Source organism: Halorubrum wangae (assembly GCF_051194135.1).
GTDB lineage: Archaea > Halobacteriota > Halobacteria > Halobacteriales > Haloferacaceae > Halorubrum.
The window spans coordinates 110184-334309 of sequence record NZ_JBLZNH010000002.1 but is presented as its reverse complement, the minus strand read 5'-3'; the positions used below and the strand labels follow the sequence as shown (position 1 = coordinate 334309).

The window sequence follows — 224126 nt, the reverse complement described above, 5'->3', positions numbered from 1 at the left end:
CGTGTCGTTGTTCGCTTCGCTCATTCCGTTACCTCTACGTCGAAGTTAGTCTCGAGGAACGCAGCCGCGTCCTCGACGGTCATCCGGTGTTTCGCGGGGATCGTGGCAGTTGCCTTGTCCCGCTTCGACACACGGTAGCCGGGCCGGACGATCGTCGTCGTCACGTCGAGCCCGTAAATGCCGATGTTGGGGTTGTACTCCTGGCTCGGGAAGTCGGTGTGGTCCTCGACCCCGAAGCTCAGGTTGCCCGTGTCGTCGAACTGACTCCGTGAGACGTCGACGATGTCGAGCGCGGTCGCGAGGAACTCGTGCGCGTCCTCGCCCCGTATCGTCACCTTGACGCCGATCGGGTCGCCCTTGCGGATCCCGAACTCGGCGATGGTGCGTTTCGAGGTGGTCCGGACCGACTGCTGGCCCGTGATCTCCTCGATGATCTCCTCGGCGTCGGCGAGCGGCTCACCGCCCTGTCCGACACCCATGTGGACGACGACCTTCTCGAGATACGGCTCGCGCATCGCGTGGACGGCGCTTTCGGCTTCACTCATCCGAATCACCCGCCTCCTCGGCGTCGTCGCCGGTGAAGTTCTCGTCGATGACGACGAGGTACTCCTCGACCGTCTCGTACCCGTCGTCGTCGCCGACGAACACGGTGTTCGAGCCCGAGCCGAGCGTCACGTCGATGTCGGCGACCTCGCCGATGCGGCCAGCGTGCTGGCCGGCGACGGCGGTGACGAGCGCGCCCTCTTCGTACTCGAAGTGGGCGACGACGTCCTTGGACTCGTTGTCGATGACGATCGAGTCTTTCGTGTCGTACGGCGCGTCCGTGTCCACGAGCACGTTCGTGCCGTCGTGGAGCGTCAACTGGACGGCGCCGCCGGGGACGACCGACTTGTTCGTGATCTTCCCGAGCCGGCTGCCCGCGGCCTCCTCGTCGACGGAGGTCAGCGCGAGCCGACCGCCCTCGTCGGGGAAGACGCGGAAGAACTCCCCGCGCTCGGGGAACGCCAGGATGTCGAACATCCCGATCGGACGCTGTTCGTCCGAAACCGCGTCCCCGTTGACGAGGACTGAGTCGTTGTTCAGCGCGTAGCGCGCTTCCTTCGTCGAGTCGACGTAACCGAGCACGTCCCGCAGCAGGACGACGAGCGGAACGCCCGCCTCACCGTGTGGGCCGGCGCCGGCCTTGACGGTGAACGTGTTGGTCTTTCGCTCGACCGGCCAGGAGTTCGGTACTGCCAGTCGCTTCTGATGTCGCGTCATTCGTTATCCTCCTGGAGCCGCGCCTCCCGGCGTTCGTCCTCCAGGTCCAGATCGGTCACCCGGACGTTACTCGCCGGAATCGGGCGGGGAACCTCCTCCCCGTCCGCCTTCTCGACGGTGACGTCCTCGACGGTGATCCGTTCCGCGGACAGGTCGACGGCGATGACGTCCGCCTCCGTCCCGGCCGCGTCGCCGCGAAGCACCTCGACGGTGTCGCCGGCGTTGACACGGACGTTGCGTTGTCCGTACTCCTCGCGGAGATCGTCCGTGAGGGTGGCTCGGACCTGATTCTGCCGCTCGTGGAGCGGCGCGGTCTCCGACCGTTTACGTTGTTTGCGTGGCTGTTTCGTCATGGTTAGACGATCATTGTCGCGGTCGAGGCGATGCTTCCGAATCGTTCGGCGACCTCGCGAGCGACGGGACCTTTGATTTCGGTGCCCCGCGGCTCTTCGAGGTCGTCGATGATGACGGCCGCGTTGTCCTCGAACTTCACGCGCGTGCCGCTCGGGCGGCGGATCGGCTTGCGCTGGCGGACGACGACCGCCTCCAGCACCTGCCGCCGCATCTCCGGAGTGCCCTTGGTGACCGAGACGGTCACCTTGTCGCCGATACCTGCCTTCGGGTGGCGATTCTTCGTGCCGGAGTATCCGGCCACGGAAATCACCTTCAGCTCACGGGCGCCGGTGTTGTCGGCGCACGTGATGAGCGAGCCCTTCGAGAGCCCCTGCGTGACGTCGGCCTTGAGCGCCTCCATCACTGATCACCCGACAGGTTCTCGACGACGACGTGGGACTTCGTCTTCGAGAGCGGTCGCGTCTCCGCGATAGTTACTTCGTCACCGACTTCGAGCGAGTCGAGCACGCCCGGCACGTGAGCCGGGATGCGCGAACGACGCTTCATGTACCGATCGTATTTCGGTACGAACACGTCGTATTCTCGCTCGACGATGACGGTCTTTTCCATATCCGTCGACACGACCGTTCCCTCACGGGTCTGGCCGCGGACGGAGAGCTGCCCGTAAAACGGGCACTTCTCGTAGTCGTAATCCTCCGGGTTGTCTGGCTCCGGAGGCGTGGGTACGTCGATTCCTATCGCCATTGTGTGACACCTCGTTCGGTGCGTTCGGCGGGTCGATACCGCAACCGATCGCCATCCACCGTTACGTAGACCGCGTCTTTGCACTCGCCACGAAGGCTCGCCGGACCCGCATCGTCACCGGTGACGACGCTTGTGGACCCGGACGGGCCAGACTGACGGGGGCGAACCCCCGTAGTATCCGACCCGAGTTGGGACGTGGACCCCGACGACTGGCCGTCGTCGGCGGCTTCATCTGTGCGAACGGTTGGGACATCGACGACCGCGAACTCGAACGTCGCGCCCGACTTGGGCACGCGTTTGTCCCCCGACGTGGTTCGGACCACGAGGGTACCGAACGTCTCGGACAGCACGCGGCCGGCGATGCCCGCGTGGGCGTCGCTGGCGGCGTCGGCCACCCGAACCGGGAGGCCGACGAGTTCGTGCCGTACGAGTGTGTCGGGGGTAATCATGTTATTCGTCGTCGGAGTCGCCTTCTTCCTGCTGGATCGTCTTGATCCGCGCGATGGTCTTTTTGAGCTCCTTGACGCGTCCCGGGCTCTCCGGCATTCCGCCGGCCGCCCGCTGCGCCTTCGAGTTGAGCAGCTCGGTCTCGAGCTCCTCGAGTTCGACCTGTCGCTCGGCCGCCGTCATGTCGCGGATCTCGTCGGTGTAGAGGATCGCCATTTACTCGTCCTCCTCTTCGTCGTCTGCGGCTTCCATCTCTGCGACGAGGTCGGCTGCTTCCGATTCGATCTCCTCGTCGAGCTCGTCGATGTCGTCCGCGTCGGCGTCGTCGACCGGTTCCTCGGCGGGGACGTCGGTCTCCTCCGCGGCCGTGTCCTCCGTCTCCTCGACGACCTCTTCGACGACCTCCTCGTCGATGAGGTCCGCGGGGTCTTCGTCGGGGACCTCGACGTCGTCGTCGGCACCGACGTCCGGCACGTCTTCGGGCTCCTCCTCGAGGAGCGCCTCGACGCCTTCGTCGTCGCCAGCGGCGGCCTGCTCGACCTCCGGGACCTCGGCATCCTCGCGGATGTCGAAGTCGTCGGGGAGCTTCGCGCCCGGCGGGATGATCTTCACGTTGACGCCGATCGTCCCGAGCTTCATCACCGCGACGCCCTGGCCGTGGTCGACGACCTCTTGGGCGGGCTCGCCGTTGTGCTTGATGTAGCCGCGGTTGAACTTCTCAATGCGCGAGCGCGCACCGGTGACCTTCCCGCTCAGGACGATCTCGGCGCCGAGGGCGCCGGCGTCCATGATCCGGTCGATCGTCGTGTGACCGGCCTTCCGGAAGTACCAGCCGCGTTCGAGTGCGTTCGCAAGACGGTCCGCGACGATCTGTGCGTTCAGGTCGGGCTCGTCGACCTCCTGAACGTCGATCTGCGGGTCGTCCATGTCGAATCGGTCCTCGAGTTCGGTGGTGATCTTGCGGATGTTCTTCCCGCCCTTCCCGATCACCATACCGGGCTTTTCGGCCTTCAGGACGATCTGCGTGCCCATCGGGGTCTTGGCGACGTCCATGCCGCCGTAGCCGGCTCGGCCGAGTTCGTCCGCGAAGAACTCGTTGATCTGTGAACGGCGCAGGCCGTCCTCGATGAATTGGTGTTCGTCAGCCATTATTCGTCAGCCTCCGGCTCTTCGATGATGAGTTCGACGTCGGTGAGTGTGGTGTTCCACTGGGTGGCGCCCGCAGCTCGCGGGTTCCGCCCGGGTCGTTCGCCGACCTTGTGGGGAGCGACGTGTTTGATGACCATCTCGTCGCCATCGAACCCCTGTTCGATCGCGTTGTTCTTGACGTTCTCCAGGAGCTTGAGGAAGTCCTTCGAGGCCTTGGCTGGGTAGCGGCCCGCGTCCCAGCCGTCGATGTCGGACCGGTGGCCCGCGCCGGCGTTGTGCTGGCGCATCGGGACCGACCGCTCTTCGTCGATGACGGCCTGGAGGAACTCCTCGGCGTCGGCGACGGTCTCGCCTTTGATCTCCCGGGAGATCTCCTTGCTGTCCTTCACGCTGATGGGCCGGTCGCGGAGCATCCCCTTGGCGGTGGTCTCCGGGTCGGCCTCGACGCTGTAGTTGATTCCCATGGGTTACTTGAGGGGCACGAACTTCGAGGACCGGGTCGCGCCGATGCCGGCCTGACCGTGTTCAACGGTGCTTCGCGTGAGGTGGAACTCGCCCAGATAGTGTCCGATCATCTGGGGTTCGACCTGCACGCGTTCGAAGCTGTGTCCGTTGTACACGGAGAAGGTGACGCCGACGAACTCCGGCAGGATCGGCATGTCGCGCAGATGCGTCCGGATCGGATCGTCCGCCGTCGTCTCCTTGTCGCGGTTCCGCACCGTCTCCAGCAGCTTCTGCTGTTCGGTGCCGAGGCCGCGAACGATGCTTCGCCGCTGGCGTGCGGGGAGCAGTTCTGCGACGTCTTCGACGTCCATCTCCTGCAGCTCGTCGAGCGAGTGACCGCGGTAGGCGAACTCCTTGCCTTCGCGGCCGGTTCGGTAGTTGGAACTCATTTGTTGCCACCTCGTCCGGTGCGCTTGGATGCGATGTCACCGACCTTCCGTCCCGGCGGGGCGTCCCGCGAGACCGACTTCGGCTGGCCGGGGTGTTGGCGACCGCCCCCACCGAAGGGGTGGTCGACGGCGTTCATCGCGACGCCGCGGACGCGCGGGTACTTCGTCCCGCGCGACTTCATCTTGTGGTACTTGTTCCCGGCCTTGACGAAGGGCTTCTCCGTCCGGCCGCCGCCGGCGACCACGCCGATCGTGGCGCGGCACTGGGGGTCGAGTCGCTTCACTTCCCCGCTGGGAAGCTGAACGACCGCGACGTCGCGGTCGTGGGTGAGAAGCGTCGCGGACACGCCAGAGGCGCGTGCGAACTTCCCGCCGTCCCCGCGGTTACTCTCGACGTTGCAGACCGGAACGCCCTCGGGGATCTCGGCCAGCGGGAGCGTGTTCCCGGGCTTGATCTCCGCGGAGACGCCGACCTGAATCGTCTCGCCCACGCGCACGCCTTCCGGCGCGAGCACGAGACGACGGTCGTCGTCTTCGAACTCGATCTCCGCGAGCGGAGCCGAGCGGGCGGGGTCGTGTTCGATCCCGACGATTTCGCCGGAGATCGTGTCCACGTCCTCGAGTTTCTTGTGCGACAGTTCCGCCTTGTAGCGGTGGGAGGGGGCCCGGAACGTCGGGCCGCCACGTCCACGCCGCTGTCCTTGGATTCGTCGTCCCATATCAGAACACCCCGATGCGCGAGGCGATTTCAGTCGCGTCGTCCTCCTCGGAGAGCGTGACCGTCGCCTTCTTCTTGCCCTTCGAGGTTATCTGCGTGTTCACGTCGTCGACGGTGACGTCGTAGCGGTCCTGCACTTCGTCGCGGACCTCGGGCTTCGTCGCGTCGATGTCGACGAGGAACAGCAGCTTGTTCTTGAAGTCCATCTCGTTCATCGCCTGCTCGGTGACGAGCGGGTGCTCGATGATGGAGTTCATCGGTCGGCCACCTCCTCGATGGCACTCTCGGTCCACAGCGTGAGTCGGCCCGGGTGTCCGCCGGGCGCGAGGTCTTCCGCGTTGACCTCGGCCGCGGTCGCGACGTCGACGCCCGAAAGGTTCCGGGCGGCGCGGGACGGCTCCTCACTGGTGACGATGAGGACGGACTTGGGCTGGCTGTACTTGCGTCCGCGGGTCTTCCCGCGGCCGGACCGAACTGAGCGACCCTCCTCGGCGCGCTCGATGTCGGCGTCGGCGCCGACGGCCTCCAGCACGCCCAGGGCCTCCTGGGTCTTGTTGAGGTCCTCGAACTCGTCGGAGACGACGAGCGGGAGGTCGAGGTCCGCGTCGAACGCGTGACCGCGCTCGGCGACGAGCTCGGCGTCCGAAGTGGCCGCGACGGCCGACCGGATCGCGAGCTGTCGTTCCTTGTCGTTCAGTTTCTTCGTCTGGTCCTTCTCGGCCTTCGGCGGGTGCGCGGCGCGACCCGAGACGGCGCTCGGGACGCGGCGTGCGACGTTCTCGGAGCGCGGGATGTGGGCGAGCCCGCGACCGGAGCCGAACGACTCCGCGGGGGTTCGCAGCCCGGCGAACTCGTCGGCACCGTAGGCCTGCTTCCGGTTAGCCTGTGCGGCGGAGACCGCCCGACCGATGAGATCCGGTCGGAACGCGGTCTCGAAGATCGCCGGCAGCTCGACGCTGCCCGCGTCCCCGCCGTCCAGGTTGTGTACTGTTGCGTTCATGGATTATCCCTGGTTGGATGCGGTGGATACGTACCGGACCTCGGGGTCGAGGCGCGGCTGGTCGTTCGGCCGGATGGCCGGGCGGAACCGAAGCAGACGCTGGTCCGGCCCCGGCAGCGAGCCCTTGATGAGCGCGTACTCGCCGTCGACCTCGCCGTAGTTGACGAAGCCGCCGTCGACGCTGGCGTCGTCGCCCTCGCCGAAGTCGATGAGGCGCTTGTTGAGCTCGGTGCGCTGGTGGTAGCCGGTCTGCCCCTGCTGGGGAACGGTGGAGCGAACGCGGGAGGGGTTCCACGGACCGAGGTTGCCGATCCGGCGCCGCCATCCCTGGCGGGCGTGTTTGCCCTTCCGCTTCTGCACGCCCCATCGCTTGACGGGACCCTGCGTCCCCTTCCCCTTCGTGATGCCCGAAACGTCGGTGTACTGACCGGCGCGGAAGACGTCGCCGAACTCGTGGGCGCCGCCCTCGTCGACCAGGTCGAGACCGAACTCGGCGCGCTCCTCGAGGGAGCCGCCGCCGATCCGAGTCTCCATGACGTCGGGCTTCTTCTTGGGAATGTTCGCGAGCTCCGAGGGGACGGTGTGAGTGATGACGCGGACGTCGTCGACGACGCCGTCGTCGAGCAACGCGCGCAGCTCCTCGGCGTCCTCCTCGAAGGTGTTCTCCGCCGGAAGGTCGAGTGCGCGATCGAGTTCCTCGTGGAACTCGGTCGCCCAGACCTCTTCGACCGGCTTCTTTCCGTACGCCGTCTGTTCGTAGGCACGCAGGGCCACCGCGTACATCGGCGGCGTCTCGACGACGGTGACGGGAACGGACTCTTCCATCCCCTCACGCGGCGAGTTGGCCTCATCGTTGACCATAACGACGTGGGTCATTCCGGCCTTGTAACCGGCGAACCCTTGCAGTGCGGGGGCTCCATCGTCGTCAGGCCACGAGCGAATGCGCGGGACCTCTCGGTCTGCGCGGGTACGCGGGCCGTAGCCCAGCGAGCCTTTTCGTGGTCGGCTTGGTTGTGGCATGTGTTTACTCCGTGAGTGTGAGCGAGCCGAGAGTCACGAACAGAGCCTCTTCCGTTCGGACGACCTCGCTCGCCTGTGCCGGGATCGTATTCAGCCAGAGGTCGAACCCCGGATCGGGTTCGACCGGGCGACCGTCAGCGACGGCCGCCCGAATGTCGTCGGGCGAAAGCCCGAGCATCTCCGGAAGCCCTCGCTCGGGCGCGCCGAAGGCGACGGTGTAACCGCCTTCCTTCCGCGCGTCCGAGACGATGCCGCCGAGCCGCGAGACGGAGAGTTCCTCCCCGTGTCGCGACGTCGCGACGGCCAGTCCGTCGCCGGCGAGTGCTTCCGACAGGTCCGCTTCCACGACCTGGAAACCGTCCTCCGGCTTCCCGGTGATGCGGGCGCGGACCGGTTCTCTCGAAGAGACCCTGATGGTGACGCGCTCCCCCTGCTCGACCTCCATTCCGGAGGGGACGAGCAGGGAGATCGGGTGTTCCCGCAGCGGGGAATTGACCCGGACGCGGCCTTCAGGTCCGACCTCGGTCACGAGTCCCTGTGTTTTCGACTCTTCCCCGTTAGGGGTCGAGCCGGTCCGCCACGGCACGCGGAGCGGCGGGAGCACACCGACGTACCGGAGTTCGTCGCGCTCCCCCCAGAGATCCTTTCGGAGCTCCGGCGGGGTCGCAGCGTACCCCAGCACGGCCCGGACGTACTCACCGCCCCGTCGCCGCTCGCCTTCCCCGTCGGGGAAGACGACCAGTCGATCCGCCCGGAACACCGCCGCCGCACGGGCGACGTAGCCGAGTTTGCGAGTCGCCTCGCGGTCGTCCTCGGCCTCCCGGACGACCGAAGACGGAATACAGATCGTGAGTCCGTCTTCGGTACGCATCGTGGCGAGACTGTATCCCTCGATTTCAGACGACACCGTAAAAGGATAGCGGTCCGGCTTTTGGGCTGTGGGGCGTTCACACGGGGTCTGGCGGCGGATTCGACTTCAGATCGAGTGAGATAATCACACGATCGGAGACGTCGCCGGTCCCGGGGTCACCGGCTGACGACTCACGCCGGAACGACTCGCACGACCGGCGCGTCGGCAGCGTCGACGGCGACGTAGAGATAGCCCGTGACCGGCTCGACCGCGAGCACGCGGACGCGCCAGCCGCGGTCGGCGAGTAGGGGCTCGCGCTCGGTGACGTCGGCCCCGGTCGACCCAGCGCCCGTCACGCTGAACCGACCGAGGTACTGCGCCGCGAGCGTACCGGCGAACAGGTCGCCCCGCCATGCGGGAAACGCGTCGCCGTCGTAGAACACCGCGCCGCTGGGTGGGAAGCCGCCGGAGCCGCACGGCCAGTAGTGGACCGGCGCGACCACGTCGCCGCGCTCCCGGTGGCTCGGGGCGAGGCGCTCGTCGGTGCCGTACCGGCACGCCTCGCTCGCGATCGGCCAGCCGTAGTTGCCGCCGCGCTCGATGACGTTGATCTCGTCTCCGTCGCGCTCGCCGTGCTCGCACTGCCAGATCGCTCCCGTTTCGGGGCGGACGGCCATCGCCTGCGGGTTCCGGTGACCGTAGCTGTAGATCGCGTCCGACGCGTCCGGCTCCCCGACGAACGGGTTGTCGGAATGGGCGTCGCCGTCGGGCGTCAGCCGGAGGGTCGCACCGAGTTCGACGGAGCGGTCCTGCGAGACGTGATCGGGGCCGAAGTTGGTGTCCCGCCGGTCGCCGACGGTGACGAACAGCGCCCCGTCCGGGCCGAACGTCGCCCGAGAGCCGAAGTGAATGTCGGAGTCGAGGAAGGGGCGCGCGACGTGGATCGCCTCGAAGCCGTCGAGCGCGGGGGCCCTGGTCTCGCCGCCGAGTGAGAGCCGACCGCTCCCAACGTGCGTCGTCGACGCCCCCGCGTCGTTCCTGCCCGCGTAGGTGAGGTACACGCGCGCGTCGTCCTGGTACGCGGGGTGGACGGCGACGTCGAGGAGTCCGCCTTGTCCCGCGGCGTGAACGTCCGGGACGCCCTCGACCGCCGTGCGCGTCCCGTCCGCGGGGTCGACGATCGAGAGCCGGCCGGGTCGCTCCGTGACGAGGAGGCGGCCGTCCTCCGGGAGGAACGCGAGGCCCCAGGGGTTCTCGAACCCATCCGCGATTCGCTCGACCGCGTACTCGACGTCGGCGCCGTCGTCTGAGGACCCGTCGGACGCCTCGTCGCCGGCGTCGTCGCCTGCGTCGCCACCCTCGCCCCGACCACCGAGACAGCCGGCAATCGAGAGGGCGGTGAGGCCACCGGTCGCTCGGAGGACGGCTCGTCTGTCGGCGGGACGGTCAGCGGAGTGGCGTGCCATGGACGGTGTCTCGTGTCGGAGTTGGTCGGGAGCCCGATGACGCTTCCGGCGGTCGGGGCGGTGGGTACTCCCGCTCGATCGTCTCTCGTTCGGAACCCTTATATCTTCGACTCGGGCTATGTGCAGATGCGAAGCACGCACCGGTAGTGTAGTGGTATCACGCAACCTTGCCATGGTTGCAACCCGAGTTCAAATCTCGGCCGGTGCATTTCTCGAACTGACTCCGATGGTTAGTGCTCACTCCGATCCGTTCGACCCCGACGTTTCCTAACCGGTAGTTTCAATCGGCGATCCGCCGAACCCGTCCCGTGTGACTGTTCCAACGAAAACGCTCCCGAGCGGCGCCGAACTGCCGGCGCTCGGACTGGGCACGTACGACCTCGGAGATCAGACCGCCGACAGCATCCGCGCGGCGCTCGACGCCGGATACACGCACATCGACACCGCCGAGGGGTACCGCAACGAGGACGTCATCGGCGACGTCCTCGCGGAGTACGACCGCGACGACGTGTTCCTCACCTCGAAGGTGCTCGCGAAGAACCTCAACTACGAGTCGCTGATCAAGTCCTGCGAGGCGTCGCTCGACCGGCTCGGCACCGACTACCTCGACTTGTACCTCATCCACTGGCCCAACCCCGCCATCTCGCTGCGTGAGTCGCTCCGGGCGATGGCGACGCTCCGCGAGCGGGGACTCGTTCGCGACGTGGGCGTGTCGAACTTCAGCGCGTACCAGCTGAGCTGTGCGCACCACGTCTCCGACGTCCCGATCGCGGTCAACCAGATCGAGTTCCACCCGTGGTTCCAGCGCCCGGACCTGGTCGACTACTGCCGCGAGTCCGACACCGTGATCGAGGCGGCGGCGCCGCTCGCGCGGGCGGACGTGTTCGACGACGAAGTCGTCGCCGAGCTCGCCGGGAAATACGAGAAGAGCCCCGCGCAGGTCGTGCTTCGGTGGGCGGTCGACAGCGGCGTGGTCCCGCTGCCGCGGTCGTCGACCCCGGACCACGTCCGGGCCAACGCCGACCTCGACTGGGAGCTCGACGAAACCGACCGGCGGCGGCTCGACGAGCGCGACCGCGACGAGCCGGTGTACGACACTCCGGCCCGCGACTGGACGAGCGACGTGTACGGGATCGAGCAGTAGCGAGTCCCCGATATCACTCCGCTCCGCCGAGATCGACCGGTCGCCCGGTCTCGGCCGACTCGTATATCGCGTCGATAGCGCGCACGTCCGCGAGCGCGTGCTCGCCGTCCGGGTGGAACGGCTCGTCCGCAAGCAGCTGGTGACCGAAGTACGCGAACTCCTCTTCGATCTGGTGGACCTGGTCGAAGTCGACGTCGGCGCGGGTACCGTCGCGGACGACGGCGAACCCGCGGTCCTCCCGCTCGTAGAAGGCCGGGTCTAAGATCAGTCTGGCCTCCGTGCCGGTGACCTCCAGCCGGCTCGCGTGCTGGGCGTTCTGGCTCACCGTACACAGCGCGTCGACGCCGCCGGGGAACTCCAGCCGGAACGTGGCGTGCTCGTCGACGCCGGCGAACGCCTCGTGCTCCGAGCGGGTCCGCCCGGACACGCGGACCGGGTCGGCGCCGAGCACGAACCGGGTCGTGTTGAGCGGGTACACGCCCAGGTCCATGAGCGCGCAGCCTCCCGACAGCTCCGGGTCGAGCCGCCACTGATCGCCGTCGCCGCCGAGCTCGCCGAGCATCGTCTGCGACATCGTCGCGTGGACGTGGACCACCTCGCCGGCGACGCCCGCGTCGAGGAGCTCCCGGAGCCGTCGGGCGGCGGGGTCGGTCTGCATCCGGTAGCCGACCATCAGCGGGACGTCGGCGTCGCGACACGCGGCCACGAGCCGGCGGGCGCGGTCCGCCGTCGCCTCCAGCGGCTTCTCGCAGAGGACCGCCTTCCCCTGCTCCGCGGCGGCCCGGACGTACTCCAGGTGGGTCGCGTTCGGCGTCGCGACGTACACCGCATCGTACGCGTCCGCGGCGGCGCCCGCGCGGAGCTCCTCCGGGGTGACGCCGGTCACGTCGCGCTCGGCGGTGACCGCTTCGACCGCCTCGGCGTCGACGTCGGTGACGACGGTCGCCTCGGTGTACGCCGATCGCTCGATCCCCGGCAGCGCCCAGTCGCGGGCGAACCAGCCGAGACCGACGACCGCGATTCGGACGGGGTCCGTGACGGCCTCCGGATCGAGCGTCTCCCAGTCCCGGCGAGTGAACTCGTCGAGGTACTCCGCGAAGTCGCCTTCCATGTCGAGACGTCGACGAGGGGGCGTGAAATAACTTCGACAACGGCGGTCGGTCGCCGGCTGGAATCACCGATGTCGGAGGCCGCCGGAAGTCGCCGACGCCGCCCTCACCACGGACCATCATAATTCACGCGCGGGCGGTCGACGTCGACTCCGAGGTCGCGGAGCGTCGCAGTCGCGTTCTGGACCGGCGACGGCGCCGGGCGGTCGAGCGCGTCGGTCGTCGCCTCCGCGAACCGGACGGTCCAGTCCGGCCCGATCACGACGGTCGCGCGGCGCGGGATGTGCGAGTGACCCTCCCACGACTCCGCGAGCAGGTCGTACGAGTCGGCGACGCCGCCGTGGAAGTCGGCGGCGATCGGAAACGGGAGCCCGAACTGGTCGGCGTACGCGAACCCCGAGTACAGCGAGTCGCCGGTGAGCGCGACGACGGCGAGGTCGTCGCGGTCGTGCCAGCCGGCGTCGCGGACCGCGGCGAACACGGCCGTGCAGGTAGGGACGAAGTTCGCCGGAGCGAAACAGAGCGCGACCGCGTCGTGGTCGTCCACGAGTCGGAACAGCTCCAGCTCCGCGGCCGTCCCGCCGGTGACCGCGGGGGCGATGAAGTCGGGCGCCTTGACACCGACGTCTATCATTGGCGACACGTGGGCGGGCGGCGGATAAATAGCCCACCCCCGACCGTCCGTCCCCGTCGGGTACGCCGAAAATCCGAATTCACACGCGTACTGGCGCCCGTGGCTCCTGCGAGCAGCGCTCACGGTGTAAGAGCTATACGCGTGGGGAACCGAGACGATGCGTGCTCGGTCAAAACGCCGCGACCGCCCTCGCCCTCGTCGACAGCTACGGCGCTATCGCGATATTCGTGGTGTTCGCGCTCGAGGGCGCCCTCGTCGGGAAGGTGCTCCCGGCGCGGACGCTGTTCGTCGCCACGGTGGTCGCCGTCGGCGTCGAGGCGGTCGCGGTCCTGCCGATGTTCGCCGCGGCGGTCCTCGGCGCGACCGTCGGGCAGTCGGTCGTCTTCGCGGCCGTTCGCCGGTTCGACGTGGACCCCACGTCGCTGGCGGTGGTCCCGGTCGGCGAGAGGCGACTCGACGGCGCCGGTCGCTGGTTCGACCGATGGGGGCTCCCCGCGGTGGCGGCCTCGAACGCAGTCCCCGGGACCCGCGGTTGGCTCGCCGTCCCGACCGCGAACGCCTCGTCCGTCTCGGCGCCGCGGTTCGCCGCCGCGTCGCTGGTCGGCTCCGCCGCATACGTCGGCGCGCTGGCGGCGATCGGGATCGCGGTGGCGCTCGGCTTCGGAGGCGCGACCGAGTTCCTCGGCGCTGAGTGGGTCGCGTACGTCTAACCGCGACGGTGTCGGTCCGAACTGTCGGCGCGTCCACGCGCCCGCCGCTCCGGTTACAGAACCGTGCCGTGTTTCTTGTCGGGCAGTTCCTTCTCGACGTCCTCGTAGAACGCGAAGCGTGCCGCCAGTTCTTCCCGGAGCGTCGAGGGGGCCACGATCTCGTCGATGACGACCTCGCTGGCCATCCGGTGGATGTCGATATCCTCGCGGTACTCCTCGCGGAGCCGCGCTTCGGTGTCGGCGCGCTCCTCGGGGTCGTCGATCTCGGCGAGCTTCCGGGCGTAGACGGCGTTGATCGCGGCCTCGGGGCCCATGATCGCGATCTCGCCGGAGGGAAGTCCGATCACGCTCTCGGGGTCGTAGGCGGGGCCGCCCATCGCGTAGATCCCCGCACCGTACGCCTTCCGGACGACGACGGTCTGTTTCGGGACCGTCGCGGAGGAGGTGGCGTAGATCATCTTCTTCCCCTTCTCCAGGATGGCGTCCTGTTCGACCTGTGAGCCGGCCATGAACCCCGGCGTGTCACAGAGGTACAACAGGGGGATCTCGTAGGCGTCGCAGGTCCAGATGAATTCGGCCGCCTTCTCGGCCGCGTCGGGGAAGATGGCGCCCGACCGCTCAGTCGGTTGGTTGGCGACGACGCCGACGGGGCGGCCGTCGATCCGGCAGAAGGCGGTGACGATCTCCGGCCCGTACCCCTCCTTTAGCTCGAAGACGGACTCCGCGTCGGCGATCCGATCGAGCAGGTCGCGGACGTCGTACGGGCGGTTCGGCGACTCGGGGATCAGCTCGTCGATCCCCTCGGGTGAGAACGTGGGCGGCTTCGTCTCGCGTTGCGGGGGCTTCTCTCCGGCCTGATTCGGGAGATACCCGATCAGGTCGGCGACGAGTTCGCGGGCGTGCTCTTCGTCGCGGGCGATCAGGTCAGCCGACCCCGACTCCTCGGCGTGGACGCGGGGGCCGCCCAACTCGTCCATCTCGATCTCTTCGCCGGTGACCATCTTCACCATCCGCGGCGAGGCGATCGCCATCGCGGACATGCCCTCGACCATCACGGTGAAGTCGGCGAAGACGGGCGTGTACGCGGCGCCGGCGATACAGGGCCCGTACAGCACGCAGATCTGCGGCACCGCGCCCGAGAGCATCGAATGATTGTAGTAGTACTTCCCAATTCCCTCGCGGTTGGCGAAGAAGCCGGTTTGCTGGTCGATTCGCCCGCCCGAGGAGTCCATCAGGTAGAGCACGGGTTTGCCCGTCTTCAGGGCGCGACGCTGCATGCGGAGGAACTTCTCGACGCCCTTCGCCGCCATCGACCCCGCCTTCACGGTGAAGTCGTTGGCCATGAAGTGGACGTCGCGGCCCTCGAACTCCGCTGCACCGGTGAGGAGGCCGTCGGCGGGGAGACGGTCGCCGTCTGCGGTCGCTCCCTCGCCGTCGTCTCCCCCCTCGTCACCGCCCCGTCCGACCCGGCCGGGCGCGTTCGGGTGCCAGTCGTCGAATGCGGCGAACTTCCCGTCCTCGAAGTGGAGGCCGGTCGGAGCGCCGTCGCTCGCGTCGCCCGCCCCGCGCGTGCCGCCCTCGCCGCCGAACCAGAGGTCGAGCCGGTCGCGGACGAACAGCTTCCCCTGCTCGGGGAGCCGGTCGCGGTACTTCTCCGGACCGCCCTCTAGGATGTCGTCGATCTCGGCCTGAAGCGCGCGCTCGCGGTCGGTCGGTCCGAGGTCGTCGTCGAGGGGGTACGTCGTCTCGGGCGGCTCGGCGCTCGCGGCCGGTTCCGTGCTCTCGCCGACGTGGACGTCGACGTCGACGCCGAGGTGCTCGGCGAGCGATCGCGCGATCGCCTCGGCCTCCTCCGGCGTCGCCGCCGCGCCGACGTGGACTTTCATGGGCGCAAGATTTGCGGTAGATCCTAAACAGTTTTCCATGCGTTGGCCGGGCGGGGCGCTCCCGCGCGGCTTTCGCCGTCGAACCCATCGATCCTACGACGGGGCCGTCTCCCTGAGGCGATCGCGGAACAGATCGGCGACGCGGTCGAGATGGTGTCGACCGACCACGGCGACGGTGTCGCCGTCGTGGCGGAGGCGACCGAGGCGGTCGGCCATATGCGACTCGCGGACTTCGTCGCTGAAACACGAGGCCCGCGAGGGCTCGAACGCGTCCATCACAGCCTGCGCACGGGCGATCTGGTCGCCTTCGTTTTCGGCTTGGCGTTCAGGGCTATCGGTTCGGTCGGTCGAGTAGGTGGCCGGCGAGTCGACTTCCAGGCGGATGGCGGTCATCGAAGCGAAAGTGCCCGCAAAGCGACAGCTGATGGTGGTTTTCGTCACCGAAATCATCCGCCTAAACACGCCCAACGCTGTCTTGAGCGAGTCGTCCTCGCGGTACAGCGTCGCGAGGAGTCGACGGAGAAAGTGCGGAGTCGGACCGTCGATCCCCTCGACGCGATCCGTGTCCGCCGCCTGGATCGCGGCGCTCACTTCCCCACCGAACACCGGTGGTGTTCGAGTGTCCTCTGCATACCGCTCGAAAAGCGGGAGCGAAAGCGGTGGGAGTTCGAGCGCGAGCACGTCGGGATCGCGTTCCGAGATGATCGTTCGAACCCGAAACACGCTGGCGGGATGGTCGTGGACGACGCCGACGAGGGTGACCGTTCCGCTGGAGGTTTCGACCGAGCGAACGTGCGCACCTGTTATTCGGGGATCCTCGTGATTCACGGTTCTGTTTCGACCGGTAGCAGTCGTACCGGGATATTCGGAGTTTATGATCGGCTCTGGATAAGTGTTACTCCCCAAATATCAGTAGTAATTCGGACATAACCCCAGCAGACGAGGGATTGTAGCTGTGTTCTTGCGACTGGTAGATCGGTTCGGAAACGCCCGGAAGCGACCACTCCGAGGTGCGTGACACCGCGACGCCGCCTCGCTCGGACACCTCAAGAGACGGTCGAGCGGGGTTCGGGGGCGAGAGAGCGGCTCGACTACAAACGCGATTCAAACGGGTCGGGTATGCGGGCGTTCGAGGTGACGTTTCGTCCGCCGCGACGGGAACAGTCGCTTAAAAAAAAACGAGCCGCGTTCACGGCCGGGAGACGACCGGATCGACCTCTCGTGAGACAGAGGTTATCGGTTGAGTCGAACTTCGTCGTCGGTGACGGTCGCGATGTCGGACTGGTTGAGGGCATACGTGTCCTCGTCGGCGTCACCCCAGCCGAGTTTCGATTTAATCGTGTCTGTGAGTCCCGGGTCCGGGTCGACGTGTACGTTCTGGCCCTCGACTTTGGACACCATTCCGAGCTTCTTTCCCGCTGCGTTGACTACCTTTTTGCCTTCGTCGTGTTCTGTTATGTCCATCTGTGGTTTCCTCCGCAAGTACTATATTCTGTTTGGGCTATATTGTAATTTAGTTAATAAGGATTAATAATCATAGCGATGCCGGGAGGAGACAACCGATCGCGTTGCCGTCGAACGCGCCAGCGAGCGAGTCGAGACGAACCCGCTATCGGTGAAACGGAGTCCCGGGCTCTCGGACTCGAATCTATCGGGGACAGCTGTTCGATCGAGAGCAGAGGAGACGGGTCGGACGGGCCGAACGGCGTCAGAAAATGCGGTTTATCGGCGTGTTACTGGTCGTCTAGCGCCGCCTTCAGCCGCTCGACCAGGTCCTCGTTGCCGACGTACAGCGGGACGCGGTCGTGGACGCCCTCGGGCTCGACGTCAAGGATGTCGATGTCGCCGTCGGTCGCGGCCCCGCCGGCGCGTTCGACGATGTAGGCGATAGGATTCGCCTCGAAGGAGAGCCGGAGCTTCCCGGCGGGCGCGTCGACGAGCGCGGGGTACGCGAATATCCCGCCGTAGGTCAGCACTTGATTCACGTCACCGACCATGGCGCCGCCGTACCGGAGCTTCAGTTCGTTTTCAATCTCGCGGGCGAACGCGGTGAAGTCGTCCGGCCAGTCGGGAACGCGCCCGCCGAACCCGTAGACGAGGGGGTCTTCGGGGAGCTGCAGGTCGTCCTCGACGACAGAGCGGGAGACTGCGGCGCCGTCGTCGCCTGCACCGTCAGATACCGCCTCCACCACCTCCTCGCGGACGCCGGACTCGTCGGCGACGATCATCGTGGTGATGGGGCCGTACAGCACGTACCCGGCGGCGACGAGATCCCGACCGGTGGCGGGCAGGGGGGCGTCGTAGATCCCAACTACGGTGCCCATCGCGTTGTTCGACCGTAGGTTCGAGGAGCCGTCGAGGGGGTCGATCGCGACCGCGTACGCGCCCTCGCCGACCGCGCCGCCGGCGTCGACGGCGGCCTCGCGCTCCTCGCTGACGAACGAGCCGACGCCGTCGACGCCGGTGATCGCCTCGCCGAGCAGCTCGTCGGCGTAGAGGTCGCCGGCCAACACGCTCTCGCCCGAAGGGTTGTCCGTCCCGCTCGTGACGCGCCGGCCGGGGAGGGCGGCACGGATCTCGGGGGCGGTGGCCGCGACCGCGTCGAAGACGGCCTTGACGGTCGGGTCCGGGTCGCGGTCGGAGGCAGGGTCGGCCATCAGTCGTCGCTCTCGGCGACGGCGAGGGCCTCAGCGGGGTCGGCCTCTTGGAAGACCACGGCTTCCAGCGCGTCGAGGATGCGCTCGGGATCGTCGCGCTGGAAGACGTTCCGACCCACGGCGATTCCGGTGGCGCCCGCGTCGATGGCGTTCGAGACGTTCCGGAGGAACTCCTTGTCGTCGCGCATCGTCCCGCCGGACATCACGACGTTCGCCGGGCCGGCCATCTCGACGGCGTGGCCCATCGCCTCGGCGGAGCCGGGGTACTTCACCTTCACCACGTCGGCACCGAGCTCCAAGCCGAGCCGCGCGCCGTACGATATCACGTCGGGGCTCCCGTCGTTGCGGAGGCCCTGGCCGCGGGGGTACGACCACATGACGACGCCCATGTCGTGTTCGCGGGCGCCCTCCTGCGCCTCTCGGAACTCCTCGGCCATCTCGATTTCGTGGTTCGAACCGCCGTAGACGGTGAATCCGATCGCGTCCGCGCCCAGTCCGGCCGCGTACTCGGCGGTGCAGTTGACTGCGCTGTTCGGCTCGCCCATCCAGAGGTTCGAGGTCCCGTTGAGCTTCAACAGGAGGTTCACCTCGTCCTCGTAGTCCGGGTAGTACGCCTCGGCGAGCCCTTTCTGTACCGCCAGCGCGGTGACCGCCTCGTGGGTGGCGAGTTCGAAGATCCGCTCAGGAGTCGCCGTGTCGGGATTCGGTTCGAAGTCGACCGGCCCGTGCTCGAGCCCGTGGTCGTACGCGAGGATCAGCGACTTGCCGTCACGGGAGATGTTGTCGGCGGCGTGAGGAAGCATCGGTTCAACTTCCAGTTACATCGATAAAAAATGCTATGGTCATCACGGTGGACGTAAAGAAACGAATTCGGGGCCTTTCACGCGTTTCATCGACATCTGTGACGGTTCCGAAGTCGAACATACTTACTACTGAAATAGTTACTTTCCATTTCGTCGAAACGACAGGGCTGACGGTCCACCGTCGACGGCCCCGGAGCCGCAATACTTACCACCCGCGGCGCGGCAGCGACCTCCATGCGGGAGCTATCCGACATCGACGTCGTCGGCGTGGTGGGAGCCGGCACGATGGGCAACGGGATCGCGCAGGTCGCCGCGACCGCCGGCTACGAGGTCGTCATGCGCGACATCGAGGAGGCGTACGTCGAGCGCGGGCTCGAGAGCGTCGCGGACAGCCTCGATCGGCTGGCGTCGAAGGGCGCTCTCGACGAGGAGCCGGCGGCGATCCGCGACCGGATCGCGGGCACCACCGACCTCGACGACCTCGCGGCCGCCGACATCGTCGTCGAGGCGGCGGTCGAGGACATGGACGTGAAACGAGACGTGTTCGCCGACCTCGACGCGGTGACCGACGACGACGTCGTCCTCGCGACGAACACCTCGACGCTGTCGATCACGACCATCGCGAACGCCACAGACCGCGCGAGCGACGTCATCGGCCTCCACTTCATGAATCCGGTCCCGATCATGGACGGCGTGGAGGTCGTCGTGGGGGAGCGCACCGCGGACGCGGTCGCGGAGTTCGCACACGAATTCGCCGCGGACCTCGGCAAAGAGACGTGGGAGTCCGACGACAAGCCCGGCTTCGTCACGAACCGTATCCTGATGCCGTGGATCAACGAGGGGGTGCGCGCCTTCGACGAGGGCGTCGCGGAGAAGGCCGACATCGACCGCGGGATGAAACTCGGGACGAACGTCCCGATGGGACCCTTAGAGCTCGCCGACCACATCGGGCTCGACGTGGTGTTGGACGCCAGCGAGACGCTCCACGCCGAACTCGGCGACCGGTACAAGCCGGCGTACCTCGTCAAACGGAAGGTAGAGGCCGGCGACCTCGGCAAGAAGACGGGGCGGGGCTTCTACGAATACGACGAGTAGGGACGCGGACGGCGAGCGCCCCGACTCACGCGCCCTTCGCGTCCCGGTCGTCGTCTGCGGTCCACCGGCGCGCGCCCGGGAGCAGGCTGACCAGTTTCGTCACGTAGCCGAACCGGAACAGCCCGAACTGCGAGAGCACGCCGAGGACGAAGACGGCGAGGAACAGGGGGGCGGTGACGTCGAACAGGAGCGGTTCGACCGTCGTCTCGGCGGTGACCGTGTCCAGCGTCTGGAGGGTGACCGACCGCGACGCGAACGCCGCGCCGATGAACGCGGTCGAGACGACGAGCGTCGTTCGGCTCATGACGAAGCCGAACAGGGCGCCGAGTGCGATCCCCGCGAGCGTCGCGCCGACGAGCAGCAGCGTCCCCTCGATACCGGCCGCGTCGGCCGCGTAGACGGGGCCGACCGCGAACCGACCCGCGAAGCCGCCGACCAGTCCCCCGATGGCGAGGACGGCGAAGGAGAGTCCGGCGTACGCGAGGAACCCCCCGACAGCAGCGCCGATCATGACCGCGACGGCGGTCAACAGCAGGCCGTCGACGGCGATGACTCCGGCGAGGCTCGGGGCGAGGAGGTAGCCCGCGCCACCCCCGACGAGCAGGCCGGTCAGCGTGACGGCGTAGACGGACACCGCGGCGCCGACGAACGCGAGGAGGAGTCCCGCGAGGACGAGTCCGGCGTTGACTGGGGTGAGCATATCAGCGCCTACTCGGTGGTGACAGTTAAAAGCCGCCGGACCGGGCGGCCGTCCCGGCGCCGGATCGTGTCGGACGTCCGGCGGTCTCGGCGTGCCCGTCGTCCGAGCGCGTCACCGCGCCCGCCGCCCCGCCTGCCGGTCGAGGTGGCGCGTGTAGCCGCCGACGGCGAGGCCGAAGCCGACGACGAGCAGCAGGAACCCCGTGAGTCGACTCGTGCCGACCGTCAGCATCGCGAGGAGCAGGCCGAAGGCGAACGCGAAGACCCCCGCGACGACAACGCCGACGTCGACGAGCGGTGACGGCTGGACCGCTTCGCAGTGCGGGCAGACGCGGGCGGCGCTGGGGATCGGCTCGCGGCAGTCAACGCAATGGACGCGGTCGCGCGACACGGCCGTCGGTTCGGCCGGCGGGAAGTTATATCCGTCAGTCCGCCGCGGTCGCCCCGGCGTCGTCACTCGCGCCGAGCGTCTCCTCGACCTGCGTCACGACGGCCGCGAACGCGACGACCGCGAGCGCCGCGCCGACGGCGAAGGGAACCACGAATCCGAATCCGACGAGCCAGCCGGACGCCAGCGGGCCCAGCGCGATACCGAAGCCGAACCCCATCGTAAGGACGGAGAGGGTCGTTCCGGACTCCCCCTCCCGAGCGAGGTCGCCGGCGAGCGCGAGCGACGGCGCGAAGACGAACGCGACGGCGACGCCCTGCGCCAGTCGAACGATCGTCATCACGATGGGGTCGGTGACGATCCCCTGCAACAGCGTCGTCGGCGCGAGGAGGACGAAGCCGGCGAGCAGGAACGGCCGGCGCCCGATCCGGTCGCTGGCCTGCCCGACGGGCACCTGCAGGAGCACGTTGGCGATCGTGACGGAGGCGAACTGGAGCCCGAACCACACGGGCGCTTGATCGAGCCGGACGTTCACCTGGTTCTGCAGCGTCGCGAACAGCGCGATACAGACGCCCATCGCCACGGTCGCCAGCCCGAGTGCAAACACGGGGTCGAGGACGTGGTCGTCGCCGCGCACTCGGATCGAGAGGTCGTCGCTCGCCTCACTGGACTCCGCGGCGTCACGGACGAGGAGGAAGACGAGGGCGAAGCTGAGGTACGCACCGGCACACGCGGCGACGAACGCCGCGTCGAAGCCGTCGATCACGGGGAGTCCGACCGGCGAGAGGTCGTACGGCCCCGCCTCGACGACGGCGCCGGCCAGCACCGGACCGAAGCCGAAGCCGATCAGTCGGAAGGTGTTGTACACGCCGAAGTTCCCGCCGCGGTCGGCGTCGGCGGAGGCGTACTCGTTCACCAGCGCGACCGTCGCGGGGATGATCAGCGCCGCGCCCAGCCCCTGTATCGCCCGCAGGACCACGAGCTGCCAATAGACGGTAACGATCGTATAGAGGCCGCTCGCGGTTCCCAACAGGAGTATCCCGAGCAGCACGAAGGGGCGTCTGACTCCCATTCGGTCCGAGAGCCTGCCCGTCACCGGCTGCGAGAGGCTGTTGAGGAAGCCGAACAGCGAGAGCACAATCCCGATGAGGAGGGGTTCGGTCAGCGTGACCGCCGCCGCGCCGACCCCGACCTCGGTGCCGAGCAGCGCGCTGATGTCGATCAGGTCGCTGGCGATGTACAGCGGCAGCACGACGATGAGAAACGAGTTGCCGGCGGCCCCGACCATCCGGGCGAGCGCGAGCACGATGACCCGTCGGTCCGTGTCGACGACCCCGGAGCGCAGTCCCATTTCCTCCCGCTTCGGTCGGGGATATAAAGGCGTTTGCGAACGGCGGGAGTCGTTCCGGTTCCGGGTCGGGTCACGCCGGGACAGACTCGCGGCGAATCGAAAACGAGAGCGCCCGAGTCCGAGACCGGCCGGCGCAGTGAGAAGCGCCGCCTACGCGTCGGCCGACGGCAGGTGAGCGCGTTCGAGTCCCCGGATCTCGAATCGCGCGCCGCCCTCGGCCGACTCTGTCGCCGTGATAGTCCACCCGTGTGCCGTGGCGATCTCCTGGACGATTGCCAATCCGAAGCCGGTGTTCCCTTTGGTACCGCTCCGTCCGGGCTCGAAGAGCGTGTCCGCGATCCCCTCCGAGATGCCCGGTCCGTCGTCGGCGAGGTAGAAGCCGTCGTCGAGGTCGCCGACCCGGATCGCAACGTCCGAACCGCCGTGTTCGACGGCGTTCCGGAAGAGGTTCTCAAAGAGATTTCGGAGCCGGTCCGGGTCGGCCAATCCCTCCCGGTCGGTGTCGATCGTGAGCGTGGCGGGCCCGGTGTCGACCGTCTCCCAGCTATCCGCGGCGACGTCCCCGATGGACACCGGTTTGGGGTCGCCGACAGTCTCCCCCTCGCGGGCGAGCGTGAGCGTGTGCTCGACGATGGACTCGATGCGGTCGAGTGCGTCGGCGGCACCGTCGAGATTCTCCGCGACCGTGTCGTCCACGTCGCCAGACCGCTGCGCCAATTCGATGCGTCCCTGCGCCACGTTGAGCGGGTTCCGGAGGTCGTGCGAGACGATGCCCGCGAAGGCGTCGAGCCGCTCGTTCTGGCGTTTGAGCGCCGCCTCGCGCTCTTTGAACGCCGTGATATCCTCCTGGAAGCCGACCCACTCCGTGACCCGCCCGTCGGGGGCGCGAATCGGCGCGACGCTGACGCGGTTCCAGAACGAGGTCCCGTCCTTCCGGTAGTTCAGCAGTTCGACGCTCGCCGGCACTTCCGCGTCGATCGCCTCGCGAAGCTCCGAGACGACCGCCTCGTCGGTGTCTGGGCCCTGTAGGAACCGACAGTTGACGCCGATCGACTCGTCGCGGTCGTACCCGGTCAGGTCGACGAACCGATCGTTGACGTACACCATCGGATTGTCCGGCTGCTCGGGGTCGCTGATGGTGATGCCGACGGGCGCCTCGTCGAGCGCTCGCGTCTTCGTCTCCAACTCCTCGCGCTGCTTGATCTCGTCGGAGACGTCGCGAAGGATGCCGACGCTCCCTTCGAAGCGCTCGCTCTCGTACGGCAGCGCCGCCATGTGGTCTCGGCAGGGGATCGAGTCGCCGTCCTTGGGGACGATATCCACGCGGAAGTGCTCGACGTCGGGGCCCGAACTGGAGAGGATCGTGCCGAGTCGATCTTCCGCCTCCAACACGTCGGCTTCGTCCTTTATCAGGTCCGGCTCGCTGCCGAGTATCTCCTCGCGGTCGTAGCCGGTCAACTCCGCAAAGGGCTGGTTGACGAACTCGAACGCCCCCGTCTCGTCGACGACGTACACGGGGTAGCCGAGCGCGTCGATGACCGTCGAGTAGCGGTCGGCAATCTCGCGGGTCCGGTGCTCGTCGACCGCCTGGTTGACGCGGTTCGCGAGCCGGCGAAACTGCTCGGGCCCGCCCTTTTGAAAGTAGCCGGTGACGCCGGCGTTGAGCGCCTGGCTCGCGATCTCCTCGCTCCCCTTCCCGGTGTACAGCACGAAGGGGATGGTGTGCTCGGTCTCGCGGAGCTTCTCGAAGAAGTCGAGCCCGCTCATCTCGGGCAGGTCGTAGTCACTGACGATACAGTGGAACGTCCCGTCGCCGAGGCGGTCGAGGGCGGCCGACGGCGACGTGACGCTCGTCACAGCGACGTCTCCGAGCTCCCGTTCGAGGTACGCCTCCGCGAGGTCCGGGACCGAAGGGTCGTCGTCGACGTGCAGCACGTCGATCCGTTCGGACATGAGGGGCCATACGCGATCAACTTATAAACTAATACCGAACCAGCTATCAAGCCTGAGTCTCCACGAGCAGAGTCGTCTCAGCGGCGGAGGGAACCGGCGAGAACGCGTCGAAACGCCTCGCTCGGCGACGCCGTCGCGTCTCGGAGGCCTCCGAAGTTGCGTTTCCACTGCCACCGCGCGTGGCTGATTCTTAAGGCGACGCGGCACGGAGCCTCGGTCGATGGCAGGCGGCACGCTCCCCGGAACGGCGACCGACGAGGCGGACGGGAGCGACCGCGTCGTGTTTCACGTGGACATGGACTGCTTTTACGCCTCCTGCGAGCGACTCCGTCACCCCGAACTCGCCGGCGAACCAGTGGTCGTGGGCATGGGGTACGAGGCGGGCGAGACGATCGGCGCGGTCGCGACCGCGAGCTACGAGGCCCGCGCGTTCGGCGTCGACAGCGCGATGCCGATCCCGGAGGCGCTCGACCGGCTTCCGCGCCGAGTCGACGCCGACCCCGACGACCCGGACGCGCCCGACCCCGCTGACTCCGGGCGGTACCTCCCCGTCGACCTCGACTTTTATAAGGAGGTCGCGGGCGAGGTGAAGGCCGTCCTCCGGGACTGCACCGACGTGATCCGCGAAGTGAGCATCGACGAGGCGTACCTCGACGTCACCGACCGGACGGCGTGGGACGTCGCCGGTGGGAGCACGGCGGCAGATGCGGGCGAGGACGACAGCCCCCCGCGAAGCGCCGCGGCCGGACCCGCCGAGGCGCGGACCCTCGCAGAGGGGTACGCCCGGCACGTCAAACAGCGGATCGAGCGCGAGGCCGGCGTCCCCGCGAGCGTCGGCGTGGCGCCGAACATGTCGACCGCGAAGGTCGCCAGCGACGCCGACAAACCGGACGGGCTCGTGGTCGTCCCGCCCGGCTCGGTCGCGTCGTTCCTCGCGCCGCTGTCGACCGCGGAGATCCACGGTGTCGGCCCGGTGACGGAGCGCACGCTCGCGGAGATGGGTATCGAGACGGCCGCCGACCTCGCCGCGGCCGACCTCGACCGGCTCGCCGACGCGCTGGGCGAGCGCGGCCCGGAGCTCCACCGCCGCGCCCGCGGCGACGACGACCGGGAGGTCACGCCGACCGGCCTCCCCAAGAGCCTCTCGCGGGAGTCGTCGCTGTCGCCGACGGCGGACGAGGAGCCGAAGCGCGAAACGGTGGCGGCGCTCGCGGCCGACGTGGCCCGGCGAGCCCGCGAGCGGGGCTGTCTCTACCGCACCATCGGGATCAAGGTGGTCGAGCCCCCGTTCGATGTCAACACCCGAGCACGGAGCCTCCCCGGACCGGTCGACAACCCGGACCTCGTGGAGTCGGTGGCGCTCGACCTCCTCGCGGAGTTCGCCGACGACCGCGTCCGAAAGCTCGGCGTGCGCGTCTCCAACCTCGACTTCGCCGAGAGCGACCAGGCGACGCTCGGCGGGTTCGACGCGGGCGACGTCGAGAGCGGCAGCGGCGGGGGCGCGAGCGACCCGACCCACGACTTCCGAGGTGGGACGACCACCACCGAGGGCGACGGCGGGAAACTCACCGACTGGATGGGCGAGGAGCCGGCCGCGGCGGAGTCGGCCGAGGCCGAGGTGGAGGAATCCGGGGACCGGCGGGCGAGCGAGCGCGGCGACGGGCAGGCGTCGCTCGGCGACTGGGAGTAGAGGGTCGAGAACCGAACGGCCGGGGAAACTCGGACCGGGCGTCGGGACACTCACGCCGAGCGACGCCCCGACCGAGTGAGGGGATTTAGGTGCCCGAGCGCCGACGCCGAGGCATGGACGACCTCGCGTGGGAGACGCTCGACACCGACATCGACTACCGCTGCCCCGGCTTCGACGTGCGCCGCGACGAGGTGCGCTTCCCCGACGGGGAGACCGACGGATTCCACTACGTCGACGAGCCTCCGGCGGTCGTGGTGCTCCCGCTGACACCCGACGGCGACGTCGTCGTCATCGACGAGTGGCGACAGGCGGTCGGGCGCGTCAACCGCGGGCTTCCGGCCGGGACGGTCGAGCCGGAGGACGCCGACGACCTCGAACGGGCGGCGGCCCGCGAACTCGCCGAGGAGACGGGGTACGAGGCCGACGCCTTCGAGCGCCTGACGACGGTGGAGCCGGTAAACGGGGTGGCGAACGCGGTCCACCACCACTTTCTCGCGACGGGCTGTGAGCCGACCGCAGAGCGCGACCTCGACCACAACGAGTCGATCGCTGTCGAGACGGTCCCGTACGACGACCTGCTCGAAGCCGTCGTGGACGACGGGCTCCGGGACGGACGGGCGGTAACGGCCGTGCTGTGGTACGAACTGCTGTACCGCTGAGGCCGAACCCCACCGGCCGCGAGCGAACGACACGAACAGCCCTATTATGCGTCGGTCCGTACGCGTGACAATGGCAGACCCCTCCAGGGACGACACGCACCGACGGGAGCCGAATGCGCCCGACGGCGGCGACGCGGGCGCTCCCGACGGCGGCGAGCCGACGGACGGCGCGACCGCCAGCGGCGACGGGCCGCCGACGGGTGACGATACCGCCTCGCCGACCGCGGCCGACGGTCCCGGCATCCGTGCCGTGACGATCGCGATCGCCACGGCGCTCCTCCTTGGCCTCCTCGGCCCGCTGGTCGCTCTGTTGGGCGGGGGCGTCGTGCTCGGGCTCAACGCCGTGACGGGCGGGTTGTCGCTCGCCGTGAACCTCGTTCTCACGCTCGTGTTAGGGCAGTACGTCGCGTTCGGCGGACTGGCGATCGCCTACCTGACATGGAGGGGACTCGATCGGTCGGGGATCGTCGCCTACCTCGGCGTCCGGCGTCCGAGTCTGAAGGAGATCGGGCTGGTGATCGGCGGATGGGCTCTCATCGTGGTGACGCTCATCGCCGTCTCGCTCGTGATGCAGCTGATCGGCTCGGAGGCCGCGCCGAACCAGAGCGCTGAGATCGCGATGCAGAATCCGGGGATCATTCCCCTCTTCGTCGCCGCGTCGTTCCTCGTGATCGGCCCCTCCGAGGAGATACTGTACCGCGGCATCGTTCAGGGACGGCTGCGCGAGACGCTGTCGCCGGCGCCCGCTATCCTCATCGCCTCCGCGATCTTCGCGGCGATCCACGTGGTGGCGCTCACCGGCGGCGCCTCCGCGCGGCTCACCACCATCGCGATTCTCTTCTTCCCGAGCATCGTCTTCGGCGCGGTGTACGAGTACACCGAGAACCTCGTCGTCCCAGCGCTGCTCCACGGACTCCACAACGCCGTTATCTTCACCCTAATCTACCTCTCAGTCGTCTACAGTGACCAGATGCAGGGGGCGGCCGAGGCGAGCGCGGCGCTGCTACCGGCCTGAGTCGATCGAGTCGGCGGAAGACAGAAGCTGAAGACGGCCGTCGCTGGCGGTGTGAGCGCGGACTGAGGGGAGTAAGCCCCCTTCGGTTCATCCCGACATTCGGCTGAGCGTCCGCGCCGTGGCCGGACTACCTTATGGCGCGGACTTGCACCGGCGAGGATTCGCCGTTCCATCCGTTCCCACCCGTCTGTCCTCGTCGGGTTAGCTCCCTTCCCTTACGGGTCGGTTCGCGCGTTCGCGGGTAACCCCGCGAACGCCGTCGGCCGCCGAAGCGACCGCGCGCGACTCACAGGTCGGGGTGGGGGGTGTCGTTGCTGTTCCAGAGCCAGCCGTCTCCGACTCCGGGCGTGTGCCCGGTCGCCTGTCCGGCCGGTGGGGGGACTTTCCTCATGCCAGAGGCACGGGAGTCGGGCTCCCTCTGTCCGGTCTGACGTTCTCCGTGGCGGCGAATAAGCGATCCGGTCGCGTCGGAACGCACGCGGTCGCGGCCCTGGCGACGGGCCGGGCCGACCCAGACGGCGGCGCCGCGGCGATCCGCGACGCGGGCCGGAAATAATCGACCTCGACGGTCGAGAATCGTGCTACGAAGTCGCAAGGGAAGCGTTCAAGTCGACAGCAACGTAATAGAATAGTATGTCCGAGGCTCAGACCGTTCAGCTGTCGTACGACGACGGTGCACGAGCGGTCGAACTCGCGCGGGAGGCGGTCGAGTCGTTCGTCCGACACGGACAACGTGAACAACCCGGCAGCATGCGGGAGGCGTTCTACGCCCGCACTGGCGCGTTCGTTCGACTCGAATCCACGAGGGGGCGCGGCCGGCTCCGGGGCTGTGCCGGCGCGTGGGAAACGTCCGACCAGCTCGGTCACGCCATCGTCGAGGCCGCCATCAAGGCCGCCTCCGGCGACTCCTGCGGCTCGGAGGTCGAGCCCAAGGAGCTCGATAACATCACCGTCTCCGTGTTCATCGTCTCGAACACGGTGCTCACCAACGACCCCCTCGCCGACCTGAAGATCGGTACCCACGGCGTCGCCGTCGACGGCGGCAACTCGCACGGCTGGCTCTACCCGACGGTCCCCGTCGAGAACGGGTGGTCCGGCGCCGAGTTCCTCTCGCGCGCCTGCCGGAAGGCGAAGCTCGCCCCCAACGCTTGGGAGGATGACGAGACGATGGTCACGCTTATCGAGGGACAGGTGTTCCGAGAGCGCGTCGACGGCGGCGCCGTCGAAGAGCTGTAACCGGTTTCGAGACGCCTCTTACTCCGCGGTTGTGTCCGTTCCGTAGCCGACCGCCTCCGCGTCCGCGAGCGCCCGCTCCGTCGCGGCCGCGAGGTCGATGGCGTCGTCGGCGACCACCTCGCCGTCGCGGATCACTGGCTCCATGAGCGACTCGGCACCCTCGGGGCCCGAGCGGTCCGCGAGGCCGACTGCGTGCGCGCCGTCGGCGGTGCGGTAGACCGCTTTCGCGCCGGAGAGCTTTCCGCGCTTCGCGGCCGGCTCCCCCTCGACGGCGACGAGGTCGAGCGCGAAGTCCACGGGGTCGGCGTTGGAGACGTACCCGCCCACGCCGAATCCGTCGGCGACGTCACGAAGTTCGCGGAGGTCGGCGGGGCCGAGCCCGCCCGAGACGTACACGTCGACGTCGTCGTGGCCGCGGACGTCGAGCTCCCACTGCACCTCTCGGACGATGTGTCGGAAGTCGCCGCGACGCGAGCCGGTGGTGTCGAGCCGGACACCATCGAGCCGGTCGCCGAGGGCGTCGACCGCCCGGAGCGTCTCGTCGACCTCGTCGGAGTAGGTGTCACAGAGGGCGATTCGAGGAACCGACTCGGCCGCCGCCTCGTCGAAGGCACGCCACGCGGCCTCCTGTTCGCCGCGGCCGAAGCATATCGAGAGCGCGTGGGGCATCGTCCCCGACGCTTCTCGGCCGAGCAGGTCGCCGGCGGCGACGTGCGAGAAGCCGTCGAACCCACCCACTAGCGCGGAGCGCTCCACCGCCGCCGTCATCGACGGGTGGACGTGGCGTGCGCCGAACGAGAGCACCGACGACTTCGGCGCCGCGACCCGGCAGTCGAGTGCGGCGGTCGCCATCCCGGAGGCGTGCGAGAGGAAGCCCAGAAGCGACGTCTCCAGCCGCGCGAACTCCCGGTACGGACCCTCGATTCGCATCACTGGACCGCCGTCGAACAGTCGCCCCTCAGGGATCGCGTCGACGTCGACGTCGCGACCCGCCAGGAGGGCGACGGCGTCCTTCAGCCCGGCGAGCAGTTCGAAGTCGCCGTCGGGGAACTGATCGGCGGTCACCTCGGCGACGACGTGGGGGTTCCGGCCGGCGTGCGCCAGCGCGGCCTCGGTCCGCTCGAAGTAGGCGTCCGTCGCCCGGCCATCGCGGATCGCGGCGGCGTCAACGATGTCAAACTCGGACTCGGTCATACACGAGGTACGCCGGCGCGGGAGCAAAAGCGGTCCGGGTCTCGCGCCGGATCCGGCTCCCCGTGAGGCCGCCGCTGGCCTCGTCTCGGCCCGACACCGACCGTGCGGCCGACTCGCCGGAGCGTCAGTTCCGCGTTCGACGCGCGAGCAGCGACACCGCCGCCAACAGCCCGACGAGGGCGGCGATGACGCCGAATCCGGGCGCCGAATCGCCCGTCGAGGCGTCCGGACCCGACGAGCCGTCGGTGTCGTCGCCGTCCGCGCCGGTGTCGGTATCGGTGTCGTCGCCGTCCGCATCGTTCCAGTCCGCATCGCTCCCGTCCGCGTCGCTCCCGTCGGTCGCGGGGAGCGCGAGATCCGCGCCGGGACGCAGTTCGAGCACACCGGCGGGCTCGGGGGCGTGGATGATCGTCACGCGAGTCCCGTCCCGCACGACGCCGTAGGCGCCGGGGAAGTCGCCGTTCGCTATCTCATACACCCGCCCCGCTTCGTACTCGGCATCGCCGTGGGCGGTGAGCATCGTGAGGTGCGTCTCGCGGAAGTCTGCGGCGTCGCCGACGGTCTGCCACTCGGTCACCCAGACGTAGCCGTCGCGGGCGTCGTCATCGGCGCCGGCGCGGTAGGGGTACAGCACGTCGCCGGCCCAGCCGTCGGTCGATTCGTGAGCGTAGTTGTAGTTCGCTCGCGTCCGGAGCTGCTCGTCCGGCCGCGTGTGGATCCGGACGTTATCCCCGGCGCTCGCGTCGGGTTCGAGCACCGAATAGCGGTACTCGAAGCTCTGGTACCAGAACATGACGAACATCGACGCTTCGCCCGCGGTCTCGGCGCCGTCGACCCCCTGGTTCGGGTACGTCTCCCAGTCGCCGGTCGCGGTGTCCTCGAACTCGATAGCTGTGGTCTCGTACTCGGGGTTCCGGTGGATCACCTCGGCGGTGCTCCCGGGCGGGTTCGTCATCGTCTCGTTGACCGCCTCCCAGCCCTCCTCGTCGACCAACTCCGCAACGTAGAGCGCGCCGTCGGAGTACGGCTGGAGCACGGTCTGGAGGATGCCGAAGTTGAAGTTGGCCGCCGACCCGCCGCCCCCGCCGGCGGCATTAGGTGCGTCGAGACAGCTCCAGTTGGCCGCACAGCGGGCATCGTACCGCTCCTCGATGTGGACCGCCTCGCCCTCGACGATACCGTTGATAGCGAGGTCGCCGTCCTGCGTGGTGCCGACGTACCGCGGTCGGGTGAGGTCGTGGTACTGGTCCTGCATCGCGTGTGCGAGCTCGTGAGCGAGTGTCGAGGGGTCGACCCGAGTCTCCTCCCCCTCGGCGACGACGAGGACGATCCGGTCCTGGGACGGCGAGTAGAAGCCGGAGACGGCACCGCCGAACACGGAGTCTATCTCGTCGTTCGCGTTCTCGGTGTCACCGACGATGAACAGCGCCTCCCACACTTGGTCGTTCCAGCGCCGGAACGCCTCGTCGGTGGTGTTGTTCCCGCCGACCGAGTTGTTCATGAACTGCGACCGGGAGACCGTCTCGACCGGCACGTCCTCCCGAAACGGTCGCTCGCGAACGTGCTCGACGCGCGCCATCGTCAGGTGAGTCAACGCCGCCAGTTCGGCGTCGCTGAGCCCGTCGCTCTGGTTGAACGACAGCTCGTCCTCGTAGTGCACCCCATTCCAACAGCCGACGAGGTCGGGGCCGTCACCGACGTCGCACTCGGCCGCGGTCGCGCTCTGGGGGGCGTCGCCGGCGGCGACCGTCGCGGGGCCGGCGGAGACGCTCTCGACGATCGGGGCGGCAGCAGCCCCGACGACGCCGAGCGAGAGGAGAGCAATCGCGGCGGCGACGACCGAGAAGGTGAGAACCCGTCGCATACCGTCGATTACGGCTGGCCCGATAAGTAGTTTGTCGGTGCGGGGAGGGGTCCGGCTCTCCTTTTTTCAGCCGCGGCGTCCAACAGTCGGCCATGCCGTACGATCCGACCGAGACTGCGGTGATCGTCGTCGACATGCAGAACGGGTTCTGTCACCCGGACGGGAGCCTCTACGCCGAGCCGAGCGAGGCGGCGGTCGAACCGGTAACGGCGCTCGTCGATCGGGCCCGCGCGGCCGGTGCGAGCGTCGTCTACACCCGCGACGTCCACCCGCCCGAGCAGTTCGACGAGGCGCATTACTACGACGAGTTCGACCGCTGGGGCGAGCACGTCGTCGAGGGGTCCTGGGACGCCGAACTCGTCGCTGAACTCGACGTGCGCGAGGCGGACCACGTCGTCGAGAAGCACACCTACGACGCCTTTTACCAGACCGACTTGGAGGGGCACCTCGACGCGCACGGCATAAACGACCTGCTGATCTGCGGGACGCTCGCGAACGTCTGCGTCCTCCACACGGCCGGCAGCGCCGGTCTCCGCGACTACCGCCCGGTCGTCGTCGAGGACGCGCTCGGCTACATCACCGAGGAGCACCGAGAGTACGCCGTTGACCACGCGGACTGGCTGTTCGGCGAGACGGCGACGCGCGAGGCGGTCGAGTTCGCGGAGCCGTGAGGTCGCGGAGCCGTCAGGTCGCGGGCCCGCACGAGTCGCCGAAGTGAGCGGCACGATTCGTTATCAGCCGCGTGAATCGGCGTGTAACCCTTTTGAACCCCGACGGGGACGGTCGCGTATGGAACTCTCTCGACGCGGCATGCTCGCCGGGGTGGGAGCCGCGTGCGCGGTCGGTGCCGTCGGGTTCGCCGGGGCGACGGCGATGGGCGACGGCGACGCCGGCGAAGCGATCGACGGCAACCCGGTCGGCGTCGGGTCGACCGATGACGGCGGAACCGACGGTCCAGCGGGCGCGGTCGACGTCGACCCGGACGCCCCGTTCGAGGCGAGACTTCTGCGCGACGGCGAGGACGACCGCCGGCTGTTCGACGCGAGCGACCTCGACGAGGTGGAAGGCGTCTTCGCGGACGACGGAGAGTACCTCGTCTACGTTGCGCTCGGCGAGGCCGGAGTCGACGCGTTTCAGGAGCGACTGGCCGCGGCAGGTGCGGTCGACGAACCGGAGCGGTTCGTCGTGTCGATGACGCTCGACGGGACCGAAGTCAGGCGGGTCGAACTGGACGAGCCGACGACGGACGCGCTCACCGACGACGAGTGGGAGGGCGTGTTGACCCTGCCGTTCGGTGAGCGGCAGGTCGCGGAGTCGGTGTACGATTCGTTGGCGGCGTCCTGACTGATCAGGTGAACGGGGGCACGGGCGGCGATGCTGACGCACGAGGGGAATTGGTTATGCGCCCGGCGACCGTGACGGGCCTATGAGCGAGCGCGACGACGACCAGGACGCAGGGGGAGAAGCGACGACCGGGACCGGTGGCCGGCCCTGCCCGCGCTGTGAAACGCCGATGTACCACAGACACTGCAAGTACGTCTGCCCGGCGCACGGGGTCGTCTACGATTGCAGCGACACGTTTTACTGAGCGAGCGGCGCCGCAGTCTTCCGATTTTTCGCCGTTCGACGCGATCGTCTGATCCCACAGACCGGACCGGATTCGCGGAATATGATATGAAAGTAACCATGGATGTGCGAACTGTTATGTTCTTGGAGAGCGAATTTTTGTCCATGACTGGCGACCCGTTTTCGACCCTCCTTGTCGATCGCCAGAGGTCACCATGGTAGAGGAAACTCAGGTCGCCCAGGGCAAGCGCATCCAGCGCCGCACGGGCAAAACCTTCCACGTCGCCACCCGGCTACTGCCGAAGCGCATCCGCCACGCCACGTACGTGCTGTACGGCTTTTTCCGGATCGCCGACGAGGTCGTCGACGCGGAGGACACGGCGCCCCCGGACGAACAGCGATCGGAGCTCGATCGGTTGCGACGGGCCGCCCTCGGCGAGGCGCCGGCGGACGACCCGGTGCTCGACGCCTTCGCCTCGATCAAGACCGAGTACGAGATCGCCGACGAGGACGTTCACTCGTTCGTCGACGCGATGGAGAGCGACATCGGCACCGACCGGTACGAGACCTACGAGGAGCTGGAGACGTACATGGACGGCTCCGCGGCCGCGGTCGGGCGCATGATGACGGCGATCATGGACCTCGACGAGGAGACGGAGGCGGCGGCGCTCCCGCACGCGACACGGCTCGGCGAAGCGTTCCAGATGACGAACTTCATCCGCGACATCAGGGAGGACGCCATCGAGCGCAACCGCATTTACCTCCCGTTAGAGACACTCCAGCGTCACGGCGTGAGCGAGGATCAGATACTCGACCTGAAGTTCGACACGAACGTCGGGGCCGCAGTCCGCGAGGAGCTTGCCAGGACCGAGCGGCTCTACGAGGAGGGCGTCGCGGGGATCAAGTACCTCCCCGAGGACTGCCAACTGGCGGTGTTGCTCGCGGCGGTGCTGTACGCGGACCACCACCGACTCATCCGGGATCTGGGGTACGACACGGTGTCGACGACGCCGGAGCTCTCATTCACCCGCAAGATATCGCTGCTCGTCCGAACCCGCTGGAAGTGGCAGTGGAACAACGACCCCGAGGCGGTGTTCTACGAGGTGTGCCGCGGCTTCGACGGAACGCGCGACCACCGCGAACACGGACCGCACGGCTCGGGCGTCGCGCAGTCGGACTGAGGGGGAGCCGAACCGATCTCCCACCACATGAACAAGTCTCGATTCGTCGGCCTCGCGCTGCTCGCCTTCGGGCTGGTTTTCGTTTCGTTCGTCGTCCGCGGCACGACTCGGCTCGTCGCGCCGTACGAGTTCGCGGTGGCGCTGTCCGCGCCGATCCTCTTTGCTGCTGCGGCGCTGCTGGCGGTTCTCGTCGTCCTCGCGACGCTCGACGTGACCGGAATTCGACGGTTGGAATGAGGTGTCGGCGGGTCGGGACGAGAGCGTCTCCGTCCGCCGAGTCGGAACGCCCTTTTGACCGCGGCCCGGAGGGAGCGCATGGACGTACGAACCGTCGCCGACCTCTCGCCGGCCGAGCGGCGCGCCTTCTTCGAGCGCGACGCCGGCGTCGACGCGGTCCGCGACGACGTGACTGAGATCGTCGACAGGGTGCGCAAGGAGGGCGACGTGGCGGTGCGACAGTTCGCCGAGGAGTTCGACGGCGTGAGCGTCGGTAACATCGATATCACCGACGACGCCGAGCGCGCGCACGCGGAGCTCGACGACGCCGGCGACCCGGTGCTCGACGCGGTCCGCGAGGCGGCGGCGAACATCCGCGAGTTCCACGAGCGACAGCGCCCCGAGGACTGGCGAGAAGAGTTCGGCGGCCGAGAGCTTGGCCGCCGCTTCCGGCCGATCGACCGGGCGGGGGTCTACGTGCCCGGCGGCGCGGCCGCCTACCCCTCCAGCGCGCTGATGGGGGTCATCCCGGCGACGGTCGCGGGCGTCGACCACGTCGCCGTGGCGACCCCGCCGGCCGAGGACCTCGAACCGGTCACCCTCGCGGCGATCCACGAGGCCGGTGCCGACGCGGTGTACCAGGTCGGTGGCGCGCAGGCGATCGCCGCGCTCGCGTACGGCACGGAGACGGTTACGAACGCACAGAAGGTGGTCGGCCCCGGCAACAAGTGGGTCACCGCCGCGAAGGCGGTCGTCCAGGGCGACGTCGAGATCGACTTTCTCGCGGGACCGAGCGAGGTGCTCGTCCTCGCCGACGCGACCGCCGATCCCGACCTCGTCGCGGCCGACCTCGTCGCGCAGGCCGAACACGACCCGAACGCCTCGGTGGTCGCGGTCACCGCCGACGCCGACCTCGCCGACGCGGTGGCCGAGGCGGTCGACGCGCAGGCCGCGGACCGCGAGCGCGAGGAGACGATCCGGGCCGCCCTCGACAACGACGCCTCCGGCGTCCTGCACGCCCGGTCGATGCCCGAGGCGGTGCTCTTCGCCGAGGAATACGCGGCCGAGCACCTCTCGATCGTCGCCGACGACGACGAGGCCCTCTTGGACCGTATCACCAACGCCGGCTCGGTCTTCCTCGGCCCCTACTCGCCCGTCGCCGCCGGCGACTATGCGACCGGGACGAACCACGTGCTGCCGACGAACGGCGGCGCGAAGCGCTACGGCGGGCTCTCCGTGGACACGTTCCTCCGGTCGTCGACGGTCCAGCGGCTGGACCGCGACGCGCTCTCAGACCTCTCGGAGACGGTCACGACGCTCGCGGAGGCCGAGGGGCTGGAGGCGCACGCCGAGAGCGTCCGTAAGCGGTTCGAGTAGCCCGGACCGAACGAGGGCTCGCACCGACTACTCGACGACGCGGTAGACGCGCGCCTCCCACGGTCTGAGACGGAGGTCGCCGGCTGCGAACTCCCCCGTCGCGTCGGCGGTCCCCTCCCCGCGGTAGTTGCCGAGCAGCAGGGCGGCCCCGTCGCTCGTGACGCCCGCCGGGAGGTTCACGTCGAGGTCGTCGCCGGTGAAGTTCAGCGCGACGACGATCCGTTCCGCTCCCGCGGCGGTCTCGAGCGTCCGGGTGTAGGCCCACACCTCGTCGTCCTCAGGGAACAGCGGCTCGTAGTCGCCGTACACGACGGCGTCGTACTCCTCGCGGAGGTCGACGAGTTCGCGGTAGTAGTGCCACACCGACTCCCCGTCGGCGCGCTCGCGCTCGACGTTGATCGCGTCGTGATTGGGGTTGACGCCGATCCACGGCTCGCCGTCGGTGAAACCGGCGTGCTCCGCGGTGGACCACTGCATGGGGGTCCGCGCGTTGTCGCGAGTGTTCGCGCGGATTCCCGACTTGACAGCGTCGAACGACGCCACCGTCCCGTCCTCGATGGCCTGTCGCAGCGGGTTGAGGGTGTCGACGTCGCGGAGCTCGTCGGTCGACTCGAACGGATAGTTCGTCATCCCCAGCTCCTCGCCCTGGTAGACGTAGGGGGTGCCCCGGAGCGTGTGAAGCAGCGTCGCGAGCAGCGTCGCGGACTCCCGTCGGTACTCGCCGTCGTCGCCGAACCGCGACACCATCCGCGGCTGGTCGTGGTTGTTGAGGTACAGCGCGTTCCACCCGGTCTCGCGCAGCCCCTCGTCCCACCGGTTGAACACGGCCTTGAGCTCAGAGAGCGCCCATTCCTCGCGGTCCCAGACGCGCTCGCCCCGGTCGAGCGTCATGTGCTCGAAGTGGAACAGCATCGAGAGACCGTCCTCGTCCGGGTCCAGGTACCGGCGAGCGTGCTCCATCGGAAGCTCCGGCCCGACCATCTCGCCCACCGTGAGGAGGTCCCGGTCCAGGACCCGGTCGTTCATCTCCCCGAGGTACTCGTGGACGCGCGGTCCGTTCGGCACGCAGCTCAGCGTCCCGTTGAGCGGGGCGTCGAAGTCGTTGGGGAGTCCATCGGGCTTGGAGACGAGGTTGATCACGTCCATCCGGAACCCGTCGATCCCCTTCTCGAGCCACCAGTTCATCAGGTCGAACACCGCCTCCCTCACGCGGGGGTTCTCCCAGTTCAGGTCCGGCTGTTTGCGGTCGAACAGGTGGAGGTACCACTCCCCTCGCCGCTCGTCGTAGGACCACGCGGGCCCGCCGAACAGGGACTCCCAGGCGTTCGGCGGGGCCTCTCCGTCCGGTCCCCGCTCCGACTCCCAGTCGACCGCGTCGGCGTCGCGGCCCTCGCGCCACCAGTAGTAGTCCGCGTACTCCGCGTCGCGCTCGCGCGAGCGTCGGAACCACTCGTGTTCGTCGGAGGTGTGGTTGACGACCAGGTCCATGATCAGCTTGATGTCCCGGTCGTGCAGCGCCGCGAGCAGCGCCTCCCAGTCGCCCATCGTCCCGAACTCGTCCATGATCGACCGATAGTCCCGAATGTCGTACCCGTTGTCCGCGTTCGGCGAGTCGTACACCGGACACAGCCACACCACGTCGACGCCAAGGTCGTCGAGGTAGTCGACCTTCTCGATAATCCCCGGGAGATCGCCCACCCCGTCACCGTCCGTGTCGTTGAAGCTCCGCGGATAGATCTGGTACACCACCGCCTCCTTCCACCACTGCCGGTTCGGACCGCCGTCGGATCCCATGGGCACCGTCCGCTCACGGGAGTGAAAAAACCGATCGGGACCGCCGCTCCCGCGGCGACCGGGACTGCTCCTCCCGCGACGATCGAGACCTCACTCCCGCGGGAAAGTGTAGAGCCGGACCTCGCAGGCCGGACAGGCGAGCGTCTCGGCGGGCTCCTCGCCGGGGCCCGTGTGTCCGCCGCAGCACGGCATGTCGACCCCGCGTTCCAGGTCGCCCCCGCAGTCCGGGCAGGCCTCGAGGAACATCCGGTTCGTCCGGGCGGCGGCGAGGCGGATCGAGTCGTCGGAGAGGAACGGCTCGGCGGCGCGGTAGCCCGCGATCTCGGCGATCGCGACCGGACGTCGGAGCCACGTCTCGTCGATGGTGTTCCCGTCGGGCGGCGAGAGCGCGACCCACTCGTCGCCGTCCTCACTGACCGCTCGGGCCGCGGCCGCCGGAGAGATATCTCGGGCGATCGCCGCGAGCGACTCGGTGTCCTCGGCCCGGAGTCGGTCCGTCTCCGCGCGCCAGCGCTCGCGGTAGGCGGCCGTCGGCGCCACCGCGTCGCCGTCGATTTCGAGGACGCCCTCGGCGAGGAGCCGATCGAGGAGTTCCTCGCCATCGACGTCCGCCGGATCGAGCGAGCCGCTCTCACCGTCGGGCGCGCGGTCGCCGCCGTCGGTGGCGGCGGTTCCGTGGAACAGCGCGTCGCTGCCGGGGATCGGGGCCACGAGCCGCGGCGCGAAGCGCGGCGTCCCGGGCACCACGTATCCGCGCAGCCAAACGAGCGCGAGGCCGACGACGGCGACGGCGCCGGCGGTCGACGGGCTGACCACCGAGACCGCCGCCGCGGCGACGGCGACGAGCGCGACGTTGACGACCGTACACGGCCAACACCGGTTCTCGCCGGTGTGCTCCGGCCGCCGCGGGTCGAGCGTGGTCGAGCGTGTCATTCACACGGGGTTCCGGCCGTCGGGCTATCAAGCCTGCGGTCGCCCGGCGTCCCCGTCGCCGCGCCGGTCCGGAAGCCGGCATCGAGCGTCGCGGCGAGCGCGAGCGAGCGATCGCCCTCCGAGTCACCGCCCGACCGGTCGGCGTCGGTAACTGGACTTCTCATCGGTCTGCAGCCGGATGCCCAATCGGTCGATATTGTTAACATCTCCTGTTGTAAATACCCCTAATTATATTAATGATTGTTCCTTATGGGCAGTCGATGCCAGACGATAGCACACCCAAGGGGGTCTCGCGGCGACAGTACCTCGCGGCGACGGGCGCGGTGGGAACGGCCGGCCTCGCGGGCTGTACCGGCGGAGGCGACGGCGGCGGCAGCGGCGGCGGCGGCAGCGGCGACAACACGGTTACCGTCTTCTCCGGGTCGGCGTACAAGGACATCGGGTTCGAAGAGGCGCTCCACGAAGCGGGGCTGTCCGACGACATCAGTGTCGAGATGGTCGTGCCCCCGTCAGACTCCGGCAGCAAGCAACAGCAGCTCCGGACCGCGATCAACGCGGAGGAGTCGGATCCGGACCTGGTGTTGACCGACAACGGGTGGACGATCCCGTTCATCGTCCGCGACGACCTCGTCAACCTGGAAGAGGAGATGGACGAGGAGTTCATCGCCCGCGTCAAGGAGGAGGGTGTCCAGTCGATGATCGACACGGGGACTCACCCCGAGACCGGCGACCTGTACTCGGTTCCGGTGTTCCCTGACTACCCAGTCATCACCTACCGGAAGGACCTGCTGCGGAACGCCGGGTACGGCGACTCGGACTTCGAGACCTGGCAGACCGATCCCCCGACGTGGGCGGAGTTCTCGCAGATCGTCTCCGAGGCGCAGACCTCGGACGTGGATTACGGCCACGTCTGGCAGGGGAACAACTACATCGGACTGGCGTGCTGTACGTTCAACGAGTTCCTCACGAGCATGGGCGGCGCCTTCTTCGGCGGGCAGGACAACCTCTTCGGGCCGATCGGCGACCGACCCGTCACCCTCGACACGGAGGAGTCCATCGACGGGATCGAGGCCGCGGTGGACATCATCCACGGCGAGGGGCTCTCGCCGATGGACATCGACGGCGTCTCGCCCCCGGAGGTGGCCGGGTGGATCGAGCCCGACACGAAGAGCACCTTCGAGGCCGGGAGCGCGGTCACCCAGCGCAACTGGACCTACTCGATCGGCGGGGCCGTGAGCGCCTTCGAGGGGTCGGACATGGAGCTCGGCGTGATGCCGCTGCCCGCGGGGCCGAACGGCTCCTGGCACGCCCAGGGCGGGTGGATCATGTCGATGAACCCGTACACGGACAACAAGGAGGCGGCGAAGGAAGTGATCAAGGCATGGTGGGAGGACTCGGTCTTACAACTTCAGTTCGACGAGGCGAACTACATGCCGCCGAAGCCGGAGCTGTTCAGCTACGTCGAGGAGAGCGACACGTACGGGCCGTACTTCGAGGCGCTCCAGTACTCGGCGGAGAACCTGATCCCGCGGCCGACGACCTCGGTGTGGCCGAACCAGCGGACCATCGTCGCCAACGAGGTCAACTCGGCGCTCCGGCAGGAGCAGACGCCCGAGGAAGCCGCGAGCGCGATGCAAGAGCAGATCTCCGCGATCGAAGAGCAGTCGGGGTAACGGCGCTCGGCTGAGCGGCCTCCCCGCCCGACGGCGTTTCGGGGATCGAGTCAAACAATAAACATACAATAATGATAAATATTCGCATGAAAAACAGGCGGGCGATGCTCGTACCACAACGACGGGCAGTCAGGCGGGGTGTTGATCGCCGTGGCAGTTGAACAGAGGACGGAGACGTCGGGCGGCTCCGGTGGCGTCCTGACGGGGCTCGCGACGTGGACGGAGAACCTGAGCGAGCAGGCGTACGCGTATCTGCTGTTGGTGCCGGCGTTCCTCGTGCTGTTGCTGTTCGCGTTCTGGCCGCTGGCGTCGGCGATCAGGATGTCGTTCTTCGCCGACCAGATCACCTCCGGTCAGCTGGGTGAGTTCGTCGCGCTCGATAACTACGTCGCGCTGCTCACGAACACCAACGCGCTTGCGCCGGCGGCGTTCATCGATCCCTCCTTCCAGACGCCGATCCTGGAGCAGGCGCTGTTCATGACGATACTGTTCGCCGTGTTGAGCGTGACGGGCGAGACGCTGCTCGGCTTCCTCTACGCCATGCTGATGAAGGCCGAGTACAAGGGCCGGCGGCTCGTTCGGCTGCTCATCATCCTGCCGTGGGCGATCCCGATCGTTATTCAGGGGATGATCTTCTTCCTGCTGTTCCGGCCCGGGTACGGGCTGTTGACCGAGCCGCTCCAGCAGATCGGGCTCTTCTCGAACCTGCCACTCAACACGACGTTCGACAGCTTCGTCATCGTGACGGTGGCGGACATCTGGAAGACGTCCGCGTTCATGGCCCTGCTAATCTTGGCGGGGTTAGAGAGCGTCAACCAGGACCTGTACGAGGTGGCCGACGTGATGGGGGCCTCCCGGTGGCAGCGGTTCCGCTACATCACGTTCCCGCTGGTGTTCCCGGTGTTGATGGTCGCGATGCTGTTCCGGACGATGGGCGCGCTCCGGGTGTACGGGATCATCGAGTCGACGACCGTCGGCTGTTCGACCGTCCCGTCGATGACCTGTCTCGTGACGCAGTTCATGTTCGGCTCCGCGACGCAGTACGGCTCCGCGGCCGCCGTGAGCGTCCTGATCGCCATCGTCGTGGGACTGTTCATCATGATGTACCTTCTACTCATTCGAGTAAGCAACCAGAACCTGGGGTTAGCATAACATGAGCATCGACGCACGCAACCACGAAGACGCGGAAACGTTCGACGGCTCGGACGGCGAGTCGAGCGGCGACGACGAGAACAACTCACCCATCGGGCGGTGGGCCGACGACTGGATCCGCAACCCCGAGAAGGCGTACGCCGTCATGCTGGTGTTCCTGGGCGGAGTCCTGCTGACGACCTCGCTGTTCCCGCTGTACTGGCTGTTCAACGTGGCGATGGCACCGCCCGGACAGACCGACATCCCGCTCGTTCCGACGACGATCGACCTATCGGCGTTCGTTCAGGTGTTCGTGCAGGTGCCGTTCGCGCGGTTCATGTTCAACAGCCTCTTCTACGCGTTCACGGTGACGGTGTTCGTACTCCTCGTCGCGAGCTTCGCCGGGTACGCGTTCGGGCGCCTGGAGTTCCGCGGGAAGACGCCGCTGCTGTTCGCGCTCCTAGTCCTCAGCTTCTTCCCGCCGGCGACGCTGTTCATCCCGCTGTTCCGAGCGTTCAATCAGCAGGTTCCGATGCTCGGGATCTTCACTCTCCCGGTGGAGATCTACGGGACGCCCGGCGCGGTCATCGCGCCGCTGAGCGCGTTCACGATGCCGCTGGCGATCTTCATACTGACCACGTTCTACGGCCAGATCCCGGACGGCCTCGAGGCGGCCGCCAGAGTCGAAGGGACGACGCGGCTCGGCGCGCTGTTCCGCGTGATCATGCCGCTCTCGGCTCCCGGCGTCGCGACCGCCGGCATTCTCACCTTCATCACGGTGTACACGGAGTTCTTCTTCTCGTTCCTGATGACCGGCAACAGCGCGGCCGAGTGGGCGCCGGTGGTCGACGGCGTCATCGCGTTCCAGACGCAGTACACCGTTCGGTACGACCTTCAGGCGGCGGCGAGCCTGATCGCGATCGTTCCGGTGGCGATCCTCGTCGTCGTCGCACAGGACAAGATCATCAGCGGCCTCACGCAGGGCGCGCTCAAGGAGTGATAACATTATGGCACGAGTAAAACTCACGGACGTCACGAAACAGTACGACGACGTAACGGCGGTCGACAACATGAACCTCGATCTGAAGGACGGCGAGTTCATCTGCCTCGTCGGTCCGTCCGGGTGTGGGAAGTCCACGACGCTCGAGACGATCGCGGGACTCACCAAGCCCACGTCGGGGGAGATCCTGATCGGCGACCGCGAGGTGACGAACCTCCCGCCGAAGGACCGCGGCATCGCGATGGTGTTCCAGAACATCGCGCTGTTCCCGCACATGGACGTGTACGACAACATCTCCTTCGGGCTCCGGCTGCGGAACTTCCCCAAAGAGGAGATGGACGAGCGCGTCGACGAGGCGGCACGGGTCGTCCGGATGCAGGGCATGCTCGATCGGATGCCGAGCGAGATGTCCGGCGGGCAGCGTCAGCGCGTCGCGATCGCGCGGGCCATCGTCCGTGACCCGGACGTGTTCCTGATGGACGAGCCGCTGGCGAACCTGGACGCCAAGCTGCGCGTCAACATGCGGACCGAGCTGCAGCGGCTCCACAAGCAGCTGGACACGACGATCATCTACGTCACGCACAACCAGGCGGAGGCGATGACGATGTCGGACCGGATCGCCGTCCTCGACAAGGGCGAGCTCCAGCAGATCGCGCCGCCGCTCACCTGCTACAACCAGCCGGCCAACCGGTTCGTCGCCGGCTTCATCGGGTCTCCCTCGATGAACTTCGTCGACGCGACCGTCGGCGACGGCACCCTCGACGCGAACGGCTACTCCGTCTCCTTCGACACCGCGGCGATCGACGGCGTGGGGTCGGGCGACGCGGTGGAGTTCGGCATCCGCCCGGAGGACCTCTACCTCGCGGACAACAGGGCCGAGGCCGGCGATCCGAGCAGGACGTTCTCGGTCGAGACCGACGTGCTCGAACCGATGGGCGACGAGATCTTCGTCTACCTGAAGCCGATCCTCGACATGGACGACAACGAGGGGATGACCGACTTCGAGGAGCGGCAGGGCCTGCTGATGAGCGTCGATCCGGCGACCGACATCAGCGAGGGCGAAGACGTCGAGATCGTCCTCGACCGCGCTCGGATCCACCTGTTCGACGACGAGACCGGCGACGCCATCTCGCACGGCGTCGTCGCCGACGCGGACACCGAAGCGGGCGGGGACGGCGTGCAGGCCGACTGAGCGTCGACGCCGTCCGGAATCGCTTTTTCAGAGCCGGTACACGACCGCCTCGTAGGGCCGGAACTCGCGGCCGGCGGGGTCGGTCGGCGGCTCCTCGTAGTTGCGTGCCAGGACCTCGGCGTCGGCGGTGTCGACCGTTCCCGCCTCGAACGTCGGGCGGCCGTCGGACCAGTTGAGAACGACCAGAAGTTCGTCGTCGCCGAGCGTCCGCGTGTACGCGTAGAAGCTGGGATGGTCCGGCAACAGCAGGTCGTACTCGCCGTACACGAGGGCGTCCTCCTCACCTCTGAGATCGATCAGTCGCCGGTAGTGATGCCAGATGGAGTTCTCGTGGTCCCGCTCCGTCTCGACGTTGATCTCGCGGTAGTTCTCGTTGACGAGGAGCCACGGGTCGCCGTCGGTGAAGCCGGCGTTCTCGGCCGCGGACCACTGCATCGGCGTTCGCGCGTGGTCGCGGCTCCAGTAGTTCACGAGGTCCCGTACGTCTTCGAAGCCGTCTGCGACGCCGCGTTCGAACAGGTCGGTGACCGACCCGATCGTCTCCACGTCGTCGATCTCGTCGAGGCTCTCGAACGTGTCGTTCGTCATCCCGATCTCGTCGCCCTGATACACGTACGGCGTCCCCGAGAGCGTCAGGAGGAAGGTGGCGAGCAGCGTCGCGCTCTCGCGTCGGTACGCCTCGTCGTCGCCGAAGCGCGAGACGATCCGCGGCTGGTCGTGGTTTCCCAGGAATACCGAGTTCCATCCCCGGCCGCGGAGCCCGGTCTGCCAGCGAGTCATCGCCCGCTTGAACTCGGGGAGGTCAAGGTCTCCCCAGTCGGTCGGGTCCCAGATACCGTCCGGGCCCGCGTCGATGTCCATGTGGTCGGACTGGAATATCATCCCAAGTCCGGCGCCGTCTTCGAGGTATCGCGCCGCGGTGTCGACGTCGGTGTTCGGCATCTCCGCAACCGTCATCGCGTCGTACTCGTCGAGCACGTCGACGAGCCCACTCAGGTACTCCTCCAGCCGCGGGCCATTGAAGAACCGCTCCTCGCCGACGAGCCCGGCGGTCGGATCCCCGTCCGGGTACCCCTCGGCCTTCGAGAGCAGGTTGATCGCGTCCATTCGGAACCCGTCGATCCCCTTCTTGAGCCACCAGCGCATCATCGACTCGACGTCCTCGCGAACGCGCGGGTTCCGCCAGTTCAGGTCCGGTTGGGTCTCGTGGAAGAGGTGGAGGTACCACTCCCCCCGTCGCTCGTCGTAGGTCCACGCGGACCCGCCGAAGATCGACTCCCAGTTGTTCGGCGGCTCGTCGGGCTCGCCGTCGACCCAATGGTAGTAGTCCGCGTACTCCGCGTCGCGTTCTCGCGACCGCCGGAACCACTCGTGTTCGTCGGAGGTGTGGTTGACGACCAGGTCCATGATCAGCTTGATGTCCCGGTCGTGCAGCGCCGCGAGCAGCGCCTCCCAGTCGCCCATCGTCCCGAACTCGTCCATGATCGACCGATAGTCCCGAATGTCGTACCCGTTGTCCGCGTTCGGCGAGTCGTACACCGGACACAGCCACACCACGTCGACGCCAAGGTCGTCGAGGTAGTCGACCTTCTCGATAATCCCCGGGAGATCGCCCACCCCGTCACCGTCCGTGTCGTTGAAGCTCCGCGGATAGATCTGGTACACCACCGCCTCCTTCCACCACCGCCGGTTCTGACCGCTGCCGGAGTCACGCTGTGTCATCGAGGATCACTGCTCCGGAGAGGGCGGGCTGTCGACGGCGACGACCGTGATCTGGTGCGCCTCGACGGCCTCGACCATCGCGCCCCATCCCCCCACCTCGACGAGCCCGTCGTCCGTATCGACCACGATCGCGACCTGTCCGCCGTAGCTCGCGATGACCTCGGCGTGGGCCGCGTCCTTCGGCCCGGTGACGATGAGGTCGGCGATCTGTCCCTCGACGACCCTGTCTTTCCCCGTCTCGGTGTCGGCGCCCTCGATACGAACGCGGACGGTGGCGCCGTCTCGGAGGAGCGGCGCGACGTCGCGGACGCAGTACCGGATGTCGACGTACTCGATAGGCGGCTCGTCGTCGATCGACGAGTAGATCGGCTCCCAGGTGTCCCACTGCGTCGTGAGGAAGTACCAGTAGAACACGTAGCTGTGGGTCCGGTCGTCGACGAGCACGCCGTACTCGTTCGTCGACCCGGCGTGCGGTGCGAAACACGTCTTCGTGCGGTCGACGATCGCCGCGAACGGCGAGGGGAGCTGCCGATGGCGCGCTTCCGAACAGACGTCGCTCAGCTCTTCTGGGTCGGGGAGATCCATCTCGGTTCCCTCCGGGGCGTGGATGGAGAGGTTGACGCGAACGCCGCGTTCGGTCGCCTCGCGGAGCGCGCCGCGAAGGCGCTCGAAGTCGTCGACGCCGAGCGAGACGTTCACCTGCGACTCGGCCTCACGGATAAACTCGTCGGCGTTCTTGATCACGGTCTCGAACCGCGTCACGATGCTGACGGTCGACTGCTCGACGGAGGGCTCGTTCCAGCGGCGCTCGATCTCCTCGGTCGCCGTGGCGAACCGGTTCGCCCGCGACTCCAGGTCCTCGATGATCGCGTCGAGGCTGTTCGCGCGGGCGTACAGCGACTCCTGCTCGTACGTCTCGATGTACCCCGCGCTCTCGAGGTCCCGCAGCACGTCGTAGATGCGCGGGTCGGGGACGCCGCTGGCTTCGGCCACGCGGGTCACCGGCGCCGAGCCGAGCTCGAGGACCGTCACGTACGCGTCGGCCTGATACGGGGAGAGCCCCGCGTCCTCCAGCGTCTCGGTGAGTTCTTCGCGTTTCACGGTCACCACCCGTCGCCACGGACGCAGTCGGCCTCGTCGGTTCGTCCAGCCGATCGTGTGGTCATGGTTCAAACTACCACGGCTGTACTAAAACAGTTTATCATAGGGATAGGCGACGGGGTCGAGAGTCTCGGGCAGGCCCGTGCATCCCTCGCCGCCGGTCGACGGATCGACCTCGTCGGGTCGCCACGACTGAAAAGGCTTTATTCGATTCGTCGTGGAGTGAGCGTATGGACGATCCGCGCCCCGGTGGCGACCGTCGGTCCCGATCGCGCTGGACGCGCGATCAGGCCGCGGGCATCGAGCGCCGCCACGGCAACGTCGCGCCGCCGGCGGGACCGCCGACCGTCGACCCGTTCCCGGAGCTACACATCTGGGACACCTGGCTCCTGCGGGACCGACACGGCGAGATCGCCGACGTCGACGGGTATCGCCTCGCCTTCTCGCTCACTGCGCCCGCGGACCTGCTTCCGGGCACTCGCCACGACGTGGCCGAGATACGGTGTTTCTACTCGGCCGACGGCGAGACCTGGCGCGACGCCGGGGCGGCCTTCGACGGCGGCGCGCTCGGTCAACGGCAGTGGGCCGGCTCGGCGCTGTACGACGACGGCGACCTCTACCTCTACTACACGGCCGCCGGCCGCGACGACGCCGACGAGCTGACCTACACGCAACGGATCGCGGTCGCGCACGGCGGCACGGTCGCCGCGACCGACGACGGGATCGAGCTCGCGGGACCGTGGACTCACGAGACGCTGCTGGAACCGGACGGTGACTGGTACGAGACGGAGGCGCAGTCGCGGGGGATGACGTACACGTTCCGCGACCCGTGGTTCTTCGAGGACCCCGCGACCGGCGAGACACACCTCCTCTTCGAGGCGAACGTCCCGGCGCCGGAGCGCGAGGGCGACGACGCGGAGACGACGGAGCGACGGGCGTTCAACGGCTGTATCGGCGTCGCTGCCTCTCCCTCCGGCGACCCGCTCTCGTGGGAGCTTCGGCCACCGCTCCTCGACTCACTCGAAGTGAACCAAGAGCTCGAACGCCCGCACGTCGTCATCGCCGACGGTCGCTACTACCTGTTCGTCTGTAGTCACGTCCATACGTTCGCGCCGGGCGTCACGGGCCCCGACGGACTGTACGGGTTCGTCGCCGACGCGTTCGAGGGCGAGTACCGACCGCTCAACGGGAACGGACTCGTCGTCACGAGCCCACCGAGCGCGCCGTTTCAGACGTACTCGTGGATGGCGTTCGCCCACGAGGAGGAGGTGTTGGTCCAGAGCTTCCTCAACTACCACGACTTCGGGGGCGACTCGCTCGACGCAATCGCCGAGCTGCCGGAGGTCGAACAGCGGGACCGGTTCGGTGGGACGCTCGCGCCGACGCTCCGGCTGAGAGTCGACGGCGACCGTACTCGGCTGCTCGGATCCCTCGACGCGTGGCGGATCCCGACCCCGGACGAGCCGCTCCCACCGGCAGACGGGTCTGGGCTGCCCACCGACTTCGACGAGGGCGTCTCCGAGCCAGGGGTCGACCGCGCATCCGAGTACAGCGCCGAGTACTGAGGCGGCGGTCGGCGAGCGCCGGGGCGGCTACGGTCGTCGTTCGCGGGCGGCGGGATCGTTCGCGGTGGAATCGCCCGTGGCAGGATCGCCGGTGGCAGGATCGCCCGCAGTTTCGTCGGTCAACCCCTCGTCTTCCGGGAGTCCCATCGAGCCGTCGAGACGCCACGCGGTCAGCTCCGTGATCGACGCGCGCCCGCCCTCGGCGACCGCGGAGACGTCGACCGCGTCCTCGCGGGTCGGGTACACCCGGCTCGTCAGGCAGTGCCGACCGTTCGCGTATATTTCGATGACTGACCGGTCGACGAACACCCGCAGCGACAGCGGCTCGTCGTACGGCGGGACCGACATCGACTGCGGGTCGGTGAAGGCCTCGGAGTCGCCGCTCGACGGCGCCCGGACGACGGTCAGCGTGCCATCGCGTTCGTAGCGGATCGGCGTGTGCTCTGCGCGATCCGGCGTCTCGAACACCGATAGCTCGACCGCCTCGGCGTCTTCCAAGGCGATCTCCGCGTCGATCTCGATCGTCGCGCCGGCGGCGTCGAGCCGCTGCCGGTCGCCGTCGGTGAGGCGCACGTCGCGGTGGTCGGCGATCCGCTCCGCGCGGAGGTCGGTCACCTCCGCGGCCGGCCGCTGCCTGAGATCGCCGTCGTCGTCCAGTTCGAGCACCCGCGGGAGCGATAGCGCGCCGGACCAGCCGGCGTCCCACTGGTCGGCCACGTCGCGAGCCTCGGGGAGCCACCCCCAGGTGAGCGTCCGATCGCCGTCCTCGAGCGACTGCGGCGCGTAGAAGTCGCCGTGGTCGAGCAGCCCCTCGGCGTCGACGGCGAGCTCGCCGTCTTCGAGGGTTCCGAGGAAGTAGACGACGTTCTCGTAGTCGGAGACGTGGAGGAGCCGACGCTCGCCGAGGTCGAGCAGCTCGGGGCACTCCCAGACGGCGCCGGCGTCGGGACCGCCCACGAGCAGGGGGCCTTCGTAGGTCCACTCGCGGAGATCGTCGGCGGTGTACAGCAGCGCGGCACCCCCGCCGTCGGAGAGTCCTGTGCCGACGAGGTGGTACCACATGCCGTCCTCGCGCCAGACGTTGTGGTCGCGGAACTCCGCGCGCCAGTCGTCGGTCTCCAGGACGTCGAGGTCGGCCGGTGGCGCCTCGATAACGGGGTTGCCGTCGTACTTCTCCCACGAGCGGAGTTCGGGGTCGTCGGTCGTCGCGAGGCAGGGGAGCTGATCGCGGCCGGCGCCGCCCGTGTACAGCAGCGTCGGCGTCCCATCGTCGTCGACGGCGCAGCCGGACCAACAGCCGTCGCGGTCGGGGCCGTCGGGCGAGGGGGAGAGCGCGACCGGCTCGTCGCGCCACGTGACGAGGTCGTCGCTGACGGCGTGGCCCCAGTGGATGGTGTTGTGGTACGGACCGCCGGGGTTGTACTGGTAAAAGACGTGGTACCGCCCGTTCCACCGGATGAGCCCGTTCGGGTCGTTCAGCCAGTTCGCGGGCGCCGTGAGGTGGTATGCGGGGCGGCCGCCGGGGCCGTCCTCGCCCGCCTCCTCAACGCGCTCGCGGAGCCGACGCATGTCGGCGGCGCTCTCCGGCCGGCTCGGGACCGGCTCGGACGACGCAAGGCTCCTGAGACACCCCGCGAACAGCCGGTCTCGAGTCACGTCGAAGTCCCGACCGGCCTCGGCGTGCTCGTCCGTCGGCGACTCGGCGAACAGCACGGGCGCGCCGATTCCGAGGACGGCGCCGTCGCCGGCGGGCCACGAGACGACCGTCACCTCCTCCGGGACCTCGGTGCCGCCGCGGACCGTCGAGGCGAGTGGCTCGCCGTTGGCGGGGAGCACGCGCTCGTAGCGGACCCCGGGCACCGTTCCGCGTCGCCGGAGCGGATGGCGGAGCCCGTCGAGCGCGTCGAGTGCGGGATGGTCGGCGTGCAGCGAGCGCCAGAGCACTCCCGACGGCTCCCCGAGGGCATCGTCGCCGACGCGGTCCGGGGGGACCGACTCGACCGAGAGGGCGTCGACCGCCGCGAACGCGTAGAGGCTCAGACAGAGGCCGCCACCGGCCGCGAGGAAGGCCTCGACCGCGGGCGCCGCGTCGATGAGTGGGTTCGCGCTCCCGATCGGACGGTCGCGGTGCCACCAGAGGACGTCGAACCGCCCGGCGGCGTCACCGACGCCGGCGCCCGGATACGACTCGCCGAGCGACCGCGACCCGTCGGCGTCGCCCGGCTCCGGCGCCACCGGTGGAGCGAGCGCCTCGCCCGCGTCGAGGGCGTCGAACGGGACAATCTCGACGGCCGCGCCGTCGCGGGCGCCGATCCACTCCGCGGCGGCGTGCTGCTCGGTCGTGGGGTCCCCGTCGACTAACAGCCCAACGCGGAGCGACGAATCCGTCATACCCGTGTTCACTCACTACCGAGTCAAAACCGTGTCGTCCCAGCGACGGGGCGCTCCTCTCCTGACGGCCGAGAAACCGTCCGCGGGGCCACCGAAGGGGTCGCTCGGCGGAACGTAACCATCACCGATAACGCCGAGCGGGGACGCGCCGGCAGGGTTTTCACCGTGCGAACGGAACACAGTAGCATGAGCACCGAAACGGTCGATACTGGGAGCGACCCGGCGATCGAGGTAACCCCCGACGCCGCGACAGAGGCCCTCTCCCTGCTGGAGGGGGAGGGGCTCGACATCGAAGAGGCCGGCCTCCGGCTGTTCGTCCAGCAGGGCGGCTGCGCGGGTCTCTCGTACGGAATGCGATTCGACACGGAGCCAGAGGAGGACGACCTCGTCGTCGAGCACCACGGGCTTCGCGTGTTCGTCGATCCCGCGAGCCGGAACTACATCGGCGGGAGCAAACTCGACTACGAGCACGGCTTACAGGCGGCCGGCTTCGAGGTCGAGAACCCGAACGTCGTCTCCGAATGCGGCTGCGGCGAGTCGTTCCGGACGTAGCTGGAGTCCGCCGGTCACCCCGAGAGTTCGAACGATATTCCTTCTGAGGCTCCGCCATCCGAACCGCTGACCGTCGAGTGGCGCTTTTAACCGGATCCGCGCGGTAGTATCGACCATGAGTCTCGACGCTTCGACGACGGCCGACGGCGAGCGGGTGTACACCGACCGGACGATGGTCGAACGGGGCGCCGAGGGCCCGTTTTACGTCGTGTTCGCCGACGCGGACGGGTCATCCCGGTGGGGGTTCCGCTGCGGGAACTGCGACTCGTTCGACACCGCGATGGACACGATGGGGCGAATACAGTGCACGAACTGCGGTAACCTCCGAAAGCCCGACGAGTGGGACGCCGCCCACGAGTGACCGGCGGACGGGGCGTTCGTCCCGTGAATCGGGGTCCGAAATTCGAGAGCGCCACCGTAGCGAGAACCGGTGTGAGCGCCTCACGACGGAACGAGTAACCGGATCGGCGGAATCGTGAGAAACTTTATCACGGATGGAGATCAACGTTGAGGTAGATGGCCACTGCGAGCATCCCACCGACGACGGAGGCCAGAGACGTTTTTCGCGAACTCGGGTACACCGTTTCCGAGGGCGGACAGGAGTTCGTCGCGGAACGGAAGTGGCGACGTGTGCTCGTGACGGTGCTTTGCATGGAGAACGACGAGTTGGATCCGTATCTGGCCGACGGCGGCAACACGCCACGGCTTCGCTGTTTCGTCACGTGGCGCAACCGGGCCGGCGACCTTCGCGACCGCCTCGTCTCGAAAAAACCCCCATACGATTGGGCGGTCATCGGCATCGATAGCGATGGGGAGGACTTCGCGGTGATGGAAGGCGCGCCGGGAAGCCCCTGACGACGACCCCTCACTCGCCCACCCGTTTTATATGATCGTGTGTGCAATTAGCGTGTGACATGGTTTTTAAGAAAATCACGCTGATCGGAACGAGCGAGGAGAGCTTCGACGACGCCGCCGACGCCGCGATCGATCGGGCCGAAGACACGCTCGAGAACGTCTACTGGGCGGAGGTACAGGAGTTCGGCGTGGAGCTCCAGAGCACGGCCGACCGGGAGTACCAGGCCGAGGTCGAGGTCGCGTTCGAACTGTCCGACTGAGCTCGGATCGATCGGGAGATCGATCGCGAGGCGGTCGGGGCGGCACGCGAGCGACGTCGCCGCCGCGTCGCTCGATCTCACCGGTCGGCGAGGCGAACACCTATTTATTCGACCGCGACCATATCCCGCCAATGACTGCGTCACGCGCGCCGGCGGAGCCCGAGGTCAGGGAGTTCGAGGCCACGGTGGAATCGGTCGACGGCCGCGAAGTCGTGTTACGCGAGACGTTCTTCTACGCCGAGTCCGGCGGACAGCCGGCGGACCGGGGAACGATCGACGGCGCCCTCGTCGAGGACGTGACCGAGCGCGACGGGCAGGTCGTTCACGTCCTCGAGCGCGCGCCGTCTTACTCGTCCGGTGACCGCGTCTCGGCGGTCGTCGACGACGCGTTCCGGACGTACTGCACACGGGCGCACACCGCCTCGCACGTCCTCTACGGCGCCGCTCGCCGGACCTGCGAGGACCTCGGCTACGCCGGCTTCGACATCTCGCCCGAGAAGGTGCGCGTCGACCTGACGACGGCGGAGCCGCTGGACGACGATGACCTCGTCGAACTGGAGCGGCTCGCCAACCGGGCCGTGTGGGACTCGCTGCCCGTCTCGTGGGAGACGCTCCCCGAGGAGGAGGCGCGCGCGGTCGACGGTATCGCGTTCAACACGAAGACCGAGGAGGGGGCGATGAGCGGGAGCGAGGCGGTCCGCGTCGTGACGATCGCCGGGGGCGGGAGGAACGGTGTCGACGCCTCAGACGATGCGAGCCTGGCGGAAGCGGTCGGCGCGGCGCCGGCCTGGGACGTCGCGGCCTGCGGCGGCACCCACGTCCGAAACACGAGCGAGATCGGACCGATATCGGTGCTCGACCGCTCGAACCCGGGCGAGGGAGTCACTCGCGTCGAGTTCGCGGTCGGGCCGACCGCGATCGATCGGAACGCCGCGGTGCACGCGGCCGCGCTCGACGCCGCGACGAGCCTCGACGCGCGGATCGGCGACCTCCCCGAGGCAGTCAGTCGCCTCCGCGAGGAGGTCGATCGACTGGAGGGTTCGCTCGACGAGGCCCGGACGGAGCTGCTGGAGGCTCGACTCGCCGAGTTTCGGACGACGGTGGTCGACGGGACGACGTGGGCGGTGGGCACCGTCGGCGATGCCGACCCGAACGATCTCCGGGGCCCGGCAGAAGCGCTCCTCGGCGGCAGCGGCGCGAGCGACGACGATGCGGTCGGCGACGCCCCGGACGCGGTCGCGGCCGTCGGCGAGGGCGACGCGCCGTTCGTGGTCGTGGCAGTCGCGGACGGGGTCGCGGGTGCGGACGGCCTCGACGCCGGCGCCGTCGTGAGCGCGGTCACGGACGAGTTCGGCGGTGGCGGCGGCGGCGGCCCGACGTTCGCGCAGGGCGGCGGACTCGACGCCGATCCCGACGCCGTGGTCGCGTGGCTGCGGGACCGATGACCGGCAAGCTCGGTCCCGAGGCGCTCGCGGCGGTCCTCGCGGCGACCGGGGCCGACGACGCCGCCGTTGACGTGGGGGCCGCCTACGGCGAGGACGCGGCCGCGATCGATCTCTCCGGCACGGAGTCGACCCTCGTCGTCGCCGCAGACCCGTTGTCGCTGGCGGCCGACGCCGTGGGCGAGTTAGCGGTCCACGTCGCCTGCAACGACGTGGCGGCGAGCGGCGCGGACCCCCGGTGGCTCACGCACACGCTCTTCCTCCCCGACGACGACCCGGCCCGACTGCGGACCGTCGCGGGGCAGGTGGACGCGACGGCGGAGGCGTTGGGCGTCGCGGTCGTCGGCGGCCACACGGAGGTGTTGCCGACGCTGGAGCGTCCGCTCTGCTCGATGACCGCGCTCGGGACCACGGACCGGTTCGTGTCGAGCGGAGGCGCCGCGCCGGGCGACCAACTCCTCCTCACGAAGGGCGCCGGAATCGAGGCGACCGCGATCCTCGCGACGGACTTCCGCGACAAGTGCGCCGGGGCGGGAGTGTCGGCCGAAACGCTCGACGCCGCCGCCGGGTTCCTCGACGAGGTGAGCGTCGTCCCCGACGCGGCCGCCGTGCGCGACGCCGCGAGCGCCATGCACGACCCGACCGAGGGCGGCCTGCTGACCGCGCTCGTCGAGACCGCGAGCGCGAGCGAGACGGTCCTCGCGGTCGAGCGCGACCGGGTTCCGGTTCGACCCGAGACGCGGGCCTGCTGCGACGCGCTCGGCGTCGACCCGCTGGCGACGTTCGGCTCCGGGGCGCTGCTGGCGGCGGTTCCCCCCGAGCGCGTCGGCGAGGCGACCGACGCGCTGGACGCGGCCGGGATCGGTGCGGGCGTGATCGGCGAGGTACGCGCAGCGGACGAGTGCAACGGCGATGCCGGCGGCAAGGCGGGAAGCGTCCTCCTCGACGGCGATCGGATCGAGGAGCCGCCCCGAGACGAACTCTACCCGTTCTGGGAGCAGTGAGCGTCGGGGTGGTTGGAGCGGTGCCGCGCCGAAGACCCACCCCGATCGCTCACCTTTTTCCGTGTGAGATCGAACGCGAAGTCATGACTGGCGCACGCGTCGGCTCGGCGCTCACGGACGAAGAGGCGGCGATCCGGGAGCTTGTCCGGGAGTTCGCGGTCAAGGAGCTTCGACCCGGAGCCGGCGAGGCCGACGAGACGGAGTCGTTCCCGGAGGACGCGTGGGACGGGCTGGCCGAGCTCGGGCTGACGGGGCTCACGGTCCCCGAGGCGTATGGCGGCTTCGACGCCGACGAGACGACCTACGCGGTCGTCAACGAGGAGCTGGCGTACGGCCACCTCGCGGTCGCGACCGCGCTGTCCGTCCACTGTCTCGCCACGTCTTGTATCACCGAGTTCGGGACGGAGGCCCAGCGCGAGCGCTGGCTCCCAGAGATGGCGGCCGCGGGGCGACCAGTCGGGATGTTCTGCCTCTCCGAGCCGCACGCCGGCTCGAACCCGGCCGAGATGTCGACGACGGCCACCTACGACCCCGACACCGACGAGTACGTGTTGAACGGCGAGAAGCAGTGGATCACGAACGGGAAGCGGGGCGGAGTAGCCATCGTCTTCGCGAAGGTCGACGGCGGCGGGGACGAGGCGAGCAACGGCGACGACGGTCGCGGGTCGATCACGCAGTTCCTCGTGCCGGCCGACACCGAGGGGTTCGAAGTCGGGAAGAAGGAGGAGAAGCTGGGGCTCCGCGCTTCCGACACGACCGGGATCAGCTTCGACGGTTGCCGGATTCCGGCGGAGAACCGACTCACCGAGGAAGGAAGGGGGCTCTCGGCCGCCCTCCGGACGCTGACCGGCGGCCGGATCGGCATCGCGGCGCAGGCGGTCGGGGTCGCGCAGGCCGCGCTCGACGAGGCAACCTCATACGCCGCCGAGCGCGAGCAGTTCGGGGCGCCGATCGCCGAGATCCAGACGATTCGCCACAAGTTCGCGGAGATGGCGACGGACGTCTCCGCGGCTCGCCTCCTCGTCCGCGAGGCGTGCCGACAGGCCGAGGCGGGTGAGGACAACCGCGTCGCGGCCTCGAAGGCGAAGTACCGCGCCAGCGAGGCGGCGATGTCGGTGACCAACGAGGCCGTCCAGATACACGGCGGCTACGGCTACACGACCGACTTCGACGTGGAGCGGCTCTACCGCGACGCGAAGATCACTGAGATATACGAAGGGACGACGGAGATCCAGAAGACGATCATCGCACGGGGGGTGTTGGGCGGCCAATGAGTGACCCCGAACCGGACGCGTTCACGGGCGACCTCGCGGCGTACGACGCCATCGTCTACGACCTCGACGGGACCCTCGTCGAGCTCGCGGTCGACTGGGGGGCGGTGGCGTCTTCGGTGCTCGACGTGTACGCCGAACACGGCATCAAGCCGCCGACCGACGAGCTCTGGGGACTACTGGAGGCCGCCGACGAGTACGGAGTCGGCGAGCCGGTCGAGGAGGCGATCGCACTCCACGAGCGGACGGGCGCACGCGACTCGACGCTGCTTCCGCTCGGGAGACGGCTGATCGAGCCGAACGGCGAGCGGGCGAGCACGCCGCCGGCCGGCGTCTGCTCGCTCAACTGCGAGGAGGCGTGCCGGATCGCCGTCGAGACGCACGGGCTCGGCGACGCGCTCGAGTCAGACGCGATCGTCGGCCGCGACACCGTGGGGACGCACAAACCGGAGCCGGAGTCGCTGCTCGCGGCGATCGATCGCCTCGGTGCGGCGCCAGACCGCGCGCTCTTCGTCGGCGACTCGCGGCGCGACGCGGTGGCGGCGGAGCGCGCCGGCGTGGCGTACGCGTGGGTGTCGGATCTGGTATAGCCGGGCGACGCGGAGCTACGTGGACCGATTCGCCGAGTCGTCCCCGACCGCGCTCTCCTCGGCGGTCGCGGTGTCGCTGTCGGCGTCGTCCGGACGAGCCTCATCGCCTTCGAGAGCGTCGCGTCCGGCCTCTCCGTCGTCACCGTTCACCCGGTCGCCGGTCTCGGCGCCGTCGATGCCGCCGTCGCCGGCGTCGGTGCGGCGCGCGTAGAGCGCGACGGCGACGGCGGTGAGGAACCAGATCGGCGCGCCGACGCGGATCGCGAAGGCGGCGCGGGCGCCCCACGAGTCGAGGGGCACGAACGCGGACAGGACCGCGACGACCGGGGCGCCGACGAGGATCGTGAGCACGAACGTCGTCTGCATCACCCAGCCGTAGTCGATTCCCTCGAACTCGGCCCGCTCGACAGGTTGCACGACCGCGTCTCGGGTGCCGAGGGGCAAATCGGTGGCGGTCGCGGCGCGGCAGGTGCCGGCGAGCCGAGTGTTCCGGATTCCGGCGATTTTAACCAGTCGCGCGGGTGTGTTGGGGTATGACCACGACGCGGGGACTGCGGGACCGCGAGACGCCGATCACGATGCTGACCGCGTACGACGCCCCGACCGCTGCGGTCGTCGACGAGGCGGGCATCGATATCATCCTCGTCGGTGACAGCATGGGCAACGCCGTCCTCGGCTACGACTCCACGCTTCCCGTCACGCTCGACGAGGTCGAGAGCCGGACCGCGGCGGTCGCCCGCGGGAGCGAGGACGCCCTCGTCGTCGCCGACATGCCGTTCCTCTCGTTTGGCGTCGAGCCGGCCGAGTCCGTACGTAACGCCGGTCGACTGCTGAAGGAGGCCGACGCCGACGCGGTGAAGATCGAGAGCGGTCCGCACACCGTCGAGAGCACGCGTCGCATGACCGAGGTCGGCATTCCCGTGATGGCGCACCTCGGGTTAACTCCCCAGCACGTCAACCAACTCGGCGGGTACGCCCGACAGGGGACCGATCAGGACGCCGCCGAAGAGATAATCGAACTCGCGGGGGCACACGCAGAGGCCGGGGCGTTCGCGCTCGTCTTGGAACACGTCCCGGCGAACCTCGCGGGCGCCGTCACCGAGGCGCTCGACATCCCCACCATCGGGATCGGCGCGGGCCCCGACTGCGACGGGCAGGTGCTCGTGATCAACGACGCGGTCGGACTCGGCGACTGGTCGCCGCCCTTCTCCCGCCAGTTCGGCGACGTCCGGAGCGAGATGGCCGACGCTGTCGCGGCGTACCGCGAGGCCGTCGAGAGCGGGGAGTTCCCGGCCGACGAACACTCGCACGTCGAGGAGGATCTCGGCGACCTGTACTGAGACGATCCGGGAGACCGAGAGCGCCGACCGGACGAAAACCCGCCGACCCCGGCGTGGGGTATATACGCGCGAACGGCCTATTCTGTGACGTGACAACCCGGACTACCCGCGCCCGGGACCGGCCGGTGTTCGGCGTCGACGTCCAAAGTGGCGACGTTCGCGGAGACGACCCCTCGTACGCCCTCGTCATTTTAGACCCCGTCGACGAGGACGATCCGGACGCCCCCGACATGGACGGCCCGGTGGCGCGGGTGACCCGCGACGTGGTGTCGTTTCGGAAGCTCTGCCGGCTGATCGACGACCGCGAGCCGCTGTACGTCGCCACCGACAACGCCTACGAGCTGGCGGCGAACAAGAATGAGCTGGTGGGCTTTCTCCGGTCGTTACCCGACGGCACCCGGCTCGTGCAGGTGACAGGCGCGGAGCGCCCAGAGCCGCTCTCGCGGGTCGCCTCCCGGCACGGGATCCCGTACGGGAAAGAGCCGATGAAGGAGGCGGAGGCGTCGGCGCGACTGGCCGCGGCCAACGTCGGCCACGAGGTGACCGCGTTTACCGACGAGACGCGCGTGAAGGTGTCTCGCGGGCGGTCGACGGGGAAGGGTGGCTGGAGTCAGGATCGCTACACCCGACGCATCCACGGGAACGTCCGGAAGCGGACGCGACAGGTGCAGTCGAAGCTGAACGAGTCAAATCTCTCCTTCGAGCGCGACGTGACCGAGAAGTACGGCGGCTACGCGAACGCGACGTTCACGGTCGAGGCGCGTCCGGAGGACATCCCCGTGTCGAACTCGCGGGCCGGCGACGTCCGCGTCGAGGTCGAGCGCGAGCGACGCGACGGGATCGAGTACGAGCCGCTCGTGCAGCGACGCGACCGAGTGATCGTCGGGATCGACCCGGGGACGACGACAGGGGCGGCCGTCGTCGGCCTCGACGGGACCGTCCACGCGCTCTACTCCTCGCGGACCGCGGACACCGCCGACGTGACCGAGTGGATCATCGAGCAGGGCCGCCCGATCATCGTCGCCGCCGACGTGGAGCCGATGCCGGAGACCGTCGAGAAGTTCCGGCGCTCGTTCGACGCCGCCGGGTGGCGGCCGACCACCGACCTCCCCGTCGACGAGAAGCTCCACCGGACTCGCGACGCGGGCTACGACAACGACCACGAGCGAGACGCGCTGGCGGCGGCGCTGTACGCCTACGACGACCACGAGGACCAGTTCGACCGGATTGCGGCGAAGGTCCCGCCCCGGCTCGACCGGGAGGCCGTCATCGCGGGCGTCGTCGCCGGCGGCGCTTCGGTGGAGGCCGTTATCACGGAGCTCAGCGAGGACGACGGCGGCGAGAGCGGCGGCGTCGAGGACGACGCGGACGAGGCGGACCCCACTGAGCCCGAGCGAACCGAGGAGGAGGAGACGATCCGTCGGCTCCGCGAGCGCGTCGAGCGGCTGGAGTCGCACGCCGACTCGCTGGAGGCCGACGTCACCGAGCGCGACGAGCGCATCGCGGAACTGGAGAGCGAACTGGAGGAGGCGAAGCGCGAGGAGCGCATCGAGGCGCGCACCCGGCGGGCCGTCTCGCGGCTCGAACGCGAGACGGATCGGTTGGAGCGCGAGCGCGACGAGGCGCAGGAGGCCGTCGCGGAGCTGGAGACCAAAGTGGAGACGCTGAAGGAGCTGTGGCGGCTCGACCACTCCAACTTCGACGACGTGGCCGCGGATCAGGGACTCGTCAGCGTGAAGACGGTCGAACAGTTCACGCTCGACGCACTGGAGACCGCTGACGAGGCGTACGGGCTGGTCGCCGGCGACGTTGTGTACCTCCGCGACGCTTCGGGCGCGGGGCGCCGGACCGCCGAGCGGTTGGCCGAGACGGAGCCTCGGACGGTGATCCGCGACGGAAACCTCTCTGACGTCGCGGATCAGGTCCTCTTCGATCACGACGTGCCGGTCGTCCCCGCCAACGCGGTCCCCGTCCGCGAGGTCGACGAACTGGCGGTCGCGGACGAAGCGAAGCTGGAGGCCGCACTCGACGACTGGGAACGGCGGGCCGAGCGGCGCCGGAAGGCGGAGAAACAGGAGCACCTCGATCGGATCATCTCTGAGCACCGGGCGGGGCGGACGCTGCCCGACACCGAGGAGTGAGCGGGGCCGTCCTGCTTAAACAGTCAGCGTTTATGTGCATGGGCGGGAAGATAACGTTCAATTACCGTGATTATTGCATCGCTACTGTCGGCGTTGGGGTTCTTTCTGACGGCGACAGTGACGCAGACGAAGGGGCTCCGGCTCGGCGGGGCGATCCTCGTGCCGACGTTGGTGGTGTACGCACTCAAAGAGTTCATCACGCTCCCGGTGTTCTTCGTGAGCGCCGCCGTTGCCTACCTACTGCTGTGGCAGGCGAAAGAGCGGACGCTGATATACGGTCGCGACGAGTTCCTCGTCGCGCTCGCCGCGGGGGCGGTCGTTCCCATCGTCGGCTATCTCGCGATCGTCGCCGTCGTGCCGGGATTCTTCGACGTCAATCCAATCATCCTCGTCGGCAGCATCCTCCCCGGGCTCGCTGCGTATAACGTCGCACAAACGAAACCGGCGTACCGGCGGCAAGACCTCGTGTACACGACGGGAATCATTTTCGGACTGTGCCTCCTCGGCGTCGCCCTCGTCGGACCCCGGACCGCCCGCCTCGTGGGGGATCTCACCCCGCTCGTGCTGTTCGCCCGAACGGCGGATGTCGCCATTATGAGGGGGGCCGTCATCGACGGCTACCTAGCGCCGAACATCGAGGTCCGGTCGATCATCGTCCTGTTCCTCGTTATCGGGATGGCCGTCTCTGAGGCGGTCCGCCGAGAGTTCGGCGTTCGCATCGGTATCGTGTCGATGGCGTTGCTGGCGCTGTTCGCGCTCGTGAGCCGCTGGCTCCTCGCGCTGTTCGTCCTCTCGTTCGCCGTCTCCCTGGTGGCCATCTGGGTGATCCACCAAAGGACGCTGCTGTACGGCCGCGTGCTCATCAGCCTCGGCTGCGCCGTCAGCACCATGGCGGCGCTCGCGTTCGTGACGCAGTTTCCGATCATCCGGGGATTGTCTGCGCTGTTCGTCGGCGTCATCGCCGGTGTCGACGCCTATGCGGTCCACGTCACACCGCCGCACGAGCGCCGCCAACAGCCGGTCCTCGCCGTCGCCGCCTTCGTGGGGATGCTCCTGCTCGTTCGGACCGTCGTCGATCCGTATCGGCGAGGCGTTCTTCAGGAGTTCACGCCGCTCGTCGCGCTCGTCGGTGTGATCGTCATCGTCGGCTGCCTCGCGGTCGCCTACCGCTGGCGGATCGAGGCGCCGGACGACGAGTCGGTGCTCTCCGCGTCCGTGCTCTCCGGAGGTGACGGATAATGTGGCCGTTCAACCGGAAAGAGGGGTTGTCGTACGGCGGGACGACGATCGATCAGCCGTCCACACTGGAGCGGGCTCAGAATCTGATCGGCCGCGGGCGAACGCATCAGGCCCATCTCGAAGATGTCGACATCCGCATCGGTGTCTCGGGGATCCGCGGGAAGTCGTCGACCGCGAAGCGGCTGGGGTCGATCCTGACGGAACGGGGGTACGACACCTACACGAAAATCACCGGGGATCATCCGACCTCGTACTACAACGGTCGAAAAATCCTGATCCAGCGTCGGGGACCGCGGGTGACGCTGTACGAGAACGTGAATCTCATCCAAGAGTTCGTGCCGCAACTCACCGCGACGGACCCGGAAAATGCCATCGTCATGGAGAATCAGGCGATCACCGAGTACACGATGCGGATGGTCAACGAACGGTATCTCAGACCCAACCTCCTCCTGTTCTGTAACGTGCGGCAGGACCACAACGACACGCTGGGGGAGACGCGACAGGAGATCGCGCGCTCGTTCGCGCGCTCAGTTCCCGAGGGGTGTCACGTCATCAGCGGCGAGCAGCACGGCGCCATTCACGATTACCTCGAAGACGAGATCGAGGCGCGCGGCGGGACCATCGAGCAGGTCGACGTACCAGAGCGGCATCGCCATCTCACCGGCGCGGAGACCGTCCACATGCTTAATCACGTCCTCGATCACATCGGTGAGTCGCGGATCGCCGATGACGAGATCCAGTCCATGCTCGATACGATTCAGCCGGAGTGGACCGACCTGCCGAAGGGGCGGGTGTTCAACGCGGCGAAGGTCAACGAGATCGAGAGCACCGAGCTCTTCCGCCGTCAGCTCGCCGGGACGGGCGACGACGCGAAGCTCGTCTGTCCGTTCGTCTTCCTGCGGCGGGACCGGCGGGGACGGACGTCCTCGTTCGTGGACTACATCGACATCCTGTTCGAACGGGGGCTCATCGACCGGGTCCACGTCGGAGGCACGTACACCGGCGTGTTCGCTCGGCGGGTCGAGGCGCCGGCGACAGAACACGACACGGATGAGACCGACGCGGAGACGGTGCTCGATCGTTTGTTCGCGACCGACCAGCCGGTGATGTTCATGGCGAACACCGTCGACCCGTTCATGCGCAAACTCGCCGACGAGGTCGAGACCCGCGAACGAGGCGGGAAGCCGATGGAACTGCCGAAGTACTGACCGTCCGGTCGTGGTTCGTCGGTTTTCGGTCACGGGGACGGATCGTCGGGCTTCATCTGCGAACGCAGGGTCGTCGGCTCCCGCTCGGGACGCGTCCGCACGCTTCCAGAAGTCATATGTCCGACAACCCCACAGTCGTGCGTATGGACGCCTACGAGCGGATCACCCGGAACGCGGCCGAGGTGGTCACCGAGGAGGAGATCGAGGCCCTGGCCGACGACCCCGACGGAAAGCGGGCGTACGTTGGCTACGAGCCTTCGGGAGTCCTCCACATCGGGCACATGCTCACCGCGAACAAACTCATCGACCTCCAGCAGACCGGGTTCGAGGTGACGGTGCTGCTCGCTGACGTGCACGCCTACCTCAACGATAAGGGATCGTTCGAGGAGATCCGCCACACCGCAGAGCGCATGCGCGACCAGTTCATCGCGTACGGGCTCGACGAGTCGAACACGCAGTTCGTGCTCGGCTCCGACTTCCAACTCGACGACGACTACACGCTGGATCTGCACGCCTTAGAGCTGGAGACGACGCTCGCTCGGGCCGAACGCGCGATGGCCGAGATCACTTCCGGCGATTCCGTGAAGGTGTCGCAGGCGGTGTACCCGTTGATGCAGGCGCTCGATATCCCGTACCTCGGCGTCGACCTCGCAGTCGGCGGGATGGAGCAGCGCAAGGTCCACATGCTCGCCCGCGACGTGCTCCCGAGCATCGACCGCGAGCCGCCGACGAGCCTCCACACGCCGCTCATCGCCGACCTTGGCACCGGTCGGGGGAAGATGTCCTCCAGCGAGGGCGTCACCATCTCGATGGAGGACTCCCGCGAGGATATCGAGTCGAAGGTGAACGACGCGTACTGCCCGCCGACCGCCGACCCGGAGCCGACCGAAGACGGCAAGTCGCGAGAGAATCCCGTCCTGCAGGTGTTCGAGTACCACGTCTTTCCGCGGTTCGAGACGGTTCGGGTCGAACGGCCGGAGGAGTACGGCGGCGACCTGGAGTACGAGACGTACGACGACCTGGAGGCCGAGTTGGAGTCCGGCGAGCTCCATCCCGCCGACGCGAAGGGCGCGCTCGCCGAGTACCTCGACCGGCTCATCGCGCCGGGGCGCGAGCAGCTCGCCGAGTAACGGGTCAGTTCGCGTCGTCTCCGGCCGGGTGTCCCTCGCCCGTGCAGCTCCCGTCGAGGCAGTCGCGGCCGGTCGCCGTTTCGAAGACCGGGAGACCGCAGTCGCACTCGTCGACGACGACGCCCGAGGGGAACGAGAACGTCGTCTCGCAGTCGGGGTCGTTCTCACAGCCGAGATAGACGCGTCCGGGCGCGGACTCGACGGTCAGCTCGCCGTCGCAGTCCGGACAGTTCCAGACGCGGTCGAATCGCTCCTTGACGGCCGCGTCCATCGGATCGCAGGCGGGATCGAGGCAGAGATGGAACGGTTCGCCGCGCTCGACGCGCACTTTCGGCAGCGCGCAGTCGTCACAGACGCCGTCAGTGACGCTCGCGCCCGCAGGGAGCCCCCACCGGCTCTCGCAGTCGAGACAGATCACGTCGCCGCGCGACCGCACGAGCGGGCCGCCGTCGGTCGGGCAGGTTCCGACCGGAATGCCAGCCTCCGTTATCGGGAGGGCACGGGCAGCGGTCGCCTCCTCGGCGACGATCCGAAGGCACCGAGATCCATCGCGGGCGGTGACGGAGAAGCCGTCGCCGTCGCGTTCGACGACGACCGAGTCGGGGCGGGTGAGCCACGCGACCGGCTGGTAGCCGTCGGCGTCGTGGACGAGCGTGGTGTCGTCCGGCTTTATCAGGACGACGACGCGCCCCCGGTGGGTCCGGGAGCGGTCGCCGCGTTCAGTCACTCGACAGTCGCCAGCGAACACGCGGAGTCGTTCGGGCATACCGCGGGGTTGTCCCGTTCTCCGGTTTAAGCGGTGACCAGCGAGAGAGGGAGCGCGGCCGGCCGAGCACGCCCGTCGGACGCCGATATTGTGTGGGTAACTTAGCAAGATCGCTTCGGTAGGCCAGCTATGAGAGAGGGCTCCGGTTCGGACTCGTCGAGAACGACCGACGCAGCGTCCCCCGTCCGGGTTGGCGTGTTGAGCTTCCACAACAGCAAAGAGACCAAAGCGATCCTCAACGCCGTCGAGGCGTTGGGACACGACCCGGTCTGGCTCCGCGAGGAGAACACCAGATCGTGGATAGCGGACGAGAACCTTCGGTTCGATCCAGACGTGGAGGTCGTCGCGAACCGACTGCTGATGACGAAGGCCGCCGAACCGCTGGACGACCTCGGCATCGCGACGAGCTACGCCGCTTCGCGTCCCGTGTTGAACCCGCCGACCGTCGTCGTCCAATCCCTTCATAAGTACGGGGCCGCGTCGAAACTCACTACGGCCGGGATCCCCGTCCCGGACGCGTACATCGCGTTCAGCCACCGGACGATCAACGAGGGGAACCGCCTCACGAGTGAGAAAGCGGTCCACAAGTCCGTGATCGGGACGAACGGGAACCGGATGTCCGTTATCGACGCGGACGACGTCGTCTCTCCGCATATCGCCCGCCGCCGGACGTTCTTACAGGAGTTCATCGACACCGGCGCCGAGCGACCGTTCGACGTCCGGGCGTACGTCGTCGGCGACCACGTCGTCGGCGCCATGAAACGGTACGCGCCGCCGAACGAGTGGCGAACGAACGTCGCCGTCGGCGGCGAGGTTGAAGACTTCACCGCCGACCTCCCCGAGGAGGCCGCGCAGCTCTCGCAGGAGGCGGCCGACGTACTCGGGCTCGACTACGCGGGCGTCGACCTGCTGTGTCGTGACGACACCTGGTACGTGCTCGAAGTGAACGTGACGGCGGGGTTCAAAGGGCTGTTCGCGGCGACGGGGATCAGCCCCGCGCCGTACATCGCCGCGCTCGCGATCGAGCGGGTCGACGGTGACGTCGACCGCGATCGCGTCGCGTCCCTCGCGACGGTTCTGGACGACTCGGTCCCGGACTGCAAGCCGTCGCTCGATCCGGAACCGGAGGGACCGATGACGATCGGTTACACCGAGCGTGTGACGGTGAGCGCGGGTCAGCGAGCGGTCGACGTGATCGCCAAGTCGGACACCGGCGCCCAACGAACGAGCATCGACTTCGACGTCGCCGCGGAGATCGGCGCCGGACCGATACTCAACACGGTCCAGGTGAAATCCGGGTCGCAGAAAAAGCGGCAAAAGCGCCCGCTCGTCGAAATAGACGTGAAGATCGGAAACCGCTGGCAGACCGTGGCCGCGAGCGTCGAGAACCGGAGTCATATGACCTATCCCGTGCTGCTCGGTCGGGACATCCTCGACGGGTACCACGTGGACGTCACGAAGCGAGAACGCGAGGAGTGACTACGCCACCCGGACCGTTCGGGCGGCCCTGACTGGCATCAGCGGCAGGTCGGGGAAGACGATCTCGACGACGAACTCGAGTTCGTCGGCGTCGGGCGGGCCGAACACGCCGACCGGGACCGTCGTCTCACCGTCGAGGTACGTCGTCCTCGCGGTCATCTCCACGTCGTTAACGGTGACCCGGATCCCCGTGCGGGCGCTCCCGGACAGAGTGGAAATCGCGACCTCGCACATCTCGTTGTCACCGACCGAGATGGCGTCGGGGAAGTCGCCCCAGTCGACGTCTATCCGGGGGCAGTCCCGCGCGGCGTCGACGATCCGCTCCGCGACGGAGCCGCTCATGCCGGCGTTTTCCAACGCTCCCACGCCGGCGTCGACGACGGCGGCGGGCGAGGTGAGTCCGGCGTCCGCGAGCCGCTCCGCGCGGCCGGAGCCGACCCCGTCGATCGCGGTGAGCGCGACCGCTTCGCGCGAGACGCCGTGCTCGACGCGCGCCTCGACGCGGCACGCGAGGTTGGCGGCGCGCGGCCCGGCGAACCGGTCGAGGAACTCCGAGAGCGCGGCGAGCAGGCGGAGCGCGTTCTGCCGGATAACCCACGCGTCCGAGCGCAGGTCCGAGGGGACCGAGTCGGCCATCCCGGCGAGCAAGATGGCGAACACCTTCCGGTGACCGTCTTCCAACTCGGTGTCGTGACCGTCGAGGATGCGGTCGATGGCGTCGGACTCGGCCGACCGGGCCGACACGGAGTCGAACTCGCCGGCCGACGCGACGGTTTCGAGGATGCGGTCGACCGTCAGCGTCTCGCGCTCGGCGAGCCGCCGGAAGCGGCGGGCCGTGTCCAGTCGGAGGTAGTACTTCGAGGCGAGCCGACCGAGTCCCGTCGGCTCGATCGAGAGGCCGTCGTCGGCCGCGACGAACCCGTCGTCGACGAGAGATTCGAGGGTGTCACGGACGCGGTCACGGAGAGTTGAGAAGTCGTACTCGTCGGGCTTCGACTCGGCGCGGACGTAGTAGAAGGTGGTCTCCAGCCACGACATCACGTCCTCCAGCCCGCGGATGGTTCCCATCGCGATCTCTGCGTTGAGGTGCGACTCCAACTCCGCGGCGAGCCGAGACTCGATCTCCTTGCCCTCGCGTAGCAGTTTGCGGTACTTGTCGGCGTCTGCGCGGTCGCACACCACCCAACCGTACCCCACGTCGTCGTACCCGGGTCGCCCGGCGCGACCGAGCATCTGGAGGACGTCGAGCGGCGAGATGTCCGTCTCCCCCTCCAGCGGGTCGTGGTACTTCGTGTCGCGGATGACGACGCAGCGCGCGGGGAGGTTCACCCCCCACGCGAGCGTCGACGTCGAGAAGAGCAGCTTGATCTTCCCCTGTTTGAACCACTCCTCGACGCGGTCGCGGTCGCCCTTCCCGAGCCCGGCGTGGTGGAAACCGACGCCGTCGGTGACGGACTGACGGAGCGTGTCGTTGGTGAGCTCTTTCGCCTCGTTGTGGAAGTCGTAGTCGCCGCGGGAGTCGATCGGGATGTCGCGGTCGGTAATCTCGTCGCGCGCCTTCTTGGCGGCCTGCACCGTGTCCTGCCGCGAGGAGACGAAGACGAGCGCCTGCCCGTCCTCGCGGACGTGCGGTTCGGCCAGGTCGAGCGCGCGGTAGAGCCGTCGGTACTTGTCGGCGAAGGCGTTGGAGCCGTGCGAGTACGTCTTCACGCCCGTCTCCAGATCGACCGGGCGGTACTCGTCGCCGAAGGCGTAGGTCGTCTCCGCCGGCGCGTCCAGCCACTCGGCGACGTCCTCGATGTTCGGCATGGTCGCCGAGAGGGCGACGACGCGGGGATCCTGCAACCGACGGAGCCGCGAGACCGTCACCTCCAGCACCGCGCCCCGCTTCTCCGAGTCGAGCAGGTGGACCTCGTCGATGACTACGCAGTCGACGTCGGCGACGAACGAATAGCGCGCGGAGTCGTGCTTTCGGGTGGCGCTGTCGGCCTTCTCAGGGGTCGTCACGAGCACGTCCGCGCGCTCGGCGCGCCGGGGGTTCAGGTCGCGCTCGCCGGAGACGACGTACACCGAGTAGCCGAGGTCCTCGAAGCGCTCCCACTCGCTCTCCTTCTCGTTGGTGAGCGCGCGGAGGGGCGCGATGAAGAGGGCGGTACCGCCCTCCGAGAGGGTCTTACAGATTGCGAGCTCGGCGAGCGCGGTCTTCCCGGAGGCTGTCGGCGCGGCGGCGACGACGTTGTGGTCGGTGCGGAAGATCCCCGGAAGCGCCTCGCGTTGCATCCGGTTGAACTCCTCGAACCCGAACGCGTCGGCGAACTCTGGCACCGCGTCCGCGACCTTCACGCCGCACCACGCTCGCGGGGGAGTCGACGGCGACCGAGCGTTGTTCGCATCACGTCGAGACGGAGGGCTCCAGCCCAAAGGCGTTTCTCATGTGGCCGGCGGGATCAGGTCGTTCGAAATCGAGTGGGACGCGCCGGCCGACGCCTGCCCGACCCCGTGCGTTTACGTGACCGCGGATCCACCAGCCGGTATGATACCGTCGGACCCGATCGTCGTGGGAGTCGGAGTCGTGATCGCCCTCGTCGTCCTGTTGGCCCTCGTCCGTCGGCTGCGGGGACCGTCGGCGGAGGCGCGCGAGTCGAAGCGCGCCCACGAGGACGCACAGGAGCGCGATCCGCCGGTCGAGATCGGCGAGACGTACGAATTCGGCATCACCGAGCTCACCGACCACCACTCCGGGGGGACGGTCGCCGTCGGCAAGGTCGAGGGGTTCGTCGTCTTCGCCGCGGACATCCCGGGCGACCTCTCGCCGGGCGACGTGATCCGCGCGAAAGTGCTCTCGTTCAACGACGGGCGCACGTCGGCCGACGCGACGTTCGTGACGAAGGCGTAACGAGGCCGGCTTTCGGTCCCGAACGAGATCCGTTTCTCCACCTCCGCTCCGAACATGAGGTTCATACGTGATGGCGACGAAGGTGATTCGTAATGGCTCAGGCCGGGAATCAGGACCTCACGGAGCGGTTCATTCAGTTCTACCGCAACTACTACCGCGAGGAGATCGGCACCCTCGCGCAGCGATACCCCAACGAACAGCGTTCGCTGTACGTCGACTACGACGATCTGTTCCAGTTCGACCGCGACCTCGCCGAGGACTTCCGCACGAAGCCGGACCAGATGCGCGAGTACGCCGAGGAGGCGTTGCGGCTCTACGACCTCCCCGCCGACGTCAGCCTCGGGCGCGCTCACGTTCGGATCGAAAATCTCCCCGAAGGCATCGACATCCGCGGCATCCGCGTCCACGACGACCACATCGGCAAACTCGTGTCAGTTAAAGGGATAATCCGCAAGGCGACCGACGTGCGGCCGAAGGTCACCGAGGCCGCCTTCGAGTGCCAGCGCTGCGGGACGATGACGTACATCCCGCAGAGCGACGGCGGCTTCCAGGAACCGCACGAGTGTCAGGGCTGCGAGCGACAGGGCCCCTTCCGCGTCAATTTCGATCAGTCGGAGTTCATCGACTCGCAGAAGCTTCGGATCCAAGAGTCGCCGGAGGGCCTCCGCGGCGGGGAGACGCCCCAGTCGCTCGACGTCGACATCGTCGACGACATCACCGGGAAGGTGAGCCCCGGCGACCACGTCACCTGCGTCGGCGTCCTCCACATCGAGCAGGTCGAGCAGGGCAACGAGAAGTCCGCCATCTTCGACCTGTACATGGACGGCGTCTCCGTCGCCATCGAGGACGAGGAGTTCGAGGACATGGACATCACCGAGGCGGACAAACGCGAGATCATCGAACTCTCTAACCGCGAAGACATCTACGACGCGATGGTCCGCTCCATCGCGCCCGCCATCTACGGCTACGAGGAGGAGAAGCTCGCGATGATCCTCCAGCTGTTCTCCGGCGTCACCAAACACCTCCCGGACGGCTCGCGAATTCGGGGGGACTTGCATATGTTGCTGATCGGCGACCCTGGTACAGGGAAAAGTCAGATGATCAGTTATATCGAGCATATTGCCCCGAGATCAGTGTATACCTCTGGGAAGGGGTCGTCTGCAGCGGGACTTACCGCGGCCGCTGTACGTGACGACTTCGGCGACGGCCAGCAGTGGTCGCTCGAAGCCGGCGCGCTCGTGCTGGCCGACAAAGGGATCGCCGCAGTGGACGAGTTAGACAAGATGGACTCTTCGGACCGCTCCGCGATGCACGAGGGGCTCGAACAGCAGCAGATCTCCGTCTCGAAAGCGGGGATCAACGCGACGCTGAAAGCGCGGTGTTCCCTCTTGGGCGCCGCGAACCCCAAGTACGGCCGGTTCGACCAGTACGAGCCGATCGGTGAACAGATCGACCTCGAACCCGCGCTCATCTCGCGGTTCGACCTGATCTTTACCGTGACGGACAAGCCGGACCCCGAACACGACTCCCGGCTGGCGAAACACATCATCAAGACGAACTACGCCGGCGAGCTCAACACGCAGCGCGAGGAGTTGGCGAGTTCGGAGTTCACCGCGGAACAGGTCGCAGAGATGACCAAGGAGGTCGCCCCGGAGATCGACGCCGAGCTGCTCCGAAAGTACATCGCCCACTCGAAACGCTCCTGTTACCCGACGATGACGGAGGAGGCGAAAACGCTGATCGAGGAGTTCTACGTCGACCTCCGGTCGAAGGGCGCCGACGAGGACGCGCCGGTGCCCGTCACCGCCCGGAAGCTGGAGGCGATGGTGCGGCTCTCGGAGGCGAGCGCACGGGTACGGCTCTCGGACACCGTCGATCGCGAGGACGCGGATCGGGCGACCGATATCGTCGAATCCTGCCTCAAGGACATCGGTGTCGACCCCGAGACGGGGCAGTTCGACGCCGACGTCGTCGAGACGGGGACCTCCAAGAGCCAACGCGACCGCATCAAGAACATCAAGGGCCTCATCGCGGACATCGAAGAGGAGTACAAGGAGGGTGCGCCCGTCGAGGAGGTGCTCGACCGTGCCGGCGAAATCGGGATGGACCCCGGAAAGGCCGAACAGGAGATCGAGAAGCTCCGGACGAAGGGCGAGGTGTACGAGCCGAAGCAGGGCCACCTGCGGACGACGTAGCGATGGACCGCATCTCAGCGATACGGAACGTCGAGGACGCCCTCCGCGCGTTCGAGGACGGCGAGGCCGACCTCGCCGACACGGAGCGGCGGGTGGCGACGGTGCTTCGGACGTACGCGACGGAGTTCGAGGGCGACGACGACGTGTTCCGTGCGGTCGGCGAGGAGCCGGTCGACGGCCGGATCGTCGTGGCCCCGTCGGCGCCGGCGGCGCGCGAACGCGTGCTCGTTCTCTCCGAAATAGATGCAAATATATCGGAAGATCTGACAACGACCGAAAACGACGCTGTCCCTGATTTTCGGGTCGAACGAGTCGGAAGTCGAGAATAGTTCGGAACCCATAAGTTCGCTCCTCGATCAGCCGCGTCCGTGCTGCTGATCGTGACGTATTCGGAGGCCGCCCGCACCGGGCTCCGAAACCTGTGTCGACGCCACGAGGAGCCGGTCGTTCGCCGATTCGGACGAGCCGCGCTGCTCGATGCGACGGAGTACGCCGCGTTCCTCGCTGTGCGGCTCCGGGAGTCCCATGGCGGGGACGTACAGATCGAGCAGACGGAGCCGTTCAACGAGTTCAGCGCGCTAGACGAGTCTGTCCGCGAGGCCGCGAGCGCGTACGCGAACCGGGACGCGACGGCGACGCCGTACGCCGCGTTCGCGGCCGGGACAGAGCACCCCGACCCCGACCGGCTGAAGGGCGAGAAGCTGTGACCACCACGGCCAAACTAGGCGCGAATCCGGTTCCGAGACCCGAAGCGGTGCTCGGCCGGGTACCGACCGAAACCAGCCTCCGGCGGGAGCTTGCGGCGGCGGCACGGTCTCGGGGGAGAGAGTCGTCGGTACGCGGCGAGTGTCGCCGGCTCCGCGACGCTATCGAGGAACTCGAGATCGACCCGGTCGACCTCGCCGCCGCTCGTCGACGGGTCGCGGCGGCGAGCGGAGAGGAGGAGCGATTGAAAGAGCGCGTCGCGGCGCTCCGAGGCGACGTTCGGGCGCGGCGGGCCGTGGAAGCGGAGACAGACGAGGCGTTGGACGACCTCGAGACCGCCGCGGCGGAGCTCTCGAACGCGCAGACTGAACGGATCGCGGCTGAGCAGGCGCTCGAGCAGGCCCGCGATCGGGCCGCCGACGCTCGTGACGAGCGCGAGCGGCGCCTCGCGCTCGAAGACCGGCTACGGAACCGTCAGCGGGAGGCCCGTCGAGAACTCGCGAGCGACCTGTATCCGGAGTTCCGTGACGCGCTTGGGGCGATCCCCAGCGGTGACCCCTCGAACGCCGGCAGTGGTCCGTCCGCGTACGACGGGCCGCCGCTCGCCGCGTCGCTCGCGGCGGTCCGAGTCGCCGACCTCGACGCGCCGGTCGTGCTCGGCGTCGAGGCCGCACACTGGCTCGCCGTTCGCGAATCGGGGTCGGTAGAGAGAGTTCTCGACGCGCCGATCGCTCGGTCGGACGTCGTCTCAAATCCGTGAGCGGCGTCGGTGCCGGGCCGATGTTTAAATCGAATTCCGAGACAGCCGGCGTATGGATCTCTCGTGGACGGTCGATCAGGCGGGCGACGTGTCGCTGGTGCGCTGTCGGGTGCACAACGACGAAGCTGTCTCCCGACGCGTCCGCATCGAGAGCCGGTTCGACGCGCCCGTCCTGCCGCCGCGGCGCGCCGGCGTACCGGAGGACGGTTGGGACCCCTCGGGAGTGACGCTGCGGGTCGACCCGGACGAGCGACGGGCGTTCGGCTTCGCCGCACCGTCCGAGCCGACCGACCCGCCGGTGACGGTCGAGAGCGTCGAGCCCGTCGACCGAGAGGAGTCCGCTCGCGGGGCGTCCGGTCCCGCCCGTGACGGCGAGCCCGTCGACCCGACGGCGGCCGACGCGCTCCGCGAACTCGGCGACCATCGGCCGCCACGGGCCGCAATCGGTGGGAGCCACGAGCCCGGTGAGCGTCGCGCGGTCGAGGGGGGCCACGAAGCCGACGACCGCCGAGACGGCGAGCGTTCGGTCAGCGGGGCCGCTGACTCGGAGGAGAGGCACCAGGACGTGGGAACTGATTCGGAGGAAGCGGAGCGGGCGGTCCCGGACGCGGTCGACGAGTGGTTCACCGCGGTCGACGCCAGGATCGGTCGAGCGGAACGGCTGACCGACGCCGGCGTCGAGACGGCGACGACGGTGGTCGCGGACGCCGGCGGCGTCGACGCGCTAGTCGACCTCGACGAGCGGGTTGCGGGGGACGCCGAACGGCTCCGAGCCGTGAGCGAGCGGGCGGCATCGCTGGCGGAGCGCGCGGCGTCGACCGACGTCCCGGTCGAGGCCTTGGAGCGACTCGCGTGATCCTCGCCGTCGCCGGAGGGAAAGGCGGCGTCGGGAAGACGACAGTTGCGTACAACCTCGCCGCCGCGCTCGACGCGGCCGTCGTCGACGCCGACCTCGGGATGGCCGACCTGCCCGGCGGCCGCGGCCCGGACCTCCACGACGTGCTCGCCGGCCGCGCGGACCCGATGGAGACGGTGCGCGCCGGACCGGTCGACGTGGTCCCGTGCGGCCGGACGCTCGCCGGCGCCCGTGCCTGCGACTTGTCGGCGCTGACAGACGCCGTGGCAGCGGTCGAGCGGGAGTACGGCGTCGTCGTCCTCGACTGTCCGGCAGGTCGGCGGGCGGACGCCGGCGTTCCCCTCGCGGTCGCGGACGCGTGCCTGCTCGTCGTCTCGCCGCGGGCGTTCGCGTTGGCCGACGCGATCCGAACGCGAGAGCTCGCCCGCGAACTCGACGCCGGACTTGTCGGCTGCGCCGTCAATCGAGTCACCGAGGAGCCGCCGACGGACGCCATCGCAGCGGCGCTCGGCGCGCCCGCGGCGGTCGTCCCCGCGGACCCGCGGGTCGGCCGCTCCGTCACCGGGGAGCGGCCGGTCGTCGACACCGCGCCGGAGAGCGCCGCCGCGAGAGCGATCGCTGAACTCGCGGGGCGAGTCCCCCGCTGAAGGTGGCGGCGGGCGTCGAACATCGGGTCGTTTTACCCGGTCGGGAGCGGACGGACCGCCATGCTCACGGTCGCGTTCCTCGTCGGTGTCGGCGTCGTCGCCTTCCTCGCGGTCGAGGTCGGCCCCCTGTACGCCGCCGACCGCTTCCGCACCCTCCGAGAGCCGACGGCCGAGGAACGGGACCGACTCGCCGCCATTCGGGATATCGCCGGCCTCGATATCGAACAGATCGCGGTCGAGGTGGACGAGACGGAGGCCGACGGGGACGACGACGCGGTCGGTTCGGTCGAAGTCAGCGTTCGCGGCCCGCCCCGCAGACGAGTTCTGTTCCTCACGGAGAGCGTTCTCACCGATCTCGACGAGGACGTCGTGGTCGGGTTGCTGGCCGCCGAAGCGGGGAGAGTCGAGACGTACTACGGGGAGTTTCGCGCGGTCGCCGTCGCGGCCGTGCTGGCAATTTTGGCGGCGATCGTGACGGTCGCAGTCCCCTTTCAGGCAGGCTTCGCCTCGCTCGTCGCCGTCGGACTCGCCGCGTTCTGGGTCGGACGGCGCGTGCAGTACGCGGCCGACGACCGCGCCGCGAACGCTGTCGGTGCGGCACTCGTCGCCGATGCGTTCGAGCGTGTCGCCGCGATCCGGGGCGTCGAGCCAGAGACGGGCGACTGGTCGACGTGGTTCGAGGTACAGCCCCCGCTGGGCGATCGGATTGCGGCGCTGCGAGAACGAGCGGAACGCGACTCCTGAACGGGTGACGTCGACGCTACTCGTCGGCCCGGACGACGGCCTCGTCCCCTTCGACGCGGACGTCGTACTCATCGATGGGGAGCGATATGGAGGCGTCGGGGTGGTCCGCGACGATTGCGTTTAACGCGTCGGGATCGACGTGGTCGTACAAAATCACGCCCGTTTCGGCGCCGAGCGCTTCTGGGTCGACGCCGGCGAGTTCGGCGATGCCCTCGACGACCGCGAGGCTCGGTGACCGGCCGTCGCGACTGTGGCTGACTCGGACCGACCGAGAGACTGAATCGGAACCGGAACTGTTGTCCGAAACGCTACTCATACAGGGAGCCACTCCGATCTGTCATATAAACACACCCGTTTGATTATCGGCATTGATATTTACCGCGAACCGACGGGTCCGCCGACCGTTCGGACGGCGATGACGCGTTCGAGCGCTTCGGACCGACTCGTGACGCCGACGTGCCGGAACCGTTACCAACCAGCCACACGGGTATAAACACAACTCGAATGCGACTCCCGGAACGACAGCTCGCGGTCCTCGAAGCCGCGAGCGCGACGGACGAACGGACGATAGACGAAATCGCGGCGGAGACGGGGCTGAAGCCGGAGACGGTCACCGGCGCCGTCTTTGACCTCCGCGACGCGGGGCTGGTCTCCCTCGTCGAGGCGGCCGCCGAGACGATCGAACTCACCGACGAGGGGCGACGGTACGTCGACGACGGACTCCCCGAGACGCGGCTCTACCGAGCCGCTCTCGCGTTCGACGCCGACGAGGCGGCGGTGTCGATGGGGCGGGTCATCGGCGAAGCCGACCTCGACGGTCCCGAGGTCGACATCGCGCTCTCAAACTTCGCGCGCAAGGGGTTCGGCTCAATCGAGTCGGGCGAACTGACGGTCGATGGCGACGCCGACCCCGACGCCGATCCGGAAGCGACCGCGCTCGCGGCGCTCGCCGACGGCGACCGTCCGTCGGTCGACGGCGATGTCGTCGAGCAGTTGGACTCCCGCGGCCTCGTCGACCGCGGCGAGTCGGTCACTCGTTCGGTGACGCTCACCGAGGAGGGCGTCGACGCCCTGATGACTGGCGTGGAGGCGACGGAGACCGTCTCGGCGCTCACGCCGGAGCTACTCGCCAGCGGCGAGTGGCGCGACGTGGAGTTCGCCGAGTACAACGTCGAGGCCGACGCGCCGACGGCGCGGGGCGGCCGGAAACACGTCCTCCGGCGGACGGCCGACCGCGTGAAGGACGTCCTCGTCGGCATGGGGTTCCAAGAGATGGAGGGCCCGCACGCCGACAGCGACTTCTGGATCAACGACTGCCTGTTCATGCCGCAGGACCACCCGGCGCGGACCCACTGGGACCGGTTCGCGCTGGACGTCGACCCGATGACCGAGATTCCGGACGAGCTGATCGCTCGCGTCGAGGCGGCCCACCGCGACGGCTGGGGGATCGACGGCGACGGGTACCACTCCCCGTGGTCCGAGGACTTCGCGCGTGAGATCGCCTTGCGTGGCCACACCACCTCCCTGTCGATGCGGTACCTCTCCGGTATCGCCGGCGCGGAGTTGGAGCCGCCCCAGCGCTACTTCTCGGTCGAGAAGGTGTACCGAAACGACACGCTGGACCCGACGCACCTCCTCGAGTTCTTCCAGATCGAGGGGTGGGTGATGGCCGAGGACCTCTCGGTGCGCGACCTGATGGGCACCTTCGAGGAGTTCTACCGGCAGTTCGGCATCACGGACATCCGGTTTAAACCGCACTACAACCCCTACACGGAGCCCTCCTTCGAGCTGTTCGGCGAGCATCCGGAGACGGGCGAAGAGATTGAGATCGGTAACTCCGGTGTCTTCCGCGAGGAGGTCACCGGGCCGCTCGGCGTCGACTGCGACGTGATGGCGTGGGGGCTCGCCCTCGAACGGCTCGCCATGCTCACCACCGGTGCGGAGGACATCCGCGACCTCCACGGGACGTTGGCCGACATCGAGTTCCTGCGGGACGCGGAGGTGAGCTACTGATGCCCGTCGTCGACATCGACACCGACGAGCTGCGCGGGCTTACCGGCCGCACCGACACGAGCGACGACGAGTTCAAGGAGGACCTGTTCGGGCTCGGGCTCGAGTTCGAGGGCGAGACCGACGATGACCTCCTTCAGTTCGAGTTCGCACCCGACCGGCTCGACCGGCTCTCCGTCGAGGGCGTCGCGCGCTCGCTGCGCTACCACTACGGCGACGACCGCGGCGTCTACGTTCCCGAGATGAACGACGCCGAGTGGACCATCGAGGTCGACGAGTCGGTCCCGGACGAGCGCCCCTACGTGACGGGCGCCGTGATCCGGGGCGTCGACCTCGACGAGGGGGCGCTCGACTCGCTGATCCAGCTCCAAGAGAAGCTCCACGCGACGATGGGTCGAGGGCGCGCAAAGGGGGCTATCGGAATTCACGACCTCGCGATGGTGAAGGGCGCACCGCTCCAGGAGGGATCGGAGCCTTCGGTCACCTACCGCGGGGTCGAGCCCGACGGCGACACGTTCGTCCCGCTTGACACCAACGACGAACTCACCCCCGCCGCGGTGCTCGACGAGCACGAGACGGGCCGGACCTACGCCGACCTCGTCGACGGCCTCGACCGCTACCCGGCCATCTACGACGAGCTCGGTCTCTTCTCGTTCCCGCCCGTCATCAACGGGAAGCGGACCGAGGTGACGACGGGCTCGCGCGAGCTGTTCGTCGAGCTCACCGGCACCGACCAGTGGACGATCGACCGGATGTGCAACATCGTCTGTTACGCGCTCTCCGCCCGCGGGGCGACGATAGAGGAGGTCGAAGTGAACTACGCCGACGGCGCGACCGCGCCCGACGAGTACGGCGCGGAGCTGGTCCGACCGAACCTCGACGTCGACGAGAAGGCCGTGAGCCACGACCGCATCGAGACGCTGCTCGGCGTGGAGTTCGAGCCCGAGGAGGTCGTCGACTGCTTCGAGCGCGCCGGCCTCGACGCCTCCTACACCCTCGACGGGGACGTGACCTACGAGGTGGAGATTCCGCCGTACCGCGTCGACGTGCTCCACCCGCTCGACCTCGTCGACGACGTGGGGCGAGCCTACGGCTTCGACAACTTGGAGCCGCGCTACCCCGACGTGGGGACCGTCGGCGGACGCCACGAGCGCTCCCGGCTGGAGGACGCGGTCCGGACGAGCCTCGTCGGACTCGGCTTCGAGGAGCTGCTGAACTTCCACATGACGAGCGGGAGCGAGAACTACGACCGCATGAACGTGGCACCGGGGACCGACGTCATCGGTGGCGGCGACCCCGTCGAGATCACGGAGCCGTACAGCGAGGAGTACACCCAACTTCGCACGTGGGCGATCCCCTCGCTCGTGATGCTGTTGGAGCGGAACACCCACAACGCGTATCCCCAGGACGTCGCGGAGGTCGGCTTCGTCGCCGAATGCGACGACGCGGAGAACACGAACGTCGCCGAACGTCGCCACGTCACCGGCGCGGTCGCTCGACGCGATGCCTCCTACGAGGCCGTGAAGGGCCGCCTGCAGGCGGTATGTGACGACTTCGGCGTCGAACTGTCGACGCCCCGCACCGAACACCCGTCGTTCATCGACGGCCGGACCGCCGCGGTCGATATCGACGGCGAGACCGTCGGCGTGATCGGCGAACTCCACCCGTCGGTCCTCGTCGAACACGACCTCGAGGTGCCGGTCGCCGCCTTCGAGTTCGACCTCGACGCACTGCGATAGTCGGGCCAGAACGGGGCGAAACCGGCGGTTCGGGTCGTTTGGGTCGTTCGGATACGGTCACGATCGGCTTCGATCGGCTTCGATCGTGGACTGGGGACCACAAGAGAGTTGTATCGTTTGTCGAGGGAACTCCGCATGACCTGTGAGAAGTGCGGTGTCGACGCGCCAATCCACTATTGTGACGTCGACGGGTTCGGCTACTCCTCGAACCCGTTCTCCCACCGAAACGTCCCGTTCCGCTGAACGACCTCTCCGTCGACCATCATCTGAGAGCGCTCGCTCACGTCGGTTATCATGTCGACGTGGACCGCGCTGTCGTTGCCGGACTCGCCTTCGGGGAGGCAGGCGTCGTAGGCGCGACCGACGGCCATATGGATCGTGTCGCCCATCTTCTCGTCGAAGAGGATCGAGTCCGTGAACCGGTCGATCCCGCGGTTCATCCCCACGCCGAGTTCGCCCAACCGACGAGCGCCCGCGTCGGTGTCGAGCACGCCAGCGAGCACTTCTTCGCCGGTTTCGGCCGCGAAGTCGACCACTTCGCCGTCCTCGAAGACGAGGTGGACATCTCGGACGCGAGTCGCGTCGATCGTCATGGGGACGTCGAAGAACGCCTCGCCCGTCGTATCGTAGGGGGCGGTGAACACCTCGCCGCTCGGGAGGTTGTGGGAGTCGTACGCGACCGAGGCGGCCGAGTTGACCGCGGTGCGACCCGCAATCGACATCGTCACGTCGGTGTCGGGCGCGTCGTCGCGCTCGGTGACGATCCGGACTTCGTCGCCTTCGTCGAGGATGTCCTTCAGTCGGGCCATCTCGTCGGCGAGCGCCTCCCAGTCGCGGAGGACGGCGTCGTAGACGAACTCTCGGTACTCCTCGTAGGCCATCCCCGCCTGCTGTGCGAGGCTTCGAGTGGGATGAACCGTCGACACCCAGTCGGTGTCCATTCGCGCCTCGCGGACGCCCTTCCGCGCCTTGGCGTACGCCTGCCGCGTCGCGCTCGACACGTCGGCGCTCGCGGTGGTGTTTCGCCCGCCGCCGATCCGGAGGTAGACGTCCGCGGCCTCGAAGATAGCGCGGTCGACCGCCGGGTCGTCGTCGAAGGAAGGAACGTCGTCGCCGACGGCTCTCGCCTCGGCACCCTTTAAATACGCGCGGGATACCTCGTCGGAGCCGTACAGCGTCGTGACGGTCGCCCCGCGCTCGCCGAGCGCCTCGGCGACGGCGACGCCCAATTCGTGGGCGTCCTCGGCGACGCTGACGACGACGTCGTCGCCGGCCTCGACCCGTGCGCTCCAGTCGACGAGCAGTTCGGCGTGATCGCGTACGCGTTCGTCCATGTTACTCGGAGCGTCGCGGGGGAGCGGTAAATCGGTGCCGGGAATCTGACCGGTGATCGGGTGCCTCGGTGGGTTATCAATACCGAACCGGCCGCAGTCGGCGAGGAACACCGCCGAAGCTCTGGTCGCGAATACGACCTCGAAGGCAGGCGTCACCGCGAGGCGCTTATAAATGAGAACGTCGGGACGGAATGACCGGACTACTCCAGATCGAGCAGCGCCGCAAGCTCGTCGAGGTAGCCGTCGTACACGCCGACGGCGGACTCGATCGGGTCCGGCGAGGCCATATCGATCCCGGCGAGTTCGACGACGTCGAGCGGGTAGTCGGAGCCACCGGCCTTCAGCATCTCGCGGTAGTCGGCGGCGGCGGGTTCGCCCTCGTCGAGGACGCGCTCGACGATAGCGGCCGCGGCGGAGATGCCGGTCGCGTACTGGTAGACGTAGAAACTGTAATAAAAGTGAGGAATCCGCTCCCATTCCCGCTCGATACCCCCCGTCAAGTCGACGGGCGCGTAGTAGGCGCTCTTCAGGTCGGCGTATATCTCGTCAAACGCGTCGGGCGTGAGCGCGTCGCCGGCCTCCACGCGCTCGTGGATGCGCTGTTCGAACGTCGCGAACATCGTCTGTCGGAAGAGGGTGGAGCGGAAGCGTTCGAGGTACTCGTCGAGCACGTGGGTCCGGAGCTCGTCGTCCTCGAGCGTGTCGAGCAGGTGGTGCGTCAGGAGCGTTTCGTTGACCGTGGAGGCTATCTCCGCGACGAAGATATCGTAGCTCGCGTCGTGCCACGGCTGGGCGTCGCCGGCCAGTTCGGAGTGCATGGAGTGGCCGAGTTCGTGCGCGAGCGTGAACATCGAGGCGATGTCGTCCTGGTAGTTCATCATGATGTACGGCTGGGTGTCGTACGTGCCCGACGAGAACGCACCCGAGCGCTTCCCGCGGTTCTCGTACGCGTCGATCCAGCGGGAGTCGATCCCCTCGGCCATCCGCTCCTGATACGCCTCGCCGAGCGGGGCGACCGCCTCGGTCACCCACTCGACCGCCTGATCGTACTCGACGTCCGGCCCCTGATCGCCCGTCAGAGACATGTACAGGTCGTGGCTCTCCAGCTGGTCGACGCCGAGGGCCTGCTCCTTGAGTTCGGCGTGACGGTGGAGCACGCCGAGGTTGTCGTCGACGGTGTCGACGAGGGTGTCGTACACCTCGACCGGGACGTTCGAACCGTCGAGTGAGGCCGCGCGGGCGCTGTCGTAGCCGCGGATATCGGCCGTTATCGTGTGCTCGCGGACGGCTTTCTCGAGCGACGTGCCGACCGTGTTGCGGACGTCCGCCCACTGGTCGTAGAACGTCTCGTGGACGCGGCGCCGGAACTCGCGGTCCGGGTTCGTCTGGAGCTTGGTGAAGTTCGCCTGCGTGATCTCCACCACCTCGCCGTCGGGGTCCTCGACCTCACCATAGGTCATATCGGCGTTCGTCAGCATCGAGTAGATCTCGCTCGGCGCGTTGGTGACCTCTGAGAGGTCGGCGAGGACCTCCTCGACCTCCGCGGAGCGCGTGTGTGCTTTCATCCGCAGCACGTCGTCGAGGTAGTGCTCGTACGTCTCGAGTCCGGGCTCTGTCTCGAGGAACTCCTCGACCGCGGCCTCGGTGAGCGACTGGAGCTCCGGTTCGAGATACGAAACCGCGCTCGACGCCTCTGAACCCAGCGAGGACGCCCGCGCGGACATCGCTTGGTGCTCCTGATTCCGCGTGTCCTCGGCGCTTCGAAGCTGTGCGTACGTCATCACCTGCTGGAGCTCCCGGAATAGTTCCTCGCGGAGCTCAAGCAGTTCCAGCAGGGTCGCGGCGTCCTCGGTGACGCGTCCCTCGTACTCGCGCAGTTCGTCGACCCGCTCCGAGACCGCCTCGTGTGCCGCCTCCCACGCCTCGTCGTCCTCGTAGATACTCTGGAGGTCCCACTTGTACGTCTCGTCTATCTCCGCTCGTTCGGGAACCGAACTCATACCACTGCGTTCGTCCCGCGGACACTAAGCCTTGTCAGAAGCGGACGGTGCTGGCCGCGCTCGGCGGGTGGAAACGGCCACCGAGACGCGAGAATCAGAGCGGTCGGTCGTCGGTTACGATCCCGTCGCCCAGTCCGCGAGGTCGACGACGAGGACGAGCGCGTCCTCGCCGTCGGGGTAGTAGTTCGAGACGCGGCGGACGGGAGCGAACCCCTCGTCCGCGTACAGCGACCTGGCGACCGTGTTGCTCTCGCGAACCTCGAGTCGGACGACGGCGGCGCCGGCGCCGCGGAGGCGCACGAGCGCCGAACGAAGCAGCCGCCGGCCGATCCCCACACCCCGCATCTCCGGGTGGACCGCGAGGTCCTTGACGTGGCCGATGTCGCGGCCGTGATTCGGCGTCACGTCGGCGATGACGTAGCCGACGACGACGGCCTCGTGCTCGGCGACGAGGAAGGCGGGCTCGTCGAGCAGTCGCTCGAAGGCGTCGTACGGCCACGGATCCGAGAAGCACGCCCGCTCGATCCGCACCACGGAGAGGAGATCCGCGCGTTCGACGCGGCGAATCGTGGCGTCGGCGGGAGTCACGGGCCGGTTTGGCAGTCGGGAGGAATAAACGCGGCGGGACGCCCGGCCTCAGCCGTCGATCCAGGGCTCCGCCGCCGCGACCGCGTCGGGACCGGGCGCCTCGACCATAAAGCGCGCCCCGTTCGGTCGCGGAACGTCGGGTGGGAACGAGACGTCGGACGGGAGCGGGGCATCGCTCGCGTCCGGACGGAGCGCAACCGTCCAGCCGTGGGACTCGATGATCTCGCGAACGATGTCGAGCCCGTAGCCCGTGCCGCCGTCGCACGTCGTGAACCCCGGCTCGAACACCGACTCCCGGTGCGCCGGCGCGATACCGGGGCCGTCGTCGGCGACGAGAATCCCTTCGTCGGTCGCGCTCACGAGGACGGTGAGGTCGCGCTCACCGGCTCCGCGACCGTGTTCCACGGCGTTCCGAAACAGGTTCTCCAGTGCCTGTCGCAGCCGTCCGCGGTCGCCGTACACCCGGGCATCGGCCCCAACGACGAGGGCCGCGTCGTCGCTACCGGCGGTCGCCCACGCGTCGCGGGCGACGCCGTCGAGAGAGAACTCGGTCGGGTCGTCCATCCCCGACCCCTGCCGGGCGAGCGTCAACAGCTCGGAGACGAGCTGGTCGATGCGGTCGACCGCGCGCTCGCCTCGTTCCAGCGGGTCAGTGTCCTCCTTCAACCGCGCCATCTCCATCGAGCCGCGGATCACGGACAGCGGGTTCCGGAGGTCGTGCGAGACGATGCTGGCGAACCGGTCGAGTCGTTCGTTGCGGTCGGTGAGCCGACGCTCGCGCGCCTTCCGCTCGCTCACGTCTCGGGAGTTGATCAGGAGCGTCCCGACTGCGACGGCGTCCGGCAGCGAGCGCGTCCGGGATTCGAGCCAGACCCAGTCGCCGTCGGCGGTGCGATACCGGTACTCCATGGTGGGCGCCTCCTCGGGGTCGTTCAGGGCGCGATAGAACCGCTCCGTCACGCGCTCGCGGTCGTCGGGGTGGACGTAGCCGAGCGGCGACCGACCGACGGTCGACCCCTGTTCGTAGCCGAGCACCTCCTCAACGGACGGGCTCTCGTACCTGACGCGGCCGTCCGCGTCGACGACGGTGACGAGGTCGGTGCTATACTCCAGGAACTGACGGAACCGCTCTGGGAACGCCCGGTCGACGTCGACGCGACGCGCGGTGACGACGCGTCCCCCGAACTGCGGGGCGAGCTCCTCGTCGACGACGGACTCGACCCAGACGTAGCCGCCGCTCGCGTGTCGGAGCCGATGGGTGACGGTGCGGCCGGTCGCAACCGCGGAGAGGGCGTCGGAGACCGGGTCACGGTCGTTCGGGTGGACGTGGTCCAATAGGTCGTCTCCGAGCAGCGTCTCGCGCTCGATGCCCAGTACGGTCGGCACCGAGGGACCGGCGAACAGCACCTCGCCGTCGACGGCGACCGTCGCGACGAAGCGGTCCGAACCGAGGTCGGTCCCACCCTGCTGGTCGACGGTCGACCGCTCCGCCGGGGCCGGCCCGTCGTCAACTGCTGGCGAGCCGCTATTCGAACCGGCGGACCGGTCGGAAGGACGGAGCGTCACGTTGTCTCGTAGTGTGCTACGAACGGGCAGGTATAAATCCGCGCGGTGGAAATCTCAATCGAGAGAATTAGTCTGGCAACCGCGAGACAGCGAGGCGGTGGAACGGTATCGATCGGACCCGATCGGTCGCAGTCGGGCGGTTCCGACGCCCCGAGTCAGAAGCGTTAAACGCTCGCCGAAGGAACTCCGTCGTGAGGGCGCGTAGCTCAGCGGACAGAGCACTTGGTTCCGGACCAAGATGCCGCGGGTTCAAATCCCGTCGCGCCCGTAGTCTTCTAATCGAATGAAGTCGGTGAGGTAGCTGCCGTAATACACCAAGGCGCGTGCTTTCGTTCGATAGGTACCACTGGTGCATCGGTGGAGTTCGCGTCCATCTAAACTGGACTCAGTAGAGAAAATCAATCGCCGATTGACTCTGCTCCTCGCTCGGCCGGAGCCTCTCTTCAGGAATGATTCCGGTTCCCGATCGACTCGTCGATTAGCTCGCCTCGTATGTGACGGTGACGTGGGCTGTAACGGTCACCGGACCGGGATCGAACACCGTCTCGTCTCTGGATCCATCCCCGGCAAACACCGGGCCGATACCTCCGTCGCCTGTCTGCACTGACTTCACGGTTTGTACTTCGACACCGGTTGCGCTGGCGATAACATCTGCGTCAGCACGCGCGTTGTCGAGTGCAGATTCAAGGGCCTCACTGCGAAGTTCACGACTTGTCTCCTCGGTGAGGGTGAACTGAACACCGTCGACGTGAGTCGCACCACCGGCTATGGCCGTGTCGACTACGGAGCCAGCATTGTCAACGGGGACACGCAGCTCGAATCCGTGGACCGCGCGGTAAGTGACGGTTCCGTTGTCGTCTCGCTCCGTCTGAATGTAATAGTATGTCGTCCTGATCTGATCATCCGAAATATTGGCTTCCGTAAGTGCCTCACGCATTTCGGTAACATTATCAGCGACCTGGCCACGCGCAGCGTCGGCGGAGTCGGCGGATGACTCAACGGCGATATTGATGACGGCAAGGTCAGGTGCGGCGCTGGTTGTCCCCGTAGCACCAACGGTGATCGTAACGTTCGACTCGGTTTCATTCGTCTCCTGTGCACCCGCACCGACCGTTGATAGTGTGACTGCACCGGCGAACACCAGAACGACAATCAGGATGGCGATAGTGATGCCCTGTCTATTTCGGACTGTCATGAAGTCAAATGAGCATAGAACGTTAATGTAAGAATCCGCTTACTCCCAGTATGGTGACCGAATAAGCGAGAGTAGAGTAGTGTTCTACACTCTACTCGAGAGGAAGACGAAATCCATCAGTAACCACCATCTGTTAAATTGCTTGAGTTTATTGCTAGCACTTATTTTGTCTGTGAAACACGCGTGAGATATTCGCCCTGTATGTTGGCAACGAGGAGTCGGAGGAGGTGAGACACCTCTTCGTGGATAGTTTCCGGCAATGAACCGAAATTCCTCTCTTCGATGTAGTGTAATGCGAATTCGATGTCACCACGGTTCCGAAACTCAGCGGGAGTCTCGCGGACGGGTACCACGACGAGTCGGCCATTCGCTCCAACGTCATTGCTGCGCCGGTGTAGATGTTGCTGTGGATGAGTCGGGTGGGTGATGCCAGAATTCACCGTTTTCAGGACGTCGATTTCGACCGTCTCACGCCACAGAGGACGATTCGTTCGACAGTCGAAGCAGCGCCCGTCACATATCTTCTTGCCGTGGATACACAGCAAACCGCCGGACAGCGTAGAGGTGAGAAGTATTCCGAGGTCATTCCGTGGGGTGATTTCGTCACGTTCCATGACGACGATCGCCGCCGTCTGTCGATTCGCTCCAACTTCCGTCGGTTGATAAAACGGGAGTTCGGCGAAGAGGAGATTACGCTCGCCCCCCGTCCGCGCAGTCGCAATCCGGAGAAGTCACGGTGGCAGGCGATGGAGTCGGGTCGGCTGGGTCAGGTGTTGAGTGAAGAGGAGCGGTTGATCCGGTGGTCTGGGTTTCGGCGTGTGGTCGTAGTAGAATCAAGTCATGGCTGTTTTGTTCAAGAATGATGTCCGGTTCTCAGGATTTCTTATGCAGATCTGGATCGACGGTGTCGATAGTTTCCAGTCAATTAACGAAAGTGTGGGGCGTGACCATCTGCGTCTTGTCGCTTCCCTCCGTGAGCTTGCCACCATTGCGCCGCCAGCGTCGTGACTTTTGGAATCACAGCCAGTCGCTGGTTCAGAGCACCGAGGTCGTGTTACTCACACCAGCATATAAAGAACGTAACCCAGAGAGCGATGAGGCAGGATCTGTAGGTGTACTACCAAACGTGAATTAAAAATTGATACCGCTGGAATACGAGCTACTTAGGCTGCAACCAGATCGAAACCACTAGTGTTGGGCGAACCGAGCTCACTGGTTGTCTCGAATGTGCGGTCTAGCAGGATGCTGTCACTGCTTGAGTGGATCACGCGAACACGGACTTCAGAGTTGGCTGCAGTTCCAGTTGTGCCAGTAACGATAGAACCAGTAATCGAGTCACCAACGGAAAGTCGATTTGCGTAGGTGCTGTTAGATTCTACAGTCGTGCCGTTAAGCTCAACGACCACGCGAAGTTCTTCGGATTCAATCGAATCTCCTCCAGCGTGTTCAATGGTAATGTTTCCGTTGGTGTAATCGATCTCAGCATTCAGTTGTGCCGTCGGCTGACTGTCACCGAGCGAGTCACCGAGTCCCAGCACGAACGTCCCGATGACGGCGGCCAGAATGACTGTAATTGCGACCATGAGTATGACCCCAATTACGGGACTCACACCGCGATCGTCCTTGTTGAATAGGTTGCGTGGTTTCATAGTTGAACCCAGCTGGGGCCGAGGCGCGATCCCGAATATCTCGCGGGGCGCGACCGTCGGGTCGCTGGCTGATTAGGATGATGTTAACCAAGTATATGTACCTATTGACCCATATCTCAGTCCTGAAAATTAGTCCGGCACGTTCAAACGCGAACGGTATAGATTATCTAACATGTTTCCCACGGCCCGGGCGCTCGCCCGGACATACAGCGACCGAGAGTATCCGGATCCGTGGGAGAAAGTCGTCGATTACCGGCGCGTACGGGAGTACGCCGCCGAACACCCGAACGCCGGTCGAATGCGCGTCGGCAACGCCCTCGACCTCCCGAACGAGCGCGTCCGCGGGTGGCTCAAGGATGCGATCCCCGACCCGGTCCGGGCGATCAACACGGCGACCGAGCACGGCTGGCTCGATCCGGACCCCGACGGCGAGACGGCCGCCGCGCTCGTCGAACTGCTCGCGCACGTCCTCGCGGGCGGGAGCGTCAGCGCGACGAGCTACGTCCCCGCGGTGGCACCGGGCGAGCGGGTCGACGCCGCGGAGATCCGCCGCGCCTTCGAGCGCGTCGGCGTCGAGACGAAGCACAGAAACGCCGGAGCGTCCGGTCGCGCGACCGAGATCGTACCCACCTGCGACGGGACGGTCCTCGGGCGCTGTCTCGTCACGATGGGGGTGCCGGCCGGCGTGAAGACGTCGCTCGACCGGCTCCCAGCGGCCGTGTGGGACGTCCCGTGCCCCGTTCGACGCGCGTTCGTGCGGACGTACGTCCGTCATCGCGGACTGAACTACGAGGGGAAGTCGACGACCCGGATTCAGGTCGATCGGCCGAAGTCGTTCATCGACGATCTGCGTGACGTGCTCGCCGACGTGCTCGACGGACGGGTCACCGCGTCGGACGCCGGGATCACGATCTCGGCCGACGCCGTGCGCGAACTCGGCGTGGAGTGATCCGGTCGGCGCCACGTGGAGTGATCCGATCGGTACCCGTCGAAGTTGGGTCGCGAGGACGGACGACACCGACCCGGTGGATGAGGTTGGGATCACTATATATCGGTCAGTACCGGTACCGACTGATACGAGCCGATACTGCGCTATACGGGCAGTACAGGGGCGTAACGTACCGATATATCAGCCTATTATAAACCTGTTTAACCGATCTGCGTCTGTCTCCAGTTGATGTCACGCGACGCAGGGCGTCAGGCGGGCGCAGTATCACGCCGAAAGTATCTGCTGGCGTCGGCCGCCGTCGGGACGGCGGGCCTCGCCGGGTGTAGCGGCGACGGCGGCGAGGACGGGAGCGACGGCGGCGACGAGAGCAGCAACTCCATGAGCTCCGGGTCGTCGGGGCCGGCGACGGTGACGGCCGAGGGGTCGTCGACTGTGTACCCCATCTCGAACAAGGGGAGCTCCTACTGGAACTCGAACTCGCCGGCGAGCGACGGCGAGTACTGGGGAGCCAACGACGAGTCGTCGGTCGCCGGGTGGGACCAGATCGACACCGACCAGAACATCGCCGACTACTTCGCGAGCTTGTACGGCTTCGAGACGACCGGCGAGCGCTCGAATCCGCCGTTCGCCACCCGCGTGGCGCTGAGCCACTCGGGGACCGGCTGTGAGGCGGTCCGAGACGGCCTCGTCGACATCGGGAACTCCTCCGGCCCCATCACGGCCGAGTTGGACATCAGCGAGGAGGAGCGCGACGAGAACTACGTTGACCACGTGGTTGGCCGCGACGGCCAGCCGGTGTTCGTCAGTCAGGCCATCTACGATGCCGGCGTCGAACAGCTCACTGGCGACCAGATCCGCGGCATCTACCAGGGCGACATCAGCAACTGGAGCGAGGTCGGCGGTCCCGACCAGGAGATCTACGTGGTCGGCCGGGCCGAGGGCTCCGGGACCGACACGTCGTTCCGACTGAACATGCTTGGCGACGCCGACGCGGAGATGGACGTCGACACGCGACTCGGGCAGAACCAGCAGGTCCAACAGGTCCTCCAAGACAACGACAACGCCATCGGCTACATGGCGCTCGCGTTCTCCGGGTCGGGAATTCAGGCGATCGCCATCGACTTCGAGGGCACCGTCTACCGTCCGGACCCCGACGCCGAGAACACCATCTTCGACTCCGAGTACCCGCTGAACCGCGACCTGCACATGTACACCCGGATCGACGAGGAGACGCCGAGCGGCACGGACATGCGCGAGGCCGCGTTCCTCAACATGTTCCTGACGGAGTTCGGCCAGAAGACGTTCGTCGAGGACGTCAACTACATCACGCTGCCGACGTCGGACATCGAGGCCGAACGCGCGAAGCTCCCGGACCAGGCGTAACCGGTCTCTGGACCGACAGAGGCTCCGCGACCGCGCGGACGCTCGCCTCGCATCCCCACTCATTATATGTCACTCACTCCCACCCGAACCGATTGGCGCACGAGCATCGAGCGACGGCTGACCAGAACGCGTGAGTTCGTCGACGACACCGACCCGGCCGCGCTGGCGGTGGTCCTCATCTCGATGGGATCGCTGCTGGCCGCGTTCCTCGGGTTCCTGCTGGCGTCTCCGTGGGCGGCCGTCCCGCTCGGCGGATTCCTGGTCGCCACCGGCTACGGCTGGGTACGCCACCAGGCGCTCGTCGCCCGCGCGGTGACGTTCGCGATGACGACGGTGACGCTCGTCACGCTCGGGCTCATCGTCGTGTTCATCTTCGCCGAGTCGGTTCCGGCGTTTCGGTACGAGACGGCGACCGTCTTCGGCGTCTCCGTGCCGGGACTGGGGATGTTCGTGCAGACCCGCTGGGACGCCGTCTCGGAGCCCGTCCGGTACTCGCTGCTCCCGATGGTCCACGGGACGGTGATGGTGACCGCCATCGCGACGCTCGTGGCGGGGCCGCTCGGCGTCGCCGCGGCGCTGTTCGTCGCCGAGATCGCGCCGCCGCGGGTCCGCGAACTCGTGAAGCCGGGGATCGAGATACTGGCGGGGATCCCCTCGATCGTGTACGGCTTCATCGGGTTCACCGTCATCAACCCGTGGGCGAGCGACGCGTTCGCCCTCAACGGCGGCTCGACGTACCTGTTCGTCGGCATGGTCGTCGGACTGATGGCGCTACCGACGGTCGTCTCCGTGGCCGAGGACGCGCTGACGAGCGTCCCGGACGTGATGAAGAACGGGTCGCTCGCGCTCGGAGCGACCGACTGGCAGTCGATGACCTCGATAACGCTCCCGGCCGCCTTCTCCGGCGTCTCGGCGGCCGTCCTCCTCGGAGTCGGGCGGGCGATCGGTGAGACGATGGCCGCGACGGTGATGCTGGCCGGGATCCCGCGGATCAGCGAGCCGCTCCTCAACGTCTTCTACGGGTACGAGACGCTCACCTCGCTCATCGCGCGCGGCTACGGGAGCGCGAACGGCGTGCACGAGAGCGCGCTGTTCGCCGCCGGCGTCGTCCTGTTCGTCACCGTGCTGTGTCTGAGCGTCGCCTCGCAGTACATCGAGGCGCGGATGCGTCGGCGCCTCGGGGGTGCCGAATGAGCCGCGCCACGCAGACCGCGCTCGTCAGGGACGACCGCACGGCGTACGAGGCGGCGGCGGGGGGTGCGGTCGGCCTCGCCGGGGTCGCATTCGGCGTCGGCCTCGCCGCGCTGCTCGACGTCGTCGCGATCGGCGACCCCGTCGCCGGCGTCGAGCTGTCGGTGGCGTTCGGTGCGGTGCTCCTCGTGCTCGGCGCGTCGGTCGTCGGGTTCGGCGCGGCCTCGCGGCTGGAGTACGTCGACACCGCGCCCCAACCCAGCGCGGGGCTCGTCGCCACGACCGCGTTCACTGGGGTCTGGCTCGCTGTCGGCGCGGCAGTCGCCGGTGCACTCGGACTGGACGCGGCTGGTCGGGTCGGCGTCGCCGCGGCCCTCGGCGGGGCCGCGTTCGCGGCGACCGCGCTCCCCCGCGAGGACGTGGGGTCCACGGTGCCGGCGGGTGCGGTCACCGGCCTCTGCGGGCTGGCGCTCGTCACCGGCGTCGTCGGCCCCGGCTGGGAGCGGGCACTCGTCGACTACAACGCGACGCTGTTCGGCGACACCGTCGTCCCCGTGGTCGTGCTGTTCGCCTCGCTGGTGAGCGGCTGGAGCGCCGCGAAGGCGTACGGCGGGTTCGGCGCTCGGGGGCGGAACGTCGGCGCGTACGTGCTCATCTACCTCGTCGTCGGCTCGATACTGTCGGTGCTCGTCGGCCTCGTCGCCTTCGTGACGGTGAAGGGGCTCCCCGGGCTGTTCAACGGATTCGGCGTCGGTGGCGGGAGCCTGATCAGGTGGCCGTTCCTGACCAACGGCGCCGGGCTGTTGGCGGACGTCGCGGGCGTGTTCCCCGCGCTCGTGGGGACGGTCTGGCTGGTCGTCGGCGCCGTTCTCTTCGCCGTGCCGACCGGCGTGGGCGCCGCCGTGTTCCTCAGCGAATACGCCGAACAGGGGCGGTTCACGGGCGCCGTCGAGGTCGCGACGAACGGCCTCTGGAGCACGCCGAGCATCGTCTTCGGGCTGTTCGGTGCCGCCTTCTTGATCCCGCGCTTCGGCAACCAGAAGTCGCTGATAGCCGGGATGTTGACGCTTGGGTTCATGCTGCTGCCGCTGGTGTTGATCACGAGCCGAGAGGCGATCCTCGCGGTCCCGGACGAGTACCGCGACGCCAGCGCGGCGCTCGGCGTCTCCAAGTGGCAGACGATCCGCAGCGTCGTGCTGCCCGCGGCGATTCCGGGAATCACCACCGGCGTCATCCTCGGCGTCGGTCGGATCGCCGGTGAGACCGCACCCATTCTCCTGACCACCGGCGGCGGCGTCCTGCCGGGGAAGTCGGCTGCACCCGCCGTGATGAGCGGCTTCCGGCTGAGCTGGTCGCCGCCGTTCGTCAGCAACCCCGCGCTGCTGGAGGCGACGAGCGCGCTGCCGTACCAGCTCTACGCGCTCATCACCGCGGGCCTGAGCGGGAACATCCAAGACCCGCAGGAGTTCGCGTGGGGGCTGGCGCTGACGCTGCTGCTCGTCGTCATGGCGTTCTACGCGGTCGGTATCGCGACGCGTTACTACTTCAGACGGAAACTCAACCAATGAGTCAGACAGACACCGCAGAGACCGCGGCGAACCGCACCGACGAACGGGAGGTCTCCACGACCGCCGGGGAGACCGTCGAGGAGACGCGTTCGGAGTGTACGAGCTACGAGGCCGACGGCGAGACGAAACTCGCCGTCGACGACCTCGACGTCCACTACGGTGACGACCACGCGCTGAAGGGCGTCTCGATGGATATTCCCGAGCAGAGCGTGACGGCGCTCATCGGCCCGTCGGGATGCGGAAAGTCGACGTTTCTCCGGTGTCTCAACCGGATGAACGACCGTATCCGCGCCGCAAGCGTCGACGGCACCGTCGAGCTCGACGGGGAGGAGATCTACCAGGACGGCGTCGACCTCGTCGAGCTTCGCAAGCGGGTCGGGATGGTGTTCCAGAGCCCCAACCCGTTCCCCAAGTCGATCCGCGAGAACGTCTCGTACGGCCCGCGGAAACACGGCGACATCGAGACGGGGCTGCTCGCGCGACTGACCGGGCGCGCGGAGCCCGAGCGCGAGGCGACGCTCGTCGAGCGGTCGCTCGAACGGGCCGCGCTGTGGGAGGAGGTGAGCGATCGGTTGGACGACAACGCGCTCGGACTCTCCGGGGGTCAACAACAACGCCTCTGTATCGCGCGGTGTCTCGCCGTGGACCCGGAAGTCATCCTCATGGACGAGCCCGCCTCGGCGCTCGACCCGATCGCCACCTCGAAGATCGAGGATCTCATCGAGGACCTCGCGCGGGACTACACGGTCGTCGTCGTCACCCACAGCATGCAGCAGGCGGCCCGGGTGTCCGATCAGACCGCCGTCTTCCTGACCGGCGGTGAATTGGTCGAATACGACGACACGGAGAAGATCTTCGAGAACCCCGAGAGCCAGCGCGTCGAGGACTACATCAGCGGGAAGTTCGGGTGATCGCCGTGTCCCGCGAAGCGTACCACGAGTCGCTGGACGAACTGCGAGCCGACGTCGAATCGATGGCGAACGGCGTGTCGGCGCAGCTTCTGGCGGCGCTCGACGCACTCGACGGCGACGACCGCGAGGCGGCCCGCGCGGTGATCGACGGCGACGACCGCGAGGCGGCCCGCGCGGTGATCGACGGCGACGACGAGATCAACCGGCGGTACCTCGCCCTCGAGAGCGACTGCGTCGACCTGATCGCCCTCCAGCAGCCCGTCGCCTCGGACCTTCGCTTCGTCGCCGCGACGTACAAGATACTCACCGACCTAGAGCGGGTCGGCGACCTGGCGACGAACCTCGCCCGGTACGCCCTCGCCGGCGGCTCGGATGTCGTCGCCGAGGCACGGGTCCGACGGATCGGCGAAACCGCCTTCGGACAGTTTCGGGACGCCGTCGGCGTGTACGCCGACGCGGACGCCGAAGCGTGTCGAGCGGTCGCCGCGCGCGACGACGAGTTCGACGCGGCGTGTCAACACGCCAGCGAGGCCGTCGTACGCGAACTCGTCGGCAGCGAGGCCGACCGGTGGGACGTCGAGCGGCTGCTCGACGACGTGTCGCGGCTGCTGCTCACGATCCGCGATCTGGAGCGAGTCGGAGATCACGCCGTCAACATCGCCGCGCGGACGCTGTACATGGACGAGAGCGACCCCGAGCTGATCTACTGACCATGGAGACGAGAAAGCTGCAGGAGGTCGGCGGCGGCACGTTCACCGTCTCGATTCCGAAGGGATGGGCGAAGCGCCACGGCTTCGAGGTGGGGATGGAGCTGCGACTGTACACTCATCGCGACGGTTCGATCCTCGTCCGGTCCTCGGCCGCCGACGTCGACCGACTCGACGAGGCGACGATCGAAATCGACGCCGACGGCGGTCCCGAGGCCGTTCGACGCGCGGTTCGGACGGCTCACGCGGTCGGCTTCGAGATAATAAGGCTGCGTCGGGCGGAGGCGTTCTCCGACGCGGATCGCAGGGCCGCGCGGTCCGCGGTTCGCGGGTTGGTCGGGACGAACGTCTTCAGCGAATCGGACGCGGAGATCACGATCAGACACCTCTTGGACACCTCGTCCGTTTCGGTTCGTCAGTCCGTCGTGCAGCTCCGGTACGCGGTCGTCTCGCTCCTCCGCGACGCGACCGAGGCCCTCGTCGACGCTGCGGACGCGCGTTCGAGGGTCCGCGACCGCGCCGACGAGGCGCGTCGATCCGCGGAGATGGTCACGCGGCACTTCTCGCGGTCGCTGGTCTCGCACGCCGAACTCGACGCGCTCGGCGTCTCCCGACCCGACCTGTTCGCCTACCACGCCACCGCTCGCCGTCTCGAAGCGGTCGCCGATCAGGCCGTCCGGATAGCGGGAGCCGGCGAGAAGCTGTCGGAGCCGCTCGCTGACGAGTCGGCCGCAGACGTGCGCGCCGTGGCCGACGACGTCGCCCTCGCCGTCGACGACGCGGTGACGGCCGTCCTCGACGGGGACGGGGCAGCGACCCGGTGGGCGAGAGAGCGGTGCGACGACGCCGCGGAGGGCATCGAGTCGATCGATGGGCGGCTGTACGACGGCGCGGTCCCGGGACCGGCCTCTGCGGCGGTCGCGCTGTCGGACGCCCTCGTGCGGCTGGACCGAGCGACCGACTGCGCCCGGTCGATAGCCCAGACCGCCGCCGGAGCCGAGGTCCGCGACGAGAACGTCGACCACTGACTGCCCGTGCGACGGGGGCGGCCGACGCGACCCCGGCGGTCGGCGTTCCGCCGACGCCCGCACAGCCTCCGAGAGATTCGGTTACCCGTCCGCCGCGGGCCGATGCTCTTCGACGACGGCCTCGACCTCGGCCCACGCGACCGGCGGATCCATCGCGTCGAGCGACTCGTCGAGCGCGGCCAGCCGATCCCCGAACCGAGCGGTCCACTCGGGCTCGGCGTGCGCGGCGAGCCGCTCGCCGGCGGCCTCGTGACGGGTCCGAATCTCGTCGAGCCGCGACCCGATCCCCGACGGCGGGGCCTCGTCCTCGCGCTCGGCCCACGTTCGAAGCGCCGCCAGTTCGGCCCGGACGTCAGCGATCAACAGCGACGCGACGCGGTGTCGAACCATCGCGGCGGCCCACCTGGACGCCGCGTCGCGCTCGCTCCCGGTGCCCCCGCCGTCGGCGGCGAGCGATTCGACGGCGGCGTCGAGCTCGTCCACCGATTCCGCGAGCGCGTCGACGTCGGCGGCGAGTTCCTCGGCGCGTCGGTCGGCGTCGGCGAGCCACGTCTCGAAGGAGTCGATCTCGAACTGGAGGTCGTCGGCGGCGCGCTGGACCTCGGTCGCGGCGGTCGTCACCCGCTTGACCCGCCGCGCGATCGCGTAGAGGTCCCCGTCTTCCCTCGTGTCGAGCACCTCCTGAACGGCGTCGCCGAGGTCATCCGCGCGGTTCTCGATACCGTCGAGGCGCACGTCGAAGTCGTCGAGGCGCCCGATCACGGGGGGCAAGTCCGCGGCCAGATCGGCCGCTTCCCGCGCGCCGGCCAGCTTCTCGGCCGCGAGCTCCGTCCGCGTCTCGGCGGTCGTCACCACCAGCGACGCGTTCGCGAGGGCGTCGTCGACGGCCGCCCGGCGGACGATCCCGTCCCGGGCGACGATAGCGAGCGTCTCGCGCACCTCGCCGGCGTCTCCCTCGCCGTCGACGACGGCGGCCGCCCGTTCGACGGACACGCCGTCGAGATCCGTCGGCTCGTCGGCCGGCGTCTCGGTCATCCGCGTCACCCCGTGGACGGCGTCTCCGACAGCAGTTCGTCGAACAGCGCCTCGACTCGCTCGGCGATCTCGTCGCGGATCTCGCGCACCTCCGCGAGGGGGCGACCGTGCGGGTCGTCGAGGCCCCAGTCGCGATTCTCGCCGCTCCACGTCGCGGGACAGACGTCCGACGCCGAACACCCCATCGTGACGATCAGATCCGCTCTCTGAAGCTCGTCCGGCGTCACCTCTCGCGGCGTTCGGTCGCCGAGGTCGATATCCAGTTCGCGCATCGCCTCGACGACGACGTCGTGAACGCGGTCGGCGGGGCGCGTCCCGCCGGTGACGATCTCGATCCGATCGCCCGCGTCGCGACGGTTGCGTTCGCGCTCGGCGAACGCCGCCGCCATCTGGCTCCGGCCCGCGTTCTGGACGCAGACGAGCGCGATCCGGTGGTCCGACCGCCCGGTGTGGTTGCTCACAAATCGGTATGCGAGCGGGGTTCGTATAGTCGTTTCTTCGGATCGGTATTGAGTGCTATAGAGCGGTATTGCGAACCCTTTCCCTATCCTCGCTCTCGGTCACCGAGTACACGACACCGTCCGAACATCGCTCCCGATCGGGAGCACGGAAGACCCGTTCTATGCGCTATGAGTTTGCACACCCGGTGTCGTACGACGGCCCCATCACGACCGAGGACACACCGATCCTGACGCGCACACGCGTCCCGCCGACCGAACCGAGCGAGGAGGCTGACAGGGCATCGATCGCGACCCGCACGCGGGCGCCGTGACTGTGGCCGCACCCCGCGACCGTCATCGCTGTGTTTCGATCGGCAGAATCCGCGACTGGGATCGCTCACCGGATCGACCACCGGGAGTAATGACGGCGGCGACCGAAGGACGACGCGAATGTCGTTTGAGCCCGACCGCGTCAGAACGGTGACGTTCGACTCGTACAGTACCCTCGTCGACGTCGAGGCGGCCGAGGCCGCGCTGGCCGACCGCGTCGCCGACCCCGAGCCGGTGTCGCGCCTGTGGCGGTCGCGCTCGCTGGCGTACACGTTCGTCGCGAACGCCATCGACGCCTACCAGCCGTTCTACGAGATGAACCGAGACGCGCTGACGTACGCACTGGAGGCGCACGGCGCCGACGTCTCGACGGCCGAGCGCGACGAGATCCTCGCGGTGTACCACGAGTTAGAGGTGTTCGACGACGTCCGGTCGGGAATCGAACGCCTCAGCGAGGGCGGGTACGACACGTACGTGCTCTCGAACGGGAACCCGGCGATGCTCGACTCGATGGTCGAACACGCCGACATCGGCGACCTCGTCGACGACGCCATCAGCGCCGACGAGGTGGAGACGTTCAAGCCAGCCGCGGAGTTGTACCGCCACGGCGCCGCCCGGACCGGGACGCCGATAGACGAGGTCGTCCACGTCACTGCCGGCTGGTTCGACGTGATGGGTGCCGCCCACGCAGGGATGCAGGCGGTCCGCCTCGACCGGAAGGGGACGCCGTGGGAGCCGTTCGACGGCGAGCCGGATCACACGGTCGGATCGATCCACGAACTGGCGGACGCACTGGGGGTTTAAGCCGCGATGACCGACCGCAATGCGACCGCGGACGAGGCCCCCCGATCCCCCAGCGACGCGCTCCCCGACCTCACCGGGCGCGTCGCGGTCGTCACGGGCGGCGGGCGCGGTATCGGGCGAGCGATAACCCTCGGACTGGCGGCCGCCGGCGCGACGGTCGTCCCCTCGGCTCGAACGGCCTCGGAGGTCGAAGCGGTCGCCGAGGCGGCCCGTGAACTGGGCGCCGACGCGCGAGGAATCGCGGCGGATGTGACCGACGACGACGACGTGGCGGCGCTCGTCGACCGGACCGTCGAGCGCTTCGGCTCGCTGGACGTGCTCGTCAACAACGCGGGATTCAACCCCAACGAGGCACTCGGCGACCCCGCCGACATCGAGGCCGACGCGGTCGACGACGTGCTCGACGTGAACCTACGAGGCGCGTTCCGAACCCTCCGAGCGGCGGGGCCGCATCTGAAAGATGCCGGGGGGAGCGTCGTCAACGTCGCCAGCGTCGCGGGCGAGGTCGGGCTTCCGAGACAGCACCCGTACGTCGCCTCGAAACACGGACTGGTCGGCTTCACGAAGAGCGCGGCGATTGATTGGGCACCCACGGTGCGGGTAAACGCCGTGGCTCCGGGGTACGTCGCCACTGACCTCACGGAGACGCTACAAGAGAACGAGCGACTCCGGCAGTCGATCCTCGATCGGACGCCGCTGGACCGCTTCGCCGACCCGATGGAGATCGCTGGCCCGGTCGCGTTCCTCGCCAGCGACGCCGCGAGTTTCGTCACGGGCGAGACGCTGGCGGCCGACGGCGGCTGGACGTCGCGGTGAGACTTCGCGGTATCGAGATGCGGACGCGGATCGGTTCGCACAGTTGCGGCGGCGTCGCTCGCGAAGCGTTCCCGGCGAAGTGGGCTCGGGCGGGTTCGAACCGAACTCAGACGTGCTCGCTCGCTCCGTTCGCTGCGCGCGACTGAGAGGATTCGAACGCCATCGCAGACATCTCAGTGACTCACTCCGTTCGTCTCAGAGATGGGCTCGGGCGGGTTCGAACCGCCGATCTCAGCCTTGTAAAGGCCGCGTCATAACCAGCTAGACCACAAGCCCTCACCCGCTTGAACCCGCCCGGAGCGGAAAACGGTTTCTTTCTCCGGCGCAACGATCGCCCGTGAACCGTCGTCTCCTCGGGGTCGCCGTCGGTCTCGCGCTCTGCATCCTCCTCGGATTCGGCGCCGTCGCGGCGAACCCGGCCCTCCTGATCACCGACTACGAGACGACGACGGTCGAGGCCGTCGACGGCGACACCGGCGAGTCGCTCGCGACCGTCGAGGTCCGCGTCGCCGACGGTCTCGTGAAACGATACGTGGGGCTCTCGGCGACCGACGACCTCGACGCCGGCGAGGGGATGCTGTTCGTCCACGACGACGACCGCGAGCGCGCCTACGTGATGCGTGAGATGGCGTTCGCGCTGGACATCGTGTTCGTCGCCTCGAACGGGACGATAACGACGATCCACGAGGCCGAGCCGGAGTCATCCCCACTCACTCGGTACCGCGGCACCGGCCGGTACGTCCTCGAAGTCCCGCAGGGGTGGAGCGAGCGACACGGCGTCGACCCCGGCGACCGGATCGTCGTCGATCCGGAGTGAGCGGCGTCGCCCGAGTGCGACGAAACCGATTTCCGCCTCGCTGTCGTCGTCTCAGGTATGACCGGGCTCTCCAGACGGATCGCGTGGAACCTCCGCCACCGCTGGCGGCGGGTGTTCGCGCTCCTCGTCGTGGGCGTCGGCGTCGCCGCCCCGATAGTCACCGGGCTCTGGTGGACCCTCCCGCTGGTGTGGTTCCTCGGGCTATTTATCGTGCTCCCCGTGCTCCACACGCTGACGCAACCGCTCCCCGATCGGAACGACGGCGACGCGGAGCGGGACGCCGACCCCGCGCTCACCGCGCTCCGGGAGCGCTACGCGCGAGGCGATATCGACGAGCGGGAGTTCGAGCGAAAGCTCGACCGCCTGCTGGAGACCGAAGACGTCGAAACCGTCGACTCGGCGGACGACGTCGGCGACCGGGTCCGCGAGGGGATCCGGCGCGAGGTCGAACGGATCCGAGAGTGACTAGCGAGTGATCCCGCAGATGACCGGCCAGAGCGACGGCGGCGCGCCGCGCCGCGTGGTCCGAGCGTGATCCCGGCCATCCTGACGTATCCGGTGCGCGGGTCGAGGCGGCTCGACGCGCTCGTCGTCGGCGGCGGACTGCACCTGCTCGCCGTCTGGCTGCCGGTGCTCCCGTTCGTCGCGGTGGCCGGGTACCTGGCGCGGGTCCTCGTCGCGACGGCGACCGCGGGACCCGACACGGACCCCGACCGCCCCGGCTGGCGACCGATCGGGCCGCTGGTCCGCGACGGGCTGCGGGCGAGCGTGACCGTCGTCGGCTACCTCGCCGTCCCGGTCATCCTCCTGACCGTGACGCTCGGCGGACCGTTGGAGGGGATCGATCCGACAGGCACCACCGACGGGATATTCTTCATCGTCGGGTCAACCGTCTCGACGCTGTTGGCGTTCGCACTTTTGTATCCGCTCCCGGCCGCGCTCGTCGCGGTGTCTCGCGAGCGCTCGCTCCGTGCCGCGGTCGACGCGACGCTCGTGGGAGCGGCGACCCGCGACGCCGGCTATCTCGTCGCGGTCCTGCTCGCCGCCGGCGGACTCGGCGTCGTCTTCGCGGCGTACGCGGCGCTCAACGCGGTCGCGCTCGGTTTCTTCGTCGCCTTCTACGCGGAGGTCGTCGCGGCGGCGGCGGTGGGGCGGGCGACCGCTCGGGCGTGGGAGCGACGCGGGCTGTGAGTCGTCGACCACCGACCGATTGACGGTCGACCCGTTCGCCGCGGCGCCGCTGCGCGACTGTGAAAAATAAAACCGACCGCGGAGCGGTCAGCGAGGAGTTAAACCCGCGTTTCGTTCAGCTCGGCGGCCTCGAGCGAACGGCTGTGGACCGCCTCGCCGGTGGCGCCGTCGAACACGTGGATCGCGTTCTCCGGGAGTTCGACGATCACGTCCGTCCCGTCTTCGAGCTGTCGGAGCCCGTCGATGGTCGCGACCAGGTCCGGCCCGTCCGCGAGCGAGAGGTGGACGACGTTCTCGTCGCCCATCGGCTCCACCACTTCGACGGTGGCGGCGTACGCGTGACCGTCGGCGGCCTCCGCGTCGGCGGTGACGGAGAGGTCCTCGGGCCGGATCCCCAGCGTCGCGCGCTCGCTGTCGGCGACCGCGGCGGCGGTCGACTCGGCGAGCGGGTATCGGAACGCATCGGCGACGAGGGCCGCGTCCTCGACCGCGCAGTCGACGAAGTTCATCGACGGATCGCCGATGAATCCTGCGACGAACTGATTCGCCGGTCGGTGGTACGCCTCGAGCGGCGTCGCCACCTGCTGGAGCTCACCGCCGTCCAGGATGGCGATCCGGTCGCCCATCGTCATCGCCTCCGTCTGGTCGTGAGTGACGTAGACGGTGGTCGTGTCCAGGTCGTTCTGGAGCTGCTGGAGCTCCGTGCGCATCTGCGAGCGGAGCTTCGCGTCGAGGTTGCTGAGCGGCTCGTCCATCAGGAACGCCTTGGGTTCGCGAACGATGGCGCGGCCGAGCGCGACGCGCTGCTGTTGTCCGCCGGAGAGCGCGCCGGGCTTGCGATCGAGCAGGTTCGTGATATCGAGCAGTTCGGCCGTTTCGTCGACGCGTTCGTCCATCTCGTCCTCGCTGAGGTCGGTCGACTCCTCGAGACCGAAGCGCATGTTCTGGCGAACGGTCATGTGCGGGTAGAGCGCATAGCTCTGGAACACCATCGCGATGTCCCGCTCGGCCGGCCCCTGCTCGTTCATCCGCTGGCCGGCGAGTCGGATCTCGCCGTCCGTGATCGATTCGAGTCCGGCGATCATCCGGAGGGTCGTGGACTTCCCACAGCCCGAGGGACCGACCAGGACGAGGAACTCCCCGTCCGCGATGTCGATATTCACGTCGTCGACGGCGAGGACGGAGCCCTCGCCCTCGCCGAACCGTTTCGTCACCGAGTCGAGTTCGAGTCGTGCCATTATGTATCACCTGCGACGCCTTTCGCGAACTGCTCTCCGAAGAGGACGTAGACGACGAGCGTCGGCAGCGCCGCGACGAACGCGCCCGCCATTTGGAGATTGAACTGCTGAACGAACGATCCCTGAAGCTGGTTCAACGCGACCGTCACCACTTGGTTGGACGGGTCGCTGACCAGCACGATAGCGAACAGGAGGTCGTTCCAGATCTGCGTGAACTGGTAGATGAGCGTTACCGCGAAGATCGGGACGGAGAGCGGGAGGATGATCCGGCGGTAGATAGTCGCCGCCGAGGCGCCGTCGAGTCGGGCCGCCTCCAGCATCTCGTCGTCGATCGTCGCGTAGTACGACCGGAAGAGGACGGTACAGATCGGTATCCCGTACGCGACGTGCGTGATACCGAGGTTGATCAGTCCCTCGTTGTCGGCGACGATCCCGATCGGGATCCGGCCGCCGAGGTCGACGAACGACCAGAACTGCGTCAGCGGCACGAGCACGGCCTGGTACGGGATGAACACGCCGGCGACGAACAGCATCAGGACGCCGACCTGCCCCCGCCAACTGAGGTTCGTCAGTCCGTACGCCGCGAGCGAGCCGAACAGCGCCGACAGCACCGTCGCCGGTACCGCCATCGTCGCGCTGTTGAGCAGCCCCGCGGAGAGCCGGTCGAACGCCATTCCCCACGCCGAGAGCGTGAACTCGCCGATCGGCGGGAGCGCGAACGGCGTCGTCGACCGGAAACCGTCCGGAGTCTTGAACGCGGTCATGAACCCGGACTCCAGCGGTGCGAGGTAGAAGGCGACCATCGCCAGCAGGACCGCGTACAGCGCGATCCGGGAGGCGTCGAGGTCGAACGACCCACCGCTCGTGTCGGCGCTCATAGCTCACCCCGCCGGTACTGGACGAACAGGTACGGCCCTATCACGCCGAGCGCCATGGCGAAGAGCACCATCGCGACCGCGGAGCCGTACGCCCACTGGATGCGATCGAAGGCGACGCGGTACATCATCACCGAGAGGATGTCCGCCGACTGGCCGGGATTGACCCCGAACAGCACGAACAAGAAGTCGAACGCCTTCAGTGCGAACACGACGAGTACGACCGTCGCCGACATCGTCGACGCTCGTAGCTGCGGGATGATCACGCGCCAGTAGAGCCGGATCGTCGACGCACCGTCAATGCGCGCCGCCTCGTACTGCGCGTTCGGGATGGCGCGAAGTCCAGCGAGGTAGACGACCATGCAGTAGCCGGAGAACTGCCACATCAGTGCGAAGATGATCGCCGCCAGCTTGAACTGCGGGTCCGAGAGCCACGCCTGCGTGAGCGACTCGAGGCCGATACTCCGGAGCACCTCGTTGACGAGGCCGATCCGGGGGTTGTACATCCACGACCAGAAGATGGCCGTGACGACGAACGAGAGGCTCATCGGCAGCAGGTAGATCGTTCGGAACGTGTTCTCGAGCCGGATCTTCTGGTCGACGAGTATCGCGACCAGCAGGCCGACGATGAGCGAGAGGACGGTGAACGCGAGCAGCAACACCAGCGTGTTCCGGAACGCGGCGTGGAACGACGCGTCCGTGAGCAGCCGCGTGTACATCTCCGTCGACAACGAGGAGTAGTCGGGCGAGCCGAGCCCCTCCCACCCGGTCAGCGAGATGATGAAGTTCCAGCCGATCGCGCCGTAGACGAAGAACAGCACGAGCAGTCCCGGCGGGCCCCAGAACGGGAGCGATTCGAGAAATCGACTCCGGCGGAACCGCGACCGGAGCGACTCGCGAGACGTCCCGTCGGCGACGGCACCGCCGTCGGTCCGGGCGGGAGACGAGGTCACGTCGCTCTCGGCGGTCGCGTCGCTGTCACCGGAGTCCGATCCGCCGGTGTCGCGCATCAGTGCTGCAAAAATCCGTGAGGACATCAGTTATCAGAACGCGTCGCGGATACCCTCGTACGCCGCGTCGACGTTGAGGCTACCGTTGAAGTTCGCGAAGACTTCAGAGAGCGCGGACTGGATGGCCGGCGCGACCGCCGTCCCGTGGGCGATGGCCGGCGGCTGCGTGTTCGAGTTCTGGAAGTCTTCGAACTGTCGGGTGAGGAAGTCGCCGAACTCGTCCATCGGCACGTCGGTCCGCGGCGGGATGGACCCCTTGATCGGGTTGAAGCGCTCCTGTGCGTCGACGGTGCCGGCGTAGTTGAGGAACTTCTCGGTCTCATCCGGCGACGGGTTGTTGGTGGGGAAGACGAACGAGTCGATGACGGACTGGTAGACGCCCGAGGTGCCCGGGAACGGCACCATGTCCCAGTCGGTCTCGAACTCGAAGCCCTCGGCGGAGCCGTACTGGCCGGCCGCCCAGTCACCCTGGTGGAGGAACGCGGCATCGCCCTCGATCACCTGGTTGTTGCCCTGGTCCCACGAGATGGACCCGGCGTCCTCGGGGTAGTACTCGGCGTACGCCGCGAGCGTCTCGAGGGAGGTACGAACCTCGCTCTCGAGCGATTCGACGTCGCCGCCGATGAGGGTCTGATAGTCGTCGACGCCCTGCTGGCCGATGAAGATGCTCTCCCACATCTGGAGCGACGACCACGGGGCCTGCGTCTGGTGGGCCATGGGGGTGGCGTCGGTCTCGGTTGCGACGGTCTCCATGGCAGCGAGGAGTCCCTGCGGGTCGTCGATGTCGGCCGCGTCGACGCCGGCCTCCTCGAGGACGGAGACGTTGTAGAAGAGGTTGTTCAGCCGGTGAATGTTGATCGGGACGGCGACGAGGTTCCCTGCGGGCTGGGCGAGGTTGCGGACGCCGTCGAGGTAGGCGTCGCGCATCTCTTCGTCCCAGACGGACTCGCCGATGTCCTCTAACAGCCCCTCGTCCGTGTACGGCGTGAGGGCCTGTCCGGGCCAGATCTGGAACGTACTCGGCGGGTTACCGTCGATCACGCGGTTCTGGATCACGGTGTCGATCGCGGAGCCAGCGCCACCGGGCGCCGGGTTGTCGACGATTTCGACGTCCGGGTGCTCCTCTCGGAAGCCGTCGAGCAGGGCCTGATAGGCGTCCTGCTCGCCGCCGGCCGTCCACCAGTGGACGATCTCTAACTCGGCGGACGAGTCGCCCCCGTCGGAGCCGTCTCCTCCGTCCGAACCGTCCGAACCGTCTCCTCCGTCTGAACCGTCCGAACCGTCGCCACCGCCGGAACAGCCGGCGATCCCCACGGTCGCGAGGGTCCCGGCGCCGGCGACGTAGTGCCGGCGGGTGAGCCGACTCTTGGAGTCGTTGCTATTGTCACGTGACATGTGTGCGAAAGTTTGCGTGCCCAATACTTAATGATTGATATCCATTTACTCAAAAGCTTGTAAAACACACGCACGGTGGCGACGGCGAAGATGATCGACTCACCGCGCAGAAGCGAGAGATCGGGGAACTCGGCGAGAGTTCACGGAGAAGCGCGAACGCTCGAAGCGGAGCGATCCCCCACGGGCACACCGACCGGTTCTCGAACCGACACACCGACCGATTCTTGAGCGTTCGTCCCGCACTGACAGGATATGGACGGACCGCTGTGGATCGACGCGCACGCTCCCGCGCTCGACGAGATCCGACAGGATGAGGCCCGCGAGCGACTGGAGCGCGCGGTCGACGAGCCGATGAACCTCGTCGTGCAGGGACCGCCGGGGGTCGGGAAGACGGCGGCGATCCGGGCACTGACCCGGGCCGCCCACGCGAACCCCGAGAGCGACCTGATCGAGATCAACGTCGCCGACTTCTTCGGCCGAACGAAAAAGGAGATCCGGACGGACCCCCGCTTCGAGGGGTTCCTGCAGGGGCGGAGCCGAATGGCGAAACGCGACATGATCAACCGCGTCCTGAAGGAGTCGGCGTCGTACGCGCCGATGTCCGGCGAGTACAAAACGGTCCTCCTCGACAACGCCGAGTCGATCCGGGAGGACTTCCAACAGGCGCTCCGCCGCGTGATGGAACAGCACCACCGCACCACGCAGTTCGTGATCGCCACCCGACAGCCGTCGAAGCTCATCGCGCCGATCCAGTCGCGCTGCTTCCCGGTCCGGATACGCGCGCCGACGACCGACGAGACGATCGACGTGTTGGAGACCATCTGCGACCGCGAGGGCGTGACGTACGACGGCGACGGGCTGGAGTTCGTCGCCAGCGCGGCCGGGGGCGACCTGCGAGAGGCCATCCTCTCCGCGCAGGCGACGGCGGTCGAGGGCGGCGAGGTCACGATGTCGACCGCCTACGAGACGCTGGGCGAGGTCGGCGACGACGACGAGATCCGCGAGGCACTCGCGGACGCCCGCGCCGGCGACCTGAAGGACGCCCGATCGACCCTCGACGACCTCCTCGATGACGGGGGATACGACGGCGGAGAGCTCCTTCGGGAAGTCCTGCGGGTCGCCCGCGCCGGCTCCGAATACGGTGGGGACGACCTGGCACGGCTTCACGTCCTCGCCGGCGAGGCCGACCTCGATCTGACCGACGGGCTCGACGACCGGATCCACCTCGTCCACCTGCTCGCGGCGTGGGCCGCCGGTCGCACCGCGCTTCGACCCGATATTCGCGACGCGGTGGAGGCCTGACGATGGCCCGAGACCCGCCGCTCGCGAGCATTCTCCCGTTCCCGGTCGTCGACGAGGCGTGGCGGCTCGCGCTCGTGCCCGCCCTCGTCGGAGCCGCGACCCTGCCACTCCTTCCGCCGGTCGGTGCCGCCCTTCTCGCGCTCGCGGTCGGCGTCCTCTGGTTCCACCGAGACCCCGACCGAGACCCCCCGGACGCCGAGGGGATCGTTCTCGCACCCGCCGACGGCACCGTGTCGGTCGTGCGCAAGGAGGGGCGCCGCCTACGCGTGGGTGTCTTCATGAACGTCACCGACGTGCACGTCAACCGCGCGCCGATGGCGGGTGAGGTCCGGGAGGTTCGGCACCGACCCGGCGCGAACCGCCCCGCGTTCAGCAAGGAGTCCGACCGCAACGAGCAGGTCACCATCGACTTCGGCGAGTACGAACTGCTGGTCATCGCCGGCTGGTTCGCCCGGCGGATCCACCCCGCCGTGGAAGCCGGCGACACCGTCGACCGCGGGGAGCGCGTCGGTCACGTCTCGTTCGGCTCTCGCGCCGACGTGATCCTCCCCGCCGACGTCGACGAGGACGACCTACTCGTTCGCGAGGGGGACGCGGTGCGGGCCGGCGAGACGATCATCGCTGAGCGGGAATGACCGCCGTCACCAGACGCGAGAGAACGCCGTCGACGAGGCGGAACGGACGCCCTCGGCGTTTGCTCCCAGCCCGAATCGAACTCACGCTCGTCGAACGCACCCGCGCGTCGAACGCGAGATAGAGGGGCCGTTCCGAGCGTTCCGGAGCGCCGGCGGCAGGCGTCACGGGCATAGGGTTTTGTGTGCCCCCCGTGAGGTGAAACGTGCATGACCGAAGAAACGGTCCACGAGTCGGAGGGGTCACGAAGTCGACAGGCACTGGCAACGTATTTCCGCCGCATCGCGAAGGCGCTCGGCCGCGGGGAACCGCTCCCCGTCGACGACGCCGGCACGGTGACTGTCGACCCCGGGGCCGAACCCGAGGTCGATATCGAAGTCGAACGTGAGGACGGTACGGTTCATTTCGAGGTAGACGTGGCGTTCGACGAGGCGGACGGCGCGGTCGAGACCGACGCCGCCGCGAGCAAAGGGACCTTCGAGCTGTACACCGACGACGCCGACGAGTGGCGCTGGCGGCTCGTCCACGACAACGGGAATATCATCGGTGACGGCAGCGAGGGGTACACGGAGAAACGGGACGCGATATCGGGGATCGAGAGCGTTCAGCGGAACGCGCCGGGCGCGCACGTGGTCGACGCGAACCGCGACGAGGAGCCGCCCGCGGAGGGCGGGAGCAACGCCACCTTCGAGCTGTTCGGCGACAAGGCCGACAAGTTCCGCTGGCGGCTCCGCCACGAGAACGGGAACATCATCGCCGACTGCGGACAGGGATACGCCTCGAAGCAGAAGGCGAAGCAGGGACTGAACAGCGTGAAGTCGAACGCGCCGGGCGCGGCGATCGAAGAGGCCGGCGACGACGAGGCGCCCACCGACGAGGAGTGAGCCGACGGTAGTCCCCGACGGTTCCTCCATCGACGACTCCTCCACCGACGACACAGTCTTCGACGCGCCGACCCGCCGAGTCGGTCCCTCGACGCGGACGCACGGAGCCCAGCGCCGGCAGACCGTCAAGCCGCGGGCGATCGAGATGACCTGGGCGGCGATTCGGAGGGGCTCTTCTTACCGGGAGACGGCGCGCCGGCGGAGTTCGGCGTCGTCGCGCTGCTCGTGGTCGGGGTCGACGCCGACGACACCGACACCCTCTGTTGGGCGTGATCGACGGCTACCTCGGGCACACCCTCCGCGGGGAACTGTATCGCGGGCGCGGACCGCACCGCTTATTCGACGCCCGTCGCTACCTCGGGTCGGACATGGACGCGCTCGACGCAAAGTACCCGTTCTTCGCGCCGGCCCGCGAGGCCGTCGCCGACGCCGCGGTGTCGCTCCCGGAGCTCGTCGCGGCCGACGCCCCCGCCGTCGAGCGCGGGCGCGAGCGCGTCGAGCGCGCCCTGATGGACGGAACGGTCGCGTCCGAGAGCGGATCGTTCCCCGACGACTCCGACTACGACGTGCAGGCCGAACTGCTCTCGTACCCCATCGCGCGGATCCTCGTCTCGCTGCTCGACTCCGAGCCCGCCATCGAGAAATACGCCGCCGCGGAGGCGGCGACGGCGGTCGACCGGATCCGCGAGGACCTCGCGGCCGACGACGAGTTACGGTCGGTGTCGGCCCCGACCGTCGACCTCGGCGACGTGCTCGCCGAGTTCGACCTCGCCGACGCGGTGCGTCCGGAGGCGCCCGGAGGCGGACCGGCGGCAATCGGGGCGGGCGGAGCGGGTGGTGCCGGGGCGGGATCGGCCGGCGCCAGCGCCCGCGGCCGCACTCCCGATCACTACTGGATCGACGTCGGCTCGTACCTCGGGCTCACGTCCCCGTCGTGGGGGCCGTCGTGGCGACTCGTGAACCGCGCACTCGCCGACGGGGCGGTGCGCGTCTCCCGCGAGGAGCTGCTGGACGCGCTGGAGGCCGCGGTCGAAGCGCGGGTGCGCGAGGGGCTCCCGTTCGAACTGGCGGCCGGCGAAGGGATCGCCGGGGAGCTTGAGGACGGCGTCGCCGACCTCAAGCGCCTGCTCTCCGAGCGGAGCTACGCGGGCCCCGCCGACGTCGTCGCCCCGGAGCTGTTCCCGCCGTGCATGACGAACCTGATCGAGAAGGCCGAGCGCGACGTCGACCTCTCGCCACCGGAATCGTTCGCACTGATGTCGTTCCTCGTCGGCATCGGGATGACGCCGGACGAGGTGGTGGCGTTCTGCGCCGACACGAGCCTCGACGCCGAGGGCATCCGATACCAGACGGAATATTTAAAAGACGATCGGGGCACGCAGTACCCTCCGCCCACCTGCGAGACGCTGGCGAACTACGGGATCTGCCACAACGAGGACGACCACATGCAGGTTGCCGTCGACCCCCTCGCCTACTACGAGAAGCGGGTCGAGACAGCCGACGAGATCACCGACTGGCGGGAGCGCGAGGACGGAGGCACTGCAGAAGACGAGGAAGGAGCGGGCGAAGTGGAGGGCGAGAGCGAGAGCGGGACGGAGTGAACGCCGGGGGACGGAGAGACGTGAGCGAGTCGGTCGCTTACTCGTCGTCGCCCGCGTGGATGAGGTACGCGCCGACGAGCGCCATCAACAAGACGAACCCGGTCAGCAGTCCGACCAGCGCGATTGCGCCGGACTCCGGAAGCTCGGACGACCCGCCGAACGTGACCCCGATCCCGACCAGTCCGACGATGAAGACGGCGGCCGCGAGAACCGAGACCGTGATCTGCCGACGGAGCTCCGCGTCGATTTCCATGCCCGCGAGTTTCCGTCGGCGCTAAAAAAGGACTTCGATGAGGGCGGGCCGATGCTGGCGGCGGCGTCAGGGGCGTTACAGGTCGAAGCATCGCCTCGTTTTGACGGCGAATTTAACTGTTCTCGAAGGCTATCTCCACCTGAAGCGAGGGGCACCCTCGCAGCCACCCATGACGCACCCCCGAACCCCACCTGCGTCGGCGGCCGCCGACTCGGACGCCCCCCGAGCCGCGCCGCCGGGACGGTCTCCGGAGCAACGCGCCACGGCCGAAGTCGACGGCGGGCTCGACGGCCGACGCTCCGAGGCGACCGACGCGGACGAAGCGGCCGGCATCGGCGAGGAAGTCGGCACCGACCGAGAGGCCGGACCCGACGGAGGGACGAAGACGAACGAGGAACCGACCGCCAACGACGAACCCGATAGCGACGTCGACGGCCGGTCGGCGCGCGCGGTCACCGAGGAGATGACGGTGCGACCGCTCCGCGACCGACGGTACGTCGTCGAGACCGACGGCGGGACGTACGTGGTCGCGCTCGACGCCGGGACCTGCACGTGCCCGGACCACGCGATCCGCGGCTTCCGGTGTAAACACCTCCGGCGCGTCGCCATGGAGGTGACCGCGGGGTCGATCCCCGCACCGAACGAACGCGTCGGCGTTTGTGCGGTCTGCGGAGCGGAGACGTTCGTCCCGCTCGACGCCGGGCGATCACATCTCTGCGCGCGTCACGACTTCGAGCCGGGCGACCTCGTCCGCGACCGGGAGACCGACGAGCGCGTCGTCGTCGTCGCGGTTACGACCGACCGGGCCGACGCCTACCGGACGGAGGAGGGCAGGCTCGTCGACGAGTACGCCACGAACGCCGCGTACGGCGCCCACGAGCCCGTCGTCGAGGCCGTGTACGTCGACGCGATCCGACCGGGGCGAGGGATCACCGACTGCAAGCGGTACGCCTTCCCCGCCTCGCGGCTCGTCCGAGTGACCCGCGAGTGACCCGAGGGCGTCCCCCGCGTCGGCCGCGCTCGCGCGGGGCTTACCCCGCGAGGTGACTGATGTCGCGTCGCAGCGTGTACCCCTTCGGGACGCCCACGGCGCTCAGACACTCCGCGCACAGCACCCGCTCGTAGTCTCTATTCGTCTCCTTTTCGAGCAGCGAGACGTCCGCGATCGGAAACACCGACTCACACCGGTCGCACTCGACCATGTCACCGTCGACAATCTTCATTAGCTATCCACAGTTCCGGCGATCGATATAAAAAGACGTGCCCGACGTTATCACTCGGGATAGCGGCGTCGGCATAAAAATCGGTGCGGTCGGCGCGACGGTCGGTCGCGGTGCGTCCGAGGTTAGCCGAAGAGTTCGCCGAGGCCCTCGCCGCCGTCCTCGTCGTCGTCTTCTTCTTCCTCGTCCGCGGCTTCCTCGGCCTCGTCGGCCTCGTCGGCCTCGTCGGCGCTATCGTCGGCGTCCGCGGTGTCCGCGGAGCCTGCGGCGGCGCCGGCGGCGGGAGCCGCGGCGGCCGTCTCGATGGCGTCTTCGATGTCGACGTCCTCCAGCGCGGCGACGAGCGCCTTGACGCGGGATTCCTCGACGTCGACGCCGGCGGCTTCCAGCACGCCGGTGATGTTGTCCTCGTTGATCTCTTCGCCAGTCTCGTTCAGGATGAGCGCAGCGTAAACGTATTCCATTGGTGTGTCCTCGTAGTGTTAGCCGAACATCGCGCCGAGACCGTCGCCGCCGTCGTCGCCGTCGTCCTCGTCGGCGTCGTCGTCGGTCGTCTCAGCGTCGTCCGTGTCGTCGTCTTCCTCCGCCTGTTCCTCCTCGTCGGCGTCGTCCGTCTCCGGAGCCGGGGCCGCCTCAACCCCTCGCAGCTCCTCGGGAAGCGCCTCCTCGTCGTCGATCTGGACCGCGAGCGCACGCAGCTGGGCGTCGGCCTTCCCGATGAGGTCGGGCACGACGTCCGGGCTCTCGATCTCCGCGAACAGCCCGACCGACTTCGCCTCGCCGGCGGCCTTCGCGAGAAGGCTGCCGACCGTGGCGGTCGTCGGGTACTCGGCGTTGATCGAGAGGTTGCGCGCGGCGGCCGCGGCGGACCGGATGTCCGCCGCGTACTCGTCGACGTCGATCGCGAGCTCGTCCGGCTCGAACAGGACGCCCTCGGAGTAGACGCCCTTGAGGTCCAGCCCGACTTCCTTCGGCTCGATGCCGAGCTCGATCAGGACGTTCGCGAGGTCTTCGTCGACGACCTCGCCCTCTTCGAGGACCGTGGAGTCCTCGGTGACCATGATCGAGCCGTCCTGGATGCGCGCGGCCGCGCCGACAGTCTGGAGCTCGCCGACGAACGGCCCCGGGTCGACGCCGGTGTCACCCTCGGGGATGACGACGTCGTTGGGGGCGACCTCGCCCGCGTTAATCGGGGCGGGGGTCTTCGAGGCTTCCAGCTGCTTGTAGAGGCCGAACGGGTTGTCGTTCGTGCCGATGAGCGCGACCTGACCCGAGACGTACTGGGTCAGCTCTTCGACGCCGTCGTTGACCTCTTCGAGGGCGCGGACGGTGAGCGTGTTCCGGCTCACTCGGACGTCGGCCGAGCCGTGCAGCTCGCGGCGCATGGCCTGAAGCTGTCGGCTCGGAATGCCGCCGACGCCGACGATCCCGACGGAGTTGAACGAGTCGATGAACTCGACGAGCTCGTCGACTTCGTCCTGCTTCCACTGCGGGATCGTCTCGGTCTTGCGGACCGAACTCATACGGGCACCTCCTTCGCGGGACCCATCGTGGTCTTCACGTAGATCCCGTCGATGTTGAGCGGCCCCTTCTCGAGGCTCGCTTCGAGTCGCCGGATGATGACGTCGATGTTGTCCGAAATCGCCTCGGCGCCCATGTCTTCGGCGCCGACGCGAGTGTGGAACGTGCGCCGGTCACGGGACCGGAGCTGCACCGTGTTCTTCATCCGGTTGACGGTCTCGACGACGTCGTCGTCCGGCTGTAGTGGGGTAGGCATCTTCCCGCGCGGACCGAGGACGGTACCGAGGTACCGACCGATGTCCTGCATCAGGTTGGCCTCTGCGACGAAGAAGTCGGTGTCGCCGGCCAGATCCTTTGCGCGGTCGTCGTCGTCTCCAAGGTCCTCGAGGTCGTCGCTGCCAAGCACTTGATCAGCAACTTCCTGAGCGCGGACGGCGGTTTCACCCTCCGCGAAGACGACGATCTGTGTCTCCTGCCCCGTTCCAGCCGGCAGCACGACGGACTCGTCGATGCGGTTCGACGGATCGTTGAGGTCGAGGTCTCGCAGGTTGATCGCGATGTCCACGGTCTCGCGGAAGTTCCGCTCGGGCGCATCGTCGAGTGCGAGAGTTACGGCCTCTTGTATTGTGTCTGCCATTTTCACCTCCGTAGTACGCAGGTCGCTCCTACGGGTCAGTGAAACAGGCGAAGCCTGTCTCACCGGAGAGTGGTCCATCGGAGGTTTAAAAGCGTCGAACCGCTCGTCGCCGTGTGAACCGCCGACAGGGGCCGTACGGACGGTCGAGGGGAGTCGTCGGGCCCGCACCGAAGCGGCGTCGCTGGACCCCACGCGGGCACCGTGTTCGACGTGCGTCGAAGTCGAAAACGTCGGATAGGGGAACCCTTTTGATGCCGCTGTCCGACCCACGAGGTAATGAGTCAAGGTGGTCCGGCGTGACGATGGACGACCGTATCGAGGACCTCCGGGAGCGCCGCGAGCAGGCGGCGCTGGGCGGCGGCGAGGACCGGATCGAGTCTCAACACGACCGAGGGAAGATGACCGCACGCGAGCGGATCGACTACTTCCTCGACGACGGGACGTTCCACGAGTTCGACCGCTTTCGCAGCCACCGGAACCACAAGTTCGGAATGGAGGAACAGCAGATCCCGGGGGACGGCGTCGTCACGGGATACGGCGAGGTGAACGGCCGGAAGACGTTCGTTTTCGCGCACGATTTCACCGTCTTCGGCGGCTCGCTCGGAGAGGTGTTCGCCGAAAAGGTGTGTAAGGTGATGGACAAGGCGATGGACGTGGGGGCGCCCGTCGTCGGCCTCAACGACTCCGCCGGTGCGCGGATTCAGGAAGGGGTCGCCTCGCTCGGCGGCTTCGCCGAGATATTTCGACGCAACACCGAGGCATCGGGCGTGATCCCGCAGATATCGTCGATCATGGGACCTTGCGCCGGCGGGGCAGTGTACTCGCCCGCCATCACGGACTTCACGTTCATGGTGAAAGACACCTCACACATGTTCATCACCGGCCCGGACGTCATCGAGACGGTGACGGGCGAGGAGGTGAGCTTCGAGGAGCTCGGCGGCGCCCTCACCCACACGTCGACGTCGGGGGTTGCCCACTTCGCCGAGGAGAGCGAGGAGGACGCCTTGGACAACATCGCGCGACTGCTGTCGTACCTCCCCGCCAACAACGTCGAGGACCCGCCTCGAGTCGAGCCGTGGGACGACCCCGAGCGCGCCGACGACTCGCTGGGCGACATCGTCCCTGACGCGCCACGGAAGCCGTACGACATGAAAGACGTCATCGGCAGGGTCGTGGACGAGGGATCGTTCTTCGAGGTGCAAGAGAACTTCGCGAAGAACATCGTCGTCGGCTTCGCTCGACTGGACGGGCACTCGATCGGAATCGTCGCCAACAACCCGCGCGTGAACGCCGGCACGCTCGACATCGAATCGAGCCAGAAGGGTGCGCGCTTCGTCCGCTTCTGTGACGCGTTCAACATCCCCATCCTCACCTTCGAGGACGTTCCCGGATTCATGCCCGGCACCGATCAGGAGCACAACGGGATCATCCGCCACGGTGCGAAACTGCTGTACGCCTTCTCCGAGGCGACGGTCCCCCTCCTCACCGTGATCACCCGGAAGGCGTACGGGGGCGCCTACTGCGTGATGTCGTCGAAACACATCGGCGGCGACGTCAACTACGCGTGGCCGAGCGCCGAGATCGCGGTGATGGGGCCGAAGGGTGCCGTCAACGTCCTCTACCGCGAGGAACTGGCCGAGGCCGACGATCCGGACGCGCGACGGCAAGAGCTCATCGACGAGTACCGCGAGGAGTTCGCGAACCCGTACAGCGCCGCCGACCGCGGCTTCGTCGACGACGTCATCGAGCCCGCGGAGACCCGCGCGCGACTGATCGACGACCTCCAGATGCTGCGGGGGAAGCGGTCGGACCAGCCCGAGAAGAAACACGGCAACATCCCGATCTGATGGCGCCCGACGCATCGGAGCGAAGCGACGGTTCGGCCGCACCGGACGCGAACTCGGGAGAGTCGGATCGCGACGAATTTGAACGGGAGGAGCCGCATGGTGCGGCGGTCGCCGCCGCGCTCGACGGCCTGACGATCCCCGACGACGCCGACGATGCGGAGGCCGCCGCCATCGCCGCCGCGGTCGCGGCTCACCTCCGCGACAGGGAGGCGGCCGCGGCGGCCGCGGCGGACGACGACCGCGGATGGGACGGGAAGCGGTGGTCGTTCGCCGGCCGGGTGGACCGGCTCACCGGCCGGTCGATTCGGGTACCGACGGACGCACCGACCGACCCCTGGACCGCGGCCGGCCGCGTCGAGCGGTTCTGACCGACGACATGTGACGGCACGGTACGGCCGCTCGTGGTCGGGTTAAACGCGAAGTCCCGGACGCGAGAGCGCCCGAGGGCGTGCATTCCCCTGGCGAGACGCGCGGCGCGCCTCGCCACGAAAACCCTTCTCAGGGTACGTCGAGATACGTGTCCAACTAACTTATATTGGCGTGGTGAAACGTCACGCGTCGGGCGGCTCCTCGGACTGTTCATCGCTCGCGACCTCCGAGGGAGATCCGCCGAAAACGCGGTTGAGAACCGCGGGGACGACGACGATGATGAAAACGAGCAGTCCGATCCGAACGAGGAGCGACGCGTCCGTCAGGAGCGTCGCGGCGAGGTACGCGCCCGCCGCGACGAGCGTCGACGGCAACACGTAGGGGTTTCCGGGCGAGAGCATGGGCGGAACTGGCGTTCGGGATCCTCTTAACCGTCCCGGGCGCGGCGAGAGCCCCGTGCTGGTGTGGTTCGGCGTCGCGGACCGATAGAATCAGGTGGCTTATGCTGAAACATTGGTGTAAGAATGTTCGACAAGGTTCTCGTCGCGAACCGCGGAGAGATCGCGGTTCGGGTGATGCGCGCGTGTGCGGAACTCGGTGTCGACACCGTCGCCGTGTACAGCGACGCGGACAAGCACGGCGGCCACGTCCGGTACGCGGACGAGGCGTACAACGTGGGGCCGGCCCGTGCCGCCGACTCGTACCTCGACGGCGAGGCCGTCGTCGAGGCAGCGCGGGCGGCCGGCGCCGACGCGATTCACCCGGGGTACGGCTTCCTCGCCGAGAACGCCGACTTCGCGGCGCGCGTCGAGGCCGCCGACGGGATCACGTGGGTCGGCCCCGCCAGCGACGCGATGGAGCGGCTCGGCGAGAAGACCCACGCCCGCCGGGTGATGGACGACGCCGACGTCCCCATCGTCCCGGGGACGACGGAACCCGTCACCGAGGCCGAGGCGGTCAGGGAGTTCGGCGACGAGCACGGCTACCCGGTCGCGATCAAGGCCGAGGGCGGCGGCGGGGGCCGCGGGATGAAGGTCGTCGAGAGCGCCGACGAGGCCGACGAGGCGCTCGAAGCGGCCAAGCGCGAGGGAGAGGCGTACTTCTCGAACGACTCCGTCTACCTCGAACGCTACCTCGAGAACCCCCGCCACGTGGAGGTGCAGATCGTCGCCGACGATCCGACGGCGAGCGGCGACGGGGACGAGCCGCTCGACGAGAGCAACGTGGTCCACCTCGGCGAGCGCGACTGCTCGCTCCAGCGCCGCCACCAGAAGGTGATCGAGGAGGGGCCGTCTCCGGCGCTCTCCGACGAACTCCGCGAGGAGATCGGCACGGCCGCCCGTCGCGGCGTCGCCGCCGCCGGCTACACCAACGCCGGCACCGTCGAGTTCCTCGTCGAGGAGGACCTCGACCGCGACCCGGCGGACACGCTCGGCCCCGACACCCCGTTCTACTTCCTCGAAGTCAACACGCGCATCCAGGTCGAACACACCGTCACCGAGGAGCTGACCGGGATCGACATCGTCAAAGAACAGCTTCGAGTCGCCGCCGGCGAGGGGCTCTCCGTCTCGCAGGACGACGTCGATCTGAACGGCCACGCCATCGAGTTCCGGATCAACGCGGAGAACGCCGCGAAGGAGTTCCAGCCCGCCAACGAGGGACGGCTCGACACGTACGACCCGCCGGGCGGGATCGGCGTCCGCGTCGACGACGCGCTCCGGCAGGGCGACGAACTGGTCACCGACTACGACTCGATGATCGCGAAGCTGATCGTGTGGGGCGCCGACCGCGAGGAGTGTCTCGCCCGGTCGAAGCGCGCGCTCGCGGAGTACGACCTCGACGGCGTCGTCACCATCGTCCCGTTCCACCGGCTCATGCTCGACGACGAGCGCTTCGTCGCGGGCACCCACACGACGAAGTACCTCGACGAGGAGCTCGACCGCGACCGAGTCGCCGAAGCGCAGGAGAAGTGGGGGACCGAGTCGACCGCGGGCGACGACGAGGAGGAGATCACCGAGCGCGCGTTCACCGTCGAGGTGAACGGCAAGCGCTTCGACGTTGAGCTGGAGGAGCGCGGCGCGCCGGCGATCCCGACTCCCGCAAGCGGCGGGGCGGGCGGCCGTCAGCAGCGACCGCCGCAGGCGAAGTCCGGCGGCGGTGGCGACGGCAGCGACGGCGGCGTCGACGTCGCCGAGGGCGGCGAGGCGATCGCAGCGGAGATGCAGGGGACGATCCTCTCGGTCGACGTCGCCGAGGGCGACGAGGTGGCCCCCGGCGACGTCGTCTGCGTGCTTGAGGCGATGAAGATGGAGAACGACGTGGTCGCCGAGCGCGGTGGGACCGTCGCGAGCGTCCACGTCGGCGAGGGCGACAGCGTCGACATGGGCGACGTATTGATCGTTCTGGAATAAGCGGCGTCACCCGTCGGACGCGGTCGTGTCTACGCGATCGACGCCCCGATGGCGAACGCGTCTGACCCCCCGACCTGACCGACGCTGTTTAACCGAACGCCTGAGAACGCATGGCCATGGAGCCGGTCGACGACTGGCGGGGGGCGATCGCGGAGGCCGGGGAGCTTACCGGCCCGATCGCCGCCGGGATCGTCGGCGAGCACGGCGACCGCGGGAAGCGCGCGATCGAGGCGGTCGGCGAGGGCCGAGTGAAGCGCTACCGCGATTTCACCGTCGTCGTCGGCCACGACGACGAGTACGTCGTCGAAGAGGGGGAGTGCACGTGCGCCGACGCGACGTACAACATCGACGCCGAGGATCCGAGCGATCGGTGTTGGCACGCGATCGCGGTCGACGTCGCCGACGCCTTGGGCGCGGTCGACTACCACGACATGTGGTACTCGGAGGTCCGGGAGTTTCTGTGAGCCGGCGCTGAACTGAGCGTGGAGCCCCCGATCAGACGCCGTTTAGCCCGATGAGGGGCCGATACGCCGGATTTTCGGCCGGCCAGTCGAAAACGTTTACAACGGCGGCCGGTCTCCCCTACGGTATGGCGGACTGTCCACTCGCCGACGATTGCCCCAGTTTCGACGAACGAATCGAAGGGATGGGGTGTCAGCACTACGGCAACAAGGGCGGCGCGGAGTGGTGTAACCACTACGACATGCCCATCTACGAACTGAAACAGCAGCCGGTCCAGCCCGGCGAGCAGGTGATCGTCGAGGTCGACGACATCCACGAGAGCGGCGCAGGCGTGGGCCGCACCGATGACGGCTTCATCGTCCTCGTCGACGGGCTCTTACCGCCGGCGCGCGCGGAGGTCCGGATTCACCGGGTCAAATCGAGCCACGCGACCGCCGAGGATGTCGTCGAGCGCCTTCCCGAGGACCCTGACGCGGAAGACGAAGACGGCGACGACGTGGTCGACGCCGACGCCGACGAGGAAGACGACGAGGGCGACCGCCGCCGCCGCAACCGGCCCGACCGCGAGCGGCTGGGTAGTCGAGAGAACTTCTGGGGCAAGTGAGCGCGTCCCGGGGTGATCCCGCCCCACGGACAGTCCGGACGCCGCCGATCGTTCTCCCCGACGCGGGACGTCGAAACCGCCGTTTTTTGACCGAGCGGCCCGTCGCCGTGAGTATGGTCGCAGACGACGGTTCGCCCGGCGCCGCTGACGCGGCCGCCGACATCGATGACGTCGACGCCGCCGAGCTGCTGGAACGGGCGGGGTTCGACGCCGACGAGAGCGTCCTCACAGATCGACAGGCCGAGGTGCTCGCGCTACGCGAACGGGGCCTCCGCCAGTCCGACATCGCCGCCCGGCTGGGCACGTCGCGTGCGAACGTCTCCAGCGTCGAGTCCAGCGCCCGCGACAACGTCGAGCGGGCGCGCGAGACCGTCGCGTTCGCGGAGGCGCTCGCGGCGCCGGTGCGCGTGGAGATCGATACCGGCACGGACCTCTACGACGCGCCAAAGCGGGTGTACGACGCCTGCGACGAGGCGGGCGTGAAGGTGAACCAGACCGCGCCGGACCTGATGAAGACGATCGGTGACCGCGCCGGCGACGCGGTCCACGGCCGCGAGGTGCGTAGCCGCCTGTTCGTCACCGTCGACGCCGACGGCCAGATCCGGGTTCGGCGGCCGTAGCCGGAGCGCCCGGAGCGCCCGGAGCGGACCGGTTCCGATCGAGTCTCACTCCTCCAGTCGCTCCGCGACCCCGACGAGCGTCGATCCCGCGGTGACCGTCGACTCGCGAGCGAGCGAGTAGACGATGCCGTCCCGGTCGGCCCTGGCGGTCTGTAGCGCCTCGAAAGTGGTCGGATCGTGGACGACGCCGAGCAACTCATCAGTCGCGACCGAGTCGCCGACCGAGAGATCGGGCGCCGTCGTGAACAGCCCGGATTCGGCGGCGTTCACGCGCCCGAGGTGGTTCCGTGCGACCGTCCCGTCCCACGAGCGCGTTTCGCCGGGCAGCAGCCCCTCGTGACGGAGGACGCCGAGGATCCCCGATAAACCGGTCTCGACCGCATCGGGGACGATTTCGCGGCTGTGGGCCAACTCGGGCGTGATTGTCGGGATGCCCTCACGGGTGGCGGCGACGCGGAGCTTGCCGGCGAAGCCGCGCTCGCTCCACTCCGTGTCGGCGTCGTCGCCGGCCGCCTCCGCGAGCAGGAGATCGGTCCCGAACGCTTCCGCGAGCGACCGACACGTCTCGTCGCCGCGCATGTAGACGGTGTGCGTGAGCATCGCCGGCGAGCCGGTGTGGAGGTCGATGATCGCGTCGGCCGCGCTCGCGAACGTCCAGAGCCGGGCCGCCATCCGCTCGTGGAGCGTCCCATCCTCGTCGCCGGGCCAACAGCGGTTCATGTTCGAATGGGTCGCGTCGAGCGACTCCGGCGTGGTGTACGAGACGCGGTCGAACGTGAGCGGGTCGGCGACGGGCACCGTCACCAGCGTGCCCGCGAGGTCGGCGTCGGCCGACCCCTGCCCCTCGTCCGTCAACCGCTCGTGGAGTCGACGGAGGACCGCGGTGCCGTTCACCTCGCGCCCGTGCTGTGCGGCCTGCGCGTAGACGACGGGCCCGCCGTCGTCCGGGACGTCGAGCGCGGGGCCGTCGGGACCCTCGACGAGGTCGCCCTCGCCGTAGACGTGGACGGTCGTCCGGATCGGTACGCCAGAGGGGAGTCGAGCGAGGACGAGTTCGCTGGCGTCGTGCATACAGGAGTGTCGGTCCTGTGGGCCATATAGCACGGGGGCGGACGCCGCACCCGTTCGAGGGCGGACACCGGCCGGACGTCTCGGTCGAATATCGACCGGCGCGGTCGACCACGGACGCTAAGTCGGTGGGTCGCAGAGGGGGAGTCGAGATGCGGATCACGCTCCTCGGCACCGGTGACACGACCGGGACGCCGACCGTCGGCTGCGACTGCGACACCTGCGCCGCGGCGCGCGAGCGAGGGGTCTCGCGCTCGCGGTTCTCGGTCCACGTCGCCAACGAGCGCACGGGCGAGTCCCTCCTCGTCGACTTCAGCCCGGACTTCCGAAACCAGTTCCTCGACAACGACGTCCCGCTTCCCGACGCCGGCATCGTCACGCACATTCACTTCGACCACCTCGACGGCCTCGGCAACGTTTATCGGTTAGTCGACGGCCTGCCCGTCCACGCTCCGAACGAGACCGACCCCGCCACCGACGAGAGCGTCGCCGAGACGATCCGACGGAAGTACGACTACCTCGAAGACCGGATCGGCGTTCACGCGCGAGAGCCGTTCGAGCCCTTCGAGACGTGCGGACTCGAGGTCCGCTTCGTCCCCGTCGACCACCCGCCGCTCCTGTGTTACGGCGTCGTCATCGAGGACCCGGAGACGGGGGCGAAGGTCTCGCTGACGGGCGATACGAGCTACGACGTGCCCGAGCGCTCCCGCGAGGCGCTCGCCGGCGCCGACCTCCTGCTGGCCGACGCCATCGTGCCCGCGTCACTCTGCGAGTACCATCCCATCGGCGGGCGCCACATGGGGCCCGACGGCGTCCCCCGCACCTTCGGCACGAAGCATATGACCCGAGAAGGGGCGCTCGCGCTCGCCGAGGAGTTGGACGTCGACAGGACTCGACTCGTCCACGTCGCACATTACTATCCGCCCGACGAGGCGTTCGAGGAGTCGCTCGCGGTCGACGGTGAAGTGTACGAGCTGTGAGCTGTATCCTTTTGGCTCGGTAGCACGTAGCACGATCGGAATGGGAACGGAGTCGAGAGTCGCCGGGACGATCCGCGCCGCGGTCGAGCGCCTGGAGCCACCGCCGCGCGCGGTCGACTGGTCGCTGTTCGCGTTCGTAACCATGGAAGTCGTCACCGGCCTCGTCTCGTTCACGGTGGGCGTTCCAGAGGGGTGGCCCCTCTTTTGGCTCCATCGCGCGCTCGGGATGGGTATCGTCGCGCTGCTGGCGTGGAAGCTCGCGCGCGTCCGGCGCCGGCTCACTGACCCGGGCCAGTGGCGACGGTCGACCGCGCTGTCGGTCCTGACGCTCGTCGCCGTCCTCGGCACGCTCTCGACCGGCGTCGTCTGGGTGTTCGGACTCGACGTGCGGATATCCTACTGGACGCTCCTCTCGGTCCACGTCGGCTTCGGACTGGCCCTCCTCCCGCTCGTGGGAGCGCACGCCGCGACCCGGTTCAGGCTCCCGCGGCGGGTCGACTTCGAGCGCCGCCGGACCGCCGTTCGCTACACCGTGCTGCTGGCCGCTGGCGCCGCGACGTATCGGCTCCAACAGGATGTCAACGACCTGCTCGACACCGCCGGTGCCGACCGGCGATTCACCGGGTCGCAGCCGCGCGAAGGCGCCGGAAACGGAGCGTTCCCGATCACCTCGTGGGTCGCCGACGACCCCGACCCGATCGATCGAGAGGAGTACCGACTACGGGTCGACGGGCTCGTGAGCGACCCGGTCGAACTGTCCGCCGACGAGGTCGCGGCCGGCCACGAGACCGAAGCCCTGCTCGACTGCACCAGCGGGTGGTACACGGTACAAGACTGGCAGGGGATTCGCGTCGGCGACCTCCTGGAGGCGGCCGGGGGGACCGCAGCCGAGGACGCGAGCCGAGAGCCCGCCTACGTCCGGTTCACGTCGGTCACGGGGTACCGGTGGAGCCTGCCGCTGGCGGAGGCCGAAGACGCCCTGCTCGCGACGCACGTCGGCGGCGAGCGGCTGAGTCACGGTCACGGCGCTCCCGCCCGGCTCGTCGCTCGCGACCGTCGAGGGTTCCAGTGGGTGAAGTGGGTGACGCGCGTGGAGGTCCGGGCGGAGTACGACCTCGGCCAGTGGGTTGTGACGCTGGTGAGCGGGTTCGACTGAGCGGCGGTCGCGACCGATCGACGCTCGCGCTTTGGCGCCGGCGCCGGCGTCGGCGTGGTTACTCGTACTCGCTCCCGACAACCTCGCGGATGCGTTCCGCGGTCACCGGACCGACGCCCTCGACCTCCAGTAGGTCGTCCTCGGGCGCGGTCATCACGGCCTCGACGCTGCCGAAGTGTTCGAGGAGCGTCCGGGCCGTGACGGGGCCGATGTCGGCGATGGAAGAGACGACGTACTCCTGCTGTTCCGCGCGGGTCTTCGTCGTCTTCTCACCGTGGACGCTCACCTCGCGGTCACGCGTCTCCTGCTCCCGTTTGGCGATCGTTGCGAGCAGTTCCGTGGTGTCGGCCTCGTCTTCGGTGCGGAGGACACTCAGGTCGAAATCGATTGCCAGCGACGCGAGCGCGCCGCGGATCGCATTGGGGGCGATGTCGCGCTGGCCGTAGAGGTTCGTTCCCTCGACGATCATCACGGGGCGGGCGTACGCCCGCGAGAGCTCGCCGACCTGCTCGAACATGGACCGATCGGCGTCGAGCATCGAGTCGACGAAGTCCGCCGCCGACTTGCGCTCGACGGCGACCCGGTCGGAGAGCACGTAGTCGCCGACGGCGAGCGTCTCCAACCGAGTGACGAGTCCGTCGCGCGTCGAGAGATCCTTCGCGATCGAGGAGTCGAGTTCCCGCTGGTCGATCACAATCTCGACGCCGTCCTCGACGCCTGCGGTCGCGACGATGCCGTCGGATTTCTCATCCTCGTCGGTGGACTCGTCCGCGTCGGCTGCATCGGCGTCGTCCCCGTCGTTCGCGCGTGACTCCGCGGCGAAATCGGTGAGTCCAGCGTCGTCGGCGTCGGTGGCTTCGTCGAGGCCGTCGGTGGCGGTCACGCTCTCGCTACTCCCGTCGTCCGAGTCGCCGTCTGATCCCCCGGCGAACGCGTCGAGGCCGGCCTGTCCGTCGTCGCCGACGGTCTCCTCGATGTCACCGGTCGCGGCCTTCAGCTCGGCGAGCTGGTTTGTCATCTTCTTCTCGCGCCGCCGCGAGATCCAGAAGAACGCCTCGTCGCGGGTGTCTTCGGCCATCAGGACCACCACCTTCCCCTCCGCCTGCCGGCCGGTCCGGCCCTTGCGTTGGATCGAGCGGATGGCGGTCGGGACGGGCTCGTAGAAGCAGACGAGGTCGACCTCGGGGACGTCCAGCCCCTCCTCGGCGACGGACGTGGAGACGAGCACCTCGAACTTGCCGTCCTTAAACTCTTGTAGCGTCTCCTGCTGCTGTTTCTGGCTCATCCCGTCGGAGCCCTCCTTGTCGCCCTGTCCGACGAACTTCCGGACGTCGAAACTCGCGGAGAGGAACTCCACGAGTGCCTCCGCGGTGTCTCGGGACTCGGTGAACAGAATTGCCCGCTCGCCCTCGTTGATCCCGAGCGTCTCCGCGAGCAGGATGCGAGCCTTCGAGAACTTCGGATGGAGGCCGTCGAACGCTTCGGCCTTCCGCATCGCCTCGCGCACCTTGGGGTCCGCGATCATCCGTTGGCTCGCCTTCGATGCCCCCGAGGAGCGGGCGGCCTCGCGTTGGCGCTCGAAGTAGCGCCGGACGGACTCGACCGACTGCGTCTCGACCAGTTCGGTCGCGCGCCGGAGCTTCATCACCTCGGCGTGGGTGCTCATTCCCTTGTACCCGTCCGACTGGTCGTTGTCCATCATCTGTTTCAGCTGTCCGCGCATCTTGTTGAGGTCCTTCTGCGAGAGGTCCGGGTTCGTCGTGTTCGTCACGCCCAACTGCTTCAGCTTCTCCAGTCGGTCGGTGATCACCTCGTTGAGCGCGTCGCGGATGTCGAGGACTTCGTCCGGGAGCGTCACCTGCTCCCACTGGACCTCGGTGTCGTGCGTGTACTCGTCGACGTCGGCGTCCGCCTCGGTCATCACCTCGACGTTGCGGAGCCCGAGGTTCTCGCAGACCGTCTCTATCTCCTCGGTGTCGCCACCCGGCGAGGCCGACATCCCGGTGACCAGGGGGTCGGCGGCGTCGGCGTGGTACCGCTTCGCGATGTAAACGTACGCGTAGTCGCCGGTCGCGCGGTGACACTCGTCGAAGGTGCAGTGGGTCACGTCGCGGAGCGAGATCCGGTTCCCGACAAGGTCGTTCTCGACGACCTGCGGGGTCGCGATCACGATCCGGGCGTCGTTCCAGAGCGCAGCGCGGTCGTCCGGCTTCACGTCACCGGTGAAGACGACGATCTCGTCGTCGGGAATCGAGAGCGCCTCGCGGTAGAAGTCGGCGTGCTGCTGGACGAGGGGCTTGGTGGGAGCCAGAAAGAGGGCCTTCCCACCGACTTCGTGGAGGCGCTTGGCGGTGACGAGCAGGCTGACTGTCGTCTTCCCGAGGCCGGTCGGGAGGCAGACGAGGGTGTGGTCGGCGGCCGCGGACTCCGCGAGTTGGAGCTGGTAGCGGCGGCGCTGGAGGAAGTCGTCGACGAGCAGGGGTTGGTCGATACCGGCGGCCTCGGTCGCCATCGGCGGGCCTACGCCGCCGTCGGCCTAAAGGCTTCGCGAAGCGGGGTGAAAGTTATCGCTCGGTGGACCGCTCCTCTCGGAGCTCTTTCGGAACGTCCTCGTCGACCAGCTCCGCCCACTCAACGAGCCGGTTTCCGGATGATGTTTGCGCGCTCATGAGGGGACGGATCTCAGTGATACGTCTTAACAGTTACCCCGGATCTACACGATTTTCCATCGGAGAGGCGGATCGCGACTCGCACGCCTTTTACCGTTCACGCGCGTCCGACCGGCATGAGCAAACTCGACGAGTTCCTCGCCGGCGAGCGGCTCGACGACGTGGTCTTCTACCTGAGCGACGCGTACCTGGACGACGACTCCCGGCTTCGGAACGTCGGCACCGAGACGGACGACGGCGTGCGACTTATCCTCGACGGCGAGACCGGCCGGTCCGCGTTCGAAGCGGGCACGGGAATGGGTGCGATGGAGTTCGCCAAGACGGCGATGGGCGCCGAAGGGACTATCGCCCGGTCGCTCGACGACGGAGAGTGCCCGTTCGCCGAGGACACCCCCGACGACGACCACGACGTCCGGTTCGTCTTCGCGTTCGCGGAGGCGCAGAACGAAGAGGTCGGCGGGCTCTACGCCGAGGGCGACGTGGTCCACGCGTACGCACACTGCACGTGTGGCGAGAGCTACACGCACAAGTGGATCGTCGGCGACCGCGACGAGTAACCGTCGGCAACTGCGCCCGGTCCGGCCCTACTCCTGCTCGGGTGCGTCTCCCTCGGGCACCGATCCCTCGACGAGCGACTGGTCGGCGTACCGCTCGCGAAGGTCCTTCTTCGAGAACTTCCCGGTCGCGGTCTTGGGTACCTCGTCGATGAACTCCACCGCGTCCGGCACCCACCACTTCGGGTACTCCTCGCGGAGTCCGGTCTCGATGTCGTCGACGAGCGCCTCGCGGTCGACGCCGTCGGCCGCGACGACGAACGCGACCGGGCGCTCCTGCCAGCGCTCGTGAGGCACGCCGATAACGGTGGCCTCACTCACGCCGTCGTACGCCATGATCGCGTTCTCCAACTCGACGCTGGAGATCCACTCGCCGCCCGACTTGATCACGTCTTTCGTTCGGTCGACGAGTTGGAGGTACCCGTCCTCGTCGACGGTGACCACGTCGCCGGTCTTCAGCCACCCGTCGACGAACTCCTCCTCGCTGGCATCGGGCCGGGCGAAATACTCCTTGGTGACCCACGGCCCGCGAATTCGGAGCTCGCCGAACGCCTCGCCGTCCCAGGGTATCTCCTCGCCGTCCTCGTCGATCACTTTGAACTCCAGTCCGGGGACGACGAGCCCCTGCTTCGCCCGCTTGTCGACCTGCGTCTCGTAGTCGGCGTCGCGGAGGTCGTTGGTGAGGTGAGAGACGGTTCCGATCGGCGACAGCTCGGTCATCCCCCACGCGTGGAGCATCTCGACCCCCTGGTCGTCGTACCACTCGATCAGCGACTGCGGGGCGGCCGAGCCGCCGACGATCACGGTGTCGAGCGTCGAGAGGTCGACGTCGTTCCCCTCGGCGATGTACTCTCGGAGACCGAGCCATACCGTCGGAACCCCCGCGGAGATGGTCACGCCCTCCTCCTCGATCAGCGCCGCGAGGTCCGCCGGATCCGGCGACGGTCCGGGGTAGACGTGTTTCGCGCCCGCCGCGGTCGCGGTGAACGGCATCCCCCACGCGTTGACGTGGAACATGGGCACAACCGGCATCACCACGTCGGAGTCCTCCATCGGGATTCCCTGCGGCGTCTGGGTGGCCATCGTGTGGCTCCACAGCATCGACTGCGTGTACTCGACGCCCTTCGGCTTCCCTGTCGTGCCCGACGTGTAACAGAGGCCAGCCGGCTGGTCGCCGTCAAGGTCGGGCCAGTCGTACTCGGCCGGGTGCCCCGCGATGAACTCCTCGTACGGCGTCGCGTCGAGCTCGTCGATCTCCGTCGATCCCATCACGACGAAGTCGACGTCGGCAAACTCCTCGGCGTCCTCGGCCGCAGCGGCGAGCTTCCCGGCGAGCGATGGGTCGACGAAGACGATCGCATCTTCGGCGTCGTCGACGATGTACCGGATGTGCTCGTCGGGGAGCAGCGGGTTGATCGTGTGGAGCTGCGCGCCGATGTTCGGGACGCCGAAGTACGTCTCGAAGTGACGGGTGTGGTTCCAGCAGAACGTCGCCACCCGGTCGCCGCGCTCGATCCCGTGCGCCTCGAGCGCGTTCGCGAGTTGAGCAGTGCGTTCGCCGTACTCGGCGTAGGTGTGCCGCGTCAGTCCCTCGTGCGTCCGGGAAACGATCTCCGTGTCGGGGTACAGTCGTTTCGCGCGCCACAGGAACGGATTAAGCGTCTGCGCGTGTCCACCTGGCATACCTTCCATACCACGGAGTCGAGAATTATGAACGTTGTCATGGTTGATCATGACTGTCCGGCGACGCACTGAGCGCGAAACCGTCACAGTGCGTCGGTTTAATGGCGCATTCCTCAACGAGTTCGTATAAAACAGCGCTAGCCGCGGAAGAGGCTCGCGTGCACCGGGGCGTGGTCCGAGTCCGGGCGCGCGGACTCCTCGTCTTCGCTACCGTCGTCGGAGACCGCCCGACCGGAGACGCCCTCCGCGAGGAAGTCTCGGAGCGGCGGCCCGACGTGTTCGGGCTCGACGAGGAACGCGTCGTGGCCGTGGTCAGAGTCGATTACGTGGTGAGCGACGGGGACGTCGCGGTCACGGAACGCGGTCGCGAGCGACGTCGACTGTTCGACGGTGAAGTGCCAGTCGGCGGTGAAGCTCATCAGCAGCGCCTCACCCTCGAACGCTGCCAGTGCGTCCGCGTCGGTGCCGTGGCCGGCGGCGAGGTCGTACTCGTCCATGGCGCGCGTGAGGTAGAGGTAGCTGTTGGCGTCGAAGCGCTCGCTGAACCCCTCGGCCTGGTAGTCGAGGTACGACTCCACCTCCCGGTACGGGAAGAACGCCGCCGTCGGCTCCGGCGGCAGCCCGAGGTCTCCCTCCTCGCGGGTGAGCGAGTCGCGACCCGCGGACCGGCGACCGAACTTCCGTTCCATCGAAGCCTTCGAGAGGTACATGATGTGGCCGATCTGACGAGCCAGCGCGAGTCCTTCGTCGGGCGAGGGACGGTCCTCGCCGTAGTAGTGGCCGCCGTTCCAGTTGGCGTCCGCGCGGATGGCGCGGCGGGCGACCGCATCGAGGGCGAGACACTGCGCGTCGAGCCGGCCGGCGGTCGCGATGGCGACGATCCGGTCGACGTCGTCCGGGTACCGCTTCGCCCACTCCAGGACGTTCATGCCCCCGACGCTGCCGCCGACGACGGCGCGCAGTCGCCCCACACCGAGGTGGTCGAGCAGGCGCCGCTGGGCGCGCGTCCAGTCCTCGACCTGCACCGGCGGGAAGGCGGTCCCCCACCGGTCGTGGTCGGGCTCGTTGGGGAGGTCGAGGTCCGCAGGGCGCTCGCTCGTCGGGCCGGTCGTGCCGTAACAGGAGCCGGGGACGTTCGCGCAAACGACGAAGTACTCCGTCGTGTCGATCGCTTTGCCCGGGCCGACGATGTCGTCCCACCACGCGCGAGCCTGTCCGGCCTGTCCGGCGTCCCGGTCCGGCGACGGCGAGCGCGCGACGTTCTGGCTTCCCGTGAGCGCGTGGCAGACCAACACGACGTTGTCGCCGTCGAACTCGCCGTGCGTCTCGTAGGCGACCTCGAGGTCGGGGACCGACTGGCCGCACTCGAAGGTGAACTCGCCGAGTGAGGCGACCCCCTCGTCCGCGGGCGTGCCGCTCATTCGTCCGTCCCTCCGGTGGCGCGTTCGCCCGCTGCGAGTCCACGGTCGAGGTCGGCTATCACGTCGTCGGAGTCTTCAATCCCGACGGAGAGCCGCAGCATATCGGGGAACACCCCGGCGAGCCGCTGTTGGGTCTCGTCCATCTGTGCGTGCGTAGTAGAGGCGGGATGGATAATAAGCGTCTTCGCATCGCCGATGTTGGCGAGGAAGCTCGTCAGTTCGACGGACTCGCACAGCGACTTGGCGGCCTCGTAGCCGCCGTCGACGCCGAACGTGACCATCCCGCCGAAGTCGTCGAGGTACGCGGCGGCGTTGTCGTGGCTCGGATGATCCTCGAAGCCGGGGTACGTGACCCAGTCGACCCGGTCGTCGTCACGGAGGAACTCGGCGACGGCCCGAGCGTTCTCGCAATGTCGCTCCATCCGAAGGGGGAGCGTGTTGAGCCCCTGAATCGTCTGCCACGCGTCGAACGGGGACTGCTGACCGCCGATCGGCCGCACCCCGCGCTGACGGGCGACGTTCGCGAAGGCGGCGTCGCCGAACTGCTCGACGAAGTCGATCGGGTAGGCGGGGGACTGCCCGTCGAGTTCGTCGTAGTCGGCGTCCGGGTGATCCCACGGGAACTGCCCGCCGTCGACGACGATACCGCCGACGGTCGTCCCGTTGCCGGTGATCCACTTCGTCGTCGACTCCCAGACGATGTCGGCGCCGTGCTCGAACGGTCGGCAGAGGAAGGGTGTCGCGAACGTGTTGTCGACGACGAGCGGGACCGCGTGGTCGTGGGCGACGTCGGCGAGCCGCTCGAAGTCGGGGGTGACGAGCGACGGATTCGCGAGCGTCTCCACGTGAACGAACGCGGTGTCCCCGTCGATAGCCTCCTCGTACGCCTCGTAATCGAGGGTGTCGACGAGTCTGGCCTCGACTCCGCGACGGTCCGCAATGGTGGTGAGGTACGACGCCGTGCCGCCGTACATCTCGGAACTCGCGACGATGTTGTCGCCCGCGCTGGCGAGCACCGTCGTTATCGCGTCGAAGGCGGCCATTCCCGAACCGGTCGCGACCGCGCCCGACCCGCCCGACAGGTCGGCGAGGCGGTCCTCTAAGACGTCCACAGTCGGGTTAGAGAGACGGGAGTAGATGTGCCCCTCCGCCCGGAGCGCGTACAGTTCCGCCGCCGTGTCCGCGTCGTCGAAGACGAAGGAGGTCGTCTGGTAGATAGGGGTCGCTCGCGACCCGGTCGCCGGGTCGGCCTCGGCGCCGGCGTGGAGACTCCGGGTGTTGAACCCACGTGTCATGTGTGTAGTGCATATATCTCAAGACATCTATAACCGTCAGTTACGGCAAGTGATGCCTCGGTCTGCGCGGGACGGACGGCGTCCGGCAACGGGGCCTCTGGGCGAAACCCGAGATGACGCGGGCTCTCCCGAAACGGTTTCCCGCCGCCTCGCGAGGGGTCGGGTATGACGGGAGACACCACGCCGGCCGACCTCGTCGCCGACCTCACGCTCGCCGAAAAGGTTCGACTCGTCCACGGGTCCGTCGATCCGTCGGGCCGCGCAACCGGATTCATCCCAGGCGTCGAGCGCCTCGGAATCCCACCGCTGCGGCTGGTCGACGGACCGCTCGGCGTTCGGGTTCCGGACGATTCGGCAACCGCGTTCCCCGCGCCGCTAGCGCTCGCGGCGACGTTCGACCCAGACCTAGCGCGCGAGCACGGCGCGGCGCTCGGCCGCGAGACGCGCGGCGCGGGACAGGACGCGCTGCTCGCGCCGGGCGTCAACCTGATCCGCGTTCCGCAGAACGGCCGGAACTTCGAGTATCTCTCCGAGGACCCGGTCCTCTCGGCGGCGATGGGCGCTCGGCTGGTTGCAGGGATCCAGTCGGCCGATGTTATCGCGACCCCGAAACACTACGTCGCGAACGGTCAGGAGACGCACCGCGCGTCGGTCAGCGCCGCGGTCGACGAGCGCACGCTTCGGGAGATGTACCTCCCGTCGTTCCGCGACGCCGTCGAGGCGGGCGCCGGGTCGGTGATGACCGCCTACAACGCTGTCAACGGGGTCCGAATGAGCGACCACCGCGAACTCGTGGGCGGGGTGCTGAAAGGCGAGTGGGGGTTCGACGAGTTCGTCGTCTCCGACTGGTACGGGACCGAAGGCGCGGCCGCCGCGGCCAACGCGGGCCTCGACGTGGAGATGCCGGGCGCCGCGCCAGAGGAACTCCACGGCGCGATGGCGGGCGGCGACGAGGAAGACGACGGCGGGTCCGGCGCCGGGGGGAGCGATGGAAACGACGGCGACGAGGGGGAGTTCGACGACCTCCCCGAGGAGATCGCCCGCGGCATGCCCGACCCGGAGAGCTGCGAGCGCTTCGCCGAGACGCTCGCCGACGCCGTTCGAGACGGGGCGGTTCCCGAGTCTCGCCTCGACGACATGGTGACGCGAGTCCTCCGCTCGATGGACGATGTCGGCCTCCTGAGCGAGGGGGACGATCGCACGGACGGTGCCGTTAACACGCCCGAACACCGGGAGCACGCCCGGAAAGTCGCCGCCCGAGGGACCGTGCTCCTGAAGAACGACGACGGGGCACTTCCGCTCGGCGATCGCGACGACGTCGCCGTGATCGGCCCGAACGTCGACGAGGCGGTCCTCGGGGGCGGCGGGTCCTCGGAGACGACGCCGGTCGTCTCCGCGACCCCGATCGAGGGGATCGAGTCCCGCGCCGCGGGCGACGTGTCCGTCGCGTACGGGCTCCCCCCCGTCGAGGGCGTCTCAATGTTCGATCTCCTCCGAGGGGAGGAGGGAGACGGCAGTAACGAGCGCGATCCGGACCTCGCCGGCGCGGCTGCCGCGGCGAGCGAAGCGGACGCCGCCGTCGTCTTTGTTCGCGACGCCGCAACCGAGGCGATGGACCGCGAGACGCTCCGGCTGCCGGGGCGACAGGACGAACTCGTCGAGCGGGTCGCGGCCGCCGCGGCCCGGACGGTCGTCGTCGTCAACGCCAGCGGACCGGTCGAACTGCCCTGGCGCGGCGACGTCGACGCGATTCTCGCGAACTGGTACCCCGGACAGGCGCACGGCGACGCCGTTGCGAGCGTCTGTTACGGCGACGTCGATCCAGGCGGTCGGCTGCCGGTCACGTTCGCCCCCGAGGAGACGTACCCGACGGTGGGCGACGAGCGCCGCTTCCCCGGCGTCGACGGCGAGGTCCACTACGAGGAGGGGGTGTTCGTCGGCTACCGCTGGTTCGACGCCGACGACGACCGCGTCGAGGGGGCGAGCGGCGCCGATCCGACCTACCCCTTCGGTCACGGTCGCTCGTACGCGACCTTCGAGTACCGCGACGCCAACGTCGTGGCGGCGCCGGAGACGGTCGACGCCGAGTACCGGGCGACCGTCACCGTCGCGAACGTCTCCGACCGCGACGGTCGCGAGGTCGTGCAGGCGTACGTCCGGCCCCCGGACGCGGACGGGGTCGACCGCCCGGTCCGCGAGCTCGCTGGCTTCGCCGCCGTCGCCGTCCCGGCGGACGAGGAGCGGACCGTCGAGTTCGCGCTCGACGACCGCGCCTTCGCGCGGTACGGCGACGCCGGGTGGCGGGTCGACCCCGGCGAGTACGTCGTCGAGATCGGACGGTCGAGCCGGGACGCGCGGGTCGAGCGGATCGTCGAGCGCCGCGCCGAAGCGTGAGTTTATCCCCGATCGCGAGCCAACGGGAGGTAATGGCAGTCGCCGACTCACCCGTGCCGGACCTCGCCGGACGCGCGAGCGCCTGTGCCGACCGCCTCCGCGCCGCCGACCGGGTGTTGCTTGCGTCCCACATCGACGCCGACGGTCTGACGAGCGGCGCGGTCGCGTCGACCGCACTCGCACGTGCCGGGATCGACCACGAGGTCGTCTTCGAGAAACAGCTCGACGCCGACTCGATCGCGGGAATCGCCGCCCGCGGGTTCGACGTGGTGCTGTTCACCGACTTCGGCTCCGGACAACTCGACGTGATCGCCGAGCACGAGACCGCCGGCGATTTCACGCCGGTCATCGCCGACCACCACCAGCCGGCCGACCACGAGACGGAGTTTCACCTCAACCCGCTGCTGGAGGGGATAAACGGCGCGAGTGAGCTGTCGGGTGCGGGGGCCAGCTACGTGCTCGCCCGAGCGCTGGAGGGACCGGACGGCGACAACCGCGACCTCGCCGCACTCGCGGTCGTCGGCGCGGTCGGCGACATGCAGGACTCCGACGGCGGGCTCGTCGGCGCCAACGAGGCCATCGTCGCCGACGGCGTCGACGCCGGGGTCATCGAGACGCGCACCGACCTCGACCTGTACGGCAGACAGACCCGCCCGCTGCCGAAGCTGTTGGAGTACGCCTCCGACGTGAAGATCCCCGGCGTCTCGAACGACGAGGCGGGAGCGATCGCGTTCCTGACCGATCTGGATATCGACGTGAAGCACGACGGGGAGTGGCGTCGGTGGGTCGACCTCGACGCCGAGGAGCGGCGGACCCTCGCGTCAGCGTTGATGCGCCGCGCCGTGGCCTCCGGGGTCCCCGCCGACCGTATCGAGGCGCTCGTCGGCACCTCCTACACGCTCGTCGACGAGGAGCCCGGCACGGAGCTACGGGACGTCAGCGAGTTCTCCACGCTGCTCAACGCCACTGCCCGCTACGAGCGCGCAGACGTCGGCCTCGCGGTGTGTCTCGGCGACCGAGGCGACGCGCTCGCCGAGGCTCGCCGGCTCCTCCGGAATCACCGAAAGAACCTCTCTGAGGGGCTTCAGTGGGTCAAGACGGAGGGAGTCACCGCCGAGGAGAATCTGCAGTGGTTCGACGCCGGCTCACGGATACGCGAGACGATCGTCGGGATCGTCGCCGGGATGGCGATCGGCTCGCCGGGAGTCGACCGCTCGAAGCCAGTTATCGCGTTCGCGGAGGAGAGCGCCGAGGAGCTGAAGGTGTCCTCGCGCGGGTCGCACGCCCTCGTACGACAGGGGCTCGATCTCTCGGCAGTGATGCGCGAGGCGAGCCGCGCCGTCGGCGGCGACGGCGGGGGCCACGACGTTGCCGCGGGCGCGACGATCCCGATCGGCGAGCGCGACGCGTTCCTCGCGGCGGCCGACCGACTGATCGGCGATCAGCTCTCGTGAACGGACGGTCGCGAGGCGGTTCGGTCACTCGGTGACCGTCCGACGCACCCACCCTGACGAGCCGGTCGGCGAGGGGTCCGACGGCGTTCGAGTCTGGAGAGTTCCCTCTCCGTCGACGGCCCGGACGACCACGTCGTGAGTGCCGTCGGGGTCGAAGACGTGGCGCCACTGGCGCCAGACGTCCGCGTCGGGGAGCGGGTCGGAGAGCGTCGCGTCGGTCCACGAGTCCCCGCCGTCGGTCGACACCTCGACTCGAGCGATCCCGCGCGTGCCGGCGTAGGCGTGTCCGGCGAGTTCGATCCGGCCGTCGCTGAGCGTCGTGACGCCCTCGTCCCAGAGCTTTGCGACGATGTTCACCTCGCCGGTCCCCTCCCAGCCGCGCTCCTCCCAGTACCCGTCTTCCTCGACGTTCAACAGCTCAATCTCCGTGAGCCATTTCACGTTCGTCTCACCCCAGTGACCCGGGATCAGCACCCGGACCGGGTGTCCGTGACCGGTGGGGAGCTCCTTTCCGTTCATTCCCCACGCGAGGAAGCCCTCGGCGAGCACGTCAACCGGGAACTGGACGTAGTAGCCGTCCTCACCGCGCAGCATGGCGCAGTTGCAGTCGCCTTCCGGGTCGACGGACTCGAGCAGGGGACGGATCGGGGTGCCGGTCCAGACGGCGTTGTCAAGTTTGCGGCCGTTCAACTGCTCGCCGACGCACCGGAGCGTCACCGCGCGGTGCTCGACGGGGCGGTCGATCAGTTCGTCGAAGATGACGGTCCGCTCAGTCTCGACCTCGCCGGTGAACGTCAGCGACCACTCGTTCGCGGTGAGCGCCGGGTCGAACTCCGCGATGTCGACGTTGTAGAACTCGCCGATCGGGGTCACCATACCGAGGAGGTCCTCGCTCTCGACCGCCAGCGAGGTCGATTCGACCTCCTCGACCCGCGCGGTCGCGCCCTCGGACCGAGGCGCGTCGGCGAGCGAATCATCGTCTTCCGCGACCGACCGCCGGCCAATGGCGGCTGCGGCGACGAACGCGACCGCGGCCGCGACGGCACCGAGCGTGCGACGGCGAACCGCGTCGACGGTTCCAAGCGATTCTCCCGCGGGTGCGGATTCGGTGTCGACCCGCCGCCCGGTCGACGATGGCGAGGGCCCGGCGACGGCGACGACCGCCGCCACGGGGAGCGCCGCGGCCACCCCCTGAATCGGCTCGCCGGTCAGCCCGGCGGCGAGCAACCACGACCCGATGCCGGCGACCGCGGCGCCGACCGTCGATTGGCCGGTGCGCGTGGAGAGCCGAACGCCGGCGAACGCGATCGCTCCGAACAGCCCGACGACGGTCGCAAACGCCATGGCGATGTGGACCAGGTGGCCCGCGTCACCCACGGTTTCGATCATGAACGTCACGATCGCTCCGGGGGTGGCGTTGACGATGGCCTGGTCGACGGGTCGAACGACGAAGGACGGCGACCACCCCGCGAGGAGGTACGAACCGGCGACCGCGGCCGCCCCCGCGGTCACCGCGAGGAGGGAACCCCGGTGTTTGCTAACGTCGATCATAGATACTGTTAGGGTGACAGTCACTTGAATCACTCCCTCGGCCGATGGACGATCCAGTCTCCCTCAGCGCCCCACTTCATCGAATTTCGTCGGGCGCTCCGGGGGAATGGAGGCACGAGCGGAGAATCGACGGAGGCGACGCTGAGGAACAATCAAAGAAGACGACGCTGAGGAACTGACGACGTTCGAGGGGGACGGCGCCGAATCAGGCCTCGCCGAGGTCTCGGAACATCGCACGGTAGTCGTCCGAAGACAGCGACTCGCCGAGGTCGTCGATGTCGGCGTCGAGGGACTCAAGCCGGTCGACGAGGTTGACGTACGCCTCGTTCCCTTCGCGCTGAGCGGCGGGCTTCTGCGAACTGAGCACCGCGCGTTTGCTCGCTAAGGCCGCCGCCTCCTGAACGAGGTCGTCGTACTCGCTGCGGGTGAGAAGCGTCTCGATCGCCGTCAGCAGGTTCGAGCGGCTGACGGGCTTGGTGAGGTACAGGTCGAACCCCATGTCGATGATGTCGAAGTCGGGTTCGACGGCGGTGACCATCGCAATTCGGCAACCGTAGCCCGCCTCGCGGATGTGTTCGAGCACGTCGTCACCGCTCCCGTCGGGGAGGCGGCGATCGAGAAGCACAACATCTACGCTCTGATCGACTCGCTCGATGGCCTTCGCGGCGGTTTCGGCGAGGTGGACATCGTACCGTGGCTCGAGAAAGCCGGCGTACAGCGCGGCGATGTCTGGTTCGTCCTCGACGATGAGGACTGAGGGGTCGCTCACCGTCGCTCACCGCCGCAGTCGACGGAGGACGCTTCGCCGGTCATATAGACACGAGCGTTGTGTCGAGAAATAAAGCTGTCGCCGTCGGTTCGGTCGGTCCTGTCGGATCGTCTTTTATATACTCCGGTCACCAATAACGGGACGAATGTCAGAACTCGTCTCTACCGGGGTCGAGGGGCTCGACTCCATCCTCACCGGCGGCATCACGGAGCGGTCGACGGTGCTCGTCTCGGGGAATCCTGGGACCGGCAAGAGTATCTTTGGGATCCAGTACCTCCACCACGGCGTCACGGAGCACGGCCAGCGCGGCGTGTACGTCTCGTTTGAAGAGGACGAAGCGGACATCCGCGACGCCGCGGAGTCGATCGGTCTCGACGGGTTCGGCGACGCCGTCGACGACGGCGACATCGTCATCTTAGACAAGCGCGAGATGCTTCGCGAGACCGACTTCTCGACCGCGGTCGACCGGCTGCTCGACACCATCGAAGACGGCAACTTCGACCGGTTGGTGCTCGACTCGCTGTCGATGTTTCAGCTCTTCTTCGACGCCGAACAGGAGAAGCGGACGTACCTCCTGAAGTTCTCCGACATCCTCAAGGCGAACGGGTTGACATCGCTGCTCATCAACGAGCAGGGCGCCGTGTTCCCGGACACCGAGGTCGGACTGGAGAACTTCCTCACGGACGGCAACATCTACTTCATCCAGACGCCGACGAACTCCGGCGTCAACCGGTACGTCTGGGTGGCAAAGATGCGGAAACAGGACATCGACACCGACATTTTCCCGATGGAAATTGGCGAAGGGGGGATCACCGTGCACGAACGGGCGGGTGGATTCTCGATGATGGGGCGGTCCGACGAGCCGTCCTTTTAAAATAACCTCCGAGGAGGAGCGACGAAGCGGACGGAATTGTGGATCAGCGGTGGAGGAGGGGAGAGACGACCCCGAACGCGGCGCTTACTGGCTCGACGAGAGGTCGCGCCACACGTCGTCGAGCCGGTTCTTCACCGCGGAGCGCTCCTCGACCTCGACCGTGAGCCCGTCACGGAAGTCGACCTCGACGCCGTCGACCTTCCGCCGATACACCTTCACGCGGCGGTGCTCATCTGAGAGCGGTCGGTCGTGGAGCTCGAGCAGATCGGCTTCTTCGAGCTCGTTAATGCGGCGGTAACACGTCGCGATCGGAACGTCGAGCTCGTCGCTGAGGTCCTGCGCGGACATCGCGTCGCCGGTTGCCGCCAGGATGTCCGTATTGTACTTGTTCCCGAGTACTGTGATCAAGTCGTCCCCCACCATTCTTATTATCGTTGTTGATTTTTCGGCTTAAAAGGATACCGGTGGGTACGGAAAATACGAACGGCGGTACGAGCGTCCACCGTGACCCGTCTCGGGCCATGCCGAACCTCCGACCGAGAGAAGGATGTTATCGTCGGTGATAGCCACCACCGTGGGTTTATGTGTCGACTCCGGGGACGGATGGTATGGATCTTATCGAGGGGCTGTATCTCGTGACGACCACCGTGCTGGCGGGCGCGAGCGCCACGCTCGCGGTGTTCGCGGTCTCCGCGTATCGGTCGTCGGGCCGCACGGCGATGGCGTACCTCAGCGTTGGCTTCGGACTGGTCGTGGTGGCGGCCGTCGCGACGCCCGCCGCAGCCTTCGGCACGTCGTTCGCGAACGCGGAGGCGCTCCTGCTCATCAACACCGGCCTGCTGGCGGCGTCGATGGCGCTCGTTGCGGGTAGCCTCGCCGTGTACGAACCGGGCACCCAGGAGTTCGTGATCCCCGAGTCCGAACTCGCGCGGCTCCAGGACAGGTAGCGCCTCGCAGCGCGACGGAACGCGAAGAGCGCAGGATTTGCGATCGCAGATCGGTTTGACCGCGGCGTCGCTGACTTCGAAACGCGGACGCCACTGACTACTGACGACCATTGACGACCGACCAGTACTGACAGTCCACGCACGCGGGCGAGCCGAGTCGATATCGACAACCGATCGCCCGATATTCGGGCGGAAACAGTGCAACTCCCAAATATTTCATCCGATAACCACGGCGTGAAGTCGTTGATAATTATAGAAATTATGCCGCGGAAAATAATCCAAAAACCGCATGACTGCGGTGCTTTATCAATATCGATAATCCATACGGAGTCTTTAATAGGGAAATCCCGCTCCCTATCGATAACGCCCGCCGGGCAGGCCGGGGGCCAACGCAACACACAATGTTCGAAACCATACTGGACGAGGAAGAGCGGGGGCAAGTGGGGATCGGGACCCTCATCGTGTTCATCGCGATGGTGCTGGTGGCGGCGATCGCCGCCGGCGTCCTGATCAACACGGCCGGCTTCCTTCAGACGCAGGCGGAGGCAACGGGCGAAGAGAGTACAAGTCAGGTGAGTGACCGGCTGCAGGTGGTGAGCCAGTCCGGGAACGTGACCGATAACGCTACGGCAAACGCACGTGTCGTCGACGAACTGAACATCACCGTCGCACAGTCCCCGGGGGCGAGTAACATCGACCTGAGCGAAACGACCGTCGAACTGATCGGCACCGGCGGGCAGTCGTCCTTCCAGCTCGACGACGGTGCCGTGACGATCGATATCTTCACCGGATCGGCCGGTGACGTCGTCCTGACCGACAACAGCGATCGAGCAGACATCGGGATCGATCTCAGTGCGACCACCTACAACTCCGACCAGAGTGGTGAACTCAACGGCGGCGACCGGCTGTCCCTAACGTTCACCACAGCTTCGGGCGCGACGACGACGACGGAGCTTCGCGTGCCGACCACGCTCACGGCTGACCAGACCTCGGTGAGGCTGTAACAATGTTCGAATTCATCAACAACGACGACGAACGCGGTCAAGTGGGAATCGGGACCCTCATCGTGTTCATCGCGATGGTGCTGGTGGCGGCGATCGCTGCCGGCGTCCTGATCAACACGGCCGGCTTCCTCCAGTCGCAGGCGGAAGCGACCGGACAGGAGAGTACGGACCTTGTCTCCGAGCGAATCGAGGTGACGACCGAAGTAGGTATCGTTGATAACGCGGCGGCCGGGAACCTCAGCGAGATTCGCGTCGGCGTGACCGGTGCACCTGGTGCCGATCAGATCGACCTGAGCGAGACGACGATCCAAGCGGTTGGCCCGAACGGCCAAGCGAACCTCGTGTTCAACGGTACGAACTCCACCGGTGCCGCTCTGACGAGCGCATCGGAAATTCAAGAGGGAACCTTCGCTGTTCAAGAAAACGGGAACTTCGTCTCTAGCGATAACGCCGTGCTGAACGAGGACTCGCAGTACACCATCGTGCTGAATCCCAAGACGATCCCGTTCGGAACCAGTACGGACGCCTTCGGCGAGAGCGACACCTCCTCGCTGGAGATCGTCTCGCCCGCGTCGGCGACGACCGCGATCGAACTCAACTCGCCCGACCTCTACAAAGAGGACGGCGAAGCGGTCCGGCTCTAACGAGGTTCGAACGGCCCCAACCACTGTCCCGGCGGATCCCTCCGCCCGGAACACCTATTTTCTCGCGTCACCACGGCTACGCCATGAGTGACCACGACGCACCGGCGGCCGATCCGGACGCCACGCCGGCCGACCCCGACGAACTCGACTTCACCGACGACGAGAGTGTCGTCGAGATCGGGGAGAGCCGGTACGTCGTGGGGACGAACGGCCGGCCCAACGTCAAGCGATCGCAGCCGACCCGCCAACCCGCCGACGGGTCCGGGTTCACCGCCGCAGACCCCACGAGCCCGTCGGAGCGCCAGCCGCCGGGAGCGAACCCGCACGCGGACACCGCGGGGACGAGAGCCGCCGGACAGGGCGCTCCCGAACAGGGGCACCCCGAGCGGCCTCCCGGCGACGGGGGCGCAGTCGACCGACAGGCGGTGAGCCGGTGGCTGGCCACCTCGTTCGACGGAGACGGGTTCGCGTACGGTATCGACGCCACGCTGCACGCCGACGGCGACACCACCCGGCAGCGGATGGTGTCGAACGACGTGACGGCGACGTTCGACTCGCTCGTGACGTGGTTCGCGTCGAACGCGGGGCCGAGTTCACCGACGCCGGAGGCACTCGGACTCCTCCTCGTCGCGAGCGAGACGACGGTTGACGTGCCGCCGGTGGCGATAAAGCGGTTCGTCGCGAGCCAGGGCCTCACGGCGAGCGACAGCATCGGGGACCTCGTCCGCGCCGCGGAGGAGGCCGGCGGGTTCCGGATCGAGTAGCCGACCAGCGCCTTATAAAAAGACCAGCAAGAGAACGCCGAGCAGCGAGAGAATCGCGTACAGCCCGGCCATCACCTCGCGCTTCAGCGAGCTCCCGAGCGGCTCCGCCGTGAGGCGGCGGATCGGCGGAAGGATGGCGATCCCGCCGAGGATCAGCAAGAAGGCGCCGATTCGAGGGACCAGCGTGAGCGCGACGACGATCGTGCCGTACCCGGCGACGTAACAGCCGCGCCGCCAGAGCTGTTCGCGGTCGGTGAGTTCCGCTGCCGGCGCGAAACCGGAGTCGCCCCCGTCGCCACCGGCCGAACCGCCGAAGGCGTCCCCGGCCGCCCCCGACTCGGCGGCCATCTGCTGCGCCTGTCGCTGCACGTACTCGTCGAACTCTTCGGCCGCCGGTTCGCTCTGGGGGGCACCACAGTCGCTGCAGTAGCGGGCCTCGTCGCCGATCGACGACTCGCACCGGGGACAGGTCTTCATCCTCATCGGAACCGGACCGCGGTCGGGCTTAACTCTTCGGGGCTCGGATAAGATGTCGATCCCGCCGTGGTCGGTCGATTCCGTCCCAATCGGACCGCAGTTGTCGGGTCCGGTTCTCCGAGCCGATAATCGGGAGGGTATCCTTTAGTCGCTGAGATCCCGACCACAGGGCAACCCACGGTGAGCCGTCCCCGCGACCCGGCCCCCGTTCCGACGAAATCGAATCCACGATGACCTCCAGAGTTTCCCCGGATGACGCGGATCGCTCCGGCAGCGAGAGGAGTCCCGCCTCCCGCGGCGAGCGAGCGCCCGGTCGGGACGGGCATCCTCGAACGGGTCCGGAGAACGCGGCGGCCGCGCTGCGCTCCCGGTTGTCGACCCTCGGGGTCGCACTCGTCGCCCTCGCGGTCGTCCTCTCGCTGATCGGCGCCGCGGTCACTCCCGCCGCGGCGACCGGTGAGAGCGGGGAGCCGGTGTCGGCCGGCGAGAGCGACGTCGCGGCGGCTCTCGCGACTGCGGACCCCGCGGGCTCCGGGGCGACCGCCCGACGGGAGATCGACGGGGCGTTCAGCCGGTCGACGTACACCGGGACGGCCGGAGACGTCGTCGAGATCAGGCACGTCGCCAGCGCCTCGGGGAACGACACGGCGTACCTGTTGGTCGGCGGGAACCGGCTCACGGACTCCGGCGGAACGATCGGCTTCGTCGACGTGCTCAAGGTAAGAGACACGAGATCGACGACGATCAACACGCGGCTTATCGGGACGAACGAGAGCACCGTCGACAGCTGTAGCGCCGACGGCGTGAACTGCTCTCTGGAGTTCAAAGACGAGGACGGCGACGTGATCGCCACGACTCTCACAGAGCTTCGCTCGGAGTTCTCGGGGGCGACCGGTGCGGGTGATCTCGCGCGACCCGTCGACCCCGAGCGATACCGCCTCGCGATCACCAACGGGACGTTCATCGTCCGAGACTCCGGCGCGGTGGACCCCGTCAAGGTGGCCGCGGAGTCCGACCTCGTGTTGCGGGCGCCGACGTTCCACGACGAGGTAGAGGTGTTCACGACCGCTGACGCCGAGGTGATCGCCGACGGTGAGGGAGCGAGGACCGAATCGCTCGGCGTCCTCAGGGAGAACGGGGTCGATCGCACGGCGGTGACCAAGGGCGACCGCGTCGTGCTCGGCTTCGAGTCGACCGGGATCTGGGGCGCCATGGCGCACTTCGCCGAGAGCCGGACGGGCGAGTCGCTCGAGCCCGGAACGACGGTCGACCACCGCGTTCTCGTCGACCTCTTGGAGGCCGAAGAGGGCGTCTCGCTGACGGTGCGACAGACGAACCCAGGCCGGAACGAACTCCGAACGGAACTCGACTTGGCGGACGCCGATCCCGATGACATCACGCTCTTCCTCGCGGACGGAGAGCACCTCGCACGCGGTGACAGCGATCGGGGACCGAGCCGATTCTACCTCGCGATCGACACGAGCGACGACGGCCCGTTCACCGACGGCCCCGACCCGGGCGACGAGTACGCGGTCGAGTTTGCTCTGGAGGGAACCGAGGGCGAGCGGTACGCGTTCAGCGACGGGGGAGAGCCTCCCGCGGCGTTCGACGCGGCGTCCGCGACGGACGATCGGATCGGCGAACAGTACCCGTACCACGGTACGGACGAGGGTCGCGTCAGCGCCGAGGCGACGTTCAGCGTCCGCGAGCGGTACCTCCGCTACGATCACGTCACCGACGACCGCACCGTCCTCGTGGAGGCCGACAACGGGAACATCACCGGGACGACCTCGATCCTTCCCTCGGCGGAGCTGTCGGCGACGATCGTTCGCGACACCGACGAGACCCCGAACCGGACCGAGTCCGAGCTGGCGATCGCCAACGAGAGCTTCTCGGTGGACAGCGGCCTCGCCGGGGTCTCCCCGGGAACGAGAGCGAGCTACCGGCTCTACTTGGGCCAGTCGCTGCTCGAGAGCCGGCCGATCCTCATCGTCGAGAACGCCTCGGCCCCCGCGCAACTGCGGTTGGCGAACGGAACGACGACGGACCTCACGGTGACTCGAGGCGAGTCGCTTGCGAACCTCTCCGCGACCATCGAGAACGTCGGGCAGGTACGGAACCGGGAGCGCCTGACCCTCGACGTCGACGAGGGGGCGATCGTCGACGAGCGGCACGTCACGGTCACGCCGGCGACCCCGGAAAACGAGACGTTCTCGGAGATCGACGTCGATCTGGAGCCGGGCGAGTACCCGTACACGCTCTCGATCGACGGGAACACGCTGAACGGGACGCTGACCGTGACGGCCGACCCCGCGGTGACGCGCGTCGACGACGACGCGGGTGGATCGGCCGGTGGAACCGGCGACGGCACCGAAAGCGGGACCGACGAGCCGGATGACGGGGATGCCAACAACGGGGCCCCGAACGGGACCGGAGACGACGGAGGCGCACCGACCGACGAGCGTCCCGATGACTCGCCGGCGACGCTTCTCCCGTTCGGCATCGGGACGCGCGAGACGTTCGGCGGAACCGTCCTCGTGGGTGCGACGTACATCCTCGGTCACTGGGTCTGAGCCGCTCGATCATCGAGCCTGAAAAGTGCCGGCCGCACCCCCGCCACCGGGACCGGGAGTGGAGCCTTTGAGAGTCTGTTCTCAGCGCTGAGAACCGCGGGGGAGTGGTTAAGTGACCGCTGAATCGCCTTCCAGACAACTATGGCAACGCGCGTGCTTATCGCGGACGACTCTGAGTTTATGCGGAACCTTCTCCGGGAGATCCTCGAGGGCGAGTTCGAGATCGTTGGCGAGGCCGAGAACGGCGTGGAAGCGGTCAACATGTACGAGGAGCACGGTCCCGACCTCGTGATGATGGACATCGTGATGCCGATCCGCGACGGGATCGAGGCGACGACGGAGATCGTCGACGGCAACCCGGAGGCGACAGTGATCATGTGCACCAGCGTCGGGCAGGAGGAGAAGATGAAGGCCGCCATCAAGGCCGGTGCGGAGGGGTACATCACGAAGCCGTTCCAGAAGCCGAACGTTCTCGACGCGATCGGATCGGCGGTATAATGCGAGTCGACGTCCAGGCGCTCGGCGCGTGCAGTCGGCTGGCGGAGCGCGGGGCCGCACAGGCCGCCGGCGCGCTCTCCGACCTGACGGGTGCCGATCTCGTGGTGGAGGTCACGGGTGCGAGCGTTGCCAGCGGGGAGGACCTCGCCGAGGCGTTCGCGGGCCGCGAGTCGATCGGCGTGAGCGTCGGGCTTCGCGGCGGCTTGGAGGGCGAGGCGGTGCTCGCGTTCGACGCCGACAACGTCGACGCCCTGCTCTCGCTGCTTCCCGGCGGCGCGGCGATGGAGCGCAGCGCGGTGACGGAGGTCGGGAACATCGCGCTCGGCGGCTTCCTGGACGGCTGGGCGAACTACCTCGGGAAAGCGATCGATATGACGCCACCGCGCTACTTCGAGGCCGACGGGGCGGCCGTCCTCCCGGACGGTGCGCTCGCCGGTGACGGCGTCTTCCTCTTCGAGAGCCGGCTGGAAGCGACGACGACCGACCTCGAATTCTCTATTTATATGCTCCCCGACTCCGGCCCCTTCCGCGACCTCATCGTCGGGAAGACGGCACCGGCCGCGACGCCGGGCGCCGAGGCGGTGGGGGACAGCGACAGCGGCAGGACGGCGGTCCCGTACGAGTCGCTGGCGACGTTCTCGTCGCTGGCGAAGCAGGGATCGGCGAACGCCGCCGACAACATCGCGATGATGACCGGCCTGGAGACGACCGTCGACGTGAGCCGACTGCGGTTCCTCCCCCTCGCAGACATCCCCACGGAGGTCGGCGTCGAGCCGCACGCGGGGACCGTTTTCGAGCTTCAGGGGAAGCCGAGCGGGTACCTCGCGATCCTCTTCGAGGAGGAGTCGGCGGCGGCGATCGCAGCCTCGATGCTCCCGACCGAACCGGACGATCCGCTCGGCGGGATGGCGGAGAACGCGCTCTGCGAGCTCGGCAACGTGATGACGAGCGGGTTCATCGACGGCTGGGCGAACGTGCTCGGCACGTCGATATCGCACTCGCCGCCGGAGTTCGTCCACGACATCGGATCGGCGACGATCAGCCCGCTGGTCGCCAGGTTAAGCCGCCGACAGGACTACGGGTTCGTGATCGACGCCGCGATCCAGACGGAGGGCGTGGAAGCCCGGTGTGACGTGTACGCGCTCCCCGACGAACGAGAGCTGACACAAGCCCTGGATCGACTCTCGAAAACGTGAGCCACTCCTCGTCGTCCCGCGACTCGGGATCGCGAGACCGCGGCGAAAGCGACGGCGACGCCGAGACCACCGGTGACGACGCGGCCGCGCGCCGCATTAAGGTCGGCGTGAGCGACCTCGCCGTCGCGGCCGACGGAGAGACGCTGACGACCAGCGGGCTCGGTTCCTGCGTCGCGGTCGCGCTCGTCGACGACCGGGCGGGCGTTCGCGGGCTTCTGCACGCGATGCTGCCCGCGAGCGACGAGGCACGCACGACCGGCCCTCGCGCGGGGAAGTACGTCGACGCCGGTATCGACGAACTCATCGGCCGGCTCGTCACGGCCGGCGCGGCACCCGGCCGGTTGGAGGCGCGCGTCGCCGGCGGCGCCGAGATGTTGGATCTCACCGACGCCGTCGGACCGCGAAACGTGGAACAGGTCGAGCGGTGTCTCTCTGCGGCCGGGATCCCAATCGTCGCCAGCGACGTCGGCGACGGCGTCGGCCGCACAGTTCGGTTCGTGGCCGGCGGCGGTCTCGTCGTCCGGGCCGCGGACGGGTTCGAGCGAACGCTCTAACAGGGGCGTTCTGCCGCCGGAGCGAGTGAGGACGCGTCTCACCCCGAGGAGCGCGCAGTTCGCACTCAACGCCGTGCGGTGACGTGTTTTCTCACGGGTGATATTTTGAGGGATGAATTGAAGTGTGTTCTGTAGGTGGGATACGGTAATGGGCCTCGAACTACCGGTGTGGGGAGCTCCAACGGTTACTGGGATAGTCGCCACGCTGGGGCTCGTCGGTGCGAGTGTTCTCGACCGATTCCTCGACGACGACGGCTCCGACGACGACGACTCCGGAGATATGGGCAGCGACGACCCCTTCGGCGGCGGCGGAGGGATGGGCGGTGGCGGCGGTATGGGCGGTGGCGGCGACGACTTCGACGACTTCGACGGGATGGACGAGTGGGACGACGGCTTCGATGACGGCGCTGGCGGCGGCGGTGCCGGCGCCGACACCGACGAGCTGGAGAAGCGGCTCGACGACCTGGAGAACGAGGTCTCCTCGCTCTCCTCGACGGTGTCCACGGTCCGGTCGGAGAACGAGGAGATATCGGCCGCAGTCGACGACATCGAGGAGGACGTCAGAAACCTGCTCGACATCTACGAGATGGTCACCCGCGGGATCAACCCCTTCGTCGACGACTCCAGCGGCTTCGGCAGCGTCAGCGGCGGCGGCGAGGGCTCGTTCGGACTCTTCGACGAGGAGGAGGAGGAAGCGGAGGCCGACGGGCTGGACGAGGACGTCGCGAACGCAGACGCCGACGGGTTCTTCGACGAGGAGATGCTCGACGACGGCTTCGACGACGGGAGCGACGAGTTTGACGAGCTGGACGTGGAACCGGACGACGATCACACGGACGACGGCGACTCCGCCGACGCCTCGTCCGAGACCGCGGCGGCGGACGACGGAGACGACATGAACGACGACGGAAAGAGCTTCAGCGAACTGAAAGAGGAGTACGACGCCGGGGACGCCGACTGGGCCGACGAGGACGGGGGCGACGGCGACGCCGGCGCCCCCACGGGCGAGGACCCGTTCGAGGACGAGGGCGGCTCGTTCGACGACCTCGGCGACGAGACGGACCCGTTCGACGACGACATCGAGTCGTTCGACGAGGGGATGGACTCGTTCGAGGAGGAGCCGGCGGACGACACCGATCCCACGACGAACGGCCACGAACCGGAACCCGCCGCAGACCGCGAGCGTGGTCCGAAGCCCGGCGGCGACCCGGCCGAGGCCAACGGCGGCGGCTTCGAGTACGTCGGCGAGGACGACCTCTCCGGGAGCCGCGGCAAGCCGTACCTCACGCAGCTCCCCGGCGACTACGTCGGCGACCTCCTCGTGATGGAGTGGTTGGAGTTCCTCGTCTCCGAGAGCGACGTCACCGACGCGGTGCGCGCCATCAACTACTACGAGCGCATCGAGTGGGTCGGCCCCGAGGCCGCGGCGCGGCTCCGCGACTTCCTCTCCGGGTTCGGTACGATCGACCGCAACCTCGCCGACCGGCCGGGAACAGACCGACTGGTCCGGGAACACCACACCCGCAGCCTCCGGTACGTGACGCAGCTCAACGGGACGAGCGGACACCTGCTGCTGCTCGACCGGTGGGACGACCTCGCCGGCGGCTCGCTGGTCGGTGGCGCACTGCCGAGCGGCCGCGGGCGAGGCGGCGGCCGTCGGCGTGACGAACGCGACGAGCGTCGAGCCGACCGTCGAGCGAACGGACACGACGACGCGAGACGTGAGGATGAACGAGCGGAACAGGCCGGCGATCGCCCGCAGGGATGCGATCAGAACGGCAGCCCTCCGCGGCCCATGAACGACCCGAACCCGCGTTCCGACCGCGCCGACCCGGCCGACGGAGGGTGGGGAGATGGGCGTTAGCGTCTCCGCGTCGACGGCCATCATCGTCGCGGGGCTGTTCTTCGCGTTCACCGCGTTCTACCCCGTTGCAGCCAACGGCTTCGACCGCGTCACCGACGCGCAGATGGGAATTCAGGAGCGCTCGCTGGAGCGGCAGAACACCGACTTCGCCGTGACGAACGCGACCTACGACGATGCGACGGTGACGATCAACGCCACCAACGACGGCTCGGTCGGGTTAGTCGCGAGCGACGCGACGCTCGTCGTCGGGAACGAGTACGTCGACGTGGGCGGACCGAACGCGACTACGACCGTCGACGGCAACGCCGACACCGATCTCTGGCTCGGCGGCGAGACGCTGCGCATCACCGTGAGCGAGGCGGATCTCTCGACCGACGTGGTCGCGAACGAGACGCGCGTCGTCCTCGTGGTCGAGTCCGGCGTTCGCGACGCGGCGACGGTCACGGGGGTGAGCCCGTAAATGGCGAGCGTCCCCGTCTCACATCTGATCCTGTTCATCGCGAGCCTCGTGATCGCCGCGGGCGTCGTCGGCACGATTACGACTGGAGTCGACCGCGTGAGCGCGGCCGTCGAGGACGCCGGGCTCGACGCGACCGAACAGCTCCGGACTGACGTGACGATCATCTCCGACGCGAGCGCCGGCGTGTACAACGCGACCGGGAACGAGAACGTGACGCTGCTGATAAAGAACACCGGGACACAGCGGCTCCGCCCGGACGGCTCCGGGATAGACGTCGTCTTCGACGGCAGCTACGTTCGGCCGAGTGCGATAGAGGGAGAACTCGTTTCCGCCGGGCCGGGCGCGGCGTGGAGCCGCGGCGACGTCCTCCGCCTCACGATAGACACCAACCAGTTGGGCGAGACGAGCGACGGGCTCGATCCCGGGACGGACCACCGCGTGTACCTCACGGTGAACGGCGACGAGGAGCTGTTCCAGTTCCGCACGGAGGCCACCTGATATGCCCCGCACAGACAATCTGCTTTCCATCGGACTCGGCGAACGCGACCGCTTGAACAAGGAGCTCGGTGGGGGTATCCCCCGCGGCAGCATCGTCCTCATGGAGGGCGACTACGGGGCCGGAAAAAGCGCCATCTCCCAGCGGTTCGCCTACGGACTCGTCGAGGAGGGGGCGTCGGTCACGATGATGTCGACCGAACTCACCGTCCGCGGATTCATCGATCAGATGCACTCGCTGGAGTACGAGATGGTGAAGCCGCTGTTGAACGAGCAACTGCTCTTCCTCCACGCCGACTTCGACTCCGGCGGCGCGTTCTCCGACGGCGACGGCGAGCGGAAAGAGCTCCTCAAGCGACTGATGAACGCGGAGGCGATGTGGAACTCCGACGTCATCTTCCTCGACACGTTCGACGCCATCTTCCGGAACGATCCGACGTTCGAGGCGCTCGTCCGGAAGAACGAGGAGCGACAGGCCGCCCTGGAGATAATCTCCTTCTTCCGGCAGATCATCTCGCAGGGGAAGGTAGTCGTGCTCACCGTCGACCCCTCGGCGGTCGACGACGAGGCCATCGGCCCGTTCCGCTCGATCGCCGACGTATTCCTCCAACTGGAGATGATCGAGGTCGGCAACGACATCCGCCGGCAGATCAACGTGAAGCGCTTCGCGGGGATGGGCGAACAGGTCGGTGACACGATCGGATTCTCGGTTCGGTCGGGGACCGGAATCGTCATCGAGAGCCGCAGCGTCGCATGATGCCCAAGGCCGCCCGCGACCGGACCGCCGTTCCGCGCGAGCGGGCCGTGATCGACGGAGGGGAGGCGTAACTTATGACGGAACACGGAACCGCGAAGCCCTCGGAGGAGCTTCGGAAGGCAGCCATGCGGCGCCCGCACCTCCGGGAACACCTCCGCGAGTTCAAGCAGATCACGGGGGAGTTCCCGCTGTTGATCGACGAGCCGAAAGGCGAGTACGAGTCGAAGCGCCCGAACGTCATCTACCACGTCGGGGGGCCGATATACAGCCACATCTACGGTGACCTCGGACAGGACACCAAGTATTACGCCCTCGAACCGGAGGTGACCGGACCGCAGGCGCAGATCCTCAACGATGTCAAAAACCGGCTGCTCGCCGTGAGCGGCCAGCACAGCGCACCGGACTCCGAGGCGGAGTACGACGACCTGATCGAGGAGCTGCTAGAGGAGGTGACCCACGTGGACGACGGGGCCAACGGCTGGCGGCGGGGCCTCTCGAAGGTGCTCAACATGGGGAAGCTCTCGGTCACCGAGGAGACCTACGAGGACATCCGCTACCGACTCAACCGCGACATCGTCGGCCTCGGACCGCTCGAACCGGTGATGCGCGACCCGGCTAACGAGGACATTCACGTCATCGGCCCCAAGGAGTGCCACGTCGATCACGGGACGTACGGCATGCTGGAGACGACCGTCGACTTCGGGACGCCGAAGGAGTTCGACAACTGGCTTCGTAACATGGGCGAGCGGATCGGCGACCCCCTCTCCGACTCCCACCCGATCGTTGACTCCACGCTCCCGGACGGATCGCGTATCAACATCATCTACTCGGACGACGTGTCGCTGAAGGGCTCCTCGCTCACGATCCGGCAGGGCGAGGAGGTGCCGCTGTCGATCAATCAGATCACCAACTGGGGGACGCTCTCGCCCGAGCTGGCGGCGTATCTCTGGCTCTGTCTGGAGAACGAACAGACGGTGTTCGTCGTCGGGGAGACGGCGTCAGGGAAGACGACCACGCTGAACGCCATCCTGTCGTTCATCCCGAACGACTCGAAGATATACACCGCGGAGGACACCGCCGAGGTCATCCCGCCGCACAACACCTGGCAGCAGCTGTTAACCCGTGAAGGTGGCGGCGAGGGAAGCTCCGACGTCGACATGTTCGACCTCGTCGCCGCCGCGCTTCGGTCGCGTCCCGACTACATCATCGTGGGGGAGGTCCGTGGCGCCGAGGGGCGCATGGCGTTCCAAGCTGCCCAGACCGGCCACCCGGTCATGCTGACGTTCCACGCGTCCGACATCGTCTCGATGATTCAGCGGTTTACCTCCGAACCGATCAACGTCCCGGAGACGTTCATGGACAACGCGGACGTGGCGCTGTTCCAGAACCGGGTGAAACAGGGCGATAAGGTGTTGCGTCGGGTGACGAGCGTCCAGGAGATCGAGGGGTACTCCAAGGAGATGGAAGGGGTCGTCACCCGAGAGGTGTTCAGCTGGGACCCCGTCGAGGACGAGATCGTCTTCCAAGGGATGAACAACTCCTACGTGTTAGAAGAGCAGATCGCGACGCTGCTCGGCTACGCCGACACCCGCGACATCTACGACGACTTGGAGTTCCGCGCGGAGCTGATCCGACGGATGATTCAGGAGGATATCTTAGGGTACCACGAAGTGAACGACGCGATCAACGCCTTCCAGCGCGACGGCGTCGAGGGGCTCCCCTTCGACATGCACCGGAACGTCAGGTGATCGCGACGATGAGCGAGTTCGCCCGACGCGACGAGACGACCGAGGTCGACGGGTAATGGCGGTGAAACAGGTCGGCAACGGGCTCGCCACTGCGGCCGAGTTGACCTCGGCCGTCATGGAGTCGTACGACAAGCTCGACATCTCGAAGCGGAAGTACGTCGGGCTTGTGCTGCTGCCCGCGGTCGTCGTGTTCGCCGCGAGCGTCGTCGGCCTGTTCGTCCTGCCGCTCCCGCTCGCGGCGCGGGTTCCCGTCCCGATGTTCGGGGGGCTCGTGCTGGTGGCGGCGGTGGTGTACCCGAAGATCTACCTCTCCAGCTTGGAGACCCAGATCGACAATCAGCTCCACCTCGTGATGACGCACATGACCGTCCTGTCGACGACCAACATCGATCGGATGGAGGTGTTTCGGACGCTGGCGAACGAAGAGGAGTACGGGGTCGCGGCCGAGGAGATCGCTCGCGTCGTCCACCTCGTCGACACGTGGAACCAGAGCCTCGACGACGCGTGCCGCCGGCGCGCCGAGGAGGTCCCGTCGGACGCGATGGCCGACTTCTTCGACCGACTCGGTTACACGATGGGAGCCGGGCAGTCGTTAGAGGAGTTCCTCGTCTCCGAGCAGGACGTGATGCTCGCGAAGTACGAGACGGTGTACGAGTCCTCGCTGGCGAATCTGGAGGTGATGAAGGACCTGTACATGTCGATGATCCTCTCGATGACGTTCGCGCTCGTGTTCGCCATCGTCCTGCCGATCCTTACCGGCAACGACCCGACCGCGACGGTGGCAGCCGTCATCGTCCTCTTCGTCTTCGTCCAACTCGGCTTCTACGCGATGATCCGCGCGACGTCGCCGTACGACCCGATCTGGTTCCACCCGGAGGAGCGCGCCCCGGGCGACATGAAGCTGTGGGCCTCACTCGGGATCGGCGGCGGGCTTTCGTTCCTGATCATCGGGATCACCACCGCCGGCATGTTCGGCTACGGCCCCGGACTCCCCGGCCTGCTCTGGTTCATCGACGACGTCCGGCTTCCGCTGTACCTCGCGGTCCCCATCTCGCCGCTCATCATCACCGGCATCGTCCTCAGGCAGGAGGAACAGCAGATCACGGCCCGAGACGGCGAGTTCCCCTCCTTCATACGGGCGCTCGGGGCCACCGAGAGCGCCAAGCAGTCGACGACGACTGACGTGTTGACCACGCTGCGCGAGAAGAACTTCGGCGACCTCTCGCCCGCCATCGAACGCCTCTACCGCCGGCTCAACATGCGGATCAGCACCGAGGGCGCGTGGGAGCAGTTCACCTTCGACACGCGGTCGTACCTCATCCAGAAGTTCTCCGAGATGTACCTCGTCGGCCGCCAGATGGGCGGGGACCCGAAGATGCTCGGCGAACTGATTTCGAAAAACATGAACGCGGTGAACCAGCTTCGCGAACAGCGGCGACAAGCGGCGATGACGTTTATCGGGCTGTTGTACGGGATCACGGCGGCGGCGACGTTCGCCTTCTTCATCGGGTTGGAAATCGTCGCGATCCTCGCCGACCTCACGGCCGACTTCGGGCTCGAAGAAATGGACATCGGCCAAATCGTCTACCCCGGCGCGTACGACATCCCACTGATCGAGTACCTGCTCCTGACGGTCGTCCTGTTCAACGCCGCGCTCTCCTCGCAGATGATCCGCCGGATCGACGGCGGGAACCCCGCGAACGGGTACATCCACTTCGTGTTGTTGACGTGGCTCGGCTCAGTGACGGCGGTCGCGACGCGGACGCTGGTCAACGCGATCCTCTCGATCTGAACTCACGACGACACGCGCACCACCGGACACGTATCGGATTCGATGACGTTCTCGTTTCGGTAGATTCCGACGACAGCAGCCCTCTGCCCGAGGGTTTTAGTATCCCGTACTTGTTACATTGATAGTATGGATGAGGGCCAGGCAGGGGATGAGGGCGCCGAGAACGGGTCGGCGTTCCCGTCGAAAGAGGAGGAATCGCCGCCGCTAGCGCTGCTGGATCTAGACCACGTGTACGAGGCGCTGGGTCACCCCCGGCGTCGGTACCTCTGTTACACGCTGCTCGAGGACACGGAGTGGACGCTACGTGAACTATCGACGAAAATCGCCATGTGGGAGAACGACGTACCCGAGAGAGCGGTCACGGGCCGACAGCGGGATCGGGTGTACGTCTCCCTCTATCACGCTCACGTCCCGAAGTTGGTCGACGAGGGCATCGTCGACTTCGACGAGGCGAGCATGACTATCACAGCGGCCGAGAACGCCGAGCAGGTTCTGGCGGCACTCGAAGGCATGGGAGCGAGCCTCGACAGCGATCAGGAGGCCCACGCGCGAGGTGAGATGGATGACGAAAGCAGATAAGGCCAGAGCGGACAACGGCGACAACCCGAGTCTCGACGGGGAGACGCGGTGGCGGCAGGTCGCGCAGCGACACCACGAGCCGGGCAAGAACGACGAACTCGTAACGGACATCGTGCTTGCCGTCGCGGACGCCGAGGGCGTCGATATGACCGAACTTCGCGCACCGCCGCTGTACGAAGTCGTCGACGTGGTCGGCATCGAGAAGGCGTTCTTCGGCCAGAATCAACACAACAACGCCCGACCGGGGACGGGCACGATCGAGTTCCACTACGCCGGATACCTCATCAAAGTCAGGAGCGACGGCTGGGTACAGGTTCACGAGCCAATCGAGCAGCAGGGTAACTGAGCCGCTCGTGTCGCGGCGGGGCGCCGCGCCCGCGGGTCACTCGTCGAACAGCGTCGGCTCGGTGACTGCGGCGTCCGCCGCGTCCCGCCACGAGCGCGACGGCGTCCAGCCAAGCAAGCGCTCCGCCTTCGTGATCGCGTACGCGCCGCGGTCATCGCCCTCGGCGACCGCACAGTCGTCGGGGACCCCGCCGTACGACTCACGGAGGAGGTCGAGCAGCGGGCGGCCGAGCGCGTTGTCTGCCGCGACGCAGTTGACGGCCTCGTGCGCGCCCGGAGCCACCGCCGGGTTTGGCCCCGCGGTCCCCGCCAACGCGGCGGCGACGAGGTCCGCCACGTCGCGGGCGTCGACGTACGACCAGAAGTTGCCAGCGCCAGCGTCCAAATCCTCGACGTACTCGTCGCTCCGGCAGGCGTACGCGCCGGGATACTGAATCCACGAGGGGCGGATCGACACCGCTGGGACCTCCTCGCGGCGCGCAACCGTCCCCGCCGTCGCCTCCGCCGTCACCTTCGAGAGTCCGTACGGGTCCTCGGGCCGGAGCGGGTGGGCCTCGGTGACCGGCAGTTCGTCCGGGAGCGGCGTCGGATCGGCGAAGAAGAAGCCGTACGCGCCGTCGCTCGACGCCTGCACGATCCGGGCGTCGGCACGGCCGGCGGCGTCGAGGACGTTCTTCGCGGCGCGGACGTTCGTCTCGAACACGCGACCGTCGGGATGGGTGCCCGCGACCGGGATCGCTGCCCAGTGGACGACGGCGTCGGGGTCGACCGCGTGGACGACGTCGAGCGCCTCGCCTCGGTCGGTGAGGTCGGCCGCGCGGAACGAGACGTTCGGGGCCGGGTCGACGTCGAGGCCCGGGTGATCGTAGTCGACGACGACGACGTCGTAGTCGCCAGCGAGTCGGTCGACGACCCAGCGCCCGGAGGCGCCGCGGCCGCCGGTGACGAGAACGGTCTCCATGCGGGGAGGTCGCCGCGGCGGTGCAAAAACGCACCGTCGCGGACGTCGCGATGGCGGTCGGCGTCGGGCGACCGCGGGCCCGCAGTGCAGTGGTCGGAGCCCCGGCAGGCTTTAATCCGCCGAACAGTAACCTCGGGGTATGGAATGGAAGACCGACTGGGGACTGCGTGGACGAATGGCGTTCACGATGTTCCTCCTCTTCGCCCTCTACATCGTGTTCGTCGGCGTCCTGACCGTGTACTTCGGCGACTTCCTCTTCCCGCTGATCATGCTCGGCGGGTTCTCGGTCGTGCAGTACTTCTTCAGCGACAAGCTCGCCCTTCGGAGCATGGGTGCCCGCGAGGTGAGCCCCGAAGAGTACCCTGACCTCCACCGGCGAGTCGAGCGCCTGAGCCAGCAGGCCGACCTGCCGAAGCCGACCGTCGCCGTCGCCGACACGCAGGTCCCGAACGCGTTCGCGACCGGCCGGAACAAGAAGAACGCGACCGTCGCGGTGACGACCGGGCTGCTCCGAGCGCTGGACGAGGACGAGCTCGACGGCGTGCTCGCTCACGAGCTCGCACACGTGAAGAATCGCGACGTGATGGTGATGACCATCGCCTCGTTCCTCTCGACAATCGCCTTCTTCATCGTCCGGTGGGGCTGGCTGTTCAGCGGCGACAATCGCCAGGGCGCGCCGGTCATCGTCGCCATCCTGGTGTCGATCCTCGTCTGGGTCGTCTCGTTCCTGCTGATCCGGGCGCTCTCGCGGTACCGGGAGTACTCCGCCGACCGCGGCGCCGCGCTGATCACGGGCAAGCCCGGCGCGCTCGCGTCGGCGCTGATGACGATCGACGGGCGGATGGACCGCGTACCGAAGGAGGACCTCCGCGAGGAGGCGGAGATGAACGCGTTCTTCATCATCCCGATCAAGGCGGGGTTCGTCGGCAAAATCGCCTCGACGCACCCGCCGACCGAGAGCCGGATCGAGAAACTTCGCGAACTCGAGCGCGAGATGGAGACCGCCTGACCGGTCCCGACACCCCGTCGTCCGCGGCTCGTATATAACGACGAGAACGCCGAGCTTACGCGTTCGCGTCACACCGAGAGCCGAGCCGCCCGCCGCCGACGCTGCCTGCGGCGGTCTCACCGGTGCCGGTCGCGTCACCGACGGGCAGTGAACGGCGGGAACGGGAGCGCCGCCACGGTGGCAGGCGGCCGCGCCGCGGGGAACGTGTCAAAACAGCCAATCTCACAAACAGTACTGAAATAAGACATGATCGGCACGTAATGGAGTTCAAGCGCGGAAGAAAAGAGGAGACGGACCGCTATCGCTCCGGTGGTTGGAGAATCGTCGTAAGCCGCTTCTGGCAGGTTTAAGTGCATTTAAAAGAGCTTAAACGCATTTTAAACCGACCGAACACACCGACGGAGACCGGTCATCCATGATAGGCGAGAGCCACTGTTGAACTCGGATTTAGACGCCGAGACGCCGACAAAGAGTACTCTCTCCGGTTCGTATGAGTCCTCGAGCGCAGTGCAGCTCCGCTGACGGACGCTCGACGAGTGAGACTGAGAAAAGAGTTTCAACAAACAAATACGAATAGACAATCACCAGTTCAGTGCAATATTTATGAAACGGGTTTAAGCCGATGACCACGAAATCGACCCAGTTCTTGCAAATATCCGGTCGGCGCCGCAGGTCTAATTACTATAACAGTAGTACATATGTTATTTTGGCGCGATGACAGTCGAAAATCCGAGTGGCCGACCGGCGACTCGGCCGTTCGATATCGTCGAACAGCTCAGTAGCGAATGGGTCGCAGCGTTACGAGTGCGCGATGTTGAGTTCGAGTTCGTTCGCGGCGCCGAGCAGTAGGTCGGGGAGCTCGGATTCGAACCGTTCGCCGGTCAGTCGGTGGGAAGGGCCGGTGACGCTGAGGCCTCCGATAACCTCGTCGTCCGGGCCGCAGATCGCGACGCCGACGGCGTGGGTCCCGCGGAGCGACTCCTCTCTGTTGATGTAGTACCCCCGCTCGCGCCCGGCCTCGATCTCAGAGCGGAGTTCGTCCGGGTCGGTGATGGTGTACTCGGTGACCGGGTCGAACGTCATGCGTTCGATCATGTCGGACAGCTCTGGATCCGGCAGTTCGGCGAGAATAGCTTTCCCCGCTGACGCCGCGTAAAGCGGGATGCGACTGCCGAGTCCGGGGTCGGTGCGGACCGCCTGTTCGCCGGTGGCTCGGGCGAGGTACACCGCCTTCCCGTGCTCCTCGACGAAGAACTGAGCGCGTTCACCGGTGGCCGCCGCGATCTCCTCGACCTTCTCGCGGACGAGGTCGTACCCGCGGTAGCTGCTGCGAGCGGTGACGCCGACTTCGAGGAACCGAAGCCCGACGTGGTAGCCGTCGTCGCGGTGGACGACGTAGCCGAGGTCCTCCAGCGTGTGGAGGTGGCGGTGGACGGTGCTCTTCGCGTAGTCGAGTTCGGCCGCCAGTTCGGACAGCGTTGCGCCGTCGTTCTCGGTGAGACGTTGCACGATATCGAACATCGTTTCGGCCGTCCGTACCGTGTCTCGACCGCCCTCAACGGGTTCAACGTCCGGTTCGTTCATGATCGGGGATTTTCGCGCAACTATATAAGCGTTCGACTCTGTCGAACACACCGGAGATCGCGAGGTGCGAGGACCCGTGCGCCTCGGCACACGACGGGAAGCGCGGGTCAGCGGTCGCGTGCCTGCGCGCGCTCGACTGCCCCAACGCGTAGGTTTAATCCGGGCCACCGCCTGCGGGCAGGCGTGGTATCGCTATCGTCGATAGCGGGAGCCGACTCGGGGATCGTCCGCGAGCGGCCCTTCCAACTGCTGCTGCTCATCAACGTGCTCCCGCCGCTCGGCACCGCGCTCCTCTCGCCGGTGCTCGGTTCGCTCGTCGAACCGCTGGGCGCGTCGACGGCGAACATCGGGCTCATGATGTCGGCGTTCACCGCGCCGTCCATCGTCGTCATTCCGATCGCGGGCGTCGTCTCCGACCGGTACGGACGGCGCCCAGTGCTGATATTCGGCCTGCTCTGGTTCGGACTCACCGGCACCGCCATCGCCTTCGTCTCCACCTTCGCCGCGGCGCTCGCCCTGCGCGCGCTCCAAGGGATCGGCTTCGCCGCGCTCACCCCGATCATCATCACCAGCCTCGGCGACCTGTACGCGGGGACGAAAGAGGCGACCGCACAAGGCCTCCGGTTCACCGGCTCGGGGCTCTCACAGACGGCGTTTCCGCTGGCCGCTGGCGTCCTCGTCGGAATGGCGTGGCAGTACCCCTTCCTGCTGTACGCCGTCGCGTTCCCGGTCGCTGCGGTCGTCTACGCCTTCTTCGAGGAACCGCTCGACGAGTCGGACGACGAGGAGCCGACGGCGGGAGTCCGGGCGCAACTCGCCGACATGCGCGTGCTCGTCGCGCACCGCCGGGCGTGGACGATGGTCCTCGCTCGCGGGAGCGCGAACGTCGCGTGGTTCGGCTTCCTCACGTACAACTCCATCCTCGTCGTCAACGTGCTGGGGTACACGCCGGCGGAGGCGGGAATCCTCGCGGCGCTCGTGAGTCTCTCCTACGCGCTCGCGGCGACGCAGGCCGGCCGCGTCGCCGCCCGCTTCGACGACCCGCTCTACCCGCTCATCGCCACGAATCTCGCGATGGGTGGCGGACTTGCGCTCGCCTTCCTCGCGGGGTCGTTAGCGGTCGCCGCCGTCGGCGTCGCGTTCATGGGAGTCGGGTTCGGGCTCGTCCTCTCCATCTACCGGAGCGTCATTACGTCGCTGCCGCCCGCGGACCTCCGCGGCGGACTGGTCAGTCTCGGCGAGGGGAGCGGACGCGCGGGGGCGACGATGACTCCGGTGCTCATGGGGGCCGCCGTCGCGGTCGCGACGCGCCCGCTCGGATTCGAGGTGGCGGTCCGCGCCGTTGGCGTCGGCACCGGGCTCCTCGGGGCGGGCGTGGGGATCGCCTGTCTCCTACTGATGAGCGCGTCGCCGCCGATACGGATGGAGGGAGAGGCGGCCGCGCGGCCGCGATAACCGCCACCCCGAGAGCTTTATCCGCCGACTGAGACGCCTCGACCATGGGAACGATCGACGTCGCGGTGCTCGACCAGGACGCCCACGGAATACCCGCGGCCGAGTACGCTGAGATACTCGACCGGCGGCTCCCGGAGCACGAGGTGCGCCTCGCGGCGACGCCCGACGAACACCGACGCTACCTGCGAGAGGCCACCGTCGTCGCCGGGCGGAACATCGACGCAAAGGAGGTCTCGACCGCCGAGAACCTGCGGCTGTTCGCGTGCAACAGCGCCGGCGTCGACCACCTCCCGCTGGACGCGTTCGCCGAGCAGGGGGTCGCGGTGACGAACGCCTCCGGGGTCCACGGCCCCAACATCGCCGAGCACGTGCTCGGGTCGGTGCTGACGTTCACGCGGCGACTCGACGAGGGGCGCCGCCGCCAGCAGCGTCGAGAGTGGCGGCGCTTCCAGTCGTTCACCGAACTCGCCGGCAGCACCGTCACCGTCGTCGGCCTCGGGGCCATCGGTGAGGCGGTCGTCGAGCGGTTCGAGGGGTTCGACGTCGAGACGGTCGGGGTCCGTCACACCGTCGCGAAGGGCGGCCCGACCGACGAGGTCGTCGGGTACGGCGACCTGCCCGACGTGCTCCCGAAGACGGACGTGCTCGTCCTCGCGTGTCCCTTGACGGAGACGACCGAGGGACTGATCGGGACGGCGGAGCTCGAGGGGTTACCGACCGACGCGATCATCGTCAACATCGCTCGCGGCGGCGTGATCGAGACGCCGGCGCTGGTGGACGCGATCCGGTCGAACGCCATTCACGGGGCCGCGCTCGACGTCACCGACCCGGAGCCGCTGCCGAGCGACCACGACCTGTGGGGGTTCGAGAACGTCTTCATCACGCCGCACGTCGCTGGCCACACGCCGAAGTACTGGGAGCGGCGCGCGGACGTGCTCGTCGAGAACCTCGAACGGATAACGGAGACCGGCGAGTACGAGGGACTGCGGAATCAGGTCCTCTGAAGAGGCGGTGTCGGAGACGGGGAGGGACCGAACTACTGGTACGCCTGTATCCCGGTGAGGTCCTCGCCGAGGATCAGGGTGTGGATGTCGTGGGTGCCCTCGTAGGTGTAGACGGTCTCTAAGTTCGTCATGTGGCGCATCGGCGAGTAGTCGGCCGTGATCCCGTTGCCGCCGAGCATCTCACGGGCGATCCGCGACTGGTCGCGGGCCATCCGCACGTTGTTGCGCTTGGCCATCGAGACGTGCTGCGGCCGCATCTCGCCGTCCTCCTTGAGGTCGGCGAGCCGGTGCGCGAGCAACTGCGCGAGCGTGATCTGCGTCGCCATCTCCGCGAGCTTCTGCTGTTGCATCTGGAAGCCGCCGATCGGCTTCCCGAACTGCTCGCGGTCGGTGGCGTACTGGCGCGCGACATCGAAGCAGTCCTGTGCCGCGCCGACCGCGCCCCACGCGATGCCGTAGCGGGCCTGGGTCAGACACGACAGCGGCCCCTTCATACCCGAAACGCCCGGGAGGCGGTTCTCCGCCGGGATGCTGACGTTCTGGAGGCTGATCTCACCCGTAATCGACGCGCGCAGGCTGAGCTTCTCGTCTATCTTGTTGGTGGTAACGCCGTCGCGGTCGGTCTCGACGAGGAAGCCGCGGACGGGGGTTCCGTCCTCGGTGTGGTCCTTCGCCCAGACGACGGCGACGTCCGAAATCGGAGAGTTCGTGATCCACGTTTTCGACCCGTTGAGCACGTAGCCGTCGCCGTCGGCCTCGGCGCGCGTCTCCATTGCGGAGGGGTCCGACCCGTGCTCGGGCTCGGTGAGTCCGAAGCAGCCGACAGCCTCGCCGGTGCCAAGTTTCGGGAGCCACTCATCCTTCTGTTCGTCGCTGCCGAACGCGTGAATCGGGTACATCACCAGCGCGCCCTGTACGCTCGCCATCGATCGAAGCCCCGAGTCGCACGCTTCCAGTTCGCGCATCAGGAGGCCGTAGGCCTTCTCGCTGACGCCCGGGAGGCCGTATCCCTCAAGGTTCGGGGCGTAGAATCCCATCTCGCCCATCTTCGGGATGAGCTCTTCGGGGAACGTACCGTCGATCCAGTGTTGGCCCATATCGTCGACTTCGCCGTCGATGAACGACCGGGCGGAGTCGACGAGCAGGCGCTCCTCCTCGGACAGGGTCGACTCCATGTCGAAGTAATCGAGCATACGATCGCTTTCGATCGCAAGGATAAATAAGTATAGACTCTGCCGCCGAGCGCCGGAGAACCGCGATCACGGGGGCAGCGAGGTCGGGCCGCGATCGAGAGCGGACGGGTCGGAGGCCGGCGAGCCGCCTCAGAACCCGGTCGTTCCCTCGAGCCGGTGCTCCTCGACGACGTTCATGTCGAGTTCGATCCCGAGGCCGGAAGATTCCGGAACGGCGATCCGACCGTCCTTGATCAGCGGTTCGTCGCGCACCAGCAGGTCGTCCCACCAGTCAACCTCCAGCGCGTGGAACTCCAAGAGGTCGAAGTTCGGCGTAGCCGCGCCGAGGTGGACGCACGCCATCGTCCCCACGGGACTACAGACGTTGTGCGGGGACATCGGCATGTAGTTCTCCTCGGCGCGGTCGGCGATCCGCATCGTCTCCGTCAGGCCGCCGACCGTCGTCGGGTCGGGCGTGACGATGTCTACGCCGTGCTCGTAGATGAGGTCCGATAGCTCGAACACGCGGAAACGATTCTCGCCCGTGGCGACGGGGGTCCGCGTCGCCTTCGTCACCTCCTTCTGAGCGTCCATGTTCTCCGGCGGGATCAGGTCTTCGAGCCACATCAGGTCGAACTCCTCCAACTCGTGAGCGAGCCGCTTCGCGCTCTCGACGGAGTAGTCCCAGTGGCAGTCGAACGCGAGGTCGACGTCGTAGCCGATCTCCTCGCGCACAGCCGAGACGATCTCCTTCTTCTCTCGGATCGCCGCGTTCGTCAGCCGCCCGTTGTAGGGATCGTTCTCGTTGTCGGCCGGCAGGTCGAGGTCGAACTTCAGAGCCTCGAACCCCATGTCGGTGACGCGGGCGGCCTCGGCGGCGTACGCCTCGGGAGAGTACGCCTCGGCCTCGGCGTAGGCGGTCGCGCCGTCCTCCACCGCGTACGCCTCGCCGGCGTGGCAGTCGCAGTAGAGCCGGACCTCGTCGCGGTATTTCGAACCGAGCAACTGGTAGACCGGGAGGTCGAGGATCTTCCCGGCGACGTCCAACAGCGCGATCTCGATACCGGACGCCGCGGTGACGACCTTGCCGGTCGTGCCGCCGTGGCCCGACATCTCCTGGAAGATGTACCGGACGAGCCGCTCGACGTCGAGGGGGTTCTCGCCGACGAGGAACCGGTTCGTGTACTCGACGAGTTCCGGGACGCCGCCGCCGCGGTACGCCTCTCCGATGCCGGTGACGCCGGCGTCGGTCTCAACTTTGATCAGGTTCCATTCGAAGTTCCCCTCGACGACACAGGCGTCGAGGCTGGTGATCTCTACGTCTCGGTCCGGGTGGCGGGTGTCGATTTGGTCTGCGTAATCTCTCATATGTCTAGTTTGAATAGGGATTATAAAGCTTAGTCGTCAGCGAATTTCGCGAGCGCGTCCTTGTCGAGCGGGACGCCGTGACCGGGGCGGTCGGGCAGATCGATGGTCCCGTCGTCGCCGGGTTTGACGGGGTCAGCAACCACGTCGTCGAACGCCTTCACGTCCATGTCGCGGTAGAAGTACTCGACCCAGAGGCCGTTCTCGATGGCGCCGAGCAGGGAGGCGTGGATGTTCCAGTTGTAGTGGGGCGCGATCGGGATGTCGTACGCCGAGGCGTAGTGAGCGATCTTCAGCCACTCCGTGACGCCGCCGCAGACGGTGACGTCGGGCTGGAGGATCGTCGCGGCGCCCGAATCGGCGAGGCGGGCGAAGTTGTGTCGGGTCCCCTCCAGTTCGCCGGTGGCGACGGGGTAGTCGAGTCCGTCGTTCACCTCGGCCATCGTGTCGACGCGGTCGATCATCACGGGCTCCTCGATGAAGTACGGGTCGTACGGCTCGAACGCTCGGCAGTTGCGGAGCGCCTCGGTGCTGGACCCCCAGACGCCGTTGGCGTCGAGCAGGAGGGTCCGTTCGTCGCCGATCTCATCGCGCACCGCGGCGACGCGTTCGGCCTCTTCGTCGGCCGACAGGCGGCCGACCTTCATCTTCACCACGTCGTGGCCCTCGTCGAGGTAGCGCCGCATCTCGCCGCGGAGCGCCTCGTGACCCTTGTCGTCGCGGTAGTAGCCGCCGCTGGCGTACGAGGGGACCGACTCCGAGTGGCCGCCGAGCAGCTTGTGAAGGGGCATGTCGGCGGCCTTCGCCTTCACGTCCCAGAGCGCGATGTCGACCGTCGAGATGGCGCGGAGAAAGAGGCCGGTCCGGCCGATCTGGACGTTGCCGTCGTACATCTTGTGCCACAGGCGCTCGGTGTCGCGGGGGTCCTCGCCGACGAGGAGCGGTTCGAGCATCGATTCGACCGCATCGGCGATGAGGCCAGCCCCCTCGTAGCCGAGCGAGTAGCCGACTCCTTCGTGGCCGGTGTCCGTGCGCACGTACGTTATCGCGTGGTCCCGGTACGTGAGCGTGCGGTTGGAGAAGGAGACCGGCGACTCCAGCGGCAGCTTGATCGGGAATGACTCGACTTCGGTTATCTGCATGGGTTGTGCGGCGTCACAAGAGTACAAGTAGACCGCTGTATCGGCAAGCCTCTCACCGAGTGAATCCCCGCGCCGGTAAGCCCCTCGACGAGTAGATCCCCGCGCCGACAAGCCCCACTCCGCCCGGTCCGCGCTGGCCTCCGCCACGCAGGCGCATTTTTGTACGGGGGTCGCGAGGATGCCGACATGGAGTTCCCCGACCGATCCGACGTGGACGGGCTCATCGACCCGCAGCCGCTTCCGACGTTCGCGCGGGTCCGATACGAGCCCCTGACCGAGCGTCTCGACGACCCCGTTGGCGCGGCGCGAGAGGAGTTGGACGCGCTCGACCTCGACGGCCTCCCCGCAGGCGCGACGGTGGCCGTCGGGGTCGGCAGCCGCGGGATCGATCGGATCGACGAGGTCGCGGCGGCGGTCGTCGACGAGGTCGCCGAGCGCGGGTTCGACCCCGTGGTCGTCCCCGCGATGGGCAGCCACGGCGGCGCGACCGCGGCGGGACAGCGGGAGGTGTTGACGGCGCTCGGCGTCACCGAAGCGGCGGTCGGCGCGCCGATCGACGCACGCATGGCAGCCACGGAACTGGCGACGGTCTCGGTGGGTGACGCCGACCTCAGTGTGTACTTCTCGGAGGCGGCGCTGGAGGCCGACGCCGTGCTCGTCATAAACCGCGTGAAGGCGCACACCAACTTCTCGGGCCCGATCGAGAGCGGGCTCGCGAAGATGGCCGTCGTTGGGCTCGGCAAGCAGCGCGGCGCGAAGTCCTTTCACTCGACGGCGATCGCGGAGGGGTACGTCGAGACGCTGACGGCCGCACTCGACGTCATCGAGCGCGAAACGCCGCTACTGGGCGGAATCGCCCTCGTCGAGAACTTCGAGGAGGAGATCGGTCATCTGGAGGCCGTCCCCGCGGGGTCGTTCCTCGACCGCGAGCCGGAGCTGTTGGAGCGCGCCTACGACGAGATGCCGACGCTCCCGGTGGACGACGTCGATCTCCTCGTCGTCGACGAGATCGGCAAGGAGATATCGGGCGCCGGGATGGACACGAACGTCATCGGTCGCTACCGCGTCCTCAACGCGCCCGACCCAGAGACGCCCGACATCGACCTCATTTACGTCCGCGGGCTCACCGAGGCGACGAAGGGGAACGGCAACGGGATCGGGCTCGCGGATCTTACCCGGCAGGCGGCCATCGACCAACTGGACCTGAAGAAGACGTACGCGAACGCGCTCACTAGCGGGTCGCTCTCGAAATCGAAGCTCCCTGTGGTGGCGCCGGACGACGAGTTCGCGCTCCGGACCGCGTTGGCGGCGCTGGGCGGGTACGACCCCGAGACGGTCCGTATCGTCTGGATCCAGAACACGCAGGACCTCGGGGAGTTCCGCGTCTCCGACGCCGTGGTCGACGACCTCCCCGACGCGGCGACGGTGGTGGAGTATGAGACGGTGGGGTTCGAAGACGGGACCGCGGGATTCGAGGACGGGACAACGGATGTCGAGGCCTCGTCCGACGACGACCCGGACGCGTGAGGCGAAGTCGTCCCCTTGCCTCTAGGGAAACGTTTTCACGCCGCACTGGGGATATATAAGACATGGACCTACAGATCGACGGGAACGCGGCCCTCGTCACGGCGTCGTCCAGCGGACTCGGTAAGGCATCGGCGAAGGCGTTGGCCCGAGAGGGCGTCGACGTCGTGATCAACGGTCGCGACGAGGAGCGACTGGCGGCCGCGAAAGAGGAGGTCGAGGCGGTCGCGACGGGCGAGGTCGTTGCGCAGCCCGCCGACCTGACCGACGCGGACGAGATCACGGCGCTCGTAGAGAAGACCGTCGACGAGTTCGGCACTATCGACCACCTCGTCACCAGCGCGGGCGGCCCGCCCTCGGGCGCCTTCCTCGACACCGACGACGAGGACTGGCAGCACGCCTACGATCTGCTCGTGATGAGCGTCGTCCGGCTGGCGCGGGAGTCGTACCCGCACCTCAAGGAGGGCGACGGCGGCACCATCGTCAACATCACCTCCCGGAGCGTGAAGGAGGCCATCGACAGCCTCGTGCTGTCGAACTCCGTTCGAATGAGCGTCATCGGGCTGGAGAAGACGCTCTCGAAGGAGTTCGCGCCGGAGGTGCGCGCCAACGCCGTCCTGCCCGGCCCCCACGAGACCAGCCGGATCCGGGACCTCGTCGAGGCCGCCGTCGAGCGCGGCGACTACGACTCCTACGACGAAGGGCTCGACGACTGGGCGGGGAACCCGCTCGGACGCATCGGCGACCCGATGGAGCTCGGTAACACCGTCGCGTTCCTCTCGTCGCCGAACTCCGGCTACATCAACGGTACCGCACTGCCGATCGACGGGGGCTCCACCGGAGCGAACCTATGAAACCGGTCCCGTTCGACGAGGCGGAGACGTACGAGCCCGACAAGGGGTGGCGGCGCGTGTCGATGGCGGGCAGCGACCAGTTCTCCTTCGAATGGTTCGAGAAGCCGCCGGGACACAGCTCGCCGATGCACGACCACGAGAACGAGCAGGTGTGTCTCTGCTTAGAGGGCGAGCTCACGGTCGCGACCGAGGACGACTCGGTCACGCTCCAGAAGAACGACTCCGTGCTCCTGGAGTCCAACGAGGCCCACCGCGTCGAGAACACCGGCGACGAGCTCGCGGTCGGGCTCGACGTGTTCGCACCCGGGCGCTCCTTCGACTTCTGGACCGACCGGGAGGAATGAGATGAACGGAGCGATCTCGCGATGAAATACCTCGCACGCACGGCCACCGGCGCCCCTCTCCTCGGCGACGAGAACGGGTACGTCCCTCTCGGCGCCGTCGAGTCGGACCTGGAGACCGTCCGCGACGCGCTCCCCCGAGCGGCCGCGGGGACGCTCGGCGACGTCGGAGACGCGACGGCCGACCCCGTCCCGGCAGAGGACATCTCGTTCGGCGCGCCCCTGGAGTCGTTCGGGAAGCTGTGGGGGATCGGGCTGAACTACGAGGAGCACGCCGGCGACCTCGACGAGCAGCGCCCCGAGGAGCCGGCGAGCTTCATGAAGCCGCCGTCGGTCCTGACCGGACCGGACGGTCCGATCCGCCTGCCGCCGACGTCACAGAGCGAGCGAGTGACCGCCGAGGCCGAACTGGCCGTCGTGATGGGCCGGACCTGCCGGAACGTCGACGAAGGCGAGGTCGACGACGTGGTGGCGGGCTACCTGCCCGTGATCGACATGACCGCCGAGGACGTCCTCCAGCGGAATCCGCGCTTCCTCACGCGGGCGAAGAGCTACGACACGTTCCTCGTGCCCGGCGCCGCGCTCGCGGTCCCGGAGGAGCCGCTCGACCTCGAGGGGCTCTCGGTGCGGACCGAGGTCAACGGTGAGGTGCGGGCCGAAAACGAGATCCGGAACATGCTGTTCCCGCCGGCCGAAATCGTCTCGTTCCACTCCGACGTGATGACGCTGGAGCCCGGCGACCTGTTCAGCACCGGGACACCCGGCGCGGCGCCGATCGACCCCGGCGACGACGTGCGGGCGGTCGTCGAGTCGATCGGAACCGTCGACGCGCCGGTGACGCGGTAAGAGGGCCCGCGTTCCGGCGTTTCGAGTCTGCGAGCCGGCGAACCGATCGCGGACGCCGGCAGACATCTTTATTACCCGCTGTTCGGTTAGGTGCCGATATGTACCGCGTACTGCTCCCCGTCGGTGGGGACGTCGATCACGTACTAGCCGCGGCGGACGCCGTCGCATCGCTTCCAAACGCCGACGAGGAGGTCGAGACGGTGATACTCAACGTGTACGAGGGGTTCGAGGTCAGCGGCGAGGGGGGTCGAGTCGACTCCGAGGACGTGTGGAACGAGGAGAACTACCCCGAGAGCGTCGATGCCGTGGAGGACCGGTTGACGGAGGCCGGCGTCTCGACGTCCAGGCGGCGCGAGCACGGTGACCCCGCCGACACCATCGTCGAGGTCGCCGCGGAGCTTGACGTCGACAACATCACCATGAGCGGGCGCCGCCGGAGCCCGACCGGCAAGATGCTGTTCGGGAGTACGACGCAGTCGGTGCTGCTCGGCGCCGGGCGGCCCGTGACGGTGATCCTCGACGAGTGAGGCGACACCTGCCTCGTGTTTATAACTGTTCGCCAGGTATCACGAGGGGTATTTTCTAACCGTTTAAACCGGAACAAACAGATACATTGTTAATCATCGGGGGATTGTACCTCATTGAACATGGCGGAAGACTCGATCAATCGACGTAAGTTTCTGTACGGAACCGGCGCAGTAGGCATCACCGGACTCGCAGGCTGTTCGGGCGGAGACGGCGGGGACGGCTCCGACGGTTCCGACGGATCGGACGGCTCCGACGGCTCCGATGGCTCCGACGGTTCCGACGGATCGGACGGCTCCGACGGCGGCAGCCAAGAACTCTCGCTGCGCGTCGGGACCTCGGCGGGCGGGACGCAGGACGTTGGTCTCGCCGTCGAGCGTGCGGTGAGTCAGGAGAGCGACACCCTGAGCTACTCGACGATCGAGAGCCCGGGGTACGTGGGAACGATCCGCCGGATGGCGAACAACCAGTTCAACGCCGGCATCACGGACAACAACTCGCTGTCGAAGGCGATCAACGGCACCGGCGCGTTCGAGGAACAGGGCGTCGAACGCATCCCGCAGTACGGCTTCTACGCGTTCCCGTACAGCATCTACATCATCGCCCGCGATGGCACGGACATCGAGACCTTCGACGACCTCGCCGGCAAGAACGTCTACCCCGCCGAGCCGGGCTACTCGACGCGCGCGACGACCCTCGACGTCTGGTCGCAGGAGCCGACGGCAGACATCTACGAGCAGATGAACATCCAGAACATGGGCGTCGACTCCGCGCCCGGTGCGATGGAGGAAGGCAACATCGACGCCTGCATCGCGTACGGGACGCCCGGCGTGCGATACACCGGATTCGTTCAGGAAATTGCCTCCCGTATCGACATCCACTACGTCGAGCCGACGGACGCGCTCATCGAGTCCGCCGAGTCGTACTCGGGCGCCGGGACTGGCACCACGAGCTACGCCGACTGGCCCATCGCGGACGCCGACATCGGCACCGACGAAGTGTTCCACTGGAACCTCGAGGTTAACTACACGTTCAACCCCGAGGCGAACCCGGACGCCGTCTACGAGCTGTGCCGCGTCGTCGACGAGCACAACGATACGGTCAACGAGGGCGAAGCGCAGTTCAACGACTTCGAGTCCACCGAGGACATGCTCGGGTCGGCTCGGGCGAACATCCCGGTCCACCGCGGCGCCGTGCAGTACTACAAGGACAACGACGCGTGGGACGACAACCTGACCGAAGGCGACAGCGCCTGATCGACCGGTAAACAGGCTTTCCTCCCCGCTTTTCGGGGCGTACCGATCAATAATTTAAAATCACGGACTACCTAATCGATACTCTAGATGCCAACAATGACACCAACAAACACGCCCGGACGGACGAACACAGCACTCGACGTACGCTGGCGCCAATGAGCACGGAGACGGCCTCGGCGGAACCCGACTCCGGACTGCTTCGCGGGCTCGACGTCACGGTCACCGCAGCGGCGCTGGTGTTCTGGGCCGGCGTGCTCTACTGGGCCTGGACGCAGGCCATCTCGCAGGTGCAGTTCGCCACCGCGTTCGTGGGCGGCATCCTGACCGTCTACGCGCTCAACGAGACGCGACTCGCGATCGCCAAAGGCGACTGGATCGACGGCGCCGTGTTGATCGCATCGTCGCTGGCACTGATGACCGCGTCGGCGTTCTTCGCGATCAACTTCGAAGACGTGTACCTCCAACGACAGGGGTACGCGCTCGACCACGAGTACATGCTGGCGCGCCTCGTGGTCATCTCGCTGATGTACCTCACGTGGCGTGAGTTCGGGAACGTGTTCCTCGGGCTCGTCGCCGGCGTCTTCGCGTACGCGATGTACGGGAACGTCGTCCCCGGCGTGCTGGGTCACGCTGGGATGAATCAGGCGACGCTCCTGCAGGCGACGGTCACAGACCTGTACGGCTTCTACGGGAGCCTCACGCAGATCACGGCCTCGTGGATCGCGCCGTTCCTGCTGTACGCCGGCTTGCTGTTCGCGTACGGCGCGTTCGACCTCATCTTACGCGTCGCCATCGTGGCGGCGAAGTACATCGAGTCGGGCATCGCCCAGACCGCCGTGCTCTCTTCGGCGGTCATCGGCTCCATCAACGGTTCGTACACCGCGAACGCGGCGATGACGGGCTCGTTCACCATCCCGACGATGCAGGAGGCCGGGATGTCCGGCCACCGCGCGGCCGGCATCGAGGCGGTCGCCTCCACTTCCGGCCAGGTGCTCCCGCCCGTGATGGGCGCGTCCGCGTTCGTGATGGCGTCGTACCTCGGGGTCCCGTACCTCGACATCGTCGTCGCCGGCCTCGTGCCGGCCGCCATCCTGGTCGTCTCCATCTCCATCGCAGTCCACTACCTCGCTATCTCGGACTCGAGCAGTCAGGACATGGAGTTCTCCGAGTTCTTCGACGAGCACCTCTCGACCGAGCAGAAGGTGTTCGAGGCGATCCGATTCGGCGTGCCGTTCGCGCTGCTCATCTACCTGCTCGGGGTCGTCCAGTACACGGTGATGACCTCCGCGCTGTACACGGTGGTCGCGATGATGGTCACCGGGACGCTCATGCCCCCGCTTCAGCGAATCGTCGACAACAGCGGGACGAGTCCGGTCGAGGAGACCGTCATACAGGTGAAAAACACCGTTCACGGGATCCGCCGCGGCGCCATCATCCTGGCGCCCATCGCGATCATCTTGGTCGTCATTAGCGGCGTCGTGAACCTCTTCAGCACGACCGGTATCCCGGCGAAGATCGCGCTGCTGCTCATCAACATCTCGGGCGGTGTGCTGCTGTTCGCCGTACTGCTCGGGATGGCAGTCGCCATCCTGATGGGCGTCGGCATGCCGACGGTCGCCGCGTACGTCATCGTGGCAATCCTCATCGTGCCGACGTTCGTCTCCGACTTCGGCGTCGAGCCCATCACGGCGCACTACACGATGTTCTACGCGGCCATCCTCGCGGGGATCACGCCACCGGTGGCGACCGCCGCGGTGATAGCCGCGGGGATAGCTGAGGCGAACTTCTGGCGGACCTGCGGGGCGGCGATCCGGATCGCCGCGCCGCTGTTCGTCCTGCCGGTCGCGTTCGTCTACAACCCCGGCCTGATCTCGATGGATCCCGGCGTCGGTACGCTGTACATCGGGCTGCTCGTGATGCTCGGCGCGGTGACGATCATCTACGGGCTCAACTACCCGTTCAAGATGCGCCCCGGGCGAAAGGTCATCACGCGGGCCGCGATGGCGACGCTCGGCGTCCTCATCATGACGTTCCCGAACGACAGCGCGAAGATCGCTGGCATCGCCGTGTTCGCGGCCATCTTCGTGGCCGAGAAGGTGATGGTCCGCGGTCTCAAGCTGCCGTTCGGCAGTGGGGTGAGCCAATGAGCGACGACGACTCTCCCGAGGCGGTCGCGGAGAAGTCGATGCAGCAGGCCGGCGGCCTCGGTGAGCTCATCCCCGAGCCGCTGATGCCGCTGTGGAACCAGGTCGAGAAGGTGCAGGCGTTCCGCCGGACGCACGGCGAGACGTACGTCGGGGTCTTCGAGCTGCTCACCGCGCTCGCGCTTTTCGCCGGCTACGGCTGGTGGCTGCTCCTCTACCTCGAACTGCTGTGAGGCCGTAGTCGGTATCCGATCCGGCTTTATTTTTAAAAGAGGCGACGGTCGCGGGACGGTCGCTCAGTTGAACCAGTCAGCGGCGCGCTCCACGTCCTGCGGGATGTGGTACTCCCGTTCGCTGACGTCGTCGAGGTACGATCGGAGTTCCGGCGCGAAGTCGGGGTGAGCACAGCGCTCGACGATCAGGTCGGCGCGTTCGACCGGCGACAACCCTCGCACGTCGGCGACGCCCTGTTCGGTGACGAACACGTCGATGTCGTGTTCGGTGTGATCCACGTGGAACACCTGCGGGACGACCCGCGAGACGGCGCCGTCGTTCAGCGTCGAGGGGAGCGCACACACCGTGATCAGCGAGTTGCGGTTGAAGTCGGCCGAGCCGCCAATCCCGTTTATCATCCGTTCGCCACGAACGTGCGTGGAGTTAGCGTTGCCGTAGATGTCGAATTCGATGGCGCTGTTCACGCCGATGACGCCGAACTGATTGATGAGCCCCGGGTGGTTCGACACGTCGGCCGGTCGGAGCACCACGTCCTCGGCGTACCGCTCGACGTCGGCGAAGAGGCGCTCCTGTCCCTCGTCGGTGAGCGCGAGCGACGTCGCGCTCGCGGAGGCCAACCCACCGGCGTCCAGCATGTCGAAGAGGCCGTCCTGAATGAGTTCGCCGAAGTAGTGCACCTCGCGGTCGCCGAACTCAAGCGACTGGAGCTCGCCCATCAGGGCGTTGCCGAGCGAGCCGACGCCGAACTGGAGGTGGACCGCGTCGTCGAAGACGGAGGAGCGCTCAAGCTCCTCGCGGAGGAACGAGCCGAGGTTGGCGGCGATTTCGAGGTCGTCGTCGGTCGGGTCCCGGAAGGAGTACGTAGAGTCGGAGCGGTCCGTCTCGACGACGCCAGCGAGCTTCTCGGGGTCGAAGCCGACGTGTGTGGTGCCGATGCGCTCGCCGGGCGACGAGAGCGGAATTGGCTCGCGGTTCGGCGGCGCGTCCGGGCGATAGATGTCGTGGAGCGCCTGCAGTTCGAGCGGCTGGTGCCGGTTCAGCTCGACGTACAGCGTGTCGGCGGCCTCGACGAAGGCGGGCACCTGCCCGAGCGACGTCGAGGGGATGAACCAGTCCTCGCCGACGGCGACCGCTTCGACGACGCAGACGTCGGGGTCGACGAGCCCGCCGTACTGGACCTCGTCGCCGATCGAGGACGCGTTGCGGTCGCTGAAGGCGATCTCTCGGGTGTCGGTCTTCTCTCTCGCGACTCGCGAGGACTGGTACGAGAAGCGGCGGTCGACCTGTCCGGAGCCGACGAGGTCGACGTCGATCTCGTCGCCGACCTTTCCGCTGGAGACGAGCGTGAGCGACAGGTCGCGCGAGGAGGACGCCAGCGCGAGCGGGATCTCCTTCGGGTAGCCGACGCTGCCGAAGCCGCTCGTGAGCATCGTTGCGTCGGACTCGATCGCGGCCGCGGCCGACGCCGCGTCGACGATCGGCACGTCGCCGTGGAGTCGCGTCTCGACCGGTCGACGGTCGGGGGCGCGGCTCATCGCGTGCCTCGGCCCGAGACAGCGACGCGGTCATGTGGAGCGGTTCGACCGTCGGTGGCGGCTCGGTCGCGGCCGCCAGGAGTCGATAGGGTCATAATTGGAACGGGGGCGCACCACGCCGGAGCACGGGCTCCGTCGGTGCCGCCCCGCGAGTGGTGGTCGAACCGTCGGCGGGTCGGGACTTAAACGGTCACCTTCGCCGCGAGCCGCTTCGCGATGTGCTCGCCGAACGGCAGCGAAGAGGTCAGTCCGGGAGAGACGGCGTTGAGGACGTGGACGGCGTCCTCACGCTCGACGAACAGCGGGTCCTTCACCAGCTCGCCGTCGTCGCTCACGAGCTGGGCGCGGATGCCCGCGTAGCTCTTCTGGAGGTCCTCGGCACGGACCTCGGGCACCAGTTTCTGTGAGGCCGCAGCGAACTTCTCCTTCCGGTAGGACTTGTTCAGCTCCGCCCACGCGACCGAGAGCATCAGCGGCGACGCGAGCAGTCGTCGGAACCCGCCGTAGGTCAGCGTCTCCAACAGCTCTCGAGGGTTCACGTCGGTGTTGTCATACGCCTCGCGCCCGAACGCGAGGACCGCGTTCGGCCCGACGATAACCTTCCCGTCGCTGCGGCGGGTGTAGTGGACGCCGAGGAAGGGAAGCTCAGGGTCGGGCGTCGGGTAGATCATCGTCTGGCAGAGGTGGGCGCGCTCGGGCCGCACCTCGTAGTACTCGCCGCGAAACGGCACCACCTGGTACTCCTCGCCGACGCCGACCTGGTGAGCCAGCGTGTCCGCGTGAAGCCCCGCGGCGTTGACCAGCGCCGAGACCTCGAACCGCCCGTTGCTCGTGTCGAGCCGATACCCCTCGGCCGCCTCCTCGAGGTGCGAGACTTCGTACCCCGTGTAGATAGTGCCACCCAACTTCCGGACCTCGCGAGCGAGCGCGTAGACGTACTGCTCCGAGTCGACGGAGGCGGCCTCCGGGGCGTAGAGCGCGGCCTGTCCCTCCGCGTGCGGCTCGTGCTCACGGATCGCCTCGCGTGAGTCCAGCAGCTCGTAGGCGACGCCGTTGGCTTCGGCCTGCTCGGCAAGCTCGTCGAGCCGGGCTTCCTCCGCGTCGTCCGTCGCGACGACCAGCACGCCAAGCTCCTCGCACGGAATGTCGTGCTCCTCGCAGTACGCCTTCATGCGAGCGGTGCCCTCGGTGGCGAAGCGCGCCTTCTTCGAGTCGGGCGGGTAGTTGAATCCCGGGTGAAGCACGCCGGAGTTCCGGCCGCTCTGGTGGGACGCGAGGTGGTGTTCTTTCTCCAGGACGGCGATGTCGAGTTCGGTGCGCTCGGCGAGGTGCTTGGCGACCGACAGCCCGACGCAGCCGCCACCGACGATGGCGACGTCGTGGCGCATCATTGCTTGTCAGACGATTCCGAGAGCGCCGGCATATAGGTGCGGTTCGAGGCAGATCGCGCTGTCGGACGCCACGGCGCCCGCCGGCGGTCTTACAGGTCGTACTGCTCGCGGACCAGCCCGTCGAGGCCGCGCTCCTCGAGGATGTCGAGCGGCGCCAGCATGTCGAGCTGAACGACGCCCGGGAGTCGCCCGATCTGGACCCCGCCCGTGAACGTGCAGCGTCCGCGGACCTCGCCCTCGCTCATGTCCAAGAGCGTCGTCGCGCGGTCGAAGGCGTTCTGCGTCGCGTCGTTGACCGTGGCGCCGGAGCCGACCACCTGGATCGGCGCCATCTCCGTCTCCGTCTCGACGCCGTGTTCGGCGCCGAGCTCGCGGCCGGCCTCGCGCTCCGCGTCGGTGTACGGCGCGCTGATGAAGGGGAGGTCCTCCTCGTTCGGGAGCAGCACGGGGCCGTCGAGTTCGAGCCCCTTGATCACCTCGACGTCCATGGTGACGGTGCCGCTCACGTCGGTGGTGTGGAGCGAGAGTTCGCCGTCCCCCTGGTTCGCGTGGAGATCGCCGACGTAGAGCCCCGCGCCGTCGACGTCGACGGGGCAGATCAGCGTGGCGCCGGGACGGACCTCGGGGATGTCCATGTGGCCGTCGGTGCGCTTCTCGAGGTCCGCCTCGGTCTCGACGCCGTAGTCGTGGTCGGCGCCGATGAGGCTCTGGCCGAAGTCGCCCGCGTTGTGCGAGTCGGGCATCGTGACCGACGGCGTCGTCCCGATGTTCCCGATAAAGGGCCGGAGGCGACCGAGCGTGCCGGGCATCCCGTCCGGCTCGTACAGGAGGATCGGGTGTTGTCGGGAGTTCTCGGGGATATCCATCACCTTGGCCGCGTTGGTGGCCAGTTCGTGGGCGCCCTCCTTATCGAGGGTGACGCCGACCGCGTTCTCATGGTCGAAAGCGACGGTGTAGCCGTACTCGAAGCCGAACGAGGAGGCGTTGGCGCCGCACTCGGCACAGCGGATCGCGTCCTCGCCGGTGCCCTCGACGTAAGAATCGGGCCACGTCGTCCCGCACTCCGGACAGCGGTGGTCGACGAACGGGTCGTCGCGGAACGCCCCCTCGCGTTCGGCCATCGAACCCGTGCTCGTCGCCATGCTTGTCACCTCCATGTCGCGGATGCGGATCGCGACGGCGTCGCCGACCTCGGCGCCCTCGACGCGGATCGGTCTCGTCACCTCGTGACCGCCCCTGAACGAGGGGGTGACCATCGGTCCCCAACAGCCCGGCGGCGTGTACGTCGTGACGGTCCCGCCGTCGGCGACGGTGCCGGCCCACTCCTGATCGGGGCCGACTAATCCGAGCGTGTACTGGTCGACGTACAGTTCCTCTTCGATCTCTTGCTGTGACATAACACACCACGGTACGGAACACACCAAAATAATGCTACTGCTCGCGGAACCGCGGCGGCCGTCGCGCGGAGCGTGAACGTTTCAATACACAGATAAAACGGGAGAACCGTCATTTTAAGATACCAAACGTCGACAGACGGGATTCCAAACGGCAATGTGTACGATACCGCCCGCTTGGCGCGGTTTAAATGGGTTTTTGGTACATTACATCCAGCGACTCCGACGGGAAGTCGTCGTGATTCCGAATCTCGCCTTTGTTGGGTTTCTACGGCCCTCAAAGCACGTTTTTGGCGAAACAATAGGGGACACCCATTATTTCGACCTCAAAGAATGGTATCTCTCAGAGACTACTCTGATATCTTATAAATATCCGGCATCTGGATCGGCGTGTTGACTGGTGGCCCGACTACGCCGCGCGATCGGCGGCGCCGTCGACCAGTTCCTCGGCGACGGTCGCGGCGCTCATCAGGGCCGGGTCGATCGCGAGGTCAGCGACGCTCGCGACGAACGCCGGCAGCGATCGATCGGCGTACGTCACGACGAGAACGGACGGGTGTCGCTCCTTGGCGATCGGGATGCCGGTCGCCTCCTCGACGTCGGTGAGGACGAAGTAGTCGGCCTCCTCGATCCCGGCGTCGGAGAGTGCGTCGGCGGTGACGAGCCCGTCGATCCGACGGATCTCGACGCCGAGCGCGGCGAGCTCTTCCCCGAGACCGTGCTCGTCGGGGCCGGCGACGACGGCGATCGAACCCTCTGCGGAGCCGCCGTCCGGGCGGGCGGGCGTTCCCGCCATCACTCGTACTCGATCGTCGCGGGCGGTTTGTGGGTCACGTCGTAGACGACGCGGGCGACGCGCTCGTTCTCGCCGGTGATCCGGCTCTGGATCCGCTGGAGCGTGCTCCAGTCGAGCTCCTGGGCGCGCGCAGTCATTCCGTCGCGGCTCTCGACCGAGCGAACGGCGACGACCCAGCCGTGGACGCGGTTGTCGCCTTTCACGCCGGTCGCCTTTCCGAGGACCGCGGCGAACGCCTGCCACGGGTCGTACTCCTCGAGCTCCTCCTCGACGACGTGGGTGGCCTCGCGGGCGACGTCAGCCTTCTCCGGGGTCACCTCGCCGACGATCCGGACGGCGAGGCCGGGACCGGGGAACGGCATGCGCTCGGAGATGATGTCTTCGAGGCCGAGCTCGCGGGCGACCTCGCGGACCTCGTCCTTGTACAGGTCGCGCACGGGCTCGACGATCCCCTCGAAGTCGACGATATCGGGCAGCCCGCCGACGTTGTGATGCGACTTGATGTTCCCCTCCGATTCGATGCGGTCGGGGTAGATCGTTCCCTGCACGAGGAAGTCGGCGTCGACGTCGCGGGCGACGGTCTCGAACTCCTCGATGAACCCCTCGCCGATGACGTGGCGCTTCTCCTCGGGATCGGTGACGCCCTCGAGGCGGTCGAAGAAGCGGTCCTGCGCCTCGATCACTCGCAGCGACTCCATGAAGTCGAAGGTCTCTCTGATCTCGTCGGTCTCGCCCTTCCGCATCAGCCCGGTGTCGACGTAGACGGGCGTGAGCTGATCGCCGACCGCCTCGTAGGCGAGCGTCGCCGCGACCGAAGAGTCGACCCCGCCGGAGAGGGCGATCACGGCGTTCGCGTCGCCGATCGCCTCCCGTATCTCCGCTATCGCCTCGTCGATGAATGCCTCCGTATCGACCATCTATAGCCTCACGTCCGCGTTCCGCTCGGTTGTGTCCGTCGATCCCAGCGCCGCCTCCACGAGGGAGACGAACGGCGGGCTCGCCCGGTCCGGGCGCGAGCGGAACTCGGGGTGCGCCTGCGTGCCGAAGAAGAACGGGTGGTCCTCGCGTTCGAGGATCTCCATCCGGTTGTCGGCCTTCCCGGAGAAGGTCAGTCCGTCGGCCTCCAACTCCTCGATGTACTCGGGGTTCACCTCGTAGCGGTGACGGTGGCGCTCGGTGCAGGCGTCGGCGTTGTACACCCGCGCCGCGAGCGTGCCGGGCTCGATGTCGGTCTTGTGGGCGCCGAGCCGCATCGTCCCGCCCATGTCTTCCGTCTCGTACTGGTCGGGGAGCAGGTCGATAACGGGGTACGGGGTGTCGGGGTCGATCTCCGCGGAGTGCGCGCCTTCAAGCCCGAGGATGTTCCGAGCGTGTTCGACGACGGCCATTTGGAAGCCCAGACACAGCCCGAGGAAGGGGACGTCGTTCTCGCGGGCGTACCGGACCGCCTCGATCTTCCCGTCCGTCCCGCGGGAGCCGAACCCGCCGGGGACGACGATCGCGTCGGCCGACGCGAGTCGCTCTTCGTGGCGCTCGGTGGTCTCGTCGGCGTCGACCCACAGCACGTTCACCTCGGTCTCGGTCTGGATCCCGGCGTGTTTCAGCGCCTCGTGAATCGACATGTAGGCGTCTTCGAGGGCGTACTTGCCGACGAGGGCCACGTCGATCTCTCGGTCGCGGTCGCGGGTGACCAGCTCGCGCCACTCCGTCGAGCGCTCCGCCTTCGGGAGCGCCTCGTCGACGAGCCCGAGCCGCTCCATCACGTACTCGTCTAACCCCTCGTCTTCGACCATCAGCGGGACGTGGTAGATGTCCTTGACGTCGGGGTTCGAGAAAACGGCGTCCGTCGGCACGTCACAGAACAGGGCGATCTTCTCCTTCGTCTCGGGATCGAGCCGGTCCTCGGAGCGGCCAACGAGGATGTCCGGCTGGAGCCCGATGGACCGCAGTTCCTTCACCGAGTGCTGGGTGGGCTTCGTCTTCTGCTCGCCGTTCTTCGAGTACGGAACGAGCGTGACGTGCGTGAAGAGGATGTCCTCGTCGTCCTCCTCGTGAGCGAACTGCCTGAGCGCCTCCAAGAACGGCATCGACTCGATGTCGCCGACCGTGCCGCCGATCTCGATGAGACAGACGTCGCTCCCCTCGGCGGCCTCCCGGATGCGTCGCTTGATGTCGTCGGTGACGTGCGGGATGATCTGGACGGTCTTCCCGAGGTAGTCGCCGGCGCGCTCGCGCTCGATGACGTGCTGGTACGTCTTCCCCGTGGTGACGTTGTGGTCGAACGTCATGTCGGTGCCGAGGAAGCGCTCGTAGTTACCCAAGTCGAGGTCGACCTCGCCTCCGTCCTTCAGGACGTACACCTCGCCGTGTTCGTACGGGTTCATCGTTCCGGCGTCGACGTTGAGATAGGGGTCCACCTTCACCGCGGTGACGTCGAAGCCCGCGTTCGCGAGGAGTCGTCCGGTGCTGGCGGCGGTGATCCCCTTCCCCAGCCCGGACATGACGCCGCCGGTGACGAAGACGAACTTCCGACCCAGCGACGAGTCGTACCCAGTGTCGGGATCCGTTGGCATATCGACCGTCCGTCAGGGGCCGGCAAAACCGTTTCGGACCCTCCGTTTCGGGTGGACGTTCGTGGTGTTCCCCGGACGGAACCGGCCGCGCCGGATCTCGAGACGCGCTGTTCGCTCGCCCGGCGTCGGCCGATCCGGCGTCGGTCGAGTTACTCCGAAGCGACGAGTTTGTAGCACATCCCGGCCTCGTCGGCGTCTTCCGGCGCGCGTTCGGCGTAGTAAATCGCGTCGTCGGTGACGAGCGGCGCGCTGGTGACGTCGCCCTTCCCCTCGACCGTCCACGTTACCGAGCCGTCCGAACGGTCGAGCGCGTAGAGATTCGCGTCGTACGAGCCGACGAGGACGTGCTCGTTCGTCGCGGTCGCGCTCCCCGTTATCAGCCCGCCGGTGGCGGTCGACCACTCCTCCTCGCCGGTCGCGAGGTCGATGGCGTAGGCGTTGCTGTTGTGGCTCCCAACGTACACCGTTCCGTCGTGGACGGCCGGCGCGCACATGACCCCGCCCGTCCGCATCGGGTTCGGGTCGGCCGTCGGTGACACGTCCGGATTGGTCTCGAACTCCCAGAGGCCGGTGCCGTCTTCCACGTCGACGGCGGTAACGGTGCCGGCCCACGAGGGGACCACCGCGATCCCGCGGCTGACGGCGATCGGCGCCTTCACGTCGCCGCCGGTGTCGTACGCCCACGCGCGTTCGAGATTCGAGAGTGACCACGCGTAGACGTGGCCGTCGTTCGAGCCGAACAGGAAGCGGTCGCGCTCCAGGTCGACGGCGACCGTCGAGTGCGGGTGGTCGGTCGGCCGGTCGTCGCGCCACTCCACGTCGCCGGTCTCGGCGTCCATCACGACGACGGTCCCGCTCGGCGTCGCGTACTCGACGGCGACGTACAGCCGCCCCTCGTGGTAGGTCGGGCTGGCGGCGGCGGCGTCGCCGACGTCGGTCTGCCACAGGATCTCGCCGCTCTCGACCGACACCGCGGAGACGACGCCGTCGTAGGTCCCGACGTACGCCGAGCCGTCGGCGATCGCGGGGGTGCCGTGACTCCCGCGGTCGTCGTCGGAGATGGAGGTCGACCAGTTCACCGTCCCGTCGGTCGCAATCGACTGAACGCGACCCGTGTCGTCGGCGACGAGGATGGCGCCCGACGGCGCCAGCATCGGGCTTCCCTTCGAGGCCGTGTGGTCGCCGCGGTTCGTCGGCACGGCCCACGCCACGTCGACGGCCTCCGGAATCGTCGCGTCGATGTGGCCGTGGTTCCGGAGCCCCTGCCGGAACTGCGAGGTGAGGCCCTCGGACGACTGCGGCCGGTCGGCGAGGTTCAGCGGGAGGTCGACGCCCTCGAAGTCGGAGCCGGTGTCGTCGTCGTCGTCGCCCGTTAGGTCGCCGCCGAGCGAGCTACAGCCCGCGAGTCCCGCGACGCCGACGCCGCCGGCGACGCGGAGCCAATCGCGACGCGTTCGTTCGGTCATAGGGCCTGATTCGCGGGTGAGGGTAAAAAGCCACGGCGGTCGAGGTCCCGGGCGACGCGGTGGTCGAGCGATGCCTCGGCGATCGAGCGCTGCCGCGGCGGTCGGACGGCGGCCCGGAGCCAGTCCCGGAGCGAAAAGCACTCCTGCCGGGCGGCCGCATCGGACCGCCAGATGAACTGGTCCCCGATCCCTCCCGCGGTCGTCGCGGCCGTCGCGGTCGTCGTCGCCTTCGCCGGGATTGCGCTGGCGGAGCGGCTGTGATACGTATACGCGACTGTCAGCGGCCGCTCACGGGCGCACGGCGACTGCAGTTGTTCAGGAGACGTCCCTCGAGAAGTGTGACACGAATAATCAAAAATCTGTATCACGTGAAAACGAGTGGGGTTGATTCGCGTTCGCCGCCTACCGGGTAACGAGAGACCGAGACCGCGGTTCCCGAACAATAAATATGGAATATTCAGATACAGAGCAGATCGTCGACCAGTCGTTCGACTTCCCAGTGGCACACGCAACCGTAATCGAACAGATCGGTACTGTCGAAATAACGTCTCCGTCCGGCGATTCGGTGACTGTCAAAGAGATTTTAGATCTCGTCGAAGAAGAGAGTTACCTGACGTCGGACGCGCTGTACACCGCAATCATCGGCAACCTCGACGAGACGTTCATCGGACGCAAATACTACGACGACCGGGGCAGCGCGACGCTCGGAACCGTGGCAGACGATGAATCTACAGTCTCGTTCTAACGATCGTGGCCCGTCGGTCAGCTGGTGTTCGTGCTCGCCCGAAACGTAACGTGGTAAGCCGGTAGGCCAGTCGGTCGCGGTTGGTAGCGAGGGGTAACGAAGCCGGCTCCGTAAGTACCGAGCCGTCGCTCGTCGGGTTTCGAGTGAAGTTTTGCGAGGGAAGAGCGCTCCGAGAGCGTCTTCCGCATCACGGGGGTGGACCCCGACGATGCGAGGGGAGGGATTTGAACCACGGTCGCGCCAAAGGCGCTCCCTGATTCAAATCCTCCCCCCTGTGTGCATTCGCGCGTTGTGGACGCGCTCATGCGAGGGGAGGGATTTGAACCCACGGACCTCTACAGGAGCGGATCTTGAGTCCGCCGCCGTTTCCGGGCTTGGCTACCCTCGCACGCACTCGAACCGAGACCCTCGCGGAGATTTAAACCACCGGTTTCCGCGTCGAACGCGACCTACGTCGCTCGCTCGGCGCCGACCAAGGTCACCTCGAACCCGCCCGAGGGCGACTCGTCGAGGTCGACGATCCAGTCGTGTGCGGCCGTGACGCACTCGACGATGGCGAGACCAATCCCCGTTCCGCCGTCGTTCGAAACGCCGAACTCGGTCACGGCATCGCGGTCGTCGACGGGGACCCCCGGACCGTCGTCGGCGACGTACACCCCGCGGTCGCCGACGCCCACGTGGATCGTCGGCGCCTCGCCGGCGTGGTCGAAAGCGTTTCCGAGGAGGTTCCCGATCGCCCGCCTGAGGAGGTCACGGTCGGCGCGGACCGGTCCGGGTTCGTCGACGACGAGGTCGGCACCGGCCGGCGGCTCCCCGAAGTCCCCGGACGCCCAGCAGTCGGTCGCGAGGTCGCCGAGGTCGACCGGCTCGGCGTCGATTTCGATGGCCTCTGGCTCCCGGGCCATCACGAGGGCGTCGTCGATCAGCGCCTCGATCCGCGAGAGCGCCTCCTCGGCCGGCTCCAGTCGGTCCGTGTCGCCTGTCTCGCGGACCAGCCGAAGGTAGCCCTGCGCGACCGACAGCGGGTTGCGGAGGTCGTGCGAGAGGAAGCCCGCGAGGCGTTCGAGACGGTCGTTGAGTCGCTCCAAGTCGCGTTCGCGTTCGACTCGGTCGGTGACGTCTCGAATGACGCCGACCGCACCGACGATGGTCCCGTCGCGCTCTATCGGCGTCAGCCGCGTCTCCGTGGTCACGTCGCTGCCGTCGCCGAGGGTGGTCGTGAGCTGAATTCGCTCGTCGTCAGTCTCGCCCGCGAGAACGCGCTCGACGCCGGCACGGTAGCGATCGCCCATCTCGGCGCTCCAGTAGCCCTCCGCGACCACGCGCTCCGGGTGTGTCCCGTGAAGCACGTCCTCGCCGAACTCCGTCACCTCCCGAAGCCGGTCATTGACGAAGACGCGGTTGCGATCGACGTCGAGCACGTACGCGCCGTCGCCGAGCGCGTTCACGATCGACTCCGCGTGGTCGGTCGGCTTCGGCGCGCTTTCCATACCTCGGGCACGGGCCCCCCCTTCAAGTGTTTCCCGGGTGGCGGCAAGGTAGAGCCCCCGTCGCGGCCGCTCACAGCGCGATCATCGACACGCCGACGACGGCGAGGAGGGCGGCGACGAGTCGGATGCGGAAGTATCGCTCCCCGAGGACGATCCCGCCGAGTAAGACGGCGACGATGGCCTGCATGTTGATGACGGGCGAGGCGATGCTCGCCGGCAGCGACGCGAACGCAACGGTGGTCAGATGCTCGCCGAACGCGACGAGCGCGCCGGCCGCGAGGAACTTCGGCGCGTCGCGGCGGGTCACGGCGGGCGGGTTCCGTATCGCAGCGGGGAGCAGGATGAGGCCGACGCCGACGAGGAGCAACGGTACCCAGAGCGTGCCAGGGATCGCGAGCTCCTGGAGGGCGACGCGCTTCCCGAGGTCGGAGACCGCGTAACACGCCGCGCTCACCAGAGCGAGTTGGGCGGGCCGGGAGTGGACCGCCTCGACCAGCGGCGCGAGCAGGCTGCCCGGCTCGTAGTTCGCGACGTACACCGCCGTGGTGGCGACGACGACCCCGGCCACTTGTATCGGCGCGAGCACTTCGCCGAGCAGCAGCACCTCGAGCGGGAGCACGAACATCGGGACCACCTTGTTGATCGGCGTCACGTAGGAGACGTCGCCGTCCGCGATCGCTCGGAGGAAGAGCACGAACGCGGCCGCGGTGGCCGCCGAGGTCCCGGCGACGACGGCGACGGACGCCGGGTCGACCGCGGCCAGCGATCGTGCGATCCGCGCCGGCGTGCCGAGCGGGTCGGCCACGAGGGCCGCGCCAGCGAGTCCGACTCCCTCGGTGTCGGTCGTCGCGACCGTCACCGGCAGGAACCACACGATGGCCGCGGCGTTGATGAGCACCGTGAGCCCGGCCGGCGGATAGCCGGAGAAGGAACGCTTGAGGATGAAGACGTACACGCCCCAGACGACCGCGGCGCCGAGCGCGAAGAGGAGCCCGAGTTCCATTGGCCGACCCGACGGCCGGTCGTGGAAAGAAGCATTCGATACGGGCGCCACTGCCGAGCGATCCGGGGCGCGTGCCGCGAAACGGTTAGGTCGCTGGCGTCGAGACGACTTCGCATGGACGAGCACACCCGGGACCCCGGCGTCGCGCCGCCGCTCGGAAATCCGACCGGGTGGCACGTGGCTGGCGATGGAACTGGCTCGACTGCCGGCGACGCGGACGGCGGCGACGCCCGACTCGCCGGCGGCTACTGGGAGCACGCCACGCTCCGCCGGGCGACCGAGCACGGCGTCAGGCTGTTCAACGCCGGCGCGTACCACGAGTCGCACGACTGCTTCGAGGACGAGTGGTACAACTACGGGAGCGGCACCACCGAGAGCGCCTATCTTCACGGGATGGTGCAGGTCGCCGCGGGCGCGTACAAGCACGTCGACTTCGAGAACGACGACGGGATGCGGTCGTTGTTCGAGACCGCGTTGACGTACCTCCGCGGCGTTCCCGAGGATTTCTACGGCGTCGACGTCGCGGAGGTACGGGCGACGCTCCGGACCGCGATCGACGACCCCGCCGCGGTCGACGGCTGGCAGATCAGCCTCGACGGCGCTCGGACGGCAGCGTACCCGGCGGATTACGAGTACGTCGAGCGGATCGACGAGACCCACTGAGCCGGGCGTTCGACAGCGCAGCGGCGATCCGAACGCGACTTATCGCCCGGACGCATCGCACTGGTATGGACGTGTACGAACTGGGGGATGGAGAGCCTCAAGTCGCGGTCGTCGGCGCGATTCACGGCGACGAGCCCTGCGGCGCCCGCGCGGTCCGGCGCCTCCTCGACAGCGACCCCGATGTCGAGCGCCCGGTGCGGCTGATCGTCGCTAACGAGGCGGCGCTCGACGCCGGGGAGCGCTACCTGGAGACCGACCTCAATCGGGCGTTTCCCGGTGACCCCGACGCGGACGCCCACGAGGAACGACTCGCCGCCGAACTGCTGGCGGCGGTCGAGGGGTGTACCACGCTCGCGATCCACTCGACGCAGTCGTTCGCCGAGCCGTTCGCGGTGATCGACTCAGTCGACGAGGTCGCCCGCGCGGTCGCGCCGTACCTGCCGGTCGAGTTCGTCATCCAGACCGACGAGTTCACCGAGGGACGGCTCATCGAGCACCCGCACACGCTGGAGGTCGAGGCCGGCCTGCAGGGCACCGACGGCGCCGCCGACAACGCCTACTGGCTGACGCGGGCGTTCCTGACCGCGACGGGCGCGCTCCCGGCGCCGGGCGCCGACGACGTGGTCGACGCCGGCGGGCGGGACGACGTCGAGGTGTTCCGGCTCCGCGACCGCATCCCGAAGCCGGAGGCCGAGGAGTACGAGGTGTTCGCGCACAACTTCGAGCGCGTCGACGCCGGCGACCGGTTCGCGGCCGCCGACGGCGAACCGCTCCGCGCCGACGAGCCCTTTTATCCCGTGTTGCTGTCGCCGTACGGCTACCGCGACCAGTTCGGCTACGTCGCCGACCGAGTGGGAACGATCGAGTGACTGCGGCCGGCTGACCGTGGCCGGATGACCGTGGCCAGCTGACCGCGAGTGAATGACCGGATTAGGGTGACCGGCAGCCCCTACTCGGCGAGTTCGATCGTGTCGTCGCCGTTCGGCACCGCACAGATGAACGCACCCGGCTCGTCGCTCTCGTTCCGGTACCAGTGCTCGACGCCCGCCGGGATGAGGAGGGCGTCGCCGGCGGAGACCGCGTGTTCCGTCTCGCCGATCCCCACCACGTACTCGCCGGCGAGCACGTACTGCTCGTGTTCGACGGCGTTCGTGTGACGCGGGACCGCGGCGCCGGGCGCGAGTTCGAACCGACGCATCGCAAAGTTCGGAGCGCCGTCCGACTCGTCGAGGAGCACGCCCTTCCGGAGTCCGTCGGCGGCATCGACCGGCTCGTAGTCGACCTCGTCGCTGCGCTTCAGTACCGCGTCCGCCGGCTCGTCGGTAGTTGTCTCGTCCATACCGCCCGATCGACGGCGAGCCGCTTATAAACGGCGGCGGAGGGACGCGGGAGCGCGTCCTCCCGCTCGAGCCGAGTCGGTCCCGACCGGTGCGTCGTCGTGCGCTTCCGTCGCCGACCGGACGTTTAACCACCCACCCAACCTATCGAAGCGCATGCGAGGACTCAAAATCGGGACCGTGCTCGGGATCCCGGTCAGGCTCAACTGGACATTCTTGATCGTATTGCCGCTTTTCGCCTATCTCATCGGGTCGCAGGTGGGGATGATCGCCGAGGTGATGAACCAGGCGCTGGGCGCCGGGATCGACCCGGCCGCGCTCGCCGGGGGGCTCACTCCGTGGGCGCTCGGACTGGCGGCGGCGCTCGGGCTGTTTCTCGGGGTCCTCCTCCACGAGTTCGGCCACTCGATCGTCGCCATGCGGTACGGCTACGAGATCGAGTCGATCACGCTGTGGCTGCTCGGCGGGCTCGCGAGCTTCACCGAGTTCCCAGAGGACTGGAAACACGAGTTCTGGATCGCGATCGCTGGCCCGGTCGTCAGCGTCGGGGTCGGCGTGGTCTGTTACGTCGTGTTCGCCGTGGCGCCGGTCGGGTCCGACGCCGTCCTCTTCGTGTTCAGCTACCTCGCGCTGTTGAACGTGGTGCTCGCCGGGTTCAACATGCTCCCGGCGTTCCCGATGGACGGGGGGCGCGTCCTCCGCGCGCTCTTGGCCCGGAACCAGCCGCACGCGCAGGCGACCCAGCGCGCCGCCGCGGTCGGGAAGGCGTTCGCGTTCATCATGGGGCTCATCGGGCTGTTAAACTTCCAGCTGCTGCTGATCGTGCTCGCCTTCTTCATCTACATGGCCGCCTCCGGCGAGGCCCAGCAGACGACCCTGAAGGCCGCCTTCGCGGACGTGACCGTGGGGGACGTGATGACCCGACAGGAAGATCTGCACACCGTCACCGCGGACACCTCGGTCGCGGAGCTGATGGACCGGATGTTCGAGGAGCGGCACACGGGCTACCCCGTACTTCAGGGCGGCGAACTCGTCGGGATGGTGACCCTGGCGGACGCCCAGTCGGTCCGCGAGGTCGAGCGGGACGCCTACCGCGTCGCCGACGTGATGGCGACGAACGTCGTCGCTGTCGGCCCGGAGACCGACGCGATGACCGCGCTCCAGACGATGCAGGAACACGGCGTCGGCCGGCTGCCGGTCGTCGACCGCCAGGAACGGCTCGTCGGCCTCCTCTCCCGCTCGGACCTGATGACCGCGTTCAACATCATCCAGACGGGTGGCACCCCGAGCCTCATCACCGGGCGGCGGCAGACAGAGGACGGCCCCGGCGTGTTCTGATCGGGACCGCAGTCGGCGGTACCTCTTTTCGTCGCCGACCGAAAGCGACTCGTCGCAGCCGACCGAACGGCAACCATGAGCGAGTCGGACGCGACGGCGGCGGTCCCTGTTACGGTGTACACGCGTGAGAACTGCACCCTCTGTGACGCCGCCCGGACGACCATCGAGGAGACCGCCGCTGACCTCGACGTGGCGATCGATCTCGAGATGGTCGACGTCGACGAGGACCCCGAGCTCGCCGCGGAGTACGGCGAGCGCGTCCCGTACGTGCTTATCAATGACCACCCGGCGTTCAAGTATCAGGTCGACGAGCGCGAACTGCGATTGAAGCTGCTCGCAGCGTCCTGAAAGACGAACAAAAAAAAGCCGCGCGTCGGTGGACCGCGACCGCTACTCGGTCGGTTCTTCCTCGGCGCCCGATGCCGTCTCTTCGTCAGCGCCCGGTGCCGTCTCTTTCACCCTCGTGACGGCCTCTGTCGCGTTCGATCGAGAGGCGTACCCCTTCCCGGAGGCGGCGATGACGTTCCCGTTGCGGTGGCGGAGCCGCCAGCGCCACTCGTCGGCGGCGTCCTCGTATATCTCGAAGGCCGCGGTGCCGACTTCCAGCACGTCTGCGTCCGGGGCGTAGCCGCGAACGCGCTCGATGGCGTCTCTCGCGTTCGACTTCGAGGCGTACCCCTCCCCGGAGTCGGCGACGAGGTTCCCGTTGCGGTGGCGGAGCCGCCAGCGGTACTCGTCGCCCTTGTCTTCGTACAGTTCGAACGTCGCGTTCGCGCCGGCGGCGTCCTCGGCCGCCTCGTCGTCGCCGTCGTCGAGGGCGGCCTCGACCGCGTTCGACCGCACGCTGTCGAGTCCCTGCCGGGCCTTCGAGCGCGAGGCGTACCCCTGGCCGGAGTCGGCGAGGATCTCACCGTTCTCGTGAATGAGCCGCCAGCGCCACTTGCCCGCCGCGTCACGGAACATCTCGAACGCCGCGGGATCGACTCGGAGGTAGTCCGCGGCGGCGACCTCCTCGCGGACTCGGGCGAGCGCGCGCTTCGCGTTCGATTTCGAAGCGTACCCCTCTCCCGAGTTGCCGACGACGGTGCCGTTGCGGTGGCGGAGCCGCCAGCGCCACTCATTAGCCGCGTCCTCGAACAGTTCGAACGTCGCGTCGCTCGTCGCCGCGTCGTCCGTCGGTACCGCCACCTCCGGTTCGTCGGCGTCGTCGGGCTCCGGCCCGTCGTCCGCAGCGACGGCCGCGGCCTCTGCCGCCGCCGCCTCGATTCGGAGCAGCCCGGCGCCGCGCGCGTTTCGCCGGACGCTGTGGAGTCCCTGTTGGGCCTTTCCGCGGCTGCTGTACCCCTGTCCCGAGGTCGCGATGACGTTCCCGTTACGGTGCCGGAGTCGCCAGCGCGGCTTCCCGCTCGCGTCCTCGAACAGCTCGAACCGCGCCTTGCTCTCGCGCAGCGACTCGGCCTCGGCGCGCGCGGTCGCGGCCGCCGCGTCGAGGTCAGCCGCGCGCTCTTCCGCCGACGCCAACTCGTCTTCCGCCGCCGCCAACTCCGCTCGAGCCGCCTCCAATTCGGCGCTCGCCTCGTCGCGCTCGGCCGTGGCGGCGGCGAGCTCGTCCTCCGTCGCTGCCAGCTCATCTTTCGTCGCCGCCAACTCGTCCGACGCCGACGTCAACTCGTCCCGAGCCGTCTCAAGTTCGGCGTTGGTCTCGTCCCGCGCGGCCGTGGCGGCGGCCGCCTCGTTCTGCATGCGGTCGTAGTCCTCGTACACCGGGTCGGAGAGCAGCGGGACGACCGTCCCCGCGAGGCCGATGAAGAGCAGTCCGACGCCGTACAGCGCGATCACGATCGGATCGCCGGAGGTCGTGGACCAGCCGTTCGGGAAGATGTTCAGGAACCACACCACGCCGAGGACGCTCACTGCGATGCCGAGATAGCCCAAGTACGTGCCGGTGCGTCGCAGCGGGAATCGGATCACGGCCCCGAGCATGACGAACGGCGGCGCCAGCGCGGCCAGCGCGTAGGCGATGCCTCGCATCGTCGTCTCTGACTCCGTGAAGAAGAACATCACGACGCCGGCCAGTCCGAGCAACACGCCGAACCCGAACAGCCAGTAGCCGTTCACTTCGTCGGCTGTAGTCGGCGTACCGATGCGCCGTTCGTACAGTCCCCCGCTCCGATCCGAGTTATCAGGAGTTGCCATGCCGGAACGTCTCCGGCCATCGGGATATATGTGTGGGAGACTAACAATGTCCGTTTATTTGTGTTTTTAACTACCGCGACCCGAGAGCTTACCCGTCGAACCGTCTCTCTAAGCGTATGCACGTACTCAGAGGCGGACGAGTGATCGACGCGGCGGGAACTCGCGAGGCGGACGTGGCGGTCGCGGACGGGACGATCGTCGCGGTCGGCGATCCGGAAACGGTTGACGAGGCCGTGGCAGCGCTCGCCGACGGAGACGAGGCGACCGTGGTCGACGCGGCCGGGCAGTTCGTCGCACCCGGCCTGATCGACGCACACGTTCACGTGATGATGGACGGACGCCCCGACGTGGCGACCGCAGTCTCCGACAGCGACTACACCGCGAGCTACCGGACCGCGAGCAATCTGGAGGCCGCGGTCGCAGCCGGCGTCACGACCGTCCGCGACCTCGGAAGCCGGGGGACGCTCGCGCTCGACGCCGGCGAGGCGGTCGCCGACGGGCAGTTCGACGGCGCGCGGGTCCTCGCGTGCGGCCGCAACGTCATCATGACCGGCGGCCACGGCAACTGGTTCGGGCGGGAGGCCGACGGCCCGGCCGAGGTCCGCAAGGCGGCCCGCGAACAGCTAAAAGCGGGCGCGGACGTGCTCAAGTGCATGGCGACCGGCGGCGTCCTCACCGAGGGCGCGGTGACGGGCGCCCCCGAACTGACGCCCGAGGAACTGGCGGCGTTCACCGACGCGGCCGCGCCGACCGACACGCCGACCGCGGCCCACGCCCACGGAGAGGAGGGGATCAAGAACGCGGTCGAGGCCGGCATCTCGAGCATCGAGCACGGGACGTTCATGGACCGCGAGGCCGCCGAGATGATGGCCGAACGGGGCACCTACTGGGTGCCGACCGCGAGCGCGCTCCGCGGCATCGTCGACAACGGGATAGAGGCCGGCATCCCCGAGGACGCCGTCGCGAAGGCGGAGGACGCCGCCGACCGCTTCGTCGACGCGTGGGACCACGCGCTCGACGCCGACGTACCGATCGCGATGGGGACCGACGCGGGCACGCCGTTCAACTTCTTCGAGGATATTCCGCAGGAGCTGGCGTACATGGTCGACTACGGTCTCTCGCCGGAGGCGGCGCTGGAGGCCGCCACGGTCAACGCCGCCGACCTGCTCGGCCTCGACGACGTCGGCCGCATCGAGGAGGGGTACCGCGCCGACCTCGTCCTCCTCGATGCCGACCCGACCGAGGACGTCGAGGCGTGGCGGGAGCCGGAGGCGGTGTTCGCCGCCGGCAACCGCGTCGTGTGAAGCGGGGCCGTCCCGCCGGGAGATTCGATGACCATGCCGTCGCGACGGCCGGTCCGTCGCCCGCGAACGGTCGTTTTTAACCCGTGCCGCCGCAAGGATCGACCGATGACGAGCGCGCAATCCGGGTCGTCGACCCGGCACGCGGACCCGAACGAGAACCCCTACGTCGAGGCGCCGCCGACCGACTTCGAGCCGGTCGAGACGCTCTCGTCCGAGGCGGCAGCCGAGCAGGCGTCGCTGCTTCGAGCGGCGGTTCGGGAGCACGACCACCGGTACTACGTCGAGGCCGATCCGCTGATCCCCGACGAGGCCTACGACCGGCTGTTCGCCCGGCTCCGAGCGCTCGAGGACGCATTCGACCTCCCGACGGAGGACTCGCCCACGCGCCGTGTCGGGGGCGAGCCGGTCGACGCGCTGGAGACCGTGGAGCACGTCGCGCCGATGCGCTCTATCGACAGCGCGACGGAGGCGGACGCGGTCAGGGAGTTCGACGACCGCGTCAGGAGACGACTCGATGCCGAGGGGTTCGACCCGGACGAGGTCGCGTACGTCTGCGAGCCGAAGTTCGACGGGCTCTCGATCGAGGTGATTTACGAGGACGGAGCGTACGCCCGCGCCGCCACCCGAGGCGACGGTATCGAGGGCGACGACGTCACCGAGCAGGTGCGAACGATCCGGTCCGTTCCGGGGCGGCTCCGCGACGACCCGCCAGCCACGCTGGCGGTTCGCGGCGAAGCCTACATGCCCCGCGACGCGTTCGAGGCGTACAACGAGGAGCTGATCGAGCGCGGCGAGGAGCCGTTCGCGAACCCGCGCAACGCCGCGGCCGGGACCCTTCGCCAACTCGACCCCGCGGTCGTCGCCGAGCGCCCGCTCGACGTTTTCTTCTTCGACGTGCTGGCGTGGGAGGGCGGGGACGAATCGGAGGGGCAAGCCGGGGGCGGCGACGGCGACGCCCCGGCTGAGCGCCCCGACGCCCACTGGGCGGAGTTCGACGCGTTCGACGCGTTCGGTCTCCGCCGTGCGGACCGGGTCGAGCGCGTCGACGACATCGAGGGCGCGCTCGACTATCGCGACCGGCTCATGGCCGAGCGAGACGACCTGAACTACGAGATCGACGGCGTCGTGATCGCGGTCGACGACCGGGCGCACCGCGAGGCGCTCGGGTCGACCGCGCGCGCACCGCGCTGGGCGTTCGCCTACAAGTTCCCACCTCGCACGGCGACGACGACCGTCGAAGGGATCACCGTACAGGTCGGGCGGACGGGCCGTCTCACGCCCGTGGCCGAACTCGATCCGGTCGACGTCGGCGGCGTCACCGTCTCGCGGGCGACCCTCCACAACCCCGCGGAGATCGAGGCGCTCGGCGTGAACGTCGGCGACCGCGTGCGGATCTACCGCGCCGGCGACGTGATCCCGTACGTCCCGGAGGTCGTCGAGAAGCGCTCCGAGGGCACCTACGAGTTCCCTGAAATGTGCCCGATCTGTGGCGCCCCCGTCGAACGCGACGGGCCGCTCGCCTTCTGTACCGGCGGACTGGGCTGCCCGGCGCAGTTAGAGCGGGCGGTCGAGCACTGGGCGCGGCGAGACGCGCTCGACGTCGAGGGGCTCGGTCCCGAGCGGGTCGAACAGCTCCGCGAGGCGGGCCTCGTCGAGTCGCTGCCGGACCTGTACGACCTGACCGTCGAGGACCTCGCCGCGCTGGAGGGGTGGGGCGAGACGAGCGCCGAGAACCTGATCGCGGAGCTCGAAGCGACGAAGGAGCCCCCGCTCGATGCGTTCCTCGCCGGACTGGGGATTCCGGACGTCGGGGCGACGACCGCTCGCGCGCTCGCGGCCGAGTTCGGCGACCTCGACGCCCTCCTCGACGCCGACGAGGCCGCGTTGCGAGGAGTAGACGACGTCGGCCCCGAGGTCGCGGAGTCGATCCGGACGTTCTTCGACAGCGAGGAGAACCGAGCGGCCATCGAGGGGCTCCGCGAGCGCGACGTCGAGCCCGAATCGGTCGACGTCGAGTCCGGCGACGCCCTCGACGGGCTCACGTTCGTCTTCACCGGGTCGCTGTCGACGACGCGGGGCGACGCGCAGGCGCACGTTGAGGCGCACGGCGCGAACGCCACGTCGAGCGTCTCGGGAAACACCGACTACCTCGTCGCCGGCGAGAATCCCGGGCGATCGAAGCAGAGCGACGCCGACAGCGAGGGCGTGCCGGTGCTCGATGAGGACGCGTTCGCCGACCTGCTCGCCGAGCGCGGCGTCGCGTGGCCGCCCGAGGAGTAGCGAACCCGCAACCCTTTATCGGGAGACGCCGGAACGGAGGGTATGACCGCCATCGAGCTACGTGGCGTGACGAAGGAGTTCGGCGACGTCACGGCCGTCCGCGACCTCGACCTCGCCGTCCAAGAGGGCGAGGTGTACGGGTTCCTTGGCCCGAACGGCGCCGGCAAGTCGACGACCATCGACATGCTGCTCGATCTCGTCCGCCCGACCGTGGGGACGGTGAGCGTGCTCGGGGGAGACGCTACGGGCGACGGCGTCTCGATCCGGCAGCGGACCGGCGTGCTTCCCGACGGATTTTCGGTGTACAACCGGCTCACCGGGCGGAAGCACGTCGAGTTCGCGATCCGATCGAAGGAGGCCGACGACGACCCCGACGCCCTGTTGGAGCGCGTGGGCCTGCTCGACGACGCCGACCGTAAGGCCGGCGACTACTCGAAGGGGATGCGTCAGCGGCTCGCGCTCGCGATGGCGCTCGTGGACGATCCCGACCTGCTGATCCTCGACGAGCCCTCCTCGGGACTCGACCCGGCCGGCGCGAAGGAAATGCGGGAGATCGTCCGGACAGAGTCGGACCGTGGTGCGACCGTCTTCTTCTCCTCACACGTGCTCGAACAGGTCGACGCCGTCTGTGATCGCGTCGGCATCCTCCGAGACGGCGAACTCGTCGCCGAGGACTCCGTCGAGGGACTCCGCGAGGCCGTCGGCGGCGAGGAGACGCTGGAGATAGCCGTCGGCGACGCGAGCGGGGCGGACGGCGCGGACGACGTCGCCGTCGAGGCCGTCCGCGCGGTCGAGGGTGTCAGCCGCGTCGACCGCGACGGCGACGCGCTCGTCGTGAGCTGCGCCGACGGGGCGAAGACTCGCGTCATCGCCGCGCTGGAGGACGCCGGCATCGTCGTCGACGACTTCCACACGCGGGAGGCGTCGCTGGAAGACCTGTTCTTGGCGTACACCGAAGGCGACGCGGCGATGCCCGAGAACGCGGCCCCGAGTTCGGTCGCCACGGGCGAGGAGGTGGCCGAATGACCCTCACCGCCATCGCGGAGAAGGACTTCCAGGACGCGGTACGCTCGCGGGGGATGATCGCCCTCGTGGCGCTGTTCTCGCTGCTCGTCGCCGTCTTCGCGTTCGTCATCAGACCGACCGGCCAGGGCGAGCAGTTCGCGACGGAGCTCCTCCTCCGCTTTTTCGTCAGGCCGTTCCTCGTGACGACGCTCGTGCCGCTCGTCGCGGTCGTGATCGGCTACAACGCGGTGAGCGGCGAGCGCGAGTCCGGCTCCCTGAAGCTACTCCTCTCGCTGCCGCACTCGCGGGCCGACGTCGTCTTCGGAAAGGTGGTCGGTCGCGGCGCGGCGCTGTCCGTCGCCGTGTTCGCCGGGTTCCTGCTGCCGGGCGCCGTGCTGGCCGTCCTCGCACAGACCGGCGGACTGGCCGCGTTCAACGTCGGGTCCTACGTCGGGTTCACCGTCTTCGCGGCCGTCCTCGGAATCGTCTTCGTCGCCATCGCGGTCGGCTGCTCGGCCGCGGCCTCGACGCAGCGGCGCGCGCTGATCGGGGGCGTGTCGATCTACGTCCTGTTCGTGCTGTTGTGGGGTGCCGTCACCGGCCAGTTCCTCGGCGCCGCGAGCGGCGTCGTCGAGCCCCTACCGGTGTCGACGGAGCAGGTCCGGACGTTCCTGCAGGTGTCGAACCCGACGACCGGCGTCGAAATCCTCTCCAACGCGTTCCTCGCCGAACGGCTGTTCTCCGGCGAGACGGTGAACCAGCAGATATCGGCGGCCTCGATGCTCGTGTTCTGGACGATCGCGCCGCCGCTGGTCGGGCTTTGGAAGTTCGACACTGCCGACCTGTAGGCCCCGAAAAAGGTCGGGAACCGCGTCGGTCCCGACTTACGAAGTCGCGCGCTCGATCGCGGCCTCGAGGTCGGCGACGATGTCGGCGGGGTCCTCGATACCGACCGAGAGCCGCACCATGTCGCCGGTGACGCCCGCGGCCTCCTGTTCCTCCTCGGTCAACTGCTGATGGGTCGTCGAGGCGGGGTGGATGACGAGCGTCTTCGCGTCGCCCACGTTCGCGAGCAGCGAGGCGAGGTCGGCGTTCTCCACGGTACCTTTGGCCGCCTCGTAGCCGCCCTCCAGCCCGAAGGTGATCATGCCGCCGTACCCGCCGTCGAGGTACTTGCTCGCCTCCTCGTGAGTCTCGTGGCTCTCGAGGCCGGGGTAGTTCACCCACGCCACGTCCCCGTGTTCGTCGAGGTACTCCGCGACGACGGCGGCGTTCTCGCAGTGGCGCTCCATCCGGAGCGGGAGCGACTCAGTCTGCTGGAGCGTGTTCCACGCGTCGAACGGCGACTGCTGGTCGCCCAGGTCGCGGAGCCCACGGGTGACGGCCGCGAAGGTGAACGCCGCGTCGCCGAACGCGTCGACGTAGTTGATCCCGTGGTACGCCGGGTTGTCCTGTGCGATCTCAGGGAACTTCTCGGGGTACTCGCCCCACGGGAAGGAGCCGCCGTCGACGAGAATCCCGCCGACGGTGGTGCCGTTGCCGGTGAGCCACTTCGTCGTCGACTCCCAAACGAGGTCCGCGCCGTGGTCGAGCGGGCGGCAGAGGTAGGGCGTCGCGAACGTGTTGTCGACGAACAGCGGGACGCCGTGGTCGTGAGCGATGTCGGCGATCCGCTCGATGTCCGGCGTGACCAAGGCTGGGTTCCCGATGGTCTCGAGGTGAACGTAGGCGGTGTCCTCGTCGATGGCGTCTGCGTACCCCTCGTAGTCGAGCGGGTCGACGAACCGAGTCGAGATCCCGCGCCGCTCGACGGAGTGTGTGAAGTACGTGTACGTGCCGCCGTACAGCGCCGACGACGAGACGATGTTGTCGCCCGCGGACGCGAGCATGAACGTCGCCAGATCGAGCGACGCCATTCCCGACGACGTGGCGACCGCGCCGACGCCGTTCTCGAGCGAGGCGATCCGCTCTTCGAGGGCGGCGTTCGTCGGGTTCATGATCCGCGAGTAGACGTTCCCCGCCTCTTCCAGTCCGAAGAGCCGAGCGGCGTGCTCGGCGTCTTCGAACTCGTAGGAGGTCGTCTGATAGATGGGCGTGGCGCGAGCGCCGGTCGCCGGGTCGGGGTTGGAGCCGGCGTGAACGCTTCGCGTGCGGAACTCGTGTGCGTCCTCGTCTGTTGGCATACGATCGTGTGGTGCGCCGTGCGGTTAAAACCGACCGACAGGTGCGGACGTTACCGATATCTCGGAGCCAATGGACTGGTTCGTGCGAACCGTTAACAGCGTCGAAGCGTAAGTTCGACTATGGGAACCCAAGGTCCGCGCGGCGACGCCTTCGAGATCGGTGACGCGGTCGGGTCGATACCGGACGGGGTGTGGCAGTACATCGCGCTCGGCGCCGCCCTCCTCGTCGGCTTCGCCCTCCTCAGTCAGAGCCTCGTCTTCGGGGTCGGGGCGCTCGCGATCCTCGTGGCGGCCGTCACGGTCATCAGCGCGGTCGAGATCGTGGACGCCTACGAGAAGGAGGCGCTCACGGTGTTCGGCGAGTACCGAAAGCTGTTGCAGCCGGGCGTTCACATCATCCCGCCGTTCGTCTCTCGGACGTACCCGTTCGACATGCGGACGCAGACGCTCGACGTCCCCCGACAGGAGGCGATCACGCGTGACAACTCGCCGGTGACCGCGGACGCGGTCGTCTACATCAAGGTGATGGACGCGAAGAAGGCGTTCCTCGAGGTTGACGACTACAAGAACGCCGTTTCGAATCTCGCACAGACCACGCTCCGGGCCGTCCTCGGCGACATGGAACTCGACGAAACGCTCTCTCGCCGCGAACAGATCAACGACCGCATCAACGAGGAGTTGGACGAGCCGACGGACGAGTGGGGGATCCGCGTCGAGGCGGTCGAAGTCCGCGAGGTGAGTCCCTCCCAAGAGGTCCAGCGAGCGATGGAGCAGCAGACCGGCGCCGAGCGCCGTCGCCGCGCGATGATCCTCGAAGCGCAGGGGGAACGCCGATCGGCGGTCGAGCAGGCAGAGGGTGACAAACAGTCGAACATCATTCGGGCGCAGGGGGAGAAACAGAGCCAGATCCTCGAAGCGCAGGGGGACGCCATCTCCACGGTGCTTCGCGCCCGCTCCGCGGAGTCGATGGGCGAGCGCGCGATCATCGAGCGCGGCATGGAGACCCTCGAGGAAATCGGCAAAGGCGAGTCGACCACGTTCGTGCTCCCACAGGAGCTCACCAGCCTGGTCGGTCGCTACGGGAAGGCCCTCTCCGGCTCCGACGTGCAACAAATGGAGGGGCTCGAAGGGAAGGAGTTCGACGAGGAGACGGAGAAGCTCCTCGGACTGGAGGACATCGAGAGCGCCCTCGAACAGCTCGACACGGTGGCCGACAGCGACCTCCGGACCGACGAGACGCGCGACGCGGACACGGCCCGAGACGTCGATCTCTCCCGGCAGGACGAGGAGACCGACGAGGCCGACCGGGAGATCGAACTGGAGACCGAGAGCGAGCGACCGGGGAACTGAGGGGGCCTCGGCAGGGGATCGCCGATCAGGGCCGCCACGTCGCCGGATCAACCGCCCAGAGCGCGCCGACCGCGAGGGCACCGGCGGTGCCGCCGGCGACGAGCGCGAGCGCCGAGCCGGGAACCGCGACGACCGAGGACAGCAGCAGGACCGCCCCGACGAGCAGCGCGACGGTGTCCGCCGTCGTCGCAGCCCGGACCACAGGCGCCACCGCACCCCCGGCGAGAGCGCCGGAGGCGACCGTGGCCGGCGGTCCGAAGCGCAGGGTCGCGAGTGTCTCGGGGGCGACGAGAGCGTCGAGCGGGGGCGTCGGAGAACCGGCGAGTCCGACGCCGAACGCGAGCGCGACCGCTGCGCCGACTGCGGGCGCGAGAAGGGCCCCCCGCGCCGAGAGGTCGACGTTTATCAACGCAGCCACCCCGGAGACGAACAGCACCGATCCGGCCGCGAGGAGAGCAGGTCCGGCAGCGAGCCAAAGCGGAGAGGGCACAGCGAGCGCGGGATCGCTGCCAGCGATCGTCGAATCGGGGAGAAGGGCGGGCGCGACGGCGGCCGCGCTCGCGAACGCGGCGGCGGCGACCGCCAGGAGCGCGAGACCGAGGAGACGTCTGCGAATCGCTGTCATACCGACCGCAAGATCGTCAGGATACAAAACGATCGCGGGACGGAGGGCCGATCGGCGGCGACGTCGACGAAGATGGGTCGACGAAGCGAGGGCGACGTGACAGGGGGCGAACGGGTCGCTCGCGACGCCCCTATACGGTGACGCCGGCGCGGTCCCCGTCGATCGAGACGACGATCCGGTTCGGCGGCCCGCGCTCGTCCGTCAGTCGAATCAGGAGCGTTTTCACCACCGGCTCGTCGGGATCGATCTCGCCGCGGACGCCGGTCTCGTCGACGGCGATTCGGAGCGAGCGGTCGCCGATCCGGCTGATCGCTCCGAGTCGCAGTTCGACTGCCGGCGCCGTGAGTCGCTGGGCGACGACCAGCACGGCGTCCCCGCCGTCGTCGACGAACGCGGTCGAATCGACGAACGCGCGCGTCTCCGTGGCGTCGGGACGAAGGGCGCTTCTTGCCGCCGCGCTCGAACGGAAAGAGGCGGCGTGCGTGAGTATCTCCGCCGGGCGGTCGAGGACACTCTGTCCGTCGACGAGGGGATTGCCGTCGACGTAGCGGCTCCGGACCCCGAGGTCCCGGGGCGTCGACGCCGCGAGGTCGTGGAGGCGGTCGACGCAGCCGGCGGTGGCGAGGGAACAGGCGCCCACGACGACCGCGCGGCGGTGCATGTGAGCGGCTCCGGGGTTCACGGATAAAAACCCCGTCGTCGCGCGTCTCGGCGAGTGAGAATCGGGGACGGCGCGGTGGTGGTACGGACGCGGGCGCGGGGGAAGCGCACCGCACTGCGGCGCCCGGGGACGACTCCGGCTACTCGTCGACCATCGGCGCCGGGACGCCCCCGTCGTCGGCGTCGAGTTCGAACGCGCGCCGGAGTTCGGCGATCCGGTCGCGGATGTCCGCCGCGAGCTCGAACTCCAGGTTGCTCGCGGCCTCGTTCATCCGGTCTTCGAGCGCTTCGATCTGCGCCTCGGCCTCCTCCTCGCTCTCGACGTCGCCGACGCTGACCGAGGAGGTGTCCGTCTTCGAGCCGGGGAGGTTCGTCTCGCTCACCGGCTTGTCGATGGTCGTCGCCTCGTAGCCGTGTTCCTCGTTGTACTCCAGTTGGATCTCGCGGCGGCGCTGGGTCTCCTCGATCGCGGCCTCCATCGAGTCAGTCATTCGGTCGGCGTAGAGGACGACCTCGCCGTTGACGTTGCGGGCGGCGCGCCCCATCGTCTGGACGAGGGTCGTCGTGGAGCGGAGGAATCCCTCCTGGTCGGCGTCGAGGATGGCGACGAGCGAGACCTCAGGGATGTCGAGCCCCTCGCGGAGCAGGTTGATCCCGACGAGCACGTCGATGTTGCCGAGGCGGAGGTCGCGGATGATCTCGTGGCGCTCCAAGGTGTCCGTCTCGTCGTGCATGTACGCGACGTCGACGCCGGCCTCCTCGAAGTACTCCGTGAGGTCCTCGGCCATTCGCTTCGTGAGCGTGGTGACGAGCACGCGCTCGTCGCGCTCGATCCGCTCGTCGACGCGCGCTAAGAGGTCCTCGACCTGTCCGGTCGCCCCCGTGACCTCCACCTTGGGGTCGACCAGGTGTGTCGGGCGGACGATCTGCTCGACGATGCGGTCGGACGTCTCGCGCTCGTAGTCGCTCGGCGTGGCCGAGACGTAGAGGGTGCGGTCCGTCTTCTCCTCGAACTCCTCGAACGTCAGGGGGCGGTTGTCGTAGGCGGTCGGCAGGCGGAACCCGTTCTCGACCAGCGAGTCCTTCCGGGATTTGTCCCCCGCGTACTGCCCTTTGATCTGGGGGATCGTCTGGTGCGACTCGTCGACGACGGTGAGGAAGTCGTCGGGGAAGTAGTCGAGTAAGGTGTAGGGCGCATCGCCGGACTCGCGGTCGTCCATGTGGACCGAGTAGTTCTCGATTCCGGAGCAGTAGCCCGCCTCCCGCAGCATCTCGACGTCGAAGGTGGTGCGCTCTTCGATGCGCTGGGCGGCGACCAAATCCCCCTGTCGCTCGAAGTAGCTGACGCGCTTCTCCATCAGGTCCTCTATCTCCGCGACCGCCTGTTCCAGCTTGTCGTCCGGGATCGAGTAGTGTTCGGCGGGGTGGAGCATGACCGCCGGTTCCTCGCTCACGGCCTCGCCCTTCATCGGGTCAACCTTGATCATGCGGTCGATCTCGTCACCCCACAGCTCCACCCGGACCGCGTACCGCCCGTACATCGGGTAGATCTCCACGGTGTCGCCCCGAACCCTGAACGTACCCTGCGTGAAATCCACGTCGTTGCGCTCGTAGTTGAGGTCGACGAGGCGCGCGAGCAGTTCCTCTCGACCGACCTCCTGCCCCACCTCCAGGCGGAGCGCCATGTCGCGGTAGTTCTGCGGGTCACCGAGGCCGTAGATGGCCGAGACCGAGGCGACGACGATCACGTCGTCGCGAGTGAGGAGCGAGCGCGTCGCTGAGTGTCGGAGACGGTCGATCTCCTCGTTTATCGACATTTCCTTGTCGATGAACGTGTCCGTCTGCTCGACGTACGCCTCCGGCTGGTAGTAGTCGTAGTAGGAGACGAAGTACTCGACGGCGTTGTCCGGGAACAGCTCGCGGAACTCCTCGTACAGCTGGGCCGCGAGCGTCTTGTTGTGTGCTAAGACGAGCATCGGCTGATCGAGCGCCTCGGCGACCCACGAGACGGTGTTCGTCTTCCCCGACCCCGTCACGCCGAGGAGGGTCTGCTTGTTCGCGCCCGACTCGAACCCCTCCACTAGCTCCCGAATCGCCTCGGGCTGGTCGCCCGCTGGCTCGAACGGCGCGTCGACGCGGAGGGGTCGGTCGACGGTCGGGCGGTCCTCCGAGAGAGGGGAGTCGGCGTCGCTCACGATACGCGTCGTTGGGCGGCGAGACACTTGAGCGGCGCGGCTAGGTGTGTGGCAGCGACGCAATCGGTCTCGCACGGGAGTTCCCTCACGGGGAAACACCGATTACCGACCCGACAGAAGCCTCGACCGTGTCCCTCCTGCTCACGCCCGCCGTCGCGTTCGGTCTGGCCCTCGGGCTGTTCGTCTGGATGGCGACCGGCGTCTGGGTGAACTTCGACGCGCACGCTCGCGGGAGCGATTATCCGGCATTCTGGGGCGTGATCACGCCGCTGTCGGGGATCGTACTGCTGTATTACCTCCTGTGGTGGCGTCGCGGACGGTCGCGCGAGTACCCGCCCTCCCGACTGGAGCGAGCCACTGCCACTGTCGTCGTCGCCGGCCTCGGCGGGCTGATCGCCAGTGCCGTCCTGTCGCCGCCGGATCCGGTCGCATACATGACCGTCTGGCCGATCGCGTTCGCGTGCTGTCTCCCCGTCGCGTACTGGCTGGTCGAGAGGAGATTCGGCACGACCAGCAGTTCACTTATCACTGGCTGACCGTAGATCAGCGGTGGACTCCTCGAAAGTCCCAGCCGTTCGCTTATAAACAATTGCTGAGAGACCGTCGGTGAACACCCCCCACAGCCTCACGCCTCCCCAGCCTCGCCGCTCGCGCCAAGCGCTCGCGGCGTCCCTCGCGCGTGCGACTCGCGGGCCGGTGGCCCGCTCACCGGCACGCCGCCACCGCAGTGTCACATATATACTGGTCGCACCCCGACACCCGTCACCGCTCACGGGACGAAAACGTTTCCCGCTCCCCCCGCGACGCTGGACGTATGCGCATCGCCGTCCCCAACAAGGGCCGCCTACACGAGCCGACGCACTCGCTGTTGGAGCGCGCGGGGCTCCACGTCGAGGAGACCGCCGACCGACAGCTGTACGCCGACACCGTCGACCCCGACGTGACGGTGCTGTACGCGCGGGCCGCCGACATCCCCGAGTACGTCCGTGACGGCGCGGCCGACCTCGGTATCACGGGCCTCGATCAGGCCGCGGAGTCCGGCGGCGTTGTCGACGCCGCGAGCGAGGCCGGCGAAGGCGACCTCGTCGATCTGCTCGACCTGGGCTACGGCTCCTGTACGCTGGTCCTCGCGGCGCCGGAGGACAGCGACATCGAGACCGTCGACGACCTCGCCGGCGGGACCATCGCCACCGAGTTCCCGGCGATCACTCGCGATTACCTCGACCGAGTCGGCGTCGACGCCGACGTGGTCACCGTGACGGGCGCGACGGAGCTCACACCCCACGTCGACATGGCCGACGCCATCGTGGACATCACCTCGACGGGGACGACGCTGAAGGTGAACCGCCTCGCCGTGATCGACGAGGTGCTCGCCTCCTCGGTGCGACTGTTCGCGCGGCCCGACGTCGTCGACGATCCGAAGGTCGAGCAGGTTCGCACCGCCTTCGAGTCCGTTCTCGCGGCCGACGGCCGCCGATACCTGATGATGAACGCCCCCAAACAGCGGCTCGACGAGGTGAAAGACGTGATCCCCGGACTCGGCGGCCCGACCGTGATGGACGTCGAGGCCGACGAGAACGGAAACGGGATGGTCGCGGTCCACGCCGTCGTCGAGGAGCGGGACGTGTTCGAAACGATCTCGGAGTTGAAAACGGTCGGTGCGAGCGGCATCCTCGTCACCGAAATCGAGCGGCTCGTGGAGTAGCCCGGCGTCGTCCGATCAGCCGACGTCGTCCGATCAGCCGTCGTCGTCCGATCAGCCGTCGTCGGCCTCGATCAACGCCTCCTTCTCAGCGCGCGTGAGCGACTTGATCGCGTGTTCGCGCGACATCGCCGCGGAGCGCGAGCCGAACGACTCGACGTGCCGGAGCGTCACCGGGGTCCGACCCCGCGTGTACTTCGCGCCGTCGCCGGCATCGTGCTCGGCGACGCGCCGCTCGACGTCGGTGGTGTACCCGGTGTAGAGCGTTTCGTCGGCACACTCGATCACGTACACGTAGTGACGCGAATCTCGGCTCGACACGCCATCGGATCGGCGAGGCGGCGAGGAATAGCTGCCGGTCGATCGCGGCTGAGGGCGTCGGATCCGGGGGCGACCGCGCCGGGGCGACGCTCAGTCGCGGCGCGCCGCGTCGACGGCGCGGGCGATCAGCCCCGCCTGCGCGCCGGCGACGAACCCGGCGTCGACGTTCACCGTCGTGAGCACCGAGCAGGACTGGAGCGCGCCGTGGAGCGCGGCGGCGCCCTCACCGCCGACGCCGTAGCCGGTCGAGACCGGGAGCGCGATCACCGGCGCCGCGACGAGACCGGCGACGACCGTCGGGAGCGCGCCCTCGCGGCCCGCGGCGACGATGACGACGTCGGCCTCGCGGACTCGGTCTCGCTGGTCCAAGATCCGGTCGAGGTTCGCGACGCCGACGTCGTCGACGCGGTCGACCGTGGCGCCGATCTCGCCCGCGACCACCGCCGCCTCACCGGCGACCGCCGCGTCGGCGGTGCCGGCCGCGACGATCGCAACCGTGGCGTCGAGCTTGGGCGGGTCGAAGTCGCCCGCGTGGACCACGACCGTCCCGGCCCGTTCGTCGTGGTCGATGGTTGGGTCGAGCGAGTCCGCAGTGTCGAGATCGAGGTCCGCCATCGCCGTCCGGATCGCCGCTGCGTCCTCGGCGTCGGTGCGAGTGACGAGCGCTCGCCCTGTGGTCTCGACCGCCGTCGTCGCCAGCGCCGCGACCTCGGCGGGCGTCTTTCCCTCCGCGAGGATCGCCTCGGGGATCCCCCGGCGATGCTCGCGGGCGGCGTCGAACCGACCGGTCGCCGTCGTCGCGTAGCCCGCGAGCCGCGATTCCGCCTCCGCAACGCCGATGTCGCCGGCGTCGAGCGCCTCAAGCGTGTCGCGCATACGATCCCGTCGGAGTCGGAAGGGGTCGAACTTATCGGTCCGGGACGAACGCCCGATTCCCGGAGAAACGGCACGCCAGCCGGGACGGACCCGTCCGCGTCCGAGGAAAAACCGAGGCGAACCCGAAGAAACGTCGCCCGATTCCGGCGGTATCGATCCCGATCGCCGATGAGTCTCACAAAGTATATAAGTGTGTGTTTCATCGACCCCTCGCGAACGGGCCGCAGGGAGCCCCTCGCGGTCGAATTCAGGAACTCTTATTAACTGTCGATGGATACCACCGATCGCATGGCAGACCTTATTGTCAAAGCGGCCGTCAAAGAAGCCCTGGACGACAAGAACGTTGCTTCGGACTTCTACGACGCGCTCGACGACGAAGTGGACGAGCTGCTCGAAGACGCCGCGCGCCGCGCCGAGGCGAACGACCGGAAGACGGTCCAGCCGCGCGACCTCTAAGGCGGACGCGACTTTCGAGCTGATTTTTTTATTGCAGCCCGTCCGGCGAGCGATGCGTCTCTCGGTCTCGACAGCAACGTGTCGCTGTCTCTCGCGGTGACCGTCACGGCGCGGTCAGCGCGTGAGGACCCGAACCGTCGACTCCGTGCCGACGTGGACCTCGTCGGCGAGGCCGACGAAGAGCCCGTGATCGACGACGCCCGGCGTCTCGGAGAGCGTCGTCGCGAGCCGCGACGGGGCCGAAATCTCGCCGAACGCGCAGTCGAGCACGAGGTTCCCGTTGTCGGTGACGACCGGCCCGTCTTTCCGTTCCGCGCGGCGGAGGGTCGGCTCGCCGCCCGCTGCGCGCACCGCTTCGGCGACGACGGACCGGCCGGCCGGCAGAACCTCGACGGGAACCGACCGATCGAGGACGGAGACCTCCTTGGCGGGGTCGGCGACGACGAGGAACCGATCGGCCGCGGCGTCGACCAGTTTCTCGCGGGCGTGCGCGGCGCCGCCGCCTTTGATAAGGGGTCCCGCGCTCGGATCGTCGCCGCGGCCGACCGCGACCTGGTCCGCCCCGTCGATCGCGACGTCGATTCCGGGCGCGTCCGGACCGATCGCCTCGTCGAGGTCGAGCAGCGGGATCTCGCAGTCGGCGGCGAGTTCGCGGCTCGCGAACGAGGTCGGCACGCCACGGACGTCGAGGCCGCCGTCGATCCGCTCGCCCAGCCGCCGGATCGCGTGCGCCGCGGTCGACCCGGTTCCGAGGCCCACGACGTCGCCGTCGTCGACCGTCGCCGCCGCCGACTCGCCGGCGCGTCGCTTCGCCGCCTCGCTGCCGCCGCTCGTTTTCATACCGTGACCTGGGCGGGGCGGATTGAAAAGGCGTCGGCGCGGATCACTCCAGCCGGTCCAGCACCGCCTCCGCCTCGTACGCCAGCGAGAGCTCTCGGGAGCGGCCGCGTCCCTCCACGTCGGCGTACTCGGCCTCGATCACGCCGAGCTGGTCGAGTTTGTTGATGATCTCGGAGTAACGCGTGTAGCCGAGGTCGGTCTCGTCGTGAAACGCCTCGTACACGGCGCCGGCACGCTCGCCGTCGTTCTCGGCGAGCACGCGGACGAGGGCGCGCTCGGAGTCGGAGAGGCCACGGAGCGAGCGCGAGAGGTGAACGTGTTTGGACTTGTCGTACGCCGACTCGACGTCCTCCTCGGCGATCGTCTTCGAGGCACGCATCTCGGCGTTCAGCCCGGCGCGGCGGAGCAGGTCGATCCCCACCCGGAGGTCGCCGCTCTCGGCGGTGCGGTCGGCGACTCGCTCCAGTTCCGCGTCGCCGATGACGCCGTCGTGGAACCCGCGCTTCGCGCGCTCGAAGAGGATGTCGTATATCTCGGTGGCGTCGTAGACCGGGAAGTACACTTCTTCGGGGCGGAACACCGACTGGACACGGGTGTCGAGGTCGTCGATCACGTCGAGACCCAGGTCCGAGGAGACGACGATGACGCCGATCTTCGCGCCGGAGTGCGCCTCGTGGGCGCGCAACAGCGAGTAGAGGGTGTCAGAGGCCTCGTTCTCGTAGAAGAGGTAGTTCACGTCGTCGAGCGCGACGACGAGCACGTCGTCCTCCTCGACGAGTCGGTCGGTGATCTGGCCGAACAGCTTTTTAAACGAGATGCCGGAAGAGGGCGGTTCGTAGTCGAAGATGCCCTCGAACAGCCGCGAGAAGACCGCGTAGCGCGTCGAGTCGACCTGACAGTTGACACGGACCGTGCGGACATCGGTTCGCGCGCCGAGTTCGCCGAACAGCTTCTGGACCGCCGTGGTCTTGCCCGTGCCGGGCGGGCCGCGCACCATCGTGTTGAGCGGGCGAGAGCCGCGCACGGCGGGCCGAAGCGCGTACTTCAGGCTTTCCAGTTGGCTCTCCCGGTGGCGGAACGTCTCGGGGACGTGATCGATCTCGAACACCGACTCGTTGCGGAACACCGACTCGTCCCACGAGAGCATGTCACCGCCGGCGTCCCCAGTCATGTGCACATCACGACAGGCCGTCCACTTAACCGTTACCCGCGGCCACAGTGAAACTGAAACTTGTCGGTTTCGAGCCTCAGCGACCGAGAATCGACGGCTGTGCGTTCACTCTCGGGTCGGTGTGATCGGCCCGTAATGGACGAAGAATGGACGAAGAATGGACCCGTGACGCGGCATTCGAACCCCACCCCCGCCGGCGCTCACTCCCGTTCGAGCACCAGCACGTGCCGGGTGAGCGACCGGTGGACCCGACGCTCGAAGGCGGCGTCGACCGCCCAACCGGCGGCGCGCGCCGCTCCGCGCCAGTCGCGGTCGGCGACGACGACGGCGCGGGGCGCGACTCGGGCGGCCTCCGCGAACGCCCCCGAGACGAGATCCGCGAGCTCGTGGGTGGCGATCTTCGACTGCCGGCCGTACGGCGCGTCGAAGGCGACGCCGTCGACCGCGTCGTCGCGGAGCGGGAGGGCCGTGGCGTCGCCGCGGGCGACGTGCCAGTCCGGACCGTCGGGGAGGGCGTCCACGTACTCCCGGAGGTTCTCTCGCGTTCCGCGGACCATCTTCTGCTGGGCGTCGCAGGCGACGACGTTGGCGCCGACGAGGCCGGCTTCGAGCGGGAGGCCGCCGGTGCCGCACATCGGGTCGAGCAGCGTCCGGCCGGGCGCGGCGCCGGCGAGGTTGGCGTACGCGCGGGCGTCGGCCGGTGCCATGCTCCCCGGCTGGAAGAACGGGCGGTCGGTCGGCTTCGGGGCGAAGTCGCGGGCGGCCTCGGCGGCGACCCAGCCGAGTGCGCAGACGGACGCCTCGCCGCCGTCGGCGCCGGGGACCGCGTCGTGGGCGGCGCGCTCGCCGGCGGCGAACAGCGCGCGTAGGACGTGGTCGGGGTCGTCGAGGTCGACGTCGAACCCGCGCTCGACGAGAACGCCCCCGAGGGCGCGCTCGGCGTCGGTCGTCGAGACAGCCGTCGTGTTTCGGACGTTTCTGGCCCGCACGGCGACCGTGCCCGAGCGAGCGAGCGGGGCCGCGTCGAGGGCGGCGACGGCGGCGGCGACGTCGGCGTCCGTGCGGGCGACCGCCTCGTGAGCGGCGCGGGTGTACGCGAGCCGGCGGACCGCAGCGCGGTCGGTCGACGCGTCGTCGCGACCGAGACCGACGCTGCCGGCGCTCGCGATTCCGGGCGCGAGCAACTCGACGCCGGTCGCCGCGGTGGCGGCCTCGCGGGCGGCAAACGCGTCGGTCTCTCCGGCGAGTTCGAGCCAGTACACGCCCCGGAATCGAGCGCCCGCTCGCAAGAGCGTAGCGGTTCCAACCACGCACCTTTTTACGTATTTCAAGCGACCGTCCGGGTATAGATGGGCGATCCGAAGGATACGATCACAATAGAGAACGTCGTTGCCTCTACGGGGATCGGGCAGGAACTCGACCTCCAAAGCGTCGCGATGGACCTCGAAGGCGCCGACTACGACCCCGAGCAGTTCCCCGGGCTCGTCTACCGCACCACGAACCCGAAATCGGCCGCGTTGATCTTCCGATCGGGCAAGATCGTATGTACGGGCGCGAACTCCATCGACGCCGTCCACGAGAGCCTCGCCATCGTGTTCGACGAGCTTCGGGCGCTCCAGATCCCGATCGAGGACCCCGAGATCACCGTCCAGAACATCGTCACGTCCGCCGACCTCGGCAAGAGCCTCAACCTCAACGCAATCGCGATCGGGCTCGGGCTCGAGAACATCGAGTACGAGCCGGAGCAGTTCCCCGGACTCGTCTATCGACTCGACGAGCCGGACGTCGTGGCCCTGCTGTTCGGCAGCGGGAAACTCGTCGTCACCGGCGGGACGAGCCCGGACGACGCGGCCGCCGCCGTCGACGTGATCGTCAAGGAACTCGACGGCCTCGGACTGCTCGACTGAGCCGCGGTATCGTCCGCCCAGATCCCGCACCCACTTTTACCCGCGGCCGTGTATGCCACCTATGCTCTTACAGACGGTGACGCCGATCACGGTGCTGGGGACGACGCTCCTGTTCGCGCTGTTCCTCTCCGTGACCGCCCACCTCGCCGCACGGAACGTCCTCGGCGACGTCGACCCGCGCCGCGCCCTCTACGTCGGCCCGCTCCCCGCGGTGATCGGCGTCGTCGGCGGCACGTTCGCCGTCTCCGAGGCGCTGCTGGTCCCGGCCGCGCTCCTCGTCGACGGCGTGATGTTCGCGTGGAGCTACGACCAGCCGCGGCGGATCGTGATCGGGATGACCCTGATCCACGCCGTGATCACGGCACTGTTCTTGATCGTGCTGTTCGGCGTCTCGCTTCTGCTCGCGTCGATGCCGGGGTAGCCGGCGGACGGGGCGGCCCCGAGACGGACTCAGCGGGGCGACGGGTCGCCCCGCCTCAGGGCTCCGGAGGCGCGCCGCCGTACGCGTCGTGGTCGCCGTAGAAGTTCAGCATCGCGAACTTCAGCTTCGTGGGGTTGATGTCGATCAGTTCCTCACGCTCTTCGGGCGGGAACGCGCCCCGGACGGAGTACTTCCCCATGTCCGCCGAGGTGTACCGCCGGTCAGCCAGGATTCGGACGCCGAAGTCGTCGGGCCCGCGGACCACGCGACCGAGCGCCTGGCGCGTCTTGCGGATCGTCGGAATCTCGACGGCGTACATCCAGCCGGGGTCGCGGGCGCGGTCGCGGTCGGAGAACGCCCGATTGTACGCGTCCTGAACCGCCTCCATCCGGTCGGAGAGATGCGGGTAAGGGACCCCGACGACCACCACCGTCCGGGCGTCGTCGCCGTCGAAGCTCACGCCCTCCGCGAGCGTCCCCCACAGCGAGGTGAACAGCGTGGCGTCGTCGCTCTCGACGAACCGCCGGCGCAAGTCCTCCTCGTCCTCGCCGGGGCCGTCGAGGTAGAGCGCACCGAGGTCGGCGCCCGCGAGCCCGCCGCCGACGCCGGCGTCTCCCCGGTTCGCGTCGCCGGCCGATCCTCCGAGTCGCTCGTGGTATCGCTCGGCCTCCGCGTACGAGGGGAAGAAGGCGAGCGTGTTCCCCGGCGTAAATCGGATCGCGTCGCGAAGCACCGACGACACGGTCTCCTGCGTCTTCGGGTCGTTGCGCTCGGAGGCGAACAGCGGCGGGGTGTCGACCGCGAAGGTCCGGCGGTTCTTCTCGGGGTACTCCATCTCGTACGCGAGCGACGCGGTGTCCTCCAGGCCGAGTACGTCTTCGATGACGTCGAAGGGGCGGAGCGTGGCGCTCATCAGCACCGAGGCGGCGACCTCGTCGAACAGTTCCTCGGTCACCCGACGGGGAATGCAGGTGTACAATTCCGCGCGACCGTACACCTCGTCGGTCCCCCCGTCGCGGCGCACGGAGACGACCGGGTACTGGCCCAGTGCGGTGCCCTCCTCCATCCACGTCGAGACGAAGCGGGCGACCTGGAGCGTCTGGCACTCGGTTCGGGTCGTCGTCTCGCCGTCGCGGTAGCGTCGCTCGTACTCCTCGTCTAAGGCCTGTCCGAGCTGGACGGCGAGCTCCGTCTCCGTGTTGATCCCGTTCCCCTCGTAGTTGCGGAGGAACGCGAGCGTGAGGTCGTCTCGCCGGTCGTCGTTGGCGATGGAGAGGTCCTCCCAGTTCTCGCCGACCGATTCGCGGGCACCGAACCCGAGCGCCTCGTCGTACGTCTCGACCAAGGCGTCGCGGAACGCGCGGACGACGTTCTCGGCCGCGTCCGCGCGGGAGTCGTCGTTGTCCGCGAGCTCCTCGACGGCGGCGTCGAGCGTGGTCTCCGTAAGGGTGCGGGTGGCGTGGTCGCGAGCGGCGTCCTCGACGTTGTGCGCCTCGTCGAAGACGGTGAGTATCTCGGAGGGATCGCGGTCGATCCACCGGAAGAACTGCTCGCGGATGTTCGGGTCGAGCAGGTGGTGGTAGTTGCAGACGACGAGGTCGACCCCTTCCATTCCCTCCTTGAGCAACTCGTAGCCGCAGAGTTCGCGCTCGTCCGCGTACGCGTACACGTCCTCGGGCGTGCGAACGTCCTCGAACAGCCACCCGAAGAACTCGTCGGTGTCCTCGACGAGGTTGTTCCGGTAGTGCGCGCAGACGTTCGCGGTCTCGTACTCGTCGACCTCGGCCTCCAGGTTGTCGAGCTCGTCCATGATCGACTCGCGAGCCTCGGCCGCGCCGGCGTCGCCCTCGCGGCTCTCGGCGAGCAGTTCACGCTGGCGCGCCTCCAGTTCGCGGACCTCGCTCTCCGTCTCGACCAGTTCGCGGGTGGTGTCCCGGAGAGTCTGGCACTCCTGATAGTCGACGTCGATGTGGCACATCGACGATTTGCCTTTAAATACGACCGCGCGGATTGGCTCCTGGCGGGTGATCGCGCGGGCGTCCTCGACGAACTGTCGCATCTGCTGGTGAACGTTGGTCGTGATCACGACCGTCCGGTCGTGCTCGCGGGCGTGTTCCAAGGCGGGCACGAGCGCGGAGAGGGTCTTCCCGGTGCCGGGCGCCCCCTCGAACAGCACGTCTTGCCCGCGGTCCAGCGCGTTGGCGATCCTGTCCATCGCGTCACGCTGGTTCGGATACGGCTCCTCGTACGGGAAGAACCGTAGATGCGACGGCTCAGACACGAGGCGAGGTTCGTCGCCACCGGATAAAAGGGGTGGGGTGCCGCGGTGAAAGTGGTTCGGCGGCGGGACGACACGAGTGTTCGATCCCTAAACGTAGGTTCAGAAAATATATATTTGTTCGGGGTGTGTGCACGACTGACACACATTACCAGAAATTATTACCGGTATTCTCGCCATCACACGATCGATATGGCGACTGAAACCGCGACGCCGACCGACGTATCGACCGACACCGGACACTGGCTGGCCGGCGTGACCGGCGGCCTCGCCGGGGCGCTCGTCTTCGGTGCGATGATGTGGATGATGACTCCCGGCGTGCTGGAGATGGCGATCCCGGCGATGTACGGCATCGAGGGCCCCGCCGGCGCCCTCGGCTGGGCGATCCACATGTCCCACGGCGCGGTCATCGGTCTCGGGTTCGCCGCGATCGCGGACCTGCGACCCGATCTTGGCGACTCGATCGGAACGAGTCTCGGCGCCGGCGCGGGTTACGGCCTCCTCGTCTGGCTCGCGCTCGCCGTGATCGTGATGCCGATATGGCTGGGCGCCGTCGGCTTTCCGGGCGCGCCCCCGCTGCCGAACGTTGGCGTCGAGAGCCTCGTCGGCCACGTCGTCTACGGCGCGGTTCTCGGCGGCGTCTACTCGGTGATGGTGAACTGACCGACGCGACGGTACCCTGTTTTTTAAGCATTCACGGCGGGGATTCGTAGCAACGAATGTTCGACGAGATCCTCGAAAAGTTCGAGGGGTCACCGAGTCAACAGGCCGTCATCCGGCTGTTCTTAGAGCGCGGCTTCTCCGTCAACGAAGAGGGTCGCGTCGTCTCCGGCGGGATCGAGATCCCGTACACCGGGATCGCGCGCGAACTCGACGTCGACCGGCGAGTGGTCGACTCGACGACGGACGCGATCTTAGCCGACCCCGACCTGAAGCGCATCTTCACTAACATCTCGTCGATCCCGAGCCTGATGGATCTGGCGCCGGTGCTCGATCTCACGGTCCTCACGGTCGAGGTCGACGCCGCCGACGAGGCGGGGATCGTCGCCGAGGTGACCGGCATCCTCGCCGACCACAACATCTCGATCCGTCAGGTACTGAGCGAGGACCCCGAGTTCACCGACGACCCGAAGCTGTACGTGATCACCGACACGGAGCTTCCGGGGGAGCTGCTCGTCGAAATCCGCGAACTCGGATACGTCCGCCGCGTGGGCTTTTGACGGAGCGGCGGTGACGGCCGGCGACCGCGACCGGCGGTGACGGGTGGGGGGCGATCAGTTTCGCCCGTCGGAGATCGACGCGTTTCGGCGCGGACGCTTATATATGGAGTCGACGCAACCCGGAACGCGGCCCGACCGCTTTTTCACTTTCACTACGGTGTAAACCAGTCTTTATACCCGATGGCGAACAAGGAGAGCGTACATGCCTGAAGACGAACTCGAAGACCTCCCCGGAGTCGGCCCAGCGACCGCAGACAAGCTCGTCGAAAACGGGTTCGAGAGCTACCAATCGATCGCCGTCGCCAGCCCCGGTGAGATGTCGAACACCGCGGACATCGGCGAGTCGTCGGCTGCGGATATCATCAACGCCGCGCGCGACGCGGCCGACGTCGGCGGGTTCGAGACGGGCGCGACCGTCCTCGAACGACGCCAAGAGATCGGGAAGCTCTCCTGGCAGATCGACGAGGTCGACGAACTGCTCGGCGGCGGCATCGAGACGCAGTCGATCACCGAGGTGTACGGCGAGTTCGGGTCCGGGAAGTCGCAGGTGACTCACCAGATGGCCGTCAACGTCCAGCTCCCGGCGGAGTACGGCGGCCTCGATGGCGGGTGTATCTTCGTCGACTCCGAGGACACCTTCCGGCCGGAGCGGATCGACGACATGGTCCGCGGACTTGACGACGAGATCCTCGCGAACGAGATGGAGCGGCGCGAGATCGAAGGCACCCCGAGCGACGAGGAGGCGATGGAGGAACTCATCGAGGCGTTCCTCGACCAGATCCACGTCGCCAAGGCGTTCAACTCCAACCACCAGATCCTGCTCGCGGAGAAGGCGAAAGAGCTCGCCAGCGAGCTCGAGGAGAGCGAGTGGCCCATCCGCATCGTCTGCGTGGACTCGCTGACCGCCCACTTCCGCGCCGAGTACGTCGGCCGGGGAGAACTCGCCGACCGGCAGCAGAAGCTCAACAAACACCTCCACGACCTGATGCGGATCGGCGACCTGTTCAACACCGCCATCCTCGTCACCAATCAGGTCGCGTCGAACCCCGACTCGTACTTCGGCGACCCGACGCAGGCAATCGGCGGCAACATCCTCGGACACGCCTCCACGTTCCGGATGTACCTCCGCAAGTCGAAGGGGAACAAGCGGATCGTCCGGCTCGTCGACGCGCCGAACCTCGCCGACGGCGAGGCCGTGATGCGCGTACAGGGCGAAGGGCTGAAGCCGGAGTAACTGGGCACCGACCGCTCGACAGACGGTATCGACGCCCGCTCCCGACGCGATCGGCTCCCCCCGACGCGCAGAGCGAGCACCGGACCGCCGATGTGGTTGACGAACGTCAAATTTCTCTCCGAACGGCAGAAACGCCTGAAATCGGACACGTAGCGCCACGACACCAATGAGAAGCGAGGATCGGCGCGGCAAAAATCACCAGCATCGACCGCGCCCGGCGGCGCACCCACCAATTTCGGCCGATCTGGAAGTATCTGACAGATTTATTATAATACACTCGTCAGATTTGGGCGCAAGGATTGCCCGAATATCACCGAGAATACATCCTTATACACCATGTATCCGTCCGTATATTGTTCACTTGTCGTATTGTGAGCGCAAATATGTGTGAAACTCAACTCTAACGTTTATATATTCCTATTCCCGCTACTCGAAACGTGAATCAGCACATGAGTACGAACGAAGCGCGCAGTTCAGAATACGTATGTTCAGTTGAGGTGAGCGGAGCGTGACGGCCGGCGTTTTGGCGACGGTCGATCCGAGTGTGATTGCGGAAGGCGTGAACCTGTTGTGGGTCGCGGTGGTCTGTTTCCTGATCTTCTTCATGCACGCCGGCTTCGCGATGCTCGAAGCGGGACAGGTGCGCGCGAAGAACGTCGCGAACCAACTCACCAAGAACCTGCTCACCTGGGGCGTCGGCGTCCTCGTGTACTTCCTGATCGGCTTCGGTATCGAAGGTGTCGCGGGCGGCGGCGGCTTCTCCCCCGCGTCAGCTCTCAGTGACGGCGATTGGGTCAACAGCTGGCTGTTCGGTGCCGTCTTCGCGATGACGGCGGCAACGATTGTCTCCGGTGCGGTCGCGGGACGTGCGAAGCTCCGTGCGTACGTGGCGTACACGATCGCCATCTCCGCGGTCATCTACCCGGTTGTGTCGGGCATCACCTGGGGCGGCGGATTCCTCGCCGGAGTCGGCTTCGTCGACTTCGCCGGCGGCATGATCGTCCACGGCGTGGGCGGCATCGCCGGCCTCACCGCGGCGTACATGCTCGGGCCGCGCATGGACCGCTACGCGGAGGACGGCTCCACGAACGTCATCCCCGGTCACTCGATGACGTTCGCGGTGCTCGGAACGCTCATTCTGGCGTTCGGTTGGTACGGATTCAACGTCGGAACGACCGCGACGGTGTTCTCGGTCAGCGAATCCGGCGAGCTCGCGCTCGGCGGCTTCGCCGTGGTCGGCCGCGTGGCGCTGACGACGACGCTCGGAATGGCCGCCGGAGCCCTCGGAGCGACGCTCGGATCGATGTACCTGACGAAGAAGGTCGACACCCTCTACGTCGCCAACGGCGTGCTCGCCGGACTGGTCGCGGTCACTGGGATCGCGAACCTGGTCACGTGGTGGGGTGCCATCCTGGTGGCGCTCGTCTGCGGTCTCCAGCTCCCGCTGGTGTTCGAGTTCGTCTCGGACAAGATGAAGATCGACGACGTGTGTGCGGTCTTCCCGGTTCACGGCTCCGCGGGCGTCATCGGCGTCCTCGCGCTGCCGTTCGTCAGCATCAACGGCTTCTCCCTCGACCTGCTCGTCTCGCAGGTCATCGGCGTGGTCGTCATCACTGCGTGGACGGTCATCGCGACCGCTGTGGTCTTCGGCGCGTTCAAGGCGGTCGGCCAGGCTCGCGTCACTCCCGAACACGAGCACGACGGGCTCGACGTGAGCGAGCACGGCGTCGAGACCTACCCCGAGTTCGGTGGCGACCGCGTCGCGACCGACGGCGGTCCCTCCGTCATCGACACCACCGAGGGCTCCCCGCGCGCCGACGGCGGCGAGGAAACGGGCTCGCAGATCAAGATGGTCACCGCGGTCGTCCGCCCCGACAAGCTCGGGGCCATCAAGCAGGCGCTCGCGGAGATCAACGCGCCCTCGCTCACCGTGACGAACGTCTCCGGTCGCGGCTCCCAGCCCGCGAAGAAGGGCCAGTGGCGCGGCGAGGAGTTCACAGTCGACCTCCACCAGAAGGTGAAGGTGGAGATAGTCGTCGCCGACATCCCGGCGGACGAGGTCGCCGAGGCGATCGCCGGCGCGGCGAAGACCGGCGAGCCGGGCGACGGCAAGGTGTTCATCCTCCCGGTCGAGGACGCGCTGCAGGTCCGCACCGGCGCGACCGGCCCGGAGGCAGTGTAAGGTCGGCACCGACGCCGACGCCCGAGTCTCGGAGCATCGAACGGTCGACTGCGACGCCGAATTTTTCGAATATTCAACGTCGCCGAGCGGCGGCGCCGTCGCCGTGAGATCCGGTGGGCAGACGCCCCGCTCGCCGCCGGGTCGGCAACTACTTTCATCCCTCCCGCCCAACCGGTGAGCATGAACCACGAGCGCTCCCGCGGGCTGTACGACCGCGCGCTGTCGGTCATGCCCGGCGGCGTCAACTCCTCCGTCCGGGCGACGATGCCGCACCCCTTCTTCGTCGAGCGCGGTGACGGCGGTCACGTGATCGACGCCGACGGGAACCGATACGTCGACTGGGTGATGGGGTACGGCCCGCTCCTGTACGGGCACGACCTCCCCGACCCGGTCGAGGCGGCCGTCCAGTCGCACGTCGCGGAGGGGCCGATGTACGGCGCGCCGACGGAGATAGAGGTCGAGCACGCCGAGTTCGTGGCGCGACACGTCCCGAGCGTCGAGTCGATCCGCTTCGTCAACTCGGGGACGGAGGCGACGGTGTCGGCGGTGCGGCTGGCGCGCGGGTACACCGACCGCGACAAGATCGTCGTCATGCAGGGCGGCTACCACGGCGCCCAGGAGTCGACGCTCGTCGAGGGGTCGCCGGGCGACGCCCACCCCTCCACCGCCGGGATTCCCGAGGAGTTCGCACAACACACCCTCCCGATCCCGTTCAACGACCCGGAGGCCGCGAAAGAGGTGTTCGCGGAGCACGGCGACGAGATAGCCGCGGTTCTCGTCGAGCCGATCCTCGCCAACATGGGGATCGTGACTCCGATCGACGGCTACCACGAGACGCTCCGGGAACTGTGTGACGGCCACGACTCGCTGTTGATCTTCGACGAGGTGATCACCGGATTCCGCGTCGGCGGCCTCGGCTGCGCACAGTCGAAGTTCGGCGTCACGCCGGACGTCACCACCTTCGGGAAGATCATCGGCGGCGGGTTCCCGGTCGGCGCCATCGGCGGGCGCGCCGACCTGATCGAGCAGTTCACGCCCGCAGGCGACGTGTTCCAGTCCGGCACCTTCTCCGGTCACCCGGTGACGATGGCCGCCGGGAAGGCCGGGATGGAGTACGCCGCCGAGAACGACGTGTACGAGCACGTCGACCGACTCGGGCGGAAACTCCGCGAGGGGATCACCGAGATCTGCGCGGAGCGCGCGCCCGAGTACACCGTGGTCGGCACCGACTCGATGTTCAAGACGATCTTCACCCGAGAGGCGCCCGACGACCCGACGGATTGCTGTGCGAGCGGCTGTCGGCAGGACCCCGACTGCGCCCGATACGACGCTTGCCCGAAGACGGGCGCGGACGTCGCACGCGCCGCGACCGACCGCTGGGAGCGCGTGTTCTGGCAGGAGATGAAAGACCGGGGCGTGTTCCTCACCGCGAACCAGTTCGAATGCCAGTTCACGTCCTACGCGCACACGGAGGAGGACGTCGAGCGGACGCTGGAGGCGTATCGGGAAGCGCTGTAACTGCGGCGCGAGTCGGTCGACGGCCGGCGCCACCGGGCTCTCGCCCCGCCCGGCAAGCCTTGCGACCCGGCCAGCGGTGCGGAACGTTTTTATTCCGATGCGGAACAAGGTACAGGTGATGACCGCGGAGGCTCGTCCCGACGCCGCCCTTATTCGAGGCCGACGAGCCCCGCGACCGCGACGAGGCGTCCGACCGCCGCGACCGGCTTCCGGCGCGGCGCGACGACGGGCCCCCTCGGGCCAGTAATCTTCATTCCCTCGTCGCGTTCGCGCCGTCTTGTCCCAGTGAGTCACGGCTCCGTTCTCCTGTAGCGTCTGCTCTGCGTTTTTCTTCCAATATCTAAAACGGTGAATTTAAGGGGATGAACCCAGTGTACTCCTGTAATGGCAACCGTTGCACTCGCGTTCAGTGGGGGACTCGACACGACCGTCTGCGTACCGCTCCTGAAAGAAGAGTACGGCTACGACGAGGTCATCGGCGTCAACGTCGACGTCGGGCAGCCGACGGAGGAGTTCGACGAGGCCGAGGAGACCGCCGATGCGCTCGGTCTCGACCTCCACGTCGTCGACGCGAAAGAGGAGTTCGCGGGGCTGTGTTTCGACGCGGTGAAGACGAACGCGACGTATCAGGGCTACCCGCTCGGCACGGCGCTCGCGCGTCCCGTCATCGCCGAGGCCATCTTGGGCGTCGCCGAGGAGCAGGGCTGTGACGCCATCGCGCACGGCTGCACGGGGAAGGGGAACGACCAGCTCCGGTTCGAGGCCGTCTGGCGCGGCTCCGACCTCGAGGTCATCGCGCCGGTCCGCGAACTCGGGCTCACCCGCGAGTGGGAGATCGATTACGCCGCCGAGAAGAACCTGCCCGTCGAGGCGGGCGACGGCGGCGTCTGGTCCATCGACGAGAACATCTGGTCGCGCGCGGTTGAGGGCGGGAAGCTGGAGGACCCGAACTACGAGCCGCCGGAGGACATCTACGAGTGGACCGCGGAGCCGGAAGGCGAGACCACCATCGAGGTGGCGTTCGAGGAGGGCGTCCCGGTCGCCGTCGACGGCGAGGCGATGGATCCGGTCCCGCTGATCCAGCACCTCAACGAGTACGCCGGGGGCTACGGGATCGGTCGCACGGACGTGATGGAGGACCGTATGCTCGGACTGAAGGTGCGCGAGAACTACGAGCACCCGGCCGCGACCGTCCTGCTGACGGCCCATCAGGCGCTCGAGGACCTCGTGCTCACCAAGAACGAGCGCTCGTTCAAGAAGGGGATCGAGCAGGAGTGGTCTGAGAAGGCGTACCAGGGCCTCGTGTTCGCTCCGATCGTCGACGCGCTGAACGCGTTCATCAACGAGACGCAGGACGTGGTGACGGGGACGGCCACCGTGAAGGTCTCCGGCGGCAACTGCCGCGTCGTCGCTCGCGACTCGGAGTACGCCGTCTACTCCGAGGAGATGGCCTCGTTCAACACCGAGGACGTCGCCGGCATCGCGCAGGAGGACGCCACGGGCGTCGCGAAGTACCACGGGCTTCAGGAACGTCTCGCCAACGACGTGAAGAAGTCGGTGTCGAAGCCCGAACTGGCGACGGACGGCTCCGGCGAGACGGACGAGAACTAAATGACCGACGACGACCCCGGCACGGCGGCAGGCGGCGACGCGGCCGAGAGCGGCACCGCCGTCCGGCGCGACCGCTTCAGCGGCGGTCCCGCCCGCGAGTTCCTGTCGAGCCTCGCGGCCGACGCGGCCATCTTCGAGGCCGACCTCGCGGTCGACCGCGCGCACACGGTGATGCTCGCCGAGCAGGGGATCGTCGATAGCGCGGTTGCGGGCGATATCCTCACGGCGCTCGACGACGTAGAGGCCGCCGGACACGGCGACCTGTCCGACGGCGAGGACGTTCACGAGGCGATAGAGACGGCCGTCATCGACCGGATCGGACCGGACGGCGGGCGGATGCACACCGCCCGCTCGCGCAACGACGAGGTGGCAACCTGTATCCGGTATCGGCTGCGCGAGGACCTGCTCGCGGCGGCCGAGGCGACGATAACGCTCCGCGAGGCGCTCGTCGAGGTCGCGAGCGAGCACACCGAGACCGTGATGCCCGGCTACACCCACCTTCAGCCGGCCCAGCCGACGACGGTCGCGCACTACCTGCTGTCGTACGAGGGCGGCGTCGCTCGCGACACCGCGCGCCTGCTCGACGCGTACGAGCGGGTCAACCGGTCGCCGCTCGGTGCGGCCGCCTTCGCCGGGACGCCGTTCGACGTCGACCGCGACCGGACGGCGGCGCTGCTCGGGTTCGACGGGACGGTTCGGAACTCGACCGACGCGGCGTCGGCGCGCGACTTCCTCGCGGAGGGATCGACCGCGTGCGCGACGCTCGCGACGACGCTCTCGGGGCTCGCGGAGGACCTCATCCTCTTCTCGAACAAGGGGTTCGTGGAGCTGTCGGACGCGTACTCGTCCACGTCGTCGATCATGCCGCAGAAGAAGAACCCCGACACGCTAGAGCTGACCCGCGGCGTCGCCGGCGACGCTATCGGCGAGGCGACGGGCACGCTGAGCCTCCTCAAGGGGCTCCCCCGCGCGTACAACCGCGACCTCCAGCGCGCCCACGCGGGCGTGTTCGAAATCGCCGACGACGTGCGGGAGGCGACCGCGGTCGCCGCGGGCGCGGTCGCGACCGCCGACTGGAACGAGGCGGCGCTCGCTGACGCCGCGGGCGAGGGGTTCTCGACCGCGACGGGGGTCGCCGACCTCCTCGCGATGGGCGGGATGCCCTTCCGGACCGCCCACGAAATCGTCGCGACGGCCGCGGAGACGGTGGCCGACGACGATTCGCCGGACGAGGCGGCCGCAAAAGTTGACGAGGCCACTCGGCACGTGACGGGCGAGGCCCTCTCGACGTACGTGAGCCGCGAAGACGTGGCGTCGGCGCTCGATCCGGCGGCCAGCGTGGCGAGCCGTGATTCCGCCGGGGGACCGGCCCCCGAGGCGGTCGCCGAGGAACTCGCCGTCGTCGAGGCCGGAATCGAGGAGGACGACGACGCGCTGACGGCCGCTCGCGACGCGCTCGCCGCCGCGAACGAGACGCTGGAGACGGAGGTCGAGAGCTATGTCTGAGCCGCCGCGCCCGCCGGCTACCCGCCGGTTCGGTCGGCGCCGACCCGACCGACGCCGACGACCGTCCCCGTAGGGGGACATATTCATAGCCGAGATCTGATATTCGATCTCGATACGGCTCGTTTTTGATAGTATGGCACCGTTAGAGACCTTTCTACGTCGTGTAAACTATCCAATAAGTTCGAAGCCTTTATGTCTACCCGTGGCAGAGTATCTGGCACGATGACGAGCGACACTGACGCGATACTGGCAGAGGACCCGATCACGGGCGAAGAGATCGAGCTTCCGGCCGACGTCGAGGTCGGCGAGATCATCGACAGCCCGGTCACCGGGACCGAGCTGGAGGTCATCTCGCTGGACCCCGTCACGCTGGAAGAGGCGCCCGAACTCGAGGAGGACTGGGGCGAGTAGATGGTGACGACCGCCACGGCCGCGACACGCGAGTGGTCGACATGCGCGTAGGAATCCTCTACTCTCGGATCCGGCAAGACGAGAAGCTGCTGCTCGGCGAACTCCGGGAGCGCGGCCACGAAGTCGAGAAGATCGACGTCCGCAAGGAACGGTTCGGCCTCGAATCCACGACGGCGAACGTCGCGGACCTCGACATCGTGGTCGACCGCTGTCTGTCGACGAGCCGGTCGCTGTACGCGACGAGGTTCCTCGACAGCTACGGCGTCCCAGTGGTGAACTCCCCGGAGACCGGCGACGTCTGCGCCGACAAGGCGAAGAACTCGCTCGCGCTCGCCGAGGCGGGGATTCCGACCCCGGCGACCGAGGTCTCGTTCACCAAGGAGACCGCGATGGAGGCTATCGAATCGTTCGGCTACCCGTGCGTGCTCAAGCCCGTCGTCGGCTCGTGGGGCCGGCTGATGGCGAAGATCGACTCGCGCAACGCGGCGGAGGCGATCTTGGAACACAAGGAGACGCTCGGCCACTACGAGCACAAGGTGTTCTACATCCAGGAGTTCGTCGACAAGCCCGGCCGCGACATCCGCGCGTTGGCGGTCGACGGCGAGCCGATCGCCGCGATGACACGCACCTCCGACCACTGGCTGACGAACGCCGCAAAGGGCGGCGAAACCGAGTCGTTCGACCTCGACGACCGCGCCCTCGATCTCGTCGAGCGCGCGAGCGAGGCGGTCGGCGGCGGGCTTCTCGGCGTCGACCTGATGGAGGTCGGCGGCGAGGGGTCGGGCGAGTACACCGTCCACGAGGTGAACCACACGGTCGAGTTCAAGGCGCTCGACGCGGCCAGCGAGGTCGACGTCCCCGCGAAGGTCGTCGACTGGCTGGAGGCGACGGTGGCGGCGGCCGACGACACTGCGGAGGTGACCGCATGACGACCGACGACGGGTCGGGCGTCGACGAGACGTACACCGCGAGCGTCGTCGGCGGCACCGGGTTCACGGGCGGCGAGCTGCTGCGGCTCCTCGCCGGTCACCCCGCGTTCGATGTCGCGCAGGCCACGTCCCGGTCGGCCGACAACATGACCGTCGGTCGGTCGCACCCGAACCTGCGGGGGCTCGACCTGCGCTTCTCCGACCCGGACGACCTCGAATCGGTCGACGTCCTCTTCTCGGCGACGCCGCACGGCGTCTCGATGGGACGGATAGACGAGTACTTCGAGGTCGCCGACACCGTCGTCGACCTCTCGGCGGACTTCCGGCTCCCGGAGGCCGCCGCCTACGACGAGTGGTACGACGGCCACGAGTCGCCGGAGTACCTGGAGCGCGCGGAGTACGCGCTCCCCGAGATCAACCGCGAGAACCTCCCCGGCGCCGATCTGATCGCCGGCGGGGGCTGTAACGCGACCGCGACGATCCTCGGGCTGAAGCCCTTGATCGACGCCGGCGCGCTCGGTCCCGACACCGGTGAGGTCGTCGTCGACGTGAAGGTCGGCTCCTCGGAGGGCGGCGCCGGCGGCGGCGCGGCCTCCTCGCATCCGGAGCGCTCGGGCGTCGTGCGCCCGTACGCGCCGACCGGACACCGCCACGAGGCAGAGATCGAGGCGTACCTCGGACTGGACGTCTCCTTCACGGTTCACGCGGTCGACATGGTGCGCGGCGCGAGCGCAACCTGTCACGTCTTCCCCGACGAGCCCGTCTCGAAGGCGGACCTGTGGAAAGCGTACCGCGGCGCGTACGCCGACGAGCCGTTCGAGCGGATCGTCTCCGGCGGGGGCGGCGTCTACCGCTACCCCGAGCCGAAGTCGGTCGCCGGCACGAACCACGGCGAGGTCGGCTTCGAACTCGACCCCGGAAACCGGCGCATCGTCGTCTTCTCGGCGATAGACAACATGATGAAAGGCTCCGCGGGACAGGCGGTCCACGCCGCGAACGTCGCGCTCGGACTGCCGGAGACCGCCGGACTCGACTTTCAGGGGCTGCATCCGGTGGGGTCGCCATGACGGGCGACGTCGACGCGGTTACCGACGGCGGGACCGATTCGACCGACGAGAGCGAGCCGGCCGTTGTGGTCAAGATCGGCGGCGCGAAGGCGGTCGACCCGGCCGGTGCGGTCGACGACGTCGCCCACCTCGCCGCCAACGGGCGCGAGGTCGTCGTCGTCCACGGCGGCTCGACGGTCGTCGACGAGACCATCGAGCGGCTCGGCATGGAGCCGGAGTACGTCGAGTCGGCCTCGGGCGTCACGGGACGGTTCACCGACGCCGACGCGATGGAGGCGTTCACGATGGCGATGGCTGGCAAGCTCAACACGGAGTTGACGGCGCTGTTCCGTGAGGCCGGCGTCGACGCGGTCGGTCTCTCGGGTGTCGACGGCGGGCTCCTCTCGGGGCCCCGCAAGTCGGCGGTCCGCGTCGTCGAGGACGGCAAGCGGAAGATCAAACGCGGCGAGCACTCCGGCCGGATCGAGTCGGTGAACGCCGACCTGCTGACCGGACTGCTCGACGACGGCTACACGCCCGTCGTCTCGCCTCCGATGGAGGGGAAGGAGAGCGACGGCGGCGTCACGCCCGTCAACGCCGACGCAGACCGCGCGGCCGCCGCGGTCGCGGGCGCGCTCGGCGCCGACCTCGTCCTGCTGACGGACGTGGCCGGCGTGTACGCCGACCCTGACGATCCCGAGACGCGCATCGACGCAGCGGCGACGCCCGACGAACTAGCGGCGGTCGAAGCCGCCGCGGAGGGGTTCATGGGCAAGAAGGTGATGGCGGCCAAGGAGGCGCTCTCGGGCGGCTCAGGGCGCGTCGTCGTCGCCGACGCGAACGTCCGCGACCCGATCGTCGCCGCTCTCGGCGGCGAGGGGACGACGATCGAGCGGTCGGCACTCGGTGACGACGCGGGCGGCGACGAAGCCGAGGCCGATACCGGAGGTGAGACCGCATGAGCGGCTTCGTCTTCTCCGAAAAGCCGATCGAGATCGCCGCCGGCGACGGCGTGTACGTCACCGACACGAACGGCACCGAGTACCTCGATTTCGGCGCGAGCTACGCCTGCACGCCGGTGGGCCACTGTCACCCCGAGGTCGTCGACGCCGCGACGAGCCAACTGGAGGAGCTCATGTACGTGCAGGCGTCGTACCCGCACGCGGCGCGGACGGCGCTGTACGAGCGGCTCTCGGAGGCGGGACCGGCCGACATCGACAACGTCTGGCTCTGTAACTCCGGAACGGAGGCCAACGAGGCCGCGCTGAAGTTCGCCCGGCACGCGACGGGTCGCGAGAAGATCGTCGCGACGACACAGGGGTTCCACGGCCGGACGATGGGCGCGCTCGCGACCACCTGGAAACAGAAGTACAAGCAGGGGTTCGAGCCGCTCGCGGGCGGCGTGGAGTTTGTCAAGTACGGCGACGCCGACGCGATGCGCGAGGCGGTCGACGACGAGACCGCCGCGGTGATCCTCGAACCGCTCCAGGGCGAGGGGGGAATCAACCCCGCCGACACCGAGTACCTCCAGGCGGTCCGCGACGCGACGTCGACGTCGGGTGCAGCGATGATCCTCGACGAGATCCAGACCGGGCTCGGCCGCACTGGCTCGCTGTGGGCGGCCGAGAAGCACGGCGTCGTCCCGGACGTGCTCACGACCGCCAAGGGGCTCGGCAGCGGGCTCCCGATCGGCGCCACGCTGTGCCGTGACTGGATCGCCGAGGACGCCGGAAACCACGGCTCGACGTTCTCGGGCGGTCCGGTCGTCTCCGCGGCCGCGGGCGCCACGCTCGACGTCATCGAGCGCGAGGGGCTCCCCGAACACGCCGCCGAGGTCGGCGCGTACCTCCGCGGACAGATCGAGGAGCGCCTCGGCGACGAGGTCCGCGAGGTGCGCGGCGAGGGACTGATGATTGGGATCGAAGTGAAGCGCGGCTCGAACCG

The 224126-nt window shown here is 67.9% G+C and carries 219 protein-coding genes, 4 tRNA genes and 1 other RNA gene (2 of these 224 cut by a window edge); 128 read left to right on the top strand and 96 right to left on the bottom strand.

Annotation, left to right across the window (positions count from 1 at the left end; translation table 11 throughout):
• The 17 genes from ACNS84_RS06880 to ACNS84_RS06800 all read right to left on the bottom strand — a co-directional run.
• Nucleotides 1-24, bottom strand: partial view of a 30S ribosomal protein S14 gene (locus ACNS84_RS06880; protein WP_435074108.1) — the 5' end (the start) only. 150 nt of this gene lie to the left of the window's left edge; the window shows 24 of its 174 coding nt (coding positions 1-24); it begins with the start codon at nt 22-24; its stop codon lies beyond the left edge, outside the window.
• On the bottom strand, nt 21-545 hold the full coding sequence (locus ACNS84_RS06875; RefSeq protein ID WP_435074107.1) for a 50S ribosomal protein L5: 525 nt from the start codon (nt 543-545) through the stop codon (nt 21-23). Before ACNS84_RS06875 ends, ACNS84_RS06880 begins: the two co-directional genes overlap by 4 nt.
• Nucleotides 538-1260, bottom strand: coding sequence for a 30S ribosomal protein S4e (locus ACNS84_RS06870; protein WP_435074106.1), 723 nt, complete (start codon nt 1258-1260; stop codon nt 538-540). The genes ACNS84_RS06875 and ACNS84_RS06870 overlap by 8 nt, the downstream gene beginning before the upstream one ends.
• A complete protein-coding gene (gene rplX, locus ACNS84_RS06865) occupies nt 1257-1613 on the bottom strand; it encodes a 50S ribosomal protein L24 (protein WP_435074105.1) in 357 nt (118 codons plus the stop codon). The genes ACNS84_RS06870 and rplX overlap by 4 nt, the downstream gene beginning before the upstream one ends.
• A 2-nt stretch (nt 1614-1615) precedes the next feature.
• On the bottom strand, nt 1616-2014 hold the full coding sequence (locus ACNS84_RS06860) for a 50S ribosomal protein L14 (protein ID WP_094521931.1): 399 nt from the start codon (nt 2012-2014) through the stop codon (nt 1616-1618).
• The gene (locus ACNS84_RS06855) at nt 2014-2358 is read right to left on the bottom strand and encodes a 30S ribosomal protein S17 (protein WP_123113267.1); all 345 of its coding nucleotides are present in this window, start codon (nt 2356-2358) and stop codon (nt 2014-2016) included. The genes ACNS84_RS06860 and ACNS84_RS06855 overlap by 1 nt, the downstream gene beginning before the upstream one ends.
• On the bottom strand, nt 2349-2807 hold the full coding sequence (locus tag ACNS84_RS06850) for a ribonuclease P protein component 1 (RefSeq protein ID WP_435074104.1): 459 nt from the start codon (nt 2805-2807) through the stop codon (nt 2349-2351). Before ACNS84_RS06850 ends, ACNS84_RS06855 begins: the two co-directional genes overlap by 10 nt.
• Before the next feature lies 1 nt (nt 2808).
• Complete coding sequence (gene rpmC, locus ACNS84_RS06845) at nt 2809-3021, bottom strand: 50S ribosomal protein L29 (RefSeq protein ID WP_435074103.1); 213 nt, start codon at nt 3019-3021, stop codon at nt 2809-2811.
• Nucleotides 3022-3954: a 30S ribosomal protein S3 gene (locus ACNS84_RS06840; RefSeq protein WP_435074102.1), complete on the bottom strand. Its 933-nt coding sequence runs from the start codon at nt 3952-3954 to the stop codon at nt 3022-3024.
• Nucleotides 3954-4418 carry a 50S ribosomal protein L22 gene (locus ACNS84_RS06835; RefSeq protein WP_435074101.1) on the bottom strand — a complete coding sequence of 155 codons (465 nt, stop codon included), beginning with the start codon at nt 4416-4418 and terminating at the stop codon, nt 3954-3956. Before ACNS84_RS06835 ends, ACNS84_RS06840 begins: the two co-directional genes overlap by 1 nt.
• A 3-nt stretch (nt 4419-4421) precedes the next feature.
• Nucleotides 4422-4847, bottom strand: a complete 426-nt coding sequence (locus ACNS84_RS06830; protein ID WP_435074100.1) for a 30S ribosomal protein S19 — start codon at nt 4845-4847, stop codon at nt 4422-4424.
• The gene (locus ACNS84_RS06825; RefSeq protein ID WP_410284451.1) at nt 4844-5566 is read right to left on the bottom strand and encodes a 50S ribosomal protein L2; all 723 of its coding nucleotides are present in this window, start codon (nt 5564-5566) and stop codon (nt 4844-4846) included. Before ACNS84_RS06825 ends, ACNS84_RS06830 begins: the two co-directional genes overlap by 4 nt.
• Before the next feature lies 1 nt (nt 5567).
• Nucleotides 5568-5822: a 50S ribosomal protein L23 gene (locus tag ACNS84_RS06820; protein ID WP_435074099.1), complete on the bottom strand. Its 255-nt coding sequence runs from the start codon at nt 5820-5822 to the stop codon at nt 5568-5570.
• Nucleotides 5819-6565, bottom strand: a complete 747-nt coding sequence (gene rpl4p, locus ACNS84_RS06815; protein ID WP_435074098.1) for a 50S ribosomal protein L4 — start codon at nt 6563-6565, stop codon at nt 5819-5821. Before rpl4p ends, ACNS84_RS06820 begins: the two co-directional genes overlap by 4 nt.
• 3 nt (nt 6566-6568) lie before the next feature.
• Nucleotides 6569-7585: a 50S ribosomal protein L3 gene (locus tag ACNS84_RS06810; RefSeq protein ID WP_435074097.1), complete on the bottom strand. Its 1017-nt coding sequence runs from the start codon at nt 7583-7585 to the stop codon at nt 6569-6571.
• Between the two features lie 4 nt (nt 7586-7589).
• Complete coding sequence (locus ACNS84_RS06805) at nt 7590-8456, bottom strand: putative RNA uridine N3 methyltransferase (protein WP_435074096.1); 867 nt, start codon at nt 8454-8456, stop codon at nt 7590-7592.
• A 170-nt stretch (nt 8457-8626) separates the two neighbouring features.
• Nucleotides 8627-9901, bottom strand: coding sequence for a PQQ-dependent sugar dehydrogenase (locus ACNS84_RS06800; protein ID WP_435074095.1), 1275 nt, complete (start codon nt 9899-9901; stop codon nt 8627-8629).
• Nucleotides 9902-10038: 137 nt separating this feature from the next.
• On the opposite strand from ACNS84_RS06800, the gene ACNS84_RS06795 reads away from it, so the two are divergent.
• Nucleotides 10039-10109, top strand: a tRNA-Gly gene (locus tag ACNS84_RS06795).
• Between the two features lie 102 nt (nt 10110-10211).
• A complete protein-coding gene (locus ACNS84_RS06790; protein ID WP_435074094.1) occupies nt 10212-11045 on the top strand; it encodes an aldo/keto reductase in 834 nt (277 codons plus the stop codon).
• A gap of 13 nt (nt 11046-11058) precedes the next feature.
• On the opposite strand, the gene gfo6 is transcribed toward ACNS84_RS06790, so the two are convergent.
• Nucleotides 11059-12156: a D-xylose 1-dehydrogenase Gfo6 gene (gfo6, locus tag ACNS84_RS06785; RefSeq protein WP_435074093.1), complete on the bottom strand. Its 1098-nt coding sequence runs from the start codon at nt 12154-12156 to the stop codon at nt 11059-11061.
• A gap of 104 nt (nt 12157-12260) precedes the next feature.
• The gene (locus tag ACNS84_RS06780; RefSeq protein WP_435074092.1) at nt 12261-12788 is read right to left on the bottom strand and encodes a redoxin domain-containing protein; all 528 of its coding nucleotides are present in this window, start codon (nt 12786-12788) and stop codon (nt 12261-12263) included.
• A 161-nt stretch (nt 12789-12949) separates the two neighbouring features.
• On the opposite strand from ACNS84_RS06780, the gene ACNS84_RS06775 reads away from it, so the two are divergent.
• Nucleotides 12950-13498, top strand: a complete 549-nt coding sequence (locus ACNS84_RS06775) for a DedA family protein (RefSeq protein WP_435074091.1) — start codon at nt 12950-12952, stop codon at nt 13496-13498.
• Nucleotides 13499-13551: 53 nt separating this feature from the next.
• Here the strand turns inward: ACNS84_RS06775 and ACNS84_RS06770 are convergent, their stop codons facing one another.
• The 5 genes from ACNS84_RS06770 to ACNS84_RS06750 all read right to left on the bottom strand — a co-directional run bounded on the left by ACNS84_RS06770 (nt 13552) and on the right by ACNS84_RS06750 (nt 18844).
• The gene (locus tag ACNS84_RS06770) at nt 13552-15384 is read right to left on the bottom strand and encodes an acyl-CoA carboxylase subunit beta (RefSeq protein ID WP_435074090.1); all 1833 of its coding nucleotides are present in this window, start codon (nt 15382-15384) and stop codon (nt 13552-13554) included.
• A gap of 93 nt (nt 15385-15477) precedes the next feature.
• The gene (locus ACNS84_RS06765; protein WP_435074089.1) at nt 15478-16212 is read right to left on the bottom strand and encodes a hypothetical protein; all 735 of its coding nucleotides are present in this window, start codon (nt 16210-16212) and stop codon (nt 15478-15480) included.
• Nucleotides 16213-16617: 405 nt separating this feature from the next.
• Nucleotides 16618-16848: a DUF8593 domain-containing protein gene (locus ACNS84_RS06760; RefSeq protein ID WP_435074088.1), complete on the bottom strand. Its 231-nt coding sequence runs from the start codon at nt 16846-16848 to the stop codon at nt 16618-16620.
• 269 nt (nt 16849-17117) lie between these two features.
• Complete coding sequence (locus ACNS84_RS06755; RefSeq protein ID WP_435074087.1) at nt 17118-18041, bottom strand: class 1 fructose-bisphosphatase; 924 nt, start codon at nt 18039-18041, stop codon at nt 17118-17120.
• Complete coding sequence (locus ACNS84_RS06750) at nt 18041-18844, bottom strand: class I fructose-bisphosphate aldolase (protein ID WP_435074086.1); 804 nt, start codon at nt 18842-18844, stop codon at nt 18041-18043. Before ACNS84_RS06750 ends, ACNS84_RS06755 begins: the two co-directional genes overlap by 1 nt.
• Before the next feature lie 234 nt (nt 18845-19078).
• On the opposite strand from ACNS84_RS06750, the gene ACNS84_RS06745 reads away from it, so the two are divergent.
• Entirely contained in the window at nt 19079-19939 is an 861-nt protein-coding gene (locus ACNS84_RS06745; RefSeq protein ID WP_435074085.1) for a 3-hydroxyacyl-CoA dehydrogenase family protein, read from the top strand.
• 25 nt (nt 19940-19964) lie between these two features.
• Here the strand turns inward: ACNS84_RS06745 and ACNS84_RS06740 are convergent, their stop codons facing one another.
• From ACNS84_RS06740 to ACNS84_RS06725, 4 genes are all read right to left on the bottom strand, one after another.
• Nucleotides 19965-20639 (bottom strand): phosphate ABC transporter permease, encoded by a 675-nt coding sequence (locus ACNS84_RS06740; protein WP_435074084.1) that lies wholly within the window; start codon nt 20637-20639, stop codon nt 19965-19967.
• Nucleotides 20640-20750: 111 nt separating this feature from the next.
• A complete protein-coding gene (locus tag ACNS84_RS06735; RefSeq protein ID WP_435074083.1) occupies nt 20751-21029 on the bottom strand; it encodes a zinc ribbon domain-containing protein in 279 nt (92 codons plus the stop codon).
• 34 nt (nt 21030-21063) lie between these two features.
• A complete protein-coding gene (locus ACNS84_RS06730; protein WP_435074082.1) occupies nt 21064-22377 on the bottom strand; it encodes an MFS transporter in 1314 nt (437 codons plus the stop codon).
• Between the two features lie 150 nt (nt 22378-22527).
• Nucleotides 22528-24330 carry a hybrid sensor histidine kinase/response regulator gene (locus tag ACNS84_RS06725; protein WP_435074081.1) on the bottom strand — a complete coding sequence of 601 codons (1803 nt, stop codon included), beginning with the start codon at nt 24328-24330 and terminating at the stop codon, nt 22528-22530.
• A gap of 220 nt (nt 24331-24550) precedes the next feature.
• On the opposite strand from ACNS84_RS06725, the gene ACNS84_RS06720 reads away from it, so the two are divergent.
• The 3 genes from ACNS84_RS06720 (at nt 24551) to ACNS84_RS06710 (ending at nt 27694) form a co-directional block, all read left to right on the top strand.
• The gene (locus tag ACNS84_RS06720) at nt 24551-26020 is read left to right on the top strand and encodes a Y-family DNA polymerase (protein ID WP_435074080.1); all 1470 of its coding nucleotides are present in this window, start codon (nt 24551-24553) and stop codon (nt 26018-26020) included.
• 113 nt (nt 26021-26133) lie between these two features.
• The gene (locus ACNS84_RS06715; protein ID WP_435074079.1) at nt 26134-26679 is read left to right on the top strand and encodes an NUDIX hydrolase; all 546 of its coding nucleotides are present in this window, start codon (nt 26134-26136) and stop codon (nt 26677-26679) included.
• Nucleotides 26680-26749: 70 nt separating this feature from the next.
• The gene (locus tag ACNS84_RS06710; protein WP_435074078.1) at nt 26750-27694 is read left to right on the top strand and encodes a CPBP family intramembrane glutamic endopeptidase; all 945 of its coding nucleotides are present in this window, start codon (nt 26750-26752) and stop codon (nt 27692-27694) included.
• 60 nt (nt 27695-27754) lie between these two features.
• On the opposite strand, the gene rnpB is transcribed toward ACNS84_RS06710, so the two are convergent.
• An RNA gene (gene rnpB / locus ACNS84_RS06705) (RNase P RNA component) lies at nt 27755-28117 on the bottom strand.
• A 210-nt stretch (nt 28118-28327) separates the two neighbouring features.
• Here rnpB and ACNS84_RS06700 point away from each other — a divergent pair.
• Complete coding sequence (locus ACNS84_RS06700; RefSeq protein WP_435074077.1) at nt 28328-28930, top strand: TIGR00296 family protein; 603 nt, start codon at nt 28328-28330, stop codon at nt 28928-28930.
• 18 nt (nt 28931-28948) lie between these two features.
• On the opposite strand, the gene ACNS84_RS06695 is transcribed toward ACNS84_RS06700, so the two are convergent.
• Together ACNS84_RS06695 and ACNS84_RS06690 are read right to left on the bottom strand one after the other, a co-directional pair.
• Nucleotides 28949-30124, bottom strand: coding sequence for a nicotinate phosphoribosyltransferase (locus ACNS84_RS06695; RefSeq protein WP_435074076.1), 1176 nt, complete (start codon nt 30122-30124; stop codon nt 28949-28951).
• A 124-nt stretch (nt 30125-30248) separates the two neighbouring features.
• Nucleotides 30249-31988, bottom strand: a complete 1740-nt coding sequence (locus tag ACNS84_RS06690; RefSeq protein WP_435074075.1) for an Hvo_1808 family surface protein — start codon at nt 31986-31988, stop codon at nt 30249-30251.
• Between the two features lie 92 nt (nt 31989-32080).
• Here ACNS84_RS06690 and ACNS84_RS06685 point away from each other — a divergent pair, with 92 nt between their 5' ends.
• From ACNS84_RS06685 to hisD, 6 genes are all read left to right on the top strand, one after another.
• Nucleotides 32081-32659 carry a cysteine hydrolase family protein gene (locus ACNS84_RS06685; protein WP_435074074.1) on the top strand — a complete coding sequence of 193 codons (579 nt, stop codon included), beginning with the start codon at nt 32081-32083 and terminating at the stop codon, nt 32657-32659.
• A 118-nt stretch (nt 32660-32777) separates the two neighbouring features.
• Complete coding sequence (locus tag ACNS84_RS06680) at nt 32778-33332, top strand: hypothetical protein (RefSeq protein ID WP_435074073.1); 555 nt, start codon at nt 32778-32780, stop codon at nt 33330-33332.
• A gap of 82 nt (nt 33333-33414) precedes the next feature.
• On the top strand, nt 33415-33576 hold the full coding sequence (locus ACNS84_RS06675) for an HVO_2523 family zinc finger protein (RefSeq protein WP_435074072.1): 162 nt from the start codon (nt 33415-33417) through the stop codon (nt 33574-33576).
• Nucleotides 33577-33769: 193 nt separating this feature from the next.
• Nucleotides 33770-34735 (top strand): phytoene/squalene synthase family protein, encoded by a 966-nt coding sequence (locus tag ACNS84_RS06670; RefSeq protein WP_435074071.1) that lies wholly within the window; start codon nt 33770-33772, stop codon nt 34733-34735.
• Nucleotides 34736-34762: 27 nt separating this feature from the next.
• Nucleotides 34763-34972 carry a hypothetical protein gene (locus tag ACNS84_RS06665; protein WP_435074070.1) on the top strand — a complete coding sequence of 70 codons (210 nt, stop codon included), beginning with the start codon at nt 34763-34765 and terminating at the stop codon, nt 34970-34972.
• Between the two features lie 78 nt (nt 34973-35050).
• Nucleotides 35051-36328, top strand: a complete 1278-nt coding sequence (gene hisD, locus ACNS84_RS06660) for a histidinol dehydrogenase (RefSeq protein ID WP_435074069.1) — start codon at nt 35051-35053, stop codon at nt 36326-36328.
• Between the two features lie 27 nt (nt 36329-36355).
• On the opposite strand, the gene ACNS84_RS06655 is transcribed toward hisD, so the two are convergent.
• From ACNS84_RS06655 to ACNS84_RS06645, 3 genes are all read right to left on the bottom strand, one after another.
• A complete protein-coding gene (locus ACNS84_RS06655; protein ID WP_435074068.1) occupies nt 36356-38122 on the bottom strand; it encodes a glycoside hydrolase family 13 protein in 1767 nt (588 codons plus the stop codon).
• Nucleotides 38123-38212: 90 nt separating this feature from the next.
• Nucleotides 38213-39055, bottom strand: coding sequence for a DUF8054 domain-containing protein (locus ACNS84_RS06650; protein ID WP_435074067.1), 843 nt, complete (start codon nt 39053-39055; stop codon nt 38213-38215).
• Nucleotides 39052-39219: a hypothetical protein gene (locus ACNS84_RS06645; protein WP_435074066.1), complete on the bottom strand. Its 168-nt coding sequence runs from the start codon at nt 39217-39219 to the stop codon at nt 39052-39054. The genes ACNS84_RS06650 and ACNS84_RS06645 overlap by 4 nt, the downstream gene beginning before the upstream one ends.
• Nucleotides 39220-39315: 96 nt before the next feature.
• On the opposite strand from ACNS84_RS06645, the gene ACNS84_RS06640 reads away from it, so the two are divergent.
• The 4 genes from ACNS84_RS06640 (at nt 39316) to ACNS84_RS06625 (ending at nt 44051) form a co-directional block, all read left to right on the top strand.
• Complete coding sequence (locus ACNS84_RS06640) at nt 39316-40728, top strand: extracellular solute-binding protein (RefSeq protein WP_435074065.1); 1413 nt, start codon at nt 39316-39318, stop codon at nt 40726-40728.
• A 150-nt stretch (nt 40729-40878) separates the two neighbouring features.
• Entirely contained in the window at nt 40879-41880 is a 1002-nt protein-coding gene (locus ACNS84_RS06635; RefSeq protein ID WP_435074064.1) for a carbohydrate ABC transporter permease, read from the top strand.
• 1 nt (nt 41881) lies between these two features.
• Nucleotides 41882-42859 carry a carbohydrate ABC transporter permease gene (locus ACNS84_RS06630; protein WP_435074063.1) on the top strand — a complete coding sequence of 326 codons (978 nt, stop codon included), beginning with the start codon at nt 41882-41884 and terminating at the stop codon, nt 42857-42859.
• Nucleotides 42860-42866: 7 nt separating this feature from the next.
• Entirely contained in the window at nt 42867-44051 is a 1185-nt protein-coding gene (locus ACNS84_RS06625) for an ABC transporter ATP-binding protein (RefSeq protein ID WP_435074062.1), read from the top strand.
• A gap of 27 nt (nt 44052-44078) precedes the next feature.
• On the opposite strand, the gene ACNS84_RS06620 is transcribed toward ACNS84_RS06625, so the two are convergent.
• Together ACNS84_RS06620 and ACNS84_RS06615 are read right to left on the bottom strand one after the other, a co-directional pair.
• The gene (locus ACNS84_RS06620; protein ID WP_435074061.1) at nt 44079-45773 is read right to left on the bottom strand and encodes a glycoside hydrolase family 13 protein; all 1695 of its coding nucleotides are present in this window, start codon (nt 45771-45773) and stop codon (nt 44079-44081) included.
• 6 nt (nt 45774-45779) lie between these two features.
• Complete coding sequence (locus ACNS84_RS06615) at nt 45780-46874, bottom strand: TrmB family transcriptional regulator (RefSeq protein WP_435074060.1); 1095 nt, start codon at nt 46872-46874, stop codon at nt 45780-45782.
• A gap of 230 nt (nt 46875-47104) precedes the next feature.
• Between ACNS84_RS06615 and ACNS84_RS06610 the strand changes: the two genes are divergently transcribed.
• Complete coding sequence (locus ACNS84_RS06610; protein ID WP_435074059.1) at nt 47105-48439, top strand: glycoside hydrolase family 68 protein; 1335 nt, start codon at nt 47105-47107, stop codon at nt 48437-48439.
• Between the two features lie 27 nt (nt 48440-48466).
• Here the strand turns inward: ACNS84_RS06610 and ACNS84_RS06605 are convergent, their stop codons facing one another.
• Nucleotides 48467-50830 (bottom strand): glycoside hydrolase family 32 protein, encoded by a 2364-nt coding sequence (locus tag ACNS84_RS06605; protein WP_435074058.1) that lies wholly within the window; start codon nt 50828-50830, stop codon nt 48467-48469.
• 186 nt (nt 50831-51016) lie between these two features.
• Here ACNS84_RS06605 and ACNS84_RS06600 point away from each other — a divergent pair, with 186 nt between their 5' ends.
• The 8 genes from ACNS84_RS06600 (at nt 51017) to ACNS84_RS06565 (ending at nt 56804) form a co-directional block, all read left to right on the top strand.
• On the top strand, nt 51017-51382 hold the full coding sequence (locus ACNS84_RS06600; protein WP_435074057.1) for a HesB/IscA family protein: 366 nt from the start codon (nt 51017-51019) through the stop codon (nt 51380-51382).
• Between the two features lie 115 nt (nt 51383-51497).
• Nucleotides 51498-51743, top strand: a complete 246-nt coding sequence (locus tag ACNS84_RS06595; protein WP_435074056.1) for a DUF5816 domain-containing protein — start codon at nt 51498-51500, stop codon at nt 51741-51743.
• A 155-nt stretch (nt 51744-51898) separates the two neighbouring features.
• Nucleotides 51899-52237: a DUF7116 family protein gene (locus tag ACNS84_RS06590; protein WP_435074055.1), complete on the top strand. Its 339-nt coding sequence runs from the start codon at nt 51899-51901 to the stop codon at nt 52235-52237.
• 59 nt (nt 52238-52296) lie between these two features.
• Complete coding sequence (locus ACNS84_RS06585; protein ID WP_435074054.1) at nt 52297-52497, top strand: dodecin; 201 nt, start codon at nt 52297-52299, stop codon at nt 52495-52497.
• Between the two features lie 131 nt (nt 52498-52628).
• Nucleotides 52629-53942, top strand: coding sequence for an alanyl-tRNA editing protein (locus ACNS84_RS06580; RefSeq protein WP_435074053.1), 1314 nt, complete (start codon nt 52629-52631; stop codon nt 53940-53942).
• Complete coding sequence (locus tag ACNS84_RS06575; protein WP_435074052.1) at nt 53939-54943, top strand: AIR synthase family protein; 1005 nt, start codon at nt 53939-53941, stop codon at nt 54941-54943. Before ACNS84_RS06580 ends, ACNS84_RS06575 begins: the two co-directional genes overlap by 4 nt.
• Before the next feature lie 83 nt (nt 54944-55026).
• A complete protein-coding gene (locus ACNS84_RS06570) occupies nt 55027-56217 on the top strand; it encodes an acyl-CoA dehydrogenase family protein (RefSeq protein ID WP_435074051.1) in 1191 nt (396 codons plus the stop codon).
• Nucleotides 56214-56804: an HAD family hydrolase gene (locus ACNS84_RS06565; protein WP_435074050.1), complete on the top strand. Its 591-nt coding sequence runs from the start codon at nt 56214-56216 to the stop codon at nt 56802-56804. The genes ACNS84_RS06570 and ACNS84_RS06565 overlap by 4 nt, the downstream gene beginning before the upstream one ends.
• Nucleotides 56805-56819: 15 nt before the next feature.
• Here the strand turns inward: ACNS84_RS06565 and ACNS84_RS06560 are convergent, their stop codons facing one another.
• Nucleotides 56820-57221, bottom strand: coding sequence for a DUF5822 domain-containing protein (locus ACNS84_RS06560; RefSeq protein ID WP_435074049.1), 402 nt, complete (start codon nt 57219-57221; stop codon nt 56820-56822).
• A 116-nt stretch (nt 57222-57337) separates the two neighbouring features.
• Here ACNS84_RS06560 and panB point away from each other — a divergent pair, with 116 nt between their 5' ends.
• From panB to ACNS84_RS06535, 5 genes are all read left to right on the top strand, one after another.
• Nucleotides 57338-58144, top strand: a complete 807-nt coding sequence (gene panB, locus ACNS84_RS06555; protein ID WP_435074048.1) for a 3-methyl-2-oxobutanoate hydroxymethyltransferase — start codon at nt 57338-57340, stop codon at nt 58142-58144.
• An 89-nt stretch (nt 58145-58233) separates the two neighbouring features.
• A complete protein-coding gene (locus ACNS84_RS06550; RefSeq protein ID WP_435074047.1) occupies nt 58234-60285 on the top strand; it encodes a DUF460 domain-containing protein in 2052 nt (683 codons plus the stop codon).
• A gap of 66 nt (nt 60286-60351) precedes the next feature.
• Entirely contained in the window at nt 60352-61524 is a 1173-nt protein-coding gene (locus tag ACNS84_RS06545) for a poly-gamma-glutamate biosynthesis protein PgsC/CapC (RefSeq protein ID WP_435074046.1), read from the top strand.
• Nucleotides 61524-62732 carry a Mur ligase gene (locus ACNS84_RS06540; RefSeq protein ID WP_435074045.1) on the top strand — a complete coding sequence of 403 codons (1209 nt, stop codon included), beginning with the start codon at nt 61524-61526 and terminating at the stop codon, nt 62730-62732. Before ACNS84_RS06545 ends, ACNS84_RS06540 begins: the two co-directional genes overlap by 1 nt.
• 143 nt (nt 62733-62875) lie before the next feature.
• On the top strand, nt 62876-63862 hold the full coding sequence (locus ACNS84_RS06535; RefSeq protein WP_435074044.1) for a tyrosine--tRNA ligase: 987 nt from the start codon (nt 62876-62878) through the stop codon (nt 63860-63862).
• Between the two features lie 4 nt (nt 63863-63866).
• Here the strand turns inward: ACNS84_RS06535 and ACNS84_RS06530 are convergent, their stop codons facing one another.
• On the bottom strand, nt 63867-64628 hold the full coding sequence (locus tag ACNS84_RS06530; protein WP_435074043.1) for a DUF91 domain-containing protein: 762 nt from the start codon (nt 64626-64628) through the stop codon (nt 63867-63869).
• Between the two features lie 129 nt (nt 64629-64757).
• Here ACNS84_RS06530 and ACNS84_RS06525 point away from each other — a divergent pair, with 129 nt between their 5' ends.
• Entirely contained in the window at nt 64758-66107 is a 1350-nt protein-coding gene (locus ACNS84_RS06525) for a putative ATP-dependent zinc protease (RefSeq protein WP_435074042.1), read from the top strand.
• Here the strand turns inward: ACNS84_RS06525 and ACNS84_RS06520 are convergent, their stop codons facing one another.
• The gene (locus ACNS84_RS06520) at nt 66108-68450 is read right to left on the bottom strand and encodes a DEAD/DEAH box helicase (RefSeq protein ID WP_435074041.1); all 2343 of its coding nucleotides are present in this window, start codon (nt 68448-68450) and stop codon (nt 66108-66110) included.
• Nucleotides 68451-68640: 190 nt separating this feature from the next.
• Here ACNS84_RS06520 and ACNS84_RS06515 point away from each other — a divergent pair, with 190 nt between their 5' ends.
• From ACNS84_RS06515 to ACNS84_RS06480, 8 genes are all read left to right on the top strand, one after another.
• Entirely contained in the window at nt 68641-69003 is a 363-nt protein-coding gene (locus tag ACNS84_RS06515) for a TRAM domain-containing protein (RefSeq protein WP_435074040.1), read from the top strand.
• Between the two features lie 92 nt (nt 69004-69095).
• Nucleotides 69096-71198 (top strand): minichromosome maintenance protein MCM, encoded by a 2103-nt coding sequence (locus ACNS84_RS06510; RefSeq protein ID WP_435074039.1) that lies wholly within the window; start codon nt 69096-69098, stop codon nt 71196-71198.
• Nucleotides 71199-71200: 2 nt separating this feature from the next.
• Nucleotides 71201-71527 carry a DUF7854 family protein gene (locus tag ACNS84_RS06505; RefSeq protein WP_435074038.1) on the top strand — a complete coding sequence of 109 codons (327 nt, stop codon included), beginning with the start codon at nt 71201-71203 and terminating at the stop codon, nt 71525-71527.
• 39 nt (nt 71528-71566) lie between these two features.
• On the top strand, nt 71567-71905 hold the full coding sequence (locus tag ACNS84_RS06500; protein WP_435074037.1) for a DUF7855 family protein: 339 nt from the start codon (nt 71567-71569) through the stop codon (nt 71903-71905).
• Complete coding sequence (locus ACNS84_RS06495) at nt 71902-72663, top strand: DUF7856 family protein (protein ID WP_435074036.1); 762 nt, start codon at nt 71902-71904, stop codon at nt 72661-72663. The genes ACNS84_RS06500 and ACNS84_RS06495 overlap by 4 nt, the downstream gene beginning before the upstream one ends.
• 52 nt (nt 72664-72715) lie before the next feature.
• Nucleotides 72716-73519, top strand: a complete 804-nt coding sequence (locus ACNS84_RS06490) for a DUF7857 domain-containing protein (protein WP_435074035.1) — start codon at nt 72716-72718, stop codon at nt 73517-73519.
• A complete protein-coding gene (locus ACNS84_RS06485; RefSeq protein ID WP_435074034.1) occupies nt 73516-74166 on the top strand; it encodes a P-loop NTPase in 651 nt (216 codons plus the stop codon). The genes ACNS84_RS06490 and ACNS84_RS06485 overlap by 4 nt, the downstream gene beginning before the upstream one ends.
• Before the next feature lie 60 nt (nt 74167-74226).
• Complete coding sequence (locus tag ACNS84_RS06480; protein ID WP_435074033.1) at nt 74227-74910, top strand: M48 family metalloprotease; 684 nt, start codon at nt 74227-74229, stop codon at nt 74908-74910.
• Between the two features lie 16 nt (nt 74911-74926).
• On the opposite strand, the gene ACNS84_RS06475 is transcribed toward ACNS84_RS06480, so the two are convergent.
• The gene (locus ACNS84_RS06475) at nt 74927-75226 is read right to left on the bottom strand and encodes a HalOD1 output domain-containing protein (protein WP_435074032.1); all 300 of its coding nucleotides are present in this window, start codon (nt 75224-75226) and stop codon (nt 74927-74929) included.
• A 188-nt stretch (nt 75227-75414) separates the two neighbouring features.
• Here ACNS84_RS06475 and pheS point away from each other — a divergent pair, with 188 nt between their 5' ends.
• Together pheS and pheT are read left to right on the top strand one after the other, a co-directional pair.
• Nucleotides 75415-76923, top strand: a complete 1509-nt coding sequence (gene pheS / locus ACNS84_RS06470) for a phenylalanine--tRNA ligase subunit alpha (protein ID WP_435074031.1) — start codon at nt 75415-75417, stop codon at nt 76921-76923.
• On the top strand, nt 76923-78659 hold the full coding sequence (gene pheT / locus ACNS84_RS06465) for a phenylalanine--tRNA ligase subunit beta (RefSeq protein WP_435074030.1): 1737 nt from the start codon (nt 76923-76925) through the stop codon (nt 78657-78659). The genes pheS and pheT overlap by 1 nt, the downstream gene beginning before the upstream one ends.
• 197 nt (nt 78660-78856) lie before the next feature.
• On the opposite strand, the gene ACNS84_RS06460 is transcribed toward pheT, so the two are convergent.
• The 4 genes from ACNS84_RS06460 to ACNS84_RS06445 form a co-directional block, all read right to left on the bottom strand.
• Nucleotides 78857-79993 carry an aminopeptidase gene (locus ACNS84_RS06460; RefSeq protein ID WP_435074029.1) on the bottom strand — a complete coding sequence of 379 codons (1137 nt, stop codon included), beginning with the start codon at nt 79991-79993 and terminating at the stop codon, nt 78857-78859.
• A gap of 200 nt (nt 79994-80193) precedes the next feature.
• Nucleotides 80194-81993 carry an oligoendopeptidase F gene (gene pepF, locus ACNS84_RS06455; protein WP_435074028.1) on the bottom strand — a complete coding sequence of 600 codons (1800 nt, stop codon included), beginning with the start codon at nt 81991-81993 and terminating at the stop codon, nt 80194-80196.
• Nucleotides 81994-82107: 114 nt separating this feature from the next.
• Nucleotides 82108-82581, bottom strand: a complete 474-nt coding sequence (gene rimI, locus ACNS84_RS06450; RefSeq protein WP_435074027.1) for a ribosomal protein S18-alanine N-acetyltransferase — start codon at nt 82579-82581, stop codon at nt 82108-82110.
• Between the two features lie 48 nt (nt 82582-82629).
• Nucleotides 82630-84147 carry a PAS domain-containing protein gene (locus ACNS84_RS06445; protein ID WP_435074026.1) on the bottom strand — a complete coding sequence of 506 codons (1518 nt, stop codon included), beginning with the start codon at nt 84145-84147 and terminating at the stop codon, nt 82630-82632.
• 195 nt (nt 84148-84342) lie between these two features.
• Between ACNS84_RS06445 and ACNS84_RS06440 the strand changes: the two genes are divergently transcribed.
• Nucleotides 84343-84415, top strand: a tRNA-Arg gene (locus tag ACNS84_RS06440).
• Nucleotides 84416-84625: 210 nt separating this feature from the next.
• Here the strand turns inward: ACNS84_RS06440 and ACNS84_RS06435 are convergent.
• Nucleotides 84626-85342 (bottom strand): SIMPL domain-containing protein, encoded by a 717-nt coding sequence (locus ACNS84_RS06435; RefSeq protein ID WP_435074025.1) that lies wholly within the window; start codon nt 85340-85342, stop codon nt 84626-84628.
• A 398-nt stretch (nt 85343-85740) separates the two neighbouring features.
• Between ACNS84_RS06435 and ACNS84_RS06430 the strand changes: the two genes are divergently transcribed.
• Nucleotides 85741-86205: a hypothetical protein gene (locus ACNS84_RS06430; protein ID WP_435074024.1), complete on the top strand. Its 465-nt coding sequence runs from the start codon at nt 85741-85743 to the stop codon at nt 86203-86205.
• A 300-nt stretch (nt 86206-86505) separates the two neighbouring features.
• On the opposite strand, the gene ACNS84_RS06425 is transcribed toward ACNS84_RS06430, so the two are convergent.
• A complete protein-coding gene (locus ACNS84_RS06425) occupies nt 86506-86925 on the bottom strand; it encodes a type IV pilin domain-containing protein (protein ID WP_435074023.1) in 420 nt (139 codons plus the stop codon).
• A 238-nt stretch (nt 86926-87163) separates the two neighbouring features.
• Here ACNS84_RS06425 and ACNS84_RS06420 point away from each other — a divergent pair, with 238 nt between their 5' ends.
• From ACNS84_RS06420 to ACNS84_RS06390, 7 genes are all read left to right on the top strand, one after another.
• Entirely contained in the window at nt 87164-87940 is a 777-nt protein-coding gene (locus ACNS84_RS06420) for a hypothetical protein (RefSeq protein ID WP_435074022.1), read from the top strand.
• 228 nt (nt 87941-88168) lie between these two features.
• Entirely contained in the window at nt 88169-89323 is a 1155-nt protein-coding gene (locus tag ACNS84_RS06415; RefSeq protein WP_435074021.1) for a substrate-binding domain-containing protein, read from the top strand.
• Nucleotides 89324-89389: 66 nt separating this feature from the next.
• The gene (pstC, locus tag ACNS84_RS06410; protein WP_435074020.1) at nt 89390-90517 is read left to right on the top strand and encodes a phosphate ABC transporter permease subunit PstC; all 1128 of its coding nucleotides are present in this window, start codon (nt 89390-89392) and stop codon (nt 90515-90517) included.
• On the top strand, nt 90514-92082 hold the full coding sequence (gene pstA, locus ACNS84_RS06405; RefSeq protein ID WP_435074019.1) for a phosphate ABC transporter permease PstA: 1569 nt from the start codon (nt 90514-90516) through the stop codon (nt 92080-92082). The genes pstC and pstA overlap by 4 nt, the downstream gene beginning before the upstream one ends.
• Nucleotides 92079-92993, top strand: coding sequence for a phosphate ABC transporter ATP-binding protein PstB (pstB, locus tag ACNS84_RS06400; RefSeq protein ID WP_435074018.1), 915 nt, complete (start codon nt 92079-92081; stop codon nt 92991-92993). Before pstA ends, pstB begins: the two co-directional genes overlap by 4 nt.
• A gap of 5 nt (nt 92994-92998) precedes the next feature.
• Nucleotides 92999-93703 carry a phosphate signaling complex PhoU family protein gene (locus ACNS84_RS06395; protein WP_435074017.1) on the top strand — a complete coding sequence of 235 codons (705 nt, stop codon included), beginning with the start codon at nt 92999-93001 and terminating at the stop codon, nt 93701-93703.
• Between the two features lie 2 nt (nt 93704-93705).
• The gene (locus ACNS84_RS06390; RefSeq protein ID WP_435074016.1) at nt 93706-94728 is read left to right on the top strand and encodes an AbrB/MazE/SpoVT family DNA-binding domain-containing protein; all 1023 of its coding nucleotides are present in this window, start codon (nt 93706-93708) and stop codon (nt 94726-94728) included.
• A gap of 81 nt (nt 94729-94809) precedes the next feature.
• Here ACNS84_RS06390 and ACNS84_RS06385 read toward each other — a convergent pair whose 3' ends face one another.
• A complete protein-coding gene (locus ACNS84_RS06385; protein ID WP_435074015.1) occupies nt 94810-95763 on the bottom strand; it encodes a coiled-coil domain-containing protein in 954 nt (317 codons plus the stop codon).
• Nucleotides 95764-95768: 5 nt separating this feature from the next.
• The gene (locus ACNS84_RS06380; protein ID WP_435074711.1) at nt 95769-96191 is read right to left on the bottom strand and encodes an arsenate-mycothiol transferase ArsC; all 423 of its coding nucleotides are present in this window, start codon (nt 96189-96191) and stop codon (nt 95769-95771) included.
• A 462-nt stretch (nt 96192-96653) separates the two neighbouring features.
• On the opposite strand from ACNS84_RS06380, the gene ACNS84_RS06375 reads away from it, so the two are divergent.
• Both ACNS84_RS06375 and ACNS84_RS06370 read left to right on the top strand, forming a co-directional pair.
• The gene (locus ACNS84_RS06375; RefSeq protein WP_435074014.1) at nt 96654-97337 is read left to right on the top strand and encodes a haloacid dehalogenase type II; all 684 of its coding nucleotides are present in this window, start codon (nt 96654-96656) and stop codon (nt 97335-97337) included.
• Between the two features lie 6 nt (nt 97338-97343).
• A complete protein-coding gene (locus ACNS84_RS06370) occupies nt 97344-98153 on the top strand; it encodes an SDR family NAD(P)-dependent oxidoreductase (RefSeq protein WP_435074013.1) in 810 nt (269 codons plus the stop codon).
• A gap of 202 nt (nt 98154-98355) precedes the next feature.
• On the opposite strand, the gene ACNS84_RS06365 is transcribed toward ACNS84_RS06370, so the two are convergent.
• A tRNA-Val gene (locus ACNS84_RS06365) sits at nt 98356-98429 on the bottom strand.
• Between the two features lie 61 nt (nt 98430-98490).
• Between ACNS84_RS06365 and ACNS84_RS06360 the strand changes: the two genes are divergently transcribed.
• The 3 genes from ACNS84_RS06360 to ACNS84_RS06350 all read left to right on the top strand — a co-directional run bounded on the left by ACNS84_RS06360 (nt 98491) and on the right by ACNS84_RS06350 (nt 100161).
• Nucleotides 98491-98970 carry a DUF192 domain-containing protein gene (locus ACNS84_RS06360; protein WP_435074012.1) on the top strand — a complete coding sequence of 160 codons (480 nt, stop codon included), beginning with the start codon at nt 98491-98493 and terminating at the stop codon, nt 98968-98970.
• A gap of 57 nt (nt 98971-99027) precedes the next feature.
• Nucleotides 99028-99435 (top strand): SHOCT domain-containing protein, encoded by a 408-nt coding sequence (locus tag ACNS84_RS06355; protein WP_435074011.1) that lies wholly within the window; start codon nt 99028-99030, stop codon nt 99433-99435.
• 66 nt (nt 99436-99501) lie between these two features.
• Nucleotides 99502-100161, top strand: coding sequence for a DUF4013 domain-containing protein (locus ACNS84_RS06350; RefSeq protein ID WP_435074010.1), 660 nt, complete (start codon nt 99502-99504; stop codon nt 100159-100161).
• A 98-nt stretch (nt 100162-100259) separates the two neighbouring features.
• Here the strand turns inward: ACNS84_RS06350 and ACNS84_RS06345 are convergent, their stop codons facing one another.
• Genes ACNS84_RS06345 through ACNS84_RS06330 form a run of 4 tightly spaced genes read right to left on the bottom strand, consistent with a single transcriptional unit; the run spans nt 100260 to nt 104679 of the window.
• The gene (locus tag ACNS84_RS06345) at nt 100260-101399 is read right to left on the bottom strand and encodes an ABC transporter ATP-binding protein (protein WP_435074009.1); all 1140 of its coding nucleotides are present in this window, start codon (nt 101397-101399) and stop codon (nt 100260-100262) included.
• Nucleotides 101399-102277, bottom strand: a complete 879-nt coding sequence (locus tag ACNS84_RS06340) for a carbohydrate ABC transporter permease (RefSeq protein WP_435074008.1) — start codon at nt 102275-102277, stop codon at nt 101399-101401. The genes ACNS84_RS06345 and ACNS84_RS06340 overlap by 1 nt, the downstream gene beginning before the upstream one ends.
• A complete protein-coding gene (locus tag ACNS84_RS06335) occupies nt 102274-103284 on the bottom strand; it encodes a carbohydrate ABC transporter permease (protein ID WP_435074007.1) in 1011 nt (336 codons plus the stop codon). Before ACNS84_RS06335 ends, ACNS84_RS06340 begins: the two co-directional genes overlap by 4 nt.
• Nucleotides 103285-103317: 33 nt before the next feature.
• On the bottom strand, nt 103318-104679 hold the full coding sequence (locus tag ACNS84_RS06330; RefSeq protein WP_435074006.1) for an ABC transporter substrate-binding protein: 1362 nt from the start codon (nt 104677-104679) through the stop codon (nt 103318-103320).
• A 252-nt stretch (nt 104680-104931) separates the two neighbouring features.
• On the opposite strand from ACNS84_RS06330, the gene ACNS84_RS06325 reads away from it, so the two are divergent.
• The 4 genes from ACNS84_RS06325 to ACNS84_RS06310 all read left to right on the top strand — a co-directional run bounded on the left by ACNS84_RS06325 (nt 104932) and on the right by ACNS84_RS06310 (nt 109099).
• The gene (locus tag ACNS84_RS06325; protein ID WP_435074005.1) at nt 104932-105981 is read left to right on the top strand and encodes an AAA family ATPase; all 1050 of its coding nucleotides are present in this window, start codon (nt 104932-104934) and stop codon (nt 105979-105981) included.
• Nucleotides 105982-105983: 2 nt separating this feature from the next.
• The gene (locus tag ACNS84_RS06320) at nt 105984-106616 is read left to right on the top strand and encodes a protein sorting system archaetidylserine decarboxylase (protein WP_435074004.1); all 633 of its coding nucleotides are present in this window, start codon (nt 105984-105986) and stop codon (nt 106614-106616) included.
• A 207-nt stretch (nt 106617-106823) separates the two neighbouring features.
• Nucleotides 106824-107498, top strand: coding sequence for an HVO_2922 family protein (locus tag ACNS84_RS06315; RefSeq protein WP_435074003.1), 675 nt, complete (start codon nt 106824-106826; stop codon nt 107496-107498).
• 368 nt (nt 107499-107866) lie between these two features.
• A complete protein-coding gene (locus ACNS84_RS06310) occupies nt 107867-109099 on the top strand; it encodes a DNA primase (protein ID WP_435074002.1) in 1233 nt (410 codons plus the stop codon).
• A 37-nt stretch (nt 109100-109136) separates the two neighbouring features.
• On the opposite strand, the gene ACNS84_RS06305 is transcribed toward ACNS84_RS06310, so the two are convergent.
• Nucleotides 109137-109352 carry a DUF7472 family protein gene (locus tag ACNS84_RS06305; RefSeq protein ID WP_435074001.1) on the bottom strand — a complete coding sequence of 72 codons (216 nt, stop codon included), beginning with the start codon at nt 109350-109352 and terminating at the stop codon, nt 109137-109139.
• A 169-nt stretch (nt 109353-109521) separates the two neighbouring features.
• Between ACNS84_RS06305 and ACNS84_RS06300 the strand changes: the two genes are divergently transcribed.
• On the top strand, nt 109522-110343 hold the full coding sequence (locus ACNS84_RS06300; protein WP_435074000.1) for an SWIM zinc finger family protein: 822 nt from the start codon (nt 109522-109524) through the stop codon (nt 110341-110343).
• A gap of 40 nt (nt 110344-110383) precedes the next feature.
• Here ACNS84_RS06300 and ACNS84_RS06295 read toward each other — a convergent pair whose 3' ends face one another.
• The 4 genes from ACNS84_RS06295 to ACNS84_RS06280 form a co-directional block, all read right to left on the bottom strand.
• Complete coding sequence (locus tag ACNS84_RS06295; protein ID WP_435073999.1) at nt 110384-110575, bottom strand: hypothetical protein; 192 nt, start codon at nt 110573-110575, stop codon at nt 110384-110386.
• Nucleotides 110576-110697: 122 nt separating this feature from the next.
• Nucleotides 110698-111036 carry a 50S ribosomal protein P1 gene (gene rpl12p / locus ACNS84_RS06290; protein WP_435073998.1) on the bottom strand — a complete coding sequence of 113 codons (339 nt, stop codon included), beginning with the start codon at nt 111034-111036 and terminating at the stop codon, nt 110698-110700.
• An 18-nt stretch (nt 111037-111054) separates the two neighbouring features.
• Nucleotides 111055-112095 carry a 50S ribosomal protein L10 gene (locus ACNS84_RS06285; protein ID WP_435073997.1) on the bottom strand — a complete coding sequence of 347 codons (1041 nt, stop codon included), beginning with the start codon at nt 112093-112095 and terminating at the stop codon, nt 111055-111057.
• Nucleotides 112092-112730: a 50S ribosomal protein L1 gene (locus tag ACNS84_RS06280; RefSeq protein WP_435073996.1), complete on the bottom strand. Its 639-nt coding sequence runs from the start codon at nt 112728-112730 to the stop codon at nt 112092-112094. The genes ACNS84_RS06285 and ACNS84_RS06280 overlap by 4 nt, the downstream gene beginning before the upstream one ends.
• A 302-nt stretch (nt 112731-113032) precedes the next feature.
• Between ACNS84_RS06280 and ACNS84_RS06275 the strand changes: the two genes are divergently transcribed.
• A complete protein-coding gene (locus ACNS84_RS06275) occupies nt 113033-114577 on the top strand; it encodes an acyl-CoA carboxylase subunit beta (protein WP_435073995.1) in 1545 nt (514 codons plus the stop codon).
• Nucleotides 114577-114945 (top strand): DUF8022 family protein, encoded by a 369-nt coding sequence (locus ACNS84_RS06270; protein WP_435073994.1) that lies wholly within the window; start codon nt 114577-114579, stop codon nt 114943-114945. Before ACNS84_RS06275 ends, ACNS84_RS06270 begins: the two co-directional genes overlap by 1 nt.
• Nucleotides 114946-115128: 183 nt before the next feature.
• Here ACNS84_RS06270 and ACNS84_RS06265 read toward each other — a convergent pair whose 3' ends face one another.
• Nucleotides 115129-115347 (bottom strand): DUF7987 family protein, encoded by a 219-nt coding sequence (locus ACNS84_RS06265; RefSeq protein ID WP_435073993.1) that lies wholly within the window; start codon nt 115345-115347, stop codon nt 115129-115131.
• A gap of 123 nt (nt 115348-115470) precedes the next feature.
• Here ACNS84_RS06265 and ACNS84_RS06260 point away from each other — a divergent pair, with 123 nt between their 5' ends.
• The 4 genes from ACNS84_RS06260 (at nt 115471) to ACNS84_RS06245 (ending at nt 119043) form a co-directional block, all read left to right on the top strand.
• On the top strand, nt 115471-117357 hold the full coding sequence (locus ACNS84_RS06260; protein ID WP_435073992.1) for an acetyl-CoA carboxylase biotin carboxylase subunit: 1887 nt from the start codon (nt 115471-115473) through the stop codon (nt 117355-117357).
• 116 nt (nt 117358-117473) lie between these two features.
• Complete coding sequence (locus ACNS84_RS06255) at nt 117474-117821, top strand: hypothetical protein (protein WP_435073991.1); 348 nt, start codon at nt 117474-117476, stop codon at nt 117819-117821.
• 125 nt (nt 117822-117946) lie between these two features.
• A complete protein-coding gene (locus ACNS84_RS06250) occupies nt 117947-118423 on the top strand; it encodes a TRAM domain-containing protein (RefSeq protein ID WP_435073990.1) in 477 nt (158 codons plus the stop codon).
• A gap of 113 nt (nt 118424-118536) precedes the next feature.
• Nucleotides 118537-119043, top strand: coding sequence for a Tfx family DNA-binding protein (locus tag ACNS84_RS06245; protein WP_435073989.1), 507 nt, complete (start codon nt 118537-118539; stop codon nt 119041-119043).
• Between the two features lie 45 nt (nt 119044-119088).
• Here the strand turns inward: ACNS84_RS06245 and ACNS84_RS06240 are convergent, their stop codons facing one another.
• Nucleotides 119089-120114 carry a succinylglutamate desuccinylase/aspartoacylase family protein gene (locus tag ACNS84_RS06240; protein ID WP_435073988.1) on the bottom strand — a complete coding sequence of 342 codons (1026 nt, stop codon included), beginning with the start codon at nt 120112-120114 and terminating at the stop codon, nt 119089-119091.
• A 149-nt stretch (nt 120115-120263) separates the two neighbouring features.
• On the opposite strand from ACNS84_RS06240, the gene ACNS84_RS06235 reads away from it, so the two are divergent.
• Together ACNS84_RS06235 and ACNS84_RS06230 are read left to right on the top strand one after the other, a co-directional pair.
• Entirely contained in the window at nt 120264-121091 is an 828-nt protein-coding gene (locus ACNS84_RS06235; protein ID WP_435073987.1) for an MBL fold metallo-hydrolase, read from the top strand.
• Between the two features lie 40 nt (nt 121092-121131).
• Complete coding sequence (locus ACNS84_RS06230; RefSeq protein WP_435073986.1) at nt 121132-122247, top strand: molybdopterin-dependent oxidoreductase; 1116 nt, start codon at nt 121132-121134, stop codon at nt 122245-122247.
• Between the two features lie 58 nt (nt 122248-122305).
• Here ACNS84_RS06230 and ACNS84_RS06225 read toward each other — a convergent pair whose 3' ends face one another.
• Nucleotides 122306-124759, bottom strand: a complete 2454-nt coding sequence (locus ACNS84_RS06225; protein ID WP_435073985.1) for a DEAD/DEAH box helicase — start codon at nt 124757-124759, stop codon at nt 122306-122308.
• Between the two features lie 273 nt (nt 124760-125032).
• Between ACNS84_RS06225 and ACNS84_RS06220 the strand changes: the two genes are divergently transcribed.
• Entirely contained in the window at nt 125033-125473 is a 441-nt protein-coding gene (locus tag ACNS84_RS06220; RefSeq protein WP_435073984.1) for a DUF5807 family protein, read from the top strand.
• Between the two features lie 27 nt (nt 125474-125500).
• Here the strand turns inward: ACNS84_RS06220 and ACNS84_RS06215 are convergent, their stop codons facing one another.
• The 3 genes from ACNS84_RS06215 to ACNS84_RS06205 all read right to left on the bottom strand — a co-directional run bounded on the left by ACNS84_RS06215 (nt 125501) and on the right by ACNS84_RS06205 (nt 129869).
• Nucleotides 125501-127153 (bottom strand): long-chain fatty acid--CoA ligase, encoded by a 1653-nt coding sequence (locus tag ACNS84_RS06215; protein ID WP_435073983.1) that lies wholly within the window; start codon nt 127151-127153, stop codon nt 125501-125503.
• Between the two features lie 137 nt (nt 127154-127290).
• Nucleotides 127291-128574, bottom strand: coding sequence for a homoserine O-acetyltransferase MetX (gene metX / locus ACNS84_RS06210; RefSeq protein ID WP_435073982.1), 1284 nt, complete (start codon nt 128572-128574; stop codon nt 127291-127293).
• Nucleotides 128571-129869 carry an O-acetylhomoserine aminocarboxypropyltransferase/cysteine synthase family protein gene (locus ACNS84_RS06205; protein ID WP_435073981.1) on the bottom strand — a complete coding sequence of 433 codons (1299 nt, stop codon included), beginning with the start codon at nt 129867-129869 and terminating at the stop codon, nt 128571-128573. Before ACNS84_RS06205 ends, metX begins: the two co-directional genes overlap by 4 nt.
• Before the next feature lie 165 nt (nt 129870-130034).
• Here ACNS84_RS06205 and ACNS84_RS06200 point away from each other — a divergent pair, with 165 nt between their 5' ends.
• Entirely contained in the window at nt 130035-132263 is a 2229-nt protein-coding gene (locus ACNS84_RS06200) for a beta-glucosidase (RefSeq protein WP_435073980.1), read from the top strand.
• A 32-nt stretch (nt 132264-132295) separates the two neighbouring features.
• Nucleotides 132296-133717 carry a RecJ family nuclease gene (recJ, locus tag ACNS84_RS06195; RefSeq protein ID WP_435073979.1) on the top strand — a complete coding sequence of 474 codons (1422 nt, stop codon included), beginning with the start codon at nt 132296-132298 and terminating at the stop codon, nt 133715-133717.
• Between the two features lie 24 nt (nt 133718-133741).
• Here the strand turns inward: recJ and ACNS84_RS06190 are convergent, their stop codons facing one another.
• Both ACNS84_RS06190 and ACNS84_RS06185 read right to left on the bottom strand, forming a co-directional pair.
• Nucleotides 133742-135268, bottom strand: a complete 1527-nt coding sequence (locus tag ACNS84_RS06190; RefSeq protein ID WP_435073978.1) for a molybdopterin-dependent oxidoreductase — start codon at nt 135266-135268, stop codon at nt 133742-133744.
• 205 nt (nt 135269-135473) lie between these two features.
• Nucleotides 135474-136037, bottom strand: coding sequence for a HalX domain-containing protein (locus ACNS84_RS06185; RefSeq protein WP_435073977.1), 564 nt, complete (start codon nt 136035-136037; stop codon nt 135474-135476).
• A 145-nt stretch (nt 136038-136182) separates the two neighbouring features.
• Here ACNS84_RS06185 and ACNS84_RS06180 point away from each other — a divergent pair, with 145 nt between their 5' ends.
• Nucleotides 136183-136911, top strand: coding sequence for an RAD55 family ATPase (locus tag ACNS84_RS06180; RefSeq protein ID WP_435073976.1), 729 nt, complete (start codon nt 136183-136185; stop codon nt 136909-136911).
• Between the two features lie 84 nt (nt 136912-136995).
• On the opposite strand, the gene ACNS84_RS06175 is transcribed toward ACNS84_RS06180, so the two are convergent.
• A complete protein-coding gene (locus ACNS84_RS06175; protein ID WP_435073975.1) occupies nt 136996-137334 on the bottom strand; it encodes a helix-turn-helix domain-containing protein in 339 nt (112 codons plus the stop codon).
• A gap of 185 nt (nt 137335-137519) precedes the next feature.
• Here ACNS84_RS06175 and ACNS84_RS06170 point away from each other — a divergent pair, with 185 nt between their 5' ends.
• From ACNS84_RS06170 to ACNS84_RS06155, 4 genes are all read left to right on the top strand, one after another.
• Nucleotides 137520-137858: a hypothetical protein gene (locus ACNS84_RS06170; RefSeq protein ID WP_435073974.1), complete on the top strand. Its 339-nt coding sequence runs from the start codon at nt 137520-137522 to the stop codon at nt 137856-137858.
• Between the two features lie 401 nt (nt 137859-138259).
• The gene (locus ACNS84_RS06165; protein ID WP_435073973.1) at nt 138260-138862 is read left to right on the top strand and encodes a flagellin; all 603 of its coding nucleotides are present in this window, start codon (nt 138260-138262) and stop codon (nt 138860-138862) included.
• Between the two features lie 2 nt (nt 138863-138864).
• Nucleotides 138865-139506, top strand: coding sequence for a flagellin (locus ACNS84_RS06160; RefSeq protein WP_435073972.1), 642 nt, complete (start codon nt 138865-138867; stop codon nt 139504-139506).
• Nucleotides 139507-139589: 83 nt separating this feature from the next.
• Entirely contained in the window at nt 139590-140270 is a 681-nt protein-coding gene (locus ACNS84_RS06155) for a DUF7500 family protein (RefSeq protein WP_435073971.1), read from the top strand.
• 12 nt (nt 140271-140282) lie between these two features.
• Here the strand turns inward: ACNS84_RS06155 and ACNS84_RS06150 are convergent, their stop codons facing one another.
• Nucleotides 140283-140747, bottom strand: a complete 465-nt coding sequence (locus ACNS84_RS06150; protein WP_435073970.1) for a zinc ribbon domain-containing protein — start codon at nt 140745-140747, stop codon at nt 140283-140285.
• Between the two features lie 230 nt (nt 140748-140977).
• Here ACNS84_RS06150 and ACNS84_RS06145 point away from each other — a divergent pair, with 230 nt between their 5' ends.
• The 12 genes from ACNS84_RS06145 (at nt 140978) to ACNS84_RS06090 (ending at nt 153609) form a co-directional block, all read left to right on the top strand.
• Nucleotides 140978-143320, top strand: a complete 2343-nt coding sequence (locus ACNS84_RS06145; RefSeq protein ID WP_435073969.1) for a BGTF surface domain-containing protein — start codon at nt 140978-140980, stop codon at nt 143318-143320.
• Between the two features lie 141 nt (nt 143321-143461).
• Nucleotides 143462-143818, top strand: coding sequence for a chemotaxis protein CheY (cheY, locus tag ACNS84_RS06140; RefSeq protein ID WP_435073968.1), 357 nt, complete (start codon nt 143462-143464; stop codon nt 143816-143818).
• Complete coding sequence (locus ACNS84_RS06135; protein WP_435073967.1) at nt 143818-145014, top strand: chemotaxis protein CheC; 1197 nt, start codon at nt 143818-143820, stop codon at nt 145012-145014. The genes cheY and ACNS84_RS06135 overlap by 1 nt, the downstream gene beginning before the upstream one ends.
• On the top strand, nt 145011-145568 hold the full coding sequence (locus tag ACNS84_RS06130; RefSeq protein ID WP_435073966.1) for a chemotaxis protein CheD: 558 nt from the start codon (nt 145011-145013) through the stop codon (nt 145566-145568). Before ACNS84_RS06135 ends, ACNS84_RS06130 begins: the two co-directional genes overlap by 4 nt.
• 148 nt (nt 145569-145716) lie before the next feature.
• Nucleotides 145717-147432, top strand: a complete 1716-nt coding sequence (locus ACNS84_RS06125) for a FlaD/FlaE family flagellar protein (RefSeq protein ID WP_435073965.1) — start codon at nt 145717-145719, stop codon at nt 147430-147432.
• The gene (gene arlF / locus ACNS84_RS06120; protein ID WP_435073964.1) at nt 147422-147892 is read left to right on the top strand and encodes an archaellum stator protein ArlF; all 471 of its coding nucleotides are present in this window, start codon (nt 147422-147424) and stop codon (nt 147890-147892) included. The genes ACNS84_RS06125 and arlF overlap by 11 nt, the downstream gene beginning before the upstream one ends.
• Nucleotides 147893-148390, top strand: a complete 498-nt coding sequence (gene arlG, locus ACNS84_RS06115; RefSeq protein ID WP_435073963.1) for an archaellum stator protein ArlG — start codon at nt 147893-147895, stop codon at nt 148388-148390. It begins immediately after the preceding gene.
• Between the two features lies 1 nt (nt 148391).
• Nucleotides 148392-149144 (top strand): archaellum protein ArlH, encoded by a 753-nt coding sequence (gene arlH / locus ACNS84_RS06110; protein WP_435073962.1) that lies wholly within the window; start codon nt 148392-148394, stop codon nt 149142-149144.
• Nucleotides 149145-149218: 74 nt separating this feature from the next.
• Nucleotides 149219-150892 carry an archaellum flagellar ATPase motor FlaI gene (gene flaI / locus ACNS84_RS06105; protein ID WP_435073961.1) on the top strand — a complete coding sequence of 558 codons (1674 nt, stop codon included), beginning with the start codon at nt 149219-149221 and terminating at the stop codon, nt 150890-150892.
• Between the two features lie 55 nt (nt 150893-150947).
• The gene (gene arlJ / locus ACNS84_RS06100; RefSeq protein WP_435073960.1) at nt 150948-152684 is read left to right on the top strand and encodes an archaellar assembly protein ArlJ/FlaJ; all 1737 of its coding nucleotides are present in this window, start codon (nt 150948-150950) and stop codon (nt 152682-152684) included.
• 126 nt (nt 152685-152810) lie between these two features.
• Nucleotides 152811-153263 (top strand): DUF7344 domain-containing protein, encoded by a 453-nt coding sequence (locus ACNS84_RS06095; RefSeq protein WP_435073959.1) that lies wholly within the window; start codon nt 152811-152813, stop codon nt 153261-153263.
• Nucleotides 153247-153609 (top strand): HalOD1 output domain-containing protein, encoded by a 363-nt coding sequence (locus ACNS84_RS06090; protein WP_435073958.1) that lies wholly within the window; start codon nt 153247-153249, stop codon nt 153607-153609. Before ACNS84_RS06095 ends, ACNS84_RS06090 begins: the two co-directional genes overlap by 17 nt.
• A 36-nt stretch (nt 153610-153645) precedes the next feature.
• On the opposite strand, the gene ACNS84_RS06085 is transcribed toward ACNS84_RS06090, so the two are convergent.
• Nucleotides 153646-154569, bottom strand: a complete 924-nt coding sequence (locus tag ACNS84_RS06085) for an NAD-dependent epimerase/dehydratase family protein (protein ID WP_435073957.1) — start codon at nt 154567-154569, stop codon at nt 153646-153648.
• 139 nt (nt 154570-154708) lie between these two features.
• Between ACNS84_RS06085 and htpX the strand changes: the two genes are divergently transcribed.
• Nucleotides 154709-155578: a zinc metalloprotease HtpX gene (htpX, locus tag ACNS84_RS06080; protein WP_435073956.1), complete on the top strand. Its 870-nt coding sequence runs from the start codon at nt 154709-154711 to the stop codon at nt 155576-155578.
• A 798-nt stretch (nt 155579-156376) separates the two neighbouring features.
• On the opposite strand, the gene ACNS84_RS06075 is transcribed toward htpX, so the two are convergent.
• On the bottom strand, nt 156377-157162 hold the full coding sequence (locus ACNS84_RS06075; protein WP_435073955.1) for an IclR family transcriptional regulator: 786 nt from the start codon (nt 157160-157162) through the stop codon (nt 156377-156379).
• 183 nt (nt 157163-157345) lie between these two features.
• Here ACNS84_RS06075 and ACNS84_RS06070 point away from each other — a divergent pair, with 183 nt between their 5' ends.
• Nucleotides 157346-158617, top strand: coding sequence for an MFS transporter (locus tag ACNS84_RS06070; RefSeq protein ID WP_435073954.1), 1272 nt, complete (start codon nt 157346-157348; stop codon nt 158615-158617).
• Between the two features lie 44 nt (nt 158618-158661).
• Nucleotides 158662-159621 (top strand): D-2-hydroxyacid dehydrogenase, encoded by a 960-nt coding sequence (locus ACNS84_RS06065; protein ID WP_435073953.1) that lies wholly within the window; start codon nt 158662-158664, stop codon nt 159619-159621.
• 32 nt (nt 159622-159653) lie between these two features.
• Here the strand turns inward: ACNS84_RS06065 and ACNS84_RS06060 are convergent, their stop codons facing one another.
• The 3 genes from ACNS84_RS06060 to ACNS84_RS06050 form a co-directional block, all read right to left on the bottom strand.
• The gene (locus ACNS84_RS06060) at nt 159654-160814 is read right to left on the bottom strand and encodes an acyl-CoA dehydrogenase family protein (protein ID WP_435073952.1); all 1161 of its coding nucleotides are present in this window, start codon (nt 160812-160814) and stop codon (nt 159654-159656) included.
• A 129-nt stretch (nt 160815-160943) separates the two neighbouring features.
• Entirely contained in the window at nt 160944-162161 is a 1218-nt protein-coding gene (locus tag ACNS84_RS06055) for a mandelate racemase/muconate lactonizing enzyme family protein (RefSeq protein ID WP_435073951.1), read from the bottom strand.
• Nucleotides 162162-162190: 29 nt separating this feature from the next.
• Nucleotides 162191-163300, bottom strand: a complete 1110-nt coding sequence (locus ACNS84_RS06050) for a mandelate racemase/muconate lactonizing enzyme family protein (RefSeq protein ID WP_435073950.1) — start codon at nt 163298-163300, stop codon at nt 162191-162193.
• 186 nt (nt 163301-163486) lie between these two features.
• Between ACNS84_RS06050 and ACNS84_RS06045 the strand changes: the two genes are divergently transcribed.
• From ACNS84_RS06045 to ACNS84_RS06010, 8 genes are all read left to right on the top strand, one after another.
• Nucleotides 163487-164827, top strand: coding sequence for a nickel pincer cofactor-dependent isomerase, group 22 (locus ACNS84_RS06045; RefSeq protein WP_435073949.1), 1341 nt, complete (start codon nt 163487-163489; stop codon nt 164825-164827).
• 62 nt (nt 164828-164889) lie between these two features.
• A complete protein-coding gene (locus ACNS84_RS06040) occupies nt 164890-165678 on the top strand; it encodes an SDR family oxidoreductase (RefSeq protein WP_435073948.1) in 789 nt (262 codons plus the stop codon).
• Nucleotides 165675-166022 carry a cupin domain-containing protein gene (locus ACNS84_RS06035; RefSeq protein ID WP_435073947.1) on the top strand — a complete coding sequence of 116 codons (348 nt, stop codon included), beginning with the start codon at nt 165675-165677 and terminating at the stop codon, nt 166020-166022. The genes ACNS84_RS06040 and ACNS84_RS06035 overlap by 4 nt, the downstream gene beginning before the upstream one ends.
• 21 nt (nt 166023-166043) lie before the next feature.
• Nucleotides 166044-166865 (top strand): fumarylacetoacetate hydrolase family protein, encoded by an 822-nt coding sequence (locus ACNS84_RS06030; RefSeq protein WP_435073946.1) that lies wholly within the window; start codon nt 166044-166046, stop codon nt 166863-166865.
• Nucleotides 166866-166963: 98 nt separating this feature from the next.
• Nucleotides 166964-167392: a universal stress protein gene (locus ACNS84_RS06025; protein WP_435073945.1), complete on the top strand. Its 429-nt coding sequence runs from the start codon at nt 166964-166966 to the stop codon at nt 167390-167392.
• Between the two features lie 120 nt (nt 167393-167512).
• On the top strand, nt 167513-168646 hold the full coding sequence (locus ACNS84_RS06020; RefSeq protein WP_435073944.1) for a TAXI family TRAP transporter solute-binding subunit: 1134 nt from the start codon (nt 167513-167515) through the stop codon (nt 168644-168646).
• A gap of 155 nt (nt 168647-168801) precedes the next feature.
• Nucleotides 168802-170793 (top strand): TRAP transporter permease, encoded by a 1992-nt coding sequence (locus tag ACNS84_RS06015; protein WP_435073943.1) that lies wholly within the window; start codon nt 168802-168804, stop codon nt 170791-170793.
• A complete protein-coding gene (locus tag ACNS84_RS06010; protein WP_435073942.1) occupies nt 170790-171023 on the top strand; it encodes a hypothetical protein in 234 nt (77 codons plus the stop codon). The genes ACNS84_RS06015 and ACNS84_RS06010 overlap by 4 nt, the downstream gene beginning before the upstream one ends.
• A 63-nt stretch (nt 171024-171086) precedes the next feature.
• On the opposite strand, the gene ACNS84_RS06005 is transcribed toward ACNS84_RS06010, so the two are convergent.
• From ACNS84_RS06005 to ACNS84_RS05975, 7 genes are all read right to left on the bottom strand, one after another.
• The gene (locus ACNS84_RS06005) at nt 171087-172559 is read right to left on the bottom strand and encodes an acetyl-CoA hydrolase/transferase C-terminal domain-containing protein (RefSeq protein WP_435073941.1); all 1473 of its coding nucleotides are present in this window, start codon (nt 172557-172559) and stop codon (nt 171087-171089) included.
• 182 nt (nt 172560-172741) lie between these two features.
• Nucleotides 172742-173950 (bottom strand): L-2-hydroxyglutarate dehydrogenase, encoded by a 1209-nt coding sequence (gene lhgO / locus ACNS84_RS06000; RefSeq protein WP_435073940.1) that lies wholly within the window; start codon nt 173948-173950, stop codon nt 172742-172744.
• Between the two features lie 89 nt (nt 173951-174039).
• Nucleotides 174040-175347, bottom strand: coding sequence for an acetamidase/formamidase family protein (locus ACNS84_RS05995; RefSeq protein ID WP_435073939.1), 1308 nt, complete (start codon nt 175345-175347; stop codon nt 174040-174042).
• A gap of 406 nt (nt 175348-175753) precedes the next feature.
• Complete coding sequence (locus ACNS84_RS05990) at nt 175754-176140, bottom strand: DUF7126 family protein (RefSeq protein WP_435073938.1); 387 nt, start codon at nt 176138-176140, stop codon at nt 175754-175756.
• Nucleotides 176140-177057: a glutamine-hydrolyzing GMP synthase gene (guaA, locus tag ACNS84_RS05985; protein ID WP_435073937.1), complete on the bottom strand. Its 918-nt coding sequence runs from the start codon at nt 177055-177057 to the stop codon at nt 176140-176142. Before guaA ends, ACNS84_RS05990 begins: the two co-directional genes overlap by 1 nt.
• A complete protein-coding gene (gene pyrG, locus ACNS84_RS05980) occupies nt 177058-178713 on the bottom strand; it encodes a CTP synthase (protein ID WP_435073935.1) in 1656 nt (551 codons plus the stop codon). It lies immediately after the preceding gene.
• Between the two features lie 149 nt (nt 178714-178862).
• Nucleotides 178863-180179, bottom strand: a complete 1317-nt coding sequence (locus ACNS84_RS05975; RefSeq protein ID WP_435073934.1) for an outer membrane protein assembly factor BamB family protein — start codon at nt 180177-180179, stop codon at nt 178863-178865.
• A gap of 448 nt (nt 180180-180627) precedes the next feature.
• Between ACNS84_RS05975 and ACNS84_RS05970 the strand changes: the two genes are divergently transcribed.
• A complete protein-coding gene (locus ACNS84_RS05970) occupies nt 180628-180924 on the top strand; it encodes a DUF5789 family protein (RefSeq protein ID WP_435073933.1) in 297 nt (98 codons plus the stop codon).
• A 304-nt stretch (nt 180925-181228) separates the two neighbouring features.
• Here the strand turns inward: ACNS84_RS05970 and ACNS84_RS05965 are convergent.
• From ACNS84_RS05965 to ACNS84_RS05955, 3 genes are all read right to left on the bottom strand, one after another.
• Nucleotides 181229-181312, bottom strand: a tRNA-Leu gene (locus tag ACNS84_RS05965).
• Between the two features lie 61 nt (nt 181313-181373).
• Nucleotides 181374-182414 (bottom strand): sensor histidine kinase, encoded by a 1041-nt coding sequence (locus tag ACNS84_RS05960; RefSeq protein WP_435073932.1) that lies wholly within the window; start codon nt 182412-182414, stop codon nt 181374-181376.
• A 70-nt stretch (nt 182415-182484) separates the two neighbouring features.
• Nucleotides 182485-183417: an EamA family transporter gene (locus ACNS84_RS05955; protein ID WP_435073931.1), complete on the bottom strand. Its 933-nt coding sequence runs from the start codon at nt 183415-183417 to the stop codon at nt 182485-182487.
• Between the two features lie 114 nt (nt 183418-183531).
• On the opposite strand from ACNS84_RS05955, the gene ACNS84_RS05950 reads away from it, so the two are divergent.
• Together ACNS84_RS05950 and ACNS84_RS05945 are read left to right on the top strand one after the other, a co-directional pair.
• Nucleotides 183532-184080 carry a DUF309 domain-containing protein gene (locus ACNS84_RS05950; RefSeq protein WP_435073930.1) on the top strand — a complete coding sequence of 183 codons (549 nt, stop codon included), beginning with the start codon at nt 183532-183534 and terminating at the stop codon, nt 184078-184080.
• 65 nt (nt 184081-184145) lie between these two features.
• Nucleotides 184146-184949 carry a M14 family metallopeptidase gene (locus ACNS84_RS05945; protein WP_435073929.1) on the top strand — a complete coding sequence of 268 codons (804 nt, stop codon included), beginning with the start codon at nt 184146-184148 and terminating at the stop codon, nt 184947-184949.
• An 80-nt stretch (nt 184950-185029) separates the two neighbouring features.
• Here the strand turns inward: ACNS84_RS05945 and ACNS84_RS05940 are convergent, their stop codons facing one another.
• Entirely contained in the window at nt 185030-185419 is a 390-nt protein-coding gene (locus ACNS84_RS05940; RefSeq protein WP_435073928.1) for a cupin domain-containing protein, read from the bottom strand.
• Nucleotides 185420-185573: 154 nt separating this feature from the next.
• Here ACNS84_RS05940 and ACNS84_RS05935 point away from each other — a divergent pair, with 154 nt between their 5' ends.
• Both ACNS84_RS05935 and ACNS84_RS05930 read left to right on the top strand, forming a co-directional pair.
• Nucleotides 185574-186755 carry a M50 family metallopeptidase gene (locus ACNS84_RS05935; RefSeq protein ID WP_435073927.1) on the top strand — a complete coding sequence of 394 codons (1182 nt, stop codon included), beginning with the start codon at nt 185574-185576 and terminating at the stop codon, nt 186753-186755.
• A 75-nt stretch (nt 186756-186830) separates the two neighbouring features.
• Nucleotides 186831-187103 (top strand): glutaredoxin family protein, encoded by a 273-nt coding sequence (locus tag ACNS84_RS05930; RefSeq protein WP_435073926.1) that lies wholly within the window; start codon nt 186831-186833, stop codon nt 187101-187103.
• Between the two features lie 42 nt (nt 187104-187145).
• Here the strand turns inward: ACNS84_RS05930 and ACNS84_RS05925 are convergent, their stop codons facing one another.
• Entirely contained in the window at nt 187146-188951 is a 1806-nt protein-coding gene (locus ACNS84_RS05925; protein ID WP_435073925.1) for an HVO_2922 family protein, read from the bottom strand.
• A 116-nt stretch (nt 188952-189067) separates the two neighbouring features.
• Here ACNS84_RS05925 and ACNS84_RS05920 point away from each other — a divergent pair, with 116 nt between their 5' ends.
• The 4 genes from ACNS84_RS05920 to ACNS84_RS05905 all read left to right on the top strand — a co-directional run bounded on the left by ACNS84_RS05920 (nt 189068) and on the right by ACNS84_RS05905 (nt 194388).
• Nucleotides 189068-190255 (top strand): metal-dependent hydrolase family protein, encoded by a 1188-nt coding sequence (locus tag ACNS84_RS05920; RefSeq protein WP_435073924.1) that lies wholly within the window; start codon nt 189068-189070, stop codon nt 190253-190255.
• 105 nt (nt 190256-190360) lie between these two features.
• The gene (gene ligA / locus ACNS84_RS05915) at nt 190361-192535 is read left to right on the top strand and encodes an NAD-dependent DNA ligase LigA (RefSeq protein WP_435073923.1); all 2175 of its coding nucleotides are present in this window, start codon (nt 190361-190363) and stop codon (nt 192533-192535) included.
• Nucleotides 192536-192577: 42 nt separating this feature from the next.
• Nucleotides 192578-193561 (top strand): ABC transporter ATP-binding protein, encoded by a 984-nt coding sequence (locus ACNS84_RS05910; RefSeq protein ID WP_435073922.1) that lies wholly within the window; start codon nt 192578-192580, stop codon nt 193559-193561.
• Entirely contained in the window at nt 193558-194388 is an 831-nt protein-coding gene (locus ACNS84_RS05905) for an ABC transporter permease (RefSeq protein WP_435073921.1), read from the top strand. Before ACNS84_RS05910 ends, ACNS84_RS05905 begins: the two co-directional genes overlap by 4 nt.
• Before the next feature lie 36 nt (nt 194389-194424).
• Here the strand turns inward: ACNS84_RS05905 and ACNS84_RS05900 are convergent, their stop codons facing one another.
• Nucleotides 194425-195723 carry an O-acetylhomoserine aminocarboxypropyltransferase/cysteine synthase family protein gene (locus tag ACNS84_RS05900; RefSeq protein ID WP_435073920.1) on the bottom strand — a complete coding sequence of 433 codons (1299 nt, stop codon included), beginning with the start codon at nt 195721-195723 and terminating at the stop codon, nt 194425-194427.
• Between the two features lie 120 nt (nt 195724-195843).
• On the opposite strand from ACNS84_RS05900, the gene ACNS84_RS05895 reads away from it, so the two are divergent.
• On the top strand, nt 195844-197073 hold the full coding sequence (locus ACNS84_RS05895) for an SPFH domain-containing protein (protein ID WP_435073919.1): 1230 nt from the start codon (nt 195844-195846) through the stop codon (nt 197071-197073).
• A 25-nt stretch (nt 197074-197098) separates the two neighbouring features.
• Here the strand turns inward: ACNS84_RS05895 and ACNS84_RS05890 are convergent, their stop codons facing one another.
• From ACNS84_RS05890 to uvrB, 3 genes are all read right to left on the bottom strand, one after another.
• Nucleotides 197099-197698: a hypothetical protein gene (locus ACNS84_RS05890; RefSeq protein WP_435073918.1), complete on the bottom strand. Its 600-nt coding sequence runs from the start codon at nt 197696-197698 to the stop codon at nt 197099-197101.
• Between the two features lie 130 nt (nt 197699-197828).
• The gene (locus ACNS84_RS05885; protein WP_435073917.1) at nt 197829-198359 is read right to left on the bottom strand and encodes a hypothetical protein; all 531 of its coding nucleotides are present in this window, start codon (nt 198357-198359) and stop codon (nt 197829-197831) included.
• Nucleotides 198360-198498: 139 nt separating this feature from the next.
• Nucleotides 198499-200553 (bottom strand): excinuclease ABC subunit UvrB, encoded by a 2055-nt coding sequence (gene uvrB / locus ACNS84_RS05880; protein WP_435073916.1) that lies wholly within the window; start codon nt 200551-200553, stop codon nt 198499-198501.
• Nucleotides 200554-200681: 128 nt separating this feature from the next.
• Between uvrB and ACNS84_RS05875 the strand changes: the two genes are divergently transcribed.
• The gene (locus ACNS84_RS05875; protein WP_435073915.1) at nt 200682-201089 is read left to right on the top strand and encodes a hypothetical protein; all 408 of its coding nucleotides are present in this window, start codon (nt 200682-200684) and stop codon (nt 201087-201089) included.
• Nucleotides 201090-201367: 278 nt separating this feature from the next.
• On the top strand, nt 201368-202258 hold the full coding sequence (gene hisG / locus ACNS84_RS05870; protein WP_435073914.1) for an ATP phosphoribosyltransferase: 891 nt from the start codon (nt 201368-201370) through the stop codon (nt 202256-202258).
• 51 nt (nt 202259-202309) lie between these two features.
• Here the strand turns inward: hisG and ACNS84_RS05865 are convergent, their stop codons facing one another.
• Nucleotides 202310-202576, bottom strand: a complete 267-nt coding sequence (locus tag ACNS84_RS05865; RefSeq protein WP_435073913.1) for a GIY-YIG nuclease family protein — start codon at nt 202574-202576, stop codon at nt 202310-202312.
• A gap of 90 nt (nt 202577-202666) precedes the next feature.
• On the bottom strand, nt 202667-203452 hold the full coding sequence (larB, locus tag ACNS84_RS05860) for a nickel pincer cofactor biosynthesis protein LarB (RefSeq protein ID WP_435073912.1): 786 nt from the start codon (nt 203450-203452) through the stop codon (nt 202667-202669).
• Nucleotides 203453-203740: 288 nt separating this feature from the next.
• Here larB and ACNS84_RS05855 point away from each other — a divergent pair, with 288 nt between their 5' ends.
• A complete protein-coding gene (locus ACNS84_RS05855; RefSeq protein ID WP_004047560.1) occupies nt 203741-203908 on the top strand; it encodes a DUF1931 family protein in 168 nt (55 codons plus the stop codon).
• A gap of 114 nt (nt 203909-204022) precedes the next feature.
• On the opposite strand, the gene rpiA is transcribed toward ACNS84_RS05855, so the two are convergent.
• The 3 genes from rpiA to ACNS84_RS05840 form a co-directional block, all read right to left on the bottom strand.
• Nucleotides 204023-204748: a ribose-5-phosphate isomerase RpiA gene (gene rpiA, locus ACNS84_RS05850; RefSeq protein WP_435073911.1), complete on the bottom strand. Its 726-nt coding sequence runs from the start codon at nt 204746-204748 to the stop codon at nt 204023-204025.
• 43 nt (nt 204749-204791) lie between these two features.
• Nucleotides 204792-205919 carry an ORC1-type DNA replication protein gene (locus ACNS84_RS05845; RefSeq protein ID WP_435073910.1) on the bottom strand — a complete coding sequence of 376 codons (1128 nt, stop codon included), beginning with the start codon at nt 205917-205919 and terminating at the stop codon, nt 204792-204794.
• Between the two features lie 200 nt (nt 205920-206119).
• Nucleotides 206120-207181 carry a methyltransferase domain-containing protein gene (locus tag ACNS84_RS05840; RefSeq protein WP_435073909.1) on the bottom strand — a complete coding sequence of 354 codons (1062 nt, stop codon included), beginning with the start codon at nt 207179-207181 and terminating at the stop codon, nt 206120-206122.
• A gap of 87 nt (nt 207182-207268) precedes the next feature.
• Between ACNS84_RS05840 and ACNS84_RS05835 the strand changes: the two genes are divergently transcribed.
• Together ACNS84_RS05835 and ACNS84_RS05830 are read left to right on the top strand one after the other, a co-directional pair.
• Entirely contained in the window at nt 207269-207826 is a 558-nt protein-coding gene (locus ACNS84_RS05835; protein WP_435073908.1) for a TATA-box-binding protein, read from the top strand.
• Between the two features lie 61 nt (nt 207827-207887).
• A complete protein-coding gene (locus tag ACNS84_RS05830; RefSeq protein WP_435073907.1) occupies nt 207888-208247 on the top strand; it encodes a DUF7473 family protein in 360 nt (119 codons plus the stop codon).
• Nucleotides 208248-208302: 55 nt separating this feature from the next.
• Here ACNS84_RS05830 and ACNS84_RS05825 read toward each other — a convergent pair whose 3' ends face one another.
• Nucleotides 208303-210528 carry an ATP-dependent DNA helicase gene (locus ACNS84_RS05825; RefSeq protein ID WP_435073906.1) on the bottom strand — a complete coding sequence of 742 codons (2226 nt, stop codon included), beginning with the start codon at nt 210526-210528 and terminating at the stop codon, nt 208303-208305.
• Between the two features lie 189 nt (nt 210529-210717).
• Between ACNS84_RS05825 and ACNS84_RS05820 the strand changes: the two genes are divergently transcribed.
• The 12 genes from ACNS84_RS05820 to ACNS84_RS05765 form a co-directional block, all read left to right on the top strand.
• On the top strand, nt 210718-211188 hold the full coding sequence (locus tag ACNS84_RS05820) for a DUF6789 family protein (protein ID WP_435073905.1): 471 nt from the start codon (nt 210718-210720) through the stop codon (nt 211186-211188).
• Between the two features lie 56 nt (nt 211189-211244).
• A complete protein-coding gene (gene trpY / locus ACNS84_RS05815; protein WP_435073904.1) occupies nt 211245-211745 on the top strand; it encodes a TrpY family transcription regulator in 501 nt (166 codons plus the stop codon).
• Nucleotides 211746-211947: 202 nt separating this feature from the next.
• Nucleotides 211948-212979 (top strand): DNA repair and recombination protein RadA, encoded by a 1032-nt coding sequence (gene radA / locus ACNS84_RS05810; RefSeq protein WP_435073903.1) that lies wholly within the window; start codon nt 211948-211950, stop codon nt 212977-212979.
• A gap of 508 nt (nt 212980-213487) precedes the next feature.
• On the top strand, nt 213488-215161 hold the full coding sequence (locus tag ACNS84_RS05805) for an ammonium transporter (protein WP_435073902.1): 1674 nt from the start codon (nt 213488-213490) through the stop codon (nt 215159-215161).
• Between the two features lie 180 nt (nt 215162-215341).
• Nucleotides 215342-216679 (top strand): glutamate-1-semialdehyde 2,1-aminomutase, encoded by a 1338-nt coding sequence (hemL, locus tag ACNS84_RS05800; RefSeq protein ID WP_435073901.1) that lies wholly within the window; start codon nt 215342-215344, stop codon nt 216677-216679.
• A gap of 384 nt (nt 216680-217063) precedes the next feature.
• Nucleotides 217064-218290, top strand: a complete 1227-nt coding sequence (locus ACNS84_RS05795; protein WP_435073900.1) for an argininosuccinate synthase — start codon at nt 217064-217066, stop codon at nt 218288-218290.
• Entirely contained in the window at nt 218291-219796 is a 1506-nt protein-coding gene (argH, locus tag ACNS84_RS05790) for an argininosuccinate lyase (RefSeq protein WP_435073899.1), read from the top strand.
• 222 nt (nt 219797-220018) lie between these two features.
• Nucleotides 220019-220207, top strand: a complete 189-nt coding sequence (lysW, locus tag ACNS84_RS05785; RefSeq protein ID WP_435073898.1) for a lysine biosynthesis protein LysW — start codon at nt 220019-220021, stop codon at nt 220205-220207.
• A gap of 41 nt (nt 220208-220248) precedes the next feature.
• Nucleotides 220249-221136 (top strand): lysine biosynthesis protein LysX, encoded by an 888-nt coding sequence (gene lysX / locus ACNS84_RS05780; RefSeq protein WP_435073897.1) that lies wholly within the window; start codon nt 220249-220251, stop codon nt 221134-221136.
• Nucleotides 221133-222203, top strand: coding sequence for an N-acetyl-gamma-glutamyl-phosphate reductase (gene argC, locus ACNS84_RS05775; protein WP_435073896.1), 1071 nt, complete (start codon nt 221133-221135; stop codon nt 222201-222203). Before lysX ends, argC begins: the two co-directional genes overlap by 4 nt.
• Nucleotides 222200-223144: an acetylglutamate/acetylaminoadipate kinase gene (locus tag ACNS84_RS05770; protein WP_435073895.1), complete on the top strand. Its 945-nt coding sequence runs from the start codon at nt 222200-222202 to the stop codon at nt 223142-223144. The genes argC and ACNS84_RS05770 overlap by 4 nt, the downstream gene beginning before the upstream one ends.
• A protein-coding gene (locus ACNS84_RS05765; protein WP_435073894.1) for an aspartate aminotransferase family protein crosses the window boundary here: on the top strand, nt 223141-224126 show its 5' portion. Its footprint extends 142 nt past the window's final position; 986 of the gene's 1128 nt are visible here — the first part of the coding sequence; it begins with the start codon at nt 223141-223143; the stop codon falls past the right edge of the window. The genes ACNS84_RS05770 and ACNS84_RS05765 overlap by 4 nt, the downstream gene beginning before the upstream one ends.

Excerpts from the sequence above, each read along its gene's own strand:
- ACNS84_RS06505 (WP_435074038.1), top strand. The coding sequence starts at position 71,201 with ATGGACCGCATCTCAGCGATACGGAACGTCGAGGACGCCCTCCGCGCG.
- ACNS84_RS06590 (WP_435074055.1), top strand. The coding sequence starts at position 51,899 with ATGGCCACTGCGAGCATCCCACCGACGACGGAGGCCAGAGACGTTTTT.
- ACNS84_RS05990 (WP_435073938.1), bottom strand. The coding sequence starts at position 176,140 with ATGGCGGGAACGCCCGCCCGCCCGGACGGCGGCTCCGCAGAGGGTTCG.
- panB (WP_435074048.1), top strand. The coding sequence starts at position 57,338 with ATGACCACGACGCGGGGACTGCGGGACCGCGAGACGCCGATCACGATG.
- ACNS84_RS06135 (WP_435073967.1), top strand. The coding sequence starts at position 143,818 with ATGCGAGTCGACGTCCAGGCGCTCGGCGCGTGCAGTCGGCTGGCGGAG.
- ACNS84_RS06460 (WP_435074029.1), bottom strand. The coding sequence starts at position 79,993 with ATGGACGAACGCGTACGCGATCACGCCGAACTGCTCGTCGACTGGAGC.
- ACNS84_RS06745 (WP_435074085.1), top strand. The coding sequence starts at position 19,079 with ATGCGGGAGCTATCCGACATCGACGTCGTCGGCGTGGTGGGAGCCGGC.
- ACNS84_RS06345 (WP_435074009.1), bottom strand. The coding sequence starts at position 101,399 with ATGGCACGACTCGAACTCGACTCGGTGACGAAACGGTTCGGCGAGGGC.
- ACNS84_RS06265 (WP_435073993.1), bottom strand. The coding sequence starts at position 115,347 with ATGCTCTCGCCCGGAAACCCCTACGTGTTGCCGTCGACGCTCGTCGCG.
- ACNS84_RS06685 (WP_435074074.1), top strand. The coding sequence starts at position 32,081 with ATGCCGTACGATCCGACCGAGACTGCGGTGATCGTCGTCGACATGCAG.
- ACNS84_RS06810 (WP_435074097.1), bottom strand. The coding sequence starts at position 7,585 with ATGCCACAACCAAGCCGACCACGAAAAGGCTCGCTGGGCTACGGCCCG.
- ACNS84_RS06255 (WP_435073991.1), top strand. The coding sequence starts at position 117,474 with ATGGAGCCGGTCGACGACTGGCGGGGGGCGATCGCGGAGGCCGGGGAG.
- ACNS84_RS06150 (WP_435073970.1), bottom strand. The coding sequence starts at position 140,747 with ATGAAGACCTGTCCCCGGTGCGAGTCGTCGATCGGCGACGAGGCCCGC.
- ACNS84_RS06270 (WP_435073994.1), top strand. The coding sequence starts at position 114,577 with ATGGCGCCCGACGCATCGGAGCGAAGCGACGGTTCGGCCGCACCGGAC.
- ACNS84_RS06340 (WP_435074008.1), bottom strand. The coding sequence starts at position 102,277 with ATGAGCGCCGACACGAGCGGTGGGTCGTTCGACCTCGACGCCTCCCGG.
- ACNS84_RS06840 (WP_435074102.1), bottom strand. The coding sequence starts at position 3,954 with ATGGCTGACGAACACCAATTCATCGAGGACGGCCTGCGCCGTTCACAG.
- ACNS84_RS06715 (WP_435074079.1), top strand. The coding sequence starts at position 26,134 with ATGGACGACCTCGCGTGGGAGACGCTCGACACCGACATCGACTACCGC.
- ACNS84_RS06475 (WP_435074032.1), bottom strand. The coding sequence starts at position 75,226 with ATGAGTAGCGTTTCGGACAACAGTTCCGGTTCCGATTCAGTCTCTCGG.
- lysX (WP_435073897.1), top strand. The coding sequence starts at position 220,249 with ATGCGCGTAGGAATCCTCTACTCTCGGATCCGGCAAGACGAGAAGCTG.
- metX (WP_435073982.1), bottom strand. The coding sequence starts at position 128,574 with ATGAGCGGCACGCCCGCGGACGAGGGGGTCGCCTCACTCGGCGAGTTC.
- ACNS84_RS06160 (WP_435073972.1), top strand. The coding sequence starts at position 138,865 with ATGTTCGAATTCATCAACAACGACGACGAACGCGGTCAAGTGGGAATC.
- ACNS84_RS06165 (WP_435073973.1), top strand. The coding sequence starts at position 138,260 with ATGTTCGAAACCATACTGGACGAGGAAGAGCGGGGGCAAGTGGGGATC.
- ACNS84_RS06295 (WP_435073999.1), bottom strand. The coding sequence starts at position 110,575 with ATGAAGATTGTCGACGGTGACATGGTCGAGTGCGACCGGTGTGAGTCG.
- ACNS84_RS06145 (WP_435073969.1), top strand. The coding sequence starts at position 140,978 with ATGACCTCCAGAGTTTCCCCGGATGACGCGGATCGCTCCGGCAGCGAG.
- ACNS84_RS06325 (WP_435074005.1), top strand. The coding sequence starts at position 104,932 with ATGGACGGACCGCTGTGGATCGACGCGCACGCTCCCGCGCTCGACGAG.
- hisG (WP_435073914.1), top strand. The coding sequence starts at position 201,368 with ATGCGCATCGCCGTCCCCAACAAGGGCCGCCTACACGAGCCGACGCAC.
- ACNS84_RS05960 (WP_435073932.1), bottom strand. The coding sequence starts at position 182,414 with ATGGAAAGCGCGCCGAAGCCGACCGACCACGCGGAGTCGATCGTGAAC.
- ACNS84_RS06630 (WP_435074063.1), top strand. The coding sequence starts at position 41,882 with ATGAGCATCGACGCACGCAACCACGAAGACGCGGAAACGTTCGACGGC.
- ACNS84_RS06020 (WP_435073944.1), top strand. The coding sequence starts at position 167,513 with ATGGCGGAAGACTCGATCAATCGACGTAAGTTTCTGTACGGAACCGGC.
- ACNS84_RS06050 (WP_435073950.1), bottom strand. The coding sequence starts at position 163,300 with ATGCAGATAACCGAAGTCGAGTCATTCCCGATCAAGCTGCCGCTGGAG.
- ACNS84_RS05950 (WP_435073930.1), top strand. The coding sequence starts at position 183,532 with ATGGACGAGCACACCCGGGACCCCGGCGTCGCGCCGCCGCTCGGAAAT.
- ACNS84_RS06300 (WP_435074000.1), top strand. The coding sequence starts at position 109,522 with ATGACGCACCCCCGAACCCCACCTGCGTCGGCGGCCGCCGACTCGGAC.
- radA (WP_435073903.1), top strand. The coding sequence starts at position 211,948 with ATGCCTGAAGACGAACTCGAAGACCTCCCCGGAGTCGGCCCAGCGACC.
- pheS (WP_435074031.1), top strand. The coding sequence starts at position 75,415 with ATGCGACTCCCGGAACGACAGCTCGCGGTCCTCGAAGCCGCGAGCGCG.
- recJ (WP_435073979.1), top strand. The coding sequence starts at position 132,296 with ATGGCAGTCGCCGACTCACCCGTGCCGGACCTCGCCGGACGCGCGAGC.
- ACNS84_RS06570 (WP_435074051.1), top strand. The coding sequence starts at position 55,027 with ATGACTGGCGCACGCGTCGGCTCGGCGCTCACGGACGAAGAGGCGGCG.
- ACNS84_RS06260 (WP_435073992.1), top strand. The coding sequence starts at position 115,471 with ATGTTCGACAAGGTTCTCGTCGCGAACCGCGGAGAGATCGCGGTTCGG.
- ACNS84_RS06010 (WP_435073942.1), top strand. The coding sequence starts at position 170,790 with ATGAGCGACGACGACTCTCCCGAGGCGGTCGCGGAGAAGTCGATGCAG.
- htpX (WP_435073956.1), top strand. The coding sequence starts at position 154,709 with ATGGAATGGAAGACCGACTGGGGACTGCGTGGACGAATGGCGTTCACG.
- ACNS84_RS06855 (WP_123113267.1), bottom strand. The coding sequence starts at position 2,358 with ATGGCGATAGGAATCGACGTACCCACGCCTCCGGAGCCAGACAACCCG.
- ACNS84_RS06770 (WP_435074090.1), bottom strand. The coding sequence starts at position 15,384 with ATGAAAGTCCACGTCGGCGCGGCGGCGACGCCGGAGGAGGCCGAGGCG.
- ACNS84_RS06800 (WP_435074095.1), bottom strand. The coding sequence starts at position 9,901 with ATGGCACGCCACTCCGCTGACCGTCCCGCCGACAGACGAGCCGTCCTC.
- pstB (WP_435074018.1), top strand. The coding sequence starts at position 92,079 with ATGAGTCAGACAGACACCGCAGAGACCGCGGCGAACCGCACCGACGAA.
- ACNS84_RS05855 (WP_004047560.1), top strand. The coding sequence starts at position 203,741 with ATGGCAGACCTTATTGTCAAAGCGGCCGTCAAAGAAGCCCTGGACGAC.
- ACNS84_RS05845 (WP_435073910.1), bottom strand. The coding sequence starts at position 205,919 with ATGACTGGGGACGCCGGCGGTGACATGCTCTCGTGGGACGAGTCGGTG.
- ACNS84_RS06610 (WP_435074059.1), top strand. The coding sequence starts at position 47,105 with ATGGACGATCCGCGCCCCGGTGGCGACCGTCGGTCCCGATCGCGCTGG.
- pyrG (WP_435073935.1), bottom strand. The coding sequence starts at position 178,713 with ATGCCAACGGATCCCGACACTGGGTACGACTCGTCGCTGGGTCGGAAG.
- ACNS84_RS06535 (WP_435074044.1), top strand. The coding sequence starts at position 62,876 with ATGGACGCCTACGAGCGGATCACCCGGAACGCGGCCGAGGTGGTCACC.
- ACNS84_RS06625 (WP_435074062.1), top strand. The coding sequence starts at position 42,867 with ATGGCACGAGTAAAACTCACGGACGTCACGAAACAGTACGACGACGTA.
- ACNS84_RS06390 (WP_435074016.1), top strand. The coding sequence starts at position 93,706 with ATGGAGACGAGAAAGCTGCAGGAGGTCGGCGGCGGCACGTTCACCGTC.
- ACNS84_RS05970 (WP_435073933.1), top strand. The coding sequence starts at position 180,628 with ATGGAATATTCAGATACAGAGCAGATCGTCGACCAGTCGTTCGACTTC.
- ACNS84_RS05930 (WP_435073926.1), top strand. The coding sequence starts at position 186,831 with ATGAGCGAGTCGGACGCGACGGCGGCGGTCCCTGTTACGGTGTACACG.
- ACNS84_RS06075 (WP_435073955.1), bottom strand. The coding sequence starts at position 157,162 with ATGAACGAACCGGACGTTGAACCCGTTGAGGGCGGTCGAGACACGGTA.
- ACNS84_RS06190 (WP_435073978.1), bottom strand. The coding sequence starts at position 135,268 with ATGATCGACGTTAGCAAACACCGGGGTTCCCTCCTCGCGGTGACCGCG.
- pepF (WP_435074028.1), bottom strand. The coding sequence starts at position 81,993 with ATGAGTTCGGTTCCCGAACGAGCGGAGATAGACGAGACGTACAAGTGG.
- trpY (WP_435073904.1), top strand. The coding sequence starts at position 211,245 with ATGTTCGACGAGATCCTCGAAAAGTTCGAGGGGTCACCGAGTCAACAG.
- ACNS84_RS05995 (WP_435073939.1), bottom strand. The coding sequence starts at position 175,347 with ATGTCACAGCAAGAGATCGAAGAGGAACTGTACGTCGACCAGTACACG.
- ACNS84_RS05910 (WP_435073922.1), top strand. The coding sequence starts at position 192,578 with ATGACCGCCATCGAGCTACGTGGCGTGACGAAGGAGTTCGGCGACGTC.
- ACNS84_RS06605 (WP_435074058.1), bottom strand. The coding sequence starts at position 50,830 with ATGACGGATTCGTCGCTCCGCGTTGGGCTGTTAGTCGACGGGGACCCC.
- ACNS84_RS06125 (WP_435073965.1), top strand. The coding sequence starts at position 145,717 with ATGGGCCTCGAACTACCGGTGTGGGGAGCTCCAACGGTTACTGGGATA.
- ACNS84_RS06155 (WP_435073971.1), top strand. The coding sequence starts at position 139,590 with ATGAGTGACCACGACGCACCGGCGGCCGATCCGGACGCCACGCCGGCC.
- ACNS84_RS06710 (WP_435074078.1), top strand. The coding sequence starts at position 26,750 with ATGGCAGACCCCTCCAGGGACGACACGCACCGACGGGAGCCGAATGCG.
- ACNS84_RS06230 (WP_435073986.1), top strand. The coding sequence starts at position 121,132 with ATGGGAACGGAGTCGAGAGTCGCCGGGACGATCCGCGCCGCGGTCGAG.
- ACNS84_RS06665 (WP_435074070.1), top strand. The coding sequence starts at position 34,763 with ATGAACAAGTCTCGATTCGTCGGCCTCGCGCTGCTCGCCTTCGGGCTG.
- ACNS84_RS06645 (WP_435074066.1), bottom strand. The coding sequence starts at position 39,219 with ATGAGAAGTCCAGTTACCGACGCCGACCGGTCGGGCGGTGACTCGGAG.
- ACNS84_RS06725 (WP_435074081.1), bottom strand. The coding sequence starts at position 24,330 with ATGTCCGAACGGATCGACGTGCTGCACGTCGACGACGACCCTTCGGTC.
- ACNS84_RS05925 (WP_435073925.1), bottom strand. The coding sequence starts at position 188,951 with ATGGCAACTCCTGATAACTCGGATCGGAGCGGGGGACTGTACGAACGG.
- ACNS84_RS05885 (WP_435073917.1), bottom strand. The coding sequence starts at position 198,359 with ATGCACCGCCGCGCGGTCGTCGTGGGCGCCTGTTCCCTCGCCACCGCC.
- ACNS84_RS05820 (WP_435073905.1), top strand. The coding sequence starts at position 210,718 with ATGGCGACTGAAACCGCGACGCCGACCGACGTATCGACCGACACCGGA.
- ACNS84_RS06060 (WP_435073952.1), bottom strand. The coding sequence starts at position 160,814 with ATGCTCGATTACTTCGACATGGAGTCGACCCTGTCCGAGGAGGAGCGC.
- ACNS84_RS06035 (WP_435073947.1), top strand. The coding sequence starts at position 165,675 with ATGAAACCGGTCCCGTTCGACGAGGCGGAGACGTACGAGCCCGACAAG.
- ACNS84_RS06490 (WP_435074035.1), top strand. The coding sequence starts at position 72,716 with ATGGATCTCTCGTGGACGGTCGATCAGGCGGGCGACGTGTCGCTGGTG.
- ACNS84_RS06005 (WP_435073941.1), bottom strand. The coding sequence starts at position 172,559 with ATGAGCCGCGCCCCCGACCGTCGACCGGTCGAGACGCGACTCCACGGC.
- arlH (WP_435073962.1), top strand. The coding sequence starts at position 148,392 with ATGCCCCGCACAGACAATCTGCTTTCCATCGGACTCGGCGAACGCGAC.
- ACNS84_RS06695 (WP_435074076.1), bottom strand. The coding sequence starts at position 30,124 with ATGACCGAGTCCGAGTTTGACATCGTTGACGCCGCCGCGATCCGCGAT.
- ACNS84_RS06225 (WP_435073985.1), bottom strand. The coding sequence starts at position 124,759 with ATGGCGACCGAGGCCGCCGGTATCGACCAACCCCTGCTCGTCGACGAC.
- pstC (WP_435074020.1), top strand. The coding sequence starts at position 89,390 with ATGTCACTCACTCCCACCCGAACCGATTGGCGCACGAGCATCGAGCGA.
- ACNS84_RS06435 (WP_435074025.1), bottom strand. The coding sequence starts at position 85,342 with ATGACAGTCCGAAATAGACAGGGCATCACTATCGCCATCCTGATTGTC.
- ACNS84_RS06280 (WP_435073996.1), bottom strand. The coding sequence starts at position 112,730 with ATGGCAGACACAATACAAGAGGCCGTAACTCTCGCACTCGACGATGCG.
- ACNS84_RS06825 (WP_410284451.1), bottom strand. The coding sequence starts at position 5,566 with ATGGGACGACGAATCCAAGGACAGCGGCGTGGACGTGGCGGCCCGACG.
- ACNS84_RS06180 (WP_435073976.1), top strand. The coding sequence starts at position 136,183 with ATGTCAGAACTCGTCTCTACCGGGGTCGAGGGGCTCGACTCCATCCTC.
- ACNS84_RS06045 (WP_435073949.1), top strand. The coding sequence starts at position 163,487 with ATGGAGTTCCCCGACCGATCCGACGTGGACGGGCTCATCGACCCGCAG.
- ACNS84_RS06215 (WP_435073983.1), bottom strand. The coding sequence starts at position 127,153 with ATGCCAGGTGGACACGCGCAGACGCTTAATCCGTTCCTGTGGCGCGCG.
- pstA (WP_435074019.1), top strand. The coding sequence starts at position 90,514 with ATGAGCCGCGCCACGCAGACCGCGCTCGTCAGGGACGACCGCACGGCG.
- rplX (WP_435074105.1), bottom strand. The coding sequence starts at position 1,613 with ATGACGAAACAGCCACGCAAACAACGTAAACGGTCGGAGACCGCGCCG.
- ACNS84_RS05835 (WP_435073908.1), top strand. The coding sequence starts at position 207,269 with ATGGGCGATCCGAAGGATACGATCACAATAGAGAACGTCGTTGCCTCT.
- ACNS84_RS06600 (WP_435074057.1), top strand. The coding sequence starts at position 51,017 with ATGAGCACCGAAACGGTCGATACTGGGAGCGACCCGGCGATCGAGGTA.
- ACNS84_RS06700 (WP_435074077.1), top strand. The coding sequence starts at position 28,328 with ATGTCCGAGGCTCAGACCGTTCAGCTGTCGTACGACGACGGTGCACGA.
- ACNS84_RS06250 (WP_435073990.1), top strand. The coding sequence starts at position 117,947 with ATGGCGGACTGTCCACTCGCCGACGATTGCCCCAGTTTCGACGAACGA.
- ACNS84_RS05920 (WP_435073924.1), top strand. The coding sequence starts at position 189,068 with ATGCACGTACTCAGAGGCGGACGAGTGATCGACGCGGCGGGAACTCGC.
- ACNS84_RS06755 (WP_435074087.1), bottom strand. The coding sequence starts at position 18,041 with ATGGCCGACCCTGCCTCCGACCGCGACCCGGACCCGACCGTCAAGGCC.
- ACNS84_RS06430 (WP_435074024.1), top strand. The coding sequence starts at position 85,741 with ATGTTGCTGTGGATGAGTCGGGTGGGTGATGCCAGAATTCACCGTTTT.
- ACNS84_RS06085 (WP_435073957.1), bottom strand. The coding sequence starts at position 154,569 with ATGGAGACCGTTCTCGTCACCGGCGGCCGCGGCGCCTCCGGGCGCTGG.
- ACNS84_RS06650 (WP_435074067.1), bottom strand. The coding sequence starts at position 39,055 with ATGACACGCTCGACCACGCTCGACCCGCGGCGGCCGGAGCACACCGGC.
- cheY (WP_435073968.1), top strand. The coding sequence starts at position 143,462 with ATGGCAACGCGCGTGCTTATCGCGGACGACTCTGAGTTTATGCGGAAC.
- ACNS84_RS06275 (WP_435073995.1), top strand. The coding sequence starts at position 113,033 with ATGGACGACCGTATCGAGGACCTCCGGGAGCGCCGCGAGCAGGCGGCG.
- ACNS84_RS06245 (WP_435073989.1), top strand. The coding sequence starts at position 118,537 with ATGGTCGCAGACGACGGTTCGCCCGGCGCCGCTGACGCGGCCGCCGAC.
- ACNS84_RS06415 (WP_435074021.1), top strand. The coding sequence starts at position 88,169 with ATGTCACGCGACGCAGGGCGTCAGGCGGGCGCAGTATCACGCCGAAAG.
- larB (WP_435073912.1), bottom strand. The coding sequence starts at position 203,452 with ATGCGCGACACGCTTGAGGCGCTCGACGCCGGCGACATCGGCGTTGCG.
- ACNS84_RS06220 (WP_435073984.1), top strand. The coding sequence starts at position 125,033 with ATGAGCAAACTCGACGAGTTCCTCGCCGGCGAGCGGCTCGACGACGTG.
- ACNS84_RS06375 (WP_435074014.1), top strand. The coding sequence starts at position 96,654 with ATGTCGTTTGAGCCCGACCGCGTCAGAACGGTGACGTTCGACTCGTAC.
- ACNS84_RS06730 (WP_435074082.1), bottom strand. The coding sequence starts at position 22,377 with ATGGGACTGCGCTCCGGGGTCGTCGACACGGACCGACGGGTCATCGTG.
- ACNS84_RS06030 (WP_435073946.1), top strand. The coding sequence starts at position 166,044 with ATGAAATACCTCGCACGCACGGCCACCGGCGCCCCTCTCCTCGGCGAC.
- ACNS84_RS06740 (WP_435074084.1), bottom strand. The coding sequence starts at position 20,639 with ATGCTCACCCCAGTCAACGCCGGACTCGTCCTCGCGGGACTCCTCCTC.
- ACNS84_RS06530 (WP_435074043.1), bottom strand. The coding sequence starts at position 64,628 with ATGCCCGAACGACTCCGCGTGTTCGCTGGCGACTGTCGAGTGACTGAA.
- ACNS84_RS06015 (WP_435073943.1), top strand. The coding sequence starts at position 168,802 with ATGAGCACGGAGACGGCCTCGGCGGAACCCGACTCCGGACTGCTTCGC.
- ACNS84_RS06575 (WP_435074052.1), top strand. The coding sequence starts at position 53,939 with ATGACCGGCAAGCTCGGTCCCGAGGCGCTCGCGGCGGTCCTCGCGGCG.
- ACNS84_RS06750 (WP_435074086.1), bottom strand. The coding sequence starts at position 18,844 with ATGCTTCCTCACGCCGCCGACAACATCTCCCGTGACGGCAAGTCGCTG.
- lhgO (WP_435073940.1), bottom strand. The coding sequence starts at position 173,950 with ATGATGCGCCACGACGTCGCCATCGTCGGTGGCGGCTGCGTCGGGCTG.
- ACNS84_RS05905 (WP_435073921.1), top strand. The coding sequence starts at position 193,558 with ATGACCCTCACCGCCATCGCGGAGAAGGACTTCCAGGACGCGGTACGC.
- ACNS84_RS05795 (WP_435073900.1), top strand. The coding sequence starts at position 217,064 with ATGGCAACCGTTGCACTCGCGTTCAGTGGGGGACTCGACACGACCGTC.
- rpl12p (WP_435073998.1), bottom strand. The coding sequence starts at position 111,036 with ATGGAATACGTTTACGCTGCGCTCATCCTGAACGAGACTGGCGAAGAG.
- ACNS84_RS06675 (WP_435074072.1), top strand. The coding sequence starts at position 33,415 with ATGAGCGAGCGCGACGACGACCAGGACGCAGGGGGAGAAGCGACGACC.
- ACNS84_RS06510 (WP_435074039.1), top strand. The coding sequence starts at position 69,096 with ATGGCTCAGGCCGGGAATCAGGACCTCACGGAGCGGTTCATTCAGTTC.
- ACNS84_RS06335 (WP_435074007.1), bottom strand. The coding sequence starts at position 103,284 with ATGCGCGACACCGGCGGATCGGACTCCGGTGACAGCGACGCGACCGCC.
- ACNS84_RS06835 (WP_435074101.1), bottom strand. The coding sequence starts at position 4,418 with ATGGGAATCAACTACAGCGTCGAGGCCGACCCGGAGACCACCGCCAAG.
- ACNS84_RS06820 (WP_435074099.1), bottom strand. The coding sequence starts at position 5,822 with ATGAACTCCATCATCGAGCACCCGCTCGTCACCGAGCAGGCGATGAAC.
- gfo6 (WP_435074093.1), bottom strand. The coding sequence starts at position 12,156 with ATGGAAGGCGACTTCGCGGAGTACCTCGACGAGTTCACTCGCCGGGAC.
- ligA (WP_435073923.1), top strand. The coding sequence starts at position 190,361 with ATGACGAGCGCGCAATCCGGGTCGTCGACCCGGCACGCGGACCCGAAC.
- ACNS84_RS06065 (WP_435073953.1), top strand. The coding sequence starts at position 158,662 with ATGGGAACGATCGACGTCGCGGTGCTCGACCAGGACGCCCACGGAATA.
- ACNS84_RS06175 (WP_435073975.1), bottom strand. The coding sequence starts at position 137,334 with ATGGTGGGGGACGACTTGATCACAGTACTCGGGAACAAGTACAATACG.
- ACNS84_RS06025 (WP_435073945.1), top strand. The coding sequence starts at position 166,964 with ATGTACCGCGTACTGCTCCCCGTCGGTGGGGACGTCGATCACGTACTA.
- ACNS84_RS06805 (WP_435074096.1), bottom strand. The coding sequence starts at position 8,456 with ATGCGTACCGAAGACGGACTCACGATCTGTATTCCGTCTTCGGTCGTC.
- pheT (WP_435074030.1), top strand. The coding sequence starts at position 76,923 with ATGCCCGTCGTCGACATCGACACCGACGAGCTGCGCGGGCTTACCGGC.
- ACNS84_RS06235 (WP_435073987.1), top strand. The coding sequence starts at position 120,264 with ATGCGGATCACGCTCCTCGGCACCGGTGACACGACCGGGACGCCGACC.
- ACNS84_RS05940 (WP_435073928.1), bottom strand. The coding sequence starts at position 185,419 with ATGGACGAGACAACTACCGACGAGCCGGCGGACGCGGTACTGAAGCGC.
- ACNS84_RS06595 (WP_435074056.1), top strand. The coding sequence starts at position 51,498 with ATGAGTCTCGACGCTTCGACGACGGCCGACGGCGAGCGGGTGTACACC.
- ACNS84_RS06875 (WP_435074107.1), bottom strand. The coding sequence starts at position 545 with ATGAGTGAAGCCGAAAGCGCCGTCCACGCGATGCGCGAGCCGTATCTC.
- argC (WP_435073896.1), top strand. The coding sequence starts at position 221,133 with ATGACGACCGACGACGGGTCGGGCGTCGACGAGACGTACACCGCGAGC.
- ACNS84_RS06690 (WP_435074075.1), bottom strand. The coding sequence starts at position 31,988 with ATGCGACGGGTTCTCACCTTCTCGGTCGTCGCCGCCGCGATTGCTCTC.
- ACNS84_RS06095 (WP_435073959.1), top strand. The coding sequence starts at position 152,811 with ATGGATGAGGGCCAGGCAGGGGATGAGGGCGCCGAGAACGGGTCGGCG.
- ACNS84_RS06525 (WP_435074042.1), top strand. The coding sequence starts at position 64,758 with ATGAGAGAGGGCTCCGGTTCGGACTCGTCGAGAACGACCGACGCAGCG.
- rpl4p (WP_435074098.1), bottom strand. The coding sequence starts at position 6,565 with ATGAACGCAACAGTACACAACCTGGACGGCGGGGACGCGGGCAGCGTC.
- ACNS84_RS06760 (WP_435074088.1), bottom strand. The coding sequence starts at position 16,848 with ATGGACATAACAGAACACGACGAAGGCAAAAAGGTAGTCAACGCAGCG.
- ACNS84_RS06055 (WP_435073951.1), bottom strand. The coding sequence starts at position 162,161 with ATGAGAGATTACGCAGACCAAATCGACACCCGCCACCCGGACCGAGAC.
- arlJ (WP_435073960.1), top strand. The coding sequence starts at position 150,948 with ATGGCGGTGAAACAGGTCGGCAACGGGCTCGCCACTGCGGCCGAGTTG.
- ACNS84_RS05955 (WP_435073931.1), bottom strand. The coding sequence starts at position 183,417 with ATGGAACTCGGGCTCCTCTTCGCGCTCGGCGCCGCGGTCGTCTGGGGC.
- rpiA (WP_435073911.1), bottom strand. The coding sequence starts at position 204,748 with ATGAAAACGAGCGGCGGCAGCGAGGCGGCGAAGCGACGCGCCGGCGAG.
- ACNS84_RS06310 (WP_435074002.1), top strand. The coding sequence starts at position 107,867 with ATGGACGCGCTCGACGCAAAGTACCCGTTCTTCGCGCCGGCCCGCGAG.
- ACNS84_RS06200 (WP_435073980.1), top strand. The coding sequence starts at position 130,035 with ATGACGGGAGACACCACGCCGGCCGACCTCGTCGCCGACCTCACGCTC.
- ACNS84_RS06565 (WP_435074050.1), top strand. The coding sequence starts at position 56,214 with ATGAGTGACCCCGAACCGGACGCGTTCACGGGCGACCTCGCGGCGTAC.
- ACNS84_RS06515 (WP_435074040.1), top strand. The coding sequence starts at position 68,641 with ATGATACCGTCGGACCCGATCGTCGTGGGAGTCGGAGTCGTGATCGCC.
- ACNS84_RS06830 (WP_435074100.1), bottom strand. The coding sequence starts at position 4,847 with ATGAGTTCCAACTACCGAACCGGCCGCGAAGGCAAGGAGTTCGCCTAC.
- hisD (WP_435074069.1), top strand. The coding sequence starts at position 35,051 with ATGGACGTACGAACCGTCGCCGACCTCTCGCCGGCCGAGCGGCGCGCC.
- ACNS84_RS05895 (WP_435073919.1), top strand. The coding sequence starts at position 195,844 with ATGGGAACCCAAGGTCCGCGCGGCGACGCCTTCGAGATCGGTGACGCG.
- ACNS84_RS06090 (WP_435073958.1), top strand. The coding sequence starts at position 153,247 with ATGACGAAAGCAGATAAGGCCAGAGCGGACAACGGCGACAACCCGAGT.
- ACNS84_RS06305 (WP_435074001.1), bottom strand. The coding sequence starts at position 109,352 with ATGGAAATCGACGCGGAGCTCCGTCGGCAGATCACGGTCTCGGTTCTC.
- ACNS84_RS06860 (WP_094521931.1), bottom strand. The coding sequence starts at position 2,014 with ATGGAGGCGCTCAAGGCCGACGTCACGCAGGGGCTCTCGAAGGGCTCG.
- ACNS84_RS06540 (WP_435074045.1), top strand. The coding sequence starts at position 61,524 with ATGTGGCCGTTCAACCGGAAAGAGGGGTTGTCGTACGGCGGGACGACG.
- ACNS84_RS06680 (WP_435074073.1), top strand. The coding sequence starts at position 32,778 with ATGGAACTCTCTCGACGCGGCATGCTCGCCGGGGTGGGAGCCGCGTGC.
- ACNS84_RS06320 (WP_435074004.1), top strand. The coding sequence starts at position 105,984 with ATGGCCCGAGACCCGCCGCTCGCGAGCATTCTCCCGTTCCCGGTCGTC.
- hemL (WP_435073901.1), top strand. The coding sequence starts at position 215,342 with ATGAACCACGAGCGCTCCCGCGGGCTGTACGACCGCGCGCTGTCGGTC.
- ACNS84_RS06670 (WP_435074071.1), top strand. The coding sequence starts at position 33,770 with ATGGTAGAGGAAACTCAGGTCGCCCAGGGCAAGCGCATCCAGCGCCGC.
- ACNS84_RS06385 (WP_435074015.1), bottom strand. The coding sequence starts at position 95,763 with ATGACCGAGACGCCGGCCGACGAGCCGACGGATCTCGACGGCGTGTCC.
- lysW (WP_435073898.1), top strand. The coding sequence starts at position 220,019 with ATGACGAGCGACACTGACGCGATACTGGCAGAGGACCCGATCACGGGC.
- ACNS84_RS05935 (WP_435073927.1), top strand. The coding sequence starts at position 185,574 with ATGCGAGGACTCAAAATCGGGACCGTGCTCGGGATCCCGGTCAGGCTC.
- ACNS84_RS06240 (WP_435073988.1), bottom strand. The coding sequence starts at position 120,114 with ATGCACGACGCCAGCGAACTCGTCCTCGCTCGACTCCCCTCTGGCGTA.
- ACNS84_RS06205 (WP_435073981.1), bottom strand. The coding sequence starts at position 129,869 with ATGACACGTGGGTTCAACACCCGGAGTCTCCACGCCGGCGCCGAGGCC.
- arlF (WP_435073964.1), top strand. The coding sequence starts at position 147,422 with ATGGGCGTTAGCGTCTCCGCGTCGACGGCCATCATCGTCGCGGGGCTG.
- ACNS84_RS05890 (WP_435073918.1), bottom strand. The coding sequence starts at position 197,698 with ATGACAGCGATTCGCAGACGTCTCCTCGGTCTCGCGCTCCTGGCGGTC.
- ACNS84_RS06780 (WP_435074092.1), bottom strand. The coding sequence starts at position 12,788 with ATGATAGACGTCGGTGTCAAGGCGCCCGACTTCATCGCCCCCGCGGTC.
- ACNS84_RS06425 (WP_435074023.1), bottom strand. The coding sequence starts at position 86,925 with ATGGTCGCAATTACAGTCATTCTGGCCGCCGTCATCGGGACGTTCGTG.
- argH (WP_435073899.1), top strand. The coding sequence starts at position 218,291 with ATGACCGACGACGACCCCGGCACGGCGGCAGGCGGCGACGCGGCCGAG.
- ACNS84_RS06040 (WP_435073948.1), top strand. The coding sequence starts at position 164,890 with ATGGACCTACAGATCGACGGGAACGCGGCCCTCGTCACGGCGTCGTCC.
- ACNS84_RS06330 (WP_435074006.1), bottom strand. The coding sequence starts at position 104,679 with ATGTCACGTGACAATAGCAACGACTCCAAGAGTCGGCTCACCCGCCGG.
- ACNS84_RS06580 (WP_435074053.1), top strand. The coding sequence starts at position 52,629 with ATGACTGCGTCACGCGCGCCGGCGGAGCCCGAGGTCAGGGAGTTCGAG.
- ACNS84_RS06585 (WP_435074054.1), top strand. The coding sequence starts at position 52,297 with ATGGTTTTTAAGAAAATCACGCTGATCGGAACGAGCGAGGAGAGCTTC.
- rpmC (WP_435074103.1), bottom strand. The coding sequence starts at position 3,021 with ATGGCGATCCTCTACACCGACGAGATCCGCGACATGACGGCGGCCGAG.
- ACNS84_RS06420 (WP_435074022.1), top strand. The coding sequence starts at position 87,164 with ATGTTTCCCACGGCCCGGGCGCTCGCCCGGACATACAGCGACCGAGAG.
- ACNS84_RS06315 (WP_435074003.1), top strand. The coding sequence starts at position 106,824 with ATGACCGAAGAAACGGTCCACGAGTCGGAGGGGTCACGAAGTCGACAG.
- ACNS84_RS06285 (WP_435073997.1), bottom strand. The coding sequence starts at position 112,095 with ATGAGTTCGGTCCGCAAGACCGAGACGATCCCGCAGTGGAAGCAGGAC.
- flaI (WP_435073961.1), top strand. The coding sequence starts at position 149,219 with ATGACGGAACACGGAACCGCGAAGCCCTCGGAGGAGCTTCGGAAGGCA.
- ACNS84_RS06480 (WP_435074033.1), top strand. The coding sequence starts at position 74,227 with ATGCTCACGGTCGCGTTCCTCGTCGGTGTCGGCGTCGTCGCCTTCCTC.
- ACNS84_RS06640 (WP_435074065.1), top strand. The coding sequence starts at position 39,316 with ATGCCAGACGATAGCACACCCAAGGGGGTCTCGCGGCGACAGTACCTC.
- guaA (WP_435073937.1), bottom strand. The coding sequence starts at position 177,057 with ATGGTCGATACGGAGGCATTCATCGACGAGGCGATAGCGGAGATACGG.
- ACNS84_RS05945 (WP_435073929.1), top strand. The coding sequence starts at position 184,146 with ATGGACGTGTACGAACTGGGGGATGGAGAGCCTCAAGTCGCGGTCGTC.
- ACNS84_RS06655 (WP_435074068.1), bottom strand. The coding sequence starts at position 38,122 with ATGGGATCCGACGGCGGTCCGAACCGGCAGTGGTGGAAGGAGGCGGTG.
- ACNS84_RS05975 (WP_435073934.1), bottom strand. The coding sequence starts at position 180,179 with ATGACCGAACGAACGCGTCGCGATTGGCTCCGCGTCGCCGGCGGCGTC.
- ACNS84_RS06355 (WP_435074011.1), top strand. The coding sequence starts at position 99,028 with ATGACCGGGCTCTCCAGACGGATCGCGTGGAACCTCCGCCACCGCTGG.
- ACNS84_RS05900 (WP_435073920.1), bottom strand. The coding sequence starts at position 195,723 with ATGCCAACAGACGAGGACGCACACGAGTTCCGCACGCGAAGCGTTCAC.
- arlG (WP_435073963.1), top strand. The coding sequence starts at position 147,893 with ATGGCGAGCGTCCCCGTCTCACATCTGATCCTGTTCATCGCGAGCCTC.
- ACNS84_RS05830 (WP_435073907.1), top strand. The coding sequence starts at position 207,888 with ATGCTCTTACAGACGGTGACGCCGATCACGGTGCTGGGGACGACGCTC.
- ACNS84_RS06370 (WP_435074013.1), top strand. The coding sequence starts at position 97,344 with ATGACCGACCGCAATGCGACCGCGGACGAGGCCCCCCGATCCCCCAGC.
- ACNS84_RS06850 (WP_435074104.1), bottom strand. The coding sequence starts at position 2,807 with ATGATTACCCCCGACACACTCGTACGGCACGAACTCGTCGGCCTCCCG.
- ACNS84_RS06620 (WP_435074061.1), bottom strand. The coding sequence starts at position 45,773 with ATGACACAGCGTGACTCCGGCAGCGGTCAGAACCGGCGGTGGTGGAAG.
- ACNS84_RS06170 (WP_435073974.1), top strand. The coding sequence starts at position 137,520 with ATGGATCTTATCGAGGGGCTGTATCTCGTGACGACCACCGTGCTGGCG.
- ACNS84_RS05770 (WP_435073895.1), top strand. The coding sequence starts at position 222,200 with ATGACGGGCGACGTCGACGCGGTTACCGACGGCGGGACCGATTCGACC.
- ACNS84_RS06870 (WP_435074106.1), bottom strand. The coding sequence starts at position 1,260 with ATGACGCGACATCAGAAGCGACTGGCAGTACCGAACTCCTGGCCGGTC.
- ACNS84_RS06720 (WP_435074080.1), top strand. The coding sequence starts at position 24,551 with ATGGCAGGCGGCACGCTCCCCGGAACGGCGACCGACGAGGCGGACGGG.